The organism is Paractinoplanes atraurantiacus, assembly GCF_900215205.1.
Taxonomy (GTDB): Bacteria; Actinomycetota; Actinomycetes; order Mycobacteriales; family Micromonosporaceae; genus Actinoplanes; species Actinoplanes atraurantiacus.
This window is the reverse complement of sequence record NZ_OBDY01000001.1, coordinates 591,168-815,455: the sequence shown is the minus strand read 5'-3', so window position 1 is coordinate 815,455 and position 224,288 is coordinate 591,168. Positions and strand designations below refer to the sequence as shown.

Annotated in this window: 222 protein-coding genes, 2 tRNA genes and 1 pseudogene (2 of these 225 cut by a window edge); 105 read left to right on the top strand and 120 right to left on the bottom strand. The window is 70.4% G+C overall.

What is annotated here, in order from left to right:
• Window positions 1–328, top strand: the 3' portion of a protein-coding gene (locus CRP55_RS03875) for a lamin tail domain-containing protein (RefSeq protein ID WP_245922762.1). 710 nt of this gene lie to the left of the window's left edge; only the last 328 of its 1,038 coding nucleotides appear in the window; its start codon lies off the left edge, out of view; it ends in the stop codon at window positions 326–328.
• A gap of 45 nt (window positions 329–373) precedes the next feature.
• Here CRP55_RS03875 and CRP55_RS03870 read toward each other — a convergent pair whose 3' ends face one another.
• A complete protein-coding gene (locus tag CRP55_RS03870; protein ID WP_097318019.1) occupies window positions 374–925 on the bottom strand; it encodes a TetR/AcrR family transcriptional regulator in 552 nt (183 codons plus the stop codon).
• A gap of 122 nt (window positions 926–1,047) precedes the next feature.
• On the opposite strand from CRP55_RS03870, the gene CRP55_RS03865 reads away from it, so the two are divergent.
• Window positions 1,048–1,749 (top strand): SDR family oxidoreductase, encoded by a 702-nt coding sequence (locus CRP55_RS03865; RefSeq protein WP_097318018.1) that lies wholly within the window; start codon window positions 1,048–1,050, stop codon window positions 1,747–1,749.
• 609 nt (window positions 1,750–2,358) lie between these two features.
• Here the strand turns inward: CRP55_RS03865 and CRP55_RS03860 are convergent.
• Window positions 2,359–2,432 (bottom strand) — tRNA-Met (locus tag CRP55_RS03860).
• A 103-nt stretch (window positions 2,433–2,535) separates the two neighbouring features.
• Between CRP55_RS03860 and CRP55_RS03855 the strand changes: the two genes are divergently transcribed.
• On the top strand, window positions 2,536–4,293 hold the full coding sequence (locus tag CRP55_RS03855) for an ATP-binding protein (protein WP_097318017.1): 1,758 nt from the start codon (window positions 2,536–2,538) through the stop codon (window positions 4,291–4,293).
• A gap of 187 nt (window positions 4,294–4,480) precedes the next feature.
• Window positions 4,481–5,305 (top strand): flagellin, encoded by an 825-nt coding sequence (locus tag CRP55_RS03850; protein ID WP_179855001.1) that lies wholly within the window; start codon window positions 4,481–4,483, stop codon window positions 5,303–5,305.
• Between the two features lie 160 nt (window positions 5,306–5,465).
• On the opposite strand, the gene CRP55_RS03845 is transcribed toward CRP55_RS03850, so the two are convergent.
• The 3 genes from CRP55_RS03845 to CRP55_RS03835 all read right to left on the bottom strand — a co-directional run bounded on the left by CRP55_RS03845 (window position 5,466) and on the right by CRP55_RS03835 (window position 9,720).
• Window positions 5,466–5,539: transfer RNA gene (locus CRP55_RS03845), tRNA-Met, on the bottom strand.
• An 88-nt stretch (window positions 5,540–5,627) separates the two neighbouring features.
• Window positions 5,628–8,609: a UPF0182 family membrane protein gene (locus CRP55_RS03840; protein WP_097318015.1), complete on the bottom strand. Its 2,982-nt coding sequence runs from the start codon at window positions 8,607–8,609 to the stop codon at window positions 5,628–5,630.
• 79 nt (window positions 8,610–8,688) lie between these two features.
• On the bottom strand, window positions 8,689–9,720 hold the full coding sequence (locus CRP55_RS03835) for a YlbL family protein (RefSeq protein WP_097318014.1): 1,032 nt from the start codon (window positions 9,718–9,720) through the stop codon (window positions 8,689–8,691).
• A 180-nt stretch (window positions 9,721–9,900) separates the two neighbouring features.
• Here CRP55_RS03835 and CRP55_RS03830 point away from each other — a divergent pair, with 180 nt between their 5' ends.
• Window positions 9,901–11,067 carry a zinc-dependent metalloprotease gene (locus CRP55_RS03830; RefSeq protein ID WP_179855027.1) on the top strand — a complete coding sequence of 389 codons (1,167 nt, stop codon included), beginning with the start codon at window positions 9,901–9,903 and terminating at the stop codon, window positions 11,065–11,067.
• A 123-nt stretch (window positions 11,068–11,190) separates the two neighbouring features.
• On the opposite strand, the gene CRP55_RS03825 is transcribed toward CRP55_RS03830, so the two are convergent.
• Together CRP55_RS03825 and CRP55_RS03820 are read right to left on the bottom strand one after the other, a co-directional pair.
• Window positions 11,191–11,787 (bottom strand): hypothetical protein, encoded by a 597-nt coding sequence (locus tag CRP55_RS03825; protein ID WP_097318012.1) that lies wholly within the window; start codon window positions 11,785–11,787, stop codon window positions 11,191–11,193.
• A gap of 41 nt (window positions 11,788–11,828) precedes the next feature.
• Complete coding sequence (locus CRP55_RS03820; RefSeq protein WP_097318011.1) at window positions 11,829–12,362, bottom strand: M48 metallopeptidase family protein; 534 nt, start codon at window positions 12,360–12,362, stop codon at window positions 11,829–11,831.
• Between the two features lie 432 nt (window positions 12,363–12,794).
• Between CRP55_RS03820 and CRP55_RS52755 the strand changes: the two genes are divergently transcribed.
• The 4 genes from CRP55_RS52755 to CRP55_RS03805 all read left to right on the top strand — a co-directional run bounded on the left by CRP55_RS52755 (window position 12,795) and on the right by CRP55_RS03805 (window position 17,830).
• Complete coding sequence (locus CRP55_RS52755; protein WP_015625326.1) at window positions 12,795–12,956, top strand: DUF5679 domain-containing protein; 162 nt, start codon at window positions 12,795–12,797, stop codon at window positions 12,954–12,956.
• Between the two features lie 211 nt (window positions 12,957–13,167).
• Entirely contained in the window at window positions 13,168–14,436 is a 1,269-nt protein-coding gene (locus CRP55_RS03815) for a ThiF family adenylyltransferase (protein ID WP_342751512.1), read from the top strand.
• Between the two features lie 764 nt (window positions 14,437–15,200).
• Window positions 15,201–16,556, top strand: coding sequence for an ABC1 kinase family protein (locus CRP55_RS03810; RefSeq protein ID WP_097318010.1), 1,356 nt, complete (start codon window positions 15,201–15,203; stop codon window positions 16,554–16,556).
• Between the two features lie 5 nt (window positions 16,557–16,561).
• Window positions 16,562–17,830, top strand: coding sequence for a M18 family aminopeptidase (locus tag CRP55_RS03805; RefSeq protein ID WP_097318009.1), 1,269 nt, complete (start codon window positions 16,562–16,564; stop codon window positions 17,828–17,830).
• Window positions 17,831–18,163: 333 nt separating this feature from the next.
• Here the strand turns inward: CRP55_RS03805 and CRP55_RS03800 are convergent, their stop codons facing one another.
• From CRP55_RS03800 to CRP55_RS03790, 3 genes are all read right to left on the bottom strand, one after another.
• Window positions 18,164–18,526 (bottom strand): WhiB family transcriptional regulator, encoded by a 363-nt coding sequence (locus tag CRP55_RS03800; RefSeq protein WP_097318008.1) that lies wholly within the window; start codon window positions 18,524–18,526, stop codon window positions 18,164–18,166.
• Between the two features lie 144 nt (window positions 18,527–18,670).
• Window positions 18,671–18,943 carry a hypothetical protein gene (locus tag CRP55_RS03795; protein ID WP_143234389.1) on the bottom strand — a complete coding sequence of 91 codons (273 nt, stop codon included), beginning with the start codon at window positions 18,941–18,943 and terminating at the stop codon, window positions 18,671–18,673.
• Window positions 18,944–19,069: 126 nt separating this feature from the next.
• Window positions 19,070–21,202: an ATP-dependent DNA helicase UvrD2 gene (locus CRP55_RS03790; RefSeq protein ID WP_097318006.1), complete on the bottom strand. Its 2,133-nt coding sequence runs from the start codon at window positions 21,200–21,202 to the stop codon at window positions 19,070–19,072.
• A gap of 81 nt (window positions 21,203–21,283) precedes the next feature.
• Between CRP55_RS03790 and CRP55_RS03785 the strand changes: the two genes are divergently transcribed.
• On the top strand, window positions 21,284–21,529 hold the full coding sequence (locus tag CRP55_RS03785) for a mycoredoxin (RefSeq protein WP_097318005.1): 246 nt from the start codon (window positions 21,284–21,286) through the stop codon (window positions 21,527–21,529).
• Here CRP55_RS03785 and CRP55_RS03780 read toward each other — a convergent pair.
• From CRP55_RS03780 to CRP55_RS03755, 6 genes are all read right to left on the bottom strand, one after another.
• Window positions 21,522–21,986, bottom strand: coding sequence for a hypothetical protein (locus tag CRP55_RS03780; RefSeq protein WP_097318004.1), 465 nt, complete (start codon window positions 21,984–21,986; stop codon window positions 21,522–21,524). The genes CRP55_RS03785 and CRP55_RS03780 overlap by 8 nt on opposite strands.
• Window positions 21,983–22,423 carry a hypothetical protein gene (locus tag CRP55_RS03775; protein WP_097318003.1) on the bottom strand — a complete coding sequence of 147 codons (441 nt, stop codon included), beginning with the start codon at window positions 22,421–22,423 and terminating at the stop codon, window positions 21,983–21,985. The genes CRP55_RS03780 and CRP55_RS03775 overlap by 4 nt, the downstream gene beginning before the upstream one ends.
• Window positions 22,424–22,444: 21 nt before the next feature.
• The gene (locus tag CRP55_RS03770) at window positions 22,445–23,332 is read right to left on the bottom strand and encodes a phytanoyl-CoA dioxygenase family protein (RefSeq protein WP_097318002.1); all 888 of its coding nucleotides are present in this window, start codon (window positions 23,330–23,332) and stop codon (window positions 22,445–22,447) included.
• Window positions 23,333–23,427: 95 nt separating this feature from the next.
• The gene (nudC, locus tag CRP55_RS03765) at window positions 23,428–24,354 is read right to left on the bottom strand and encodes an NAD(+) diphosphatase (protein WP_438865762.1); all 927 of its coding nucleotides are present in this window, start codon (window positions 24,352–24,354) and stop codon (window positions 23,428–23,430) included.
• Window positions 24,355–24,374: 20 nt separating this feature from the next.
• Entirely contained in the window at window positions 24,375–25,694 is a 1,320-nt protein-coding gene (locus CRP55_RS03760) for a M16 family metallopeptidase (protein WP_097318000.1), read from the bottom strand.
• Window positions 25,691–27,001 (bottom strand): M16 family metallopeptidase, encoded by a 1,311-nt coding sequence (locus CRP55_RS03755; RefSeq protein ID WP_097317999.1) that lies wholly within the window; start codon window positions 26,999–27,001, stop codon window positions 25,691–25,693. The genes CRP55_RS03760 and CRP55_RS03755 overlap by 4 nt, the downstream gene beginning before the upstream one ends.
• A gap of 175 nt (window positions 27,002–27,176) precedes the next feature.
• Between CRP55_RS03755 and CRP55_RS03750 the strand changes: the two genes are divergently transcribed.
• Genes CRP55_RS03750 through CRP55_RS03735 form a run of 4 tightly spaced genes read left to right on the top strand, consistent with a single transcriptional unit; the run spans window position 27,177 to window position 30,229 of the window.
• On the top strand, window positions 27,177–27,575 hold the full coding sequence (locus CRP55_RS03750) for an RrF2 family transcriptional regulator (RefSeq protein WP_097317998.1): 399 nt from the start codon (window positions 27,177–27,179) through the stop codon (window positions 27,573–27,575).
• Window positions 27,576–27,587: 12 nt separating this feature from the next.
• Complete coding sequence (locus CRP55_RS03745; protein ID WP_097317997.1) at window positions 27,588–28,649, top strand: ABC transporter substrate-binding protein; 1,062 nt, start codon at window positions 27,588–27,590, stop codon at window positions 28,647–28,649.
• Window position 28,650: 1 nt separating this feature from the next.
• The gene (locus CRP55_RS03740) at window positions 28,651–29,382 is read left to right on the top strand and encodes an ABC transporter ATP-binding protein (RefSeq protein WP_097317996.1); all 732 of its coding nucleotides are present in this window, start codon (window positions 28,651–28,653) and stop codon (window positions 29,380–29,382) included.
• Window positions 29,372–30,229, top strand: a complete 858-nt coding sequence (locus CRP55_RS03735) for an ABC transporter permease (RefSeq protein ID WP_097317995.1) — start codon at window positions 29,372–29,374, stop codon at window positions 30,227–30,229. Before CRP55_RS03740 ends, CRP55_RS03735 begins: the two co-directional genes overlap by 11 nt.
• Here CRP55_RS03735 and CRP55_RS03730 read toward each other — a convergent pair.
• Both CRP55_RS03730 and CRP55_RS52750 read right to left on the bottom strand, forming a co-directional pair.
• Entirely contained in the window at window positions 30,226–31,083 is an 858-nt protein-coding gene (locus CRP55_RS03730) for a hypothetical protein (RefSeq protein ID WP_097317994.1), read from the bottom strand. The genes CRP55_RS03735 and CRP55_RS03730 overlap by 4 nt on opposite strands.
• A gap of 34 nt (window positions 31,084–31,117) precedes the next feature.
• A complete protein-coding gene (locus CRP55_RS52750; protein ID WP_179854999.1) occupies window positions 31,118–31,291 on the bottom strand; it encodes a hypothetical protein in 174 nt (57 codons plus the stop codon).
• A gap of 109 nt (window positions 31,292–31,400) precedes the next feature.
• Here CRP55_RS52750 and CRP55_RS03725 point away from each other — a divergent pair, with 109 nt between their 5' ends.
• Complete coding sequence (locus tag CRP55_RS03725; protein WP_097317993.1) at window positions 31,401–32,114, top strand: lysophospholipid acyltransferase family protein; 714 nt, start codon at window positions 31,401–31,403, stop codon at window positions 32,112–32,114.
• 98 nt (window positions 32,115–32,212) lie between these two features.
• Here the strand turns inward: CRP55_RS03725 and cspE are convergent, their stop codons facing one another.
• Window positions 32,213–32,416: a transcription antiterminator/RNA stability regulator CspE gene (cspE, locus tag CRP55_RS03720; RefSeq protein ID WP_015625344.1), complete on the bottom strand. Its 204-nt coding sequence runs from the start codon at window positions 32,414–32,416 to the stop codon at window positions 32,213–32,215.
• A gap of 223 nt (window positions 32,417–32,639) precedes the next feature.
• Between cspE and CRP55_RS03715 the strand changes: the two genes are divergently transcribed.
• Window positions 32,640–33,062 (top strand): pilus assembly protein CpaE, encoded by a 423-nt coding sequence (locus CRP55_RS03715; RefSeq protein ID WP_097317992.1) that lies wholly within the window; start codon window positions 32,640–32,642, stop codon window positions 33,060–33,062.
• Here the strand turns inward: CRP55_RS03715 and CRP55_RS03710 are convergent.
• From CRP55_RS03710 to CRP55_RS03690, 5 genes are all read right to left on the bottom strand, one after another.
• Entirely contained in the window at window positions 33,043–36,423 is a 3,381-nt protein-coding gene (locus tag CRP55_RS03710) for an ATP-dependent helicase (RefSeq protein ID WP_097317991.1), read from the bottom strand. The two genes, CRP55_RS03715 and CRP55_RS03710, sit on opposite strands and share 20 nt — an antisense overlap.
• Window positions 36,420–40,688, bottom strand: coding sequence for an ATP-dependent helicase (locus CRP55_RS03705; RefSeq protein ID WP_438865748.1), 4,269 nt, complete (start codon window positions 40,686–40,688; stop codon window positions 36,420–36,422). The genes CRP55_RS03710 and CRP55_RS03705 overlap by 4 nt, the downstream gene beginning before the upstream one ends.
• A gap of 29 nt (window positions 40,689–40,717) precedes the next feature.
• The gene (locus tag CRP55_RS03700; protein WP_097317990.1) at window positions 40,718–41,740 is read right to left on the bottom strand and encodes a LacI family DNA-binding transcriptional regulator; all 1,023 of its coding nucleotides are present in this window, start codon (window positions 41,738–41,740) and stop codon (window positions 40,718–40,720) included.
• Window positions 41,741–41,987: 247 nt separating this feature from the next.
• Window positions 41,988–42,533, bottom strand: coding sequence for an LOG family protein (locus tag CRP55_RS03695; protein WP_097317989.1), 546 nt, complete (start codon window positions 42,531–42,533; stop codon window positions 41,988–41,990).
• 1 nt (window position 42,534) lies between these two features.
• Window positions 42,535–43,314 carry an LOG family protein gene (locus tag CRP55_RS03690; RefSeq protein WP_097317988.1) on the bottom strand — a complete coding sequence of 260 codons (780 nt, stop codon included), beginning with the start codon at window positions 43,312–43,314 and terminating at the stop codon, window positions 42,535–42,537.
• Between the two features lie 180 nt (window positions 43,315–43,494).
• Between CRP55_RS03690 and CRP55_RS03685 the strand changes: the two genes are divergently transcribed.
• A complete protein-coding gene (locus CRP55_RS03685; RefSeq protein WP_097317987.1) occupies window positions 43,495–43,683 on the top strand; it encodes a hypothetical protein in 189 nt (62 codons plus the stop codon).
• Between the two features lie 9 nt (window positions 43,684–43,692).
• Here the strand turns inward: CRP55_RS03685 and dapE are convergent, their stop codons facing one another.
• Window positions 43,693–44,772: a succinyl-diaminopimelate desuccinylase gene (gene dapE, locus CRP55_RS03680; protein WP_097317986.1), complete on the bottom strand. Its 1,080-nt coding sequence runs from the start codon at window positions 44,770–44,772 to the stop codon at window positions 43,693–43,695.
• A gap of 75 nt (window positions 44,773–44,847) precedes the next feature.
• Between dapE and dapD the strand changes: the two genes are divergently transcribed.
• Window positions 44,848–45,789 (top strand): 2,3,4,5-tetrahydropyridine-2,6-dicarboxylate N-succinyltransferase, encoded by a 942-nt coding sequence (gene dapD, locus CRP55_RS03675; protein WP_179854998.1) that lies wholly within the window; start codon window positions 44,848–44,850, stop codon window positions 45,787–45,789.
• Here dapD and CRP55_RS03670 read toward each other — a convergent pair.
• A complete protein-coding gene (locus CRP55_RS03670) occupies window positions 45,786–46,595 on the bottom strand; it encodes a LysR family transcriptional regulator ArgP (RefSeq protein WP_097317985.1) in 810 nt (269 codons plus the stop codon). The genes dapD and CRP55_RS03670 overlap by 4 nt on opposite strands.
• 72 nt (window positions 46,596–46,667) lie before the next feature.
• Between CRP55_RS03670 and CRP55_RS03665 the strand changes: the two genes are divergently transcribed.
• The 6 genes from CRP55_RS03665 (at window position 46,668) to CRP55_RS03640 (ending at window position 50,738) form a co-directional block, all read left to right on the top strand.
• The gene (locus CRP55_RS03665; protein ID WP_097317984.1) at window positions 46,668–47,264 is read left to right on the top strand and encodes a LysE/ArgO family amino acid transporter; all 597 of its coding nucleotides are present in this window, start codon (window positions 46,668–46,670) and stop codon (window positions 47,262–47,264) included.
• 54 nt (window positions 47,265–47,318) lie between these two features.
• Window positions 47,319–48,371, top strand: a complete 1,053-nt coding sequence (locus CRP55_RS03660) for a DNA polymerase III subunit beta family protein (RefSeq protein ID WP_097317983.1) — start codon at window positions 47,319–47,321, stop codon at window positions 48,369–48,371.
• A gap of 114 nt (window positions 48,372–48,485) precedes the next feature.
• Window positions 48,486–48,794, top strand: coding sequence for a metalloregulator ArsR/SmtB family transcription factor (locus CRP55_RS03655; protein ID WP_097317982.1), 309 nt, complete (start codon window positions 48,486–48,488; stop codon window positions 48,792–48,794).
• Complete coding sequence (locus CRP55_RS03650; protein WP_097317981.1) at window positions 48,791–49,171, top strand: SRPBCC family protein; 381 nt, start codon at window positions 48,791–48,793, stop codon at window positions 49,169–49,171. Before CRP55_RS03655 ends, CRP55_RS03650 begins: the two co-directional genes overlap by 4 nt.
• 88 nt (window positions 49,172–49,259) lie before the next feature.
• Window positions 49,260–50,000 (top strand): class I SAM-dependent methyltransferase, encoded by a 741-nt coding sequence (locus CRP55_RS03645; RefSeq protein ID WP_097317980.1) that lies wholly within the window; start codon window positions 49,260–49,262, stop codon window positions 49,998–50,000.
• Between the two features lie 30 nt (window positions 50,001–50,030).
• The gene (locus tag CRP55_RS03640; protein ID WP_097317979.1) at window positions 50,031–50,738 is read left to right on the top strand and encodes a carbon-nitrogen hydrolase family protein; all 708 of its coding nucleotides are present in this window, start codon (window positions 50,031–50,033) and stop codon (window positions 50,736–50,738) included.
• A gap of 6 nt (window positions 50,739–50,744) precedes the next feature.
• Here CRP55_RS03640 and CRP55_RS03635 read toward each other — a convergent pair whose 3' ends face one another.
• Both CRP55_RS03635 and CRP55_RS03630 read right to left on the bottom strand, forming a co-directional pair.
• Window positions 50,745–51,494, bottom strand: a complete 750-nt coding sequence (locus tag CRP55_RS03635) for an SDR family NAD(P)-dependent oxidoreductase (RefSeq protein WP_097317978.1) — start codon at window positions 51,492–51,494, stop codon at window positions 50,745–50,747.
• Window positions 51,495–51,554: 60 nt separating this feature from the next.
• On the bottom strand, window positions 51,555–52,277 hold the full coding sequence (locus tag CRP55_RS03630) for a class I SAM-dependent methyltransferase (protein WP_097317977.1): 723 nt from the start codon (window positions 52,275–52,277) through the stop codon (window positions 51,555–51,557).
• A gap of 31 nt (window positions 52,278–52,308) precedes the next feature.
• On the opposite strand from CRP55_RS03630, the gene CRP55_RS03625 reads away from it, so the two are divergent.
• The 6 genes from CRP55_RS03625 (at window position 52,309) to CRP55_RS03600 (ending at window position 56,985) form a co-directional block, all read left to right on the top strand.
• Window positions 52,309–52,704, top strand: a complete 396-nt coding sequence (locus CRP55_RS03625; RefSeq protein WP_097317976.1) for a RidA family protein — start codon at window positions 52,309–52,311, stop codon at window positions 52,702–52,704.
• A gap of 426 nt (window positions 52,705–53,130) precedes the next feature.
• Window positions 53,131–53,607 (top strand): hypothetical protein, encoded by a 477-nt coding sequence (locus tag CRP55_RS03620; RefSeq protein WP_097317975.1) that lies wholly within the window; start codon window positions 53,131–53,133, stop codon window positions 53,605–53,607.
• 81 nt (window positions 53,608–53,688) lie between these two features.
• Complete coding sequence (locus CRP55_RS03615) at window positions 53,689–54,162, top strand: hypothetical protein (RefSeq protein WP_097317974.1); 474 nt, start codon at window positions 53,689–53,691, stop codon at window positions 54,160–54,162.
• Window positions 54,159–54,884: a hypothetical protein gene (locus CRP55_RS03610; protein ID WP_097317973.1), complete on the top strand. Its 726-nt coding sequence runs from the start codon at window positions 54,159–54,161 to the stop codon at window positions 54,882–54,884. Before CRP55_RS03615 ends, CRP55_RS03610 begins: the two co-directional genes overlap by 4 nt.
• A gap of 493 nt (window positions 54,885–55,377) precedes the next feature.
• Window positions 55,378–55,950 carry a hypothetical protein gene (locus CRP55_RS03605; protein WP_097318724.1) on the top strand — a complete coding sequence of 191 codons (573 nt, stop codon included), beginning with the start codon at window positions 55,378–55,380 and terminating at the stop codon, window positions 55,948–55,950.
• 36 nt (window positions 55,951–55,986) lie between these two features.
• Window positions 55,987–56,985 (top strand): SDR family oxidoreductase, encoded by a 999-nt coding sequence (locus tag CRP55_RS03600; protein ID WP_097317972.1) that lies wholly within the window; start codon window positions 55,987–55,989, stop codon window positions 56,983–56,985.
• Here the strand turns inward: CRP55_RS03600 and CRP55_RS03595 are convergent.
• From CRP55_RS03595 to fdxA, 9 genes are all read right to left on the bottom strand, one after another.
• On the bottom strand, window positions 56,978–58,297 hold the full coding sequence (locus CRP55_RS03595; RefSeq protein WP_097317971.1) for a DUF4407 domain-containing protein: 1,320 nt from the start codon (window positions 58,295–58,297) through the stop codon (window positions 56,978–56,980). The two genes, CRP55_RS03600 and CRP55_RS03595, sit on opposite strands and share 8 nt — an antisense overlap.
• A 65-nt stretch (window positions 58,298–58,362) precedes the next feature.
• Complete coding sequence (locus CRP55_RS03590; RefSeq protein ID WP_097318723.1) at window positions 58,363–59,007, bottom strand: SIMPL domain-containing protein; 645 nt, start codon at window positions 59,005–59,007, stop codon at window positions 58,363–58,365.
• Between the two features lie 10 nt (window positions 59,008–59,017).
• The gene (locus tag CRP55_RS03585) at window positions 59,018–59,593 is read right to left on the bottom strand and encodes a hypothetical protein (RefSeq protein WP_143234387.1); all 576 of its coding nucleotides are present in this window, start codon (window positions 59,591–59,593) and stop codon (window positions 59,018–59,020) included.
• A gap of 7 nt (window positions 59,594–59,600) precedes the next feature.
• A complete protein-coding gene (locus CRP55_RS03580) occupies window positions 59,601–60,152 on the bottom strand; it encodes a hypothetical protein (protein ID WP_097317969.1) in 552 nt (183 codons plus the stop codon).
• Window positions 60,153–60,338: 186 nt separating this feature from the next.
• Window positions 60,339–61,400: a S8 family peptidase gene (locus CRP55_RS03575; RefSeq protein ID WP_097317968.1), complete on the bottom strand. Its 1,062-nt coding sequence runs from the start codon at window positions 61,398–61,400 to the stop codon at window positions 60,339–60,341.
• 114 nt (window positions 61,401–61,514) lie between these two features.
• Window positions 61,515–63,458 carry a hypothetical protein gene (locus CRP55_RS51945; protein ID WP_143234385.1) on the bottom strand — a complete coding sequence of 648 codons (1,944 nt, stop codon included), beginning with the start codon at window positions 63,456–63,458 and terminating at the stop codon, window positions 61,515–61,517.
• Window positions 63,455–63,859 carry a hypothetical protein gene (locus CRP55_RS03560; protein ID WP_143234383.1) on the bottom strand — a complete coding sequence of 135 codons (405 nt, stop codon included), beginning with the start codon at window positions 63,857–63,859 and terminating at the stop codon, window positions 63,455–63,457. Before CRP55_RS03560 ends, CRP55_RS51945 begins: the two co-directional genes overlap by 4 nt.
• A 55-nt stretch (window positions 63,860–63,914) precedes the next feature.
• A complete protein-coding gene (gene dapC, locus CRP55_RS03555; RefSeq protein WP_218854031.1) occupies window positions 63,915–65,009 on the bottom strand; it encodes a succinyldiaminopimelate transaminase in 1,095 nt (364 codons plus the stop codon).
• Window positions 65,006–65,323 carry a ferredoxin gene (gene fdxA / locus CRP55_RS03550; RefSeq protein WP_218854020.1) on the bottom strand — a complete coding sequence of 106 codons (318 nt, stop codon included), beginning with the start codon at window positions 65,321–65,323 and terminating at the stop codon, window positions 65,006–65,008. The genes dapC and fdxA overlap by 4 nt, the downstream gene beginning before the upstream one ends.
• 82 nt (window positions 65,324–65,405) lie before the next feature.
• Between fdxA and CRP55_RS03545 the strand changes: the two genes are divergently transcribed.
• On the top strand, window positions 65,406–66,368 hold the full coding sequence (locus tag CRP55_RS03545; protein WP_097317963.1) for a GNAT family N-acetyltransferase: 963 nt from the start codon (window positions 65,406–65,408) through the stop codon (window positions 66,366–66,368).
• On the opposite strand, the gene CRP55_RS03540 is transcribed toward CRP55_RS03545, so the two are convergent.
• From CRP55_RS03540 to mshB, 4 genes are all read right to left on the bottom strand, one after another.
• Window positions 66,365–66,835, bottom strand: a complete 471-nt coding sequence (locus CRP55_RS03540) for a hypothetical protein (RefSeq protein WP_097317962.1) — start codon at window positions 66,833–66,835, stop codon at window positions 66,365–66,367. The two genes, CRP55_RS03545 and CRP55_RS03540, sit on opposite strands and share 4 nt — an antisense overlap.
• Complete coding sequence (locus tag CRP55_RS03535; protein ID WP_097317961.1) at window positions 66,832–68,565, bottom strand: VanW family protein; 1,734 nt, start codon at window positions 68,563–68,565, stop codon at window positions 66,832–66,834. Before CRP55_RS03535 ends, CRP55_RS03540 begins: the two co-directional genes overlap by 4 nt.
• A gap of 158 nt (window positions 68,566–68,723) precedes the next feature.
• Complete coding sequence (locus CRP55_RS03530; RefSeq protein ID WP_245922761.1) at window positions 68,724–69,311, bottom strand: hypothetical protein; 588 nt, start codon at window positions 69,309–69,311, stop codon at window positions 68,724–68,726.
• Window positions 69,308–70,213, bottom strand: coding sequence for an N-acetyl-1-D-myo-inositol-2-amino-2-deoxy-alpha-D-glucopyranoside deacetylase (gene mshB / locus CRP55_RS03525; RefSeq protein ID WP_097317960.1), 906 nt, complete (start codon window positions 70,211–70,213; stop codon window positions 69,308–69,310). Before mshB ends, CRP55_RS03530 begins: the two co-directional genes overlap by 4 nt.
• A 156-nt stretch (window positions 70,214–70,369) precedes the next feature.
• Here mshB and CRP55_RS03520 point away from each other — a divergent pair, with 156 nt between their 5' ends.
• The 7 genes from CRP55_RS03520 (at window position 70,370) to CRP55_RS03490 (ending at window position 80,337) form a co-directional block, all read left to right on the top strand.
• Window positions 70,370–72,133, top strand: a complete 1,764-nt coding sequence (locus tag CRP55_RS03520) for a prolyl oligopeptidase family serine peptidase (RefSeq protein ID WP_438865761.1) — start codon at window positions 70,370–70,372, stop codon at window positions 72,131–72,133.
• Window positions 72,134–72,165: 32 nt separating this feature from the next.
• Window positions 72,166–73,602, top strand: a complete 1,437-nt coding sequence (locus tag CRP55_RS03515; protein WP_097317958.1) for a TldD/PmbA family protein — start codon at window positions 72,166–72,168, stop codon at window positions 73,600–73,602.
• Entirely contained in the window at window positions 73,599–75,062 is a 1,464-nt protein-coding gene (locus CRP55_RS03510; RefSeq protein ID WP_097317957.1) for a TldD/PmbA family protein, read from the top strand. The genes CRP55_RS03515 and CRP55_RS03510 overlap by 4 nt, the downstream gene beginning before the upstream one ends.
• A gap of 761 nt (window positions 75,063–75,823) precedes the next feature.
• Window positions 75,824–76,357 carry a hypothetical protein gene (locus CRP55_RS52745; RefSeq protein WP_179854997.1) on the top strand — a complete coding sequence of 178 codons (534 nt, stop codon included), beginning with the start codon at window positions 75,824–75,826 and terminating at the stop codon, window positions 76,355–76,357.
• Between the two features lie 219 nt (window positions 76,358–76,576).
• Window positions 76,577–77,386, top strand: coding sequence for a succinate dehydrogenase subunit SdhC (sdhC, locus tag CRP55_RS03500; RefSeq protein ID WP_097317956.1), 810 nt, complete (start codon window positions 76,577–76,579; stop codon window positions 77,384–77,386).
• Window positions 77,387–77,401: 15 nt separating this feature from the next.
• A complete protein-coding gene (locus CRP55_RS03495; RefSeq protein ID WP_097317955.1) occupies window positions 77,402–79,348 on the top strand; it encodes a fumarate reductase/succinate dehydrogenase flavoprotein subunit in 1,947 nt (648 codons plus the stop codon).
• Entirely contained in the window at window positions 79,348–80,337 is a 990-nt protein-coding gene (locus CRP55_RS03490; protein ID WP_097317954.1) for a succinate dehydrogenase/fumarate reductase iron-sulfur subunit, read from the top strand. Before CRP55_RS03495 ends, CRP55_RS03490 begins: the two co-directional genes overlap by 1 nt.
• Here the strand turns inward: CRP55_RS03490 and CRP55_RS03485 are convergent.
• Window positions 80,334–81,059 carry a TetR/AcrR family transcriptional regulator gene (locus CRP55_RS03485; protein WP_097317953.1) on the bottom strand — a complete coding sequence of 242 codons (726 nt, stop codon included), beginning with the start codon at window positions 81,057–81,059 and terminating at the stop codon, window positions 80,334–80,336. The two genes, CRP55_RS03490 and CRP55_RS03485, sit on opposite strands and share 4 nt — an antisense overlap.
• 90 nt (window positions 81,060–81,149) lie before the next feature.
• On the opposite strand from CRP55_RS03485, the gene CRP55_RS03480 reads away from it, so the two are divergent.
• From CRP55_RS03480 to CRP55_RS03425, 12 genes are all read left to right on the top strand, one after another.
• Complete coding sequence (locus tag CRP55_RS03480) at window positions 81,150–82,772, top strand: MFS transporter (RefSeq protein WP_245922760.1); 1,623 nt, start codon at window positions 81,150–81,152, stop codon at window positions 82,770–82,772.
• 91 nt (window positions 82,773–82,863) lie between these two features.
• The gene (locus CRP55_RS03475; protein ID WP_097317952.1) at window positions 82,864–83,508 is read left to right on the top strand and encodes an alpha-ketoglutarate-dependent dioxygenase AlkB; all 645 of its coding nucleotides are present in this window, start codon (window positions 82,864–82,866) and stop codon (window positions 83,506–83,508) included.
• A gap of 229 nt (window positions 83,509–83,737) precedes the next feature.
• On the top strand, window positions 83,738–84,478 hold the full coding sequence (locus tag CRP55_RS03470; protein WP_097317951.1) for an ABC transporter ATP-binding protein: 741 nt from the start codon (window positions 83,738–83,740) through the stop codon (window positions 84,476–84,478).
• Between the two features lie 85 nt (window positions 84,479–84,563).
• Entirely contained in the window at window positions 84,564–85,268 is a 705-nt protein-coding gene (locus CRP55_RS03465; RefSeq protein ID WP_097317950.1) for an ABC transporter ATP-binding protein, read from the top strand.
• A 1-nt stretch (window position 85,269) separates the two neighbouring features.
• A complete protein-coding gene (locus CRP55_RS03460) occupies window positions 85,270–86,148 on the top strand; it encodes a branched-chain amino acid ABC transporter permease (RefSeq protein WP_097317949.1) in 879 nt (292 codons plus the stop codon).
• Window positions 86,149–86,192: 44 nt separating this feature from the next.
• On the top strand, window positions 86,193–87,185 hold the full coding sequence (locus tag CRP55_RS03455) for a branched-chain amino acid ABC transporter permease (RefSeq protein WP_438865760.1): 993 nt from the start codon (window positions 86,193–86,195) through the stop codon (window positions 87,183–87,185).
• A gap of 40 nt (window positions 87,186–87,225) precedes the next feature.
• The gene (locus tag CRP55_RS03450; protein ID WP_097318720.1) at window positions 87,226–88,494 is read left to right on the top strand and encodes an ABC transporter substrate-binding protein; all 1,269 of its coding nucleotides are present in this window, start codon (window positions 87,226–87,228) and stop codon (window positions 88,492–88,494) included.
• A 71-nt stretch (window positions 88,495–88,565) separates the two neighbouring features.
• The gene (locus tag CRP55_RS03445) at window positions 88,566–89,309 is read left to right on the top strand and encodes an SDR family oxidoreductase (RefSeq protein ID WP_097317947.1); all 744 of its coding nucleotides are present in this window, start codon (window positions 88,566–88,568) and stop codon (window positions 89,307–89,309) included.
• A complete protein-coding gene (locus CRP55_RS03440) occupies window positions 89,306–90,097 on the top strand; it encodes an SDR family oxidoreductase (RefSeq protein ID WP_097317946.1) in 792 nt (263 codons plus the stop codon). Before CRP55_RS03445 ends, CRP55_RS03440 begins: the two co-directional genes overlap by 4 nt.
• Window positions 90,094–91,089 carry a phosphotransferase family protein gene (locus CRP55_RS03435; protein ID WP_179854996.1) on the top strand — a complete coding sequence of 332 codons (996 nt, stop codon included), beginning with the start codon at window positions 90,094–90,096 and terminating at the stop codon, window positions 91,087–91,089. The genes CRP55_RS03440 and CRP55_RS03435 overlap by 4 nt, the downstream gene beginning before the upstream one ends.
• The gene (locus CRP55_RS03430; protein WP_097317945.1) at window positions 91,089–92,291 is read left to right on the top strand and encodes an acyl-CoA dehydrogenase family protein; all 1,203 of its coding nucleotides are present in this window, start codon (window positions 91,089–91,091) and stop codon (window positions 92,289–92,291) included. The genes CRP55_RS03435 and CRP55_RS03430 overlap by 1 nt, the downstream gene beginning before the upstream one ends.
• Window positions 92,292–92,328: 37 nt before the next feature.
• On the top strand, window positions 92,329–92,922 hold the full coding sequence (locus CRP55_RS03425; RefSeq protein WP_097317944.1) for a TetR/AcrR family transcriptional regulator: 594 nt from the start codon (window positions 92,329–92,331) through the stop codon (window positions 92,920–92,922).
• 66 nt (window positions 92,923–92,988) lie between these two features.
• On the opposite strand, the gene CRP55_RS03420 is transcribed toward CRP55_RS03425, so the two are convergent.
• Genes CRP55_RS03420 through CRP55_RS03405 form a run of 4 tightly spaced genes read right to left on the bottom strand, consistent with a single transcriptional unit; the run spans window position 92,989 to window position 96,742 of the window.
• Window positions 92,989–93,579, bottom strand: a complete 591-nt coding sequence (locus CRP55_RS03420) for a DUF6886 family protein (protein WP_097317943.1) — start codon at window positions 93,577–93,579, stop codon at window positions 92,989–92,991.
• A gap of 42 nt (window positions 93,580–93,621) precedes the next feature.
• A complete protein-coding gene (locus tag CRP55_RS03415) occupies window positions 93,622–94,710 on the bottom strand; it encodes an alcohol dehydrogenase catalytic domain-containing protein (RefSeq protein WP_097317942.1) in 1,089 nt (362 codons plus the stop codon).
• A complete protein-coding gene (locus CRP55_RS03410; RefSeq protein WP_097317941.1) occupies window positions 94,707–96,116 on the bottom strand; it encodes an aldehyde dehydrogenase family protein in 1,410 nt (469 codons plus the stop codon). Before CRP55_RS03410 ends, CRP55_RS03415 begins: the two co-directional genes overlap by 4 nt.
• The gene (locus CRP55_RS03405) at window positions 96,116–96,742 is read right to left on the bottom strand and encodes a TetR/AcrR family transcriptional regulator C-terminal domain-containing protein (RefSeq protein WP_097317940.1); all 627 of its coding nucleotides are present in this window, start codon (window positions 96,740–96,742) and stop codon (window positions 96,116–96,118) included. The genes CRP55_RS03410 and CRP55_RS03405 overlap by 1 nt, the downstream gene beginning before the upstream one ends.
• A 64-nt stretch (window positions 96,743–96,806) precedes the next feature.
• Between CRP55_RS03405 and CRP55_RS03400 the strand changes: the two genes are divergently transcribed.
• Both CRP55_RS03400 and CRP55_RS03395 read left to right on the top strand, forming a co-directional pair.
• The gene (locus tag CRP55_RS03400) at window positions 96,807–97,979 is read left to right on the top strand and encodes an acyl-CoA dehydrogenase family protein (RefSeq protein WP_097317939.1); all 1,173 of its coding nucleotides are present in this window, start codon (window positions 96,807–96,809) and stop codon (window positions 97,977–97,979) included.
• Entirely contained in the window at window positions 97,976–99,508 is a 1,533-nt protein-coding gene (locus tag CRP55_RS03395) for a long-chain-fatty-acid--CoA ligase (protein WP_097317938.1), read from the top strand. Before CRP55_RS03400 ends, CRP55_RS03395 begins: the two co-directional genes overlap by 4 nt.
• Here CRP55_RS03395 and CRP55_RS03390 read toward each other — a convergent pair.
• Window positions 99,494–99,919: a (deoxy)nucleoside triphosphate pyrophosphohydrolase gene (locus CRP55_RS03390; RefSeq protein ID WP_097317937.1), complete on the bottom strand. Its 426-nt coding sequence runs from the start codon at window positions 99,917–99,919 to the stop codon at window positions 99,494–99,496. The genes CRP55_RS03395 and CRP55_RS03390 overlap by 15 nt on opposite strands.
• Before the next feature lie 183 nt (window positions 99,920–100,102).
• Between CRP55_RS03390 and CRP55_RS03385 the strand changes: the two genes are divergently transcribed.
• The 3 genes from CRP55_RS03385 to CRP55_RS03375 are packed head-to-tail and all read left to right on the top strand — an operon-like array spanning window position 100,103 to window position 101,156.
• The gene (locus tag CRP55_RS03385; RefSeq protein ID WP_097317936.1) at window positions 100,103–100,426 is read left to right on the top strand and encodes a 4a-hydroxytetrahydrobiopterin dehydratase; all 324 of its coding nucleotides are present in this window, start codon (window positions 100,103–100,105) and stop codon (window positions 100,424–100,426) included.
• A gap of 23 nt (window positions 100,427–100,449) precedes the next feature.
• A complete protein-coding gene (locus CRP55_RS03380; protein WP_097317935.1) occupies window positions 100,450–100,812 on the top strand; it encodes a PH domain-containing protein in 363 nt (120 codons plus the stop codon).
• Window positions 100,812–101,156 carry a hypothetical protein gene (locus CRP55_RS03375; RefSeq protein WP_097317934.1) on the top strand — a complete coding sequence of 115 codons (345 nt, stop codon included), beginning with the start codon at window positions 100,812–100,814 and terminating at the stop codon, window positions 101,154–101,156. Before CRP55_RS03380 ends, CRP55_RS03375 begins: the two co-directional genes overlap by 1 nt.
• A gap of 91 nt (window positions 101,157–101,247) precedes the next feature.
• Here the strand turns inward: CRP55_RS03375 and CRP55_RS03370 are convergent, their stop codons facing one another.
• The 5 genes from CRP55_RS03370 to CRP55_RS03350 all read right to left on the bottom strand — a co-directional run bounded on the left by CRP55_RS03370 (window position 101,248) and on the right by CRP55_RS03350 (window position 105,072).
• Window positions 101,248–101,976 (bottom strand): Type 1 glutamine amidotransferase-like domain-containing protein, encoded by a 729-nt coding sequence (locus CRP55_RS03370; RefSeq protein WP_097317933.1) that lies wholly within the window; start codon window positions 101,974–101,976, stop codon window positions 101,248–101,250.
• The gene (locus tag CRP55_RS03365) at window positions 101,973–102,806 is read right to left on the bottom strand and encodes a nucleotidyltransferase domain-containing protein (protein WP_245922759.1); all 834 of its coding nucleotides are present in this window, start codon (window positions 102,804–102,806) and stop codon (window positions 101,973–101,975) included. The genes CRP55_RS03370 and CRP55_RS03365 overlap by 4 nt, the downstream gene beginning before the upstream one ends.
• Window positions 102,797–103,525 carry a methyltransferase domain-containing protein gene (locus CRP55_RS03360; protein ID WP_097317932.1) on the bottom strand — a complete coding sequence of 243 codons (729 nt, stop codon included), beginning with the start codon at window positions 103,523–103,525 and terminating at the stop codon, window positions 102,797–102,799. The genes CRP55_RS03365 and CRP55_RS03360 overlap by 10 nt, the downstream gene beginning before the upstream one ends.
• Before the next feature lie 3 nt (window positions 103,526–103,528).
• On the bottom strand, window positions 103,529–104,395 hold the full coding sequence (locus CRP55_RS03355) for a G5 domain-containing protein (protein WP_143234381.1): 867 nt from the start codon (window positions 104,393–104,395) through the stop codon (window positions 103,529–103,531).
• 110 nt (window positions 104,396–104,505) lie between these two features.
• Window positions 104,506–105,072, bottom strand: coding sequence for an NADPH-dependent FMN reductase (locus CRP55_RS03350; protein WP_097317930.1), 567 nt, complete (start codon window positions 105,070–105,072; stop codon window positions 104,506–104,508).
• A 95-nt stretch (window positions 105,073–105,167) separates the two neighbouring features.
• Here CRP55_RS03350 and CRP55_RS03345 point away from each other — a divergent pair, with 95 nt between their 5' ends.
• The gene (locus CRP55_RS03345) at window positions 105,168–105,653 is read left to right on the top strand and encodes a MarR family winged helix-turn-helix transcriptional regulator (RefSeq protein ID WP_097317929.1); all 486 of its coding nucleotides are present in this window, start codon (window positions 105,168–105,170) and stop codon (window positions 105,651–105,653) included.
• Here CRP55_RS03345 and CRP55_RS03340 read toward each other — a convergent pair.
• Window positions 105,622–106,233 (bottom strand): TetR/AcrR family transcriptional regulator, encoded by a 612-nt coding sequence (locus CRP55_RS03340; protein ID WP_097317928.1) that lies wholly within the window; start codon window positions 106,231–106,233, stop codon window positions 105,622–105,624. The genes CRP55_RS03345 and CRP55_RS03340 overlap by 32 nt on opposite strands.
• Before the next feature lie 43 nt (window positions 106,234–106,276).
• Between CRP55_RS03340 and CRP55_RS03335 the strand changes: the two genes are divergently transcribed.
• A complete protein-coding gene (locus CRP55_RS03335) occupies window positions 106,277–106,732 on the top strand; it encodes a GNAT family N-acetyltransferase (RefSeq protein ID WP_097317927.1) in 456 nt (151 codons plus the stop codon).
• 51 nt (window positions 106,733–106,783) lie between these two features.
• Here the strand turns inward: CRP55_RS03335 and CRP55_RS03330 are convergent, their stop codons facing one another.
• Entirely contained in the window at window positions 106,784–108,529 is a 1,746-nt protein-coding gene (locus tag CRP55_RS03330) for a hypothetical protein (RefSeq protein ID WP_143234379.1), read from the bottom strand.
• A 269-nt stretch (window positions 108,530–108,798) separates the two neighbouring features.
• Between CRP55_RS03330 and CRP55_RS03325 the strand changes: the two genes are divergently transcribed.
• Genes CRP55_RS03325 through CRP55_RS03310 form a run of 4 tightly spaced genes read left to right on the top strand, consistent with a single transcriptional unit; the run spans window position 108,799 to window position 110,881 of the window.
• Window positions 108,799–109,149, top strand: a complete 351-nt coding sequence (locus tag CRP55_RS03325; protein ID WP_245922758.1) for a DUF2304 domain-containing protein — start codon at window positions 108,799–108,801, stop codon at window positions 109,147–109,149.
• Window positions 109,146–109,850 (top strand): glycosyltransferase family 2 protein, encoded by a 705-nt coding sequence (locus tag CRP55_RS03320; RefSeq protein ID WP_245922757.1) that lies wholly within the window; start codon window positions 109,146–109,148, stop codon window positions 109,848–109,850. Before CRP55_RS03325 ends, CRP55_RS03320 begins: the two co-directional genes overlap by 4 nt.
• On the top strand, window positions 109,847–110,266 hold the full coding sequence (locus CRP55_RS03315; protein ID WP_097317924.1) for a GtrA family protein: 420 nt from the start codon (window positions 109,847–109,849) through the stop codon (window positions 110,264–110,266). The genes CRP55_RS03320 and CRP55_RS03315 overlap by 4 nt, the downstream gene beginning before the upstream one ends.
• Before the next feature lie 33 nt (window positions 110,267–110,299).
• Entirely contained in the window at window positions 110,300–110,881 is a 582-nt protein-coding gene (locus CRP55_RS03310) for a Uma2 family endonuclease (RefSeq protein ID WP_097317923.1), read from the top strand.
• 50 nt (window positions 110,882–110,931) lie between these two features.
• Here the strand turns inward: CRP55_RS03310 and ychF are convergent, their stop codons facing one another.
• Entirely contained in the window at window positions 110,932–112,017 is a 1,086-nt protein-coding gene (gene ychF, locus CRP55_RS03305) for a redox-regulated ATPase YchF (protein WP_097317922.1), read from the bottom strand.
• An 80-nt stretch (window positions 112,018–112,097) separates the two neighbouring features.
• Here ychF and CRP55_RS03300 point away from each other — a divergent pair, with 80 nt between their 5' ends.
• From CRP55_RS03300 to CRP55_RS03275, 6 genes are all read left to right on the top strand, one after another.
• Entirely contained in the window at window positions 112,098–113,768 is a 1,671-nt protein-coding gene (locus tag CRP55_RS03300; RefSeq protein ID WP_097317921.1) for a DNA-3-methyladenine glycosylase 2 family protein, read from the top strand.
• A gap of 81 nt (window positions 113,769–113,849) precedes the next feature.
• Window positions 113,850–114,392 carry a methylated-DNA--[protein]-cysteine S-methyltransferase gene (locus tag CRP55_RS03295; RefSeq protein ID WP_097317920.1) on the top strand — a complete coding sequence of 181 codons (543 nt, stop codon included), beginning with the start codon at window positions 113,850–113,852 and terminating at the stop codon, window positions 114,390–114,392.
• 4 nt (window positions 114,393–114,396) lie between these two features.
• The gene (locus tag CRP55_RS03290) at window positions 114,397–115,491 is read left to right on the top strand and encodes a LysR family transcriptional regulator (RefSeq protein ID WP_097317919.1); all 1,095 of its coding nucleotides are present in this window, start codon (window positions 114,397–114,399) and stop codon (window positions 115,489–115,491) included.
• 334 nt (window positions 115,492–115,825) lie between these two features.
• The gene (locus CRP55_RS03285) at window positions 115,826–116,563 is read left to right on the top strand and encodes an SDR family NAD(P)-dependent oxidoreductase (RefSeq protein WP_218854017.1); all 738 of its coding nucleotides are present in this window, start codon (window positions 115,826–115,828) and stop codon (window positions 116,561–116,563) included.
• A 76-nt stretch (window positions 116,564–116,639) separates the two neighbouring features.
• Window positions 116,640–119,177 carry a valine--tRNA ligase gene (valS, locus tag CRP55_RS03280; RefSeq protein ID WP_097317918.1) on the top strand — a complete coding sequence of 846 codons (2,538 nt, stop codon included), beginning with the start codon at window positions 116,640–116,642 and terminating at the stop codon, window positions 119,175–119,177.
• Window positions 119,178–119,246: 69 nt separating this feature from the next.
• Window positions 119,247–119,792, top strand: a complete 546-nt coding sequence (locus CRP55_RS03275) for a hypothetical protein (RefSeq protein WP_097317917.1) — start codon at window positions 119,247–119,249, stop codon at window positions 119,790–119,792.
• On the opposite strand, the gene CRP55_RS03270 is transcribed toward CRP55_RS03275, so the two are convergent.
• Complete coding sequence (locus tag CRP55_RS03270) at window positions 119,789–120,538, bottom strand: hypothetical protein (RefSeq protein ID WP_097317916.1); 750 nt, start codon at window positions 120,536–120,538, stop codon at window positions 119,789–119,791. The two genes, CRP55_RS03275 and CRP55_RS03270, sit on opposite strands and share 4 nt — an antisense overlap.
• A gap of 54 nt (window positions 120,539–120,592) precedes the next feature.
• On the opposite strand from CRP55_RS03270, the gene rmuC reads away from it, so the two are divergent.
• On the top strand, window positions 120,593–121,729 hold the full coding sequence (gene rmuC, locus CRP55_RS03265) for a DNA recombination protein RmuC (protein WP_097317915.1): 1,137 nt from the start codon (window positions 120,593–120,595) through the stop codon (window positions 121,727–121,729).
• Window positions 121,730–121,843: 114 nt separating this feature from the next.
• Here rmuC and CRP55_RS03260 read toward each other — a convergent pair whose 3' ends face one another.
• Window positions 121,844–122,812, bottom strand: a complete 969-nt coding sequence (locus tag CRP55_RS03260) for a 4-hydroxy-3-methylbut-2-enyl diphosphate reductase (RefSeq protein WP_097317914.1) — start codon at window positions 122,810–122,812, stop codon at window positions 121,844–121,846.
• Window positions 122,813–122,920: 108 nt separating this feature from the next.
• Here CRP55_RS03260 and CRP55_RS03255 point away from each other — a divergent pair, with 108 nt between their 5' ends.
• Genes CRP55_RS03255 through CRP55_RS03240 form a run of 4 tightly spaced genes read left to right on the top strand, consistent with a single transcriptional unit; the run spans window position 122,921 to window position 125,442 of the window.
• Window positions 122,921–123,373 (top strand): hypothetical protein, encoded by a 453-nt coding sequence (locus tag CRP55_RS03255; protein WP_097317913.1) that lies wholly within the window; start codon window positions 122,921–122,923, stop codon window positions 123,371–123,373.
• Window positions 123,374–123,403: 30 nt separating this feature from the next.
• Window positions 123,404–124,006: a hypothetical protein gene (locus CRP55_RS03250; RefSeq protein WP_097317912.1), complete on the top strand. Its 603-nt coding sequence runs from the start codon at window positions 123,404–123,406 to the stop codon at window positions 124,004–124,006.
• Between the two features lie 9 nt (window positions 124,007–124,015).
• Entirely contained in the window at window positions 124,016–125,242 is a 1,227-nt protein-coding gene (gene xseA / locus CRP55_RS03245) for an exodeoxyribonuclease VII large subunit (protein ID WP_097317911.1), read from the top strand.
• A complete protein-coding gene (locus CRP55_RS03240; RefSeq protein ID WP_097317910.1) occupies window positions 125,239–125,442 on the top strand; it encodes an exodeoxyribonuclease VII small subunit in 204 nt (67 codons plus the stop codon). Before xseA ends, CRP55_RS03240 begins: the two co-directional genes overlap by 4 nt.
• A gap of 7 nt (window positions 125,443–125,449) precedes the next feature.
• On the opposite strand, the gene CRP55_RS03235 is transcribed toward CRP55_RS03240, so the two are convergent.
• Window positions 125,450–126,091 (bottom strand): DUF4245 domain-containing protein, encoded by a 642-nt coding sequence (locus tag CRP55_RS03235; RefSeq protein WP_281260748.1) that lies wholly within the window; start codon window positions 126,089–126,091, stop codon window positions 125,450–125,452.
• Between the two features lie 373 nt (window positions 126,092–126,464).
• Between CRP55_RS03235 and glpX the strand changes: the two genes are divergently transcribed.
• Together glpX and CRP55_RS03220 are read left to right on the top strand one after the other, a co-directional pair.
• Window positions 126,465–127,508: a class II fructose-bisphosphatase gene (gene glpX, locus CRP55_RS03225; RefSeq protein ID WP_097317908.1), complete on the top strand. Its 1,044-nt coding sequence runs from the start codon at window positions 126,465–126,467 to the stop codon at window positions 127,506–127,508.
• A 64-nt stretch (window positions 127,509–127,572) separates the two neighbouring features.
• Entirely contained in the window at window positions 127,573–128,208 is a 636-nt protein-coding gene (locus CRP55_RS03220; RefSeq protein WP_097317907.1) for a rhomboid family intramembrane serine protease, read from the top strand.
• On the opposite strand, the gene CRP55_RS03215 is transcribed toward CRP55_RS03220, so the two are convergent.
• The 3 genes from CRP55_RS03215 to phoH2 form a co-directional block, all read right to left on the bottom strand.
• Window positions 128,202–128,990: a S1 family serine peptidase gene (locus CRP55_RS03215; protein WP_097317906.1), complete on the bottom strand. Its 789-nt coding sequence runs from the start codon at window positions 128,988–128,990 to the stop codon at window positions 128,202–128,204. The genes CRP55_RS03220 and CRP55_RS03215 overlap by 7 nt on opposite strands.
• Window positions 128,991–129,061: 71 nt before the next feature.
• Window positions 129,062–129,805, bottom strand: a complete 744-nt coding sequence (locus CRP55_RS03210; RefSeq protein ID WP_097317905.1) for an aggregation-promoting factor C-terminal-like domain-containing protein — start codon at window positions 129,803–129,805, stop codon at window positions 129,062–129,064.
• A gap of 305 nt (window positions 129,806–130,110) precedes the next feature.
• Window positions 130,111–131,487 (bottom strand): RNA 5'-3' helicase PhoH2, encoded by a 1,377-nt coding sequence (gene phoH2, locus CRP55_RS03205; protein WP_097317904.1) that lies wholly within the window; start codon window positions 131,485–131,487, stop codon window positions 130,111–130,113.
• Window positions 131,488–131,782: 295 nt separating this feature from the next.
• Between phoH2 and otsB the strand changes: the two genes are divergently transcribed.
• Complete coding sequence (gene otsB / locus CRP55_RS03200) at window positions 131,783–132,589, top strand: trehalose-phosphatase (protein WP_097318715.1); 807 nt, start codon at window positions 131,783–131,785, stop codon at window positions 132,587–132,589.
• Here otsB and CRP55_RS03195 read toward each other — a convergent pair whose 3' ends face one another.
• The 4 genes from CRP55_RS03195 to CRP55_RS03180 are packed head-to-tail and all read right to left on the bottom strand — an operon-like array spanning window position 132,590 to window position 137,284.
• Window positions 132,590–133,372 carry an isoprenyl transferase gene (locus tag CRP55_RS03195; protein WP_097317903.1) on the bottom strand — a complete coding sequence of 261 codons (783 nt, stop codon included), beginning with the start codon at window positions 133,370–133,372 and terminating at the stop codon, window positions 132,590–132,592. It abuts the gene before it with no gap.
• 32 nt (window positions 133,373–133,404) lie between these two features.
• The gene (locus tag CRP55_RS03190; protein ID WP_097317902.1) at window positions 133,405–134,535 is read right to left on the bottom strand and encodes an NAD(P)/FAD-dependent oxidoreductase; all 1,131 of its coding nucleotides are present in this window, start codon (window positions 134,533–134,535) and stop codon (window positions 133,405–133,407) included.
• An 11-nt stretch (window positions 134,536–134,546) separates the two neighbouring features.
• Window positions 134,547–135,380 carry a hypothetical protein gene (locus tag CRP55_RS03185; RefSeq protein ID WP_097317901.1) on the bottom strand — a complete coding sequence of 278 codons (834 nt, stop codon included), beginning with the start codon at window positions 135,378–135,380 and terminating at the stop codon, window positions 134,547–134,549.
• A 59-nt stretch (window positions 135,381–135,439) separates the two neighbouring features.
• A complete protein-coding gene (locus tag CRP55_RS03180; RefSeq protein ID WP_097317900.1) occupies window positions 135,440–137,284 on the bottom strand; it encodes a phosphoenolpyruvate carboxykinase (GTP) in 1,845 nt (614 codons plus the stop codon).
• A 236-nt stretch (window positions 137,285–137,520) separates the two neighbouring features.
• Between CRP55_RS03180 and CRP55_RS03175 the strand changes: the two genes are divergently transcribed.
• Genes CRP55_RS03175 through CRP55_RS03165 form a run of 3 tightly spaced genes read left to right on the top strand, consistent with a single transcriptional unit; the run spans window position 137,521 to window position 139,435 of the window.
• Window positions 137,521–138,294 carry a sigma-70 family RNA polymerase sigma factor gene (locus CRP55_RS03175; protein ID WP_097317899.1) on the top strand — a complete coding sequence of 258 codons (774 nt, stop codon included), beginning with the start codon at window positions 137,521–137,523 and terminating at the stop codon, window positions 138,292–138,294.
• A 22-nt stretch (window positions 138,295–138,316) separates the two neighbouring features.
• Window positions 138,317–138,871: a GtrA family protein gene (locus CRP55_RS03170; RefSeq protein WP_097317898.1), complete on the top strand. Its 555-nt coding sequence runs from the start codon at window positions 138,317–138,319 to the stop codon at window positions 138,869–138,871.
• A 27-nt stretch (window positions 138,872–138,898) separates the two neighbouring features.
• Window positions 138,899–139,435: a GtrA family protein gene (locus tag CRP55_RS03165; protein WP_097317897.1), complete on the top strand. Its 537-nt coding sequence runs from the start codon at window positions 138,899–138,901 to the stop codon at window positions 139,433–139,435.
• On the opposite strand, the gene CRP55_RS03160 is transcribed toward CRP55_RS03165, so the two are convergent.
• From CRP55_RS03160 to CRP55_RS03150, 3 genes are read right to left on the bottom strand one after another with little or no spacing between them, the layout of a single operon-like run.
• Window positions 139,413–139,991 (bottom strand): PH domain-containing protein, encoded by a 579-nt coding sequence (locus tag CRP55_RS03160; protein ID WP_097318714.1) that lies wholly within the window; start codon window positions 139,989–139,991, stop codon window positions 139,413–139,415. The two genes, CRP55_RS03165 and CRP55_RS03160, sit on opposite strands and share 23 nt — an antisense overlap.
• Before the next feature lie 4 nt (window positions 139,992–139,995).
• Entirely contained in the window at window positions 139,996–140,850 is an 855-nt protein-coding gene (locus tag CRP55_RS03155; RefSeq protein ID WP_097317896.1) for a biotin--[acetyl-CoA-carboxylase] ligase, read from the bottom strand.
• A 39-nt stretch (window positions 140,851–140,889) separates the two neighbouring features.
• A complete protein-coding gene (locus tag CRP55_RS03150) occupies window positions 140,890–142,158 on the bottom strand; it encodes a hypothetical protein (RefSeq protein ID WP_143234377.1) in 1,269 nt (422 codons plus the stop codon).
• A 119-nt stretch (window positions 142,159–142,277) separates the two neighbouring features.
• Between CRP55_RS03150 and CRP55_RS03145 the strand changes: the two genes are divergently transcribed.
• Window positions 142,278–143,846: an acyl-CoA carboxylase subunit beta gene (locus CRP55_RS03145; protein ID WP_097317894.1), complete on the top strand. Its 1,569-nt coding sequence runs from the start codon at window positions 142,278–142,280 to the stop codon at window positions 143,844–143,846.
• Here CRP55_RS03145 and CRP55_RS03140 read toward each other — a convergent pair.
• The 4 genes and pseudogenes from CRP55_RS03140 to CRP55_RS03130 all read right to left on the bottom strand — a co-directional run.
• Window positions 143,841–144,572 carry a M50 family metallopeptidase gene (locus CRP55_RS03140; protein WP_097317893.1) on the bottom strand — a complete coding sequence of 244 codons (732 nt, stop codon included), beginning with the start codon at window positions 144,570–144,572 and terminating at the stop codon, window positions 143,841–143,843. The two genes, CRP55_RS03145 and CRP55_RS03140, sit on opposite strands and share 6 nt — an antisense overlap.
• A gap of 24 nt (window positions 144,573–144,596) precedes the next feature.
• The gene (locus CRP55_RS03135; RefSeq protein ID WP_097317892.1) at window positions 144,597–144,812 is read right to left on the bottom strand and encodes a hypothetical protein; all 216 of its coding nucleotides are present in this window, start codon (window positions 144,810–144,812) and stop codon (window positions 144,597–144,599) included.
• Between the two features lie 54 nt (window positions 144,813–144,866).
• A complete protein-coding gene (locus tag CRP55_RS55975) occupies window positions 144,867–146,651 on the bottom strand; it encodes a serine/threonine kinase C-terminal domain-containing protein (protein ID WP_342751519.1) in 1,785 nt (594 codons plus the stop codon).
• 654 nt (window positions 146,652–147,305) lie between these two features.
• A pseudogene (locus tag CRP55_RS03130) lies at window positions 147,306–148,565 on the bottom strand (serine/threonine-protein kinase); the annotation flags it as partial.
• A gap of 101 nt (window positions 148,566–148,666) precedes the next feature.
• On the opposite strand from CRP55_RS03130, the gene CRP55_RS03125 reads away from it, so the two are divergent.
• From CRP55_RS03125 to CRP55_RS03105, 5 genes are all read left to right on the top strand, one after another.
• Window positions 148,667–148,864 (top strand): acyl-CoA carboxylase epsilon subunit, encoded by a 198-nt coding sequence (locus tag CRP55_RS03125; protein ID WP_097318713.1) that lies wholly within the window; start codon window positions 148,667–148,669, stop codon window positions 148,862–148,864.
• Between the two features lie 104 nt (window positions 148,865–148,968).
• Window positions 148,969–149,397, top strand: a complete 429-nt coding sequence (locus tag CRP55_RS03120) for a hypothetical protein (RefSeq protein WP_097317891.1) — start codon at window positions 148,969–148,971, stop codon at window positions 149,395–149,397.
• Window positions 149,397–150,818, top strand: a complete 1,422-nt coding sequence (locus CRP55_RS51935) for a hypothetical protein (protein ID WP_143234375.1) — start codon at window positions 149,397–149,399, stop codon at window positions 150,816–150,818. Before CRP55_RS03120 ends, CRP55_RS51935 begins: the two co-directional genes overlap by 1 nt.
• 4 nt (window positions 150,819–150,822) lie before the next feature.
• Entirely contained in the window at window positions 150,823–151,962 is a 1,140-nt protein-coding gene (gene mycP, locus CRP55_RS03110; RefSeq protein ID WP_097317889.1) for a type VII secretion-associated serine protease mycosin, read from the top strand.
• A 64-nt stretch (window positions 151,963–152,026) separates the two neighbouring features.
• Entirely contained in the window at window positions 152,027–152,662 is a 636-nt protein-coding gene (locus tag CRP55_RS03105) for a Maf family protein (RefSeq protein ID WP_245922754.1), read from the top strand.
• On the opposite strand, the gene CRP55_RS03100 is transcribed toward CRP55_RS03105, so the two are convergent.
• The 3 genes from CRP55_RS03100 to CRP55_RS03090 are packed head-to-tail and all read right to left on the bottom strand — an operon-like array spanning window position 152,659 to window position 154,943.
• Complete coding sequence (locus CRP55_RS03100; protein ID WP_097317888.1) at window positions 152,659–153,414, bottom strand: ABC transporter permease; 756 nt, start codon at window positions 153,412–153,414, stop codon at window positions 152,659–152,661. The genes CRP55_RS03105 and CRP55_RS03100 overlap by 4 nt on opposite strands.
• 1 nt (window position 153,415) lies before the next feature.
• Window positions 153,416–154,360 (bottom strand): ATP-binding cassette domain-containing protein, encoded by a 945-nt coding sequence (locus CRP55_RS03095; RefSeq protein WP_097317887.1) that lies wholly within the window; start codon window positions 154,358–154,360, stop codon window positions 153,416–153,418.
• A 28-nt stretch (window positions 154,361–154,388) separates the two neighbouring features.
• Window positions 154,389–154,943, bottom strand: a complete 555-nt coding sequence (locus CRP55_RS03090; RefSeq protein WP_342751511.1) for a PadR family transcriptional regulator — start codon at window positions 154,941–154,943, stop codon at window positions 154,389–154,391.
• A gap of 34 nt (window positions 154,944–154,977) precedes the next feature.
• Here CRP55_RS03090 and CRP55_RS03085 point away from each other — a divergent pair, with 34 nt between their 5' ends.
• Window positions 154,978–156,714, top strand: coding sequence for an acetyl/propionyl/methylcrotonyl-CoA carboxylase subunit alpha (locus CRP55_RS03085; RefSeq protein WP_097317885.1), 1,737 nt, complete (start codon window positions 154,978–154,980; stop codon window positions 156,712–156,714).
• Between the two features lie 11 nt (window positions 156,715–156,725).
• Complete coding sequence (locus tag CRP55_RS03080) at window positions 156,726–157,346, top strand: TetR/AcrR family transcriptional regulator (RefSeq protein ID WP_097317884.1); 621 nt, start codon at window positions 156,726–156,728, stop codon at window positions 157,344–157,346.
• Between the two features lie 7 nt (window positions 157,347–157,353).
• On the opposite strand, the gene CRP55_RS03075 is transcribed toward CRP55_RS03080, so the two are convergent.
• Window positions 157,354–157,899, bottom strand: coding sequence for a GNAT family N-acetyltransferase (locus CRP55_RS03075; RefSeq protein ID WP_097317883.1), 546 nt, complete (start codon window positions 157,897–157,899; stop codon window positions 157,354–157,356).
• A 342-nt stretch (window positions 157,900–158,241) separates the two neighbouring features.
• On the opposite strand from CRP55_RS03075, the gene CRP55_RS03070 reads away from it, so the two are divergent.
• Complete coding sequence (locus CRP55_RS03070; RefSeq protein ID WP_097317882.1) at window positions 158,242–159,012, top strand: DedA family protein; 771 nt, start codon at window positions 158,242–158,244, stop codon at window positions 159,010–159,012.
• Here CRP55_RS03070 and CRP55_RS03065 read toward each other — a convergent pair.
• On the bottom strand, window positions 158,942–160,342 hold the full coding sequence (locus CRP55_RS03065) for an NAD(P)H-quinone dehydrogenase (RefSeq protein ID WP_097318711.1): 1,401 nt from the start codon (window positions 160,340–160,342) through the stop codon (window positions 158,942–158,944). The two genes, CRP55_RS03070 and CRP55_RS03065, sit on opposite strands and share 71 nt — an antisense overlap.
• 83 nt (window positions 160,343–160,425) lie before the next feature.
• Between CRP55_RS03065 and CRP55_RS03060 the strand changes: the two genes are divergently transcribed.
• Entirely contained in the window at window positions 160,426–160,890 is a 465-nt protein-coding gene (locus CRP55_RS03060; protein WP_097317881.1) for a gamma-glutamylcyclotransferase family protein, read from the top strand.
• On the opposite strand, the gene CRP55_RS03055 is transcribed toward CRP55_RS03060, so the two are convergent.
• From CRP55_RS03055 to CRP55_RS03040, 4 genes are all read right to left on the bottom strand, one after another.
• Window positions 160,883–161,839, bottom strand: coding sequence for a GNAT family N-acetyltransferase (locus CRP55_RS03055; protein WP_097317880.1), 957 nt, complete (start codon window positions 161,837–161,839; stop codon window positions 160,883–160,885). The genes CRP55_RS03060 and CRP55_RS03055 overlap by 8 nt on opposite strands.
• A 46-nt stretch (window positions 161,840–161,885) precedes the next feature.
• Window positions 161,886–162,623, bottom strand: a complete 738-nt coding sequence (locus CRP55_RS03050; RefSeq protein ID WP_097317879.1) for an SCO6745 family protein — start codon at window positions 162,621–162,623, stop codon at window positions 161,886–161,888.
• A 67-nt stretch (window positions 162,624–162,690) separates the two neighbouring features.
• The gene (locus tag CRP55_RS03045; RefSeq protein WP_097317878.1) at window positions 162,691–163,641 is read right to left on the bottom strand and encodes a hypothetical protein; all 951 of its coding nucleotides are present in this window, start codon (window positions 163,639–163,641) and stop codon (window positions 162,691–162,693) included.
• On the bottom strand, window positions 163,642–164,259 hold the full coding sequence (locus CRP55_RS03040) for an MBL fold metallo-hydrolase (protein WP_097317877.1): 618 nt from the start codon (window positions 164,257–164,259) through the stop codon (window positions 163,642–163,644).
• Between the two features lie 103 nt (window positions 164,260–164,362).
• Between CRP55_RS03040 and CRP55_RS03035 the strand changes: the two genes are divergently transcribed.
• Window positions 164,363–165,280 carry a DUF4349 domain-containing protein gene (locus CRP55_RS03035; RefSeq protein WP_097317876.1) on the top strand — a complete coding sequence of 306 codons (918 nt, stop codon included), beginning with the start codon at window positions 164,363–164,365 and terminating at the stop codon, window positions 165,278–165,280.
• 13 nt (window positions 165,281–165,293) lie between these two features.
• On the opposite strand, the gene CRP55_RS03030 is transcribed toward CRP55_RS03035, so the two are convergent.
• Window positions 165,294–166,550 carry an amidohydrolase gene (locus tag CRP55_RS03030; protein ID WP_097317875.1) on the bottom strand — a complete coding sequence of 419 codons (1,257 nt, stop codon included), beginning with the start codon at window positions 166,548–166,550 and terminating at the stop codon, window positions 165,294–165,296.
• 169 nt (window positions 166,551–166,719) lie between these two features.
• Window positions 166,720–168,285, bottom strand: a complete 1,566-nt coding sequence (locus CRP55_RS03025) for an acyl-CoA mutase large subunit family protein (RefSeq protein ID WP_097317874.1) — start codon at window positions 168,283–168,285, stop codon at window positions 166,720–166,722.
• A gap of 205 nt (window positions 168,286–168,490) precedes the next feature.
• Between CRP55_RS03025 and CRP55_RS03020 the strand changes: the two genes are divergently transcribed.
• Both CRP55_RS03020 and CRP55_RS03015 read left to right on the top strand, forming a co-directional pair.
• Entirely contained in the window at window positions 168,491–170,398 is a 1,908-nt protein-coding gene (locus CRP55_RS03020) for a serine/threonine-protein kinase (protein ID WP_097317873.1), read from the top strand.
• A gap of 28 nt (window positions 170,399–170,426) precedes the next feature.
• Window positions 170,427–172,067 (top strand): phospho-sugar mutase, encoded by a 1,641-nt coding sequence (locus tag CRP55_RS03015; RefSeq protein ID WP_097317872.1) that lies wholly within the window; start codon window positions 170,427–170,429, stop codon window positions 172,065–172,067.
• A gap of 44 nt (window positions 172,068–172,111) precedes the next feature.
• On the opposite strand, the gene CRP55_RS03010 is transcribed toward CRP55_RS03015, so the two are convergent.
• On the bottom strand, window positions 172,112–172,795 hold the full coding sequence (locus CRP55_RS03010; RefSeq protein WP_097317871.1) for a GOLPH3/VPS74 family protein: 684 nt from the start codon (window positions 172,793–172,795) through the stop codon (window positions 172,112–172,114).
• An 84-nt stretch (window positions 172,796–172,879) separates the two neighbouring features.
• On the opposite strand from CRP55_RS03010, the gene CRP55_RS03005 reads away from it, so the two are divergent.
• Window positions 172,880–173,362, top strand: coding sequence for an NUDIX hydrolase (locus tag CRP55_RS03005; protein WP_097317870.1), 483 nt, complete (start codon window positions 172,880–172,882; stop codon window positions 173,360–173,362).
• A 183-nt stretch (window positions 173,363–173,545) separates the two neighbouring features.
• Here CRP55_RS03005 and upp read toward each other — a convergent pair whose 3' ends face one another.
• Complete coding sequence (gene upp, locus CRP55_RS03000; protein ID WP_097318710.1) at window positions 173,546–174,178, bottom strand: uracil phosphoribosyltransferase; 633 nt, start codon at window positions 174,176–174,178, stop codon at window positions 173,546–173,548.
• 60 nt (window positions 174,179–174,238) lie between these two features.
• Here upp and deoC point away from each other — a divergent pair, with 60 nt between their 5' ends.
• The 6 genes from deoC to CRP55_RS51930 all read left to right on the top strand — a co-directional run bounded on the left by deoC (window position 174,239) and on the right by CRP55_RS51930 (window position 181,946).
• Entirely contained in the window at window positions 174,239–175,189 is a 951-nt protein-coding gene (gene deoC, locus CRP55_RS02995; RefSeq protein WP_097317869.1) for a deoxyribose-phosphate aldolase, read from the top strand.
• Between the two features lie 5 nt (window positions 175,190–175,194).
• Window positions 175,195–176,613 carry an aldehyde dehydrogenase family protein gene (locus tag CRP55_RS02990; RefSeq protein WP_097317868.1) on the top strand — a complete coding sequence of 473 codons (1,419 nt, stop codon included), beginning with the start codon at window positions 175,195–175,197 and terminating at the stop codon, window positions 176,611–176,613.
• Complete coding sequence (locus CRP55_RS02985) at window positions 176,606–177,424, top strand: aldehyde dehydrogenase family protein (protein ID WP_097317867.1); 819 nt, start codon at window positions 176,606–176,608, stop codon at window positions 177,422–177,424. Before CRP55_RS02990 ends, CRP55_RS02985 begins: the two co-directional genes overlap by 8 nt.
• A gap of 69 nt (window positions 177,425–177,493) precedes the next feature.
• Window positions 177,494–178,387, top strand: a complete 894-nt coding sequence (locus tag CRP55_RS02980) for a SatS C-terminal domain-containing protein (protein WP_438865747.1) — start codon at window positions 177,494–177,496, stop codon at window positions 178,385–178,387.
• 72 nt (window positions 178,388–178,459) lie between these two features.
• Entirely contained in the window at window positions 178,460–180,973 is a 2,514-nt protein-coding gene (locus tag CRP55_RS02975) for a transposase (RefSeq protein ID WP_179854995.1), read from the top strand.
• Between the two features lie 565 nt (window positions 180,974–181,538).
• Entirely contained in the window at window positions 181,539–181,946 is a 408-nt protein-coding gene (locus tag CRP55_RS51930; RefSeq protein WP_143234373.1) for a hypothetical protein, read from the top strand.
• A gap of 63 nt (window positions 181,947–182,009) precedes the next feature.
• Here CRP55_RS51930 and CRP55_RS02970 read toward each other — a convergent pair whose 3' ends face one another.
• Both CRP55_RS02970 and CRP55_RS02965 read right to left on the bottom strand, forming a co-directional pair.
• The gene (locus tag CRP55_RS02970) at window positions 182,010–182,657 is read right to left on the bottom strand and encodes a 4a-hydroxytetrahydrobiopterin dehydratase (RefSeq protein ID WP_097317865.1); all 648 of its coding nucleotides are present in this window, start codon (window positions 182,655–182,657) and stop codon (window positions 182,010–182,012) included.
• An 18-nt stretch (window positions 182,658–182,675) separates the two neighbouring features.
• Window positions 182,676–183,140, bottom strand: coding sequence for an Lrp/AsnC family transcriptional regulator (locus CRP55_RS02965; protein ID WP_179854994.1), 465 nt, complete (start codon window positions 183,138–183,140; stop codon window positions 182,676–182,678).
• 99 nt (window positions 183,141–183,239) lie between these two features.
• Between CRP55_RS02965 and CRP55_RS02960 the strand changes: the two genes are divergently transcribed.
• Window positions 183,240–183,698, top strand: coding sequence for a DUF2000 domain-containing protein (locus CRP55_RS02960; protein ID WP_097317864.1), 459 nt, complete (start codon window positions 183,240–183,242; stop codon window positions 183,696–183,698).
• On the opposite strand, the gene CRP55_RS02955 is transcribed toward CRP55_RS02960, so the two are convergent.
• The 6 genes from CRP55_RS02955 to CRP55_RS02930 form a co-directional block, all read right to left on the bottom strand.
• On the bottom strand, window positions 183,687–184,790 hold the full coding sequence (locus tag CRP55_RS02955) for a phosphotransferase (RefSeq protein ID WP_097317863.1): 1,104 nt from the start codon (window positions 184,788–184,790) through the stop codon (window positions 183,687–183,689). The genes CRP55_RS02960 and CRP55_RS02955 overlap by 12 nt on opposite strands.
• A gap of 94 nt (window positions 184,791–184,884) precedes the next feature.
• Complete coding sequence (locus CRP55_RS02950; protein ID WP_097317862.1) at window positions 184,885–185,472, bottom strand: GTP-binding protein; 588 nt, start codon at window positions 185,470–185,472, stop codon at window positions 184,885–184,887.
• A 1-nt stretch (window position 185,473) separates the two neighbouring features.
• On the bottom strand, window positions 185,474–185,854 hold the full coding sequence (locus CRP55_RS02945; protein ID WP_097318707.1) for a DUF742 domain-containing protein: 381 nt from the start codon (window positions 185,852–185,854) through the stop codon (window positions 185,474–185,476).
• Window positions 185,855–185,945: 91 nt separating this feature from the next.
• The gene (locus CRP55_RS02940; protein WP_014447580.1) at window positions 185,946–186,350 is read right to left on the bottom strand and encodes a roadblock/LC7 domain-containing protein; all 405 of its coding nucleotides are present in this window, start codon (window positions 186,348–186,350) and stop codon (window positions 185,946–185,948) included.
• Window positions 186,347–190,024: a sensor histidine kinase gene (locus CRP55_RS02935; RefSeq protein WP_097318706.1), complete on the bottom strand. Its 3,678-nt coding sequence runs from the start codon at window positions 190,022–190,024 to the stop codon at window positions 186,347–186,349. The genes CRP55_RS02940 and CRP55_RS02935 overlap by 4 nt, the downstream gene beginning before the upstream one ends.
• A 401-nt stretch (window positions 190,025–190,425) precedes the next feature.
• On the bottom strand, window positions 190,426–191,511 hold the full coding sequence (locus CRP55_RS02930) for an adenosine deaminase (RefSeq protein ID WP_097317861.1): 1,086 nt from the start codon (window positions 191,509–191,511) through the stop codon (window positions 190,426–190,428).
• Window positions 191,512–191,537: 26 nt separating this feature from the next.
• Here CRP55_RS02930 and CRP55_RS02925 point away from each other — a divergent pair, with 26 nt between their 5' ends.
• Window positions 191,538–192,356: a putative RNA methyltransferase gene (locus CRP55_RS02925; RefSeq protein ID WP_097317860.1), complete on the top strand. Its 819-nt coding sequence runs from the start codon at window positions 191,538–191,540 to the stop codon at window positions 192,354–192,356.
• On the opposite strand, the gene CRP55_RS02920 is transcribed toward CRP55_RS02925, so the two are convergent.
• The 10 genes from CRP55_RS02920 to CRP55_RS52740 form a co-directional block, all read right to left on the bottom strand.
• Window positions 192,311–192,991, bottom strand: a complete 681-nt coding sequence (locus tag CRP55_RS02920) for a DUF4272 domain-containing protein (RefSeq protein WP_097317859.1) — start codon at window positions 192,989–192,991, stop codon at window positions 192,311–192,313. The genes CRP55_RS02925 and CRP55_RS02920 overlap by 46 nt on opposite strands.
• Window positions 192,992–192,997: 6 nt before the next feature.
• Window positions 192,998–194,275: a thymidine phosphorylase gene (locus tag CRP55_RS02915; RefSeq protein ID WP_097317858.1), complete on the bottom strand. Its 1,278-nt coding sequence runs from the start codon at window positions 194,273–194,275 to the stop codon at window positions 192,998–193,000.
• Window positions 194,268–194,993, bottom strand: coding sequence for a cytidine deaminase (locus tag CRP55_RS02910; RefSeq protein ID WP_097317857.1), 726 nt, complete (start codon window positions 194,991–194,993; stop codon window positions 194,268–194,270). The genes CRP55_RS02915 and CRP55_RS02910 overlap by 8 nt, the downstream gene beginning before the upstream one ends.
• Window positions 194,994–195,356: 363 nt before the next feature.
• Window positions 195,357–195,824 (bottom strand): hypothetical protein, encoded by a 468-nt coding sequence (locus CRP55_RS02905; RefSeq protein WP_097317856.1) that lies wholly within the window; start codon window positions 195,822–195,824, stop codon window positions 195,357–195,359.
• 42 nt (window positions 195,825–195,866) lie between these two features.
• On the bottom strand, window positions 195,867–197,135 hold the full coding sequence (locus CRP55_RS02900) for an ABC transporter permease (protein WP_097317855.1): 1,269 nt from the start codon (window positions 197,133–197,135) through the stop codon (window positions 195,867–195,869).
• Between the two features lie 5 nt (window positions 197,136–197,140).
• Window positions 197,141–198,403, bottom strand: a complete 1,263-nt coding sequence (locus CRP55_RS02895) for an ABC transporter permease (protein ID WP_097317854.1) — start codon at window positions 198,401–198,403, stop codon at window positions 197,141–197,143.
• Window positions 198,400–199,917: an ABC transporter ATP-binding protein gene (locus tag CRP55_RS02890; RefSeq protein WP_342751509.1), complete on the bottom strand. Its 1,518-nt coding sequence runs from the start codon at window positions 199,915–199,917 to the stop codon at window positions 198,400–198,402. The genes CRP55_RS02895 and CRP55_RS02890 overlap by 4 nt, the downstream gene beginning before the upstream one ends.
• 123 nt (window positions 199,918–200,040) lie before the next feature.
• Window positions 200,041–201,135 (bottom strand): BMP family lipoprotein, encoded by a 1,095-nt coding sequence (locus CRP55_RS02885; RefSeq protein ID WP_097317852.1) that lies wholly within the window; start codon window positions 201,133–201,135, stop codon window positions 200,041–200,043.
• Between the two features lie 195 nt (window positions 201,136–201,330).
• Window positions 201,331–201,591 (bottom strand): SCO4848 family membrane protein, encoded by a 261-nt coding sequence (locus CRP55_RS02880; RefSeq protein ID WP_097317851.1) that lies wholly within the window; start codon window positions 201,589–201,591, stop codon window positions 201,331–201,333.
• 28 nt (window positions 201,592–201,619) lie between these two features.
• Entirely contained in the window at window positions 201,620–202,750 is a 1,131-nt protein-coding gene (locus tag CRP55_RS52740) for a hypothetical protein (protein WP_179854992.1), read from the bottom strand.
• Between the two features lie 100 nt (window positions 202,751–202,850).
• Here CRP55_RS52740 and CRP55_RS02865 point away from each other — a divergent pair, with 100 nt between their 5' ends.
• Entirely contained in the window at window positions 202,851–203,435 is a 585-nt protein-coding gene (locus tag CRP55_RS02865; RefSeq protein WP_179854991.1) for a TetR/AcrR family transcriptional regulator, read from the top strand.
• On the opposite strand, the gene CRP55_RS02860 is transcribed toward CRP55_RS02865, so the two are convergent.
• The 4 genes from CRP55_RS02860 to trpS are packed head-to-tail and all read right to left on the bottom strand — an operon-like array spanning window position 203,425 to window position 206,320.
• Window positions 203,425–203,820, bottom strand: coding sequence for a hypothetical protein (locus CRP55_RS02860; protein WP_097317850.1), 396 nt, complete (start codon window positions 203,818–203,820; stop codon window positions 203,425–203,427). The genes CRP55_RS02865 and CRP55_RS02860 overlap by 11 nt on opposite strands.
• 7 nt (window positions 203,821–203,827) lie before the next feature.
• Window positions 203,828–204,739 (bottom strand): YihY/virulence factor BrkB family protein, encoded by a 912-nt coding sequence (locus CRP55_RS02855; protein WP_097317849.1) that lies wholly within the window; start codon window positions 204,737–204,739, stop codon window positions 203,828–203,830.
• Window positions 204,740–204,760: 21 nt separating this feature from the next.
• A complete protein-coding gene (locus CRP55_RS02850; protein WP_097317848.1) occupies window positions 204,761–205,291 on the bottom strand; it encodes a 2'-5' RNA ligase family protein in 531 nt (176 codons plus the stop codon).
• 6 nt (window positions 205,292–205,297) lie between these two features.
• The gene (gene trpS / locus CRP55_RS02845; protein ID WP_097317847.1) at window positions 205,298–206,320 is read right to left on the bottom strand and encodes a tryptophan--tRNA ligase; all 1,023 of its coding nucleotides are present in this window, start codon (window positions 206,318–206,320) and stop codon (window positions 205,298–205,300) included.
• A 138-nt stretch (window positions 206,321–206,458) separates the two neighbouring features.
• Between trpS and galE the strand changes: the two genes are divergently transcribed.
• The 3 genes from galE to CRP55_RS02830 are packed head-to-tail and all read left to right on the top strand — an operon-like array spanning window position 206,459 to window position 208,822.
• Window positions 206,459–207,433, top strand: a complete 975-nt coding sequence (gene galE, locus CRP55_RS02840) for a UDP-glucose 4-epimerase GalE (RefSeq protein WP_097317846.1) — start codon at window positions 206,459–206,461, stop codon at window positions 207,431–207,433.
• Complete coding sequence (galK, locus tag CRP55_RS02835; protein ID WP_097317845.1) at window positions 207,430–208,578, top strand: galactokinase; 1,149 nt, start codon at window positions 207,430–207,432, stop codon at window positions 208,576–208,578. Before galE ends, galK begins: the two co-directional genes overlap by 4 nt.
• Window positions 208,579–208,618: 40 nt before the next feature.
• Window positions 208,619–208,822, top strand: coding sequence for a hypothetical protein (locus CRP55_RS02830; protein ID WP_097317844.1), 204 nt, complete (start codon window positions 208,619–208,621; stop codon window positions 208,820–208,822).
• Here the strand turns inward: CRP55_RS02830 and CRP55_RS02825 are convergent.
• The 7 genes from CRP55_RS02825 to CRP55_RS02795 all read right to left on the bottom strand — a co-directional run bounded on the left by CRP55_RS02825 (window position 208,819) and on the right by CRP55_RS02795 (window position 217,076).
• Window positions 208,819–209,814, bottom strand: a complete 996-nt coding sequence (locus CRP55_RS02825; RefSeq protein ID WP_218854014.1) for a glycoside hydrolase family 43 protein — start codon at window positions 209,812–209,814, stop codon at window positions 208,819–208,821. The genes CRP55_RS02830 and CRP55_RS02825 overlap by 4 nt on opposite strands.
• Window positions 209,808–211,478: a glycoside hydrolase family 43 protein gene (locus CRP55_RS02820; RefSeq protein ID WP_097317843.1), complete on the bottom strand. Its 1,671-nt coding sequence runs from the start codon at window positions 211,476–211,478 to the stop codon at window positions 209,808–209,810. Before CRP55_RS02820 ends, CRP55_RS02825 begins: the two co-directional genes overlap by 7 nt.
• A gap of 2 nt (window positions 211,479–211,480) precedes the next feature.
• Window positions 211,481–212,305, bottom strand: a complete 825-nt coding sequence (locus tag CRP55_RS02815; RefSeq protein WP_097317842.1) for a carbohydrate ABC transporter permease — start codon at window positions 212,303–212,305, stop codon at window positions 211,481–211,483.
• Window positions 212,302–213,231, bottom strand: a complete 930-nt coding sequence (locus CRP55_RS02810; RefSeq protein WP_097317841.1) for a carbohydrate ABC transporter permease — start codon at window positions 213,229–213,231, stop codon at window positions 212,302–212,304. Before CRP55_RS02810 ends, CRP55_RS02815 begins: the two co-directional genes overlap by 4 nt.
• Window positions 213,221–214,555, bottom strand: coding sequence for an ABC transporter substrate-binding protein (locus CRP55_RS02805; protein ID WP_179854990.1), 1,335 nt, complete (start codon window positions 214,553–214,555; stop codon window positions 213,221–213,223). Before CRP55_RS02805 ends, CRP55_RS02810 begins: the two co-directional genes overlap by 11 nt.
• A complete protein-coding gene (gene arfA, locus CRP55_RS02800) occupies window positions 214,555–215,997 on the bottom strand; it encodes an arabinosylfuranosidase ArfA (RefSeq protein ID WP_097317840.1) in 1,443 nt (480 codons plus the stop codon). Before arfA ends, CRP55_RS02805 begins: the two co-directional genes overlap by 1 nt.
• 77 nt (window positions 215,998–216,074) lie before the next feature.
• Entirely contained in the window at window positions 216,075–217,076 is a 1,002-nt protein-coding gene (locus CRP55_RS02795; protein ID WP_097317839.1) for a LacI family DNA-binding transcriptional regulator, read from the bottom strand.
• Window positions 217,077–217,172: 96 nt separating this feature from the next.
• On the opposite strand from CRP55_RS02795, the gene CRP55_RS02790 reads away from it, so the two are divergent.
• The gene (locus tag CRP55_RS02790; protein ID WP_097317838.1) at window positions 217,173–217,991 is read left to right on the top strand and encodes an ATP-binding protein; all 819 of its coding nucleotides are present in this window, start codon (window positions 217,173–217,175) and stop codon (window positions 217,989–217,991) included.
• Here the strand turns inward: CRP55_RS02790 and cysN are convergent.
• The 6 genes from cysN to CRP55_RS02760 form a co-directional block, all read right to left on the bottom strand.
• Window positions 217,975–219,273: a sulfate adenylyltransferase subunit CysN gene (cysN, locus tag CRP55_RS02785; RefSeq protein ID WP_097317837.1), complete on the bottom strand. Its 1,299-nt coding sequence runs from the start codon at window positions 219,271–219,273 to the stop codon at window positions 217,975–217,977. The genes CRP55_RS02790 and cysN overlap by 17 nt on opposite strands.
• Window positions 219,273–220,184 (bottom strand): sulfate adenylyltransferase subunit CysD, encoded by a 912-nt coding sequence (cysD, locus tag CRP55_RS02780; RefSeq protein ID WP_097317836.1) that lies wholly within the window; start codon window positions 220,182–220,184, stop codon window positions 219,273–219,275. The genes cysN and cysD overlap by 1 nt, the downstream gene beginning before the upstream one ends.
• Before the next feature lie 55 nt (window positions 220,185–220,239).
• The gene (locus CRP55_RS02775) at window positions 220,240–221,100 is read right to left on the bottom strand and encodes a 3'(2'),5'-bisphosphate nucleotidase CysQ (RefSeq protein WP_245922829.1); all 861 of its coding nucleotides are present in this window, start codon (window positions 221,098–221,100) and stop codon (window positions 220,240–220,242) included.
• 49 nt (window positions 221,101–221,149) lie between these two features.
• A complete protein-coding gene (locus tag CRP55_RS02770) occupies window positions 221,150–223,102 on the bottom strand; it encodes a sugar transferase (protein ID WP_245922753.1) in 1,953 nt (650 codons plus the stop codon).
• A 140-nt stretch (window positions 223,103–223,242) separates the two neighbouring features.
• A complete protein-coding gene (gene pth / locus CRP55_RS02765) occupies window positions 223,243–223,830 on the bottom strand; it encodes an aminoacyl-tRNA hydrolase (RefSeq protein WP_097317834.1) in 588 nt (195 codons plus the stop codon).
• A gap of 72 nt (window positions 223,831–223,902) precedes the next feature.
• On the bottom strand, window positions 223,903–224,288 hold the 3' portion of the coding sequence (locus CRP55_RS02760; RefSeq protein WP_097317833.1) for a 50S ribosomal protein L25/general stress protein Ctc. The gene runs 241 nt beyond the window's last position; 386 of the gene's 627 nt are visible here — the last part of the coding sequence; its start codon lies off the right edge, out of view; it ends in the stop codon at window positions 223,903–223,905.

Below are 224,288 nucleotides of genomic sequence, written 5' to 3'. Positions count from 1 at the left end.
GGGCAGCAACGCGAGCCTGAACGCCGAGTGGGTCAAGCTCACCAACAAGACCAAGACCCGGATCAACCTGAACGGCTGGACGCTGCGCGACGCGCAGAGCATCGTCTACAAGTTCAGCGGCACCGTCTACCTGAACGCCGGCGCGTCGATTTTCGTGCAGTCCGGCAAGGGCACGAACACGGCGACCCACCGGTTCTGGGGCCGGGCCGGTAAGAGCGGCTACGTCTGGAACAACGGCGGGGACACGGCCCAACTCCGTACACCCGCGAATGTGATCGTCGACGCCTGCAAGTGGGCGATCGTCGGCACGGGCGAGACCAACTGCTGATCTTCAAAAAAGCCCCGGTTCCTTAACGAACCGGGGCTTTTCGCGTCAGAGGCCCGCAGCGTCGAGCAGCACGGCGGCCATCTCGGCCGCGTCCGGCGCCTCGCCGTGCATGACGGCCCAGGCGCTCGCGCCGTCGAAGGTCATCGTGAGCTGACGCGCCAGTTTCTCGGGGTCGGCGGCGCCGCCCTGCTCGGCCTCGGCCCGGAAGAACGCGGTCAGCATGTCCTTGTAGCGCCGGGCGACCAGGCGCGCGGGATGCTCCGGCGCCTTGACCTCGAGCGAGACCGCGACGAACGGGCAGCCCTGAAATCCGGGCGCGGTCGCGGTCTCCTCGAAGCGCCGGAAGACGTGCAGGATGCGCTCGCGGTGCGTGCCGCCGTCGTCCTCGGCCGGCAGCAGATAGGCGTTGAAGGCCGGCCCGACGCGCTCGAGCCCCGCCGCCAAGATCTCGTCCTTGCTGCCGAAAAGCTGGTACATGGAGCGCTTGGAGACGCCGGCGGCCCTGCTCAGAGCCTCGACGCCCACGCCGACGCCCTCGCGATAGAAGAGATCCGCCGCAGCGTCGAGCAGGCGGTCTCGAGTGGCTTCGGAGGTCATGCGATCAGCATAGCGCGCGCGAAACTGATCAGTTTCCTTCATCACAGGGCCGGGCCTTGCCGTACGGAAACCGATCGGTTTACGTTGGTGGAAACCGATCAGTTTCTCCGAGAGGACGCGACATGACCGCCATCAAGGACTCCGTAGCGCTCGTCACCGGCGGCAGCCGCGGCATCGGCAAGGCCCTGGTCGAGGAGCTTTACGCCCGGGGAGCGAGCAAGGTGTACGCCACGGCCCGCGACCCGCGCTCGGTGAGCCACCCCGACGCCGTACCGCTGGCCCTGGAAGTCACCGACGAGGCTTCCGTCGCCGCCGCGGCCGCCCGGGCCACCGACGTCACCATCCTGATCAACAACGCCGGCCTGACCTCCGGCGCGTCATTCCTGGACTCCCCGCTCGACGAGGTCCGCCGCGACATGGAGGCCAACTTCTACGGCCCGCTGCTCCTGGCCCGGGCCTTCGTCCCGGTGATCGAGCACAACGGCGGCGGCCACATCCTGAACGTGCACTCGGCCCTGTCCTGGCTCGCCGACGGCGGCCCGTACAGCGCCTCCAAGGCCGCCCTGTGGTCCCAGTCGAACTCCCTGCGCCTGCTGCTCCGTTCCCGCCACATCGAGGTGACGGGCCTCCACGTCGGCTACGTGGACACCGACATGACCACAAACATCGACGCCCCCAAAACCGCCCCGCGGGACGTGGCAACCGCCGCCCTGGACGGCATCGAGTCCAACACGTACGAGGTCCTGGTAGACGAGGTAAGCCGCAACGTAAAGTCCGCCCTGGCAGGCGACCTAACCCTCCTCTACACCCAACTGGCCGCCTAACCACCACCAGAGGGCTGCGTTTGCGCCGGGTTGCGCCCGGCTTGGCCGGGTCAGGTTGCGCTAGGCCGGGCCAGACCGTGCCGGGCCGGGTTGTGCTGGACCGGGTGGGGTTGGGCTAGGTCCGGGCTGGGTTGGTGGGTTGCGCTGGGCCGGGCCAGACCGTGCCGGGCCAGACCGTGCCGGGTCGGATCGGGTCGGGTCGGGTTGGGTTGTGCCGAGCCAGGCCGGGTTGGCCTAGGCCGGGCTGGCTTGGGCCGGGGCGGGTTGTGCTGAACCAGACCGGACCGGGCTCGGCAGGGCCGCGCCGGGCCGGGCCAGGTTGGGTTGGGTTGGGTTGGGTTGGGTTGGGTTGGGTTGGGTTGGGTTGGGTTGGGTTGGGTTGGGTTAGGCCGGGCCGGGCCCAGTTGGGATCCGGCGGATCCGCCGAGCCTGACGTCAAGACCGTGAGCCCATCCGTGGCCAGCCGAAGGCCAGGCCGTCTCTCACCCACCGCACCCACCCCCAAGCGTGACCGCTCGCACCGTGGGGGTCTGGGGGCTCGGCCCCCAGGCAGATATAACGAAATCCCCCGGTCCGCGCTCTCTGCGGACAGGGGGATCCCGGATTTCGTAGCGGGGACAGGATTTGAACCTGCGACCTCTGGGTTATGAGCCCAGCGAGCTACCGAGCTGCTCCACCCCGCGTCGGCTCCTTAACACTACCCTGCCTTGTCCTCGGGTGCCCAATCCGGGGTACTCGGCGGGAAAGCGGTCTGCTCTTCCTCCCGGCCGGGCTAGCGTCGGGGTCATGACCGCTGCCGTGGGCGTCCGCCGGCTGGGGCGGCGGTCGGGCCTGGTGGTCGGCCTCGTTGTGCTGCTCGGGCTGCTCGGTTCGGGGCTGGCCACGTACGCGTTGCACAGCACGGCGAAGAACCGGAGCGAGCGGGCTTTCGAGCAACGGCAGACGGTGGTCGCGCAGGTCGTCATGGCCGAGTTGATCCAGTACGGGCTGGCGCTGTCCGACTTGTCGGCCTCGCTGGGGGCGCAGGCCGAGCTCACGGCTGACTCGTTCGGGGCGATCGCGGCGCCGATCAACGGGCAGCGGCTTCCGGGGGCGGCCGAGGTCGGCTACATCGTCAGTGCCACTGATGGCACGGCGGCTGCCGTCCAGGCGGATTGGCGTCGCCGGGGCAGTGCCGGTCTGACTTTGAAGACGGGCGGCGCCGGCAGCGGGGAGCACTACTTCGTCGTGCTCGGCCGGTCCTTGACGGGGTCCACGGCGACCCTCGGCCTCGATCTTCGGGGCACGGCCCAGGCCGTGCAGGCGTTGCGGAGCGCTCGGACCGACGGCGGGATCTCGACGAGTCCCACGTTCGAGGTTCCCGGGTTCGCGGACCGGTACTTCATCATGACGGCGCCGGTGTTCGCGACCCAGCCGGCGGCCGAGGCCGGCCGGTTCCGGGGCTGGATCGCCATGACGTTCAGCGGTAAGGAGTTCCTGGGGCCGACGCCCGGCGTGATCGGGGGCGACCAGGTCAGCATCGAGTTCGCCGACGTCTCGAGTGGCCGGCCGGTCACGATCGCCACCTGGAAGCCGGGCGCCCGGGTCGATGACGGCATGCCGGCCCGGGTCGTCGAGATCCCGATTCCGCAGAAGCAGTGGCAGCTCACCATCCGGCCCACGGTCCGGCTGTTGCCGGCGGCCGAGGCCTGGCTGGCCCGTGGCGCGGCCGCCATCGGAGGTGTGATCACGCTTCTGCTCGCGTTGCTGACGGCGACCGTGGTGACCTCCCGTGACCGGGCGCTGCGCCGCGTCGATCAGGCCACCGCCGAGCTGCGCGACGACATCGAACGGCGCGAGGCGGTGGAGCAGCAGCTGCGCCGGCGCGAGGAGGAGCTGGTCGGCTTCGCCGGCGTGGTCGCTCACGACCTGCGCAGCCCTCTCGCCAACGTGATCGGCTACGCCGATCTGATGGCCGGCTTGGACGACGGCGCCATGCACGAGAAGCAGCGCCGCTACCTGTCCCGTGTCCAGGCCAGTGCCGGCCGCATGCGCGATTTGATCGATGACCTTCTCGCATACGCCATGGCCGACAACACCACGCTGCGCACCTCCGAGGTCGACCTGAACGAACTCGTCGACAGCATCGTCGCCGAGCGCCTGGGCAGCGCTCCCGCCGGTACGAGCATCGACTGCGCTCCCCTGCCGACGGCCTGCGGCGATCCGAGCCAGCTCCGCCAGGTGCTGGACAACTTGATCGGCAACGCCATCAAGTACACCCCGCCCGACCGGACCGCCGAGATCACCGTCTCCGCCACCGCCCAGCCCGACGGCCTGTCCCGCATCGAGGTCGCCGACCGCGGCATAGGCATCCCCGAGTCCCAGCGCTCCGAGGTCTTCAACGCGTTCACCCGAGCCGAGGGCAGCGAAAGTTACCCCGGTACAGGCCTGGGCCTGGCAATCGTCCAGCGCATCATCGAACGCCATCACGGCACCGTAGGCGTGGACGATAACCCCGGCGGCGGCACCCGCTTCTGGTTCACCGTGCCCACGCCGGCTTCCTGATCGCCTTTTGCGGTCCCGGCGGGTAGCCGTTCGGTTGGTTGTTCCCGGTCGGTGGTGCATTCGAGCCGTCAGAACGTTGCGTTTCGGGAGCGGCGACCGACATGTCGGGCTGAACCCTCACCCCCGGGTTCGCAGACAGGCTAGGAGCCCACCCATGTTCGTCAGCGGAAGCAGCAGTGTCAGCGCGATGCGTATCGCCCGGTACCAGGCCGAGGCCCTGCAGGCCGTCGAGCGCTCGTCGGCTCGCATCGCCTCCGGCCGCCGGTTCACCTCGTTCGCCGAGGACACGGTGGCCGCCACCAGGGAGATTTCGCTGCGGGCCCAGCAGGGCGCCACCGGCCTCTATCTGCGGGCAGCGCAGGATGCCGGCTCCGCCGCGGAGGCCGCCGCGTCAGGTTTGCGATCGGCCTCGGACATCCTCGGTGACCTGCGCAACGCGGTGCTGGCCCTGAACACGGCCGACCCCACTTCGGTCACCGCGACCCAGCGCACCGTGACCGCGCTGACCGACGAGTTGACCAGGCTCAGCACGTCCACCACCACGGTGGCCGGCAAGAGCCTCCTCGACGGTTCCATCGCCTCGGCCCCGCTGACGTTCCGGGTCGGCGCCGGTGGCAGCGCCTCGGACGAGGTTCAGTTGACCGCGATCTCCGTGGCCGCCGACCAGCTCGGCTCCGCCTCTTTGAAGCTGAACGCCATCGACTTCACCGGCGGCGCCCCCACCGACCAGAACGACGCGCTGGACGCCATCGACGAGGCCCGTTCGGCCGTCACCGACAGCCTGACCTCCACCGCCGCCGTGTCCTCGGCGATGACCTACCACGCCACCGCCCTCGGCACCCAGTACGCCGCCGTAGACACAGCCTTGGACACCTTGGTAGGCGTAGACGCCGCCCAGGAAGCCGTAACCCTGACCCGAGCCCGCCTCCAGGCCGAAACCTCAGCCGCCCTACTGGCCCAAATCAACACCCTGCAGACAACCATGGTCCGCCACCTACTGATGAACATCTAAAACCCACCCGAGGCAGGCGCAGCCTGCGAGCCCTCACCAAGCGAACCACCCACCAAGCGCACCCAACCGCACCGTGGGGGTCTGGGGGCTCGGCCCCCAGGCAGATATGACGAAATCCCCCGGTCCGCGCTCTCTGCGGACAGGGGGATTTCGGATTTCGTAGCGGGGACAGGATTTGAACCTGCGACCTCTGGGTTATGAGCCCAGCGAGCTACCGAGCTGCTCCACCCCGCGTCGGCTCGTTAACACTAGCGCAACCCGTTGGCTGCTTGCAAAACGGGTGGTGGTGGCCCTCCTCACGGGGACCACCACCACTCAATCGTCAGCCGCTCGGGGTTGGTGAAGGCGCTACCGATCCTGACGGCGCCGGGGCCGACGGAGCCGTGGACGGCGCCGTCGACGGGGCCGCTGAGGCGCCGGTGGCGGCCTTCTGGGCGTTCTGGAAGTTGGTCATCGCGGTGTCGAGGGCCTGGAGCGCCTCGCCGTACTTGGCGAAGTCGCCGGACTGCTGGGCGGTCTTGACGTTGGCGATGGCCGTGTCGAGCGCGGCCGCGGCCTGGGCCAGCTCTCCGGTCAGCGACGCCGGTGGCGGGTTCGTCGTGTTGCCGTCGCCGGTGTTGTTGCCCGTGTTGTTGTTGCCTGTGCCGGAGCCGGCGTTCTTGCCCTGGGCCACCAGCTGTTCGAGGCCCTGTTTCAGGTTGTCGGCGAGGACCACGTAGGTACCGCCGTCGCCGTACGACATCAGGACCTTTTGCAGCAGCGGCGCCGCGTTGTCCTGGTTGCCGGTCTTGACGTAGACCGGTTCGACGTACAGGACACCGCCCTCGACCGGCAGGGAGATCAGGTTGCCGTAGAGCACCTGACTCTGTGCGTTGTTCGACAGCAGGTTCAGCTGTTGGCGTACGGCCGCGTTGTTGGTCATCTTCTGATGGACCTGGACCGGGCCGGGAATGACCGTCTGGTCGGGTAACTCGAGGACCTGCAGGACGGGTTTGTTGTCCACGTACGAGCCGGAGATCAGGGCGGCCAGGTTCTCACGGTTGGCCGGTGTGACGCCGGCCGTCAACTGGAATCTGGTCTGGTCCTGCTCGGGCAGTTGCACGTTCAGGTAGAACGGCGGCTGCTTGATGTTGCTCGACGGCGAGTCCGGCGCGTTCGGCACCTGCCAGAAGTCCTGGCCGGAGAAGTACGCCTGCGGATCGGTCACGTGGAACTTGGTGAGCAGGTTGCGCTGCACCTTGAACAGGTCCTGCGGGTAGCGGAAGTGCGCCTCGAGCGACGCCGGGGTCTCCGCCTTCGGGATGATCAGGTCACCGCCGAACGCCTTGTTCCACGCCTTGAGGACCGGGTCGTTCTCGTCGAACTCGTAGAGCTTGACCGTGCCGTCGTACGCGTCGACGGTCGCCTTGACCGAGTTGCGCATGTAGTTGACGTCGTCGCGGGCCAGGGCGAACTGCCCCTGGCCGGTGAGCTCGTCGCGCGTCTCGTTGGCCAGGTTGATCTTCTGGCTGTACGGGTAGGTCGCCGCCGTCGTGTAGCCGTCGAGGATCCAGGTGATCCGGCCGTCGACCACGGCCGGGTACGGGTCGCCGTCGATGGTCAGGAACGGCGCGACCTTTTCCACGCGGGAGCGCGGGTCGCGGATGTACATCAGCCGCGAGTCCTTGTTCACCGCGTCGGAGAGCAGGAAGTTGCTCTCGGTGTTCTTGACCGCGAAGACGAGCCGGCGGAAGAAGGAGCCGATCGGGACGCCGCCCTTGCCGTCGTACGTGTAAAGCTCCTCGGCGTTGTTGTTCTCCTCCTGCGGACGGTCGAACTCGACCTTCTTGTTCGCGTCCTCCTGGCCGACGATCGCGTACTCGGTGGACTGCTCGCCGAAGTAGATCCGCGGCTGGTCGACCTTGATCTCGTCGGTGGCCGAGGAACAGCCCGGCGGGCGGTCGTCGCCGAGGAAGCCGGAGACGAAGTACGGCAGACCACCGCAGACCACCTGGTTGGCCGGGGCCGCCACCAGGCCGTAGCCGTGGGTGTAGACGGTGTGCCGGTTGAGCCAGTTGCGCTGCTGGGCGGTCAGCTTGTCGTCGTTGATCTCACGGGCGCCGACCACGTAGTCGGCGGTCTTGCCGTCGATCGAGTAGCGGTCGACGTCGAGCTTTTTGCCGAAGTCGTAGAAGCCGCGGGACTGCTGCGACTGGGTGAAGGCCTGCGAGACCAGCTGCGGGTCGACCAGCCGGGCGTTCTGCGCGCTCGTGTCGCTGGTCAGCCCGGACTGCGGGACCACGTTGTTGGCGCGGTAGGGCGCCGTCTCGGTGGCGTTGATGCCGAACGCCGCTCTCGTGGCCTCGATCGAGCGTTTGATGTACGGCGCTTCCTTCTCGGCGAGGCTGGGCTTGACCGAGAAGTTCTGCACGGCGAGCGGGTAGATGCCGCCGATGGCCACCGCCGAGATGGCCAGTAGGGCCAGCGAGACACCGGGCCATACCAGGTTTCGCATGCCCGCGTTGGAGAACACGATGATCGCGATGGCCACCACGATGGAGATGTAGGCCAGGATCTCCTTGGCCGGCAGCAGCGCGTTGACGTCGGTGTAGCCGGCGCCGTAGAGGCCCGGCGACACGTGCTGCTCGAGCAGCAGGGCGCGGCGGTCGAGCACGTAGGCCACGGCCTTGAGCAGGACGAAGATCGCGACCAGCGTGGTCAGGTGGGCCCGGGCCGCGGTGGTCATGCGGTCGCCGACGCCCTGCAGGCGTACGCCACCGAAGATGTAGTGGACCGCGAGCGCGCCCAGCACCGAGAGCACGACGGCGGTGAAGGCGACGCCGAGGATGTAGCGCCACATCGGGTAGTCGAAGATGTAGAACCCGAGGTCCACGTTGAACTGCGGGTCCTTGACGCCGAAGTTCCCGCCGTTGCGGAAGAGCATCCAGTCTTTCCACCGGCCCTGCGCCGAGAGGCCGGCGAAGAAGCCGATGATCACGGTGATGACGGTGATCCACGTGCCCAGGCGGGGCGCGATGATCATCCGGTAGCGCTCGAGAGTGGCCTGCTCGGCCGAGTGCGGCCGCAGCAGCGGGCGCAGCCGGTAGGCCAGGTAGAGGTTGGCGGCGATGATCACGGCCACCGCGATGCCGATGGCCAGGAACAACAGGAGACGGGTGAGCAGTACACCGGAGAAGACGTTGACGAAGTCGACCTCGTTGAACCACAGATAATCGGTGTACGCGTCGATGCCCCACCCGAGCAGCGTGAAAAGAAGGAAGACCCCGACCAGGACGCCGACGGTGACGCGACCGCGCCGGCTCATCCTCGGAAGAGGGCTATTTCGCATAACCAACGGAGGCTCCACAATTCAGTCGGGCCGGTGTCTCACAGTACGACATCTGTCACGCGGCCGAGCACGGCTTGGGCGTGCCGCCGCTGGTGAAGGTCTTGAGCGCGGTCAGCGCGTCGTCCACGGTGGCGACCTCGGCCATCGGCAGACCGTCCACCGCGTTCTTCAGCGCCTCGGCGCAGTTGTCCTTGGGGACCAGGAAGATCTGGGCGCCGGCTTTCTTGGCGCCGACCAGCTTCTGCGGGATGCCGCCGATCGGCCCGACGTTGCCGTTGTCGTCGATCGTGCCGGTCCCTGCGATGATCTTGCCGCCGGTCAGGTCGGCCGGCTGGAGCTTGTCGAGGATGCCGAGCGTGAACATGAGGCCGGCGCTCGGTCCACCGATCTTGTTGAGGTCGATCTTGACCTTGAACGGGGCGTCCTGCCTGGTCCCGATCTCGATGCCCAGGCGCGGCGTCTTGTCGCCGCCGCTCGCCTTGGTGGTGACCTTGCCGGTCGCCGCCTTGCCGGCCCGCGTGTAAGAAACAGTGAAGGTGGTGCCGGCCGGCTTGGCCCGGACCACCTCGGTGACCTTGTTGGGATCGGTGATCTTCGTGCCGTCGATCGCGGTGACCACGTCGTTCGCCTCGAGCACGCCGATCGCGGCGCCGTCCTTGGTGACCTTCTTGACGTAGGTCTGCACCGGGTAGCCCAGCTTCTTCAGCGCGACGGTGACCGCGCTGGCCTGCGACTCCGTCCACTCCTCGGCGTTCTGCTGCTCGACCTGTTTCTCCGACTTGTCCGGCGGGTAGATCAGCTCGCGCGGCACCACCGCGTCCGAGTGGCTGAACCAGCTGCTGATCGCCCAGACCAACTCCACCTGCGACTGCACGTTGACCGTGGTCAGCCGGAGCTGCCCGGTCGAGGTCGAGGTCTTGGCGGCATCCGTCACCTGGATCACCTCGGCGCCGTTGTCCGAACCGAGTGTGTTGACCGTCGGACCGGGCTTCAGCACGACATAGGGCAGGGGTGCGGCCATGACACCGACTGCCAGCAGGGCGGTGATCAGGGCGCCGAGGATTACCGTGACACCACGACGTCTCATGCGCGTGAGACTATCCCCCCTGCCTGAGTGCTCTCTGAGCTGACCTGAGTTCTCTCTGAGCTGACAGCGCCATCGGTCCGGAGCGGGCGTTTCCCGCGTACGGTTGACTACGTGCCTGATATCCCGTTCGGCTTCTCCCTGCCGGGCGCCCAGCCGCCCGACCCCTCCGACCCGCAGCAGATGCAGCAGTTCATGGCGCAGCTGCAGCAGATGTTCGCCGGCCCCGGCAGCGGCCCGGTCAACTGGGACCTGGCCCGGCAGGTCGCGGCCAGCCAGCTGTCCGCGTCCGGTGACCCCGCGGTGAACATGTACGAGCGCAACCAGGTCGAGGAGGCCCTGCGCCTCGCCGACCTGTGGCTCGACCCCGCCTCGGCGCTGCCGAGCGGCATCCGCTCGGCCGCCGCCTGGAACCGCAACGAGTGGATCTACAACACTCTCGACGTCTGGAAGAAGCTGTGCGACCCGATCGCGGGCCGCATGGTGGGCGCGATGGGCGATCTCGTCCCCGACGAGGCGAAAGCGCAGCTCGGCCCCATGCAGTCGATGGTGGCCACGCTGGGCGGCGCCCTGTTCGGCGGCCAGCTCGGCCAGGCGCTGGGCCAGCTCGCGGCCGAGGTGCTCTCGGCCGGCGACATCGGCCTGCCGCTCGGGCCGACCGGCACGGCCGCGCTCGTCCCGGCCAACATCAAGGCGTACGGCGACGGCCTCGAGATCCCCGAGGACCAGGTCCGGCTCTACGTCGCGCTGCGCGAGGCGGCCCACCAGCGGCTGTTCGGCCACGTCCCGTGGCTGCGGGCGCACGTGCTGAACGCCGTCGAGACCTACGCGAACGGCATCACGGTCAACCGCGACGCCATCGAAGAGGCGATGAGCCGCGTCGACCCCACCGACCCCGAGTCGATGCAGGCCATGGCGCTCGAGGGCATCTTCACGCCCGAGGACACCCCGCAGCAGAAGGCGAGCCTGGCCCGCCTCGAGACGGCGCTGGCCCTGATCGAGGGCTGGGTCGGCCACGTGGTCGACTCCGCCGCGGGCGACCGCCTGCCGTCGGTGGTCCAGCTCGGCGAGGCCTTCCGCCGCCGTCGCGCCGCCGGTGGCCCGGCCGAGCAGACCTTCGCCGCCCTCGTCGGCCTCGAGTTGCGCCCGCGCCGTCTGCGTGAGGCGGGCGCGCTCTGGACGGCCGTGGCCGAGCAGCGCGGCATCCAGGGCCGCGACGCCCTGTGGGGTCACCCCGACCTGCTGCCGACCGACGAGGATTTCGCCAACCCGCAGGTCTTCGCCCAGGGCAGCGCCGACTGGGACATCAGCGAGCTCGACAACCTCGACAAGCCCGACGAGGACAAGTAACTGGCCGTGGCCGGTCCGGCTTTTTTGGAAGTACGGATCGGCCACAGCTCCGCTTCGACAGCGCGGCCTAGCTGCCGTCCCCAGCCTTTGCCGCGTGCTGCGGGCTGAGCTGCAACTCGAGCTTTAACCCCCGAGGATGGCCCGGGTGTTCTCCCAGCCCTCCAGAGCGGGGTCGAGCGAGGCCAGCTCGGCCGGGCCCTTCAGGCGGCGCCACTCGGGAGTCGAGGAGACGGCGCCGGGCTCGGGAGCCGTACGCCGCAATAGTTGTGCCGTTGCCGTGTCCAGGTCGAAATCGGCCAACCAGGACGGCGCGGGAAGGCTCGTGGCCAGGCCGAGCAGGCCGTTGCCGGGCCCGCCGGCGGCCACCGCGACCGCCTTGGTCTCCAGGGGCCGCAGCAGCTTCCCGAGGATCATGCCGGGCAGGTCGGGGGCGTCGGCGGCGATCACGGCGGCCTGGTCGAAGCCGTCGGCCCCGGCGGCGGCCAGGACGGGCAGATAGGTCGCGGTGGGCACCTCGTAGATCCGCATGCCGGGCCAGGCGATCTCCTCGGCCAGCTCACGGTCGGCCGGGGTCGCCGCGATGGCCGCCTCGGCCTGGGCCAGGCGGGCGAGAAGGTCGACCACGTCCTCGGCCAGGGCGGCACGCCACGCGGCCAGGCCGACGCCGGGCGGGCTCCACTCGACGGGCACCAGCAGCGCAGCAACGAGCCGTTTCACCACAGCTCCAGCCTAGAGCCCGTCAGTCGTCAGCCTGGAGCCCGTCAGTCGTCGCCCAGGACCACGCCGGTGGCGGCCGAGATGCCCTCGAGATAGCCGCGGGCACGCTCGGCCTTGGGGTAGCGGTTGACCAGCTCCCAGAAACTGGCGCTGTGGCTGGGGACGACCAGGTGGGACAGCTCGTGCAGCAGCACGTAGTCGATCACCCAGTCGGGCATCTCCTGGATGCGGTGGGAGATGCGGATGGTGCCGTCGTCGGGGGTGCAGGAGCCCCAGCGGCCGTTCTGGTTGGTCACCCAGCGCACGCTGGCCGGGCGGACCCGCTCGGCGTGGTCGGCGAGGTAACGGCCGGTGAGGCGACGGGCCCTGGTCAGGAGCTCGTCGTCCGTACGGCGAATGCGCTCTTCCCGGGCCTCGAGGCGAGCCAGCATGCGCTCGACCCACTCGGTCTCCTCGGCACGGGAGAATCTGTCCGGGATGAGCACGACAACGCGCTCACCGTCCCTGTACGCGGACACTGTGCGACGCCGGCGCTGGCTGCGCCGCACTTCGACGACAGGCTTGCGCGTCCGGGCCATCACCGGCTCGCGAGGCCCAGATTCGGGTTCACGTTGAGACGCTAATCCGTGAGACCCATGTCACCGCAAGAGTACGGCGGATGACACCCGCCGGATATGCGTAGTTGCTCCCAGTATTACCGGAAAAAATTTCCACAGCCGCAACACCGATGACAGCACGCCAACTTAGCGCACGCACCTCGCGTCCCTTTTACGACCGTTTGATGGCAATCCCCGGCGTGTTGCGGCACAACTGACCAAAAAGGGCGATTCCTCCCGGCACACTCACGTCGGCGCCGACACCAGCGGCACCGCGCTGACATGGAACCGGCTTGACCTGGGTAGTGGACGGCCCTGACGGGCGGCCACATCCATGTGGTCGCGGAACGGTCCAGCGCCGAAACGAGCTCGCTCGGGCCGAACCCCGGCCGACAACATCGCTTAGGAGGAACCGTGGCCGACAACACGTACAACGGCTACTGCGTCAAGTGCAAGGAGAAGCGCGACTTCCAGGGGACCGTCGAGGTCTCCAAGACCGGCATGAACATGGCCAAGGGCAAGTGCCCGGTGTGCGGCACCACGGTCAACCGCATCCTGGGCAAGGCCAAGGCCTGAGTCACCCGACCGGGGAGGGCTCGTCGCCCTCCCCGGTGCATTACCTCCCAACGCCATATCCACACCGAACCGAGCACGTTGAGTGAGGTTGTGGACAACTCCCTAGCCTGTGGATAACCGCCTCAGACCTGTGGATAACCCGCTTCCCGGGCGGTGCGGGCCTGTGGACAACGAACTCGCTCCGCAGCGCCGCAGTGACATGCTGTCACTCGTGAACCGCCCTCTCCTTCTTCCCGGGCTCCCCCGAGTCTGGCGGGACGACACCGAACTGCAGCTGGGCGCCGACCCGGCCCAGGCCGTCCTGCTGCGCCTGCCCCACCCCCGCGCGGCCGGGATGCTCGACCTCCTCGACGGCACCCGCCCCGAGCGTTCGGTCCTGCTCCGGGCCGTCGAGCTGGGCATACCCCTCGACCAGGCGCAGGCCGTCCTCGAATTCCTGCACGCGGCCGGGCTGGCCCGTCCGGCCGCCGCGCTGATCCCGCGCACCCCCGACGGCGTGGCCAACCAGCGCCTGGTCGGCGAGGCGACGGCGCTGGCCCTCAAAGACCGCCGCGGGCGAGCACCCACGGCCACCCTCCGGCGCCGCCAGGTCGCCTCGGTGATGATCACAGGGCGTGGCCGCCTGGGCGCGCCGATAGCTGTCGCACTGGCCCAGGCCGGCGTCGGCCACGTGCGGGCGAACGTCCCGGGGCTGGTCCAGGAGGACGAGCTCGCCGCGGGACCGTTCGGCACCGGCGCGATCGGCACACCGAGAAGCGAGGCCATCGCCGAAGCCGTGGCCCAGGCCATGCCGGACGTGGACACCCACCGCCTGCGCACGGCCAGGCCGGCCCTGGTCATCCAGCTCGACGCCGACGAGCCGGCGGCCCTGGTCGCGGCGGCACACGCCGCCCGCCGCCAGCCCCACCTGGCCGTGACGATCCGCGACGGCGCCGCGGTGATCGGCCCGCTGGTCCCCCACGCGGGCGGCCCGTGCCTGGCCTGCCTGGACCTGCACCGCCTCGACCGCGACGCAACCTGGCCGGGCGCGGCCCGCTCCCCGTCCCCAGAGCCGTGCGCGGTGACAACGCTGCTGGCAGCAACCGCCTACGCCACAGCCGAGGCCTTGGCCTTCCTGGACGGCGACACCCCAGAAACCCTCGGCGCCTCCCTCGAGATCACAGCCGCGGGCCACTCCCGCCGCCGCACCTGGCGACCCCATCCCGCGTGCGACTGCACACGCCACCGCCCAGCCCCAAGACAGCGCCCAGCCCCAAAGCAGCGCCCGACCTCAAGCCAGCGCCCGACCTCAGGTCCGCGCCCGACTCCAGGACAGCCGTCAGATCAGCCCTCGGCCTCAGACCAGCGCCCGACTCCAGGACAGCACCCAGCCGACACCGCCGCCACGCCCGGAACCGCGACACGCCAGCCGGCTACGAGAAGCGACACCGGCCAGCCGCCCCCACCCACCACACGGCGCCCGCCCAAGAAAGCCGGCTGAGACAGAGCGGCGAGAGCGAGGCGCCGAACTCCCAACCCACCGATCCGTCACCCCCGCCACCCCGGCTACCCCACTGGCCCGCCCCATCCACCCACCCCGCCACCCCGCACACGTCCCTCGCTCCGCCGCCTCCATCCGCCATCCCGCACACCCCGCTGACCCCGCCGCCTCCATCCGCCCCGCCGCATCCACCGCCCCGCCATCCCGCAGGACCCCGCTGGCCCCGCCGCATCCACCGGCCCCTTCGCCCCCAGCGACTCCACCGGCCCCACACGCAGCTGCCAAGGCGGCGAGGGTGGCGGTCAACCGCGCCGCACCACGCGGCGGCCAACCGAGAGGAAGCAAAGAGCAGCCGAAGAAGGGTGGCCGACAACCACGCCTCACCATGCCGCGGCCGACCGAGCGGGAAAGCAAGCGAGCGGCCAAGGTGAGGTAGCCGTCAACCACGCCTCACCACGCGGCGCCGGCTCAGGGGAAAAGCGAGCGGGGGACCGAGGAAAGGGTGGCGGTCAACCGCGCCCCCGCCGCGCGGCCTTGACCGAAGGAGTCGAGGGAGCGCTGCCGGTCAACGGCGTCCACTGCCACCTCGGCGGCCTGGCGAGGGTGAAGCTAGGAAGCGGCCGAGGGTGGGTGGTGGAGGTTGTGGTGGGGTGGGGCGGGATTTGTGGAGAGGTGGGAAACTTGTAACGGACTTTTGTGGGCGAGTAGGGCGAAGCCGCCCCAGGCGGGCCGAGTAATGGCGCGGCGTCGGTCACAATGATCTGGTGAGCGATATACCGCGGCGGGCGGCGGCCCGTACGGCCAAGCTTGCTTCGCTTCCTCTGGGGTTTGCGGGGCGGACGGCTCTCGGGCTGGGCAAGCGTGCCGTCGGGATCGCCACCGACGTCATCTCGGCCGATATTCAGCAGCGGACCGCCGAGCAGCTCTTCAGCGTGCTGGGGCAGCTCAAGGGTGGGGCCATGAAGTTCGGGCAGGCGCTGTCCGTCTTCGAGGCGGCCATGCCCGAGGAAATGGCGGGGCCCTACCGGCAGGCGCTGACCAAGCTGCAGGAAGCGGCGCCGCCGATGCCGGTGGCCAGCCTGCACAAAGCTCTGGCCGAGCAGCTCGGGCCCGACTGGCGTGAGCTGTTCGCCGAGTTCGACGACAGCCCGGCCGCCGCGGCCAGCATCGGGCAGGTGCACCGCGCGGTGTGGAAACTGCCTCCCGCCCGCAAGAACGCCAAGCCGAAGACCGTGCCCGTCGCGGTCAAGGTGCAATATCCGGGTGCCGGCGAGGCCCTGCTGGCCGACCTGAAGCAGCTGTCCCGGCTGGCCGGCATGTTCAAGATCATCCAGCCTGGCATGGACATCAAGCCGCTGCTGGCCGAGCTGAAGGAGCGGATCACCGAGGAGCTCGACTACGCGATGGAGGCCGAGACCCAGAGGGCCTTCGCCACCGCGTACGCCGGAGACCCGGAGATTTATGTCCCCAAGGTGATCGCCTCGGCGCCGCGGGTGCTGGTGACCGAGTGGGTCGAGGGCACGCCGCTGGCCAAGGTGATCTCGGACGGCACCGAGGAGGAGCGCGACGAGGCCGGGCGGCTCATGGCCCTGCTGCACTTCTCCGCCCCGGCCCGGGCCGGGCTGCTGCACGCCGACCCGCACCCGGGCAACTTCCGGATGCTGGCCGACGGGCGGCTCGGCGTGATCGACTTCGGTGCGGTGGCCCGGCTTCCGGGCGGGCACCCGGAGGCGATCGGGCGGCTGGTGCGGCTGGCGCTCGACGACGACGCCGACGGGGTCGCCGAGGGGCTGCGCGAGGAAGGCTTCATCAAGCCCGACGACGAGATCGACGCCCGGGCCGTCCTCGACTTCCTGCGGCCGATGATCGAGCCGGTCGCCGTGGACGAGTTCCGGTTCACCCGGGCCTGGCTGCGCGGCGAGGCGACCCGGCTCAGCAACCCGCGCTCGCCGGCGTACCAGCTCAGCCGCAAGCTCAACCTGCCGCCGTCATACCTGTTGATCCACCGGGTCACGCTCGGCTCGATCGGCGTGCTGTGCCAGCTCGAGGCCAGCGCGCCCTATCGCGGCATCCTGGAGAAGTGGCTGCCGGGATTCGCGCATGAAGCGCCCGTAGCCTGAAGGCCATGACCCACATCGACGATCTGGCCGCCTTCGTCTCCGCCTCACCCAGCTCCTATCACGCGGCGTCCGAGGTGGCGCGCCGGCTGACCGAGGCCGGATATCGCCCGCTCGACGAGACCGCCGACTGGCGCGGCGAGGTCCGGCCGGGCGCGCGGCTGCTCATCGTGCGGGACGGCTCGGTCATCGCGCTGGCGATCCCCGACGGCGCGGATGCCGGCACCCCGTTCCGGATCCTCGGCGCGCACACCGACTCGCCCGGTTTCAAGCTCAAGCCCAAACCCTCGACTTCCGTGTACGGCTGGTTGCAGGCCGGAGTCGAGGTGTACGGGGGCCCGATCGTCGCCTCCTGGTTCGACCGTGAACTGGAGCTGGCCGGCCGCGTCGTGCACCGCGACGGCACCAGCCACCTGGTGCGCACCGGCCCGTTCGCCCGCATCCCGCACCTGGCCATCCACCTCGACCGCGAGCTGAACAACGGTTTCGCGCCCGACCGCCAGCGCGAGGTCCAGCCGGTCTTCGGCGTCGGCGCGGCGGGCGAGGCCGACGTGGTCGGGCACCTGGCCGGGCTGGCCGGCATCGACAGCGAGGCCGTCGCCGGATACGACATCGTCACCGTCGACAGCGCCGCCCCGGCCCGTTTCGGCCAGGACGGCAAGCTGTTCGCCTCGGCCCGGCTCGACAACCTCTCCTCGGTGCACGCCGGGGTGACCGCGCTGCTGGCCGCCGAGCCGGCCGGCGCCATCGCGATCCTGGCCGCGTTCGACCACGAGGAGGTCGGCTCCGAGAGCCGCTCCGGCGCGGCCGGGCCGTTCCTGTCCGACGTGCTCGAGCGGGTCTCGTCCGCGCTCGGTGGCGACCGTTCCGATCTGGCCCGCGCCATCGCCGGGTCGTGGTGTCTCTCCTCGGACGCCGGTCACGCCGTACACCCGAACCGCCCCGAAAAGCACGACCCGGTGAACCGGCCCGTCGCCGGTGGCGGTCCCCTGCTGAAGATCAACGCGGTGCAGCGGTACACGACCGACGCGACCGGCGCCGCGCTCTGGGCGCGCACCTGCGCCAAGGCGGGCGTGCCGTGGCAGGAGTTCGTCTCGAACAACGCGGTGCCCTGCGGCTCGACGATCGGCCCGATGACCGCGGCCCGGCTCGGCATCCCGACGCTGGACGTCGGCATCCCGCTGCTCTCGATGCACTCGGCCCGCGAGCTCACCCACGTCGACGACCCGGCCTACCTGGCCGCCGCGATCGAGGTCTTCCTCTCCGCCGGCGCCTGACCCGCGTACGCCCAAGGCCAGCGGAAGCCCGGCCCGCGGAAGCCGGCCCTCGGAAGGCCGGCGCCGGAGACATAGCGAAAGGCCCGTCCGAAGCGGACGGGCCTTTCAATCATCGGTGTCTAGAAACGCCCACCACCGAGTTCGCGCGAGGCCCTGTGCTGGGCTTCCATGGCTACTCGACGGGCGGGACGGTGTGCCTCAGGTGTGTAGTCACTCTGAGGCCGACGCATTCGGGCACGGGACAACGCTTCTTGGAGGAGTCTCATCTTCGTTCCGTTCGGGTTCATCTCGATGCTCGGCTTTCGGGTAAGGGGGTTGGGGAGGGTGTGCATGTCAGGCCGCCAGGCGGACGGAGTTGCGGGAGTCCAGACCGTTCGCGGCGAGCCGCTCCTCGACCTCGTGGGCCAGCTCGGCGTCGCGCGCCACGTCGGCCTTACGGGGACGGCCACGCGGCCGCTTGCGCGGAACCACGGCACCGCGCTCGAAGATCTCGCCGCCCCAGACACCCCAGGGCTCGTTCCGCTCGGCCGCACCGGCCAGGCACTCGACGCGCAGCGGGCAGTCCCCGCAGAGCGACTTGGCCAGTTCCAGCTGGGCCGGGGAGTCGGAGAACCACAGGTCCGGGTCGAACTTCCGGCAGGGCAGGTTTGCCTCGATCTCGACGCTCACGTCGAGTGGGGCCAGCGCCAGACTCATAAAGCCCGGTCACCTCTCTCTTCTCTTCGATCTTCTGGATCGCCGTTCAGGTCGTGCACCGGCCGATGAGCCGGCAAAAAATTAAGGCCGCGGATCCCGGTTACGGGTTCCGCGGCCTCGAGGTGAGCCGGAGGTCTGAGTCTCTCAGACCGGCCTTCCTCGAGGCGGGACACCGCTGCCACCATCCGTGTAGCGCTTGGAGATGGAGACATTGCTGCCCTTGAACCCAGTGGTGCCTTCGATGCGAACCGCAGCGCCGCCCAGCTCGGCCCGGGCGGAGACCTGGTGCACCAGCGACACCGGGGCCCGCTCAGCGGCCAGCACTGCCACGGGGGCAGCCGGCTGGAGAGCGGACGGAGCGCAGGCAAGGGTCAGCGGCATCGACGGTCGCGTCATCGTCATCTCGAAGATCTCCATGTCTGCCACCTCCTCCAATTGCTTGCACTCGTGTCTTGACCTCGCCGAACGTTGCCGCTCGGTGAGCTGTGTTCTGAGGCTATGCCTGCCCCGCACGGGGAGGCAAACGAATTAACGGGTTGATTCTCAAAGTTTTTCCGCGGCGGCCGAAAGTGGGTCCGCGCCACCGACCAGAGCGAACACCGCGGGCCCGTACTGACCGAGCTTGCGCGGCCCGATCCCGGCGATCGCGAGAAGCTCGGCCGGATTGGACGGCCGGCGCTCCGCGAGCGCCACCAAGGTGGCATCGGTGAACACCACGTAAGCAGGAACGCTGAGCTCCTCGGCCATAGTCGCGCGCCAAGTCTTCAGCCGCTCGTAGAGATCCTCGTCGAGGTCCGACGGGCAGGTCGGGCAGCGGCCCAGCTTGCGGTCGGCGCCGGCCAGCAGGGTGGCCCCGCAGACGCGGCAGGACGAGACCTGCGGGCGCCTTCGGTCGGGTTTCCGACTCCGGTCGCCGCCGGCCCGCTCGGTGGTCGAGTTGCGCTCGAGCTGCGGCAGGAACCGGCAGGGCCGGCGGGCGCGGCCGCCCGACGAGCGCATCTGCCCGTACGAGAGCCACAGGTACTGCCGGGCGCGGGTGACCCCCACGTAGAGCAGGCGGCGCTCCTCCTCCAGCTGCTCGGGCGTCTTGGCGTACGTCGTCGGAAGGGTGCCGTCGGCGAGACCGACCAGGAAGACCGCGTCCCATTCGAGGCCCTTGGCCGAGTGCAGCGAGGCCAGGGTGACGCCGGCGACGGTCGGCGCGTGCTGCTGCTCGGCCCGGCGGGCCAACTCGTCGTTGAAGCCGGAGAGCGTCAGGTCGCGCTGCACCGCCCCGGCCTGCCCGATCGGCTCCAGGGTGGGGCTCTTGGCGTACTCCTCGGCCAGCGTGACCAGGGCGGCCAGCGCCTCCCACTGCTCGCGGGCGGCGCCACCGGGCGGCGGCTTCTCCCGCTGCCATCCGGTCGCGGCCAGCCCTTCGACGACGGCCTGCACGAGCGGGGTCTCGCCGGGGATCGAGCGGACGGCGGCGCGCAGCGCGATCATCGCCTGGCGGATCTCGGTGCGCTCGAAGAACCGCTCGGCCCCGCGAACCACGTACGGGACCTCGGCCTCGGCCAGTGCCTTTTCGTACGTCTCGGATTGCGCGTTTATCCGGAAGAGCACCGCGATCTCGCTGGCCGGCGTGCCCGCGGCGATCAGCTCGCGGCATTTCTTGGCCACCGCGGCCGCCTCGCCCGTCTCGTCCGGGAAGATCTTCAGCTCGGGTTCGGCCCCGGGCGGGCGCTGGCCGACGAGTTCCAGGCGCAGCCGGGCCTCGTTGCCGCGGGCCTGCCGGATCACGGCGTTGGCCAGGCCGACGACCTGCGGGGTGGAGCGGTAGTCACGGACCAGCCGGACCACTACCGCCTCGCGCCGCTGCCGCGGGAAGTCGATCAGGTACGACGAGGTGGCGCCGGTGAACGAGTAGATCGTCTGGCTGGCGTCGCCGACCACGGTCAGGTCGTCGCGCCCGCCCAGCCACGCCTCCAGCAGCCGCTGCTGGAGCGGGTTGACGTCCTGGTACTCGTCGACGACGAAGTGTCTGTATTGGGCGCGGATCTGCTCGGCGACGTCCGGGTGGTCCTCGATGCCCCAGACGGCGGCCCGCAGCATGTCCTCGAAGTCGATCACGCCCTGCCGCCGCTTGAGCTCCTCGTAGGCGGCGAAGACCTCGGCCACCTTGGCCGGCTCGAAGGGCGGCTCGCGCAGCGCCTTGGTGGCCGCCACGGGGTACTCCCCGGGCTCGACCAGCGACGACTTGGCCCACTCGATCTCGCTGGCCAGGTCGCGGGCTCCGGTGCGGTCGGCCCGCACCCCGACCCGGGCCGCGGCCAGGCCGACCACACGGGCCTTGCTCTCCAGCAGCTCGGGCATGGCCCGGCCCTCGAGCAGCCGCGGCGCGAAATAGCGGACCTGGCGCAGCGCGGCCGCGTGGAACGTGCGGGCCTGCACGCCGCGGGCGCCGAGCTCGGTGAGCCGCGAGCGCATCTCGGCGGCGGCGCGGGCGGTGAAGGTGACGGCCAGGATGTGCCGCGGGTTCACCTCGCCGGCCAGCGTCCGATAGGCGATGCGATGGGTGATCGCCCGCGTCTTGCCGGTGCCCGCACCGGCCAGGATGCAGACCGGGCCCGCCGGGGCGGTCACCGCCGTCCGCTGTTCGGGGTCGAGCCCGGCCAGCACCGCATCAGTCAGCACAACAGGGAATCATGACACCAGGGGTGGGCGTTGTGCCTGAAGGCGCTGTGCCATGTGACCCATCCGAAGGGATCCTGACCGATGCTGACCATGTACTCGACGTCCTGGTGCGGATATTGCCACCGCCTCAAGTCGCAGCTCGACCGCGAGGGCATCGCCTACGACGTCGTGGACATCGAGCGCGAGCCGGCGGCGGCCGACTTCGTGATGAGCGTCAACGGCGGCAACCAGACGGTGCCGACCTTGAAGTTCGACGACGGGTCGGCGCTGACCAACCCGTCCATCGTCCAGGTCAAGGAGCACCTGGCCGCGCTGGCCGCTAGCTGAGCTCTTCCGCCGGCGCTTCCTCCGGGACAGCCGGCATGGGAATCGGGACGGCGAGCTTCTCGGCCTGTTTGATCAGGTCGTCGAGCTCGCCGTCGGTCATCGCCAGCTCGTCGGCGAGAGAAGCGGACAGCAGCAGATGTACGCCGGAGCGGACGGCCACGTCGATCTCCTCCACCGGCACCTTCTCGCCCAGCGCCTCACGCACCAGCATTTCCGCGTCGAGCGCGGGCAGCGCCGCCGCGGCGTGGAAGTTCACGGCCGTCGCCACGCTGCGGCCGATCTCGGCCAGCGGGCTGTCGGTGAGGAACCGGCGGCGCACCATGAGACCGAAAGCGATCTCCCATACGCGGCGTTCCGTGTCGCCCGCCGGAGCGGCCAGCCGGGCCGGCACGTCGTTGCGGGCCACCGCCTGGAGCAGGTGGCCGAGCCGCGGCTCGGGCGGGAAGACGGCGCTCACGACGACCGCTCCACCCGGTGCTCGGCCTGCTCGACCAGGTCGGCCAGGTGCGCCGGCGGGATGCCCGGCGGGCGCACCAGGTCACCCACGACGTAACAGATCAGCTCGAAGCGGCGCAGGTCCGGGATCCGGTACGCCAGGTCGGGCTCGCCGACCGCGGACCGGATCACCGCCTCGGCCTCGCGGGCCAGGGCGCCGTCGGTCGGGAGTGACTGGTATTCGAGCAGGTCGCGCACATATCCGGTGACGTCCCGCGGGTCGCGCCCGACGAAGCTGCGGCGCACCGCCACGGTGAACAGCTCGCGCAGCAGCCGGACCGCGCCCGGCGAGTCGCTCAGACGGGACAGCGACCGCGCCGGGTGCTCCTGTTCGAGCGCCTCGAGGACGTTGCGGCCCGCCGCCGTCGCCGTCTTGACTAATGTCCCGTTTTGTCCCACATACGTAGGTTAATCCGGACGCTACGGAATCAGAGCCGGAATGCTGGAGTCCAGCAGCCCCTGCTCCCTCAGCACGCCGTAGAGCGGAGTGGTCTGCGGGAAGTGACCCCACGCGTGGTCGCCGCTGCCGTCGCCGGCATGGCCGAGCAACTGGCGCTGCACGCCGGTGAAGCCCGCCCACTCGGGGCGGCCGGGCAGGCCCGCGGTCTCGTCCCGGCCGGCGATCCAGCGGTACGTGTAACCGAAGAACGCCCCGACCCGGGTGACCGGCGAGTAGTTGTCGGAGCGGGCGTGCCAGAGCCGGCGGTCGAAGACGACGAGATCGCCGGGGTTCGCAGTGATCTGGATGGCGCCCTCGGGCTGCGGCCACGGAACGCCGCGGGTCGGCGGACCGGGCAGCCAGTTCGTTTTGTGGCTGCCCGGCAGAACGGTGAAATTGCCGCGGCCGGGCTCGCTCACGTCGGAAAGCCAATAGGCCAGCTTCACCGACAGCATCGGGCGCGGATCGGTCTCGATCTCCCGGTTCTGCCGGCCACCGTCCTGGTGCCAGTGCCACCAGTCCTTCTGTTTCCGCTGAATCTGCGGATGAACGTCGATGTGCGAGTGATAGACGTGCACGTTCCAGCCGAGCAGCGACCAGATGTAGCGGAAGGCCACCGGGTGGTCGAGCAGGAAGGCCAGCTCGGGCAACGAGCTCACCGCCGACAGTTGGTGCAGGGCGCCGGTCGGCCCGAGGCCGTGACCACCGGGTTCACCCGCACGCTGGAAGGCGCCGAGGATCGCGGTGCGGGCGACGTCGATCTCGCTCGGCGACAACACCCCACGGACGACCAGAAAGCCGTCCCGGTCGAACCGGGCGCGCTCATCGGCCGTCATCGGAGCCCATGCGGGCGCTTCCACCTGCGTCATCGAATTTCCACCTCTCGGTCTTTGTATAGCGAAGACGAGTCGGTGGCGCGCGAAGGTTACCCAGGAAGCAGAAAACTTTTCTGATTAGAGAAAGTTCAAACAGCCAGCCAGCTCTCAATGAGATAGAAAGCGATCGAAGAAGGCATCGGAAGGCCCATCCGGACACCAGTTTCCGGGTGCTGATAGTCGCCCGCGATCATTTTCGCGATGTCCTCACGGGAGAACCAGTGCGCCTCGTCGATCTCGGCCGGATCGAGCGTGAGCGGCTGGTCCGGGTCGGCCGTGGCGTGGTAGCCGAGCATCAGCGAGCCCGGGAACGGCCAGGACTGGCTGCCCGCGTACCGCAACGTTTTCAGCCGCAGGCCGACCTCCTCGCCGACCTCGCGCACGACGCTGGCCTCGGCCGACTCGCCGGGCTCGACGTAGCCGGCCAGGCACGAGAAGCGCAGGCCGCCGTCCGGCGCCGCGCCCCAGGTGGCGTTGTGGCCGAGCAGGCAACGGCCCTCGGGGCCCGGCCGGCCGTCGTGCACCAGCACGATCATGGCCGGGTCGGTGCGCGGCCACATGGTGTTGCCGTCCTCGTCGACCCGGGCCCAGCCGGCCTCGATCGCCTTGGTCGGCTGGCCGGTGCGCGGCGAGAACTTGTGGCTGCGGTGCCAGTTGCCGAGCGCGGCGGCCGTGGTGAAGATGCCGGCGTCGCGGTCGCTGAGCAGGTGACCGACGTCGCGCAGGGTGGCCGCGCGGGCGCCCTCGATCTCCGGGAGCGCCGCGTCGATGGTCCAGAGCGGGGTGCCGTCACGGTCCTCGCCGAGGAACCAGTGCTCGCCCTCGGGCGCCTCGGCCGGGGCGAGAAGGACGAGAGTGTCCTCCTTGACGAGCGCACGGCCACCCTTGGACAGGTCGACCACAAGGACCAGGCCCCTGTTCCAGGCCTCGGACAACCAGGCTTCGTCCGTACGGTGGTGGGCCGCCCGGTCGAGGGTCGTGCGGGCCAGGGGCGGCGAACCGGGCTGCTCGTGCAGGTCGGGCTGTTCCGGAGCACTCACGCGGCGCCACGTTCCACGGTCGTGAGCGCGGACAGCGGCGCCTCCACCTTGTCGGCGTCGCCCAGGATGACGGTGACCGCCTTGGACGGCGCGAGGAACCGCGACGCCACGTCGGCCACCTGCTCGCGGGTCGCCGAGGCCAGCGCCGCCGTGTACTCCCGCAGGTGGTCGAGGCGCAGGCCGATGCCGGCGTACATGCTGGCCAGGCCGGCCAGACCGGCCTGGGTGGACATGCCGAGGCGCAGCGTGCCCAGGGCGTAGCGCCGGGCCTGCTCCAGCTCCTCCTCACCGGGCGGCAGGCTGGCGATGCGGCCCAGCTCGTAGAGGGTCTCGAGCAGCGACGGGCCGGTCACCTCGGTGGCCACCTCGGCCGCCACCATCAGGGCCGAGCCGGCCGCGAAGTGCTCGATGCCGGTGTGCGGGCCGTACGTGTAGCCCTTGTCCTCGCGGATGTTCTCGACCCAGCGCGACGAGAAGTAGCCGCCGAAGACCAGGTTGGCCAGTTGCAGGGCGGCGTAGTCAGGGTCGGTGCGCTCCAGCGCCGGCAGCGCCATGCGCAGCGACGACTGCACCGCGCCGGGCCGGTCGACCAGCAGCAGCGGGCCCGGCTCCAGCGGCGGGGTGGGCGGGATCGTGCCGTCCTTGGCCGGGCCGGTCCAGCTGCCGAGCGCCTTCTCGGCGGCGTCGATCGCCTTCTCCGGGTTGATGTCGCCGACCAGCACCAGCACGGCGCCCTCGGGGCGGACCCGGTCGGCGTGCAGCGCGCGCAGCTGAGCCGGGCGCACGGAGCGGACCTGCTCGGGCTCGGGCGTCTGGATCGCGTACGGATGCTTGCCGTAGATCCGCTTGAGCAGGGCTGTGCGGGCCAGGTGGGCGGGCTGGCTCTGCGCGACCTGGATGTGGTCGACGAGGCGCTCACGCTCGGTGGCGACCTCCTCGTTGGGATATCCGGGGTCGGTCAGCACCGCGGCCAGGATCTCGAGCATCCGGTCGAGCCCCGCCGCCAGCGAGTTACCGCTGATCAGCAGCTTGTCGGGGTCGAGGCCGGCCGAGAGGCCGCCGCCGACCGCCTGCAGCTCGGCCGCGATGTCGACGCTGGTCATCGTGCCGGTGCCGGTGAACAGCGCCTGCGACAGCAGGGTGGCCCGGGGCAGCGGCGTCTTGCCGAACGGCACCCGCAGCCGCAGCTCGACCAGCGGGACCGCCGGCCGCCGGATGGCGATCACGGTCAGCCCGCCGGCGATCGTGCGCTCGGCCTCGCGCGGCAGCTTGATCTTGGCGTCGGGAATGAGATCGGGCAGGGCTTTAGTCGTCATGATGCGGTGGCTCCCGGGAGGACCTCGACGGTGGCGCGACGTTCGGGGCGCAGGGTGGCCGCGGCGGCGACGATCTGCGCCTCGGTCACCTCGCCGACCAGCTTGGGCAGCTCGTTGAGCATCTCGGGGCGGCCGCGCTGGAGCTCGAGCACGGCCATCGGCAGCGCCCGGCCGAGCACCGCGTCGGTGTCGCGCAGCAGGTGGGTGGCGATGCGGGCCTGGGTGCGCTCCAGTTCGCCGGGCCGCAGCCCGTCGGCGGCCAGCCGGTCGAGCTCCTCGTCGACCGTGCGCAGCACCTTTTCCGCGTCGCCGCCGGGCGGCATGTGCGCCTGCAGCAGCAGCGCGGTCGGGTTGCGCACCTGGAACTCGTCGCCCATGAAGCCGATGTAGCCGCCGATGCTGGTCACCGTGCGGTCGCGCTGCACCAGGCGCTCGACCAGGCGGGAGGCGTCGCCGTCGGTGAGCACCTCGGCCAGCACCACGAACGGCAGGTAGTCCTGGAACGCGTTGATCGGGTCGGGGACCCGCCAGGCGCTGGCCACGCCGGGCAGCGGGGCGAGCTTGTCCGTGTACGAGTCGCGGCGCTCACCGTCGAGATCGGGCTCGTCGAAGTCGGGCCGCTCGGGCGCCGGGCGGGCCGGCACGTCGCCGAAGTGCCGCTTGATCATCTCGGTGGCCTTGGCCACGTCGAAGTCGCCGGCCACCGCGAGCGTCGCGTTGCCGCAGGCGTAGTAGCGGTCGAAGAAGTTCTGCGCGTCCTCGACGGTGGCGCTGTCGAGGTCGCCGAACGAGCCGTAGCCGTCGTGGGCGTTGGCGAAGGTGTCGAACATGACCGGTGGGAGCCGGAGCCAGGGGAACCCGCCGTACGGCCGGTTGAGGACGTTGACCCTGATCTCCTCCTTGACCACGTCGATCTGGTTGAGCAGGTTTTCCTCGGTGAGGCGGGGGCCGCGCATGCGGTCGGCCTCGAGGAAGAGGGCCCGCTCGAGCGCGCCGGAGGGCAGCGCCTCGAAGTAGTCGGTGAAGTCGAGGTGGGTCGAGCCGTTGAAGGTGCCGCCGGCGCCCTGCACATGCCGGAAGTGGGCCAGCTTCTCCAAGTTTTCCGAGCCCTGGAACATCAGGTGCTCGAAGAGATGGGCGAAGCCGGTGCGGCCCTCGGGCTCGGATCGGATGCCGACGTCGTAGACGACCGCGACACCGACGACCGGGGCGCTGCGATCGGGGGTCAGCACCACCCGCAGACCGTTGTCCAGGGTGAATCGCTCGACCGGATATTTCGTCGCGGGGATCTTGATTCTGCGCGCCACGAAATGACATTAGCGCCTCCCGTGGCCCACCGCCGCGAGTGCATGTCACCGAGCGGCGACCGGACGATCGCATCCCGTCATGCGGACGAGGGTTGACCCCAATCTCTACTTAGGCCATTATTCCTATCCGCTAGATAGGTTAAACAGACAATGGCACGGACGGTCAGGGGGAACCGTGTACGTCTCGGCACGAACCGACTACGCCGTGCGGGCGATGCTCGCCGTCGCCGCGGAAAACCCGCGCCTGGTCAAGGCCGCGTCACTGGCCGCCGCCCAGGACATCCCGCTCAGTTTTCTGCAGGGCATCCTGCTCGACCTGCGCCGCTCCGGGCTGCTGCACAGCCACCGCGGCGTCGACGGCGGATACGCGCTGGCCCGGCCCGCCACCGAGATCACCGTGGGCGACGTCGTCCGCGCGGTCGGCGGGGCGCTGACCACCGTGCGCGGACTGCCCACCGGCACCACGACCTATCGGGGCGCGGCCATCGGGCTGCGCGACGTGTGGGTCGCCGTCGAGGAGGCCATCGAGGGCGTCGTCGACCACCGGACCCTGGCCCAACTCAACAACATCTAGGAGTAGAGAGCCATGAGCTCCCGCACCATACGTGCGCTTGCCCTCGCCGCCACCGCCGTGCTGTCCGCCTCACTGCTGGCCGCGTGCGGCGGCGATGACGACGCGGCCGCCGGCAGCACCTCGGAGGCGAGCGCCATCCGCCTCGGCTACTTCCCCAACATCACCCACGCCCCGGCGCTGATCGGCGTCAACAAGGGCTACTTCCAGAGCGCGCTCGGCAGCGCCAAGCTCGAGACCAAGACGTTCAACGCCGGACCGGCCGCCATCGAGGCGCTCTTCTCGGGGGCGATCGACGCCACGTACATCGGCCCGAACCCGGCCATCAACGGCTGGGCCCAGTCCAAGGGCAGCGGCCTGAAGATCATCGCGGGCAGCACCTCGGGCGGCGCCGGCCTCGTGGTCAAGGAGGGCATCAACAGCCCGGCCGACCTCAAGGGCAAGAAGATCGCCACCCCGCAGCTCGGCAACACCCAGGACGTCGCGCTGCGCGCCTGGCTCAAGGAGAACGGCCTCAACGCCGACACGCAGGGCGGCGGCGACGTCTCCGTGCTGCCGCAGGACAACGCGACAGCGCTCCAGGCGTTCGCGCAGGGCTCGATCGACGGCGCCTGGGTGCCCGAGCCCAACCTGAGCCGCCTGGTGCTCGAGTCCAAGGGCAAGGTGCTGGTCAACGAGAAGGACCTGTGGCCGAACGGGCTGTTCGTCACCACCCACCTGATCGTCACGCAGGAGTTCCTGAAGAAGTACCCGGCCACCGTGAAGAAGCTGCTCCAAGGCCACCTCCAGGCGCTCGACGAGATCGAGAAGGACAACGCCGGCGCCCAGAAGGCGGCCAACGAGCAGATCAAGGCGCTCAGCGGCAAGCCGCTCAAGGACAACGTGCTCGAGTCCTCCTTCAAGAACCTGACCTTCACCGCCGACCCGGTCGCCTCGTCGCTCTACACCAGCGCGAAGCACGCCGAGGACGTCGGCCTGCTCAAGCCCGTCGACCTCAAGGGCATCTACGACCTCGGGCCGCTCAACGAGCTGCTCAAGGCCGCGGGCAAGCCCGAGGTCAGCGACTCCGCGGCCTGACATGAGCGTCCTTCAACTGGAGAACGTCTCCAAGGAGTACGGCTCGCTGCTGGCCCTGGACCGGGTCTCGCTCACGGTCCAACGGGGCGAGTTCGTCTGCCTGCTCGGCGCGTCCGGCTGCGGCAAGAGCACCCTGCTCTCGCTCGTGGCCGGGCTCGACCGGATCAGCGGCGGGACGCTGGACATCGGCGACCGCAAGGTCTCGCTGATGTTCCAGGAGGCGGCCCTGTTCCCGTGGCTCTCGGTGCGGGCCAACGTCGAGCTGCCGTTGCGGCTGCAGGGCGCCGGCCGGGCCGAGCGCCGCCGCCGGGCCGACGAGCTGCTGGAGATCGTCCGGCTGCGCGACTTCGGCGACAAGCGGCCGCACGAGCTGTCGGGCGGCATGCGCCAGCGCGTCGCGCTGGCCCGTGCCCTGGCCCAGGACGCCGACGTCCTGCTGATGGACGAGCCGTTCGGTGCGCTGGACGCGATGACCCGCGACATCCTGCACGACGAGCTCGAGCGGATCTGGCGCGAGCAGGAGCTGACCGTCCTGTTCGTCACGCACAACGTGCGTGAGGCGGTGCGGCTCGGCGACCGGGTCATCCTGCTGAGCAGCCGGCCGGGCCGGGTGATCGAGGACTTCGCGATCGCACACGCGCGCCCCCGGCGCATCGACTCCCCCGAGGTCTCGGGCCAGGCCGCCGAGATCACCGATCGGCTGCGCGCGGAGGTGGCCCGTCATGGCAACTGAGACACTGGACCGGGCCGTCAGCGGCCTCGACGCCCTCGAGCTCGGGCCGAAGCGCCAGAAGGGCGACACCGGCAAACGGATCTGGAAGAGCACCTGGCCCAAGCTGCTGGCCATCGCGATCGTGCTGCTCGTCTGGCAGATCGTGGTCTGGGCCGAGTGGAAGCCGATCTACGTGCTCCCGTCGCCCGAGACCGTCTTCACCGACCTCGGCACGGTGATCACGACGGCCGACTTCTGGGACGGCGTCCGGGTGACCATGACCCGGGCCTTCACCGGGTTCCTGCTGGCCGTGGTCATCGGCACGGTGGTCGGTGCGCTGGTCTCCCAGTTCGCCCCGCTGCGGGCGGCGATCGGCTCGCTGATCACCGGCCTGCAGACGATGCCGTCGATCATGTGGTTCCCGCTGGCCATCCTGCTCTTCCAGCTCAGCGAGAGCGCGATCCTGTTCGTGGTCGTGCTGGGCGCGGCCCCCTCGGTGGCGAACGGCCTGATCAGCGGCATCGACTACGTACCGCGGACGTGGCTTCGGGTGGGCCAGGTGCTGGGGATGCGCGGCTTCGCGAAATACCGGCACCTGATCCTGCCGGCGTCGCTGCCGTCGTTCATCTCGGGCCTCAAGCAGGGGTGGGCGTTCTCCTGGCGCAGCCTGATGGCGGGCGAGCTGCTGGTCATCGTGCCGGGTGCGCTCTCCATCGGCGTACGGATGCAGCAGGCCCGCGACCTCAGCGACTCGAGCCTGGTCATCTGCTACATCATCGTCGTCCTGATCATCGGCATCCTGATCGATGTTCTCTTCAACGCGGCCGACAACGCCCTGCGCAAGCGCTGGGGCCTGTTGTCGTCCTAGAGGGGCCGCACCGACTTCAAGACGTCGTCCACGACGTAGTCGAACTGCTTGTGGGTGCCGGGGATCGAGACGTACAGGACCGCGGCCGTCGTCTTTCCGACGTCGATGACCGCCACCGCCGACAACTCGTCGGTGGCGGTCAGGCCGGGCGACGAGAAGTGCAGGCGGAACTCGCTCACCCAGGCCGGGCGGCCGCCCAGCGTGGTCAGCTCGTCCCGCATGGCGTCCATCGTGTTCGGCTGCGGGTAGTACTCGGCGCGCACGTCCGCCGCCACCTGACGGCCCACGCACTCCAGGTTGAGCGTCACCGCGTCGTTGTCCGCGGCCGGCACCGCAGCCGACAGGATCGAGGCGTGGTAGCTCCCGCCGCTGTACTGCTCGGTGACGAAATGCTGGCCCACCTTGTACGGGACCTCGAGCGTCCCGGCCCGCCAGACGGTGTCCCACGGGACCCACGGAGCGCCGTACGCCTTGTAGGAGATGCCGGCCTCGGTGTCGGTCGTGCGCTGTCCGGACTCCGGCGGCGGGGCCGAGGGCGCCTGGGTCGCGCCGGCGCTGGGCGACTCGCTGGGCGCCGGGCAGGCCTGGGCGAGGGGCGGCCGGACGTCGGTCGGCGCCGAGGCCTGATCGCGGAACGGATTGGTGTCCGAGGACAGTACCACCACGAGCAAAACGGTCAGACCAATTGCGAGAATGGCGCCGGCGATCGCGGCGAAGATTTGTATCTGCCGCTTCTGCCGGTTCTTGTCATCGCGCGGAGGCTCAGGGTCCGACGGCGGTGGCAGCGACGGCACACCCGTGACGAGCCCGGAGCCGAAGCCACCGCCCGGTCGTTGCCACGTCTGGTCGGACATGAATCCCAGTGAACACCACGATCGTGAACGAGCCCTAGACGCCCCCGAGCAACCCCAGCATCTGGTGCCACACGGCGGGAGCGACACCGGCCGGATCGGACAGAGCCGGATACCACGGAGTGAAAGCCACGGCGAGAACCAGCACGACGCCCACCGAGGCGAAGGCGCACACATACGCCAGCTCACGGCGGGCCGAGGGACCCCGCATGCCGTCGCCTCCCCGTTGAAAAAGACCAGACATTGGTAAGACGCTCGTTAGGGGCGTTCCGTTGCATCCGGCCCAGGAGAAATTCAGCGACGTCCGCTACCGTCTTGCCATGGAACTCGTGTATCCCCCGGTGGTCGCGGCGGCAAAGGCCTGGTTCCGCGCGCTCGACCTGAAGATTCAGGTGGACGGAGCCGAGCACATCCCGCCGGCGGGCGGGGCGGTGCTGGCGAGCAACCACGTGAGCTACCTCGACTTCATCTTCTGCGGGCTCGGCGCCCAGCCGGCCAAGCGGCTCGTCCGCTTCATGGCCAAGAAATCCGTCTTCGACCACAAGATCAGCGGCCCGCTGATGCGCGGCATGCGGCACATCCCGGTCGACCGTGACGCCGGCGCCGCGTCGTTCCGCGAGGCGACCCAGGCCCTGAAGGACGGGGAGGTGGTCGGCGTCTTCCCCGAGGCGACGATCAGCGAGTCGTTCACCGTCAAGGAACTCAAGTCGGGCGCGGTGCGGCTGGCCCGTACGGCCAAGGTGCCGTTGATCCCGATGGTCGTCTGGGGCCCGCAGCGGCTCTGGACCAAGGGACACAAGAAGGAGCTGGGCAAGCGTCACGTGCCGGTCATCATCAAGATCGGCGAGGCGATCGAGATGCAGAAAGGCGTCTCGCCCGACGCGCTGACCGCGATCCTCAAGGAGCGGCTCAGCGGGCTCCTGGACGCGGCCCAGCGGGCGTACCCGGACAAGCCCTCGGGTCCTGAGGACCGCTGGTGGCTCCCGGCCCACCTGGGCGGCACCGCGCCTCTGCCCGAGGCCGCGGCGGTCTGACCTGTGCCGGTCTGAAGCAACGAAAACGGCGCCGCACCCCGGCTGGGGGATGCGGCGCCGTTCTTGTCGTTCTACCTGCTACCTGCTCCGGATGGAGATCAGAGCGGGCGGATGTTCGCGGCCTGCGGGCCCTTCTGGCCCTGCGTGACCTCGAACTCGACCCGCTGGTTCTCGTCCAGCGAGCGGTAGCCGGAAGTCTGGATAGCGGAGAAGTGGGCGAAGACGTCGGCGCCGCCGTCGTCCGGGGTGATGAACCCGAAGCCCTTGTCCGCGTTGAACCACTTCACAACGCCGGTAACCATGCTCGTCTCCTCGACGGTCGATCGTTCCCGACCAGTATGGACGGGAACGAAATAGTAAGACCCACACTTCGTGAGTCTCGTGCTGCCGTACTGATCGCCCGTACCGGAGAAACCCGGGTTACGACAAAGAGCGCCTGGGGCAGACTTCCCCACAGGCGCTCCTGAGTACTTGGGAACCAAACTGACAACGCGGAGAGCCTAACACGAGAAAGGGGGACTGCCGGTGATCGGAGTACAACTCGCTGGACAGCTCAAGGAGGCCGGGCTGACCTGGAAACCGGCGCTGGGCGACCGGTTCGCCATCCCCGACCGCGACCTGGACGACGAGGTCTTCGTACTGAGCAACATGACCATCGAGGTCCACGCGATGCCGGAGGGTCCGGTGATCGGCTTCAACGGGACCACCGAGTGGGCTCTGGACGACGTCGAGATGGACGAGACGGTGTGGCTGCCCCGCGAGGACCAGCTTCGCGAGCTCCTCGGCGGAACGTTCCAGCAGCTCAGGCGAGGTCCTAACGGGTACGAGGTGCTGATCGACCTGCTCGGCGAGCGACGGGAGTTCACGGCCGCGACGGTCGAGGGGGCCTACGCGGCGGCCCTGCTGCACCTTCTGGCGGCGGCCGGGCTCAATCACCCGTTGGAGTAGGGATCCGCTCCACCATGGCGGCCAGCTCCTCGGCGCTCAGCAGGTCGACCGGCCGCACGGTGACCTGCTCGCGGACGTAGTGGAAGGCGGCACGGACCCGGTTGACCGGCACCCCGGCCAGCGAGGCCCAGGCGATCCGGTACGCCGCGAGCTGAATCGCCGCGGCCTCGGCGTCGGCGCCCTCGGGCCGGCGGCCGGTCTTCCAGTCGATGACGTCGTAGCGGTTGGCCGACTCGGCGAACACGGCGTCCATCCGGCCGCGCACCACCACCCCGGCGATCGTGGTGGCGAACGGAACCTCCACCTCGACCGGGGTGCGGTCGGCCCACTCACTGGCCAGGAAGGCCTCCTGGAGGGCGGCCAGCTCCTCGTCGGCGGCCGCGTCGTCGTCGGCCGCGCCCGGCAGCTCGTCGATGTCGATCAGCCGCTCGGCGCCGAACCGCTGCTCCAGCCACGAGTGGAAGGCCGTGCCCCGCCGGGCGTGCGGCATCGGCCGCGGCGGCAGCGGACGGCGCAGCGACCGGGCCAGCGCCTGCGGGTCGCGGCGCAGCACGACCAGCTGCGAGACGGAGAGATGCGCCGGCAGGGCCACCTCGATCGGGCCGTCCCGCCGGGCCCGCTCGTCGCGCTCGGCCAGCAGCAGGTCGGCCTCCTTGCGCCAGCGGTCGATGTCGTCCTGACCCTCGGCCGGCATGCCGGTCAGGTCGGCGGCCAGGCCGGCCCGGGCCAGAATCTCCGGCTCCTGCTCGGCCAGCTCGACGAACGCCTCGGCGGCCGACGGGTCGGGCTGGGCGATCATCCGGCGGATCAGGTCGGCCGCGGCCGCCATGGCCGGGCGGCGCCGGCCCAGCGGGTCGGACGGCCACTCCACCCGCTTGTCCTGCTGGTCGGCCGGGTTCGTGGCGCCCGCGGCGGGCTCCGGCGTCCAGACGTCGACCACGCCGGCACCCTCGTCGCAGGTCGCGCGGATCTCGTCGAGGAAGACCGACGGGCCGCGCGGGCGCTTCACACCATCGCCCCACCAGTAGCCCGAGCAGAGCAGCAGCCGCCGGGGCCGGGTCACCGCGACGTAGGCCAGGCGGCGCTCCTCCCGCTCGTCGTGCTCGCGCCAGGCCCGGCCGAACGCGGTGACCGCGGCGACCGCGTCCTTCTGCTCCAGCGCCTCGGACAGATCGAGCCGGGGCAGGCCGTCCCGGTCGCCGCGCAGCGGGAACGGCAGCACACCCACGCCCATCAGGTAGTGGTCGGTGTTGCGGCTCTGACCAGGCCACACGCCGCGGCTCAGGCCGGCCACCGACACCACGTCCCACTCCAGGCCCTTCGCGGCGTGCGCGGTGAGGATCTGCACCGCGCCCTCGACCACGTCGACCTGGCCCGGCTCCAGGCCGCGCTCCTCCTCCTCGGCCGCGGCCAGGAAGGCGAGGAACCCGGCCAGCGTGCCCCCGTCGGTCTCGGCCGCGTAGCGGGCGGCGGTGTCGCCGAGCGCGTCCAGATGCCCGCGGGCCAGACCGGCGTCGCCCGCCGCCCACCCGCGCACGGCGACCTCGACGTCCAGCCCGGCGGTCCGCTCGATGTCGGCCACCAGATCGGGCAACGGCTGGTCGAGGCGCTGCCGCAAGGCACTCAATTCGCGGCTGTACGCATGGAGGCGCGCATAGCCCTCGGCCGAGTACAGCTGCGGCGCGCCCAGGTCGGCCATCGCCTCGACCAGTGTGGCGTCGTCGAGGCGGTCGCCGACCACGTCGTCGGGCTCGGCCCCGGCCACCACGGCGGCCCGGGCGGCGGCCAGATGACGGGCCCGACGGTGCAGCGCCACCAGGTCGCGCGGGCCGATCCGCCAGCGGGCGCCGGTGAGCAGGCGGAGCAGCGAGGCGCCGTCCGTCGGGTCGGCCAGCACCCGCATCGTGCAGACGACGTCGCGTACCTCCGGGGTGTCCAGAAGCCCGCCCAGACCGACCACCTCGACCGGCAGCCCCCGATCGCGCAGCGCCTCCTCGATCGCCGCGATCTGGCTCCGCACCCGCACCAGCACGGCGCTGGTCGGCCGCTTCTCGATCGGGATCTCGTCGGGCGGCGAGCCGGGCATGCCGGCCGCGATCTGCCAGGCCCGCAGCATCGAGTCGGCGATCCAGTCGGCCTCGCGGGCGTTGGTCGGCAGCAGCGCGCACGACACCGTCCGCCCGCCGACGTCGGCCACCCGGGCCGCCGAACGCAGCTCCTCGACCCGGGCGCCGAACGCCCGCAGCGGCTCGGAGAGCACATTGGCGACCTGGAGGATCTCGGGACGGTTGCGCCAGCTGCGGGTCAGAGCCCGGATGCGGGCCCGGGTGCCGTCGGAGCGGGTGAACTCGGACGGGAACCGCTCCAGCGTGCCGGCCGAGGCGCCGCGCCAGCCGTAGATCGACTGGCAGGGGTCGCCGACCGCGGTGACCGGGTGACCGCCGCCGAACAGGTTGTTCAACATGGTCACCTGCGCGTGGCTGGTGTCCTGATACTCGTCCAGCAGGACGATCTTGAAGCGGCCGCGCTCGATCTCGCCGACCTCCGGATGGTCGCGGGCCACCATCGCGGCCCGGGCCATCTGGTCGCCGAAGTCCATCGCCTCCAGGTCCAGCTTGCGCTGCTCGTAGAGGCGCACGAGCGGCAGCAGGGTGAGCCGCAGGCGCTGCCGGCCCAGCATGTCGGCCACGTCCTTGTAGACACGGCCGGGCAGCTCCTGCACCTCGGCGAAGAACCGGCCGGTCCAGGCGGCCAGATCGTCCGGCGCGACCAGATGCTCGGCCAGCTCGCCGGAAAGGGCCAGCACGTCGTCGGTGACCGTGCCCGGCGCCCGGTTCACGCCGGTCATCTCGCCCGTGTACGACCGGACCAGCGAGTCGACGATCTGCCAGCGGGCGGCCTCGGTGAGCAGCCGCGCCGACGGCTCGAAACCGGCGCGCAGGCCGTGCTCGGTGACGACCCGGGCCGCGTACGAGTGATAGGTCGAAATGGTGGCCTCACCGGCCAGGGCGTCGTCCCGTCCGAGGCGGCGGACGAGCTGGCCCAGCCGCGTGCGGACCCGGTGGGCGAGCTCGCCGGCGGCCTTGCGGGTGAAGGTCAGGCCGAGGATCTCGTCCGGGTGGGCGTAGCCGTTGGCGACCAGCCAGACGACACGGGACGCCATCGTCTCGGTCTTGCCGGAGCCGGCCCCGGCCACCACGAGCAACGGCTCCACCGGCGCCGAGATGATCTCGGCCTGCTCCGGGGTCGGCCGGTGCAGCCGCAGCAGCCGGGCCAGCTCGTCCGGCGTGTAGCGGGGCCCGGCGTCGGCCCGCCGGCGCGGCGCCGACGGCTCGTCGGCGAAAAGACTCGGCTGGGTCACTGCTCTACCACTTGGCGGCCTTTGCCGGAGATGGGGCAACTGGTGCGGACCGGGCAGACCCGGCAACGGCTGTTGGCGACGGCGGAGAAGGTGGCGGCAGCCATGGTCTCGGCCGTCCGCCGGACCATGGCCTGAGCCCACTCAGGATCGGCGGCGTCGGCCAGCGGAAGCTGCATCTGCTCGCGGGCCTCCTTGCCCGGCCCGAGCTGCACGAGGGCGGCGCCGCCGCTCTCGTCGCCGTAGTCGCCGAAGGCGCCGGCCTGCACGGCGGTCTGATAGCCGGCCAGCTGGGCGTGCTCCTCGAGATCGGCCGAGGAGACGGCGGTGGTCTTACCGGTCTTGAGGTCGATGACGACCAGGCGCCCGTCCTCGTCGATCTCGAGCCGGTCGACCCGCCCGGTCAGCTCGATCGGCCGCCGCTCGTCCTCGAGCCGCACGGTGAACTCGTGCTCGATGGCGAGCAGCCGCCGCGGATTGACGGCGAGCCAGCGCAACAGCTTGTCGACCATGCCCTGGGCCCGCTCCTGCTCCGGACCGGCCAGCCAGCGGGCGGCCAGCTCGATGGCGTCGAAGCGGGCGCTCACATATTCGACAAGCTTTTCCCGGTCGGCGTTGGCGTTCTCGGCCAGCATGGCGGCGGCGTGCACCAGGTTGCCGACACCCTGGGCGGGCCCGGCCGGGGCGGCGCCGCCATGTCGCTCGAGGAGCCAGCGAAGACTGCACCGCAGGGCGCTCTCCATCGAGGAGGGAGTGACCTTGACGGGCTCGCCCTCATCCACGAGGGGCCGGTCGTCGGAGAGAGGCCGCAGCCCCCACCACTCGTCCGGATGGGCTCCGGCGACACCGGCCCGGGCCAGCTTGGCCAGTTCCGCCGCCGCGGCCCGCCGCCGGCCGGGAGTCTGGTTGCCGCTGACGACGACCGTACGAAGCTCGGCCACGAGAGCCGACAGGGTGAGCGCCCGGGGTGGCCGCCCCATGGTCAGCTCACCGGGTTCACCCGGCGCCCGCTCCCCGCCCGCGTGCTCCCTGCCTACGTGTTCCTCGGCGCTCGCGTTCTCTCCGGCGCCCGCGTGTTCCCCGGCGCTCCCGTGCTCTCCGGCGCTCGCGTCTTCCTCGGCGCTCGCGTCGTCATCGGCCGGAGTCTCGAAGCCGGGCTCGATGTCGGCCCTCGGCCCGAACAGAATCGCCTCCTCGATCCGGGCCTCGGACCCGCGGCCGAGGCTCGCACCCGGCTTTCCTCTCGCGCCCGCGCCGCCGCCGGTTCGACCGGCGTCGGCCGCCCCGACACCGGCGATTTCGACGCTACCGTCCGATTTGGTCGAGCCATCGTTGGCCTCAGGAGCGCCGCCGTCAGCCTTGGGCGCGCCGCCGTCATATTTGGGCGCGCCGCCGTCATATTTGGGCGCGTCGCTGTCGGCCTCAGACGCGTCGCTGTCGGCCTCGGGCGCGCCGCCGGCCTCGGGTGCGCCGTCGCTGGCCTCGGGTGCGTCGTCGCCGGATACGCCCCGGTCGCGATCCGGCGGGTCGGTGTCCCACGGGTCCTCGGATGGGCCGGGGTCGTCGGGGTCGGGCTCGGGCGGGCCCGGGTCGGAAGGGTCGGCGTCGGGCTCGGTCGGGCCCGGGTCTTCGGGGTCGGTGGGTGGGGCCTCGGGGCCCGGCTCGGGTTCGGCGAGCTCGCTGAGGAAGCGGCTGGGCTGCTCCTCCCCCTCGGAGCCGCCGACGCCGGCCGAGGCGACGGCGGTGGCGATCAGCTTGTGGCGGGCGCGGGTGGCGGCCACATAGAACAGACGGCGTTCCTCGTCGAGCATGGCCGACGTCTGGCCGACCACCGCGGCCTCGCCGGAGGCGGCCCGGCCGGCGATGAAGTCGACCAGGCGCTCCGAGCCGAGCAGGCTGCCGCGCAGGCGCAGGTCGGGCCAGATGCCCTCCTGAACGCCGGCCAGGACCACGACGTCCCACTCCAGGCCTTTGGCGGCGTGGGCGGTCAGCAGCCGTACGGCCTCGCCCCGGTCGGCGCTCGGCGCGATCGAATCGGCCGGCAGGTCCTGGGCCAGGACGTGGTCGAGGAAGACCTCGGTGCGGGCGCCGGGCAGCCGGTCGACGAACCGGGCCGCCGCGTCGAAGAGCACCACCATCGAGTCGAGATCGCGATCGGCCGCCTCGGCCCGCCACTGCCGGGCCCGGCCCGCGTCCGCGTTCTCCGGGGCCGGGCCGTTGCGGGTGCTCATCGCGTACCACCGGTCGGCCAGCCCGCTGGCCTTCCACACCGTCCACAGCACCTGCTCGGCCGTCGCCCCGGGCGCCGCGGCCGCCTCCCGCGCCGTCGCGAGCAGCCGTGCCACCTGCTGCGCCGGATGCGCCCAGCGCCGCTCCACCATGTCGAGCCCGGCCGGGTCGCGAACCGCGTCGACCAGCAGCTCCCCCGAGGGCCGCCGATCCCCCGCCGCGAGCGCCAGCGCCCGCAGCCCCTGCCTCAAACGCCGCTCCGCCAGCGGATCGGCCCCACCGAGCGGCGAGTGCAGCAGGGCGACCGCGGCTTCTTCGTTCAGCGCCTCCGGCGACAGCGCACACCGCAGAAGCAGAAGGAAGGGCGCCACCGCCGGCTGAAGATGAAGCGGCAGATCCTCAGCGTGCGTCACGGTCGGCACCCCGGCGGCCGCCAGCGCCCGCTGCAAAGAGGGCAGCTGCAACGAGGTCGACCTCAACACCACGGCCATCCGCGACCACGGCACCCCTTGAAGCAGGTGAGCCTCCCGAAGGGCATGCGCCACATAGGCCGCCTCAGCCGTCGCCGCCCGAAAAATCCGGACAACCGCCCCCGCCGCAATCCCGCCACCTTCGCCCCGAGGCGGGGTTCGCCCCGGCCCCGGCCCCGGCCCCGGCCCCGGCCCCGGCCCCGGCCCCGGCCCCGGAGTCACGATATTTCCGGCCGAGTGGGGTGAATCGGAAGTTGATCGCTCGTCTGGGGTCGCGAGATGAGATTCGGCGGAGGGAGTCTCAGCCGTGGCAGAGGGTTCCGGCAAAGGTTCGGACCCGCGGGAGGGACCGAGCGAGGTCGAGGGCCCGGCCGAAGGCACAGGCTCAGACGAAGGGGTCGGCGAAGCCGAGGGGCCAGCCGAAGCCGAAGGGTCGAGCGGAGCCGGGGAGCCGGGTGGGGCCGAGGGCTCGGGTGGGTGCATGGGGCGGTGACTGATGGGGCCTCGCATGCGGCGGGCCACGCGGCTGGTGGCGCCCAGCAGCGGGGCCGGGGCGCGGTAGTTCGTGTGCAGGGTCAGCGTCTCGGCCACGGCTCCGGACGCCGTGCGGAAGTGGGACGGGAAGCTGGAGACCACGCCGGGGTCGGCGCCCCGGAAGCCGTAGATGGAAGCGTCGGGGTCGGCGAAGGCGACCAGGGGCTTGCCGCCGCCGGCGACCAGATGCAGGAGCTCTATCTGGGCCGGGTCGGTGTCGGCCAGCTCGTCGACGTAGACATACGCGAGGCGGCGGCGCTCGGCCTCCAGCAGGCCGGGCGTGTCCAGCAGGAGGCCGGAGGCGGCCCGGACCAGCTCGGCCGGGTCGTAGGCGGCCGAGCCCCTGGTGGTCACGTCGCGCAGGGCCAGGACCGCCACGTATTCGCGGAGGAAGCGGGCCGCCGCCGGCCAGTCGGCCCGGCCCAGGCGCTCGCCCAGGCGGGCCAGGTCGGCCGGGCCGATGCCGCGCTCGGCGGCTCGCTGCATGAGGTCTCGGAGCTGCTGGGCGAAGGCCTTTGTGGGCAGGGCGGGGCGCAGCGACTCGGGCCAGCCGATCGGGTCGGCGGCCTCGGGGTCGCCCGCCACCTCCAGGAGCTCGCGGATGATCAGGTCTTGCTCGGGGCCGGTGAGCAGGCGGGGCGAGGGCTCGCCGCGCTCGGCGGCGGCCCGGCGGAGCAGGCCGAAGGCGTACGCGTGGAAGGTGCGCACGAGGGGCTCGTGGACGATGCGGCCCTCGTCGCCGGCGATCCGGGCCTCGATGCGGTCGCGCAGGGCGGCCGAGCCGCGGCGGCCGAAGGTGAGGACCAGGATGCTCTCGGGGTCGGCGCCCTCGGCGACGCGGGCCGCCACCGACTCGACGAGCGTGGTCGTCTTGCCCGTGCCGGGGCCGCCGACCACCAGGAGAGGCCCGTCGGTGTGGGAGACCACGTACGTCTGGAAGGGGTCCTGAAGGATCGCCGGCGGCTCGGTGGGAGGACGCCGGACGAGGCGGTACGCCGGCCGGCGCACCGCGGCGGAGGGGGCCGGCGTGCTCACGGCATCAAGGAAACCACGAGGGTACGACGTTATTCGACGGGCGGTCGGCCGACCGACGCGCGCACCCGGACCGGCATCGGCAGCCGGGTGACCGCCGGGTCCCGTACGGGACCGAGAAGGGTTTGAACCGCTTCCCAGCCCAGCTGGTAGTGCGGCAGCGCGATGCTCGTCAGCTGCGGCCGCAGCCACGCGGCGAGCTCGGAGTCGTCGAACGACACCACCGACACGTCCTGCGGCACCGAGCGACCGGCGTCACGCAGCGCCTGATAGGCGCCGAGGGCGATGCGGTCGTTCAGGCAGATGAGCCCGCTCGGGGAGAAACCGTCGTCCAAGGCCCGGGAGACGGCCTCGTACGCCGAGTCGGGCCACCAGTCGCATTCGACGACGCCGGCCAGTTTGACGCCCTCGTCGGCCAGCGCCGCGCGGATGCCGGCGAGCCGCTCCCGGCCGGCGAAGACCTTCGTGGCGGGCGTGCCGACCAGGTGGACGCGCTGCCGGTGCCCGGCCCGCAGGAGGACCTTCGCCGCGTCGGCCCCGGCGGTCAGCTCGTCGGGGATGATCTGGTGCTGGACCGGCCGGGCGCCCCGGGTCAGGCAGTTGAGCAGCACGACCGGGCGGTCCTTGAGCAGCTTGGGCACGCGCACGTAGCGGGTGAACATGCTCGCGTAGATGAAGGCGTCGACCTGCCGGTCGAGGAAGTCGGAGATCAGCTTCTCCTCGACCACCGGGTCGCCGTCGGTCTCGCCGATGAAGAGCAGGTGACCGCGGGCCACGGCGGCGGCCAGGCTGCCCTGGATGGCCCGCCCGGCGTACGGGTCGGAGGCCAGCGTGTCCGAGACCAGCGCGATCGTCCGGGTCACCTTGGTGCGGAGGCTGCGTGCCATGAGGTTGGGCCGGTAGTCCAGCTCCTGGGCCGCCCGGAGGACCCGTTGCCGGGCGTCTTCGGAGATCCTCATGTCCACGTGGCGTCCAGCCAGGACGAAGGAGGCCGTGCTGCGGGACACGCCGGCCCGCTGTGCGACCTGCATGAGGGTCGCCCGTTGCGGGGGCATGACGGCAGTCAACCACGACCCGCCAAACGGAAACCACTGATCGACATCTATTGACGGCGGAGCCGCACAGGAGCACGGTCGGGCTAAACGCATTCAGCCCCCGGCGAGCGCGACGCCGCCGGTGGCCGGCGCGAGCGCGCCGGCGCGTCCGGTGAGAACGCGCTCGGCGCGCCCCGTCCGCCGGCGGGCTCGCCGGGGCCCTGGTCCCGTCGGGTGGGTGTGGTGACACCCGCCCGGCGGGACACCCTCAGGCCAGGTGTTCCTCGATGGCGTCGAGGGCGGCGCCGATCGATTTCGCGATGATCACCCGTTCGAGGGCGGCCGAGCGGACGAACGCCGTGTCGGCCAGTTGGCCGAGCCAGGCGACCAGGCCGTCGTAGAAGCCGTCCGGGTCGAGCAGCACGATCGGTTTGTCGTGCAGGTCGAGGGTCGCGGTCGTCCACACCTCGAAGAGCTCGTCGAGCGTGCCGAGACCGCCGGGCAGGGTGATGAAGGCGTCCGACCGCTCGATCATCAGGTTTTTGCGGGCGCCCATGTCGCCGGTGACGATCAGCTCGTCGGAGGCCAGGTCGGCCACCTCGAGGTCGACCAGCGACTGCGGGATGACACCGAGCGTGTGCGCGCCGGCCGAGCGGGCGCCGTCGGCCACCGCGCCCATCATGCCGACGCAGCCGCCGCCGGAGACGAGCGAGTGGCCCCGGGCGCCGAGCTCTTCACCGGTGCGGGTGGCCAGGTCGAGCCACTTCTGCTCGAGGGTGCTGGAGGAGGCGCAGAAGACACAGATCGCGGCCACGTCAGCGTTTCCCGTTCGCCTCGGCCAGGGCCGCGTCGGCGTCCACGATGATCTGAACCGCCTCGTCGACGTCGTCGGTGACCCGCAGCAGCTCCAGGTCGGCCTCGCTGATCTTGCCGTCGGCCAGCATCGTCCCCTTGAGCCAGTCGAACAGGCCCGACCAGTACTCCGTGCCCATCAGGATCACCGGGAAGCGGGTGACCTTCTTGGTCTGTACGAGAGTGATCGCCTCGAACAGCTCGTCGAGGGTGCCGAAACCGCCGGGCAGCACGACGAAGGCCTGCGCGTACTTCACGAACATGGTCTTGCGGACGAAGAAATAGCGGAAGTCGATGCCGATGTCGACCCAGTCGTTGATGCCCTGCTCGAACGGCAGCTCGATGCCGAGCCCGATCGACATGCCGCCGGCCTCGGTGGCGCCGCGGTTGGCCGCCTCCATCACGCCCGGGCCGCCGCCGGTGATGACCGCGTAGCCCGCCTCGGCCAGGGCCGCGCCGAGGTCGGCCGCGAGCTCGCACTCCGGGCTCTCCGGGGTGCTGCGGGCCGAGCCGAAGACGCTCACCGCGGGCGGCAGGTCGGCCAGCGTGTCGAAGCCCTCGACGAACTCGGACAGGATGCGCAGCGCCCGCCACGCGTCCTTCGTCTTCCACTCGCGCCGATGGTGGGAATCGAGGAGCTTCTCGTCGGCGGTGCTCGGTGGAATCGACTCGCGGCGCAGGGTGACGGCGCCGCGATGACGCTCCGCTCCGCCCTGGCGTCGCCCGTTGGTGCTGTCCGTCATGCCTAAAAGGTAGTGCGGACGGTCAGTAACCCGGTGAACAACCGGGTGGGTTTCGGTAAGAGGATTGCGGGCCGCCGACCTTTTTGCCAGATTGAAGCAACGGACGGTAGCTCTCATGCGTCTGTACAGTTACCGAACTCTCTCGCGGCACGCACGGCCACCCGGGCTTAAGGAGCCACCGTGACGACCCGATACGAACGCCTGAAGATGCAGCGCCGCATGCAGCGGCGCATCCGGCTGGTGGTCGAGGAGCGGCGGATGGCGTTCGGCGCCGGAGCCGCGAGCGACCCCGAGGAGACGATGGAGATCCCGCCGATGGCGCTGCCGCAGGCGCCCGCCATCGGCCGGGTACGGATCGGGAAGGCCTAGCAGAGCCGCCTAGAACTCGGCCGGCGCGAGCCAGCGGTGCAGCGTCGCCGCCCCGTCGCGGATCTTGCCGATCTCGACGTGCTCGTCCGGCGCGTGCGCCAGCAGCGGGTCGCCCGGGCCGTAGTTGAGGGCCGGGATGCCCAGCGCGGCGAAGCGCGCCACGTCGGTCCAGCCCAGCTTGGCCGCCGGCTCCGCGCCGACGGCGGCCAGGAACTCGCGCGCCGGCTCCGCGGTCAGGCCGGGCAGCGCGCCCGGCGCCGAGTCGGTCAGCTCCACGTCGAAGCCCTCGAAGACCTCCTGCACGTGTTCCAGAGCTTGTTTCTCCGTACGGTCCGGGGCGAACCGCATGTTGACCTCGACCACACACTCGTCGGGCACGACGTTGCCCGCCACACCGCCCGAGATGCGTACGGCGTTGAGCCCTTCCCGGAACGTACAACCGTCGATCGTGACCGTCCGGGCCCGGTAGTCCGCGAGTCGCCGCAGCACCTCGCCGGCCGCGTGGATCGCGTTGACCCCGCGCCAGGCGCGCGCCGTGTGCGCCCGGCGGCCCGTCGTGCGTACCTGAACCCGCAGTGTGCCCTGACAGCCGGCCTCGACCACGCCGTACGTCGGCTCGAGCAGCACGGCGAAGTCGGCCCGCAGCCAGTCGGGCCGGTCCTCGGCGACCAGGCGCAGCCCGTTGAACTGCGAGTCGATCTCCTCGGCCTCGTAGAAGAGGTAGGTGATGTCGTAGCCCGGGTCGGGCAGGGTGGCCGCCAGGTGCAGGGCGAGGGCGACGCCCGACTTCATGTCGGAGGTGCCACAGCCGTAGATGAGGTCGTCGACGACGGTCGACGGGAAGTTGTCGTTCAGCGGCACCGTGTCGAGGTGGCCGGCGAGCACCACCCGCTGTTCGCGGCCCAGATCGGTGCGGGCCATCACCGTGTTGCCGAGCCGGTCCACGCTGAGGTGGGGCATCTGGCGGAGGACTTCTTCGACGTAGCCGGCGATCTGCCGCTCGTTGCGGGAGACGGACTCGACGTCGACCAGGGCGCGGGTGAGCTGCACGGGGTCGACCAACACGTCCGGGGTCAGGGGGTTGGCCATAGGGCGCACGATACCGGCCGGAAGTGAATCACCCATCGACTTACGATCCTCGTCACGCCTAGTAGGGTTTCGGCCGTGGATAACGCGATCTCGACCTCCCCGGCCTGGGGCATCGGCCTCGCCACCGTCACCGCGGATGGCCAGGTCCTGGACACCTGGTTCCCCTTCCTCGGCCTCGGCGAGCCGCCGGCCGAGCCGCCGGTGCTGCCGGCCGGGCTGACCGGTCCCAAGGCGCTGCCCGGCCTGTCGGCGGTCGAGGTGCGCACCACTATCGGCTCGCTGGCCGACCCGATCAAGGACGCCTCCGACGCGTACCTGCGGCTGCACCTGCTCTCGCACCGCCTGGTGGTGCCGAACGGGCTCAACCTCGACGGCATCTTCGGCGCGCTGGCCAACGTGGCCTGGACCTCGGCCGGGCCGTGCCCGGCCGACCGGGTCGACGAGCTGCGCTTCCTGGAGCGGGCGGCCGGCCGCCACCTTGCCGTGTACGGCGTGGACAAGTTCCCGCGGATGACCGACTACGTGACGCCGTCGGGTGTGCGGATCGCCGACGCCGACCGGGTGCGCCTCGGCGCCCACCTGGCCCCGGGCACGACGGTCATGCACGAGGGCTTCATCAACTTCAACGCGGGCACGCTGGGCACCTCGATGGTCGAGGGCCGCATCGTGCAGGGCGTCGTGGTCGGCGACGGCTCCGACGTCGGCGGCGGGTCGTCCATCATGGGCACGCTGTCGGGCGGCGGCAAGGACAAGGTGCGCATCGGTGAGCGCAGCCTGATCGGCGCGAACGCGGGCATCGGCATCTCGCTGGGCGACGACTGCGTGGTCGAGGCGGGCGTCTACATCACGGCCGGTTCGAAGCTGACGCTGCCGGACGGCCGGGTGGTCAAGGCTCGAGAGCTCTCCGGACTGGACAATCTGCTCTTCTGGCGCAACTCGGTCACCGGGGCGCTCGAGGCGCGGCCGCGCAAGGGCACCGGCATCGAGCTCAACGCCGCTCTGCACGCCAACGACTAGATCAGTGCCGCGACGGCCGCCGCTTTGACGGCGGCCGTCAGCTCTTCCAGCACTTCTGATCCGATGCGCCAGTACTGCCAGTACAACGGCACGTCCAAAAACTTGTCCGGAAATAATTGGACATAGTGCCCGGCTTCGATGTCTGGCGCCGCGATCGACGAGGGCACCATCCCCCAGCCGAGGCCCAGCTTGATCGCTTCGACGAACGCCGCGGCCGCCGGGACGTAATGAATTGACATTTCCGACATATCGGCGTTGATCGACTCCAGGAACCGGTGCTGCAACTGGTCCTTGCGGTTGTAGACGATCATCGCCCGCGCTCCGAGCCGCCCCACCGGCAGATACCGCATACTGCCCAGCGCCTCGATCCGGCACCCCTGCACGGCGACATGATCGGCAGTCACCGCGGCCATCGCCGTCCCCGACCGCAGCAGGTCAGCCGTGTAGTCCTGATCATCCGTGTGCAGTTCGTACTGCGGACCCGGCACCTCGGCCAGAGCCGGCAGGAACCAGGTCAGCAGCGAGTCCGCGTTCACCACGATCGACACCCGGGTGCCGTCGCGCGCCTGACTCAGCGCCTCCCGCTCCAGCAGCGCCACCTGCCCGGCGAATCGCACGAGCGCCTCACCGGCCGGCGTCGCCACGCACGGTTTCGCCCGCCGGATCAGGACCTGGCCCACCGACCGCTCCAGCGCCTTGATCCGCTGACTCACCGCCGACGGCGTCACATGCAGCTGCCGGGCCGCCGCCTCGAAGCTCCCGGAGTCGACGACCGCCTGGAACGTGGCCAACTGAGCGAAGTCCATGTTTAGCAAATCTAATGCAACGTCAAAACCTTTAGTTTGTGTACGGGGTTGAGCACTCCTACCTTCGAGAACGTGCTCACCTCTGTCCTCGCCGGCTTCGCGGCGTCCGCCGTCCTGATCGTCGCCATCGGCGCCCAGAACGCCTTCGTCCTGCGCCAGGGACTGCGCCGCGAACACGTGCTCGCCGTCGTTCTGGTCTGCGCCCTCTCCGACCTGCTGCTGATCCTGGCCGGCATCGGCGGCCTCGGCGCCGTGGTCACCGCGCGCCCCGACACGGTGACCGTCATCCGCTGGGTCGGCGCCGCTTTCCTCGTCACGTACGCCGTCCTGGCCGCCCGCCGGGCTCTGCGTCCTTCTTCTTTGAATCCGGCCGAGCGCGCGCCGGCCACGCTCGGCGCGACTCTGCTGACCTGCCTGGCCCTGACCTATCTCAACCCGCACGTCTACCTCGACACCGTCCTGCTGCTCGGCTCGGTCGCCCAGCAGCACCCGCACCGCTGGCTGTTCGGCGCCGGCGCGGCCGCGGCCAGCGTCGTCTGGTTCACCGCCCTCGGCGCCGGCGCCCACCGCCTGGCCCCGCTGCTGGCCCGCCCCGCCGCCTGGCGTGTCCTCGACGGTTTCATCGCCGTGGTGATGCTCGGCGTGGCCGTCACGCTGGTGGTGGGTTAACGTGCTTGACCCTCGACCAGGTCGAGGCACCAGGTTCGAGATGTGCGAGGAGACATGCGGAGCATCGGCGAGGTGGCACGGGCCAGTGGGCTCAGTGTCAGCGCGCTGCGGTTCTACGACGGCGCGGGCGTGCTCGTCCCGGCCGGCGTGGACCCGGCGACGGGCTATCGCCGCTACGCCGACGAGCAGGTGCGGGCGGCGCGGCTGATCGCCGGCCTGCGCCGCGTCGGCATGCCGGTGGCGGAGATCGCCGCCGCCGTCCGCGAGTTCGACGAGCCCCACTCCGTGCGCCGGCGGCTTGACGACCACCGCCGGCGGCTGGAGGACGGCCTGGCCGACGCGAAGCGTGAGCTCCTGCGCATCCACGCCCTGCTCGACCTGGAGGAGCATCTGATGACCCGCCTGACCCTGCCCGGCGCCGCGCTGGCCGCCACGATCGACGCCGTCCGGTTCGCCGCCTCGGCCGACCCGGCACTGCCGATGCTCGGCGCCGTCCTGTTCGACGTCACCGGCGACGAGCTCACCCTGGTCGCGACCGACCGCTTCCGCATGGCCGTGGCCGGGGTCGCCGCCACCGTCGAGGGCCCGCCGGTCCGGGCGGTCCTGCCGCTCGACTTCCTCGACAGCGTGCGCCCTCGCCTGACCCACGGCCCGGTCGTGCTCGATCTGGCCCCGGCCGACGTGCGGGTCGAGCTGCCCGGCGGCAGCGCCATCGACGGCAAGCCCTTCGACATCGACTTCCCCGATCACCGGCGGCTCCTGGGCGGCCTGACCGACCCGGCCCGCCGCGTCACTATCGACACGGCCGCCCTGCGCTCGGCGGTGGCAGCCGCCCCGGCCGCGACCCGTGAGCACGAGGGCCGGCCATATGAGGTCACGGTCCTGGGCCTCGGCCCCGACGGCAGCGTTCACCCCCTCCCCGAGAGCGAGTGGGCCTCTGACGCGGACGACCACGTCGCCGTGAACCGCGAGTTCCTGTTGCAGGCCCTCGACGCCGGCAACGCCGGCCAGCTGATCCTCGAGCTGGACGGCCCCATCAAGCCCTTGGCCGTCCGAGTCCCCGGCGACAATTCCCGCTTCTCGATCCTCATGCCGGTCCGGCACTGAGCCTCAACGGGGGCGGCAGGCGCCGCCGTGTGGGCCGGCTCCGGTTGGCTCTGTGGGTGATCGTCGCGCTTGACGTGTCGGAGATTTCCGACGCATTATGGGCGCGTGCCAGAGATGGATGTCTTCGGGGCGCTGGCCAATCCGGTGCGCCGGGAGTTGCTTCAAGCGTTGCGTGACGGGCCGCTGCCGGCCGGAGAGCTGGCCGGGCGGTTCGCGTTGAGCCGGCCGGCCGTCTCCGAGCATCTGGCGGTGCTGCGGCAGGCGCGGCTGGTCGTCGAGGAGCCGCGCGGCCGGCATCGCTACTACCACCTGGCCGCCGATCCGCTGGCCGAGGTGAGCGACTGGCTTCACCCGTTCGAGCGCTATTGGCGCGGGCGCCTCACCGCCCTGCGCGACTTCGTCGAGGGAGAGGAAGACCTGTGAGCAGCATCGAGTGCGACCAGTTCATCGCCCGTCCACCCGCCTCGGTGTGGCGGGCGCTGACCGAGCCCGATCTCCTCGCGAAGTGGTGGGCGCCCGGCGACATCAAGCCGGTCGTCGGTCACCGCTTCACCCTCGACATGCGGGAGTGGGGGCCGCAGTGGTGCGAGGTCCTCGAGGTCGAGCCGGAAAAGCTGCTGCGTTACACGTTCGCCGAGGGCGTCCTCGACACCACGATCACCTGGCGGCTGGAGTCCGAGGGCTCCGGAACGCGCCTTTTCCTGGTGCATGACGGGTTCGTGCCCGACTCGATGCCCCTGCACGGAATGGGCAAGGGCTGGCCGGGGCTTCTTCGCCGAGTCGAAGCCGCGACGGTCTGAGCATTTAACGACCGGTTAACCCGGATCATGCTTTGAGCCACGTCACACCCCCTGCTTCGCGCACAGGGAGAGTGGTTACCGTCGGGGTGTGCGCATCGGTCAGCGATACGAGGACACGGCCGGACCGGCCGTGGGCGAGCGCGCTACCGGCTGGGAGTTCGCCTGGCTGGACGGTCGCCACGTGGGTTCCGAGCCCTCCTGGTCGTACCCGACGATCGCCCGCGCGCTCCTGCGCGACGCCGGCTCGCTGCTCGACCTCGACACCGGCAGCGGCGAGCTGCTGGCCGAGCTGACCCCGCTCCCCCGGCACACCGTCGCGGTGGAGAGCTGGGCGCGCAACACCCCCGTCGCCCGGGACAGGCTGGCGCCGTTCGACGTGCCGGTGCTGACCGAGCTCCCCGGCGGCGAGGACGAGTTCGACGTGGTGCTGAGCCGGCATGGGCGGCTCCCCGCGTCCGACATCGTCCGCCTGCTGCGGCCCGGCGGCCGCCTCCTCACCCAGCAGGTCGGCAGCGACGACCTGGCCGGGCTCAACCACGCGCTGGACGCGCCGCCGGCGCACCGCCAGCCCTGGAACGCCGACGTCGCGGCGGGCGCCCTCAGCGCCGCCGGCCTCGAGGTCACCGACGTGCGCGAGGAGCGCCCGCCGGTCACCTTCCACGACATCGGCGCCGTGATCCGCCAACTGCGTGACCTTCCCTGGCAGATCCGTGACTTCACACCGAGCCGCTACTCCGAGGCTCTCGCCCGACTGGACACGTTCATCCGCCTGCACGGCGGGCTGACCGTGACCGCACACCGTTTCCTCGTCCAAGCCGTACGTCCTTAGAAACGCATCCCCCCACAGGAAGATCGCCCCATGCGCTCTCTGGTCATCGCCGTCGCCCAACCGCCGGTACACCCGCTCGACATCGCCGCGAACATCACGCGGCACGCCTCCGCGGTACGCGCGGCCGCCGCCCGGGTGGTGGTCTTCCCCGAGCTCTCCCTGACGGGGTACGACCTGGACGCGCCCCTGCTGAAGCCCGACGATCCGCGCCTGACACCGCTGGTGGAGTCGTGTACCGCCACCGACACCGTCGCGCTGGTCGGCGCGCCGGTGCCGGGCCCGTACATCGCCATGCTGCGCATCGACTCCGACGGCGTGCAGGTCGTCTACCGCAAGCAGTACCCGCACCACACCGAGGGCCGCTTCCTGGCCGGCCCCGGCCCCGAGGTCGTCGAGGTCGACGGGTGGCGCCTGGGCCTGGGCATCTGCCGCGACACCGGCGTCGAGCAGCAGGCGGCCGACACGGCGGCGCTCGGCATCGACGCCTACGTGGCCGGTGTGGTCGACGAGCCCGCCGACGACGTCGTGCTGGCCGAGCGGGCGCGGCGGATCAGCACCACGTACGGCGTGTGGACCGCGATCGCCTCGTGCGCCGGCGCCTCCGGCCCGGCCTACCCGGCCACCGCCGGCCGCTCGGGCATCTGGCAGCCGGACGGCCTGGTCGCCGCCCGCGCCGGCCGCGCCCCCGGCGAGATGGCCCGGGCGACGCTCTTCGCCGAGCAGCTCGCCCGCGTCTGACCGCCTCTAGTCCAGGAACGCCCCGCAGCTGACGTTGATGCTGGCGCCCGTGATCGTGCGGGCCCAGTCCGACGCGGCGAAGACGGCGGCGTGGCCGACATCCTCCAAAGTGGCGGCCCGGCCCAGCAGCGTGGTCGCGGTGATCATCTTCCGGATCTCCTCGGCCTCGGGCATGTCGTCCGGCAGCGTCTCGGCGATGCCGGAGGTGGCCAGCGTGACCACCCGGATGCCGTACTCACCGAGCTCGGCCGCGAGCTGGCGGCGCAGCGCCTCGACGGCGGCGAACCCGGCCAGCAGGCCGCCGAGCCGGTGCATGCGGTTGGCCGTCTTGTCGCCCTCACCGCCGAAGAACAGGATGACCCCCCGCCCGCGCGGGATCATGTGACGGGCCGCGGCGCGCGTGGTGAGGAACTGCGAGCGCAGCGGCTTCGCCACCGGCGACAGGTAGTCGTCGACGGCCATCTCGGCCAGCGGGGTGCCCTGCACGTCGTAGGTGGAGGTCACGTTCACCGAGATGTCGATTCGGCCGACCTCGGCCGCGTGCGCGTCGACCGCCGCCTCGTCGAGCGCGTCGAGCACTGCGGTCTCGGCCCGTCCCCCGGCCTCCCGGATCGCGCCGGCCACCTTGTCCAGGCTCGACTGCGTACGGCCGGCAAGAAAGACCCTCGCTCCTTGAACGGCGAACGCCCTGGCCATGGCGCCGCCGACGGAGCCGCCACCGCCGTAGATGATCGCGTTCCGGTCGTCGAGCAGCATCGCTGATCTCCCGTCTCTGGTCGTGGCTTCTCTTCCTCCGACCGGCGGCGCGGCCGAAACTCATCGCTGGGCCATCACCAGGGTCGTGTGCAGGTCGAGGGTGATCGTGCCGCCGAAGCCGTCGATCGTCGCGCGCAGATCGTCGAGGACGCGGCGCTGAAGCTCGGGCGAATGGCGGCGGAACGGGGAGAAAGTCTGGGTCAGCGCGAGATAGCCCTCGGTGCCGAGCGGCAGGTCCCGGTGCCACTCGAGCTCGTCGACGCTCGACCAGACTCCCGAGCCGCGCACGTCGTCGACGATCCAGTGGACCGGCCGCATCTTGACGTCACGGTTCGCCCGGTCGAAGACCGCGCCGATCGCGGCGGACTGACCCCGATCGGCATAGCCGAACCGATGACCGAAAACGGCCAGGACCCCGCTTGGCGAGAGTGCATCGGCGGCCTGCTGGTTGCGGGTGTCGGCGTCCATCCAGTGCCAGGCCATCGCGCAGGCGAGCAGTCCCACGCCGCCGGGTGGGGGTGCCCACTGCTCGAAGGTGGTCTCCACAACGTCGACGGCCGGGAACTTCGACCGCAGGACGGCGGCCATCCGCGCATCGGGCTCGATCGCGGTCACGTCGTCCCGGATCGCGGCCAACACCTCGGTGCCCTTGCCGGTGCCGGCGCCGATGTCCACGGCCGGGCCTGCGGGCGCCCGCCCCTCGATCGCCCGGCGCAGCTCGCCCGGATATCCGGGGCGCACGTCGTCGTAGAGAGCGGCCACCTCGCCGAAGACCAGAGGCATGACCTCGACCGTACCGACTAGGGTTGATCACATGCAGCACCATGTGCGGCCGGAGGGAACTCCGCCGACCAACGGGTACAGCCACGCGGTCACCGTCACCGGCGCGCTGGTGCTGGTCTCGGGCCAGGTGCCGCTCGACGCGGACGGCCGGCTGGTGGGTCCCGGCGACGCGCTGGAGCAGACCCGGCAGGTCTTCCGCAACATCGCGGCGGCGCTGGCCGCGGCCGGCGCCTCGATGTCCGATGTGGTCAAGCTGACCGTCTTTCTCACGGATCTGAAAGACCTGGATTCCTTCCGTACGGCGAGAGACGAGGTCATCGACCGCACGAGGCCACCCGCGAGCTCGCTCGTCCAGGTGGCCGGCTTGGTCAATCCCGCCTTCAAGGTCGAGATCGAGGCCATCGCGACAACAGAGGCGTCCGCGTAAAGCCTCTTTCAGGTGACGCGCACCGAAAATAGCATCACTCATTAGGGTCCGGAGGCGCTTGCCGGGCGGCAAGTATCGCGATTTTGGACCCCCTTTTCTCACATTCCCGCCCGACGTCCACCCAGTGGATCTCAACTTTGGTTGATGCCATGGCACACGGCTGGTAGCGAGACGTTCACGCTGTTCAGGGCGATACAGGTGATCTCAAACGCAAGCCGGGAGCTTGAAGGCTCACGTTCACGTCATCCTTGCGGGGTCATCGGAACGGCGGCATTCGCGTGCCTTCGCGTGCGGAACAGGACAAGCGGAAGCACTATCGTTTCTCCGTCGCGGTTCGGCCATCTTTGTCGCAGCGCCGGAAACGCCGAGGGGCACCGGCCACACCATTCACGAGCGATTAGTTGACCGTCCCAGGAGGACACTCCAATGCGTAAGTTCACCAAGCGTTCCGCCGCCATCGTCGCCGGTGGGGTCATGGCCGTGGCCGGCGGAACCGCCGCCTTCGCCTACGCCTCGGGCTGGTTCAACGGCAACGCCACCGCCTACGCGGCCTCCTCCACCATCGGGAACGTCACCGCCACGGCCAACCTCGGCAACGCGCAGGCCAACCGTCTCTACCCGAACAAGGCCGTGCCGGTCACCACGGCGACCGTCAACAACCCGAACGACTACACGGTCCGAGTCACCGGTGTCACCATCACCAATGTCACCTCGACCAAGTCGGGATGCGGCGTGGGCGAGGCCAAGCTGAGCTTCATCGACGTGCCGACCGCCGACTTCCCCACGGGCACCACCGCCAACGCCGCCCTGGGCTCGGTGAAGATGGGCCCTGACGCTGAGCCCGTCTGCGCCGGCGCGGTCTTCACCATCACCGCGTCGCTCCAGGGCGAGATCGCCGGGTAGTAGTCGCTGGCTGGGTGGGGGCGGGCATCCGGCCCACCCCCACCGCGCACCGCACCTTCGACGCGAATGAGGCAGATCTCGATGGCTTGGCGGACCGCGATCACCACCGCCGCGACGCTTTTCACGGCCTGCGTCGTCGCGGCCTCGGGCCAGGCGGGCACACCGACCGAGCAGGCCATGCTGCTCAGCCACGGCGACCGAGACGGCGGCGGCAACGTCCGGTTCGTCCTGAGCGGCGAGTCGGTCACCGGCCTCTACCCCGGCATCACGCGAAAGATCAAGGTCACCGTGGCCAATCCCTTCGACTACCCGATCGCCCTACGCGGCCTGGAGGGACGGCTCGTCGGCACCGCGCGCCGCGACTGCCCGGCGACACCGGCCAGTCTCCGGGTGGGCACCTACAGCGGAAGGCTGCCGATCATCCTCAAGCCCTACCACCGGACCACGCTGCCCGGCTCGATCCCGGTCACGATGCCGAGGAACGCCGCCTCCAAGTGCGCCAACACCCGGTTCGCGGTCGCCCTGACCGGCGTCGCGGGACGGGTGGCCCGATGAGGAAGCGGCTCGGATACCTGCTGGTGGCCACGGTCGTCGGCGGCCTCGGCGTGGCCGGCACCATGGCGGCCGAGGCGGAATGGGTGATCAGCGGCAGCGGCCAGGTCAAGATGCGGGCGCCCTCCATGCCGCGCGGCACCACACCGAGCGTCGCCAAGCAATCATCGGCGGCCGTGGTCAGTTGGAGTGCGCAGGAGCTCGTGCCGGACGTCCGGATGGACCACTACGTGGTCACCGCGCACAGCGCCGACGCTCCGGCCCGGCCGAGCATCTCGCGCACCGTCGCCGCTTCCGGCGGGGCGACCGAGTCGGTCACCCTCGGGGCGGACGACGTGGCCGGTGGGCGCTGGTACTGGACGATCGTTCCCCGCTTCGCGCTCTGGGCCGGGGACGAAAGCGGCAAGAGCGCCGAACTCAACTTTCCGGCGACGGCGAAGGCCTCGCCCGCCGCCACCCAGGCGGCTCGGGCGGCACCGACCGCCACGGCCGCCACGGCCGCAACCGCCGCCGCGCCCGCCGAGGCCGCGGCGCCCGCAGCAACCACCGAGGCCGCCGTCGTCTCCGGCACGATGCCGGCGGCCGTACCGCGGACGAGTCCGGCACCCGGGTCCACGCCCGGCGACTCGCCGCCATCCTCCACCGGGACGGCCCCTTCGGAGCAGCCACCGAAACCGGTCGAGCCGTCCGCCAGCGACTCGGCACCGGCGGACATTCCTGAATAGGTGGGGAAATGATCGAGCCCCCGGCGGGGTCCCGCGCCGGGGGCTCGATCGATTTTGCGGGTGGGGATTAGCCCGGTCGAATTAGTCCGTTCGACGCTATCTCGGTGGCGGAGCGGGAACGCGACTTTCATTCGTACGGCAAGAGGGGTCCTTGATTTTGAGTTTTTGTTGTCGCTGCTAGCGGGGTGTCGTCGCTGAGAAAGCGTGCTTTGCGGGAAAGTGCTGGTCAGGGCGGTGGCAGGAAATTGTCATGGGCCTTCCCCCGACCGGGGTAAGCCGGACAGCCGGGCTTGTGCGATTTATGCGCGCAGAACGGCGGACGGAATCCCGATCACATGACCCGGCGTGGTCGGCCACCGTTGTACAGACCAGTCCGAGGTCGAGGAGGAACGCGGAACATGGAGGCACCGTCATGATGCGGCGTGAAGTCCTCACCCGACTGCGTGAAGGCGGCCTCCGCGACCGTGGCCGGAACGGTAACAGGATCGGCGACATGCACATCGAGCTCGAGACGGCCGACCACGAGGAGCCGACGTGGGAGGTGCGCAGCCCGGGCGACGTACGCAAGAGCGCCAAGCTGGACCGGCGCACCCGGACCATCCTCAGCGTCGCGGCGGCGGCCGCGGTCGTCGTGAACGCGGGCGCGGCGTGGGCCTACTGGCAGATCACCGGGTCGGAGACGCGGCAGGTGAGCGACGCCGGGCCGGTCGAGCTCGCGCTGCGCGGGCGGTCGGATCTGAACCTGCCGCTGCGCCGCGGCGACAGCGGCAACCTGACGGTCACCGTCACCAATGACACCGGCTATCCCATCCGTATCACCGCGCTCACCTCCGGCGCCGGGAACATCGTGGCCGACCCCGAGCATCGCGACGCCGGCTGCACCGACGCCGCGGTGGTCTTCACCAAGCCGCGGTTCGAGGTGAACTGGGAGGTGGAGCAGAACGCCGTCCGCGCGTTCGCCGTCACCACGGCGCTGAGCATGCGCAAGAACGCCGCCCCGGCCTGTGAGGGCGCGACCTTCACCGTGCCGGTGCAGGCCTCGGGCGTACGCCGGACCCCTGCTTGAGGTTTCCCCGGGCCCCTATCGCGGAACCTCCATCGCATGACAAGGATCTCCGTAGTGACCGGCGCGAGCGGCGGCATCGGCCGGGCCGTGGCCCGCCGGCTGGCGGCGCGCGGCGACGCGGTCGCTCTGCTGGCGCGCGGGTCGGACGGCCTGGCCGCGGTCGCCGAGGACGTGCGCCGCGCCGGCGGCACCCCGCTGCCGATCGAGGTGGACATGGCCGACTTCGCCGCGGTGGACGAGGCGGCCGACCGCGTCGAGAAGGAGCTCGGCGCGATCGACCTGTGGGTCAACAACGCGTTCAGCTCGGTGTTCGCCCGCTTCGCCGACATCGGCATGGACGAGTTCACCCGCACCACCGAGGTGACCTACCTCGGCTACGTCTACGGCACCCGAGCCGCGCTGAGCCGCATGCAGCCGCGCGACCGCGGCACGATCGTGCAGGTCGGCTCGGCACTGGCCTATCGCGGCATCCCGCTGCAGACCGCCTACTGCGGCGCCAAGCACGCCATCCAGGGCTTCAACGAGGCGCTGCGGGTCGAGCTGCTGCACGACAAGAGCAACGTGCACACGACGATGGTGCTGATGCCCGCGGTGAACACGCCCCAGTTCCGCTGGGTGCTGTCCCGGCTGCCCCGCAAGGCCCAGCCGGTCCCGCCGATCTACCAGCCCGAGGTGGCCGCGAAGGCCGTCCTCTACGCGGCCGAGCACCCGAAGCGCCGCGAATACTGGGTGGGCGGCTCGACCGTCGGCACGATGATCGCCAACGCGGTCGCGCCCGGTGTCCTCGACCGCTACCTGGCCCGCACCGGCTTCGACAGCCAGCAGACCGATGAGAAGCGCCCGTCGGACGAGCCGGCGAACCTGTGGGATCCGGCCGACGGGCCGGGCGAGCCGGACGCGGGCGCGCACGGCGCCTTCGACGACCAGGCCAAGTCCCGCAGCGCGCAGCTGTGGCTGTCGCAGCACCACGGCCTGGTCGCGGCCGGGCTGGCCGGCGCCGCGGCCGCCGTGTGGGCCGCGGCCAGGATCAGATAGCGCGGATGTTGCGGCGGTGGCGGCCGTCGTGCTCCTGCTCCGAGGGCAGGATCTCGCTGCGCAAGGAGCGATGGTGCTTGCCGTCGTGCGCGGCCAGCTCGATGACCTCGGGCGGCACCACGACCGAGTGGCGCAACACCTCGCCGGCCCGTTCGGCCGAGGTGCGCGCCACCTCCTCGTCGTGGGTGGCCGCCTCGATGCTCTCGGCCACCACCTTCGCCATCGCGTCGCCGTAGGTGCGGGCGTCCTGGATGCCGCGCTCGTACACCAGGGTGGCCTCGTACTCGTGGCGGCGGGCGACGCGGGCCTCGTTGCGCTCGTAGGCGTTGCCCTTGGAGGCGAACTTGAGGCCGACGGCCGCGCAGTCGAGCGCCACCAGCAGCAGCATGATGCCGATGTAGAAGACGCCGACGCCCCAGAAGTCGGTGGTCACCAGATGCCACATGGCGGCCGTGCGGGCGCCGAAGCCGGCGTTGTCGCGGACCGACTCCGTGTTCAGGGCCCGCTGGTCGCCGATCCGCCGGGTCAGCTCCACCTGCTCGGCGTTGCGCGCCTCGCGGGCCGAGCGCTGGGTGTCGAGCAGGGCCCCGGCCTGCTTGTCGAGCGTGGCCGCCTCGGCGTCGAGCGAGCGGGAGCGCTTCACCAGCGAGTCGCAGTAGCCGCCGCTCGGGCAGCCGGCGGCCCGGGACACGCCGTCGCCGGCCGAGTCGGCGAGGGCCTGGTCGTAGAGGGCGCGGGCGTCGTGCCGCTTCTGGGCCGCCCGGTCGGTCAGGTCGCGCACCGCCGCGTCGTCGGCGGCGGTCTCGCGCTTGAGCTCGCCCAGCCGCCCGGTGTACGTACCGATGACGCCGCCCTTGTCCATCTGGCTCAGCTGCTGGTTGTGCACCTCGTTGAGCCGGGCGTCGATCTCGCCCTGATAGCGCGACAGCATCAACGGCTCGGTGATGAGCACGGCGAACAGCAGCGCCAGGCCGAGCCGTCCCGCGTAGAGGCCGATCGTCGGCCGCTTCAGGAAGTGCTGGGGGTCGGTCGAGTCGAGCCGCTCGTAGCTGATCGACACCCGGCCCACGACGGCCCGGTCATAGGCGACCACCCCCGCCGCCACCATCGGGCCGACCAGCCAGCGGTACCAGGGGTGCTGGTAGTTGGATCCGGCGTCGATGAAGGCGGCGCCACCTAGCGTGGCGTACACGAAGTAGAGAAGGATGAAAGCACCGATCGCCGAGTACAGAACCCGGTCGGTGTGTGTGGTCACGCTGTCCGGGTTGACGTTCGCCACCCGCAGCAGGACGTCTCCGCGGCCCTTCGGCATGCCGACCAGTCTCGCCTAAAAGGGTGGTTCTCCGGACGGTTTTCGCGATAGCGGACAACCTGCTGCTACGGCTTCTCCTCCGAGAGGTCGGGCTCGGTGATCGTCACCCGGACCGTGACCGCGGCCTGCACGGTCTGCCGCTGCGGGTCGAGCTCGAACCCGCGGTCGGGGTCATGGGCCGCGTCGGCGCTCAGGTTTTCGAAGCGCATCATCACCGGGCCGCCGCCCACACCCTCGTCGGCGATCTCCACCAGCCGGTCGACCCGGGCGCCGACCGCCGCCGCATATTCCCTCGCGCGGGCCAGCGCGTCGGCGATCGCCTCGCGCCGCACGTCGCCGCCGGCCTTGCTGCCCGGCCGCAGCTGCCACCACGGCCCGGACACCGACGCGAACTCCAGCCCCGCCAGTCGCAGCAGAAGCGCGCCGAGCGCCTCGAAATCGGTCACGGTCACCCGGGTGTCGACATTTCCCGAGTACGCCACCACGCGCTCACTGCCGCGCTTGAGCTCCGGGAACACCTGCACCGCGCCGGTCTCGCTGTCCTCCCGCTCGAGCACCGCCCGCAGCTCGGCCGAGCGCTCGAGAAGCCGGCTGACCACGGTCTCCCGGTCACGGTCGCGAGCGGACACGGTCACGGAGATGACGGCCTGCTCGGGCGGCACCTCGCGGAACGCCTCGCCGCGGACCACGATCGTCGGTTGCTGGCTCATGGACGAGACGCTATCGAAGGTCGGCGGCACGCGCCTCACCCATCAGCCGCTGCAGATCGGCGGCCCAGTCGGCGCTGCGGCGCACGGAGAGGTCGACCCGGTCGGCCAGGCGCCGCAGATTTCCGGCGTACGCGGGCAGGCCGGCGGCCGCGGTGTCGTCGGCCTCGATCGCCGCCCCGACGAGCTGGCCGGTCAGTTCGGCGCCGAGATGACCCAGACTTGCGACGTACGCGACGGTGCCCGCACTGACATTCCCCAGCCACCGGGAGAACGCCGTCTCCACCAACGAGAGCACCGACACGGTCCGGCCCGCGGCCACCCGCAGCAGCTCGATGATCCGGTTGATGCCCGGGCCGAGCCGGCCCAGCAACGCGTCGATCGTGGCGATGGCTTCGGTGACGTCGGCCGGCAGATGACGTACGACCGATGACCAGACGCCGTCCTCACGCAGAAAGAGCCGCGCTCGCCCGATCAGATCCCGCACCGACGCGGCGAACTGCTGCCAGGCCTCGCCCAGCCAGCCGGCCGTCTCCCGCACCAGGTCGGTGGCCTCACGGAACGCGCCCGCTGCGCTCTCAGCCGTCATGGCGCCGTCAGCGCTGCCACGCGTCGAGGGCGCCGTCACGGCCCCGCGCCAGCTCGGTGAGCGCGTCCCGCGCGTCGGCGACGAGCCGCTCGGTGTCGCCGGGCCCCGGCCGTTGCGGCCCGGTCTCGGCCCGGTCGATCCGCCCGCCGCGCACATGCAGCCGGAACAGGCCGCGCGGGCCGGCGATGACCCGGCTCGCCTGCTGCTCCCGCATCCGCTTGCCGGCCTCGTCGATCAGCCGGTAGGCCTCGGCTATGCGGCCGCGCGCGACATCAAGGGAGTCGCCCGGGCCGGCCGCCGCCACGCCCTCGTCCCGATCCTGAGGCGGGCCGCCCCGGCGCAGCAGCAACGGCACCAGAGCCGCTTTGGTCCGGGCCGATTCCAGGGCCTCGATCAGGCCGGCGGCCACGCCGTCCGGCCCCAGGGCCTCCCACCAGCCGGGCCGCAGTCCGATGTCGACGAAGCGGCCCACCGAGTCGACCACCGCCCAAGCGGTGCCCGTCCGGTCCGGGCCGGTGATGCGCTGGGTGTGACCCGGCATCGACTCGACATCGGACACGAACCGCCTCGCGTCGGCGAGGCGTACGTCGTTATCCGCTTTGCGTGGTGCATGGGCTTTACGTGGTGCATGGGCGAATGAGCTCACCGGCGCTCCCCCGATCTCCGGCTGACACCGAGAGTAGCGCAGAACCCGGCAACCATTCGACCCCACGAATACCCTCCGATCATCCGATCCGGGTCTTGATCAGGAGTTTCGCCTTCTGAGCAGCACCAGCAAGACCAGCCCGGCGATCAACAAGAGTGATCCAGTGATCACGATCAGCAATGGTGTTGCTGATTCCTCCTTCGTCGGCGCCGCCGCCTCGGCCACCCTCGCCGGCGCGGGGCTCACGCTTTTCGGCGCACGCTTCGCGGTCAGCGCGGCCAGCACATCGAGCTGCCCCGACCCGTACCGGTCGTCGCGGCCCTTCGGACCCCGATCGACGGCCGTGTCCATGATCCGATCGACGACCTCATCGGCCGGCATGTCCGGGAAACGCGCCCGGACCAGCGCCACCGCGCCGGCGACAATCGCCGACGAGACACTGGTGCCGTTCGTGACCGCGTACGCACCGCCCGGCCGAACCACCGGAATGTCGACGCCGTAGGCGACGACGTCCAGCTCGGGCCCATGGTTGGAAAAACCGGTGACCTTGTTGTCGCGGCCCACCGAGCCGACCGCGATCACCCCCGGATAGCGCGCCGGCTCACTGACACCCCGGTTCTCGTTGCCGGCCGCCGCGACCAGCACCACATCGGCGGCCGCGGCCTTGGCCACCGCCCGCTGCAACGTCCCGTCCGACGCCAACTCGAACGACATGTTGATCACCTTGGCGCCGTGCGCGATCGCCCACTCGATGCCCTCGACGACCAAAGCGTGGTCCATGACCGGCCTTATCGGCATGACCTTGCTCCGGGGCGCCACACCGAGAATCCCGGCCCCGTCACCGTGCCCGCGGCCGGCGATCAGGGCGGCCATGGCGGTGCCGTGCGGTCCGCTGGTCACATTGCCGGCAGGCTCGTCACGCGGTGTGTAGCGGCCACCGACGACGGCACCCTGAAGATCCCGGTGCCGGCCGTCGACGCCGGTGTCGATCACGGCCACGGTGACGCCGGCGCCGCCCCGGGCGAGGGTTTGCGCTCGGGCGAGCTGCATGGGCGCGAAGTACCACTGCCGGTCACGCCAGACGTCGGCTCGGGCCGGCACCCCACCGGCCAGCACGAGGAGCAGCGCGACCCCGCACACCGCCCCGATCCTGCTGCTCATCACGCGCCCACCCACGGATCCCGCCCTCCCAGGGGGAGCCCCCGACGCCCATTATGGACAAAAATCGCTAGATCACGTTCGTCGCCTGTGGACAACCCATGATTGTGGAAAACCTCAAGCGCTCACCCCGCGGTGGCCGATCACGTTCGGCCCCGGCTCATGCCTGTCGTGGTCCTCCCCGGGCGCGATCACGGGAGCAACGCCTTCGGCGACATGCCAGGCGCTGTCCGGATCGAACCCGGCCTGCCCGTCAGCGCTCCGCCCGCGACGGGCACCACCACCGTGCGCCTGCGCCATCCCACCGGCACCCGACTGATGACGCTCGGGTCCCACCGGGTCGTCCGGCAACCACGCCGGTCGCGGAACCCGACCCCCACCGGAGCCGCTGACACCGAACCGAGCGCTGGAGCCACCAACACCAGACCGAGCGCTGGAGCCACCAACACCAGGCCGAGCGCTGGAGCCACCAACACCAGGCCGAGCGCTGGAGCCACCGACGCCGGACCGAGCCGCCCTGGGCTGCGCCGCGAGCGGCCCGCCGATGGGCGAGCTCACCCCGTCGACTCCTCCGCTCACGCCTCCCACCGCGGAGTCGGAAACGCCGATCTGCTCGCCGGCGCCGGAGCCCGCGCGGCGATCGGATCGACCCCGGCGACCACCCGCGGCGGGAACACGGCCCGCAGCGCCGCCGACGCCGCGCCCACCCGCACCGGCGAGCTGCGGACCAGCGCCACCAACGGCCGACGCGGCCCGGCCGCCGCCGATCTCGCCACCCGCACGGCCAGCAGACCCGGCACGGCCGGCAACCCCCGCACGGCCAGCGGATTCCCCGCGGCCGACGGCTCCCGCACGGCCGGCTGCCCCGGTCGCACCACGGCCTACGCTTCCAGGCGGAACTGCACCCGGCCCCCCGCGCCCCGCCGATCCGGCGCCACCGCCGACACCCGGCACCCCACGCCCCGCCGATCCGATGCCACCGCCGACACCCGGCGCGCCGCGCTCGCCGATCACCGCGCCGGACGGCAGGGGCGTACGACCAGGCGCCCGTCCCGTCGCGGAAGCCGGTGGTACGGAACCCACCGGCGGCCGGCCCAGGCCACCGCCTCCGACGATCGGCCCTCCGCCCGCGCCCGGCAACAAACCTGGTACGACTTGAGGTCCCCCACCGGCACCCGGCAGCTGTGTTCCACCGCCCGGCACCGGTCCGGCCTCGCCGCCCACACCCGGCGGGTTGATCACGCCGGCCAGATCAGGACCGCCGACGCCGGTACCAACTCCGCTGCCCAAGCCGGCTCCGCCGCCCAAGCCAGCACCGCTCCCCAAGCCAGCACCGCTCCCCAAGCCAGCACCGCTCCCCAAGCCGGCACCGCTCCCCAAATCGGCCTCTGCGCCACCGACGCCGTCCGGCAGCGTCGCTTCGGCCCCGGGCAGCGGCGGCACTGGCTCGTGCGGCACCGGCACATCGATGCCGCCCGGCCCGAGTCGTGACGAGCCTCCACCGACCGGCGGCGGGGGCGGCCATTCCTTCACCCCTTCGATGCGAAACTCGAACGCGCTCGGCACCTTCAGCATTGCCACCGCGTCCGAGACCGCGCGCTCCGCGTTGATCATGTGTTGGCGGGCTTGTTCGTCGATCTCGTCCTCGGCGCTGTCGAACCAGCGCGGCACCACGTCGCTGCTCTTGTCCTTGTACCGCTCCCACAGCGGCCTGATCTGCTCTTTGGCCCCGGCCAGCGCGTTCAGGATGCTGTCCAGCCCGTTCGCCGTCGTGTCCGCGTCGGCCGACGCCGTCTCGAGCCGGGCGATCAGGTTGTCGAGCTGGTTGACGAAGGCCGCCGCCGACGCATTCTCCTCCGGCGGCCACGCCGCCACCAGGTCGGCCCGGGCCGCCTCCAGCGCTTCCTTCTCGCTGCGGACCGAACCCGCCAGCTGCCGCCACGCGCCCACCTGCGAGCGGGCCGTCGCGTCGTCCTCGTCCATGACCATCGACCACAGCCGGGGCGTGTTGTAGGCCGCCCAGTTGGTGCACCAGCTGCTGGTCAGCACGCCGTCGCTCATAGTGCCGGCCTCGACGTAACCGAGACCGCCGCCGCGTGCAACGCCCCGTTGACGTAGTCGACGCGTTCCTGGGCGGTCAGGTCGGTCCGGTCGAACATCGCGGCCACCGACGTCGCCGCGTCGGCGAGCACCCTGGCCGCGTACATGTATTCGACGATGTTCTCGGATGAGGCGCGCAGGCTGTCCGCGTACCTCTGCTTCGCGGCGTGCACGCCACCGCCCGCGTTGGTGGCGCCGAACCGTACGCCCGAATCGAGATAGACCCGGGCGTCGGAGTAGCCCGGCTCGATCGTCCGGGACGTGTCGTCGTGGACCTTGCCGGAAAATGCCGTCATGCCGTCGCTCTCGACGCGAATGCCGTCACCCACGGCCGCCTCCCCCGTAGTTACGTCGTCTCGCAACGCAACCAACGTAGCGACCGCTGTCGAACCGCGGCGGGCCGGAAAGACGGAAAGATCAGGAAAGAAGGCGCTGGACGGCCGCCGCGACCCGCTCATCGGTCGCGGTCAGAGCTATCCGTACGTGCTTCTCCGCCGCCGGGCCGTAGAACGCCCCCGGCGCCGCCAGGATCCCTCGCGAAGCGAGCCAGTCGACCGTCTGCCAGCTGTCCTCGCCGCGGGTCGACCACAGGTAGAGGCCCGCTTCCGAGTGGCTGATCTCAAAACCGGCTTTCACCAGGGCCGTACGGAGCGACTCGCGGCGTTCCGCGTACCGGGCGCGCTGCTCGTCCACGTGCGTCTCGTCGCCCAGCGCCGCGATCATGGCCGCCTGGACCGGCGCCGGAACGATCATGCCGGCGTGTTTGCGGACCGCCAGCAGCTCGCCGATCAGGGCCGGGTCGCCGCCCACGAAGCCGGCACGGTAGCCCGCGAGGTTGGACCGCTTGGACAGCGAGTGCACCGCGATCACGCCGGTGTAGTCGCCGCCGGTCACCGCGTCGTCGAGCACCGAGACCGGCTGCGTCTCCCAACCCAGCGACAGGTAGCACTCGTCGCTGGCGACCACGGCGCCGCGCTCGCGCGCCCAGTCGACGACCTTGCGCAGGTGCTCGGCCGGGAGGACCTTGCCGGTCGGGTTGGACGGCGAGTTGATCCAGATCAGCTTGACGCGCGGGGTGGGGCCGACCGCGGTCAGCGAGTCCGCGCGGATCACGGTCGCGCCGGCCAGGCGGACGCCCACCTCGTACGTCGGGTAGCAGACCGACGGGATCACCACGACGTCGCCCGGACCCACGCCGAGCAGTGTGGGCAGCCAGGCGACAAGCTCCTTGGAGCCGATCGTCGGCAGCACGCCCAGGGTGCCCGACGCGTTGCAGGCGCGGGCCAGCCACTCACCGATCGCCGCCCGCAGCGCCGGGGTGCCGGCGGTCAGCGGGTAGCCGGGAGCGTCCGACGCGTCCGCGAGGGCGCGCCGGATCAGCTCGGGTACCGCGTCGACCGGGGTGCCGACCGAGAGGTCGACGATCCCGTCGGGGTGAGCGGCGGCCTTGGCCTTGGCCGGCTCCAGGAGATCCCAGGGGAAGTCCGGCAGGGCCGCGGAGAGCGCGCTCAAGCCTTCGGCGGGAGGGCGACGATGAACGGCGAGTCCTTGTCGATCTTGCCGACCTTGGCCGCGCCGCCGGGCGAGCCGAGGTCTTCGAAGAACTCGTAGTTCGCGTTCGTGTAGTCCTTCCACTGCTCCGGGACGTCGTCCTCGTAGAAGATCGCCTCGACCGGGCAGACCGGCTCACAGGCCCCGCAGTCGACGCACTCATCGGGGTGGATGTAGAGCATCCGGTTGCCCTCGTAGATGCAGTCGACGGGGCATTCCTCGATGCATGCCTTGTCGAGCACATCGACGCACGGCTCAGCGATGATGTAGGTCACGGGTCTTTCCCTCCAAAGCCTCGCACGGCTCACCGCCGGCGACAGTTGCAGAGCCTAGTATCTCCGCCGGAGGAGGTGACACGTGCTCCGTCGGCAGGATGTGGGACACCGGGTGGTGGTACGCCGAATTGTAGGCGTTACCCCGGACCGGACGCTCTACACGGATGCCCTGGGTGAGCTGGTCGACCTCACGGACACCGATCTCACCATCGCCACCGCCAAGGGCACCGTCAAGGTGCCGTTGCGCGAGGTGCACCGGGCCAAGCGGGTGCCACCGGCCCGCCGCCCACCGGCCCGTGACGTCATCGACCTGGAGCTCGCCGCGAACGCCGCCTGGCCGGCTCCGGTGCAGGCCAGGCTGGGTGGCTGGATTCTGCGCGCGGCCGGCAACTGGACCGGCCGGGCCAATTCCGCGCTCGCCGTGGGCGACCCCGACCGCACTCTCGAGGCCGCCATCGACGCGGTCGCCGAGTGGTACGTGGCGCACGGCCAGCGCCCGCTGATCAACGCGCCGATGCCGCTGGCGGCGCCCGTGAACGCCGCCCTGGACGCCCGCGGGTGGACGTCGCGGCCGCTCACGCTCGTACAGACGACCCTCCTGTCTCCGCTGGTGTCCCGCCTGGAGGCCCGCACGGATCTGCCGCCGGTCGAGCTGGCCGACACGCCGGGCGACGACTGGTACGCCATGGTGGCCGAGCACAAGGGCACGTTGCCGGCCGACGCGGTGCGCATCCTCACCGGCACCGAGGAGGTCGTCTTCGCCCAGGTGCGCGACGCCGGGGGTGAGCTGCTCGCGGTCGCCCGGGGCGCGGTCACCGACCCGGGCCGCTGGCTGGGTGTCTCGTTGTTGCAGACGGCGCCGGCCGCCCGCCGTCGCGGCATCGCCCAGCAGGTGGTGCGTGCTCTCGCCCAGTGGGCGGCGCAGCACAACGCGACCCGCGCCTATCTGCAGGTCGAGGAGCGCAACACGCCCGCGGTGACGCTGTACGGCCGGATCGGCTTCTGCACCCACCACACGTACCTGACCCGCGAAGCGCCGCTCTAACGCCGAACGACCCGGCGGGGTTTGGCCTGCCGGGACTCGCTGTACGCCTTGAGCGAGCGCGACCGGTAGTCCTTGCCCAGCATCACGGCGACCCAGTATCCGACGAGCGTGCCGGCGATCGCGAAGCCGCTGTAGAGCCAGACCTGGGAGAAGAAGTTGCCGGCGCCGCTGGAGAACGGCTGGCCGCCGCTGATGAACGGTCCGACCAGGATCGTCAGCAGCATGCCGCCGACCGCGCCGAACACCAGGTCGGGCAGGAGCCACTCGGAGGGCCGTCGGCGCTGCGAGACGATGAACGTGTAGACCGCGATGACCAGGCCGATCAGCGCGAACATCATGATCGAGGCGCGGTTTTCGGCGCTGTCGTCACCGTCGAACACGAACCGGGTGAGCAACCGGGCCACCACATTGATCGCGAACAAGCCGACCGCCAGCGCCGCGGCCGGGAACCAGCGCTGCTGCCTCATTCTTCCTCCCCGCACACGAATCGTGGTTCGGGATCGTAGCGCCACGTGAACTTCTTGCGCTCGACCTCCCGGCCATCTTTGCGGATGACGCGCCATGCGTCCTGGGTGAAACCTGGGAGTCCGCTGCTAGTCAGGCACTTGGGCCCGTCCTCGCGGTGCACGGTCGGCGGGCTGGTGTGGTTGCGGCGCGGCCCGTAGACGGTCTTCACGCTGTCGTAGATCCGGGTGCCCCACATCGAGACGGTCACCGAGCGGCCCGTGGTCGCGGTGTCGATCAGGATCCCGTACGGCGTGGTGTTCTTGAACTTGAGATCGAGCGTCGGATAGAAGATCGTCGACTCAATCACCGCCGGGTAGCGCGAGAAGTAGAACGAGTGCGGCTTGTGCTCGACGTCTTGAAGGCCGGCGTAGTAGGCGGCGTTGAACAGCGTCGTCGTGAACTGCGAGGCGCCGCCGGCGACACCCGGTTCGAGCACGCCGTTGACGATCACCGGCGCGTCCTTGTAGCCGTTGTGATAGCCACGCTCGCCGGTGTGCCCGTTCAGCGAGAAGGTCTGTCCCGGTTTGACGATCGCGCCGTCGACCGCCTTGGCGATCGTGATGATGTTCTGGCTGCGCGGCGACTTCGCGCCACCGGTGAAGTAGGTGGTGAAGGTCGAGACCCGCTCCTTGATCCCGAGCCGGGCCAGCTCGGCGTCGGTCCCACTGGCCGGCGTGTCCTTCAGCGTCGCGGTGATCGTGCGCGGCGCGGGCTTCGGCAGCACGGCGAGCAGCTCGTCGCCGAGCTCGACGACCTTGCCGGGCGTACTCGCGACGATCTTCGGAGCCCCACCGGCCAGCGAGATCTTGGCCTGCTGGGCGGGCGTCTCGGCCTTGGCGAACTCCCGGGCGGCCGCCGCCCGCAGCTTCACCGCATCGATCGCCGGGGTCAGCCGCCCATCGGCGTCCGAGCGGAAGACCAGCCCTTTCGCGATGGCCGCCGGCGTCAGCTGAAACTTCACCGCCCCCACGGTCACGGTCACCGGCGCCGCCACCGCGGGCTTGGCGAGCCCGGCGATCAGCTCGTCGACCTGCGCTTTCGTGGTCACCGGAGTCCGCTCGACAAGCGGCACCACGGCCACGTCACCCACGGGCCACGCCGCGCGCACACTGTCCGCCGCAACCCCACGATCAAGGTCAAGACCCGCTTGGGGGTACGCCGCCACGGGAGCGACACCCGCAAAAGCGATGCCCGGCTTCTTCTTGGAGATCCGCCCACCCGGGATCTGCTTCCGCAGCGCTCCCTCGAGCTTCTTCTCATCGAGCCGCACCACCGGCGGGAGTCGCCTGCTTCCGAACAACCGCGGACCGCTTCCCACTGCCGCGTCGATGGTCGCCGGCACATCGATCATCAACCCCACGGCCGTCGCCTGAAGGGTCACCTCCCGGCCGTCAACATTGATCCGCACAGGCCGCGTGCTCCGCGTCGCCGCCTCAGCACCGACCAACACCGCGGCCTCAGCCCGCGACTTGCCACCGAGATCGATACCGAGAACCTCAGTACCGCGCGGAATGTCCCCCGCCATGGCATAGACGCCACTCGCAGCCATCGCTGAGGCAAGGACGACGACGACCCCACCGGCAACCAGCCAGCGCACCTTCGCGCGCGATCCCGCCGGCTCCGGCACGGCGTCGGGCTCCTCGGCGGCCGGCTCCGCGACCGCGGACGGGGTTTCCGGGCTGGACTTCACGCGCGCTCACCTCACCACTCGGCGCGGGAAGCCCCGCGAATCGCCCGGCCGATGAAATCAGCCGATCTCGATTCGTTCTTACGCCATGCGGCGGTCACCGGTTCACCCGGTCCCGCCCGGCGGACCGGGCGGGATCAGGATGACGCGCGAGGATGCCGTCAGGGAAGGGTGCGCTTCAAGATCAAGCGATAGGAGTACACCGCGTACGTCAGGCTGCCGACCAGGATCATCACCAGGGCGATCCAGTTCTCGCCGCCCAGCAGGTAGTCGCCCTCGCTCGTGCGCACGCCGGCCGCCAGCAGCATCATCAGCGTCCACAGGGCCCAGGGCGGGCCGAGCGCCCACTTGCGCCGCGTGGTCGTGACCGCGAACCAGGCGATGCCGTAATTCAGCACCGCGGCCAGCACCACCGACAAGCCGAGCAGCGGGCCGCCGCCGGAGCCGATCGCGTCGCCGCTCCAGACCGACACCAGGTCGCCCGCGCGCAGCGTGGTCAGCAGCAGCTCGAACACCCCGGTCACGAACGACGCCAGGATGGCCACCACGAGGCCACCCCAGCGGATCAGCGACTCGTAGCCGGCCCACGGCTCCCGCCCCGGCGTGACCTCGACGGTCGGCCGCTGGTCGCCGGGCGCGACGTCGGCCGTCGTCTCGTCGCCGTCCGTCTGTGAAGCGCTCACCGCGGTCTCCTCGTGCGAAGCGGCACGGGCCGCCGGGACCCGGGCGCCCGTGTCCGCGCGGCTCATCGGGCCGAGCTCTCCGACGCCGCGGACGGCTGCTCGAGGCCGAGGCCGCCGAACAGGTCGCTCTCCCAGCCGTGCGGGCCCTCGCCGGGGCCGCGCTCGCCCTTGGCGATCGTGTAGTACTCCACGCCCATGAACTCGCCGCCGAAGTCGCCGGCGATGCCGTAGAGCCACGAGTTGTCGGGGATCTGGGTGGCGTGGGCGCGCATGGCCGCCACCTTCTGCTGGTAGTGGTCGGTGCCGTCCATCCGGGCCGCGATCTCGTCGTCGGGGTGGCCGAACGGCAGGTCCTCGACGCGCTCGACGTCGGCGAACGGGTTGTCGGAGAGCTCGCGGAACGCCTCCATGCCGTCGCGCAGGACGCTGAGCGGCATCGCGGTCCAGTAGATCTTCTGCGGGCCCTCGTCGCCGGCCAGCTCGGCCGCCCGCATCGCCACCCGGTGGGCCTGGATGTGGTCGGGATGGCCGTAGAAGCCGTTCGGGTCGTACGTGATCATGACCTGCGGCCGGATCTCGCGGATGATCTCGAGGAGCATCCCGGCCGCCTCGTCGAGGTCGGCCTGCCAGAAGGCCCGCGGGTTGTCGTTGGTGGGCAGGCCCATCATCCCGGAGTCGCGGTAGCGGCCGGCCCCGCCGAGAAAGCGGTGGTCGGTCACCCCCAGCGCGGCGCAGGCGCGCTCGAGCTCGACGATGCGGTAGCCGCCGAGCTGATCGGCCTGTGCGGCCTCGAGCTGGGCCAGCGCGGGGACGTGGATCTCGCCCTCCTCGCCGAGGGTGCAGGTCACGAGCGTCACGTGGGCGCCGGACGCGGCGTAGTGGGCCATGGTGGCGCCGGTGCCGGTGACCTCGTCGTCGGGGTGGGCGTGCACCAGCAGCAGCCGGCGTGCGGGCAGGGCGTCAGTCACGGGCGCAACTCTACGCGGGACGTCGGAGGAGGTTTCGCGACGCCGGGCTGCCCGTTTGGGGCGCGGGAAGGCTATGTGATCAGCGATGCTGTCCAGGTGGACTACCCCGGACTCGCGGAGCGCACCGGTCACTTCCGCTACGGCGCGCCGTACGCGGTGACGGTCGGCGGGGACGGCGCACGGGTGGCCTTCCTCCGCTCGTCGGGCCCCGAGGATCCGTACGGCAAACTCTGGGTCTTGAATGTGGCCACCGCCACCGAGACGCTCGTCTCGGCGAAACCCGTGACCTCGTACGCGGTCGATCGTGACTGCCGGACCGCGGCTTTCGTCTTCGACGGGCGGCTCTGCCGGGCCGATCTGGTCGGCGGCGGCGTCGAGCATGTGGCGACCGAGGGGCCGGTCGAGGATCCGCGGCCCGATCCGGCCGGGCTCCGCATCGGATATGTGACCTGGCAGGACGGCACCGCCTCGCTGCGGGTGGCCGGGCCCGAGGGCGATCGGCTGCTGGCCGGCGAGCCGGGCAGCGCCTGGCGTGAGCACGGCGGGTCGATCTCGTGGGGCGTTCCCGACGATGCGGCCGTACGCTTCGGCCGGCGGCGCGGCTGGTGGTGGGCACCGGACGGCGGCCAGATCCTCGCCGCCCGCACGGCCGCCTCGACCAGCCTGCACCTGCTCGACCTGGACTACGGCTGGGTCGACGTGCATTGGGACCGGGAGACTTATCCGTACGTGGTGAACGTGCGCTGGGCCGACAGCGGTGGCCCCCTGATCACCGTGCTGCGCCGCATGCAGCAGCACGGCCTGGTGCTGGCGATCGATCCGCGCACCGGTGAGACCCAGGTGCACGCCGAGCTGGCCGACGCGCGCTGGGTCGAGCCGGTGGCCGGCACGCCGCGTCATCTGCCCGACGGCCGGGTGCTGGTCGGCGGCGAGCTGGCCCACGACGGCTTCGACGCGCGCTGCCTGTTCGCCGACGGCAGCCTGCTGACCCCGCCCGGCCTCTACGTGCGGCGGGTCGTCGGCTCGGTGCCCCGTCCGGGCGGGCCGTCGAGCGCGCCCGATCTGATCGTCGAGGGCACCGAGGGCGACCCGTGGAGTCAGGACGTCTTCCGCGTGCGCACGTCGCTCGGCGGCGGTGGGGCCGAGGCCAAGAAGATCACCCCGGCTCCCGGATGGCACCGGGCGGAGTCCGGCGGGGACGTCCTCGTCCTCGACGGCGAGGTGTGGCGCGGCGAAGCCCACGTCACCACCCTGCGCAGCCTGGCCGCTCAGCCGCCGGCCACGAGCCCGCCGGTTCTCGAGCGCGTGACCGATCGCCGGCTGCCGGCGTCGGTGCGCTACCCGGCGGCCCACGTCAGCGGAGCCCGGCTGCCGGTGCTGGTCACGCTCGGCGACGGTCCCGGCCGGCAGCAGGTGGTGCACGACCCGCTGACCTGGCCCGAGAAGCAGTGGTGGGCCGACTCCGGCTTCGCCGTCGTCACGATCGACGGCCGGGGTACGCCGGGTGTCGCACCCAGCTTCGAGAAGGTCGTCCACCGCCGGCTGGTCGACGTGTCGCTGGCCGATCAGGTGGACGCCCTGTACGCGCTGGTCGGCAAGCATCCCGACCTCGACCTGTCGACGGTGGCCGTGCGCGGCGCCGGGCTCGGCGGCTGGCTGGCGGCGATGGCGGTGCTGCGCCGGCCCGACGTCTTCCACCGCGGCGTGGCCCGCTCGCCGGTGCTCGACTGGCACGACCTGCCGGTCGCGTTCGCCGAGCGCTACCTCGGTGACCGGCACGACTCGGCCGACGTCTACGCCCACCACAGCCTGCTCGGCGCCGAGCCGACCGAGTCCCTGCTGGTCGTGGGCGCTTCCCTGACCGGCTTCCGCTCTGTGGAGTCGGCCACGCTCGACGAGGAGCTCGCGTTCCTGCGCTGAAACTTGTCGCACCCGTCCCCTAGGGTCGGTTCATGAGCCACTTCGATGAGGCGTCCGCCGCGGTGCAAGCCGCGCTGGACGCCGGTGCCCGTTACGCCGACTGCCGCGTCATGCTGCGGCGCACCGAGTCGATGACCGCCCGCGACGGCGACGTGGAGGAGCTCGGCACGGGCGAGAGCGCGGGTCTCGGCGTGCGGGCCCTGGTCGGCTCGAGCTGGGGCTTCTACGCCGTTCCCGACCTGTCCGAGTCGGCGGCGCGGGCGGCCGGCCGCCGCGCGGCGCAGATCGCCACGGCCAGCGCCACGGTCCCCGGCCCGCCGGTCGATCTGGTGCCGGGCGACGCCGTCGAGGCGAGCTGGGCCAGCTCGTGCGAGGTCGACCCGCTCGAGGTCGGCCTCTCCACCAAGGGCGACCTGCTGGTGAGCGCGACCGCCGCCGCCAAGCAGGCCGGCGCCGACCTGGCCGAGGGCATCTACCAGATCTGGGACACCCGCAAATGGTTCGTCTCCAGCGAGGGTCACCGCATCGACCAGCACATCCGCGAGTGCGGCGCCGGCGTCACCGCCAGCGCGTACGGCGACGGCGAGATCCAGCGCCGGTCCTGGCCTTCTCACCGCGGGCAGTACGGCACGAGCGGCTGGGAGCTGGTCGACGGCCTCGACCTGGTCGGCAACGCGCCGCGGATGGCCGACGAGGCCCGCGCCCTGCTGACCGCGCCGCTGTGCCCGCCCGGCGAGACCACGCTGGTGCTCGGCGGCGAGCAGCTGGCGCTGCAGATCCACGAGTCGGTGGGGCACGCCATCGAGCTCGACCGCATCCTGGGCTGGGAGGCGGCGTTCGCCGGCACCAGCTGGCTCGACCTGAAACAGCTGGGCTCGCTGCGCTACGGCTCCGAGCTGATGAACATCACCATCGACCCGGGCATCCCGGGCGCGCTGGGCAGCTTCGGCTTCGACGACGAGGGCACACCGGCGACCAAGCGCGACGCGGTCCGCGACGGCATCTGGGTGGGTGTGCTGGCCGGGCGCGACTCGGCCGCGGTGGCCGGCCTCGACTACGCGGGCAGCGTCCGGTCCGACGGCTGGTCCCGGCTGCCGATGGTCCGGATGACCAATGTGGGCCTCGAGCCCGGCCCGCACACGCTCGACGAGATCATCGCGTCGACCGACGACGGCGTGTTCATGGACATCAACCGGTCCTGGTCGATCGACGACCGGCGGCTCAACTTCCAGTTCGGCTGCGAGATCGGCTACGAGATCAAGAACGGGAAGCTCGGCCGCATGCTGCGCAACCCGACCTACACCGGCATCGGCCCGAAATTCTGGCAGTCGATGGACATGCTCTCCTCCGAGACCATCGCCTGGGGCACGCCCAACTGCGGCAAGGGCCAGCCCGGCCAGGTGGGTCACACCGGCCATCCGGCCGCTCCGGCCCGGTTCACCAACGTACGTGTGGGGGTGCGCGGATGACCGCGGAGATCGTCCGGACGGGGGCCGAGCTCGAGCTCGCGGCCCGCGTCATCGAGCTGGTCCGCGAGGTCGCGGGCCCGGCCGCCGAGGCCGAGGTGACGGTGCGCCACGACGCCGAGGCGCTGACCCGGTTCGCCAACTCGGCCATCCATCAGAACGTGGCCGAGGCGACCACGACCATCCGGCTCCGCCTCCACCTGGACGGCCGCTCGGCGAGCAGCTCGACCACAGTGGTCGAGCCGGCCGGCCTGCGCGGGCTGGTCGAGCGCACGGTGACGGCGGCGCGGCTGAGCCCGCCCGACACGACGTGGCCCGGCCTGACCCGGCCGGCGCCGCTGCACGGGTCGGCCGGTCATCACGGCTCGGGTCCGCGTTCGGGTCTCGACTTCGGCTTCGACGAGGCGACCGCGAGGGCGACGCCGGCCGAGCGGGCCGAGCGGGTGCGCGATTTCGTGCGCGCGGCGGACGGGCTGGAAACAGCGGGTTATTGCCGTACGACGTACACGTCCGCCGCCTTCGCCAACAGCGCCGGGCAGGCCGTCGAGGGCCGCACGGCCGAGGCGGCGATGGACGGCATCGCCCGGCTGAACGGGGACGACGGCGTGGCCCGGCTGGCCGGCGGCCGCCTGGCCGGGCTGGACGGTGCCGCGCTCGGTGCGCGGGCGGCGGCCAAGGCGAGGGCGGCGCAGGGCCCGATCGAGCTGCCGCCGGGCCGGTACGAGGTGGTGCTCGAGCCGGAGGCGGTGGCCGACCTGCTCGACAACTTCGCGGTGTTCGGGTTCAACGGCAAGGCGTTCGCGCAGAAACAGTCGTTCGCCGAGCTCGAGGCCGAGCAGTTCGACCCGGCGGTGACCATCGTGGACGAGCCGCTGGGCAGCCGCTCGGAACCGGCCGCGGGCCTGCCGTTCGACGTCGAGGGCACTCCGCGCGAGTCGCTGGTGCTGGTGCGCGACGGCGTGACCAAGGCGGTGGCCCACGACCGGGCCTCGGCCGCCGACGCGGGCACGGCGTCCACCGGCCACGCGTCGCCGACGTCGCGCTCGTGGGGCCCGATGGCCACTCACATGCGACTCGAGGCGGCCCCGGCCGCGACCGAGCCCGAGGTGCCACCGGCGGGCCCCGACAGCCCGATCGCCGAGTCGGCCCGCCCGCTGGTGTCCCGCATGGAGCGCGGCTTGCTGATCACCGACTTCTGGTACACGAGGGTCCTCGACCAGAAAGCCCTGATCATCACCGGCCTGACCCGCAACGGCGTCTGGCTGATCGAGAACGGCCAACTGGTGGCGCCGGTGAGCAACATGCGCTTCACCCAGTCGTACCCCCAGGCCCTGGCCCCGGGCGCGATCCGCGGCATCGGCAGCGAGTCCATCCTGCTGCCCGACCGCTGGTCCGGCACCCGCTACGCGGCCCCCGCCCTCCACCTGGCCAGCTGGAACCTGACCGGCAACGCCTCCGGCTGAGCCGGCCCCACGCCCGGCCGGCCACCCGCCTTGCGGACCGGAGCACCAGGCCGGGCTGGACTTTCGGCCGGGCGGCGCGCCTGCTCGGCCGAGAGTTCGGCCGGGCGGCGCGCTTGGCCGGGCGGCGCGCTTGGCCGGGCGGCGCGCTTGGCCGGGCGGCGCGCTTGGCCGGGCGGTGGCATTGACCGGCGTGTTTCACTGAGCCGGTGAGCGAAACGCCGCGCGAACCGGATTCCGGCGGCCGGCCGGCCGACAGTGGCGCGCCGGGCGACCCGGGGCCGGCCGACTACCCCACGCCCGCCTCCGGCTTTCCCGTCATCTCACCCAGCGCCCCTTCTCCCGCGTCCACGTCCGGGTTCCCGTCTCCTTCCGCGTCGGCCCCGGGCTCTCCCCCGGCCGGTTCTTCCGCGTCGGCCCCGGGCCCTCCCCCGGCCGGTTCTTCCGCGTCCGCCTCGGGCCCTCCCTCGGCAGGCCCTTCCGCGGCGACCTCCGGGCCGTCCTCTCCCTCGGCAGGATCTTCGGCGGACGAGGCGGCGGCGGGAATTGGCGGAACCGCGCCTGCGGGAGGGGCGTCGGCCGGCGGATCTTCGGGTGGCGCAACGTCGGGCGGCGCAACGTCCGGCGGCGCAATGTCGGGTGGCGCGACGTCCGGCGGCGCGACGTCGGGTGGTGGGGCGTCGGGTGGTGGGGCGTCGGGTGGTGGGGCGTCGCAGGACTTTTCGACTGGACGGGCCTCGCCGGCGAGCTTTCGGGGGCGGCGGATGTTCGGGCTGGCGCCCGCGGGCGGTGGGGCCAGGGCCCGCCGGCGGCGGCAGTGGTTCGTGGCCGGCATCTCCATCGGGGCGGCGATCGTGGTCATCGCGATCTGTGTGGGTGCGCTTGCGGTCGTCGACGCGATCGACGGCGTACGGGATCAAGCCTCTGACGCCCGTGAGGTGCGGCAGTCGCGGGACGACAGCTGCCTCGGCCTCGAGCGCCGGCTCAACAAGCTCGTGCCGCCGGGCGCCACCACCAGCCCGCCCGCACGGGCCACCGCCATCCGGAACGAGAACTCGGCAGTACGGATCTTCGTCGGTGAGGTGCCGGCGGCCGAGGACCAGGACGACTGGCGGCAGCTGCTCGACGCCCGGGCCGTCTTCGCCGACGCTCTCGACCGGCAGGCCAAGACCAGCGCCCCGGCCTTCTACGTCGCCCCGCGCAACCCGGACGGTGAGCCGGTCGCCGACGATCTCGTCGATTCCTCGCCGGCCGCCTGCGCCGGTTCGATCCGCCGGCTCGCGACACCGGAACTGTGATTCGTCCTATTTGCGCACCTCGACGCGTACACCGCAAGATCCATTAACGCTTTTGATCTTGTCGATGTGATCGGGGTCTAATTTTGTGATCCATACCGCATCCCTGAGCGCGAAACTGTCTGACCCCCGGCGTAACGTGTGCTCCACATCACGGCGGCTGCCGGGCCTCCCCGCTCGTTGACAGCCGGGTCATATGGACAGGCACGATCAGGAGAGCGAATGACGACGACGGCAACGAGGCCGGGCTCGGGCCGGTCACGCGCGGCCATCATGGCGAAGACGTTGCGCACCGACCGATGGTGGCTTCCACCGCTGATCACCTTCGTGGGGCTCGCGGCCTGGGTCACCTACGCGACGGTCCGCGTCTTCATGCACAAGTGGTTCTTCGTCGAGGACTATCACTACCTCACGCCGTTCTACTCACCCTGCCTCACCGATCGGTGCCCGTCCGAGGCGGCGCTGTTCGGCACCCCGCTGCCCAGCTTCTGGCTGATCCCCGAGGCCGCCTTCACGCTGCCGTTCCTGCTGCTGTTCCGGCTGACCTGCTACTACTACCGCAAGGCGTACTACCGCGCCTTCTGGCTCTCGCCGCCGGCCTGCGCCGTGCCCGACGGCCACAGCAAATACTCCGGCGAGACCCGGTTCCCGCTGATCTTCCAGAACGCCCATCGGTACGCGTTCTACGCCGCCGTCATCATCTCGGTGATCAACACATGGGACGCGATCATCGCCTTCCACAGCCCGGGCGGCGGGTTCGGCTTCGGCCTCGGCAACGTCATCCTGGTCGGCAACGTGGTGATGCTCTGGGCGTACACGTTGTCCTGCCACTCCTGCCGGCACATCGCCGGCGGCCGCCTCAAGCACTTCTCGAAACACCCGGTGCGCTATCGGTTCTGGACCTTCGTGTCCAAGCTGAACACGCGCCACATGCAACTGGCCTGGATCACCCTCGGCACCCTCGCGCTGACTGACTTCTACGTCATGGCCGTGTCCGCCGACTGGTTCTCCGACCTGCGGTTCGTCGGCTAGGGGGCGGCGCGCACAATGAGCACTCGCATCGAACGACACCACTACGACGTCGTCGTCATCGGGGCCGGCGGGGCCGGCCTGCGGGCGGCCATCGAGGCCCGGCTGGCCGGCAAGCGCACGGCGATCATCTCGAAGTCGCTGTTCGGCAAGGCCCACACGGTCATGGCCGAGGGCGGCGCGGCGGCCGCGATGGGCAACGTGAACAGCCGCGACAACTGGATGGTGCACTTCCGCGACACCATGCGCGGCGGCAAGTTCCTCAACAACTTCCGGATGGCCGAGCTGCACGCCAAGGAGGCGCCCGAGCGCATCTGGGAGCTGGAGACGTACGGGGCGCTCTTCGACCGTACGAAGGACGGCAAGATCTCCCAGCGCAACTTCGGCGGCCACGAATACCCGCGGCTGGCGCACGTCGGCGACCGCACGGGCCTCGAGCTGATCCGCACCCTGCAGCAGAAGATCGTGTCGTTGCAGCAGGAGGACTTCGCCGAGACCGGCAACTACGACTCGCGCATCCGGGTCTTCGCCGAGACGACCATCACCGAGCTGCTGCTCGACGGCGACCGGGTGGCCGGCGCCTTCGGCTACTACCGCGAGTCCGGCGAGTTCATCCTGCTCGAGGCGCCGGCCGTGGTGCTGGCGACCGGCGGCGTCGGCCGCAGCTACAAGGTCACCTCGAACTCCTGGGAGTACACCGGCGACGGTCACGCGCTGGCCCTGCGCTCGGGCGCGACTCTGATCAACATGGAGTTCCTGCAGTTCCACCCGACCGGCATGGTCTGGCCGCCCAGCGTCAAGGGCATCCTGGTCACCGAGTCGGTCCGGGGCGACGGCGGCGTGCTGCGCAACTCCGACGGCAAGCGCTTCATGTTCGACTACGTCCCCGACGTCTTCCGCAAGCAGTACGCGGAGACCGAGGAGGAGGCCGATCGGTGGTACGAGGATCCCGACAACAACCGCCGGCCACCCGAGCTGCTTCCGCGTGACGAGGTCGCGCGCGCGATCAACTCCGAGGTCAAGGCGGGCCGGGGCACCCCGGCCGGCGGGGTCTACCTCGACGTCTCGACCCGGATGCCGGCCGAGGTGATCACCCGGCGCCTTCCGTCGATGTACCACCAGTTCAAGGAGCTGGCCGACGTCGACATCACCAAGGAGCCGATGGAGGTCGGCCCGACCTGCCACTACGTGATGGGCGGGGTCGAGGTCGACCCCGACTCGGGCGCGGCCCTGGGCACGGTGGCCGGCCTGTTCGCGGCGGGCGAGGTGTCCGGCGGCATGCACGGCTCCAACCGGCTCGGCGGCAACTCGCTGTCCGACCTGCTGGTCTTCGGCAAGCGCGCCGGCGAGCACGCCGCGGCGTACACCGACTCGCTGACCGCGAAACCGCGGGTGCACACCCCCGACGTCGAGGCCGCGGTGACGACCGCACTGGCTCCTTTGCAGAGGCAGAGCGGCGAAAACCCGTACACCCTGCAACAAGATCTTCAAGCGGCGATGGGCGACCTGGTCGGCATCATCCGGCGGGCGGGCGAGCTGACCGACGCGCTCAAGCGGCTCCAGGAGCTGAAGCAGCGGGTGGCCAATGTGGGCGCGACCGGCGGCCGGCGCTACAACCCGGGCTGGCATCTCGCGCTCGACCTGCGCAACATGCTGGTCGTCTCGGAGTGCACGGCCAAGGCGGCGCTCGAGCGGGAGGAGTCGCGCGGCGGGCACACCCGCGAGGACTTCCCGCAGATGAACCCGCAGTGGCGGCAGGTCAACCTGGTCTGCTCCCTCGACAAGACCGGCGACGTGCACCTGGAGCGCAAGGCGCTGCCGACGATGCGGGACGAGCTGATCGAGCTCTTCGACCGCAGCGAGCTCGCGAAATACATGACCGAGGACGAGCTGAGCCGGGCTTCCGCCGAGGCTCACATCCCCGGGGCCCGGACGGACGCACAGAGCAAGACGGAGGCGAAGTAATGGGCACCAAGCGCCACTTCCGCGTCTGGCGCGGCGACGAGTCCGGCGGCGAGATCCAGGACTTCGACGTCGAGGTCAACGAGGGTGAGGTCGTGCTCGACATCATCCACCGGCTGCAGGCCACGCAGACCCCCGACCTCGCCTGCCGGTGGAACTGCAAGGCCGGCAAGTGCGGCTCCTGCTCGATGGAGATCAACGGCAAGCCGAAGCTCGGCTGCATGACCCGGATGTCCACTTTCGAGGAGGACGAGACCGTCACGATCACGCCGCTGCGGACCTTCCCGGTCATCCGCGACCTGGTCACCGACGTGTCCTTCAACTACGAGAAGGCCCGCGAGACGCCGGCCTTCGCGCCCCCGGCCGGGGTGGCGCCGGGCGACTACCGGATGCAGCAGGTCGACGTCGAGCGGAGCCAGGAGTTCCGCAAGTGCATCGAGTGCTACCTCTGCCAGAACACGTGTCACGTCGTGCGTGACCACGAGGAGAACAAGGCGGCGTTCTCCGGCCCGCGCTACTTCATCCGCGCCGCCGAGCTCGACATGCACCCGCTCGACGACCGCACCGACCGCAAGCAATACGCGCAGGCGCACCAGGGCCTCGGCTACTGCAACATCACGAAGTGCTGCACCGAGGTCTGCCCCGAGCACATCAAGATCACCGACAACGCGATCATTCCGATGAAGGAGCGCGTGGTGGACAAACGGTACGACCCCCTGGTCTGGCTCGGCCGCAAGATCTTCCGTCGTGACGAGCTGGAGTCCTCTCCGGCGCCGACCACCGACACGACCCACTACTCCAGCGCCCGCCTGCCCGAGGGCGCGCCGGTGCGGGAGGACGGCAAGATGGACGTCAGTGAGGTGTCGCTGCCCACGCAGGGTGGCCCGTCACCGTTCGGCGACGACCAGTCGTTCCCGATGGCGCCCGGCTCGGTGACCTATCACCGGCCGGCCGACAAGGCGGACTCCGGCTCCGACCCGAACGCGCACTAGCCCTTCGCCAACCACAACTCCAGGCCGTCCAGCAGCCGCTCCAGGCCGAAGGCGAAACCTTCGTCCAGGAGCTGCTGCTGGTCCTGGACGGCGACTCCCGCCTCGCGCCGCCACTTGTCGTAGGCGGGATGCTCGTCGGCCATCTTCTCCACGTACGGCTTCATCTGCTCGGCCACGCCGGCCATGTCGAGGCCACCGCGCTTGATCGCCGCATGAGCGGCCGCCTCGGTGGTCGCGGCGCCGATGGCGTGCGCGTTGATCACCGCGCTGGCGTGTGACAGCGGCATGCCCGCGAAGCCGGCGCCGGAGAGCAGCAGCACGATCCGCTCACCCATGCGCATCGCGTTCGGCCCCAGGGTCGGATGGGTGCCGAGCAGGCCGATCACCCACGGGTGACGCAGCAGGGCCGAGCGCATGCCGTTCGCCCACACGGAGACGCCGATCCGCCAGCTGGTGTCACCCGGCTCCGGCACGTAGATCTCGCCGATCACCTCGTCGACGGCCAGCTCGAGCAGCTCGTCCTTGTTCGCGACGTGCCAGTAGAGCGAGGTCGCGCCCGAGCCCAGCTTGGTGCCGAGGCGGCGCATGCTCAGCCCGCCCGGGCCCTCGGCGTCGAGGATCTCCATGGCCGCGCGGAGGATCTGCTCCCGGCTCAGGGTGGGCTGGCCGTTGCGGGTGCGCGGCGGCCGTAGCCAGTCGGAGTCGGCGAACTTCGAGGTCATGAGCCCATCCTAGAGCCAATCGCACAGTGTTCGAGTCGACTGGTACGGTGTGCGAGTCCATCGCACAGTGTTCGAGAACGGGGCCTGTCCGTGTCAGTTTCCGATGATCGAAATCCCCGTCGCTGGCTGATCCTGGGCGTGCTCTGCCTGAGCCTGCTCGTGGTCGTCGTCGACAACATGGTGCTCAACATCGCCATCCCGTCGCTGATCCGCGACCTGGGCGCGAGCTCGGCCGACATCCAGTGGATCATCGACGCGTACATCCTGGTCTTCGCCGGCCTGCTGCTCACCGCCGGCAGCCTCTCCGACCGGCACGGCCGGCGCCGCGGACTGGTCACCGGCCTGATCGTCTTCGGCAGCGCGTCGGTGCTGGCCACGCTCTGCCAGACGCCGGGGCAGCTGATCGCCGTACGAGGCCTGATGGGCGTGGGTGCCGCGTTCCTCATGCCGGGCACGCTGTCGATCCTCACCACGGTCTTCGACGAGTCCGAGCGCAAGAAGGCCATCGCGATCTGGAGCTCGGTGCTGATGCTGGGCTCGCTCGGCGCGCCCACCCTCGGCGGCCTGCTCCTGGAGCACTTCTGGTGGGGCTCGGTGTTCCTGATGAACGTGCCGATCGCGATCCTCGGCATCGTGGCCGCGCTGGTGATCATCCCGGAGTCGTACGGCCGGGCCTCGCGTCCCGACCTGCTCGGCGCGCTCTTCTCCACGATCGGCATGACGGCCCTGGTCTGGGGCATCATCCGGGCGGCGCAGGACGGCTGGTCGGCCGCGACCACGATCGGCGGGTTCGCCGTCGCGGCGATCGGGCTGGTCGCGTTCGCCATCTGGGAGCGGCGGGTCGCCGAGCCGATGCTGCCGTTGTCGCTCTTCCGCGACCGCAACTTCGGCGGCGCCAGCCTGTCGATCGTCCTGCTGTCGTTCTCGGCCGGCGGCGTGCTGCTGGCCCTGACGCAATACCTTCAATTCGTTTTGGGGTACGGGCCGATGAAGGCCGGCCTGGCGTTCGTGCCGCTGCTGGTGACGGCGGTGGTCTTCAACGGCATCGGCGTCGTGGTGGACAAGAGGTTCGGTACGAGGGTGGCTCTGGCGGCCGGGTTGCTGCTGATGGCGGGCGGGTTCGGCGTGCTGGCCTCCCTGTCACCGGGCGACGGATACGTGCGGCTGGCGATCGCCCTGGTGGTGATCGGCGCGGGCAGCGGCACGGCGGGCCCGGCGGCGTACGGGACGCTGCTCGGCGCGCTGCCGCCGGACCGGGTGGGCGTGGGCTCGGCCGTCAACGACACGGTGCAGCAGGTGGGCACGGCGCTGAGCGTGGCGGTGCTGGGAAGCGTGCTGACGGCGGCCTACCGGGGCGCGATGCCGCCCGACGCGCCCGAGGAGGCCCGCCGCTCGATCGGCGACGCCCTCGGTGTGGCGGCGTCGACCGGCGATGCGGCCCTGGCCCGGCTCGCCCAGAGCTCCTTCGTCGAGGCGATCTCGACCACCGCCCTGGTCGGCGTGGTCGGCGGCATCATCGCGGCGCTGGTCGCAGCCTCCGTTCTGCGCCCTCGCCCCACCCTCTCTTCCTCGCCTTCCGCGGCCTCCGCCTCCCCTTCTTCCGCGCCTTCCCCCTCCCCTTCCGCGGCCTCCGCCTCCCCTTCTTCCGCGCCTTCCCCCTCCCCTTCCTCGCCTTCCGCGCCTGCTTCCTCCTCGCCTTCCCGGGACTCCTGAGCGCATCGGACATTTCGGGCTAGGCTCAGCGGCCTGGCAAGTTATCCACAGGCCGAAAACGATCTTCGAACATCCGTACTAAGCTTGCGCCATGACCAGCACCTATCAGCCGTCGATGTTCGATCTCTCCGGCGAGAGCGGCGGCCCGGCCACCGAGGTCGGGCCGCTCGCGGGGCGCCTGAAACGCCACGAGCTCACCGCCGGGGCGTGGGTCGACGTGCTGCCGGGCTGGCTGCGGGGCTCGGGCGAGGTCTTCGAGACCCTGCTCGGCATCGACTGGCGCGCCGACCGGCGGCAGATGTACGACTCCGTGGTCGACGTGCCGCGCCTGCTCCGGTGGTATGGCAGCGACGAGGAGCTGCCCCACCCGGCACTGACCGAGGCCAAGGCCGAGCTCAACCGGCACTACGCCGGCGAGCTGGGCGAGGAGTTCGTCACCGCCGGCATGTGCCTCTATCGCGACGGCCGCGACAGCGTCGCCTGGCACGGCGACACGCTCGGCCGCTCGGCCCGCCACGACACCATGGTCGCGATCGTCTCGTTCGGCTCTCCGCGCCACCTGTCATTGCGGCCCCGGGCGGGCGGTCACGAGACGTTGCGGTTCCCGCTGGGCCACGGCGATCTGATCGTCATGGGTGGCTCCTGCCAACGCACGTGGGAGCACGCGATTCTCAAGACAGCCAAGGCGGTCGGCCCGCGCATCAGCGTCCAGTTCCGCCCGATAAACGTGGCGTGACGCCCGCCTGACCCACCGCCGGAGTCAACCCGGGGCCGACGGCCTCCGGGGCGTTGCATCATGCCGGTAAAAGCCGAATGAAACAACATGGAAACAGACGGTTGACGTGCTCGGCCAGAAAGTTACACTCCAAGTGTAAATAGTTGACCTTCACTTTCTACAGAGGACGGTCGCTGCCCCCTGGGCGCCGTCTGCACAGGCCACTCTGCCGGTTCGAGCCGAGGTGACCATGTCAACGGATTCGTCAACGTCCCCGACCGCAAGCTCCGATTCCCCCGGGGATCAAGGGCTCGCGCTCCATCACATAACCGTCCGCTTCGGTGGTCTGCTCGCCCTCGACGACGTGTCGCTCCGGGTTCCGCCCGGTCGCATCGTGGGCATCATCGGGCCCAACGGCGCCGGCAAGACCACCCTGTTCAACGTCATCTGCGGGTTCGTGGCGCCCCAGTCGGGCGCCATCACGCTCGACGGGCGGCCGTTCCGGCCCCGGCCACACCACCTCAGCGGCCGCGGCATCGCCCGCACCCTCCAGGGCGTCGGCCAGTTCAACGGCATGACCGTCCTCGACAACGTGCTGGTCGGCGCCCGGTCGCGCAAGCACGAGGAGGAGGCGTGGGCCGCGCTCGAGCGCTGCGGCGTCGCCGAGCACGCGGGCGCCCTGCCCGCCTCGCTGCCCTACGCCAAGCGCAAGCGGGTCGAGCTGGCCCGCGCCCTGGCCGCCAAGCCGCGCATCCTGATGCTCGACGAGCCGGCCGGTGGGCTGGACGCCGACGAGATCCGCTGGCTGGCCACCCTGATCCAGGAGGCCGGCTGCACGGTCCTGCTGGTCGAGCACCACATGGACCTGGTCATGTCGGTCTGCGACGAGATCCTGGTCCTCGACTTCGGCAAGCCGATCGCCCTCGGCACCCCGGGTGAGATCCGCAACGACGAAAAGGTCGCCGAGGCCTACCTGGGAGCGGCCGCATGAGCGCGCTGACGAGGGTCGCGGGGCTGCCCGGAGGCGGCCGCATGAGCGCGCTGATGAGGGTCGCGGGCTGTCCGGAGGCGAGGGCATGAGCGCGCTGCTGGAGGTCGACGGCCTCACCGTGGGATATGGGGCCGCGCCCGTGCTTCATGACGTCAGTCTCACCGTCCAGGAGGGACAGATTGTCGCCGTGCTCGGTGCCAACGGCGCCGGCAAGACGACGTTGCTGCGGGCGCTGTCGGGGCTGCTGCCGCCGTCCACGGGCCGGGTCGTCTTCGACGGGGCCGACCTGCGCGGGGTCAAGGTCGAGCGGCTGGTGCGGCACGGCATCGCCCACGTTCCCGAGGGCCGTGGCGTGGTCACCGAGCTCACCGTCGACGAAAACCTGCGGCTCGGCGGGCTCTGGCGCAAGCCGCAGCCGCCGCTCGCGCCGATCTACGAGCTGTTCCCCCGGCTGGCCGAGCGGCGCTCCCATCTCGGCCATCAGCTCTCCGGCGGCGAGCGGCAGATGCTGGCGATCGGCCGCGCCCTGGCCGCGCAGCCCCGGCTGCTGCTGCTCGACGAGCCGTCGCTGGGGCTCGCGCCGCGGGTCACCGGCCAGATCATGGCGCTGCTGCGCGACCTGCGCGACCGCACCGGGCTGGCCGTCCTGCTGGTCGAGCAGAACGTCCGCAGCGCGCTCTCCATCGCCGACCAGGGCGTCGTGCTGTCGCTGGGCCGCATAGCCGCCCGCGACGACGCCGCGGCGCTCGCCGACGACGCCGATCTCCGGCACGCCTACCTGGGGTTCTGACATGGACCGTTTCCTGTTCCTCACCTTCGACGGGCTCAGCCGCGGCGCCGTCTACGCGGCGTTCGCGCTGGCCTTGGTGCTGATTTGGCGGGCCACCCGGATCGTCAACTTCGCGCAGGGCGCGATGGCGGTGGCCACGGCGTACGTGGCCTACTCGGTGGCCGACGCGACCGGCTCGTACTGGGTCGGCTTCGCCGCGGCGCTCGTCGCCGGGCTGCTGCTCGGCGCCGCCGTCGAGCGGGTGGTGATGCGCTTCATCGACCACTCGTCGCCGCTCAACGGTGTGGTGGTCGCGCTCGGGCTCGTGCTGATCATCCAGGGCGTCCTGGGCATGATCTACGGCAACGAGTTCCGGCCGGCCGAGGCGCCGTTCAGCCGGGACGCCTTCAACATCGGCGGCGTCGCGCTGCTCTCGCGCTACGACGTCTTCGTCTTCGCCGCCGTGGGCGCCGTGGTCGTCCTGCTCACGCTGCTGTTCACCCGCACGCCGACCGGCCTGCGGATGCGGGCGGCGGCCTTCGCGCCGGACGTGTCGCGCCTGCTCGGCGTGCCGGTCGGGGGCATGCTCACGCTCGGCTGGGCGCTGGCCGCCGCGGTCGGCTCGCTGGCCGGGATGCTGGTCATCCCGACCGAGCTGGGCCTGCACCCGACGGCGATGGACGTGCTGTTCATCTCGGCCTTCACCGCGGCCGTGCTGGGCGGGCTCGACAGCCCGATCGGCGCCGTCGTCGGCGGCCTGATCGTCGGCCTGGTCCTGTCGTACATCAGCGGCTACCTCGGCGCCACGGTCGCCCCGATGGCGGTCCTGGGCCTGCTCGTGGTCGTCCTCCTCGGCCGGCCGGACGGCCTGTTCGCCCGATCGAAAGCGAGGACGGCATGACCGTGCTGAAAGATCGCGTGACATCCCGGATGGTCGCTCCGGTCATGCGGCGCCGGCTCAACCCGTTCCTCATGGTCGCGGTCGGCGCGGTGCTGGTGGTCGTGCTGACGTACACACTGCCGCCGTTCCGGACCTATCAGCTGGCCACGATCGGGGCCTACCTCTGCGTCACGGCCGGCCTGACCGTCCTCACCGGACTGAACGGGCAGCTCTCGCTGGGGCACGGCGCCCTGATGGCGACCGGGGCGTACACGCTGGCGCTCTGGCAGAACAAGTTCAACCTGCTGGCGGTCGGCATCGTGGTGGCGATCCTGGTGACCACGGTCGCCGGGCTGGTCATCGGGCTCGCGGCGGCCCGGCTGCGCGGGCCCTATCTGGCCGGGCTCACGCTCGCCGTGGCCGTGGTCGTTCCCTCCGTCGCCAGCACGTTCGACGAGACGTTCAACAGCGACCAGGGTCTGTCCGTCATCCTCAACCCGCCGCCCGAGTCGATGACGGTCGAGCAGTGGCAGGCCTGGCTGTGCTGGGGCGGCGCCCTGGTCACCACGCTGGTGCTGGCGCTGGTCACGCGGGGCCGGTTCGGGCGGGACATGCGGGCCGTGCGCGACGACGAGACCGCGGCCAAGCTGGCCGGCATCAGCATCGCGCGGACGCAGGTCTGGACCTTCGTGATCTCGGCCGCCTGCGCCGGGCTGGGCGGTGCGCTGTTCGCCGTCCTCGCCCAGAGCGTGTCGCCGGGTGCCTTCCCGCTGACGCTCTCGCTCTTCCTGGTCATGGCCATCGTGATCGGTGGACTGGGCCGGCTCACCGGAGCCGTGATCGGCGCCTTCCTGCTGGTGGCGCTGCCCGCGGTCGCTCACGAGATCGGCGAGGCCTCCGGCTCCCAGCGCCTTGAGGGCAACCTCGCCCTCACCTTCTTCGGCGTCGTTCTCGTCGTCGTCATGCTGGCCGCCCCGGGCGGCCTCGCGTCATTGCGACTTCCGCGCTCCTGGCGGGCTCGCCTCAGCAGGAAACCCGCGCACCGAGCGGGCTCGTAACCCCCGAAATCCCTGAGATCTGCGCGCAGAAAGGCCGATGATGAAACGCACCACCGCGCTCGTCCTCGCCGCCGTGCTGCTGGCCGCGGCCGGTTGCAGTAACGCGGACGACAGCAATGGCAGCAGCAGCGGCGGAAACACGCCGGGAGTGACCGACACCGAGATCGTGGTGGGCACGCACATGCCGCTCACCGGCCCGGCCGCCGCCGGGTATTCCAAGATCGCGCCGGCCACGAAGGCCTACTTCGACTACGTCAACGCGAACGGCGGCATCCACGGCCGCAAGATCACCTACAAGATCATGGACGACGGGTACAACCCGGCTAACACCCAGCAGGTCGTTCGCCAGCTGGTGTTGCAGGACAAGGTCTTCGCGATCCTGAACGGCCTCGGCACACCGACACACACCGGCGTGCTCGACTTCCTCAAGACCAACCGGGTGCCCGACCTCTTCGTGGCCAGCGGCAGCCGCAGCTGGAACCAGCCCGACAAATATCCGGGCACCTTCGGCTTCAACCCCGACTACACCGTCGAGGGCAAGATCCTGGCCACGTACGTCAAGGAGAACCACGCCGGCAAGAAGGTGTGCTTCCTCGGCCAGGACGACGACTTCGGCCGGGACAGCCTGGCCGGCATCGAGAAGGTGGTCGGCCCGGTCGCGGCCAAGCAGTCCTACGTGACGACCAACCCGAACGTCGGCCCGCAGGTCGGCGCGCTCAAGGCGGCCGGCTGCCAGGTGGTCATGCTGGCCACCGTGCCCGGCTTCACCGCGCTCACCATCGGCACCGGCGCCAAGCTCGGCTTCAAGCCGCAGTACGTGGTGAGCAACGTCGGCTCCGACCCGACCACGCTGGCCAAGACGCTCGGCGCGGCCGCGCCGCTGCTCGAGGGTGTCGTGGCGGCGAACTACCTGCCGCTGGCCAACGACGACGCCAACCCGTGGATCCAGCTCTACACCAAGGTCAACAAGGAGTACAACGCCGGCGCCGAGATGGACAACAACGTCGTGTACGGCATGTCCGTGGCGTACCTGTTCGTCCAGTCGCTGCAAGCGGCCGGCAAGGACCTGACCCGCGAGGGCATCATCGCCGCCGTGCAGAAGGGCGGCTTCACCGGCCCGGGCCTGGTGCCGGTGCGCTACTCGGACAAGGACCACTCCGGCTACGCCGGCCAGCAGCTCACGAAGATCGCCGGCGGCAAGGCGCAGTTCTTCGGTAAGCCGTACCGCACCGACGACGGCGACGGAGCGGTGGAGGTCTATGACTCGCCCGCGGTGACCCCGCCGCAGAACGGCATCCCCGCTGCCTAAGGTTGGCGGCGACGGCAACTGCTAATTAGTGTCTGCACGAGTAGTGCAAATAGAGAAACTGAGGAGCGGCGATGGCGGACCAAGTGGCGATCGTGACCGGAGCCAGCAGGGGAATCGGGTTCGCCATCGCGCAACGCTTCGTGGCCGACGGATACAAGGTGTGCATCACGGGCCGGGATGCGGAAGCGCTCGACACAGCCACCAAGGATCTGGGCGGGCCCGAGGTCGCGATCGGGGTGGCCGGCAAGGGTGACGACCCCGACCACCGGGCCGCGGTGATCGACACCGTGCTCGGGCAGTTCGGGCCGGTCACCACGCTGGTCAACAACATCGGGATCAACCCGGTGTACGGACCGCTGGGCACGATCGACCTGAACGCCGCGCGGAAGATCTTCGAGGTGAACGTCATCGGCACGCTCGGCTGGGTGCAGGAGGCCCTGCGGGGCGGCCTGTCCGAGGGTGGCGCCGTCGTCAACATCTCGTCGGTCTCCGGCGTCCGCCCGTCGCCGGGCATCGCGTTCTACGGGGTCACCAAGGCCGCGTTGATCCACCTGACCGAGGAGCTGGCCGTCGAGCTCGCGCCCAAGGTTCGGGTCAACGCGGTCGCCCCGGCCGTGGTCAAGACCAGATTCGCGAGCGCGCTCTACGACGGCCGTGAGGAGAAGGTCGCGGCCGCCTATCCCCTGGCCCGGCTCGGCGTGCCGGAGGACGTGGCCGGCGCGGTCGCCTTCCTGTGCTCGCCCGACTCGGCCTGGATCACCGGGCAGACGGTCGTCATCGACGGTGGCGTGACGCTGACCGGGAGCGTCCAGTGAAGCGTGTCGTGGTCACCGGGGCCGGTGGCGGCATCGGCGCCGCCCTGGCCCGCCGGTTCGCGGCCGACGGGGCCGAGGTGATCGTCAACGACCTCGACCCGGACGCGGCGCAGGCGGTCGCCAGCGAGATCGGCGGCCTGGCCGTGGCCGGCGACGCCGCGAACGAGGACGACACCCGCAACCTGATCGAGACGGCGTGGGCCGAGCTGGGCGGCATCGACCTGTTCTGCGCCAACGCCGGCGTGCTGACGGCCGGCGACCAGAGCACGCCCGACGAGGTGTGGCTGCGCGACTTCAACGTCAACGTGATGTCGCACGTCTACGTCACCCGGGCCCTGCTGCCGCGCTGGCTCGATCAGGGCGAGCAACAGGGCCGCCCCAACAACCGTTTGGTCATCACGGTCAGCGCGGCCGGCCTGCTGTCGTTGCTGGGCAGCGCGCCGTACGCGGTGACCAAGCACGCCGCCCTGGCGTACGCCGAGTGGCTGCGCGCCACGTACGCCCACCGCGGGGTGACCGTGCAGGCACTGTGCCCGCAGGGCGTGCGCACCGACATGCTGACCCGCGGCAACGAGCGCGGCAGCGCGAGCGCCGCGCTGCTCGCCGAGAGCGCCATGGAGCCCGGCGAGGTCGCCACGATCGTCGCCGAGGCCCTGAAAGGCGACAGCTTCCTGATCCTTCCCCATCCCGAGGTGGCCGAGTTCTATCGTCTACGGGCCAGCGACACCGATCGCTGGCTGGGCGGTATGAACAAGATGCAGAGGGCCTTCGAAGGGAGCAGCCGGTGAAAGGACTCGACCTCGAACGACTGCGGGCGCATCTCGGATCGGAGAAGGAGCTCACCGGGCAGATGTTCGCCGGCGGGCGCTCCAACCTGACGTACGCGGTGACCGACGGCGAGAACCGCTGGGTGCTGCGCCGCCCGCCGCTCGGGCACGTGCTGCCGACCGCGCACGACATGGCGCGGGAGCATCGCGTGCTGGAGGCGCTGTCCAAGGCCGGCTTCCCGGCGCCGCGGCCGGTGCTGTTCTGCTCCGACACCGAGGTCATCGGGGCGCCGTTCTATCTGATGGAGCACGTCGACGGGCGGATCTACCGCGACATCGCCGACCTGCAGGGTCTCGGCGCCGAGGCGATGCGCGGCCTGATCCTGTCGCTCGTGGACACTCTCGCCGATCTGCACGGCCTCGATCCGTACGCCATCGGGCTCGGTGATTTCGGTAAGCCGGAAGGCTTCAACGCGCGCCAGGTGAACCGCTGGAAGAAGCAGCTCGACGCGTCGCGCAGCCGTGACGTGGCCGGCATCGACGAGCTGCACGCCCGGCTCGCGGTGGACATCCCGGCCGGCGGCCCGGGCGCCGTGGTGCACGGCGACTTCCGGCTCGACAACGTGCTGATCGGCGACGATCTGGGCGTCAACGCCGTGCTCGACTGGGAGATGTCGACGCTCGGCGACCCGCTCAGCGACGTCGCGCTGATGATCACCTACGCCGGGCTGCCGCTGAACACCGGCGGCGACGGCCGGCCGACCGCGCCGCTGAGCGTGCCCGGTCATCCGACGATCGCCGAGCTCGGCGCCCGCTACGCGGAGCGCAGCGGGCGGGACGTGAGCGATCTCCACTGGTACGTGGGATTCGCCGCTTTCAAGCTCGCGGTGATCCTCGAGGGTGTGCACTACCGCTACGTACAGGGCCAAACCGTGGGTGAGGGCTTCGAGACGATCGGCAACCTCGTCGGCCCGCTGGTCATGCGGGGCCACGAGGCGCTGGAGGGACACTGATGGACTTCGGCTTCGACGCTCAGACCGAGGACTACCGCAAGAGGCTGCTCGCCTTCATGGACGAGCACGTCTACCCCGCCGAGGCGGGCTATCACAGCGGCGACGGCTGGGGGCCGCCGCCGATTCTGGAGACTCTGAAGGCGGCGGCGAAAAGCGCCGGCCTGTGGAACCTCTTCCTCCCCGGCGAGCACGGCGCCGGGCTGACCAACCTGCAGTACGCTCCGCTGGCCGAGATCACCGGCCGCAGCCCGGCGATCGCGCCGGCCGCGCTGAACTGCGCGGCGCCGGACACCGGCAACATGGAGGTGCTGGCCGAGTTCGGCACCGACGAGCAGAAGAGGCAGTGGCTGACGCCGCTGCTCGACGGCACGATCCGGTCGGCCTTCGCGATGACGGAGCCGCAGGTCGCCTCGTCGGACGCCACGAACATCGGCACCCGCATCGAGCGTGACGGCGACGAGTACGTCATCAACGGGCGCAAGTTCTACATCACCGGCGCCATGAACCCGAACTGCCGGATCTTCATCGTGATGGGCAAGACCGACCCGGACGCGGCCCGGCACGTGCAGCAGAGTCAGGTGCTGGTCCCGCGGGACACGCCCGGCCTGACGGTCGAGCGGGGCATGACGGTCTTCGGCTACACCGACGGCGATCACGGCGGGCACGCCGAGCTGATCTTCGACAACGTCCGGGTGCCGGTGAGCAACCTGATCGGCGAGGAGGGCGGCGGCTTCGCGATCTCACAGGCGCGCCTCGGTCCCGGCCGCATCCACCACTGCATGCGCCTGATCGGCATGGCCGAGCGGGCGCTCGAGCTGATGTGCACGCGGGCGCTGAGCCGCACCCCGTTCGGCAAGCCGCTGGCCGAGCAGGGCGTGGTGCAGGACTGGATCGCGGAGTCGCGGGTGCGCATCGAGCAGGCCCGCCTGCTGGTGCTGAAGGCCGCCTGGCTGATGGACACCGTCGGCAACAAGGGCGCGCACACCGAGATCCAGGCCATCAAGATCATCGTGCCGTCGACCGTCGAGTGGATCGTCGACAAGGCCATCCAGGCCCACGGCGCCGCCGGCACGAGCCAGGACACGCCGCTCGCGGCCCTGTGGGTGGCCGCGCGTACGCTGCGCCTGGCCGACGGCCCCGACGAGGTCCACAAGCGCTCCCTGGCCCGGCGGGAGTTGAACCGCTACCGGAGCACCACGTGACCGACATACGAAACGATCTCGCCGAGCGGAGTGGCGTGTGAGCCCCGCATCTCAGCGCGTCGACGGGCGGACGGCCCGTTCGGAGCGGACCCGCAATGCGATCGTCGACGCCCATCTTCAGCTCATCCGCGAGGGCGATCTGCGGCCGACCGCCGACCGCATCGCCAAGCAGGCCGGGGTGTCGCTGCGCGCCCTGTGGAGCCACTTCGCCGACATGGAGGCGCTCTTCACCGCGAGCGGCCGCCGCGTCCTGGAGATCCGGGACGCGGCGCACAAACCCGTCTCACCCGAGCTGCCGCTGGCCGAGCGCATCGACGCGTACTGCCGGCAGCGCACCCGCCTGCTCGAGCAGATCGGGCCGACGGCGAAGGCGGCCGCGCTGAAGGAGCCGTTCTCGGAGACGTTGCAGCGCTACCGCAGGCTGCACGTGGAGCGCGTCCGCGCCGAGCTGGGCACGCTGTTCGCGGTCGAGGTCGACGGCAACGACGAGCTGCTGAACGCCCTCACGGCGATCAGCATGTGGCCGACCTGGTCCACCTGGCGCGAGACGATGAACCTGTCCGTCCCGGCGGCAAGAGCCGCCCTGTCCCGCACGATAACGTCCCTGCTCCAGGTAGCCCCGTCAGCGTGAGCGCCGCCCCGTCAGCGTGAGCGCCGCCCCGTCAGCGTGAGCGCCGCCCGGTGATGAGGCGTGCTGTCAGCGTGGGGCTCGGCCGGCGAAGAAGGTGGCTGACTCGTCGGCGTCGCCGGTGGGGCGGGGGCGGGCGTTGCGCAGGCGGATGGCGCTGAAACCCAGGCTGCTGGTGATGACCTCGTCCCAGAAGGGCCAGAGGTTGTCCAGCAGGCGCAGCTGGATGCCGGCGGCGGCGTGGCAGTCGATCAGGTTGCCGACGGGCTCGGCCGGGCCGAGCGGGCGCACCGGTTCCGTGGCCACCGCGGCGTGCTCCTGGCCGGCCTCGCCGAGCGGGCGGAACGGGGCGGCCGGGAGCCGGTACGCGTACAGCGTGGTGGTGCGCATGGCCTCCCACCATGCGTACTCGATCGCGTGCACCCGGTCGCCGCATCCGGCGCCGACGATCCGGTCGCGGTCCTCATCGGACGTTCCGTCGCGCACCCAAGCCATGGCCCGCGGGCATTGGCGCGGAAACCAGTAGTCGGGCGCGCGGTCGTGGCCGACCGCCCAGACGTAGGCCTCGGTCTCCCTCGCCGTCGCCGCCACATGCGGCACGAACAACTCGATCGTCGGGTCCTCGGAGAAATGCAGCACCTGGCCGGCCTCGGGTCGCATCCCCTCGTCCTACCGCATGGATGCGCCCGAGACCGCCGATTATCAGATGATGACGACCGAGCGGGCCCCCTCACCCCGGGACATGCGGTCGAAGGCCTCGGCGACCTCGGGCAGGGTGATGCGGTCGGTGATCAGGTGGTCCAGGCTGAGCTTGCCGGACAGGACGTCGGCGGCCAGGGACGGGATCTCGATGTCCTGGTCGGCCTGGCCGTACACCGACGAGCGCAGCGTCCGGTTGGACGAGAAGATGTCCAGGGCCGACAAGGTCACCTGGTCGTCGTTCGAACCCATGCCGACCACCGTCACCTTGCCGCCGCGGCGGGTGGCGCGCCAGGCCGCCCGGATCGTGGCGGCGCGGCCCACACACTCGAAGGCGTGGTCGGCGCCCCGGCCCGACGTACGGCCCCGGATCTCTTTGGAAAGGGTGTCGGAGGAGACCACGAAATCGGTCGCCCCGGCCGACTCGGCCAGGCCCTTCTTGGCTTCCGAGACGTCCACCGCGATGACGTCGGACGCGCCGGCGGCCCGGGCCGCCGCCACCACCGACAGGCCCACGCCGCCCAGGCCGATCACCACGACCGACTCGCCGGCCGCCACCTGGGCCGTGTTGCGGACCGCGCCGAAACCGGTCAGGACGCCGCAGCCCAGCAGCGCCGCCCGTTCGAAGTCGAGCTCGGAGGGCACCCGGACCACCGCGTTCTCCGGGGCCACCACCTGCTCGGCGAAGGCACCCAGGCCCAGCCCCACATGCACCGGCACCCCGTCGAGGGTGATGCCGTTCTCCAGCGACGCCACACCCGACGACGTGGAGCACAGCCACGGCTCGCCGCCCTCGCAGAACCAGCAGTTGCGGCACGCCGGCTGCCAGTTCAGCACCACGTGGTCGCCCACCGCGGCCCGCGTCACCCGCTCGCCGACCTCGACCACCTCGCCCGACGCCTCGTGACCCAGGACCAGCGGGTACGACGGGCGGATGGTCCCGTTCACCATGGACAGATCGCTGTGGCAGACGCCGGCCGCCCGCACCTTGATGCGGACCTGGCCCGGACCGACCTCGGGCAGGTGCAGCTCGGCCACCGCAGGCCGGGCGCCCGGCTCGCGCAGGACCAGTCCGTTGAACCACGCGGTCATCGCTGGATCGCCTTCACCTGCTGGAACTCGGCGAGACCGTACTCGCCAAGCTCACGGCCGACACCGGACTGCTTGTAACCACCGAACGGCGCGAACGGGTTGAACGCTCCCCCGTTGACGTCGACCGCGCCCGTGCGCAGCCGGCGCGCCACGGCGAGGGCGCGATCGTCGGAACCCCAGACGCCACCGGCCAGGCCGTAGCGGGAATTGTTGGCGATCGACACCGCCTCGTCGTCCGACCCGAACGGGATGATCGACAGCACCGGGCCGAAGATCTCCTCCTGGGCCAGCTCGCTGTCGGGATCGACGTCGGCGAAGACCGTCGGCGCGACGAAATGTCCCTTACCAGGGAGGGGCGCGTCGAGTCCGCCTGCCACCAACCGCGCGGAGGCCCGGGAGATGAAGCCCTGGACACGGTCTCGCTGGGCGGCCGAGACCAGCGGCCCGAGGCGGGTGCCTTCGTCGAACGGGTCGCCCACGGTGTAGCCGGCGGCCGTCTTGGCGGCCAGCTCGACCGCCTCGTCGTAGTGGTCGCGGTGCACCAGCATGCGGGTCCAGGCCGTGCAGGTCTGCCCCGAGTTCAGGAAGGCGTTCCCGACACCGACCTTGACGGCGCGCGTGACATCGGCATCTTCCAAGATGACATTCGCCGACTTGCCGCCCAGCTCCAGCGCCACCTTGGCCACCCGGTCGGCCGCCGCGTGGGTGATCGCCTTGCCGGTCGCGGTCGAACCGGTGAACGACACCATGTCCACATCGGGGTGTCCGGCGATGGCCGCGCCGACCACCGGGCCCGTGCCGGTGACCAGGTTGAGCACGCCGGCCGGCACGCCTGCCTCCTCGGCCGCGTCGAACAGCAGGAACGCCACCAGGGGCGTCAGCTCGCTCGGCTTGAGCACCACGGTGCACCCGGCCGCCAGGGCCGCCGCCACCTTGGCCACGACCTGGTGGAGCGGGTAGTTCCACGGCGTGATGGCGCCGACCACACCCACCGGCTCGTGCACGACGAGCGAGTTGCCGATGGTCTCCTCCGGCGTCTCGCGGGCGGCCAGGTCGGCGTACCCCCGAAGGACCGCGAGTGGCAGTCCCGCCTGGACCCGCTGGGCGACCTTGACCGGCGTGCCCAGCTCGAGCCCGACGGTCTTCGCGATGTCGCCGGCGCGGGCGGTCAGCGAGGTGTGCAGCCGGTCGAGCACCTGGGCCCGCTCGGCCTTCGGCGTCGCCGCCCAGCCGTCGAAAGCGGCCTTGGCGGCGGCGACCGCACGATCGACGTCCTCCGCCGTGCCGGACGGAACGTGGGCCAGGACCTCCTCGGTCGCCGGATTTTCCACCGCGATCGTCTCGGTGGAGGCGGGCGTGGCCCACTCCCCACCGAGGTAGAGGTGCGGGCGATCGAGCGATGCCATCAGCGGGTCCCCATCTCTTGTCTAGCCCTAAGGCCATTGATCAGCAGGTCCAGGCCGAGTTCGAAAGCTCCCTCGTCCACGGCCTCATGATGCTCCGCCAGAAGCGGGGCGTGGTGCAGGTGTGGATAACGTTCGTAAAGCTGTGGATCCACGTCGAAGCCCAGCGCGAACGAGCCGAGCGCCGAGCCGGTGACCAGGTAGCGCATGAGCGCGCCGATGTGGGTGGCGCGCGCGTAGCTCCACCCGGCCTCGACCAGCGCCCCGTACACGGCCTCGGCCATGGCCAGACCGGCCGGACGGCGCCCGGGACCCTGGGCCAGCACCGGAACGATGTTCGGATGTTCGGCGAGCACCGCTCGGTAGGACAAAGCCCATTCGCGCAGCGCGTCAGGCCACTCACGCCCGTCGAAAACTGACAAATCCACTTTTAACACCACTGCGTCGGCCACGGCGTCGATGATCTCGGCCTTGGTGGCGAAGTGGTTGTAAAGGGACGGCCCTTGAACGCCCAGGTCGGTCGCGAGCCGCCGCATCGAAAGCGCGTCGAGCCCCTCGGCGTCGATCAGGGCCGATGCCGCCTCGACGATCCGCTCCCGCGTCAACAGGGCCTGCCGCGGCCGCGCCATAAATGATCTCCCCGGGAAAATCAGCACTGGACGTGTAAAAACTTACACCGCTAGTTTAAGGCACATGGACTTCTCGCTCACCGACGAGGAACGCGCGATTCGCGACACCGCCCGGCAGTTCATCACCCGCGAGGTCATGCCGCTGGAGCAGGAGGCGCTGCTCCGCGAGCGGCGCCACCAGCCCGGGCTGGAGCTCAGCGAGCTCCGAGAGCTGCAGCAAAAGGCCAAGAAGTTCGGCTTCTGGGGCCTTTCGACACCGGAGGAGTACGGGGGGATGAACCTCCCGGCCGTCCTGCAGTCCCTGATCTGGACCGAGGTGGGCCGCACCTACATCCAGTTCAAGTTCGGCGGCGAGGCGGACAACATCCTCTACTACGCCAATGAGGACCAGAAGCGCGAGTTCCTGATCCCGACGATCGAGGGCGAGCGGATCTCCTGCTTCGCCATCACCGAGCCCGGCGCCGGCTCGGACGCGGCGAACATCAAGCTCAGCGCCACCAAGGACGGCGACGACTGGGTGCTGAACGGCGAGAAGACGTTCATCACCAACGGCAACGACGCCGACTTCGTCATCGTCGTCGCGGTCACCGACCGGGAGAAGGGCGTCCGCGGCGGCGGCACGACCGCGTTCCTGGTCGACCGCGAGATGGGCTGGCGTTCCGAGTTCATCCAGACCATGGGCGAGGGCGGGCCGGCGGCGCTGGTCTTCGACAACGTCCGGGTGCCGGCCCGCAACATCCTGGGCGAGATCGGCCAGGGCTTCGAGCTGGGCATGAAATGGATCGGCAAGGGCCGCTACCTGATCCCGTCGAACGCCCTGGGCATCGCCGAGCGCGCGCTCGGCATGGCGATCGAGTACGCCAACACCCGCGAGACGTTCGGCCGGAAGATCGGCGAGAACCAGGCCATCCAGTGGATGATCGCCGACTCCGAGGTCGAGATCGAGGCCGCCCGCTGGCTGATCCTGCGCGCCGCCTGGACGGTCGACCAGGGCTGGGACCCGCGGCACGCCTCGTCGATGGCCAAGCTCTACGGCGCGAAGATGGTCAACGAGGTCGTCGACCGGGTCATGCAGATCCACGGCGGCATGGGGTACACGCGCGAGCTTCCGATCGAACGGTGGTACCGCCAGGTGCGACTTATGCGTATCTATGAAGGCACCGACGAGATGCAGCGTCTGATCATCTCGCGGGACCTGCTCCGCGGTTACACCAAGATCGGAGGTCACCTGGCATGACCCAATTGTCGCTCGCCACCGTCCTGGCCGAGTCGGCTCGCAAGTACCCCGACAAGATCGCCGTGATCGACAGCGTCACCACCGAACGGATCACCTATCGCGAGCTCTGGCAACAGACTTTGGCGTACGCGTCGGCCCTTCAAGCGAAGGGCATCGGTCCCGGCGACGTCGTCGCCATCCAGATCCCCAACCTCGCCGACTTCCCCCGGGTCTACTACGCGACGCTGGCGGTCGGCGCGACGATCGTACCGATGCACCTGCTCCTCACGCCCGAGGAGAACGCCTACGTCCTCACCGACAGCGGCGCGAAGCTGCTGGTGGCGCACTCGAGTCAGCTGGAGAACGCGGTGGCGGCCTCCAAGATCGCCGAGGTTGACGTCGTCTCGGTCGGCCCGGCCGTGCCGGGCATCGAACGGCTCGAGGAAGCCGTCACGACACCGCTGCGGACGTACGTCAGCCGGGAGGCCGAGGACGTCGCGGTCATCTTCTACACGAGCGGCACCACCGGAAAGCCCAAGGGCGCGCTCCTGACCCACCTCAACCTCGTCATGAACACGATCGTGAACGTCTTCGACATCCACGATCTGCACGAGGACGACGTGACGATGGGCTGCCTGCCGCTGTTCCACACCTTCGGGCAGACCGTCGGCATGAACGGCACCTTCCGCATGGGCGGGACCCTGGTGCTGCTCGCCCGCTTCACCGGCGAGGCCGCCATCCAGCTGATGGTCAAGGAGAACGTGACCATCTTCCACGGCGTGCCGACCATGTACATCGGCCTGCTGGAGGCCGCCGGCAAGGCCGAGAAGCTGCCCGAGCTGCGGCTGTGCGTCTCGGGCGGCGCCTCGCTGCCGGTCGCCGTGCTGGAGAAGTTCAACGAGACCTTCCATGCCGAGATCTTCGAGGGGTACGGCCTCTCGGAGACCTCGCCGACGGCGACCACCAACCAGCCCGCGTTCGGCACCAAGCCGGGCACGGTCGGGCACCCCATCTGGGGTGTCGAGGTGGAGATCGCCCGGCCCGAGATCGACGAGCGGATCGAGCTGCTGCCCGACGGCGAGCTCGGCGAGATCGTCATCCGCGGTCACAACGTCTTCGCGGGGTACCTGAACAACCCTTCGGCGACCCAGGAGGCGGTCGTCGACGGCTGGTTCCGTACGGGCGATCTCGGCACCAAGGACGAGAACGGCTTCATCGCGATCGTCGACCGCAAGAAGGACCTGGTGATCCGGGGCGGCTTCAACGTCTACCCGCGCGAGGTGGAGGAGGCGCTGGCCCGGCATCCGGCCGTGCAGCAGGTGGCGGTGATCGGCGTGCCCGACGCGACGCACGGCGAGGAGATCTGCGCGGTGGTCGTTGCCGACCCGGGCAGCATCTCGGCCGACGAGCTGATCGAGTGGTCGCGCGAGAAGCTCGGCAAGCACAAATATCCCCGCAAGATCCGTTTTGCGGAGTCGCTCCCGCTGGGTCCCAGTTTCAAGGTCCTCAAGCGGGAGCTGCGGAAGACGTACGGCTCAGACGCTCAATAGACCCGGCAGTTCCGCGACGATCGGCTTGTCCGCGGGCAGCCAGTGCACGCTGTCCAGCTCGTCAACACCGAGCCAGCGCATGGCAGTGTGCTCCAGCGCCCGCGGCATGTCGCCCCCCAGCAGCCGGGCGTTGAAGACCCGCAGCACGGCCCGGCCGTGTGCGAGGGAGACGTCGGGCCCGACCCGGTCGCCGACCTCGACCCGCACGCCGAGCTCCTCGACGCACTCGCGGGCCAGGGCCTGCTCCTCGGTCTCGCCCGGCTCGACCTTTCCCCCGGGGAACTCCCAGCGGCCCGCGACCTCCGGCGGCGCCGACCGCTCACACGCGAGAACACGACCGTCATTGATGATCACCGCCGCCACGATGACTCTGCGTGACTTAGGTGACTTGACATCCTGTTCCGGCCGCATGAGATCAGAGCTTTCCACAAAAGTTTGCCGTTCCGGGTGCCCGAGCCGTCCCGATCGTCACGCAAACACATATATGTGGGCGTGGACATGCTTGTCCCGGAGAGCAAGACTGTGAGGCACCGACCATGACGACACGGCGACAGTTTGGCCACAAGCCGGCAACGACGCCTAGGGGGATGGGCGATGCGGGCCAGAAGACAGCGAATGAACCGCTCCGACTACCTGACTGATGCTTTGACCGTGCTCAGCGAGTGGACGCGCGACGGCGTCCAGCTCCGGCGCGAGCTGGCGTGCGACGACAGTCAGCATGCCGCATTGACCGAACGGATCAAGGTGGCGGCGGACACACTTCGCATTCAACCCAACATCAGGCGCACCAACGGTCACACTCAGATCTGCCTGGGCGATCGAGACGGCGACGCCCTCACGGACGGTGAGGTAACCCTAGCCGCCCGGATCGAGGACTTCTACCGCACGGTGACCGACACTCAGCCGGCCAACCCATAGCCCGGTCTCGCTACGCTCGCGCCATGAGCGAAGTGATCTACGACAACAAGGGCCAGTACGAGCAGGTGCAGAGCGGCCTGCTCGACGGCGAGACGATCATCGCCGTCTACGACGCGATCGGGGCGGGCACCGGCTTCATCGGGCTGACCAACCGCCGCATCATCATCCAGGACAAGTCCTTCGTCGGTAAGCGCTTCGCGATCACGAGCATCCCGTACTCGAAGGTCAGCAGCGTGAGTGTGGTCAGCAACAAGAGCTGGGCCGGCCAGTTCTTCTCGACCGGCACCATCGCCATCACGGTCGGCACCCACACGTACGAGGTCGAGTTCCGCGGCTCGGACAAGACCCACCACGTCCACAACGTGATCCTGCACTACGCCAGCTAGTGGAACCGGTCGCGACTGAGGCCGACCGGGAGCGCTACCACGATGGCCGCAAGTGGCTGGACTATTCAGTTCACGAGCTTCCGGCCGGCGTTCTCTGGGGTGCCGACGGCGCAACGCCGGTGCAGTGCGCCGAGATGCTGGACGGCTTGGACGAGTTCGCTCTCGTCTGCGCCCGCCTCGGGCTCGATGACCACTCGGAGTTCATCGACGCCTGCCGGTGGCACTTCGACCACTACCCGCACTACCTGAGCCGACGTCGACATTTCTCGGACTACGCGACGTACATCCGTGACCGGCGGGGACCGTTACGGGTCCCACCGCCCCCAAGCCCGAGGTTCACGTGAGTTTTCGCCCAGGAAGGCACAGGCCTCGTTGCGGGCTGAGTCAGGGAGGGCGAAGGACGGCGACGTCGTGAAGTTCCGCTTCAACGTGAACTCAGAGGAGCCTGGTGGGCAGTGGTGTCTCCTCGACCGTTCCGTCGGGGCGGCGGCGCAGCTTGTAGCCGCGTGGGCCCGGGCGGTCGGCCACGACCTCGGACATGGTTGTGCCTCGGTAGACCAGGGCGGCGCCGTCGTCGGTGGCGTAACCGTCGGCCAGGGTGCCGTCGGCGATCAGCTCGTGCATCTTGGGGCGGCGCTGTTCCTCGGCGTCGTAGTGCACGCCGTTGCTGTACGGCAGCCAGCCCAGGCCGTCGGTGAACGCCTGCAGGTCGGGGCCGAAGCTGTCCGTGCTGCCGCCCTGATGCCAGCAGATCGAGCCGGCCGAGACGCCGCCGAGGACCACGCCGGCCTGCCACGCCTCGTGCAGGATCTCGTCGACGCCGTGCACCCGCCACAGCGCGCACAGGTTGGCCACGCTGCCGCCGTGCACCCAGATGATGTCCTGCTCGAGCAGGTGCGACCGGATGTCGGCCACGTTCGGCATCGGGATGAGCTGAAGGTGCGACGCCGCGAACTCGGTGCGGGCGAACGCGGCGTAGTGCGCGCCGATGACCTGTGGGAAGTCGCCGCTGGCCTGGGTCAGGAAGCAGATGCGGGGTTGGGTCACGTTGGCCAGTTCGGCCGCGAACCGATGGATCTTGCCGGGGCGCCAGGCGAAGTCGCCGAAGCGGCCGACCTCGAAGAAGGCGCTCGTGGCGAGGATGGTGGGCTCGTCGGCGGTCATCGCATCATCATCGTGCAGGCGTCGGCGGTGTCGAGCACGAGGTCGGCGGCGATGTCGATGGCCAGCCGCAGGCGCAGCGGGTCGCCGTCGACCGCGGCGAACGCCTTGTCGACCCGCTCCGCGAAATGGGCGGGTGCTCCGGGCAGGGCGGCCGCGGCGGCGACCGCGCCCTTCTCGTTGATCAGCCAGTGGCCGGCCGCGCCGTGCAGGGCGTGGGCACACACCCCGGCCAGGCGGAACAGGCAGCCGGAGACGTACGCGCTGTCGCCGCGCGTGATGCCCTTGCGGGCCAGCATGATCAGGAAGTCGGCCTCCCACAGCCCGGCGACCAGCTCGCGCGACAGCGCCGGCGGATAGACCCGCAGTCGCCGGCGCAGCGCCTCCAGCTCCCCTGAGGGATCGGCCAGGACCTGGGCCAGAGCGACTTCTCCGGCGTACGCGTGATCGGCGAACCCGAGCGGATGACCGGCCTGGGTGTGAAACGCGTACCGGCCCTGCTCGACGCCCTCGCAGACGGCGGTGACCCGGTCTAGGTCGCGGTAGATCAGGTCGACCGCGTCGCCGTCGACCTCGAGCCAGCCGCCGCCGTCCACCCACGGCCCCCAGCCGCCGGGCGCCGTGACCTGCGCGGACGGGCCGGCGATGGCGCGGGCGGCCTCGGTCAGCCGGTCGACGTCGAGCGGCTGCTGGTAGTAGAGGCCGAGGTCGGTGTCGGAGTCGGGCCGGTGGGTGCCGCGGGCGCGGCTGCCGCCCAGCGCCACCGCGGCGATGCCGGGCACGTGGATCAGCTCGGCGGCCATGGCGGCCAGCTGGGCGTCGGTCAGGGCCACCGGCGGGCCTCGATCAGCACGCGGGTCGCGTGGGACACGAACATGCCCTTCACGGTGATCTCCTCGTGGACGGCCCGCAACCGATCACGGTATTTCTCGATGGTGAAGCCGGGCACCGTCCAGATCACCTTACGCAGGAAATACGCGACGGCGCCGATGTCGAAGAACTCGGCGCGGAGGCGCTCGGCCCGTACGTCAAGAAGCTCCAAACCGGCCGCTTCCGCGAGAGGCCCGGGGTTTTTCCTCGCCGGAGGCGGAAGGGGCCCGAGCATGGCCTCCGACAATTCGCGATTGCTGCCGTCGCCGATCTGCTGGGACAGGAAGATGCCGCCGGGACGCAGCACGCGGGCAATCTCGGTCCAGGGCGTGCTCACCGGATGACGGCTCACGACCAGGTCGAACGTCGCGTCGCCGAAGGGCAGATGATCGTCCGCCTTGACCACATGGGCATTCAGATTGCGCGCGGCGACCTCTGGTTGCCATGCTTCCGTGGCGACCAGCCGGCGCTTTCCAGGAGCTTTATTGATGGCGTACGCATAGACCTCGCCCCCGCCGGTTTGCAGATCGACCGCGGCCGTCGCGTGGGTCAGCCGCTCGGCCACGCGATCGGCGTAATGCCACGACGGGCGCTGTTCGGTGGCGCGGCCGTCGAACCAGGAGAAATCCCAGCCCTCGAGGGGAACGGCCGCGGCCTCGGCGAGGAGCTCATCAAAACGCACGCCCTATTTTGTGGGCGCCCACTTCGGACCGCATCCGAGATTTCCGAGGGACTCGGCGTCGAGCAGCGCGATGTCCTGGTCGAGGATCGTGACCGAGCCGCCGAGCTGGACGGCGCTCTCCTGACGGCAGTCGGCCGAGCGGCCGAGCGGGAGGCAGAAGTCGTCGCAGCCCTTCGGCGGGTGATTGTTCATGGGACCGCGGCGTGAGCCGAACGCGATCACGCGAGACTGGGGCTGCTTGGTGATCGTGCTGTCGAGCAGGCGGCGCTCGGTCTGCTTGCCGTCGGTGAAGGTGACCAGGTAGCGCAGGGTCTCCTCGCCGGGAACGCCGGCGGTCTGGATCTTGCGGGCGCCGCGCGGCAGCGACGGGTCGCGCACGAGGCGGGTCTGGAACGGGATCTCGCGCGTCTCGGTCTCGGTGCGGGTGGTCAGCACGGGACGCGGATCGCCGGCGGCCACGACGGGCGGCTGCGGCTGCTGTTGCTGCTGCTGCTGCGGTGCCTGTTGCTGCGGCGCCGGTCGCTGCTGTTGTTGCTTCACCGGCGGGACCGCGGCTTGTGCGGGCGCCTGCCGGGGCATCCGCGTGGCGGTGCGGTCGGCCTGATCGTCGATTCGGGGCAGGGCGGCCGCGGCGTCGTACTGGGGCTTCGCATGCTGCGGCGCCACCGGGGCCGGCGTCTCCGGATCCTCCGCGGCCGTGGAGGCGGCGGCCTGCCCGACGGCGGTGACGATCCGCGGGGCGGCCGGATCGTCCTTCGTCAGAGCGGCGACGCCCCCCACGGCCGCGGACGTCACGACCAGCAGGGCCCCGCCGCCGGCCGCCATGCGGACACCGAACGGCAGCCGGGCCCACCAAGACTTTCGTGGCATTTCAAGCAGTTGCTGCAAAGAGTCACTAGTTGTCTGGTTTTGCACCCTAGGCATTGTGCTGCGCGGGGCGGGGGATGCAAGCACCCTCCGCCCCGGTGTGTCCTAGTTGATCAGGCGGCGTCGCGGAGCGGCTTGAGGGCCGCGCTCCAGGCCACCGTCTGGTCGAGGACGGTGGTGAGGGCCGCCTCCTGGTGGGCGCCCGGCAGGAACTTGCTGTAGTTCTCGAAGTCGGTCGCGAGCGACAGCAGGACCTGGGCCCGGACGTCGGCCAGCATGAGCTCGCCGGCGATCAGGCGCAGGTGCTCGACGGCGCGGGCGCCACCGACCGAGCCGTAGCCGACGAAGCCGACGGCCTTGTTGTTCCACTCGGCGAACAGGAAGTCGATCGCGTTCTTGAGCGCGCCCGAGGTGGAGTGGTTGTACTCGGGGGTGACGAAGATGAAGCCGTCGAACGACGCGATCTTCTTGGCCCACTCGAGGGTGTGCGGCTTGGTGTACTGGCCCATCGACGGCGGGATCGCCTCGTCGAGGTGGGGGAGGTTGTAGTCGAGGAGGTCCACCAGCTCGAACTCGGCGTCGGTGCGCTTGGACGCGATGTCCAGCACCCACTTGGCCACGGCCTCGCCGTTACGGCCGGGACGCGTGCTGCCCAGGATGATGCCGATCTTGGTGGTCATCGGTGGCTCCGATCTCTGTTTCTCAAGTCTGTGACGCTCACTAAACTTGCTACGTCAAAGAAGTATTCCTGCGATCGGGCCGTACGATCAATGTCATGTCCGCCACAACGCCCGATCCGGCCCTGCCGCCGGGTCTGCACGCCCTGACGCCGTCCGAGGAGGCGGTCATGCGCGGGATCGGCCGGATGCTGCAACTGCTGCCCCGGCAGCTCAACACCGACCTCGAGCGCGAGCAGCGCATGTCGGCCAGCGAATACAACGTGCTGCGGCACCTGTCAGAGTCCTCGCAGGGGCACATGCGGATGAGCGAATTGGCCCAGGCGTGCGACATGTCACTGAGCGGCATGACCCGGCTCGCGGCCAAGCTCGAGTCGCTCGGCTACCTGAGCCGGGTGAAATGCGAGGACGACCTGCGCGGCTGGAACGCGGTGCTCACCGAGCGCGGCCTGGCCCGCCTGCGCGAGGCGTGGCCGACCCACCTGGCCAGCGTCCGCCGGCACATCTTCGACCACCTCGGCGGCATCGACCTCGACAAGCTCGCGGCCGCCCTCAACGAGATAGCGAGCGACGCTCCTCGCTGAGCCCGTACGCCGTCAACGCGGCGGTCAGCATCTGCTCCTGTGCCGCCGGCGGATAGGCGACGGGGTCGGCCGCGGCAAAGGCGGCGGCACCCTCGGCCATGGTGATCAGGCCCAGGGCCACATCGGACACATCGGCCTCGGCCCAGTCCGGCGCGGCCGCGCCGACCAGCCGTTCCACGCGCGCCCGCCAGGCGCGGTTGCCGGCCCGGTGCATCTCGATCAGCTCGTCGTCGGCCACGGCGGCCGCGAGGAAGCCCACCCAGACGATGCTCTCGTGCCGGGTCTCGGCGTCGAGCGCGAGACCCTGGCGCAGCACGTCGCGCAGCGCGGCCCGCGGCGACGGCGCGTCCCGCTCCAGCGCTTCGACCCGGGCCCGCGTCTTCTCGTGCAGCAACTGCCGGGCGTGCCGCAGCAGCGCCTGCCGGTTGGGGAAGCGATGCATGACCAGGCCGGTCGTGCAGCCGGCGGCCGCGGCCACCGCTCGTACGGTCAATCGCTCCAGCCCTTGCTGCCCCAGCACGTCCCAGACCGCGCGGGAGAGCGCCGCCTCCTGAGCCTTCTTGTCGACGATTCTCGTCACGGAACAGATGTTACCGTAACGTCTGTTACGACAGGAGGATGCGATGACGGTGATCGAAGAAAGGCCCTGGGACGACCCGGCCGGAGCCGCCCTGCGTGCGGCGCAGCGGGCCGAGCTCGACCAGCGCTACGGCAGCGACGATCACGAGCCCGGCCCGCCGCCCTCGGCCGCCGACATCGACGTCTTCATGGTCGCGCTCGATGACGAGGGGCGGGCTCTGGGCTGCGGCGCTCTGCGCCGACTGGACGACGGCAGCGCCGAGGTCAAGCGGATGTACGTGGTGCCGGCGAGCCGGGGCAACGGCACGGCCACCGCGCTGCTGCGGGCCCTGGAGGAGGCCGCCCGGGGGCGGGGCTGGACCACCCTGCGCCTCGAGACCGGCCCGGCCCAGCCCGACGCGATCCGCTTCTACGAGCGGGAGGGCTACCGCGAGATCCCGCTCTACGGCCCGTACATCGGCTCCGGCCTGTCGGTCTGCTTCGAGAGGGCCCTGGTCTGAAAACGAAGACGGCCGCCGGTGAACACCCCGGCGGCCGTCTCGTCGTTTCTCTTACTGTCGGCGCCAGACGCCGATCTGAGCGTCGTAGAGGCCCGAGCCCTTCAGCAGCTTGAAGCCGAACTGGCCGGCGGGCCATTGGAGGTCGGGACGCGACGGCAGGTAGCGGCCGATCACCACGTCGACGTCGGCCGGCGGGCGGCCGCCCTTGGGCAGGAAGGTGACGTCCTGCCAGTAGACGTCGTGGTACATCACGAAGTAGCCCTCGTTGGTCATCTTGGCGCTGAAGGCGACCTTGTCACCCGGGCCGACGCCGAGCTCCCTCAGATCGATCGCGATGCTGAACTTCTCGCCCAGCGGCTCGATGATGCGGTCGCGCATCACCACCATGGTCACGGCGTTGGCCACCACGAGCAGCGCCAGGGTCGGGATCCACAACTGGCGCACCCGGGTCGCGGCCACGATCACGGCCAGGCCGATCAGGCCGATGGCCGTGCCGACGAGCGGGCGGAAATGCGTCCAGCCGGCGGTGATGGTGATGATGTCGGGGCCGCCGAACGTGCCGTACGACAGCTTGTGCCCCTGCTCGGCGACGTGGTGAAGGCGGTAGGCGATCAGCCCGCCGCCGGCCGCGAGGACCAGCACGGGCACCACCGCGTATCTCGCCACGGCGCGCAGCCGGCTGTCGACCAGCACGGCGAAGCCGAACAGGATCCAGAACGGGACGAAGGTCTGCACGTAGCGCGAGTAGATCGCGTCGGCGTTCACCGGCAGGCCGGCCAGGATCAGCGCCGCGCCCAGGGCCACGCCGAGCGTGCTGAACAGGGCCAGGCCGCCGGTCCAGCGGTACGCCAGGTCGCGCTTGGGCCGGAACATCTCGAGGGTGGCCACCGCCCAGCCGATGCCGGCCAGACCGGCCGTGACCACGCACATGTACCAGATGTTGGTGCCGAGCGAGCCGAAGAACACCTGGAGCCGCTGGACGCTGGTGAAGACCTCGAGGGTGCCGCCGCCGACGATGTCGCCGCGGACGTGCACCTTGTCGCCCAGCAGCACGATGATGATCTGGTTGAGCACGACCAGCAGCGCCAGCGGCACGACCGGCAGCGCGGCCGTGCGCCAGGTCGCCTTGCGCCGGTAGATCAGGAAGGCCAGGAAGGCGAAGAAGACGACGGCCAGGATGGTGCCGCGGATGTGCACCATGTAGAGCACGCCGGTCAGCACGCCGACCGTGATCGCGGCGCCCTTGCGCGCGGGCTCGCCGAGCCACCAGTGGACGGCCAGGAGCCAGCCCAGCATGAGCGGCGCCATGACCGCGTCGGTCATGCCCACCAGCGACCAGAAGGTGCCGGCCGGCATGGTGGCCGCGACGAAGGCGGCGGCCAGCGCGACCCAGGTCTTCAGCCCGAACATGCGGCGGGCCAGCAGGTAGGCCAGCGGCAGCGAGAGGGCGCTGATCGCCGCGTTGACGACCTGGACGATCTTGTACGAGGTCGCGAAGTCGAGCCCGAACATGAAGGCGGGCGAGATCAGCAACGGGTAGCCGACGCGGCGGAACAGCGGGGTCTCCGAGCTGAAGCCGCCCGGCCCGCCGGCGATCGCGCGCGCGGCGTTGATGTAGCTGTCCTCATCGGTGTGCGCGATGGGGTGGGTGATCGGATTACCGAGCCAGAGCCGCCACAGCACCCCGGCGAGCCAGCCGAGAGCGAGAACGCCGATGATGATCCATCGGAGGCGTCCGGAGCTGTCTTTCGCCGCCGTCGCTTCGCGCTGCACGGGCGGCATGACCTCTGTCGTCATGATGGTCGTCTGATTCTTCCTGCCTGGGGCGCCGGTGGCGTCAACCAGCGAATGACCGGCGAACGGTAGCAGCAACGGCGGTTCGCCACTGTCCCATTGTGGAGTGGGGCACAGGAGGCACACAGGCTGACCGTGGTCATTTGCCCGTTGTACACCCATATGTCGCTAAGAATCCTCAAGCCTCGATCTCTCGAAAGTGGCCTGTGTGCGGTAGTGTCCGCTCGCTAAGACCGCGGGGACAGCGGGGGAAATCAATGAGACTGACTTTTGTGACGGCCACGACCGGCCTTGTCATGCTGGTCGTGATATTCGAGTTGTTGCGGCGGCGGCAACTGCGTGAGAAATACGGCGCACTGTGGCTGCTGGTGGCGGTCGCAGTGCTTCCGCTGGCGTTCATTCCGACGCTCCTCGACGGGCTGTCGTCGTTCCTCGGCATCGCGTCCGGGTTGAGCCTCTTCCTGTTCGCCAGCGTCGTCTTCCTGCTTCTGGTGGCCGTGCACCTCTCCTGGGAGAGCAGCCGGCTGGAGGAGGAGACTCGGAGCCTTTCCGAGGAGATTGCCCTACTTCGGGCAGATGTTGCCGAATTGCAGGAATTGCGGGAGAAAGTGAAAACGCCGTGACCGTGACGACGGAACGCGTGCTGACGATCCTGCCCGCGTGGAACGAAGCGGAATCAATCGCCGCGGTCATCAAAGAACTGCAGCAAGAAGTCCCCGACATGGACATTCTGGTCGTCGACGACTGTTCGCGCGACGCGACGGCCGCAGTGGCCCGGGCGGCGGGCGCCAAGGTCGTACGCCTGCCGTACAACCTGGGTGTCGGCGGCGCCCGGCGGCTCGGCTACCGGTACGCGGTCGAGCACGGCTACGACGTCGCCGTGCAGATGGACGCCGACGGGCAGCACGACCCCCGCTACATCACCGACATGATCGACGCGCTGTCCGACGCCGACCTGGTGATCGGCGCCCGGTTCGCCGGCGAGGGCGCCTACAAGGTCGCCGGCCCGCGCCAGTGGGCGATGAAGCTGCTGTCGAAGGCGCTGTCGGCCATCGCCCGCACGAGGCTGACCGACACCACCTCCGGATACCGGGCCTGCCGCGGCGAGCTGATCAACTTCTACTCGCGCAACTTCCCGGTCGAATACCTCGGCGACACGGTCGACACGATCGTCCAGGCCAAGCGCTCCGGCTACGTGATCAAGCAGATCCCGGTCTCGATGCGCCCCCGCCAGGGCGGCACGCCGAGCAACTCGCCGAGCAAGGCGATGATCTACCTGTTCCGCTCCGGCCTGGCGCTGCTGCTGGCCCTGGTCCGCCGATGACGACGGGAAGCCGAGCCGGGGTCGGCCTGGGCGAGACCGCGCTGCGCATCACCCGCAGCAGCGGCTTCCGCTTCCTGATCGTCGGCGGCACCAGCGTGGTCGTCGACGCGGGCCTGCTCTGGGTGCTCCACGGCCTGGTGGGCATGTGGCTGGAGCCCGCGACGGCCATCGCCTTCCTGGCCGGCTTCCTGGTCAACTTCCTGCTGAACCGCCAGTGGGCCTTCGCCTCCACCGGCCGCCTGCAACACCAGCTGGCCAAATACCTGGCCCTGGTAGCGGTGAACCTCCTGATCACGGTCCTGCTGGTCAAGGCCCTGACGGCCCTGGGCGTGATGTACCTGATCGCCAAGGTCCTGACCACCGCGGCCTTGTCGACGATCAACTACTTCATCTCCAGGAAGTGGATCTTCATCTGAGGCGATGTCACTACGGAATGCTACGGTGACGCCATGACCGCGGTGCCCGAGTGGATGCGCCCGCCTCGGCCCGAGGGGTGGTACGCCGAAGACCTCGACCAACTCTCCGAAGCTCCGCGCCACACCGAACTGATCGATGGAGCGCTTGTCTTCATGATGTCCCCTCAGCGGATCTGGCACGCTCGAATGATCACCGCGATGGTGAACGCTCTGACGAGCCAGACGCCGCCCGGCATCGCGGTCGACCGGGAAATCACGATCCGGCTCGACAAATGGAATCGCCCCGAGCCCGATCTCTTGATCACGAAGGCGCCCTTCGACCTGTCCCGGACGTTCTACACGCCCGAAGAGACTCTTCTGGTCGGAGAAGTGGTCTCGCCGGAGTCAGCGCATCGTGACCGCACGGTAAAACTGCGCAAGTACGCGGAAGCCGGCATCGCGAGCTACTGGCGCGTCGAGGACGAAGACGGATCGCCGGTGGTCCACGCCTACGAACTCGACGAACCCACGCGCTCGTACGTGGCGACCGGAATCCACCGCCGCACGCTGCACGTCACGAAGCCGTTCGCCATCGAGCTCGACCTCGACAAGCTGGTGCCCGTCCGCAAGAGCTGATCCGCGATGGAGAGGCACGTCAGCACGCACCTCTCCCCGACGGGTCCGAACTACACGTTGAAACGGAACTCCACGACGTCGCCGTCCTTCATGATGTAGTCCTTGCCCTCCATGCGGACCTTTCCGGCGGCCTTGGCGGCGGACATGGAGCCGGCGGTCATCAGGTCGTCGAAGCTGACGATCTCGGCCTTGATGAAGCCTCGCTGGAAGTCGCTGTGGATGACGCCGGCCGCCTCGGGGGCCGTGGCGCCGACCGGGATCACCCAGGCCCGGGCCTCCTTGGGGCCGGCCGTCAGATAGGTCTGCAGGCCCAGCGTGTCGAAGCCGACCCGGATGAGCTGGTTGAGGCCGGGCTCGGTCTGGCCGGTCGACTCGAGCAGCTCCTGCGCGTCCTCCGGGGACAGGTCGATCAGCTCGGACTCGATCTTGGCGTCCATGAAGACGGCCTCGGCCGGCGCGACCAGGGCGCGCAGCTCGTCGAGGAACGCCGCGTTGCCGAGCTCCTCCTCGTCGACGTTGAAGACGTACAGGAACGGCTTGGTCGTCAGCAGGTGCAGCTCGCCCAGCAGCTCCACGTCGATGTCCGCCGCGGCCGCGCCCGCGTGCAGCGTGACACCGTCGTTGAGCAGCTTGAACGCGGCCTCGGCGGCGGCCACGACCGGGGCCCGGTCCTTCTTGAGCTTCGCCTCTTTCTGCAGGCGGGGCAGGGCCTTCTCGACCGTCTGGAGGTCGGCCAGGATCAGCTCGGTGTTGATCGTCTCGATGTCGTCGGACGGCGAGACCTTGCCGTCGACGTGCAGCACGTTCGGGTCGGAGAACGCGCGCACGACCTGGCAGATCGCCGAGGCGTCGCGGATGTTGGCGAGGAACGCGTTGCCGCGGCCCTGCCCCTTGGACGCGCCGCGGACCAGGCCGGCGATGTCGACGAAGCTGACCGGCGCCGGAAGGACCTTTTCGCTCTTGAACAGCTCGGCGAGCTTCCCCAAGCGCTCGTCGGGCAGCCCGACGACCCCGACGTTCGGCTCGATCGTCGCGAACGGGTAGTTCGCGGCGAGCACGTCGTTCTTGGTCAGGGCGTTGAACAGGGTGCTCTTGCCGACGTTGGGCAGGCCGACGATTCCGATGGTGAGGCTCACGGAGCGTCAGTCTACGGGGTCCATGGCCATGTCCGAATCCCGCCAGCAATCCGGCCGCCCGGAAGCGCAGACTCAACGGCATGGAACTGGACTTCGAACGGTGTTACCGAGCCGTGGACAGCCGGGACCAGCGCTTCGACGGCTGGTTCTTCACCGCCGTCACCAGCACCGGCATCTACTGCCGTCCGTCCTGCCCGGCGATCACGCCGAAGCGGGAGAACGTGCGCTTCTATCCGAGCGCGGCCGCCGCCCAGCGGTCCGGTTTCCGGGCCTGCAAGCGCTGCCGCCCGGACGCCGCGCCCGGCTCCCCCGAGTGGGACGCGCGGGCCGACCTGGTCGGCCGGGCGATGCGCCTGATCGGCGACGGCGTGGTCGACCGCGAGGGGGTGCCGGGGCTGGCGAGCCGCCTCGGTTACACCGAGCGTCACCTCAACCGGCTGCTCACCGCGGAGCTCGGCGCCGGTCCGCTGGCGCTGGCCCGTGCTCAGCGCGCGCAGACGGCGCGCATCCTCATCGAGACCACGGGCCTGGGCCTGGCCGAGATCGCGTTCGCGTCCGGCTTCGGCAGCGTCCGCCAGTTCAACGACACCATTCAGGAGGTGTACGCCCAACCGCCCGGCCGCCTGCGGGCCCGGCGGGCGAGCGGTGTGGCGGACGAGCCGGGGACGATCACCGTACGGCTGGCCTACCGCTCGCCGTTGCACGTGCCGGCGCTGCTCGACTTCCTCGAGACGAGGGCGCTGCCGGGTGTCGAGGAGCGCGTGGGAAACACGTACAGCCGAGGTCTGTCCTTGCCCCATGGAAGCGCGACGGTCGCGCTGACCCCGGCCGACCGGTTCGTCACGGCGACACTGCGGCTGGGCGACGTGCGTGACCTGGCGCCGGCCGTGGCCCGATGCCGGCGGCTCTTCGATCTGGACGCCGACCCCGACGCCGTCGACGCGACGCTGGGCGCGGACGTCGCGCTTGCTGCGGCTGTCGCACAGGAGCCGGGTGTACGGGTGCCACGCGCGGTCGACGGTTTCGAGATGGCCGTGCGGGCGATCGTGGGCCAGCAGGTCTCGGTGGCAGGCGCGCGAACGACGCTGCGCCGGATCCTCAGGGCGGCCGCAATCGCCTCTTCCGCCCCAGCCCAAACCGCCTTTCCCGCCTCAGCCCAGGCCACCTCTTCGCCCGAGGGTCTGGCCGCCTCGTCCCCCACGGGTCTGGCCGCCTCTTCCGTCGAGGGCCTGGCCGCCTCTCGCAGCGCGGGCCTAACCGCCTTTCGCAGCGCGGGCCTAACCGCCTCTCGCAGCGCGGGCCTAACCGCCTCTTCTGCCGAGGGTCTGGCCGCCTCCCTCACCGAGGGCCTGGCCGCCTCCCTCACCGCGGGCCTGGCCGCCTTTCCCTCTGCGGCGGTCGTGGCCGAGCTGCCCGACCAGGCGTTCGGGATGCCGGTGGCGCGGCGGGAGACGATCCGGCGGCTGGCCGCGGCCGTGGCCGACGGCAAGATCGACCTGGAACCGGGCGCGGACCGCGCCGAGACCGTCGCCCGCCTGGAGGAACTACCCGGCATAGGCGCGTGGACCGCCGGATATGTCGCGATGCGGGCGATCGGCGACCCGGACGTCTTCCTTCCCACCGACCTGGCCGTACGGCGTGGAGCAGCCGCTCTGGGTCTGCCGACAACGCCGAAGGCGCTCGCCGCGCACGCCGAGCGCTGGCGCCCATGGCGCTCATACGGACTTATCCGGCTGTGGAGAGCGTCCTGACGCGTTATCCACAGCTCCACAAGATCTTTCCCACGGCCCGTCCGAACGGGCCAGGCTGGACCACGACCCCAGGAGGACCCGATGTTGAAATACCGCACGCTCGACACCCCCACCGGCCCGCTGACCGTGATCGTGTCCTCGTTCGGCGCCGTGCGCGCCGCCGGCTTCACGACCGACGTGGCCGACCTGATGAGCCTGGTCCATCCCAGTTTGCGCGCCCCGGCCGAGCCGGCCGACGACGTCGGGCCGGTCGCGGCTCACGTCCGGTCCTATTTCGACGGTGACCGCTCGGCGATCGACGCCGTGACCGTCGAGCAGCACATCGGTGGCGAGTTCATCAAGCACGCGTGGCAGGTCATGCGCGAGATCAAGCCGGGCTCCCCGGTGACCTATTCCGAGTTCGCCCGCATGGCCGGGCGGCCGGCCGCGGTCCGCGGCGCGGCGTCGGCCTGCGCGCGCAACCCGGTCGCGCTCTTCACGCCGTGCCACCGGGTGCTGCGGCTCGACGGCACGCTCGGCGGCTACCGCTGGGGCCTGCCGGTGAAGGAGTGGCTGCTCGCCTATGAAGATCCCGATCAGGCCGACCCGGCCGCCATGCGGGCGGCGGCGGGTGTGATGCGATGAGCCGATGGAGCTGCGCGAGATGCGGGTGTTCGTCGCCGTCGTCGAGGAGGGCAGCCTCTCGGCGGCCGCCCGCCGGCTCCGGCTGAGCCAGCCCGCGGTGTCCCAGGTCGCCGCCGCCCTCGAGCGCGAGCTCGGCATGGCGTTGCTGATCCGGGGCGCCACGGGTGTCCGGCCGACGCCCGCCGGCGCGGTGCTGGCCGGCGAGGCGCGGGCGGTGCTCGGCCGCTACGAGCAGGCGGTCGCGGCCGTCACCCGCGAGCCGGGCGCGGCCGAGCCCGCGCTGCGGCTGGGCCTGCCGCTCGAGGTCCGGTTCGAGCTGCTGGCCGGGCCGCTCGCGGAGTTGGCGCTGGCCGGGCCGCCCGTTCGGGTCGAGCCACGCCACCTGTCGACCAGCGCTCAGCTCGCGGCGCTGCGGGCGGGCGAGCTCGACCTGGGCCTGCTGCGGGAGCGCGCCGACGGCGACGACCTGGACGCCCTCCAGATCGGCGCCGAGCCTCTCGGCGTCCTGCTGCCCCGCCGAGCCGCCGAGGAGATCGCCGAGCTGCCGGCCAAGCTGCCGGGCGGGCAGCCGGCCAAGCTGCCGGGCGAGCTTCCGGCCGAGCTGCCGGGCGGGCAGCCGGCCAAGCTGCCGGGTGAGCTGCCGGCCGAGCTGCCGGGCGAGCTTCCGGCCGAGCTGCCGGGTGAGCTTCCGGCCGAGCGGTCGGGCGAGCTGCCGGCGGTGCGGTCGGGCGAGCTGCCGGCGGTGCGGTTGGAGAGGCTGGCCGGGCTGCGGTGGCTGAGCTTCGCGCGGTCGGACAGCCCCGCCTGGTTCGACGAGATCGTGGCGGTGCTGCGCAGTCACGGTCTCCGGGCGACTCCCGACGTGGCCGGGAGTCAGGCGCTGATACCGGAGGTGAAGCTGACCTCGGTGCTGGCCGGCGATGTCTTCTCGCTCGCGCCCGCCGACTGGCCGCAGCCGTTGCCGGCCGGCGTGGTGTGGCTGCAGCTCGCCGGCTCGCCGCTCGTCCGCCGCACCTGGGCCACTTGGCGGGCCGACTCCCGCCGGCGCGATCTCGGCCGGCTGGTGGCCGCCCTGGAACAGCCGAGCGGCCCGGCCTGAGCGACACCGAGCCGACCAGCCAAGCAGCACCGAGCGGGCTAACTGAGCACACCCAGCCGACCAGTCCGAGCAACACCGAGCAGGCCGACTGAGCACACCGAGTCGGCCGGTCCGAGCAACACCGAACAGGCCGACTGAGCGACACCGACCGGGCGGCTCTGAGCGACACCGGGTGGCCCCGTCTGCGCGGCACCGAGCGGCCGGTCTAAGCGAGGCCGATGGCGGCCATAAGGAGAAAGCGGCAACTGCGCCGGAAGTGGACATTCGTGGGCGCCGTTGCACCGGGCGGATCGGGCGCTCCCGCGCTTGACCGTTGAGAGACAGGTGCATTGTCGTGAAGCAGGATCTGTCCGACACCATCGCCCTCGTCACGGGGGCCACCAGCGGGATCGGGCGGGCGACCGCCGCCCGGCTGGCCGAGCTGGGTAGCCACGTCATTCTGACCGGGCGGGACCGGGGCCGGGGTGAGGCTGGCGTCGCGCGTCTGCGGGCGGCGGGTGGCAAGGCCGACTTCATCGCCGCCGAGCTTCGGGACGAAGCGAGCGCTCGGGAGCTCGCGCGGGCCGCGGTGCGGCTCGGCGGGCGGGTGGACATTTTGGTCAACAACGCCGGCATCTATCCGTTCGCGGCCACCCACGAGGTCACCGGGGACCAGTTCGACGCTGTCTACGACCTCAACGTGCGGGTGCCGTTCTTCCTCGTCGCCGAGCTGGCGCCCGCGATGGCCGCGCGCGGGCACGGGGCCATCGTCAACCTCAGCACGATGGTCGCCGGGTTCGGCATGCCCGGCGCCGCCCTCTACGGGTCGAGCAAAGCCGCGATCGTGCTGCTGACCAAGGCCTGGGCCGCCGAGTACGGCCGGTCCGGCGTGCGGGTCAACGCGGTGAGCCCCGGGCCGACCGCCACCGAGGGGACCGTGGACTTCGGTGACTCGCTGGCCGGCGCCGCGCCGGCGGGTCGGATCGCCGACCCGGCCGAGATCGCCGACGCGGTCGCCTACCTGGTCAGTGACCGGGCGTCCTTCGTGCACGGAGCCGTTCTGCCGGTCGACGGCGGGCGCCTCGCCGTCTGAGCGGGCCCGGGCGGTGTGTGCCGGGTCGCCGTTTTATCGGCGGCCCGGCCGGTCGTTTCGCCGTAGCATTCCGCACATGACTGATACGGGAACGACCGGGCGCGCCGGTCTCCCCGAGCGGCCGTCGCTGGACGGGCTCGAGGACAAGTGGGCGCGCACCTGGCAGGAGGAGGGCACGTATACGTTCGACCGCTCGAAGGAGCGCTCGGATGTATACAGCATCGACACGCCTCCGCCGACCGTATCGGGCGAGCTGCACATGGGGCACGTCTTCTCCTTCACCCACACCGACACGGTCGCGCGGTTCCAGCGCATGCGCGGCAAGGCCGTCTTCTATCCGATGGGCTGGGACGACAACGGGCTGCCGACGGAGCGGCGGGTTCAGAACGTGTACGGCGTCCGGTGCGACCCGGCGCTGCCCTACGACCCGGCCTGGGAGCCGCCGGCCACACCGCCCAAGCAGCCGATCGCCATCTCACGGCGCAATTTCGTCGAGCTGTGCGGGCGGCTGACCACCGAGGACGAGAAGGCCTTCGAGGCGCTGTGGCGCACGCTCGGCCTCTCGGTCGACTGGGGCCTGACCTATACGACGATCGGGCGGCACTCGCAGGCCGTCTCGCAGCGCGCCTTCCTCAACAACCTGGCGCGCGGCGAGGCGTACACATCCGAGGCGCCGACGCTGTGGGACATCGGGTTCCGCACGGCGGTCGCGCAGGCCGAGCTGGAGGACCGGGAGCGCCCGGGCGCCTATCACCGCCTGCGCTTCCACGGGCCGGACGGCCCGGTCGAGGTCGACACGACCCGGCCCGAGCTGCTGCCGGCCTGCGTCGCGCTGGTCTACCACCCGGGCGACGAGCGCTACGAGGGGCTGACCAGCGTCCGCACGCCGTTCTTCGACGTCGAGGTCCCGGTCCGGGCCCATCCGATGGCCGCGATCGACAAGGGCACCGGCATCGCGATGGTCTGCACGTTCGGTGACATCACCGACGTCACGTGGTGGCGTGACCTCCAGCTGGAGACGCGGGTCGTCCTCGGGCGCGACGGCCGGTTCCTGGCCGACCGCCCGGCCGGCGTCCCCGAGGCGGCCTACCGGGAGTTCGCGGGCCTGACCGTCAACGCGGCCCGGCGTGAGATCGTCCGGCTGCTCACCGAGTCGGGCGACCTGATCGGAGAGCCGCGGCCGATCACCCATCCGGTCAAGTTCTACGAGCGGGGCGACTCGCCGCTCGAGATCGTCACGAGCCGGCAGTGGTTCGTCCGCAACGGCGGCCGGGAGCCCGAGCTGCGGGAGCGGCTCATCGCGAGGGGCAAGGAGCTGCAGTGGTTCCCCGAGCACATGCGGCACCGCTACGAGCACTGGGTGAACGGTCTGACCGGTGACTGGCTGATCAGCCGGCAGCGTTTCTTCGGCGTGCCGATCCCGATCTGGTACCGGCTCGACAACGCTGGCGAACCGGACTACGACCAGCTTCTCATACCGGACGAATCGTCGCTGCCGGTCGACCCCTCCTCGGAGTGTCCGCCCGGCTTCGACGAGTCGCAGCGCGACGTCCCGGGCGGCTTCACGGCCGACCCCGACGTGATGGACACGTGGGCCACCTCGTCGCTCACCCCGCAGATCGTCACCGGCTGGCAGCACGACGACGACCTGCACAAGCGGACCTTCCCGATGGATCTGCGCCCCCAGGGCCAGGAGATCATCCGCACCTGGCTGTTCTCCTCGGTCCTGCGGGCCGACCAGGAGAGCGACGTCCTGCCGTGGAAGACGGCCGTCCTCTCCGGGTGGATCCTCGACCCCGACCGCAAGAAGATGTCCAAGTCCAAGGGCAACGTCGTCACGCCCATGGACCTGCTGGTGCAGAACGGCTCGGACGCGGTCCGCTACTGGGCGGCCAACGGGCGGCCCGGCGCCGACCTGGCGTTCGACCCGGCCCAGATCAAGGTCGGGCGGCGGCTGGCGACCAAGCTGCTCAACGCGTCGAAGTTCGCGCTCGGGCTGGGCGCGGCCGAGGCGCTGCGGCAGCCGGTCACCGAGCCGCTCGACCGGGCCATGCTGACCCGGCTCGCGGCCGTGGTCAGCGCGGCCACCGAGGCGTTCGACCGCTACGACCACACCGAGGCGCTGCAGACGACCGAGGCGTTCTTCTGGACGTTCTGCGACGACTACATCGAGCTGGTCAAGGAGCGGGCGTACGCGCAGGGGCCGGGGGCCGACTCGGCCCGGGCCGCGCTGGCGGCGGGGCTGTCGGTGCTGCTGCGGCTGTTCGCGCCGTTCCTGCCGTACGTGACGGAGGAGGTCTGGTCGTGGTGGCGGTACGGCTCCGTGCACAAGGCGACCTGGCCGACGACGTACGAGCTGACCCGGGTCGCCGGCGAGGGTGACGCGAGCCTGCTCGGCCTGGCCGGCGACGCGCTGCGCCAGGTCCGGCGGGCCAAGAGCGACCGGAAGCTGTCGATGAAGGCCGACGTGCCGCTGGCCGAGGCGCTCGGCCCGGCCGAGCTGCTCGACAAGCTGGCGCTGATCGAGGGCGACCTCAAATCGGCCGGCCGGATCGCGAAGCTCGACATGCTGCCCGGCCGTACGCCGGAATTGGTCATCGCCTGCGCCTTCTGACCGGCCGTAGCGGCTCCGGCTCTGGCGAAACGCCGGAGCCGGGGCCGCCGGCAGGGCAGCATGAGAGGCATGATCGCGCCTGACCAGGTGGAGGCGCCCGCGCGCGACGCCGTGCTGTTCCGGTCGTCGCCGGTGCGGACGTTCGTCACCGTCTTCGTGCTGTTGATGCTGTCGTTCGCGCTCGTCTCGCCGATCATGGCGGCGGTGACGGGCGGAACCGGGAACCCGTGGTGGCACACCGCGGTCCAGGCCGGAGTGGTCGCGGTCTTCGGGGCGGCCTGCTTCGCCTACTCGACGCGGGGTTCCCTGAAAACGTGGGTGCGGGTCTCGTCGGGCGGCCTCGAACTGGCCGCCCAGGACAGCGACCCGATCCTGCTGGCCTGGGAGGACATCGCCTCGGTGAAGGTGCGCCGGGCCCGGCTGCGCAACGTCCTCGACGTCACGCCGGTCGACCTCGACAGCGTGCACCCGGTGCAGGGCCAGCGGGTCGGCTGGCCGGCCCTGGCCGACACACCGAACGGCACCGCTTTCACGGCCGACCTCAGCGAGATCTGGCCGGGCCCGCGACGGTTACGCCGCGAGCTCGCCAAACACCTGCGCCAGACCGAGGGCTAGAAGTCGCCGCCGAAATCGCCGCCGAAATCGCCGCCGCCGCCGTCCCAGCCGCCGCCCATGTCGCCACCGCCCATGTCGCCGCCGCCGAAGTCGCCGGCCGCGTCGGCGTAGCCGTCCTGGAAGCCGTCGCCGTAGCCCATGTCGCCGAAGCCCGGCGAGAACAGGGCGTCGAAGATCAGCAGACCGCCGAGGGCGCCGGCGCCGGCACCGAGCGCGGTCTTCCACACCGGCGTCGAATACCAGCCGGCCGGAACCGGGCGGCCCTGCACGCGACCGCCGGGGTAGTAGTAGGGAGTGTCGGCGCCCGGCTGCGGGCCCGCCTTGTAGCTGTGGCCCTGCACGTTGACCTCGCGCTCCTTGGTCAACTGGCCGACGCCCTGCGCGCTCGCCAGCGGCGGCAGCTCGGGGCCGGGGTCGAGGCCCATCGCGATGCGACCGGCCCGCACATACTGCAGGCCCTCCAGCGCCGACTCACGCGCCAACTCGTACTGCCGGACGGTGTTGGCCTGCTGCAGTTGACCGCCCGCAGCGTTGTACCGCTCGCCCGCGTCGGCCAGCGCCTGCTGCGCGGCGGCGTCGCTGCCGTGCAGGTTCATGAGCTGACCGCCGAGCCGCTCGTACCACCGCTGGGCCTCGGCCCGGGCGTCCTCGAGCCGCGTTTGCTGAGATGCCGCCCCGTTCCGCCGCGCCAAGGCGATCACGAGAACGACCACGACGATGATGGCCAGAATCAGCAACACGCTCATGTTCCAACGGTACCCTCGCGAATCACGTCGTAGCTGTCTGGCAATCTCCGTCATGTGACTGTCTCGACGCTGGCCGTGGTGCTCCTCTGTCTGGCCGCCGGGGCCGCGATCGGCTGGTTCGCCGCGCGGCTGCGGGCCGCCGCCGACATCGCCCGGCTCGAGGCGACCGTGCAGGCCCGCGCCGACGGGGAGGAACGCCTCGAGCAGTCGATGCGCGCGCTGTCGTACGAGGCGACCGCCCAGTCCCAGGAGGCCGTGGCCCGGGCCGTGGCCCCGCTGCACGAGACCCTGCGCCGCTACGAGCAGCGGGTCGCCGAGCTGGAACGGGAGCGCGTCGACGCGTACGCCGAATTGCGCCAGCAGGTCCGTTCGATGAGCGAGGTCTCCGGTGAGCTCCGCACCGAGACGAAACAGCTGGTCGCCGCGCTGCGGACGCCGCAGGTGCGAGGACGCTGGGGCGAACATCAGCTCCGCCGCATCGTCGAGGCAGCCGGCCTGCTCGAGCATTGCGACTTCGCCGAGCAGGTGACGGCCACGACCGACAATTCGGGCGTACGCCCCGACCTCGTCGTCCGGATGCACGGTGGCCGCACCGTGGTCGTCGACGCCAAGGCGCCGCTCGAGGCCTATCTGTCGGCCCTGGAGGCGCGCGACGAGCGCACCCGCGACTCGCATCTCACCCAGCACGCCCGCCACCTGCGGGCCCACATCGACGCGCTCGCGGCCAAAGAGTATTGGACCGCCTTCGAGCAGTCCCCCGACTTCGTGGTGCTCTTCCTGCCGGCCGACCCGTTCCTCGACGCGGCCCTCCAGCACGACCCGACACTGATGGAGCACGCCTTCCGGCGCAACGTCGTGCTGGCCACCCCGGCCACGCTCATCGCGATGCTGCGCACGGTCGCCTACTCGTGGCGGCAGGAGGCGCTGGCCCGCAACGCCGTGGCCGTGCACAGCCTGGCCCGCGAGCTCTACAGCCGGCTGGCCACCCTGGGCGACCACGTCGGCAAGGTCGGCACTGCGCTCGGGGGCGCCGTCACGGCGTACAACCGGGCGGTCGGCTCTTTGGAAGCGCGCGTGCTGGTCAGCGCGCGCAGGCTGGCCGAGATGGGCGTCTCCGACGACGAACTCGTCACGCCTCCGCAGATCGAGGTCGCGCCCCGGCAGCCCCAATCGCCGGAGCTGGTCGACTGACAAGGGGCCCGCCCTCCCCGGGGGCCCCCGTCCTGCTCCAGTCTGACGGATCTGACGGGCGGGAAGGGGGCCGAGCCGGCGAGCTGTGGACAACCAACCGGCTTGTGGAAAACCTCAGGCGCGAGCGGCCGCGGCCTTCATGTCGCGGCGGAGCTCCTGCGGAAGCGAGAACGTCAGGCGCTCCTCGGCCGTGGTGAACTCGGTGACCTCACCGAAGCCGCGGGTCGCGAGGTGGCCGAGGACCTCCATGACCAGGTCCTCCGGGACGCTGGCGCCCGACGAGACACCGACCGTGGTCGCGCCCTCGAGCCACTCGTCCTTGATCTCGGAGGCGTAGTCGACCAGGTGGCCTGCGCGCGCGCCCGCGTCCACGGCGACCTCGACCAGGCGTACGGAATTGGACGAATTAGTCGAGCCCACCACGATCACCACGTCGCACTCGGGGGCGATCTCCTTGACCACGTGCTGGCGGTTCTGGGTGGCGTAGCAGATGTCGTCGCTGGGCGGCGACTGAAGCAGCGGCAGGCGGGTCTTGAGCCGGGCCACGGTCTCCATCGTCTCGTCGACCGAGAGCGTGGTCTGCGAGAGCCACACGACCTTGGACGGGTCGCGGACGACGACCTGGTCGACCGAGTCGGGGCCGTCGACGAGCTGGATGTGCTCGGGGGCCTCGCCGGACGTGCCGATGACCTCCTCGTGGCCCTCGTGGCCGATGAGCAGGATGTCGTAGTCGTCGGCGGCGAACCTTTTCGCCTCGTGGTGGACCTTGGTGACCAGCGGGCAGGTCGCGTCGATGGCCTTGAGGTTGCGGCTGCGGGCCTGTTCGTGCACCTCGGGGGCGACGCCGTGGGCGGAGAAGACGACGGTGGAGCCCTCGGGCACCTCCTCGTTCTCCTCGACGAAGATCGCGCCGGCCGCCTCGAGCGTGCTGACCACGTGTTTGTTGTGCACGATCTGCTTGCGCACGTAGACCGGGGCGCCGTACAGCTTCAGCGCCTCTTCGACGGTCTGCACCGCACGGTCGACGCCGGCGCAGTAGCCGCGCGGCTTGGCCAGCAACACACGCTTCCGGGGCTCAGTCACCCGGCCATGGTACGTGGATCCCCCTCATGCATGCTTCTCTGCGATCCGCGCCACAGGCATACTCGTGCGGTGATATTGCGGGAAGCAGCCAGAGGCCTGAATTTCGCGGTGGGCGCGTTGTCGCTGGTCCTGGGCCTGACCTGGATACTTCTCAATCTGCATTCGGCCAGTTACCGGCTGGATCTGCTGATCGGCGCGGTGCTCGCCGCGGGCGGTCTGGTGCTGCTCATGCCGCATCGCGTCCGGCTGCCGGGCCGGGTCACCGCGATCGTCATGGGCGTCTGCGCGCTGGCCGGGACGGCTGCCGGGCTCGCCGCCTCGAAGTCACAGCTGTGCTGCGACGTCGCCTTCATCGTCGACCGCGGCTGGCCGTTCACCTGGGCCAGCCGGGGCGCGGTGGCGGACGATTCCGAGACAGCGGTGCGGCTGGCGGCCGGCGCGGACTGGACGGTCAACTTCCTCTCACTCTTCGCGGACCTTCTGCTTTTCTCGTACGCCGGTTTGCTGCTCCTAGTAGTAGTTCTGCTGTTCCGACGCACTAAAAGCGGATATCGGGCGTAACTTCCTCCATTCGCCGGGATACTCGGATTCATGCCTGAGGCCCCGGTGGACGACCCCGGACTCCTGGCGGGGGCGGCGACCACGCTTCGCCTGATCATCGGCTGGGCCTTCACCGCGCTGGCCCTGCTCAACCTCGCCATGGGTCTCGACTCGTTCGCGTACGGCCTGTTCCACGGCGTACTCCTGCTGGCCGGTCTGACCCTGCTCGGCCTCCAGCGCGTCGGCCGCCGGCCGGGCCGGACCGCGTGGGTGGCCGGCGCGGCCGTCGCCGTGCTCGGCCTGGTGATCTCGACACTGCCCCAGAGCCAGGTCAATTGTTGTTCTTCCGAGTACGGGGTCAGACACGGCTTCCCCTTCACCATGTGGGCCCGCGATCCCGGCGGCTGGCACGCCGACGGCGCCCGGATCGCCGTCGCCCTGCTCTTCTGGGCGCTGATCGGAATGCTGGTGCTGATCGCCGTCGCCCGCCTCACCCCGTCCCGCCCTTCTTCCGCCGCGCCCGGCCGGCCCTCCTCCGCCGCGCCCGGCCGCCCCTCCTCCGCCGCGACGGCGCCGCCTTCGAAAGCCGGCAACCATGCCGAGGAACGCGGGACGCGCACCGCGGACGACGAGAATGTCAGAGGGCTTCCGTAATCTGGCCGGGTGAGTGAGCCAGCAGGAGCCAAGAGCACCGCCGACGAGCCGTGGCCGGTGCGCGTCGTCAGTCAGAAAGTCGGCGCCTGGATCTCCAAGCTGGGCTGGGTGTGGGTCGACGGCCAGGTGGCCCAGATCAGCCGCCGCCCCGGCTCCAGCGTGGTCTTCCTGACCCTGCGCGACCCCTCGGCCGACCTGAGCCTCACCGTCACCGCCCACCGCGACGTGCTCGACGCCGGCGCGCCCGAGCTGGCCGAGGGCGCCCGGGTCACGCTGCACGCCAAGCCGGAGTTCTACCCTGCCCGGGGCACGCTCAGCCTTCGCGCCGACGAGATCCGCCAGGTCGGCCTGGGCGAGCTGCTGGCCCGGCTCGACCGGCTGAAAAAGCTGCTGGCGGCCGAGGGCCTGTTCGCCCGCGAGCGCAAGCGCCGTCTGCCGTTCCTGCCCCGCAAGATCGGCCTGATCACCGGCCGGGCCAGCGCGGCCGAGCGCGACGTCCTGATGAACACGCGCCGCCGCTGGCCGGCCGTCGAGTTCTTCACGATCAACGTGCCGGTCCAGGGGCCGACCGCGGTGCCGCAGATCATCGATGCGCTCAAGGTGCTCGACAAGGACGAGACGGTCGACGTCATCGTGATCGCCCGCGGCGGCGGCAGCGTCGAAGACCTGCTGCCGTTCTCCGACGAGGCGCTGTGCCGGGCGGTCTTCGGCGCCCGGACCCCGGTGGTCAGCGCGATCGGCCACGAGACCGACGCGCCCCTGCTCGACTACGTGGCCGACCTGCGCGCGTCGACGCCGACCGACGCGGCCAAGCGCATCGTGCCCGACCTGGCCGAGGAGCGGCAGCTGATCGACGTGGCCCGCCGCCGGCTCGAGCGCGCGGTGCTCACCCTGGTCGACCGCGAGACCCACCGCCTCGAGTCGTGGCGCTCGCGCCCGTCGCTGTCCCGCCCCGAGCTGATGGTCGACCAGCGCGCGGCCGACGTGACGGCCCTGCGTGACCGCGCCGTCCGCAGCCTGGAAAATCGCCTGCGCCGCGCCGACGACGACCTGCGCCACACGGTGGCCCGCCTGCGCGCCCTGTCCCCGGCGGCGACGCTGCAGCGCGGCTACGCGATCGTCCAGCGCGCCGACGGCCACGTGGTCCGGGCCGCCGACGACGTCAAGACCGACGACCTGGTGAGGGTCCGGCTCGCCGAGGGCGAGTTGCAAGCAGTCGTAAAGGAGAACCAGTGAGCGACGACAAGCTGAGCTACGAGCAGGCCCGCACCGAGCTGGCCACCGTGGTGGAGCGGCTGGAGCAGGGCGGCAGCTCCCTGGAGGAGTCGCTGGCCTTGTGGGAGCGCGGCGAGAAACTGGCCGACATCTGCCAGCGCTGGCTCGACGGCGCCCGCGACCGTATCGAGGCCGCCCGCGCCGCCCGCGCCGACAGCTGACCGGGAGTCAGCGCAGGGAGCCCGCGAATTGTTCGAGGGTGTCGACGTCGCTCTTGCCGATGACGATGACCGTGCGGGTCTGGTCGGCCAGGACGAGGGCCTTCTCGCCGGGGCGGGTGTCGTAGAGGCGCCAGACGCCGGCGTCCGAGCGGAACTCGCCGGCCGGCTTGGCCTGTTTGGTGAGCTCGGTGGGGAGCAGGGTCGCCGAGGCGACGTTGCTCTCGACGAGCTGGAGGGCGTCCTTGTCGGGGTCGACGTAGCCGATCCGCAGGGTGGCGCCGTCGGTCTGGCGGCGGAAGTTCGCCGCTGACACGTGCCAGTCGTCGCCGAGGCCGGTCGGCTCCAGCACCGGGAAGATGTTCGCCTTCTGCGCCTCCTGGAGCGCCGGCGCGGGGTCGACCGTGATCGGCGCGTCACCGTTCAGCACCGTCCGGTAGAAGACCAGCAGCAGCGCGATCGGCACGAGCAGGACCAGCAGCGACATCGCCATGTCCTTCGGCGACCGCGCCTGCCCCCGCTCGAGCCGAGCCGGCGCCTCGGACGGCGCCTCGTCCGCGGTGGCAACCGCAGAGCCCGCGGGCGCGGCGGACGAGGTCGCGGATTCGGCGGCGGACACGGAGCCAGCGGGCGCAGAGCCAGCGGCGGGCATAGGACCGGCGGCGGGCGTGGATTCAGCCGCGGAACCAGCGGCGGGCACGGAGCCGGCGGGCGCAGAGCCAGCGGTCGGCGCGGATTCAGCCAAGGGACCAGAGGCAGCCGCGGAACCGGAGGCGGGTGCGGGGCCGGAAGCAGGCGCGGAGCCGGCGGCGGGTACGGGGCCGGCGGCGGGTGCGGGGCCGGAAGCGGGCGCGGGGCCGGCGGCGGGCGGCGGCGTGGCCTGAGGGGCGGAAGGGGCGGAGGTGTCCGGTGCGGCTGGTTCCACTCACCCATTGTTAACCATGTCGCTGGGGCGGGACTTTGCACATCCGTACATGTGAGGATCGGGTTACTCACCAGCCCCGCAGAGTCGCGAGGAGGCGCCCATGCCAGCACGGGTCCCGCAGGATCTCGATCGCAACATCGCCCTCGATCTTGTTCGTGTCACCGAGGCCGCGGCCATGGCGGCCGGCCGCTGGGTCGGTCGCGGCGACAAGAACGGTGGGGACGGCGCGGCCGTCGACGCCATGCGCAAGCTGATCAATTCGATTCAGATGCGCGGCACCGTGGTCATCGGCGAGGGCGAGAAGGACGAGGCGCCCATGCTCTACAACGGTGAGCGGGTCGGCGACGGCACCGGTCCCGAGGTGGACGTGGCGGTGGACCCGATCGACGGCACCACGCTGATGAGCAAGGGCATGCCCGGCGCCGTGGCCGTGCTCGCCGTGGCCGAGCGCGGCGCCATGTTCGACCCGAGCGCCGTCTTCTACATGGACAAGATCGCCGTCGGGCCGGATTGCGCCGACGTCGTCGACATCAACGCCGGCACCGCCGAAAATCTGCGCCGCATCGCCAAGGCCAAGCGGTCCAGCATCTCCGACGTCACCGTCTGCATCCTCGACCGGCCGCGCCACGCCAAGCTGGTCGAGGAGGTGCGCCAGGCCGGCGCGAACATCAAGTTCATCTCCGACGGCGACATCGCCGGCGCCATCTCGGCCGCCCGGGCCGAGTCCGACGTGGACGTGCTGATGGGCATCGGCGGCACCCCGGAGGGCATCACCGCCGCCTGCGCCATCAAGTGCCTCGGCGGCATGATCCAAGCCAAGTTGTGGCCGCACGACGACGCCGAGCGGGAGAAGGCGATCGCCGCCGGGCACGACCTCGACCGGGTGCTGACCACCGACGACCTGGTCACCGGCGACAACTGCTTCTTCGTGGCCACCGGCGTGACCAGCGGTGACCTGCTCAAGGGCGTGCGCTACCGCTCCGGCGGGGCGCACACCCAGTCGATCGTCATGCGGTCCAAGAGCGGCACGATCCGGGTCATCGACTCGTACCACCGGCTGGAGAAGCTCGCCCTCTATTCGGCCATCGACTTCGACGGCCATCTGCCGACCGTTCCCCTCGGCGAGGGTGAACCGGTCATCTAACTCTCAGGAAGGTGAGGCCCGCCAACTGTTGGCGGGCCTTGCCGGACCCTGGAACCATTGACCAATGAGTTACGGGGCAGATACGACCCGCGCAGAGGCCGAGGCCAAGTTCGGCACCGACGAGTTCTACGCGTCCCTCGGGCGCGCGTTCCTGACCATGTGCGCCGTCATTCCCGTCCTCTTCCTCATCGAGGCGATCGACGTCGGCATCGGCTCCGGCCAGCTCGACGTGGCCGGCGGCATCATCCCGCACCGCATCGCCGGGCTCGACGGCGTGCTGTTCAGCCCGTTCCTGCACGCCGGGTGGGACCACCTCTACGGCAACGCCGTCCCGCTGATCCTGGTCGGCACGTTCGCCCTGGCCGGCGGGGTCCGGCGGTTCATCTGGTCGACCTTCGTGATCATGCTGGTGAGCGGTCTGGGCGTCTGGTTCGTCGGCGACCCCAACAGCGTCGTGGTCGGCGCGAGCGGCGTCATCTTCGGCTACCTCGGCCTGCTGGTGACCCGCGGCCTGGTCGAGCGGAGCTGGTGGAACCTGGGCGTGGCCGCGTTCATCGGCCTGCTCTACTGGTACCAGATCTACAACATCCTGCCGACCGACCAGCCGGTCTCCTGGCAGGGTCACCTGCTGGGCCTGCTCGGCGGCGTGATCGCCGCGATCCTGTTCCGGCGGAAAAGGCCGAAGGCAGTGGCCTACTGAAGTTGGCGCAGCGCGGCCACGATCGCGGGGCGGAAGGTGCTGATCTGGGTGTAGACGCCCGGATAGCCGTCCCGCGCGCAGCCGAGCCCCCAGCTCACGATGCCCACCTGCACCCACTGGCCACGCCGGTCCTGATCGACCATCGGGCCGCCGCTGTCGCCCTGGCAGGTGTCGACCCGCCGGTCTCCGGCGCACATCTGCTCGTCGCGGACGAGCTTCACCCCCGCTTTGAGGTACGCCTTCGCGCAGCTCGCGTCGGGCACCATGGGAACCGTGGCGTAGTGCAGCCGCCGCTCCTGCTTGATGGAGTCCTCGCGGGTCTGCCCCCAGCCCATCACCGTGTAGCGGCCCTTACCGATCGTCTCGGGTGAGATCGGCAGCACGGGCAGGTGCAGCACCCGGTCCATCTGGACGAGCGCCCAGTCGTCGCCGCGGGTCTCGTCCTTGAAGCCGGCGGCGCGGATGACCGAGACGCTGCGGGCGGTCAGCGCCCGGCGCGACTTGAGGTCGGAGACGCCCGCGGTGACCTCGATCCGGTCGGTGGCGCCGGTGCCGTCGACGCAATGGCCCGCGGTCAGCACCACGCGGGGCGCGACCAGCGTCCCGCCGCAGCCCATGGAGAGCCGCACCACCCAGGGGAACTTGCCCTGCGGCGCCACGGTGCCGCCGACCACCTCGCGAACCGGGCGGGGCTCTCCGCCGGCGTGTGCCGGTGAAGAGCCCGCGCCCAGCACTGCCGCGAGGACACCGATCATGACCAGTGAAGCGGCATTTCGGACCATATGGACATTTGATCACAAGGAAACGGGCCGCGCGGTTTGCCGCGCGGCCCGTTCGTGAAACTCTTGTCTACTTAGTACCAACCAGTGTCCTGCGAGTGCGACCAGGCGCCGCAGGGCGTGTCGTACCGGCCCTCGATGTAGCCGAGGCCCCACTTGATCTGGGTCGCCGGGTTGGTCTTCCAGTCGTCACCCTCGGAGGCCATCTTGCTGCCGGGCAGCGACTGGGGGATGCCGTACGCACCGGAGCTGGGGTTGCTGGCCTTGTAGTTCCAGCCGCTTTCCTTGTCCCACAGCTTGTTGAGGCACGGGAACTGGTCGATGCCGAAGCCCGCGGCGATCATCAGCGCGCAGCCGGTCGCCCGGGCGCCCGAGTATTCGTCACAGGAGGCGGGGATCTCGCCCGTGTACTCGGTGGGGCCGCTGCTCTCCTCGGACTCCTCGGCCTTCTTCTTGGCCTCGGCCGCCTTCTTGGCGGCTTCCTCGGCCGCCTTCTTCGCCTCGGCCGCCTTCTTCTGAGCAATCACCTTTTGCTCGGTCGAGTGCGCCTGAGCGGCGGAGACCTTGGCCGCGGCGGCGGCTTTCTCGGCGGCGCCGGCCTCGGCCTGGCTGCGCTGCGCGCGGTCCGCGGCGTGCGCGGCCTGGCGCTGCTTCAGCAGGACGGTGTCGTCGACGCTCGCCTGCACGACAAGTTGCGCTCCGGCACTCGTCTGCTGGACTTCCCGGTCCTGTCCGAGGTAGACACCTCCGGCGGCGCCCGCGACAAGCAGGCCGACCGCGGTGACTCGTACTCCGACCCGGCTCCAGAGCCGATTCACGAAGGTTCCCTTCGTCGGGGGCAATGACGCGGCACGTCCTCCACCAGGGGAAATGGTGGTGGGGCGTGCCGCGAGCACCGCGACCACTCGGGCCGGGGAGGTGGCCCGAAGTCGATCTCCCGACAACGATGACCACGCATGGCGCTCGCCAGACACCATGGCGCACCGTGAAGTGGATGTGAAACGTCAGAGCGGGGTTGTGACTTTGCTCACTCCAATTTCACGCTCAAATCGGGTGAAAGAGCGCAGAAATCGCGTCACTCCGAAGGGAACACCGTTGTCACCTTACGGAGTGTAGCGATCACTCAGAGTGGAATCTCTTCGAGGAGATCGGTGACCACCTCGGCGATGGGCGAACGCTCCGATCGGGTCAGCGTCACGTGGGCGAAGATCGGGTGTCCCTTGAGGGCCTCGATCACGGCGGTGACGCCGTCGTGCCGGCCCACCCGCAGGTTGTCGCGCTGCGCCACGTCGTGGGTGAGGACCACCCGCGAGCCCTGCCCGATGCGGGAGAGCACCGTCAGCAGCACGTTGCGCTCCAGCGACTGTGCCTCGTCGACGATCACGAAGGCGTCGTGCAGGCTCCGGCCGCGGATGTGGGTCAGCGGCAGCACCTCGAGCATCCCGCGGGCCATCACCTCCTCGACCACGTTCGCGTGCGCGACCGCGCCGAGCGTGTCGAAGACGGCCTGGGCCCAGGGCGACATCTTCTCGTTCTCGGTGCCGGGCAGATATCCCAGCTCCTGGCCGCCGACCGCGTAGAGCGGGCGGAACACGATGACCTTTTTGTGGCGGTTGCGCTCCATCGTGGCCTCGAGGCCCGCGCAGAGCGCCAGCGCCGACTTGCCGGTGCCGGCCCGGCCGCCGAGCGAGACGATGCCGATCGACTCGTCGAGCAGCAGGTCGAGGGCCACGCGCTGCTCGGCCGAGCGGCCGCGGATGCCGAAGGCCTCCCGGTCGCCGCGCACCAGCCGTACCGACTTGTCGGGGTTGACCCGGGCCAGCGCCGACCCGCGCGGTGAGTGGATCACCAGGCCGGTGTGGCAGGGCAGGCGCTCGGTCTCCTCGAGCTCCAGCTCCTCACCGCCGTAGAGCGCGCTGACCTGGTCCTCACCGAGCTTGAGATCGGCCATGCCGGTCCAGGTGGGGTCGCTGGCCTGCCCGTGCCGGTACTCGTCGGCGGTGAGGCCGACCGAGGCCGCCTTGACCCGCAGCGGCATGTCCTTGCTGACGAGCGTGACCTCGCGGCCCTCGGCCGCGAGCCCCAGCGCCACCGAGAGGATCCGGGTGTCGTTGGCGTCGTTGCGGAAGCCATGCGGCAGGACGCTCTGGTCGGCGTGGTTGAGCTCGACCCGCAGCGTGCCGCCCTCGTCGTTGCAGAGCACCGGCTCGTCGAGCCGGCCGAACTTGATCCGGAGCTCGTCCAGGAAGCGCAGCGACTGGCGAGCGAACCAGCCCAACTCGGGATGGTGGCGTTTTCCCTCCAACTCGGAGATCACGACGAGGGGGATGACCACCTCGTGATCGGAGAACCGGCGGAACGCCGCCGGGTCGGACAGCAGGACCGAGGTGTCCAGAACGAAAACACGGCCCTCTCGGGCCGGTTCCATGGTTCCGGAGACTTTGGCGGCCGAGTCACGTGAAGACTTAGCGACGTCGGCGTCAGATCGGCGTGATGTCACAGGCCTGCTCCAGCGGGCGTGCAACCCGGTACGCCCGCGGTCCGCCACCTCCGGCGCCCGATCTCATGCACGGGACGGATTGCAGGCCCCGTGGCGCACTTGTCGCAGGTCCGGGCCGGCCGGCTGGCTCGGGATGACCCCGTGCCATGACTCAAACGCTAGCGGTCATCAGCCGTACGCGGTAGTACGCAAAAACGGGTGACGTCCAACTCTCGGCTAATTTTGCGCGCATGAAACGTCACCCTCGGCGGGTAATCTGAGCGTCGTGGCACAGACTCCGCGTCCGACCCATCCGCTGAGCCGTCAGAGCGAGGGCCTCCAGAACGAGGGCATCGCCGAGGCCTGGGCGTTCACCGCCGAGCACAGGCAACGGACCACGTTCTTCTTCGACTTCGACGGCGTGCTCTCGCCGGTCACCGACGACCCGGACGCGTCGCAGCCGGTGCCGTCCGTGCTGGGCGTGCTCGAAAAGCTCGCCACCGTGGTGCAGCGTGTCGCCATCGTGTCGGCCCGTCCGGTCAGCTTCCTGCGGTCCCGTTTCTCCTCGCTCGAGGGCGTCGACCTCTACGGCCTGTACGGCCTCGAGGTGTGGCACGAGGGCGAGGTCGTCACCGAGCCGGCCGCGCTGCCCTGGGTGCCGGCCATGGCCGAGCTGGCCGAGCGGGCCAAGACCGAGCTGCCCGGCGACGTCCTGGTGGAGTACAAGCGTCTTTCCGTGGCCCTGCACTACCGCACGGCCCCGCAGCGGGCCGGCGAGGTCGAGCGCTGGGGTCACGAGCAGGCCGAGGCGAAAGGCCTGCGCATCCAGGCCGGCCGCATGGTGGTCGAGCTCAAGCCGCCGGTCGACCAGGACAAGGGCATGGTCATCACCGAGGGCGTCCGCGACGCGGGCTGCGCGTGGTATTTCGGTGACGACATGTCCGACATCAAGGCGTTCGACGCTCTGCGCGCCCGCGAGGCGGTCGACCCGTCGTTCTTCGGTGTCGCGGTGGCCGTGGCCAACCCCGAGACCGGCGCCGAGGTGTCCAGCGCGGCCGACCTGACCCTCGACTCCCCCGGCGCGGTCGCTCAGTTCCTCGCCGAGGGCCTCGAGCGCTTCTAGTCAGGCGCCGAAACGGCGCTGCCGGTTGCCGTACGACCGCAGCGCCCGGAGGAAGTCGATCCGGCGGAAATCGGGCCAGTTGGCGTCGTGGAAATAGAACTCCGAGTGCGCCGACTGCCACAGCAGGAAGCCGGAGAGCCGCTGCTCGCCGCTGGTGCGGATGACCAGGTCGGGATCGGGCTGGCCGCGGGTGTAGAGGTGCTCGGCGATGTGGTCGACGTCGAGGATCTCGGCCATCTCCTCGATCGTGCGGCCGGCCGCGGCCTGCTCGTGCAGCAGGGAGCGCACCGCGTCGGCGATCTCGCGGCGACCGCCGTACCCGACCGCCATGTTGACCTCGACACCGATCGTGCGGTTGCGGGTCTTCTCCTGGGCCGCCTTGAGCACGGTGGCCGTGGAGGCGGGCAGGATGTCGAGGGCGCCGACGATGCGCAGCCGCCACGGGTTGCCCTCCTCGGCCAGCTCGCTGGCCAGATCTTCGATGATCTGGAGCAGCGGGTCGAGCTCGGCCGCCGGGCGCCGCAGGTTGTCGGTGGCCAGCAGGTAGAGCGTGACGTGCTTGATGCCGGCCTGGTCGCACCAGGTCAGCAGCTCCTTGACACGGGCGGCGCCGACGCGGTGGCCGTCGTTGGGGTCGACGAACCCCATTTCACGGGCCCAGCGACGGTTGCCGTCGCACATGACGCCGACGTGCTGGGGCACGGGCTTGCCGGCCAGCTTGCCGGCCAGCCGCCGTTCGTACACGCGGTAGAACGGAGTGGAGATCAGGGACCGCAGACTCATCGCATCAAACCCTAGCCCGCTCCGGTAGCCACTCAAGGGTGGGCTCGGCGACGGTGACTCAACCGCAAGGTGATGAGTCCGATCGTGCGAGCGTCGAAAACCCCGTCACCGAGGCCCAGCTCCACCATCCGGTCGAAAACGCCACCATCTCGGGCGGCCGCCCCCACCGCCGCGTCGACCACGCTCGGCCGGCGGCTGAGCCAGGCCGCGAAGCCCGAGTGCCGCAAATGCCGTCCGAGCCGCCGGCGCAGGGCGTCGCGATAGCGCTCGGCCACCCGTTCGGGTCCGGCCGCGGCGGCGGCGCCGGCCAGCGAGCCGGAGAGCACGGCGTAGAAGATCCCCTCCCCGGTGAACGGGTTGATCAGCGAGAGGGCGTCGCCCGCGAGCAGCACGCGGCCGCGTCCCGGCGGCGGCCGGTGTGTCGAGAGAGGCAGGTGGTGCCCCCGCACGCCGGCCGGTTCGGCGCCGGTCAGGAGGTCCCTCATTCTTTCCAAGAGGTACGCCCGGGAGAGCGGCACCCCACGGAGAACCTCCCCGTAGCCGACGTTGGCGGTGCCGTCGCCGAGCGGGAACTCCCAGGCGTACGCGGGCCAGCGCTGCCGCGTGGTGATGATGACCTGTTCGCCGGTGTTGGTGGTCGGCGCGTAGCCGCGGACGGCGATGGCGAGGTGGCCGGGCGGGTTGAGCGGGTGGCCGAGCTGCCGGCGTACGACCGAGCCGGCGCCGTCGGCCCCGATGAGCACCCGCGCCCGCACGAGATCGTCGATGACGACACCGTCGCCGTGATCGCTCACCCGGCGTACGGAATGACGCCGCAACTCCGCCCCCGCCGCGACCGCCGCCCGCACCAGCCGTTCGTCGAAGACCCGCCGGGGAACCGTGTGCGCCGGCCGCGGCAGCGGCCGGGCCACCGCCGAGCCACCCGGACCGACCAGGCGCAACCGTTCGACGGCCGGGTAACCATCGGTCACCCCGGACACGCCGAGGCCGTCGAGGACGGCGACCGCCTCGGCCGCGATGCCGTCGCCGCACACCTTGTCGCGAGGAAAGTCGGCCCGGTCGAGCAGCAGCACTCTCGCGCCGGCCCGGGCGGCGGCGACCGCGGCGGCGGCACCGGCCGGACCGGCGCCGGCCACCACCACGTCGAAGCTCTCGACCGGCATGCCGGCCCTCCTCAGGTGCGCACCTCGGCGGGGATGTCGGCCACCGCGGCGGCCCGGTACAAGGCGTACCAGGTCAGCAGCGCGGCGGCCAGCAGCGGAGCGCCGTCACGGATCAGGCCGTCCGTCCCGAGCAGGAAGTAGCAGAGCGGCAGGTCCCAGAGCAGGACGAAGAAGGTCAGCCAGCCCAGGGCCCGGCGCGCCCCGGCCTTGCCGCGCATCAGGAAGATCGTGCACAGCAGGACGGCGTAGCTGACCGCGATGCCCGCGAACAGCCAGAACACCACGGCCAGCAGCCACTGTGGCCGGTCGCGCAGCTCACCGAACGCGATGAGGCACGGCACCAGCATCAGCGGGCTGTAGGTGAAGGCGGCCAGTCGCGCGGTGAGCAGCCACCCGGCGACCGGGGCACGCCGGGGAGCGGCCTCGCGCATCGACAGGCCCTCGCGGGTCAGCACGAGCCGGTTCGGATGGCGCACCAGATGCTCGCGGGCGGCCGGGTGCCGGTAGAGCAGCGCGACCACCGTGACACAGAGGACGACCAGGACGGCGAAGCCGATCACGCCCGGCCGGGGCGGAACTCCCTCACGCGGCACGACCAGGCGGCCCACCGCGAAGATCGTGGTCACGGCCAGGATCAGGCCGAGCGGACGGGCCGCCGCACGTGACCGGCGCACCTGCCGGATCAACAGGAGCCAGCCGAGGGTACGCAGCAGCGCCCACCCGGTGCGGACCGCGAGGCCGAAGCCGTGCTCGGGCGCGTACGAGTAGTTGAGGATCTCGACCACGACGGTGGCGGCGGCGGTCGTCACCAGCAGGGCGATCAGGACGCGAAGGGCGCGGGGCACGGTGTTCCGTGTACCCGGAGCGCGCCCGCCTCACGCGAGGGTGAGACGGGCGCGGGTGGTCAGGCGTCGGCCAGGCGGGCGCGCAGGGCGTCCAACTCGGACCACAGCACGGCCGGCAGCTTGTCGCCGAACTTCGTGAACCACTCGGTGACCTGTGGAATCTCGGCCAGCCACTCCTCGCGGTCGACGCGCAGCACGGCGGCGAGATCGTCGGCGTCCAGGTCGAGGCCGGTCAGGTCGAGGGCGTCCGCGGTGGGCACGTGGCCGATCGCGGTCTCCACCGCCTCGCCCTTGCCGTCGAGCCGCTCGACGACCCACTTGAGCACCCGGCTGTTCTCGCCGAAGCCCGGCCACAGGAAACGGCCATCTTCGCCGCGGCGGAACCAGTTCACGTAGAAGATCTTGGGCAGTTTGCAGGCGTCGCCGGGCGCGCCCTTGGCCATGTCGATCCAGTGCTGGAAGTAGTCGCCGGCGTGGTAGCCGATGAACGGCAGCATGGCCATCGGGTCGCGGCGCACCACACCGACCTGGCCGACCGCGGCCGCGGTGGTCTCGGACGACAGGGTCGCGCCCAGATAGACGCCGTGCACCCAGTCGCGGGCCTCGGTGACCAGCGGGACCGTCGTTCGGCGGCGGCCGCCGAACAGGATCGCGTCGATCGGCACCCCACGAGGATCGTGGTATTCGTCGGCGAGGATCGGGCACTGCTCGATGGGCGTACAGAATCGGCTGTTGGGGTGGCTCGAAGGGTTTTCCGACTCCGGGGTCCAGTCCTGGTTCTTCCAGTCGGTCAGGTGGGCCGGCGGCTCGCCCATGCCCTCCCACCAGATGTCGCCGTCGTCGGTGAGGGCGACATTGGTGAAGACGGAGTTGCCCCGGGCGAGGGTGCGCATCGCGTTCGGGTTGGTGTGGAAGTCGGTGCCGGGAGCGACGCCGAACAGGCCGAACTCGGGATTGGTGGCCCACAGGCGGCCGTCGGAGCCGAACCGCATCCAGGCGATGTCGTCGCCGACGGTCTCGACCTTCCAGCCGGGCAGGGTCGGCTCGAGCATGGCCAGGTTGGTCTTGCCGCAGGCCGAGGGGAAGGCGCCGGCGATGTAGCGGACCTGCCCCTCGGGCGAGGTCAGCTTCATGATCAGCATGTGCTCGGCCAGCCAGCCCTCGTCGCGGGCGGCCACGCTGGCGATGCGCAGCGCGTAGCACTTCTTGCCGAGCAGCGAGTTGCCGCCGTAACCCGAGCCGAACGACCAGATCTCACGGGTCTCGGGGAAGTGCGAGATGTACTTGGTGTCGTTGCACGGCCAGGGGACGTCTTTCTCCCCCGGCGCCAGCGGCGCGCCGACCGAGTGCAGGGCCGGCACGAAATCGGCGTCCTCTCCCATGGCCTCGAGAACGCCGGATCCCATCCGGGTCATGATGCGCATGCTGGCCACGACGTACGGGCTGTCGGTGAGCTCCACCCCGAACATCGGGTTCGGGGCGTCCAGCGGGCCCATGCAGAACGGGACGACATACATGGTGCGGCCGCGCATGCAGCCCCGGTAGAGCTCGGTCATCGTCGACTTCATCTCGGCCGGCGCCATCCAGTTGTTGGTGGGGCCGGCGTCGGCCTCGTCGGCCGAGCAGATGAAGGTGCGCTCCTCGACGCGGGCGACGTCGCCGGGGTCGGTGCGCGCCCAGAACGAGTTGGGCTTCTTCTCGGGGTCGAGCCGCACGAGCGAGCCCGATTCGACCAGGGCATCGGTGAGATTTCGCCACTCCTGCTCCGAGCCGTCGCACCAGACGACGCGGTCGGGAGTGGTCAGGGCGGTTACTTCCTCGATCCAGGCGAGCAGCCGGGGATGAGAAGTAGGGGGCACGGTGATCTCCTTCGGTCGGCGTTGACCAGGACCACTTGCAGTCATGGGGAGTTACCAGAGCCTAAGGGGATGCAACGTTGTGTTCATCGGTAGTTGCTGTGGATAACCGCACAATCCTCGGCAGCCTTGCTTGCAGACGTTCGATTCTTCGCCATTGAGCGCAGTTCCGCGCAGCATCGCCGGAACGGCCGGGGTCGCGCCCCGCCGTTCGGCGACTTTCACAAAACGGACTTAACCCCCTAAGCTTGGGTAATCGGGCTTTCCTCTCCTAGGAGGCAGGAATGACCATCCCGGGCAGTCCAACCGACACGGACACCGAACTACTGGCGGCGGTCCGTGAAGGGGACACCGCGGCGTACGGCACGCTCTACCAACGGCACCACGCCGCGGCCCGGCACCTGGCGTACGGGCTCACCCGCGACCCGGCCGACGCCGACGACCTGGTGGCCGAGACGTTCGCCAAGGTCTTCGCCGCCCTGCGGGCCGGACGGGGACCGCTGGTCGCCTTCCGCGCGTACCTCGCCACCACCATGCGGCACGTCTGTTACCACCGGGCCCGCCGCGACCGGCGGCTCGAGTTCACCGACGACCTCACCCGCTACGACGAGGGCCAGCCCTACACCGACCCGGCACTGGACCGCCTGGAACGGGCGTACGCCGCGGCCGCGTTCCGGCAGCTGCCCGAGCGGTGGCGCGACGTGCTGTGGCAGACCGCGGTCGAGGGCAACAGCCCGTCCGAGGTGGCCGGCATGCTCGGGATGACCCCCAACGCCGTGGCCGTGCTGGCCCACCGGGCCCGCGAGGGCCTGCGCAGCAACTACCTCCAGCAGCACGTGGCGGTGGCCAAGCACCCCGAGTGCCGGTGGGCCGGCGAACGCCTCGGCGTGCACCTGCGCGGGCGGCTCGCCCCCCGCGACAGCAACCGCATGCGCCTGCATCTGGGCTGGTGCGCGGGCTGCCGCGAACGCGTGGCGGAGATCGCCGAGATCAGCGACATGCACCCTCCGTACCAGCAGCGCGGGTTAAGACTCGCCAACGAAAACAGCGGGGCGTGACGGCCCCCGGTACGCTCGGACCGTGCCCGACATCTCGCCGACGCAGCCCTCGGGCCTGCGCGTAAGGATTCGGGGACTCGTCCGCGAGCTCGGCAAGTTCGGCACGGTGGGGACCATCTCCTTCGCGATCGACCTCGCCATCTTCAACGCGTTGCTCCAGGCCGGCGTGGAAACGCTGCTGGCCAAGACCATCTCGACCGTGCTGGCGACCACCGTCGCGTTCACCGGCAACCGGTTCTGGACCTGGCGGCACGCGGCCCACGCCAACATGGCCCGGCAATACACCATGTTCTTCGTGCTCAACGCCATCGGCCTGGGCATCGGGCTGGCCTGCCTGGCCATCAGCCACTACGGCCTGGGCAGCGTCTGGCCGGTCTTCCAGACCAAGCTCGCGGACAACATCTCGGGGCAGCTGATCGGCACCGCCGTCGGCACGCTGTTCCGCTTCTGGTCGTACCGCCGGTTCGTCTTCCCCTCGGCAGCGACACCCGTTGCGACCCCGCCGGGCCCGCCACCCCCTCACGACAGCCGGGCGACTGTGACGCCGCCTGCATCCCCCGTTCGTGACACGGCGTAACAGCCCACTCTCCCGTAAGGTTGCCCAATGCCTTCAGTCAGTTCGCTGACGTCACACCTGCGCCGTCTCGCCCCCGAAGCCATCGCGTTCGGTGTCATCGGCGCCGGAAACACGCTGCTCTACATGGCCATCACCTGGGCGTTGCTGCCGATCGGCGCGGTCAAGGCGAGCGTGGTCGCCACGGTCATCACGACCACCCTGGCGTACTTCGCCAACCGTTACTGGACCTACCGTCACCACACGCGCACGGCCCTGCGCCGCGAGTACACGCTGTTCTTCGGCTTCAACCTGATCGGCATGGTCATCCAGTCCGGCGCCATCGCCATCGGCAAGTACGGCTTCGGGCTGACGGAGGAGCACAACAAGTACGAGTTCATGGGTGTCACCCTGCTCGGCATCGTGGTCGCCACGATCTTCCGCTTCTGGGCCTACCGGACCTTCGTCTTCCTCAAGCCGCCGGTCGACGGCCACGAGGCCGAGCTGGCCGACCTCGACGCCGCGGCCGGCCTGGCCGAGCTGAGCACCGAGGACGAGCCGAAGGCTAGTTCTTCGCCTGTCTCCTGAACAGGCCGCGCCGCTGCTGCACCGGCAGCTCCGGCTCCTCCTCTTCTTCTTCCTCGTCCTCCGGGTGCCGCAGGCGGTCCTGCTCGATCAGCTCGTAGAGCAGCGTCTGCACGCTCTGCGCCCGCGGGACGGCGGCCAGCAGGACGGCCTGCTCGCCGATCGAGTCGACCTTCAACGTCCCCGACCCGAAGACCCGGTCGAGCACCGACTGGTTGACCACGTGGTCGTTGACCCGGTTGAGCGGCAGGTCGCGCCGCTCCCGGGCGATCACGCCGTCCTGAAGCAGGATCCGCTCGCTGGTCAGCACGTAGTGGGTGCAACGCCACTTCACCAGCGGCGCCACCCCGTACCGGACGCCCTGGTAGAGCATGATCAGAGCGACCACGGCGAAGCCGATGCGGCCGCCGTCGTTGGTCGGCAGCATCACCCAGGCCACGGTGCTCACGACGACCGCGAGCAGCACGATCAGGCCCGGGCGGAGGGCCGACTTCCAATGCGGACGCAGGTGGAGGACGAGCTCCTCCTCGTCGGCCAGCACTTCCTGCGGGAACGCCACGCCGTCAGCGTACGTGCAGCACGTCACCCGCCGAGACGCGATCGTCGGCGCCGTCCGCCGTACGGACGACGAGACGGCCGTCGGCGTCGACCGAGGTGGCCTCGCCCTCCAGCGGCCCGCCGGCCGGCAGCAGCACGCGAACCTGACGGCCGATCGTGGCACAACTGCGCCGGTACGCCGCGAGCAGGCCGGACATCTCGGCGTCGCCGTCCGCGTCGCGCCACCCCTGGTACCAGGAGGCGATGCCGCGCAGTGTCGCCCGCAGCAGAGGGTCACGGTCGGTGACCGGGGCGCCGGCCACTCGCAGTGAGGTGGCGGGTAGGCCGTTGGTCTCCGGAAGCTCCTCGGCGCGGGTGCTCACGTTGAGGCCGATGCCGATCACGACGGCGTCACCGGAGGCCTCGGCCAGGATGCCGGCGCACTTGCCGCCACCGACGAGCAGGTCGTTCGGCCACTTGAGGGCCGCTTCGACCTCGGACACCCTGGTCACGGCCTCGCACAGGGCGACCCCGGCCAGCAGCGGCAGCCACCCGAGGGCGCCGGGAGGAACGGCGGGCCAACCCCTTTCCTCATTCCGTACGCCGGGTCGCAGCAGCACACTCACGGTCAGGCCGGCCCGCGGCGGCGACGTCCACTGCCGATCACGACGGCCCCGGCCGGCGGTCTGGCTCTCGGCCACCACCACCAGCCCCTCGGGCTCACCGGCCTGAGCGGCGGCGATCGCGTCAGCGTTGGTCGAGGCCGTCTCGGCCCGCAGATCAAGCCGCCGCCAAAAGCCGCCGGGCGTCACGAGCGCCCGCTCCAGAGCGCGGGCCGACAGCGGAGGGCGGTCAAGGTCGGAGTACGGCGACGACATCAGCCGAGCCTAGTCCGCCCAGCTCACCGGCCCAGACGCGCCTTACTGGGGTGGGTCGGCGGCGTGGCGGCTCACGTAGACGCGGCTCGGGTGTGACGGGGGCGGGGGCGGGGTTGCCTCGGCCGGGCGGGGCCGGGGACGCGGGCGGGGGCGGCGCTCGGCCGGTGGGGGCTCGTTCTCCGGGCGCCACTCGCGGGCCAGCGGCTGCTTGTGGGCCGGGGACTGGTCGCGCGCGGCCCGCCGCTTCTCGTTGCGGGACTGCCAGCCGCGGGGCAGGCGGATCCGGCCCGGGCGCTCGCCGTCGTCGAGGGGCGGCCAGACGGGCACGGCCTGGGTGGGCTCCACCTCGACCGGGGTGAGGTCGAAACCGGTAGCCGGCTCATAATCGGGGACCGGGGGAAGGCGCTCGACCGCGACCGGCCAGCCGTAGCCCTTGGCCGAGGGCTCGTGGTCGGCGTCGAGCTCGACCGGGATCGGCGTCCAGTACTCGCCGGAGGGCAGCTCGTCGCGGGTCTGCCGATATTCAGGGCGGACCCAGCCTTCGACCCGGTGCCCGAGACGGGCGGCGGACCTCGGCGCGGGCTCCGGCTCCCTCACCTCCTCCTGGACCACGCCGAACGCCGGCTCCACCTCGGGATCGAAGCTCGAGGCGGGGTCGAGACTCATGGCCGGGTCGAGACTCAGCGAGGGGTCGCGGCTCAGGGCCGGGTCAAGACTCAGCGAGGGTTCGAGACTCAGCGCAGGATCCAGGCGCGGCGAAGGGTCGAGACTCAGCGCGGGATCCAGGCGCGGCGAAGGGTCGAGACTCAGCGCAGGATCCAGGCGCGGCGAGAGATCCCGGGCCGGCTCGAGATCCGGGCTCGGGTCGAGGTCCGGGTGGTCCTCCGGCTCGAGGGCCGGGCCGGGAACCAGGGCCGGCTCCGGGAAGACGTCCTCCGCGAGCTCCGGGGCCGCGGGCTCCTGCGCCTGGTGGTGCTCCTCGGCGTACTCAATCAAGTCCTGACGGCGACGCCGGCGCCTGGGGCGAGCCTCCGGGGTCTCGCACTCCTCCTCGGCGGCCAAGCCGATCATCGCGAGTCCGCCGCGCTCGTCCTCCTCCGGCGGCGGCGCGATACGGCTGCGCCGGCGGCTTCCCGGTCCGCGCGGGGCCTTCGCCTCGGCCTCCAGGACCGCGGTGCGCGTGGCCTCGCGGACCGCCCTCCGGCCCGCCCGCCGGCCGCCGACACGGAACAGCACGCTGCGGAAACAGATCAGAGTGGCGATGCCGCCGGCGATGAGGGCGATCCCGGCCGCGGTCATCCAGTTCGTCACGTGAGGCGTAACGAATGGGGCATTGAGTGCGAAACGCACCCGTAGCGGCGCGCGAGCCGATCTCGCACTACGATCAAGTCCGCTGTTTCCACCCTTCGCGGAAAGCGTGAGGCACCACTGTGACGACGCAGCCGGACGCGGCCCAGGCCGACATCCACACCACCGCCGGAAAGATCGGGGACCTCACCCGCCGTACGGACGAGGCCGTGCACGCCGGCAGCGAACGTGCCGTCGAGAAACAGCACGCCCGGGGCAAGAAGACCGCCCGCGAGCGGATCGCCATGCTGCTCGACGAAGGCTCCTTCGTGGAGCTCGACGCGCTCGCCCGGCACCGCTCGACCAACTTCGGGCTCGAGAAGAACCGGCCGTACGGCGACGGCGTCGTCACCGGCTACGGCACGATCGACGGCCGGCAGGTCTGCGTCTTCTCCCAGGACTTCACCGTCTTCGGCGGATCACTCGGCGAGGTGTTCGGCGAGAAGATCGTCAAGGTGCTCGACCTGGCCATGAAGACCGGCTGCCCGATCATCGGCATCAACGACTCCGGCGGCGCCCGCATCCAGGAGGGCGTGGTCGCGCTCGGCCTCTACGCCGACATCTTCTTCCGCAACGTGCGAGCCAGCGGCGTCATCCCGCAGATCTCCCTGATCATGGGCCCGTGCGCGGGCGGCGCCGTCTACTCCCCCGCCATCACCGACTTCACCGTGATGGTCGACCAGACCTCGCACATGTTCATCACCGGCCCCGACGTGATCAAGACGGTCACCGGCGAAGAGGTCGCGATGGAGGAGCTCGGCGGCGCCCGCACCCACAACACGCGCAGCGGCAACGCCCACTACCTGGCCTCCGACGAGGACGACGCGATCGACTACGTGCGGGCGCTGCTGTCCTACCTGCCGTCGAACAACCTCGACGAGCCGGCCGTGTTCGAGATGCCGGCCGATCTGTCCCCCTCGGAGGACGATCTGGCGCTGGACACCTTGATCCCGGACTCGGCCAACCAGCCGTACGACATCAAGAAGGTCGTGGAGACGATCGTCGACGACTTCCTCGAAGTGCAGTCGCTCTACGCGCAGAACATCGTGGTCGGCTTCGGCCGCGTCGAGGGACGCCCGGTCGGCGTGGTCGCCAACCAGCCGACACACTTCGCGGGCACGCTCGACATCGCGGCCTCGGAGAAGGCGGCCCGATTCGTCCGGACGTGCGACGCCTTCAACATTCCGGCGCTCACCCTGGTCGATGTGCCGGGTTTCCTGCCGGGCACGACACAGGAGTGGGACGGCATCATCCGGCGAGGAGCAAAGCTGATTTACGCGTACGCCGAAGCCACCGTCCCCAAGATCACGGTGATCACCCGGAAGGCCTACGGCGGCGCGTACGACGTGATGGGCTCCAAGCACCTGGGCGCCGACATGAACTTCGCGTGGCCGACAGCGCAGATCGCGGTGATGGGCGCCCAGGGCGCGGTCAACATCCTGTACCGCGGCGAACCGGCGGAGACCCGGGCCCAGCGCGTCCAGGAGTACGAGGACACGCTCGCCAACCCGTACATCGCCGCCGAGCGCGGCTACGTCGACGCGGTGATCCAGCCGTCCGAGACCCGCGCCCAGGTGATCCAGGCGCTACGGATGCTGCGTTCCAAGCGCGAGACCCTGCCCCCCAAGAAGCACGGCAACATTCCGCTATGAGTTGGCCGGGAGCCACTGGCCGGCGAGCAGGAAAGCGCCGACGACCAGGGCGACCAGGTTGACCACGAGGAAGACGCCGACCCAGAAGATCGCGGGGACGTGGGTGACGTGGGCCAGCTGGTCGGCGTCCGACTCGGGCATGCGGCCGCGGCGGCGCAGGCTCTGCAACTCGAAGACCGGGCGGACGCCGCCGAACAGCAGGAACCAGACGCCGGCGTACGCGAACGCGGCCTGCACCTCGGGAGACGCGTACCAGGAGACGACGAAGACGATCGCGCCCGTCACCACCAGGGAGACCACGCCGAACAGGTTCCTGATGTTGATCAGCATGAGCAGCAGCAGGAGCACGGCCAGCCACAGCAGCAGCGTGATCCGGTTGCCGCCGAGCAGCCAGGCGCCGAGCAGGCCGACCAGCGACGGCGCGATGTAGCCGCCCAGCAGCGTGAGCATCATGCCCGGGCCGGTCGGGCGGCCCGACGACAGCGTCAGACCGGACGTGTCGAACTCCAGCCGGATGCCGCGCAGCCGACGGCCGGTCAACAGCGCGAACAGCGCGTGACCGCCCTCATGCGCGATCGTGACGGCGTTGCGGGCGATCCGCCACACCGGGCGGAACGACACGGCCAGCAGGCCGGCCAGCGCGGTGAGCAGCACCAGCAGACCGGGCGGGTCCGGTTGGGCGCCGAGCAGCTTGTCCCAGAAGTCAGTCACACCTTCGATCGACACAGCGCCGAACTGTAGCCGATCACGCTATGCGCGACGTCGCACTACCGCCTTCGCGGGGACCTCGGCGCGCTTGGTGAGCGTGCGGGCGGCGTAGATGCCGCCGGCGAACACCGCCAGCAGGGCGATGATGGCGAACATGGCGAGGGGGCCGATGGTCACGGTCAGCACAACCAGATCCGCGAACCCGATCAGCACCCACAGTCCTAGGGTGGGCTTACTGCCGTACCGTCGGCAGTTCATGTCGCACCTCCTCGGTGATACGACGTGAACTACCCATTCACCCGGCGATTCACGCTACTTCGACTTGAATCCCGCGTAGATGGCCTTGAGCTGGGCCTGCGACGCGTCCCAGTCGTCGGGGCTGACATACCAGTTCAGTGAGTACGCCTGGTGGTCGTTCACGACGAAGTTGCGCTTGACCACGCGCTGCGGGTTGCCGGTGCTGGTCGTGTAGTAGTACTCCCAGTCGGCGGCGTTCTTGAAGTAGCCGGTGACCCGGTCGATGCGGACCTTCTGGTAGTCGGTGATGCTCCCGGCGCGGTCCTTCTCCTGCTCGACCCAGTCCTTATACGCGTCGGGTTGCGGGCTGGTCGTCTGCGACACGATCAGCAGGCGGTTGTTCCACTTGAACTCGACGCCGTTGCCGGTCACCTTGCGCGAGGCGTCCGGCGACCGCGGAATCTTGAAGCCGGTGGGGTCGGTGAACAGCGTCCAGCCGGCGGGCAGCGCGCTCGCGGCGGAGGTCGCCGGCGCCTTGGTGGGCTTGGTGGCGGCGGCGCTGGCCGGCGCGGAACCGGGCGGGGCGGCAGCGGCGGCCGAGGTGGTGGGGGCGGCGGCGTTCGGGTCGGTCTTGTCGTCGTCGCCGAAGGCCTGCACGACGAGCACGACGACGAGGACGACGATGAGCAGCACCACGCCGAAGCCGACGGCGGCCTGGCGGTAGGTGAGCCGGGTGCCGAAGACGGTGATGCCCGGGCTGCTCGAGTACGAGGGCGTGACCGGCATGGGAGTCCACGCCGGACGGTTGGGGCGGCTCACACCCGGCACGGGCGGAATGTCGGAGCTCTTACGCCGCGGCGGCATCATCCCGGCAACAGCCGTCTTGTCAGCGTCGGCGCCGGCCAGGCCGGCGACCACCTTGGTGGCGTGCTGATCGGCGGAGGGCTTTCCGGGCGTTTTGTCCGCAGCCAGAGCCTCAGCCTTCTCCGCGGCAGCCCTGTCCGCGGCAGCCCTGTCCGCGGCAGCTTTGTCCGCCGCAGCCCTGTCCGCGGCAGCCTTCTCAGCCGCAGCCCTGTCCGTGGCAGCCTTCTCAGCCGCAGCCCTGTCCGCGGCAGCCTTCTCAGCCGCAGCCTTGTCCGCGGCAGCCTTCTCAGCCGCAGCCTTGTCCGCGGCAGCCTTGTCCGCGGCAGCCTTGTCCGCGGCAGCCTTGTCCGCGGCAGCCTTGTCCGCGGCAGCCTTCTCAGCTGCCGCCCTGTCTGCGGCAGCCTTCTCAGCCGCCGCTTTCTCAGCCGCAGCCTTGTCCGCAGCAGTCTTCTCAACCGCCGCCTTGTCTGCGGCAGCCTTGTCGGCCGAGGCCCTGTCCGCCGCCGCCTTGTCTGCGGCAGCCTTCTCCGCGGCAGTTTTGTCCGCCTTGTCCGCCGCCGTCCTGGCCGCCGCGTTCTCCGCGGCAGCGTTGTTCGCGGCAGCCTCGTCCGCCGCCTTCTCGGCGGCAGCGTTGTTCGCGGCAGCCTTGTCCACCGCGTTTCTGTCCGCCGCAGCTCCGCCCGCCGCAGCTCCGTCCGCCGGACCCTTGTCCGCCGCAGCTTTATCAGCGCCGGCCTTCTCAGCGACGGCCTTCTCAGCCACGGCCGAGCCGGCCACGGCCGAAGCGGCCGACTTCTCCGCCGAAGGCACCTTCGGCTTTTCCGCGGCCGTGACCTCCGGCTCGGCGGCGAGGGCGTCCGCCGACAGGTCTTCAGACGTGGGGCCTCCGGCCTCGGGGCTGGAGGTGGCCGCGCCGGCGACTTCGGAGTCTTCGACCGCGGCGTCGGCGTCGACCTGGGTTGCCGCGGCCTCGACTCTCTCCGGCGGCGCGGACATCCCGGCCCCGGACCTCGTCTCGGCCGTCCCGGCGTCCCGCTGCTCTTCCACCGTCGCCGCGGGCGCATCCCCCGCAACCGTCGCGCCGGAATCGGCAGCGATCGCATCCTTCGCGACCGTGTCGGCCGGCTTCGCCGCTTCCCCCGCAGCCGCCGCGGACCCGGCCGCCGACTCGGCCTCCACGGATGGCTCGGCCTTTGCGGTGCTCGGCTCCGAAGTGCTCGTCGCGGCCTCGGGCGTGCCGGCTTCGACGGCCTCGTCCGGGGTCGCGCTCTTCGTCGCTTCGGCCTGCGGCTCGGTCTTCGGCTTCCCGGTCACTGCTTTTTCGGCGTACGCGGAAAGCTCTGTCCTGGAATCAGGCGCGGCGGGTGGCGTGCTCTTCGCGGGAGCCTTGACCGGCTTTTTGGGCGCGGGAATCACCGTGGTCGCGTCAACCGGTGGTTTGGGCGCGGGAACCACTGTCGTGGCGTCGATCGGCGTCTTCGGCGGGGGAACCACCGTGGTGGCGTCGGCCGGCTTGCCGACCACGCGCGGCATGACCGTGGTCGCGTCGGCCGGCATCGGCTTGGGGACCACGGTGGTGGCGTCGTTCGCGGGAGCGGCCGGCTTGCCCCGGCGCGCGGCGGCCACGTCGGCCGCGGTGAAACCCGCGTGCCCGGCACGGGTCGTCCGCGGCGGAGGGCCGTCGGGACGCGTGGTGTCGGGGGCCGGCCCACGACGCGTACTGATGAAAGCGGTCTTGTCGTCTCTGACCGGAGGACCGTCGACCCGGGTCGCGTCGATGCGCGGCTTATCGGTCTTGGGAGGGTCGGTGCGCGGCGGCGGCTTGGCGGCGGGACGATCGACACGTGTCGGCGTCTCGGCCGCCGGACGGCCCACAGTGGCCTTGCCCGGGGTGAAGATCGGCGGCCGGCCGTTGTCGGCCGCCGGACGGCCACTCACGACCGGAGGCTGCGGCGGCGGGCTGGTCGGGCGGACCGGCGGGCGCGGGCCGGGCACGACGGGCGTGGTGCCGGTGTTCGGCAGGCCGGTGCGGTCGCGGCCGACACCCGGGCGGCGCATGGTCGGGCTCATCGGGAAGGTCAGCTTGCCGCGGCGGCCGGCGGCGCGCAGCAGCAGGCGCTCGGCCTCCTCGGCGTTGATGCGGTGCGCCGGGTCCTTGCGCAGCAGGCCGTTGAGCACCGGCTTCAGCGGGCCGGCGTTGCGGGCCGGAGGAGGGTTCTCGGTGGCGAGCGCGGCCAAGGTCGCGATGGCCGAGGGACGGGCGAACGGCGAGGCGCCCTCGACCGCCGCGTAGAGCGTGGCGCCGAGCGACCAGAGGTCGGCGGCGGGGCCGGCCGAGCCGTCGCGGGCACGCTCGGGAGCGATGTACGCCGGTGAGCCGAGCACCAGGCCGGTGCGGGTGACGTTCGGGTCGCCGGGCACGGTGGCCAGGCCGAAGTCGGTGAGCACGACACGGCCGTCGGCGCCGATCAGCACGTTGCCCGGCTTGACGTCGCGGTGCACGACCCCGGCCCGGTGGGCGGCACGCAGGGCGTTGAGAACACCAAGGCCCATTTCGGCGGCGCGTACGGAGTTGAAAGGCCCCTCGGCGGCGAGCGTGTCCTGAAGTGAGCGCGAGGGCACGTACTCCATGACGATCCACGGGTCGGCGTCGGTGCGCAGCACGTCGAACACGCGGACCACGTTGATGTTGTTGAGCCGGGCGATCGCGCGCGCCTCGCGCAGCGACCGCTCACGCATCTCCTGCCGCTCGCCGGGCGTCAGACCGGGCGGCGGGACGAGCTCTTTGATGGCCACGTCCCGGTGCAGGACGACGTCTGTCGCCCGCCAGACGCGGCCCATGCCGCCCTGACCGAGCGGCGCGACGAGCCGGTAACGGTCTGCGACGATGAGCGGGGGCGAGGAAGACATCACGGAGAAAATACCCGGTCCTGTCGAGCCACAGCGAATCGATCAGCCGAGTGTGGGATACGTGTCACCGGATCTCCCTGGTCACGTCGTACGCTCGGTCGATGGATACGGAACCGCTGGTCAGCGTCGTGCGCGGCGAACCGACCGATCTTGAGCTGGCCGCGCTGGTCACGGTACTGGCCGCGGCATCCAGTGCGATAAATGGGGAGCAGCCACCGGCCACCCCGTCGGCGTGGACGCGCGCCGCACGGCCATCGATGGGACCGGCGTCCTGGCGCGCCTCGGCGCAACCCCGTTAGATCATCATCGGTCACTGTCCACAGGCTCCCCCGAGGCTGGCGACAACCGACTACGCTCACCCTCGCCGGTCCGGTTTTGTTCCGATCTTCGGGGGAGGATGACGATGATTCCTGAGGAGGATCTGGGCCCCGCGTGGCTGCGCGACTACGGCACCACCGACTTCGGCCAGATCGAGGCCGACATCCAGGCGATGGAGCAGTTCGCCGCCAAGCTGGCCGCCAACGTCAAGGACAGCTACGCCCCCCATCTCGAGAGCGTCTCCGCCTCGATGGGCACCCCGCTGGAGCCCGTGCACGTCTCCTTCGCCGAGCTGGCCTCGTTCCTGACGGCCCACCGCGAAGCGCAGGACGTCACCCACCAGAACGTGTACAACTACGCGAACGGCACCCAGGGCTTCGCGTCGGCCGCCGCCGACATCAGCAAGAAATACGCAGGTTCCGACGCCTTCTCCCACGCCAAGGTCAGCGACGTCGACAAGGCCTTCGACAAGTACGGCGTACCCGAGACCACGATCGCCGAGGGAGACCTCTGATGCTGGTGGCAGACGGCGGAGGCGGAGGCGGCACCAACTGGTACGCGATGTCAGTGCCGGACATGCAGACCCGGATCCAGGGCCCCGACACGGCGAAGCACTACGAGCTGCTCACCGGCTGGAAGCAGTCGGCCGACCTCATCACGGAACACCGCTGGCAGGTCCAGAACTACCGGGACAACCTCGCCGCGGTCTGGCCGCCGGAAAAGAACGAGGCCGCCTTCGCGTACCTGACCCGCCTCGACGAACTGATCCAAAACCTGGACGAGACGTACGAGGCGGCCCTGGCCAACCACGACGCCTTCGCCTCAGCCACGTTGTCGATCAGCCTGGCCCAGAAAGACATCCAGGCCATCTACGACGAGTACACGAACAACTCCCAGCTGCTGACCACATTTAACGCCCAACAGCTGCAGGCCCAAAAAGCCGACCCAGGCCTGACCCCCACCGAAAAGCCCCCTGTCGCAGACGGCCGCCAGGAGGAACTACGCCAAAAGGCAGCAGCCCTCCTAAGCACCGTAAGCAGCGACTTGGCCTTGGCCCAGGTCAGCATCCGAACACCGAAGCTGTACCAACCCTCGAACAAGATCGACGAGAATAACTCCCCGAATGACGGGACTACATATTCAGCACCCCCGATCCCACCGATCACGCCGGCGTTTGTAAGCGACGACGAATCCTCGCGCTCCTCGCGACCATCGATTACGTTCCCAACGACTGGGCCTACATCGACCGGGGCGACTCCGCCAGGACTCACATCGCCGGGATTAGCACCACCCGCAGCCGCGTCCCCAAGTCTCAGCCAACAACCTGGGCTCATCTTGGGCGGAACGAACCCCCAGGCTCCGCCGCCACCGATCACAACTCCGACTCCTTCACCGCTGCCGAGCGGTCCATCGGGACCAGTTACTTCGCCCGGCCTGCTGCCCCCTGTTGCCGGTACACCCTTCACCTCCGGTGGAACGTCGACCATTCCACCGACAGGAACCAGCCCCGCCCGTAGCACCAATTTGCCGCGTGAGAGCCTTGTCCGCCCGGGCTCCGCCGGGACGGGCGGCGTACACGTGATGCCTCCTGGCGGTTTGATCGGCAGCACTCCGACCATGGGTGTTGGCCAGCCAGGCGGCGTTCGGTCGGGGCCTGCCAGAGTGAATCCTGTGGGTGGAATAATCGGTGGCCCGAATGGCCCCACCGGAGCGAACGGGTTGCGCAATCAAGGGATACCTCCCGCCGGACAATCGGGCAATTTCGGCGGCCCATACGGTCAAGCTGGCGGGCGCACGTCAGCTCGGCGCAGCGAACCTGAAGACTCCCGCTGGGATCCAGATAATCCTTGGGTTACAGCACAAGGGGTCGATCCCGTAGTCATGCCGCCACGTGATCGAAAGATTGACCCGGGGCCCGCGATAGGACTCGACTAAAGCTATGCTAACAAAGTTCGGCGCCGCTGGAGTCGTCGCCGTTATAGCGTTTATTACGATCTCAGCGCGTCCTGCAAGTGCGGACAGTTTCCGAAACGATCAATGGCATCTAAGAAGTCTGGAAATTTCCAAGGCGCATTCCATCTCCAAAGGTGCAGGGATTTCGATTGCGGTCATAGATACCGGCGTTTACCCTCACGCCGATCTCCGACGCAACCTCCAAGCTGGAGTTAATCTCGCCCCAGGCGGTGGCGATGGACGCAAAGACCAGGACGGCCATGGAACGAGCATGGCAGGCATCATTGCTGCACACGGCAGGGGTGGCGATGGGGTTTTGGGAATAGCCCCTTCTTCGAAAATCCTTCCAGTGAAGATCACTAATCGTGGAAACAGCATGCCCGCCGAAACCATGACAAAGGGCGTCCAGTGGGCGACGCAAAACGGCGCCGAGGTCATCAACATTTCCGCGGAAACAGGTCCTGCATTCGACTTGGCCGATGCCGTGCACACAGCCATCTCTGACGACATAGTAGTCGTCGCCGGCGCAGGGAATAAAAGCAAGCAAGCAATCATGGCTTACCCGGCAGCAATCGACGGCGTACTGACAGTCGGGGCAACCGGTCGCAACGGGAAGGTCGCTCCCTTCTCAATTACAGGACCTAGGGTTCAGTTATGCGCACCGGGCGTTGATATCACCACAACCCAAACGCAGGGAAGATACGTCGATACGAGTGGCACTTCCGCAGCAACTGCCATAGTCTCAGGAGCCGCTGCGCTTGTTCGGGCCAAATTTCCTCAGCTTTCGGCTGAAGAAGTCGTTCATCGGATTACGGCTACTGCTGATGACATCGGGGCGCCTGGGCGGGACGACGAGTGTGGGTTTGGGCGGCTGAATCTTGTTAAGGCGCTTACCGCCACTGTGCCGCCTCTTGCAGGGGAAGCGTCCGCGTCGCCTAGTGCTGCGGCTTCTAGTGCTGTGACGGCTGCTCCTGCGCCCACCGTCAGTGCTGTGGGGGCCGCCCAAGCGGGCGGTGACGAGGGTGGCGGTGGGCGAGGGCTTGTGTATGGCGGGATTGCTGCCGTGGTGGCTCTTGGTGGCGTTCTTGCCTTTGTTCTGCTTCGGCGGCGGCGTGGGGGTCTCTAGGTCTGCGGGGGAAACGCCGTGCCGTGTGGTGCTTTCGGGGGTGTTTGACTTGTAGCCTCGGGGCGTGCAGAAGGAACAGGACATCGCGTATCGGCTGATTTTGGCGTCGGCCAGTCCGGCTAGGCGGCAGCTTCTTGCCGCGGCGGGGATTGAAGCCGATGTGATGGTCAGTGGGGTGGACGAGTCGGTTGTCGAGGCCGAGGACGCGTACTCACTCTGTCTTGCCCTGGCCCGTATGAAAGCGCGCACCATCGCCGCCCAGCTCAACGCCGACCCTGGTGTTGTGGTTCTCGGGTGTGACTCTGTTCTTGCCTTCGACGGTGAAGTGTTCGGCAAGCCGGCCAACGCCGAAGAAGCGACCAAACGCTGGCTTCGCATGCGCGGCAAGTCCGGTGTGCTGCACACCGGGCATCATCTGACCAGCCTTGTCAGCGGCAAGCAGGCCGAGGCTGTCGGCACCACCACCGTGCATTTCGCTGACATCAGTGATGCCGAGATTGAGGCCTATGTGGCCAGCGGCGAGCCCCTTCACGTCGCCGGCTCCTTCACCCTCGACGGGCGCGGCGGAGCCTTCGTCGACCGGATCGAAGGGGATCCGGGCAACGTCATCGGGCTGTCCCTGCCCCTGCTCCGCACGCTCCTCGCCGAAATGGGTGTGCCGATCATCGCCCTGTGGAAGCCGGCGACGACAACCGGCTAGCGAACGCTCCGGGCGAACTCCCGCGCCGCCCACGCGACCGCCGCCACCGCCAGCACGGCCATGATGAGCAGGCCCTGCCACACGTCCGCCGAACCCAGATCACCCCGGAACAGGGCCCTCGTGCCGTTCACCGCCCACGAGAACGGGTTCCAGTCCGCGATGCCCTGCAGCCAGCCCGGCGCGAACGTCAACGGCAGCAGGATGCCGCTGAGCAGCAGCACCGGCTGGGCCACCGTGTTCATCAGCGGCGCCAGCGCGTCCTCGCTCTTCACCACCAGCGCCACCCCGTAGCTCACCGCCGAGGTCATCAAGGAGATCAAGGCCAGCATCAGGTACGCCAGCAGCAGGTTGGGCAGAAACACGCGCAGGTCGAAGACGAGCGCGAGCAGCGTGATGATCACGGCTTGGGCGATCAGGGACACCACGTCGCGCAGCGAGCGGCCCAGCAGCAGGGCCAGGCGGCTCACCGGTGTCACCCTCGACCTTTCGATCACGCCGGCGCGCAGTTCGGCGATCAGGCCGAAGCCCTGGAACAGGCCGCCGAAGATGGCCAGCAGGACCAGAAGACCGGGGACGAAGATTTCGTACGCCTCGGCGTTCGAATTCACTTGCAGGGCCGGCTTCAGCAGGGGCGCGAACAGCAGCAGGTACATGACCGGCTGGAAGACGCCCACGAAGATCCAGACCGGGTTGCGCAGGAGTAGCTGCATCTGCCGGTTGAAGATCAGCGATGTGTCGCGCAGCAGCTTCATGTCAGTTCTCCCGCAGCGATCGGCCGGTCTTGGTCAGGAACACGTCGTCGAGGCTGGGCCGGTGCAGCTCGATCGTGCCGAGCGGGACCGACGCGGCGTCGAGGGCGCGCAGGATCTGCGGGATCGCCACGGCGCCGTCCTCCACGTAGAGGCGCACGTTGTCCTCGTACGTCTCCAGCTTGTAGGAGGTCAGGGCCTGCGCCGCGGCCGCCACCGCGTCCACCGGCAGGCCCACCCGGACCACGTCGCCGGAGATCTCCCTCTTCAGGCCGGCCGGCGTGCCCGAGGCGACGATCTCGCCGTTGTCCATGATGGAGATGCGGTCGCAGAGCGCGTCGGCCTCGTCGAGGTAGTGGGTCGTGATGAAGACGGTCATGCCCTCCGCGCGCAGCCGTCGGATCTCGTCCCACATGTGGGCCCGGCTCTGCGGGTCCAGTCCGGTGGTCGGCTCGTCCAGGAAGACGACCTTGGGCTCGTGGATGATGCCGAGCGCGATGTCGACGCGACGTCGCTGGCCGCCCGAATACGTCTTGCACTTGCGGTCGGCGTACTCACTCAATTGGAAGCCCTCGAGCACCCGCTCGGCCCGGCGCAGAGCATCGGCCTTGCCGATGCCGTAAAGCCGGGCCTGCAGCACCAGCTCTTCCCGCGCGGTCGAGTCGTCCCAGGTGCTGCCGCCCTGTGCGACATATCCGATGCGGCGGCGCACCTCGCCGGGGTCGGCCAGCAGGTCGGCGCCGGCGATCGTGGCGGTGCCGCCGTCCGGCTCGATGAGCGTGGCCAGCATTCGCAAGGTGGTGGTCTTGCCGGCCCCGTTCGGGCCGAGGAAGCCGAAGATCTCGCCCTCGGCCACCTCCAGGTCGACGCCGCGGACGGCCTCGACGGTCTTCTTGTCGCGCCCCTGGCGCGAGATGAACGACTTGCGCAACCCGCGAGTCTCTATCATGCGGGCAGCCTACGACGATCAAGTTTTACTAGTCAAACTTGATTATGGGACCAGTCTCCACACGCTTGGCGGTCCGCTCGCACCACGCGATCTCCGCTTCCCAGATGGCGACGCTGCGCTCCCACATCCAGCTCACGTAGATCGGCTTGTTGTCCGCCCAGTCGGCCGACATCGCCGCCTCCAGTTGCTGCACGGCCGCACGAAGCTGGGTCGCCCGGTTCCGCAGGGCAGCCGCCGACTCCTCCGGAGGCAGGGCCGGCAGAAACGAGAAAGCCGCCATGAAGGGGTCGGTCATCTGCGCGAGATTCCACCACTCCTTGCGGAGCAGGGCCTGGAACTCGGCGTCGCCCTTCTCGGTCATTTCGTACGTCGTCCGGGCCGGCCGCGCGCCCACCTGTTCCGTCACCACCTCGCGGAGCAGGCCTTCCTCGGTCATCTTGCGCAGCGCGTGGTAGATCGACCCGGGCTGGACGTTGGCCCATTTGTCGGCGCTCCAGCTCAGAAGCTCGCGGCGGACGTCATAACCGTGCACCGGCTGCATCCACTGGACCAGGCCGAGAATCATCATGCGCGTAGCGGACACCTCTTCAGCATAAAAGTCCGGCTAGGCTCAGCCCGTGCGCAAGGTATTGATCGCCAACCGGGGCGAGATCGCCGTCCGGGTCATCCGGGCCTGTCAGGACGCCGGGCTGACCAGCGTCGCCGTCTACGCCGACAGTGACCGGGACGGATTACCGGCCCGGCTCGCCGACGAGGCGTACGCGCTGGGTGGAGAGACCGCCGCCGATACGTACCTGCGCGTCGACAAGCTGATCGAGATCGCGGGGCGGGCCGGCGCCGACGCCGTGCACCCGGGCTACGGCTTCCTCAGCGAGAACGCCGAGTTCGCCCAGGCGGTGATCGACGCCGGGCTGACCTGGATCGGTCCCACCCCGCAGGCGATCCGCGACCTGGGTGACAAGGTCACGGCCCGGCACATCGCGCAGCGGGCCGGCGCCCCGCTCGTGCCGGGCACGGCCGAGCCGGTGGCCGACGCCGGCGAGATCATCGCGTTCGCCGAGCAGCACGGGCTGCCGGTGGCAATTAAGGCCGCGTTCGGCGGCGGCGGCCGCGGGCTCAAGGTGGCCCGGACGATCGAGGAGATCCCGTCGCTGTTCGAGAGCGCGACCCGCGAGGCGGTGGCCGCGTTCGGGCGCGGCGAGTGCTTCGTCGAGCGCTACCTCGACCGGCCCCGCCACGTGGAGGCGCAGGTGCTGGCCGACACCCACGGCAACGTGATCGTCGTCGGCACCCGGGACTGCTCGCTCCAGCGCCGCCACCAGAAACTGGTCGAGGAGGCGCCGGCGCCGTTCCTGACCGACGAGCAGCGCGCCTCGATCCACTCCAGCGCCAAGGCGATCTGCCGCGAGGCCGGCTATCACGGCGCGGGCACCGTCGAATATCTGGTCGGGCAGGACGGGACGATCTCGTTCCTCGAGGTGAACACGCGGCTCCAGGTCGAGCACCCGGTGAGCGAGGAGACGGCCGGCGTCGATCTCGTGCGTGAGCAATTTCGGATCGCTGATGGCGCCACTTTGGACATTTCTGAAGACCCCACGCCGCGCGGCCACGCCATCGAGTTCCGGATCAACGGCGAGGACCCGGGTCGCAACTTCCTCCCGGCCCCGGGCAAGGTGACGGAGCTGGCCTGGCCGCTCGGGCCCGGCGTCCGGGTCGACGCCGGCGTCGAGAAGGGCAGCGTCGTCGGCGGCAACTTCGACTCGCTGCTAGCGAAGATCATCGTGACCGGGGCGACCCGCGCGGAGGCGCTGGAGCGCTCGCGGCGGGTGCTCGACGAGACCGTGGTCGAGGGCATCGCGACCGTGCTGCCGTTCCACCGGGCCGTCGTGCGCGACCCGGCCTTCACCGGCGAGCCGTTCACCGTGCACACCCGCTGGATCGAGACCGAGTGGGCCGGCGGCGTCGAGCCGTTCACCACCCCGGCCGTGGGCGACGAGCCGCAGGAGCGCGAGACCGTCGTCGTCGAGGTCGGCGGCAAGCGGATCGAGGTCCGGCTGCCTTCCCAGCTCCTGACGAGCCGGCCGGCGCAGAAGGCGGCGCCCGCCAAGAAACGCGCCACCAAAGCGGCCACTCAGGCCGGGGGAGCCGCCCTGACCGCGCCCATGCAGGGAACGATCGTCAAGGTCGCGGTGGCCGACGGCGACACGGTCTCCGAGGGCGATGTGATCGTCGTGGTCGAGGCCATGAAGATGGAGCAGCCCTTGCAGGCGCACAAGGCGGGCACGGTGTCGGGCTTGTCCCTGGCCGTCGGCGAGACGGTCACCGCCGGTGCGGTCGTCTGCACCATCGACTGACCCCGCCGGTCATGGCGAAAGCGAGCTATCACCACGGTGACCTGCGGCGGGCGCTGCTGCGGGCGGCGGCCGAGGCGATCACGGAGAACGGGATCGCCTCGCTGAGCATGCGCGATCTGGCGCGGCGGGCCGGTGTCTCGCACACCGCGCCCACCCACCATTTCGGCGACATGACCGGCCTGCTCACCGCCTTCGCCGTGCAGGGATACGAGGAGCTGGGCAAGGCGCTGTCCACGTCGTGGCTGGCCAGCGGCAGCTTCGTCGAGCTCGGGGTCACCTACGTCCGCTTCGCGACGACCAGGAGCGCCCACTTCGAGGTGATGTTCCGCCCCGACCTCTACCGCGCGGACGATCCCGATCTGGTCAAGGCCCGGGCCCGCTCGGCCGACACGCTCTACGCGGGCGTGGCCGGCCTGCCGGACGGCACCCTGCACCAGGGCGAAAGGGCACAAAGAGCTTCCGAGGGTACGGCCGAGGCGGCCCCGCCGGAGGTGCGGGCGGCCGGGAGGGCCGCGTGGTCGATGGCGCACGGTTTCGCCACGCTGTGGCTGACCGGGGCCTTCCCTGACCGGGGCGAGGACCCGGAGGCGGTCGCCCGGCTGATGTTCCGGCAGCTCAACGAGCGGTCGTGATGGCAGCTCAACGAGCGGTCGTGATCCAGTAGCGGAGTTTCTCGCCGATCGGCGCGTCGGCCACGCCGCCGTTGCGCTCGATCGTGCGCCGGGACGCCTCGTTGCCGGCATCGCAGGTGACCAGCACCCTGGGCAGGCCGAGCGACGCGGCCAGGGGCAGCGCGGCAGCCAGCATCGCGGTCGCGTGGCCCTGGCGGCGGGCCGACGGGCGTACGTCATATCCGATATGCCCGTTGCGCTGACCGGCCTCCCCCGGCGCCAGGCGCTGGCGGATGTTCAGGCGGCCCAGGTAGTCGGCGCCCTCGACCCACCAGAGCACGGTGGTGGGCACGAACGAGGCCGGGCGGGGCGTCTCCTCGAGCGCCTGCGCGCGCAGCCCGTCGACGAAGGTGCGGAAGACCTCCGGCGATGACCAGGTGGCCGACCAGACCCGCATGTCGCTGCCGATGTTGCTGAAGTCGCCCGGCGCGCCCCGGCCCTCCGCCTCGTACTCGGCCATGGCCTCCAGAAAGGACTTCTGGACGTCGTACACGGGTGGGGCGAGAACGGGCATCCGCTCAGGCTAGACAAAAAGGCCGGGCGAAAGGGGGCGGGCCGCCGGTACGGGACCTACCGACGGCCCGCCGGCCGGCACACCGAGAACGGGGGACCCGGCGTTCCGGCCACCTCACGGTACGCCCGAGGGGGCCGCGCGGAAAACTTGCCTGGTGACAAATAGGACAAGACGTGGTGGCGGGCGGAAAAACCGCGAGCGCTCGGGAGATCGAGACAATACCGTGTCAGGCATCACCGCCGACCGGCCCTGATCAGGAGCATCCTGAAACACAGCCCATTCTCAGGTGCCTCCACGGACAATCCCCGAGAGGCCCCTAACACCCCGTGAGGTAAAGGACCCATGACGGAACTGTTGACCATGATGGCAACACCGGCGTGGGCGTACCTTGCTCTCTTCGGCTTCCTCGCGGTCGACGCGATGATTCCGGTGGTCCCGATCCAGGCGATCATGATCACATCCGGGGCGCTCACTGTCTACGGCAATCTCAATCTCGCCCTCGTGATCGCCATCGGCGCGCTCGGCATGTTCACCGGCGACTCGATCGCCTTCACGCTGGGCCGGTCGAGCGTCCTGGGCCGGCCGAGCGGCGGCCTCGGCTCGGGCCGTCTGGCCGCGCTGCGCGCCCGCTACGGGCCCAAGCACGACGACGAGGCGAAAGAGGAGTCGAAGACCCGGCGGGCGGCCGAGCGCTTCACCCGGGGCCTGCGCCGGCCCGGCCCGCTCGTGCTTCTGCTCTGCCGTTTCGTGCCCGGGGGCCGGATGGCGGCCGGGTTCCACGCCGGCCGCCGGGGCTACCCGATCAAGCTGTTCATCCTCTACGACGGCCTGGCCGCGCTGGCCTGGGGCACGTACGGCGGGCTGGTCGGCCACGTCGGCGGCACGGCCCTCACCCAGTCGGCCTGGCGCCTGTTCGCGGTCGCCGCCTCGGCCGCCCTGGTCTTCGGCACGGCCGGCTGGATCCTCGCCCTGTTCGGCGGCCGCAAGGAAGCCGAAGAGGCGGCCATGCTTCAGGCGGCCGCCGAGAAGGGCAAGGACGACTTCACTGCAGCTCGTGAAGCATCAGCTGACGTGCCGCTTCCGCAATCGAGCCCGACAGCGACGGGTAGATAGTGATCGTGTGGGCCAGCTGGTCCACGGTCAGGTTGTTCTCCACCGCCATGGTGATCGGCAGGATCAGCTCGCTCGCCTTGGGCGCCACCACCACGCCGCCGACGATCTGACCGGTGGCCGGCCGGCAGAACAGCTTGACGAAACCGTCGGTCAGGTCGGCCATCTTGGCCCGGGCGTTGCCGGTCAGCGGCAGCATCACCTGCCGGGCCGGCACCCGGCCGGCGTCCACGTCGTTCTGGCTGACGCCGACGGTGGCCAGCTCGGGGTCGGTGAAGGCGTTGGCCGAGACGGTGCGCAGGCGCAGCGGGGCGACCGCCTCGCCCATCGCGTGCCATATCGCGATGCGCCCCTGCATGGCGGCCACGCTGGCCAGCGCGAGCACGCCGGTGCAGTCGCCGGCCGCGTAGACGCCGGGCACGTTGGTGCGCGACACCCGGTCGACGGTCACGTAGCCACCGTCGCCGACCTGGACCCCGTACTCCTCAAGCCCTAGATCCGCGGTGTTGGGGATCGCGCCGACCGCGATGAGCGCGTGCGACCCCTCGACGATGCTGCCGTCACCCAGCGTGACCTTGACGCCGTCCCCGGTGTTCTCGACCGAGCGACCGCGGGCCTGGCTGAGAATGGTCATGCCGCGCTCGCGGAAGACCCGCTCGATCGCCATCGCGGCGTCGGCGTCCTCGTGCGGCATGACCCGCTCGCGGCTGGAGACCAGCGTGACCTTGACGCCCATGGCCAGGTAGGCGCTGGCGAACTCGGCGCCGGTCACACCGGAGCCGATGACGATCAGGTGTGAGGGCAGCTCGGTCAGGTCGTAGAGCTGACGCCAGTCGAGGATGCGCTCCCCGTCGGGCCGGGCCGTGGGCAGCACCCGAGGGGTGGCGCCGGTGGCCAGCAGCACGGTGGTGGCGTCAACGGCGTATTCGGAACCGTCATGCGGGGTGATCAGCACCTGGTGGGTGTGGCCGAGGGTGTCCTCACCCAGGCGCGCCCGGCCGTGCACCACGTCGACACCCGCCTTGACCAGCTTGGCCTGGATGTCGCCGGACTGGGCCAGCGCCAGCTTCTTGACCCGCTCGTTGACCGCGGCCGCGTCGACCGTCACCCCGTCCAGGCCGGCCGAACGGATGCCGAAACGCTCGTTGTGCCGGTAGCCCGTCATCACCTCTGAGCTGGCGATGAAGGTCTTGGACGGCACACAGTCGGTGAGGACGCAGGCGCCGCCCGGACCGTCCGCCTCGACGAGGGTGACGTCCGCGTCGAGCTGGGCCGCCACCAACGCGGCCTCGTACCCGCCCGGTCCCCCACCGATGATCACGATCCGACTCACGACGCTTCCCTTCACGTTGCCAATGTGCCGACACGCACTCCTTGTATTCTCCACCACCGCCCGATCGGGCTATCGTCATCGCCGTGCGTCATTACGCCGCGTATGGCTCGAACCTCGACCCCGCCCGCATGCGGGCCTACTGTCCGCACTCGCCCATGGTGGGCGTGGGGTGGATAGAAGGCTGGCGCCTGACCTTCGCCGGTGAGGGGGAATTGGGCTGGGAGGGCGCGGTCACCACGATCGTCGAGTCCCCCGGCGACCGCGTCTTCGTCTCGCTCTACGACGTCCACCCCTGGGACGCCGCTCAGCTCGACGAGGTCGAGGGGGTGACCGCCGAGGCGTACCAGAAGGTCACCGTGCGTGTCTCGACGCTCGAGGGCGAGTTCAGCGCGTGGGTCTACGTCTTCGCCGGTTACGAGGGCGGCCTGCCCACCGCGTGGTATCTCTCGGAGATCGCCAACGCGGCCGAGAAGGCCGGAGCCCCGGACGACTACGTGCAGGAGCTGCGGCAGCGGCCCACCGGGACGCCGCCGCCGGAGCCTAAATGAACTTCTGGTAGACGTTCGCCTCGTACAGCGGCTTCATGCCGACGGCGAGATAGAGGCGCGCGGCCTCGGTCGGGTTGGCCAGGTCGACGCCCAGGCCCGCCTTGGCATAACCCTTGCGCGCGTAGACGGCGAAGGCATGGCGCAGCAGCGTCTCGCCAAGACCGCGTTTGCGGTACGAGGAGAGCACGCCCAGCCTTTTCACCCAGCCCTCGTCGTTCGCGTCGCCGCTGTCGGCCGACGACTCCAGCGCGCCCACGACCCGGCCGTCGATCTCGGCCACGAACCACTCGTCGTACACGTGCACGGGCTCCTCGTCGAGGAGCTTGCGCCACGCCTCGTAATCGGCCGTGCGGTGGTCGGAGTCGAGGAACGCCTGCTGGATGACCTCGTGCACGGCGCGCATGTCGGCGTCGTCATCGGGCCGCACCAGGCGGACGGTGACGCCCTCGGGCGGCTCGGGCGCCGTGTGCGGCACGCCGTCGAGCGGCATCTGCATGCGGGCGTGCTGCTTGAGGAACGTGAAGCCGTGGTCGAGCAGGGCCTGGATGTAGGGCTCCTCGGTGGGCACGGCGCCGGCCCGCACCTCATACGGGCTGTGGCCGAACTCGACCGCCCGCTCGGCCGCCCGGGCCAGGATGATCTCGAGCAGCGGCACCATGGCCGGCCGGCCGAGCTCGGGCCAGACGTAGACCTCGACGAAGTCACGGTTGATCGCGGCCGCGTTCACCGGGAAGGCCCAGCCGACGATCTTGCCCGTGGGGTCGAGCGCCAGCCAGACGTCGCGCGCCATGTCGGTGTTCGGCTCGGTGAGCGACTCCCGGACCTCCTCGGCGCTGAAGTCGGGATAGCCGATGGCGGCGATGTCGCTGGCGTGCACCAGCTCGAGGATCGCGGGCACGTCGTCGAGGGTGGGCCGGCGCAGGCTCCAGCCGTCGGGAAGCTCGGTCATCGGAGCATCCGACCACGAAGCGCCCGGGCCGGGCCATCGAATTACGTCACGGGGCCAGGCGGTGCCGCAGCGACTCCAGCAGGCCGATGAGCTCGACCCGCTCGGTGAGGTCGAGCGACGCGTAGGCCTGGCCGGCCATCGCGTCGGCGGCCGAGTCGGCCCACATGAGCCGGCGCACGATCGGCCCGGCCGGCGGGTAGGGCGGTTGCCAGCCGAACGCGACGGCGCCGGTCTCACCCTCGGGCCCGGCGATGATCGCCTGCAAGGGGGTGAGCCCGCTGGCCCGCACGGCCACCAGGTGCACGCCGAGCCGGTGCTCGTGCAGCAGATGCAGCAGGACCGCGGCCTGGGCGCCGGCGCTCTGCTCGGGCACCGGCATGGCCCGCCAGGCGGCGAACAGCGGCAGCCCGGCGTAGTCGACAGCGGCCACCACCCGGTGGGTCAGCTCGTGCAGCCGCCCGAGCCGGGGGAAGCCGCCGAGCTGCTCGGCGCCCCACGTGCAGAGCTCGTGCAGATGCCAGGTGGCCACCTCCATCGGGGCCGAGGTCTTGGCGGTCGCCTCCCAGCCGTCGATGACGGCCTCGGGCGCGATGAAGCCGATGGCCGCGGCGACGGTCTCCGGGCGGACGTCGCCGAGCGCGCCGGCGCGCGCCGAGACGTGATAGGCCCAGCCGGAAAGGCCGAGCAGGCGGGCCCGGCGAAGTGTCTGCGGCGACTCGGCAAAGGCGCCCACGATGGTGGCGAGTCCCGTTTTGGCAGTGGCGGCAGCCTGTTCGGGGGTCACCCGCCCGATTCTGCTCTCCTCGGACCGTTTCGGAAAATAATCTTCCCGCTTGGGGCGGCAAACCAGATCAATCCGACTCGTCCGCTTCAAGATCCTCCAGTGCCGCCTGAACGTCGCCGACCTCGCGCCGGGCCGCCGCGGCGGCTCGCTCGGCGTCGCGACGAGCCTGCTTGCGGCGGGCCACCTCGGCCTGCGCTTCGGTACGCCGGCGTTCCAGTTCCGCCAGCTCGGCGTCCAGATCCTCCACGACGTGACCAGCGTCACGTTCGGCGCCCTCGGCCTTCTCCAGCTGCTCGTCGGCCCGGCGCTCGGCCGACTGGGCCGTGCTCAACCGGCGGCGCAGCTCCCGCTTGCGCTGCTCCAGCTCGCGCTTGTGCTGCTCCTGCTCCCGACGCCGACGCTCGGCGGCGGCCCGCTCGCGCGACGAGGTCTGAGGCAGCTCGATGACCTCGGCACCGTCGTCGTCGTGCTCATCCTCACTCTCGTCGCCGATGTCCGACTTATCGGGGATGTCGCCGACGAGCCGGAGCCTCGGACGGGGCACCTCGCCGAAACCGGCGTAGGTGGCGGCCCTGATCAAACGGCCGGTGCGGACCTGAGCGGCGATCTCCGGCTCGGCCATGGCCGCGGTCAGCGTCGCCTCCACCTCGGCCAGCGGCAGCTTGAGGCCCGGCTCCTCGGCCCGGGCCAGCTTGCCGGCCGCGGCGACCAGCGCCGACACGACCTGCCGGCGCTGCGCGGTCAGCTCACGCAGCGCGTCGCCGTCCAGGCCGCGCTGGGCCTCGCGCAGGGCGCCGGCCAGGTCGGCCAGCTCCTCGACCAGCTCCGGGCGGCGCAGCGCGAGCAGGTTGACCACCCACGCGGCCACCGTCGGCTTCTTGAGCGCGGCCAGCCGCTTGGCGGTGGCCCTGTCCCCGGCCTTGCGGGCGTCCTCGATCGCGGCCGTGCGGGCCGCGACGAAGCCCTCCGGCGGCGCCTCGTACAGCCGCTGGATCAGTTCCTCGGTGGCGGTGCCCATTCAGTCGATGACCGTGCCGGGCGCGACGTGCGCCCACGTCGTGCCGGACAGCCTCTCGGAGAGCCCGCCGTAGATCTTCAGGCCGTTAGCGTTGAGCAGGCCGTCGTGCAGCGCGTACGCCCGTCCGGGCCGGACCGCCCGGATGAAGTCGATCGACTCCATCGCCCTCATCCACGGAGCATTGATCGGCGCGAACAGCGTGTCCACCGTCGTGTCCTCCGGCACGGTGAACGAGTCACCCGGGTGGTAGAGGTTGGTGCTCCCGTCGGCGACCAGATAGGCCAGGTTGGCGATCCGCGGGATGTCCTGGTGGATCACCGCGTGCTGCCCGCCGTGCGCCGAGACCTGATATCCGGCCACCTCCAGGCGCTGACCCGGCTCGACCGCAACGGTCTCGCCCTGATAGCTCGTCAGTGTGGCGAGCACGTCGGGGTGGGCGTAGATCCGCGGGACCGGCGCGATGGTCTCGTGATCGACGTGGTCGGGATGCTCGTGGGTGATCAGCACCGCGTCGGCGCCGTCGACCGCGGAGCGCTCACTGAAGTTGCCCGGGTCGATGACGAGGACACCCTCGCCCTCGACGCGAAGGCAGGAATGCCCGAACTTGGTGATGCGCATGGGACCCTCCGTCGCCGCCGATTCGTGACCAGTCTGCCGGAACCATGAACGCTGTGCCGCACGTCCCAAACCCACATCTCTAGCGGGGACAGGGAGAAACACCATGCGTGCGATCCGTAACCGAAAGACATATCTCGCGGCGACCATTCTGATCACCGGCCTCCTGGTCGCCGGATGCAGCGCCGATTCCAGCGACTCCCAGAACACCAGCGGCGCCGCCGAGGCGCCGGCCATGGCGCCCGACCAGGCGCAGAACGAGAAAGGCGCACCGGCCCAGGGCAAGGACACCACAGCGCAGGCGCCCGACCTGCGCGTCGAGCAGCGCTCGATCATTTACCGAGGATCTCTTTCGGTACGGGTGAAGGACGTCAACGCCGCGGCCGGGCAGGCCACCGGCATCGCGAACACGGCCGGCGGCTTCGTCGGCGGCGACAACCGCACGAGCGGCTCCGGCGCCGGCAGCGCCACCCTGGAGCTGCGCGTCCCGGCCGACAAGTTCGGCACGGTCGTCGACCAGCTGGCCAAGCTGGGCGACGAGGAGCAGCGCCAGATCAACACCGAGGACGTCACCGAGGCGGTGGTCGACCTGGACGCCCGGATCGCCGTGCAGCAGGCCCGGGTCGACAGCGGCCGCAAGCTGCTCGGCCAGGCCAAGTCGCTGGACGACCTGGTCATGCTCGAGCGCGAGGTGGCCACCCGCGAGTCCGATCTCGCCTCGTTGCAGGCCAAGAAGCGCAACCTGGCCGACCTGACCGCGCTCTCCACGATCACCGTCACCTATCTCGACCCGGACGCCGACCCGGTGGCCGGGGACAGCGACGACCCGCCGGGCTTCCTGGCCGGGCTCGGCGCCGGGTGGGACGCGCTGCTGGCCTCGCTCAAGGTGTTGCTGACCGTGCTCGGCGCGCTGCTGCCGTGGGTGATCGCCATCGGCCTGCCGGCGTGGGCGGCGCTCCACCTGATCCGCCGGTTGCGGCGGTCCCGTCCGGCGCCGGCGTTGCCGCCGGCGCCGCAGGACTAGCCGGCGCCGAGGGCTAGAAGGCGCCGGTGGCCAGGGCGGCCAGCGCGGTGTGGGTCATGACCCGGATGCCGTAGCCGATGCAGTTCTCGTCCACGTCGAAGTCGCCCTGGTGCAGGTCGTGCTTCTCGTCCGAGCCGGGGCGGGCGGTGCCGAGCCGGATCATCGCGCCCGGCACGTGGTCGAGGTAGAACGCGAAGTCCTCGCCGCCCATGCTGATCTCGGCCTCGACCACCCGGTCGGCGCCGAGAGCGGCGCCGGCCGCCCCGGCGATCACGGCCGACGCCATCCGGTCGTTGATCACCGGCGGGACGCCGCGGTGATATCCCACCTCGACGTGGGCGCCGGTCGGCGCGACCACGTCCTGGATCAGCTTGGTGATCAGCTCGGGGGCCTGGCGCCAGGCGTCGCGGTTGAGGATGCGCACGGTGCCGCGGGCCTCGCCCACGCCGGGGATGGCGTTGGGCGCCTCGCCCGCGTGCACCGCGCCCCACACCATGGAGACGCCGGCCCGCGGGTCGACGCGGCGTCCCAGAAGCGACGGCACGTCGACGATGATCCGGCCGAGCGCGTGCACCAGGTCGGCCGTGAGGTGCGGACGGGCGGTGTGCCCGCCGGGGCCTGTGACCTTGACGTCGATCATGTCGGCGGCCGCCGTGAACGGGCCCGAGCGCACGCCGACCAGGCCGGCCGGCAGCTGCGGGTAGCAGTGCAGCGCGTAGATCGCGGCGACGTCCTTGAGGGCGCCGGCGGCGATCACGTGGGGCGCGCCCGAGGGCACCGACTCCTCGGCCGGCTGGAAGATCAGCCGGACCCGGCCCGGGAGCTGGCCGCGCTCGTCGAGCTGGGCCAGGGCCAGGCCGAGGCCGAGCATGACCGTGGTGTGCACGTCGTGGCCGCAGGCGTGGGCCACGTTGGGCACGGTCGAGCGGTACGGCACGTCCTTGAGGTCCTGCAACGGCAGCGCGTCGAGGTCGGCCCGGAAGGCGATCACCCGGTCACCCCGGCCGATGTCGCAGATGACGCCGTTGCGGTCGGGCAGCAGCTGCGGCGAGAGGCCGGCCACGGCCAGCTCGCGGGCGACCAGGGCCGCGGTCTCGAACTCGCGATAGGAGGGTTCGGGGTGCGCGTGGATGTGCCGTCGAATCGCTACGAGCTCCGCGCCACGGGAGGCGAGCCAGCGGTCGAGCTGGCCGGGCAGGGGCTCGGCACCGGGCAACGGCCCGGGCCACTCCGTCTGGGCCCCTTCGGGCTCCGTCAGAGCAGTAGTCACGTCGGCTTCCGTATCAAGAGAAGTTTTGTCGGGTTTTCGCGACGCGCGCCAGCTTAGACCGTTTTAGGTAACACTGTGCAACGCCATTTCCCGCACACGCCTACAACCGGTTACGGACCGTTGAGGTGACGCGGTTCAACGGCCGTCCCGGATCACGGGAACCGCGCCGTCAAAAGCGCTCGACAGGGTGGTAGACCCCCCACACGCCGCGCAAGGTGTGGCATACCTCGCCCACTGTGGCACGAAGACGCAACGCCTCTTTCATCAACGGTAGGACGTTCTCATTCCCACCGGCGGCCTTCGCCAAATCCGCCAGGGCTGTCTCGACCGCCACACTGTCGCGGTCGGCGCGCAGCGCGGCCAGCCGGGCCACTTGAGCCGCCTCGATCGCCGGGTCGACGCGCAGCGGCTCGTAGCGCTCCTCGGTCTCGGCGGCGAACCGGTTGACGCCCACCACCACGCGCTCACCGCTGTCGATCTCGTTGGCGATGCGGTAGGCCGAGGTCTCGATCTCCTGTTTCTGGAAGCCCTGCTCGATCGCGTCCACCGCCGACCCGTACGAGAAGACCCGCTCGATCAGCGCGGTGGCCTCCTTTTCCACCTCGTCGGTCAGGGCCTCGATCGCGTACGAGCCGGCGAACGGGTCGACCGTACCGGTCAGGCCGCTCTCGAAGGCCAGGACCTGCTGGGTGCGCAGGGCGAGCCGGGCCGATTTCTCGGTGGGCAGGGCGATGGCCTCGTCGTACGCGTTGGTGTGCAGCGACTGGGTGCCGCCGGCGACCGCGCCCAGCGCCTGGATCGCCACCCGCACGAGGTTGACCTCGGGCTGCTGGGCGGTGAGCTGCACGCCGGCGGTCTGCGTGTGGAATCGCAGCATCAGCGATTTCGGATCTTGGGCGCCGAACTCGTCGCGCATGACGCGGGCCCACATGCGGCGCGCGGCCCGGAACTTGGCGATCTCCTCGAGCAGCGTGGTGCGGGCGACGAAGAAGAACGACAGCCGGGGCGCGAAATCGTCGACGGCCAGGCCGGCGGCGAGCGCCGCCCGGACGTACTCCATGCCGTTGGCCAGAGTGAAAGCGATCTCCTGAGCGGGCGACGCCCCGGCCTCGGCCATGTGATAGCCGGAGATCGAGATCGTGTTCCACTTCGGGATCTCTTTACGGCAGTACGCGAAAGTGTCGGCCACCAGGCGCAACGACGGTTTCGGCGGGAAAATGTACGTGCCCCGGGCGATGTACTCCTTGAGGATGTCGTTCTGGATCGTGCCCTGCAGGGCCGTGCCGGGAACGCCCTGCTCCTCGGCGACCAGTTGATAAAGGAGCAGCAGCACCGAGCCCGGCGCGTTGATCGTCATCGAGGTCGAGACCTTGTCGAGCGGGATCTCGTGGAAGAGCCGCCGCATGTCGTCGATGGAGTCGATGGCCACGCCGACCTTGCCGACCTCGCCGTGCGCGATCGGCTCGTCCGAGTCGTAGCCCATCTGTGTGGGCAGGTCGAAGGCCACCGACAGGCCCATCGTGCCGGCCGCGAGCAGCTGGTGGTAGCGCGCGTTGGACTCGGCCGCGGTGCCGAAGCCCGCGTACTGCCGCATGGTCCAGGGGCGCTTGGTGTACATCGTGGGATAGACACCCCTCGTGTACGGGAACTCGCCCGGCTCGCCGATCGAAGCGTCCGGCGAAACGTCGCCCGGACGGTAAACCGGCTTGATCTCGAATCCCGACTCCGCGTTCACACCGGTGATCCTAAGGCTTCGTTCAATCCGATCGAGTGAGGACTTTTGCACTCAGCGTCCGAATCCGTCCACCGAATGCGATTCCCCCGTCACCTACCGTCGAGTTCAGGTAAACACGAGCCCCGTGACTTTCAATTCGGGGGGCGGAACCGGCAAGATGGCGTGGTTGGTCGACGGCCCCTAGACCCCCTCGGTGGCATCCTCAGTGACTCAGATTCCGACGTGGAGCGGCGGTAACACGGCTCCCACCAGCGGACGCGCAGCCCCGGGCACGCTCATCGGCGGACGGTACACACTCCGTGCCGCGGTGGGCCACGGTGGCATGGGCACGGTCTGGCGCGCGGCGGACACGCTGCTGCGCCGCGACGTGGCGATCAAGGAGGTCATCCTCCCGCCCGGCCTGGCCCCCAGCGACCGCGACGCGATGTACGAGCGGACCATGCGCGAGGCGCGCGCGGCCGCGGCCCTCCAGCACCCGGCGGTCGTGCAGGTCTACGACGTCGTGCACGAGAACGGCCGCCCGTGGATCGTGATGGAGCTGCTCGAGGCGCGCAGCCTGGCCGACATGGTGATCGAGGACGGGCCCGTCGCGACCCGCGTCGTCGCCAAGATCGGCATCGCGCTGCTGGGTGCCCTCGAGGTGGCGCACGCGCACGGCGTGCTGCACCGCGACGTCAAGCCGGCCAACGTGCTGATCTGCTCCGACGGCCGCTGCGTGCTGACCGACTTCGGCGTCGCCCGCATGCCCACCGACGTGCAGCTGACCACGCCCGGCATGGTGCTCGGCTCGCCGCACTTCATCTCGCCCGAGCGGGCCATGGGCAGCGAGTTCGGGCCACCGAGCGACCTGTTCTCGCTGGGCGTCACGCTCTACACAGCGGTCGAGGGCCGTCCCCCGTTCGACAAGGGCGACCCGATCGAGACCATGCACGCGGTGGTCGAGGACCCGCCGGCCCCGGCCGTGCGGGCCGGTTCGCTCACCCCGGTGCTGATGGGCCTGCTCGAGAAGGACCCGGCCCGGCGGATGGACGTGCAGACCGCCCGGACGATGCTGCGCCAGCAGCTGGCCGGCCCGCTGGCCAGCAAGAGCCCGCCGCACATGATGACCGACCCCTACTCGGTCGTCCCCTCGCCGCGCCCGCCGGCCGCACCGGCCGAGACCCAGCCGATCCCGCCGCAGCCGAGCGGCCAGATCGGCGGCCGGGCCATGCTCGCGCCGGGCGCCTCGCTCACCGACCACCTGGCCAAGCTCCAGCAGGAGAACGGCGCCGCCGCTCGCCGGGGCGCGCCGGGCGACCTGCCGCCGACCGGCGCCATGATGTCCCCTCCGCCGATGCCGACCGGCGACACCACCAGCGTGCTGCCGCCCCGCGAGGCCTGGAACGGCGCCCGCGCGGCCCGTGACCCGATGGCCGGCGGCACCGTCGTGCAGAGCCCGGCGGCCAAGCGCAAGGCGATGATCAACAACGCCGTCGGCACCGCCCGCCAGGCGACCGACCGCGCGGTCACCACGGTCAAGGGCTGGCCGCGCCAGAAACAGCTGATCGCCGGCGGCGGTGCCCTCGGCGTCGTGCTCCTGCTGGTCCTGGTCTTCTCGCTGACCGGCGGTGGTGGCGACGACAAGACACCGGTTGCCGCCCCGCCCTCGGCGGTGGAGAACGTCGCACCGACGTTCGCCACGCAGCCGTACAAGGAGCGCGGCATCAGCGTGCTCGTGCCCGCCGGCTGGACCCGCAAGGCGGCCGGCAGCTGGGTCGACTACGCCGACCCGCAGGACGCCAAGCGCAAGGTCCGCATCCTGATCGAGAAATCGAAGGGCACGCCGACCTCCTTCCTGGGCGTCGCCGAGAGCAACCTCAAGAAGGGCACGACGTCCTGCACGACGCCGTACAGCCGGGTCGGCCTGACCGCGACCAAGATCGCCGGTCGCGACGGCGCGGTGCTGGAGTACAAGTGCGGCAGCGGCGCCGAGGGCCGGCACGGCCTCTGGGGCGCGGTGATCTCCGGCGGCAAGGCGTACTCGTTCTACCTGACCACCAAGGAATCGCAGTTCGCCGCGAGCAAGCCGATCTTCGACCAGATGATCAAGTCGTACGCCCTGGGCGCCGCCTGACGTTCCCGTCTCGTGCTATCAAACTCAGATGGCACCTGACGACGAACTGCGTTCCCTCGCGGAAACCTGGCTGGCGGACGACCCCGACCCGGCCACCCGCGCCGAGCTGACCCGGCTGATCGACGGCCTGCCCGGCACCGCCGCCGAGCTGAGCGACCGGTTCGCCGGCCCGCTCACCTTCGGCACCGCCGGGCTGCGCGGGCGCCTGCGGGCCGGTCCGAACGGGATGAACCTCGCGGTCGTCACCCGGGCCGCGGCCGGCCTGGTCACCTGGCTGGCCGCGCAGGGCGGCGAAGGGCCGCTGGTGATCGGGTACGACGCGCGGCACGGCTCCCGCGAGTTCGCCGAGCAGACCGCCCGCGTCGCCACCGGGGCCGGGCGGGAGGCGCTGCTGCTGCCCGGGACCCTGCCGACGCCGGTCCTGGCGTACACGGTGCGGGCTCTGGACGCGGTGGCCGGGGTGATGGTGACCGCGAGCCACAACCCGCCCCAGGACAACGGCTACAAGGTCTATCTCGGGCGCGGGCTGGGCGGTCCGGCCGGCGACGGCGCGCAAATCGTCCCGCCCGCCGACGCCGGCATCGAGGCGGCCATCCGGGCCGTCGGATCCCTGTCCGAGGTTGCGCTGGGCGATCCGGGCACGCTGATCGAAGACAAGATCATTGAGGGGTACGCCCGGAGCGCCGCCGCCACCCTCAGCGAGGGCGGCCCCCGGGACCTCGCGATCGCGTACACCCCGATGCACGGTGTCGGGGGCAGCACTCTGCAGGCGGCCTTCGCGGCGGCCGGCTTCCCGGACCTCGCGGTCGTCGCCGAGCAGGCCGAACCCGACCCGGAGTTCCCGACCGTCGCCTTCCCCAACCCGGAGGAGCCGGGCGCGATGGACCTGCTTCTCGCGCTGGCCCAGGGCACCGGGGCCGACCTGGCCATCGCCAACGACCCGGACGCCGACCGGTGCGCGGTGGCCGTCCCGACGGCCGAGGGCGGGTGGCGGCCGCTGCGGGGCGACGAGCTGGGCGTACTGCTCGGCGACTACCTCATCCGGCGGGGCGTTCCCGGGACGTACGCGACAACGATCGTCTCCTCGCAGTTGCTCGGCCGTCTCTGCGAGGCCCGGGGCGTGCCGTACGCGGAGACGCTGACCGGCTTCAAATGGATCGTGCGGGCCGCGGAGGACCTGGCCTACGGCTACGAGGAGGCGCTCGGCTACTGCGTCGCCCCGTCGCTCGTGCGCGACAAGGACGGCATCACGGCCGCCCTGACGGTGGCCGAGCTGGCGGCCGGGCTCAAGGCCGAGGGGCGCACGCTGGCCGACCGGCTCGACGAGCTGGCCGCCGAGTTCGGGGTGCACGCGACCGACCAGCTCTCGATCCGGGTCGACGACCTGGCCGAGATCGGGGTGGCGATGCGGCGGGCCCGCAGCGCCCCGCCGGCGACGCTGCTCGGCGCCCCGGTCGTCACGTCCGACGACACCGCCAACAACGTGCTCACGTTCCGCACCGGGTCGGCGCGCGCGGTCATCCGCCCGTCGGGCACGGAGCCCAAGCTCAAGGCGTACCTCGAAGTGGTCGAACCGACCGGCGAGGGTGACCTGACCGCGGCCCGCACCCGCGCGGCGTCGTCCCTGGTCACGTTGCGGCAGGAGATCGCCGCCGCGCTCGGGGTCTGAGATCTCGCCGGGCGCGCCACGTCACGCGCGCCCGGCGTCACCCGTCATGCCGGCTTGGGAGCGCCGAGAGCGGCCGTGATGGCCCGGCCCAGCGTCGCCACCACGAGGGCGACGGACGGGCGGACGATCGAGTCCTCCAGGTTGGCGCTGCCCGAGAAGCCGGCGCCGGCGGCGATCTGCTCGAGACGCTCGTGCGCCCGGGCCGACTCCTCGGCGGGCAGGCGCAGGGCCGGCTCCATGCGGGTCGCCACGAGCAGCGTGGCCAGCGCCGCGGTCCGCTCGTCGGTCGGCCCGTCGCTGGTCAGCGCCTTGGCCAGCCGGGACCGGATCTCGGCCTCGAAGGCCGGGTCGGTCGTCGGGTAGCGGTGCACGTGGATGAATCCCTGCTGGGTCTCGTCCACGTCCTGGACGACGCCGCGGGCGCACAGGTCCTCGAGCACCCGGGTCCGCAGGCGGTGCCGCAGCCGCTGGAGCCACTGGGCCGGGGTGTGCGGCTCGTCCTCGGCGGCCTTGGCGAGGACGGCGTCGGCGATCGGGTCGCCGATCGGCCGGTTGTCGATGACTTTGAGGTATCCGTCGACGTACGCGACACGTCCCGCCAAGGCGAGATCGACCAGCACAGCCGCGGCCATGCCGAGGTCGAGCCCGATACGGGATCCGGTCGCCTTGCCGGTCTGGTCGTCGTACGCGAGGAGTAGCAGTTCCTCGGCGAGCGCGATGGAGGTCATGGCTCGAAACGATAGTGTCCCCAGTCACGCAGACCGATCGCCAGGACGGTTATATCCCGGTTGCTTCCTTATAGAGTCGCGGCCGTGCAGGCAATCATCGCAACGCTGGGTTACGTGCTGTCACCGTCATCCGATCAGGTCCTCATGATCCGTCGTGACACCCGCCCGGACGACATCCACTACGGCAAGTACAACGGCCTCGGCGGCAAGCTTTCACCCGACGAGGACGTGGTGACCGGCATGCGCCGCGAGATCAAGGAAGAGGCCGGGATCTCGGCCGACCGCGTCGATCTCGCCGGCACGATCTCGTGGCCCGGCTTCGGCCGCAACGGCGAGAACTGGTTCGGCTTCCTCTTCCGCATTCCAGAGTGGAGCGGCACTCCCCTTTCGTCGAACGAGGAGGGAAGCCTGCACTGGGTACCGGTTTCCGACGTTTTATCGGGCAAGGTCCCGATGTGGGAGTCCGACCGCCACTTCCTCCCTCTGGTCTTCGCCGCCTCCCCCACCGTCTTCCACGGCGTCATGCCCTTCGCGAACGGCCGCGCCACAAGCTGGTCGTACACCTGACCTCGAACCGCAACCAAAGTCGCACTTCGCCCGCAAATGAGTTGAGCCCGGTTTTCCAACGCCGCACACCCCGCGGCGTCGGAAAACCGGGCTCAACTCATTTGCCCCAAAGGGCGAAGTGCCCGCCGAGCGAAGCGAGGCCAGCCAGCTCAGCAGCGCGACCCGCCCAGCCCAGCCCTCGCCCTAAAACCGGCGCATCCCCCCGAACTGCCGATCCCCCGCATCCCCCAGCCCCGGAACGATGTACTTCTTCTCATTCAACCCTTGATCAATAGACGCCGTAACCAGCCGCAACGGCAGCCCCGACTCCTCCAGGGCAGCGACCCCCTCAGGCGCCGCCAGCACGCAGCAGATGATCACGTCGGTGCACCCGCGGTCGACCAGCAGCCGGCAGCAGTGCAGCAGCGACCCACCGGTGGCCAACATCGGGTCGAGCACCAGCACAGGCTGGCCGGAGAGGTCGCCCGGCAGCGACTCCATGTACGCCCGCGGCTCGTAGGTCTTCTCGTCGCGGGCCAGGCCCACGAAGCCCATCGACGACTCGGGCAGCAGCGCCAGCGCCGAGTCGGCCATGCCGAGGCCGGCGCGCAGCACCGGGACGATCAGCGGCGGGTTGGCCAGCCGGGTGCCCTCGGTGGGCGCGACCGGCGTGCTGATCGGGTACTGCTCGGTGGCGAAGGAGCGGGCCGCCTCGTACACGACCATGGTGGTCAACTCGTGCAGAGAGGCCCGGAACACGCCGGAGTCGGTGTCCGCGTTCCGCATCGCGGTGAGCCTGGTCTGGGCGAGCGGGTGATCTACAACGAGTACGTCCACGGGGCACAACCTACCGGTCATTCAAGATCAACTGTCGGAGGGCCGCGTAGAATCGTTTTCATGACTGCGACAGCGACGTCAAGGCTGTCCGGCCTGCCCGATTCCGCCTCTGATCTCCGGACTTTCCTGCACGGACTGCCCGGCGTCGACAAGGTGGGCGTCGAGGCCAGGGCGGCGGCGCTCGGCACCCGATCGGTGAAGACGACCGCCAAGGCCCAAGCCATCGACCTGGCCATCCGCATGGTCGACCTGACCACCCTCGAGGGCGCGGACACCCCGGGCAAGGTGCGGGCCCTCTCGGCCAAGGCCCTGCGGCCCGACCCCTCCGACCCGACATGTCCCCCGGTGGCCGCCGTCTGCGTCTACCCGGCCATGGTCCCGTTCGCGGCCGAGGTGCTGGCCGGCTCCGGCGTCCACCTGGCCAGCGTGGCCACCGCCTTCCCGTCCGGCCAGGCGCCGCTCGACGTCAAGCTGGCCGACACGCGCGACGCGGTGGCGGCCGGTGCCGACGAGATCGACATGGTGATCAGCCGGGGCGCGTTCCTGGCCGGCGACTACGGCAAGGTCTTCGACGAGATCGTCGCGGTCAAGGAGGCGTGCGGTTCCGCCCACCTCAAGGTCATCCTCGAGACCGGCGAGCTGGCGACGTACGACAACGTGCGCCGCGCCTCCTGGCTGGCCATGCTGGCCGGGGCCGACTTCATCAAGACCTCGACCGGCAAGGTCCCGGTCGCGGCCACCCTGCCGGTCACGCTGATCATGCTCGAGGCGGTGCGCGACTTCCGCGAGCGCCACGGGCGCCAGGTCGGCGTCAAGCCCGCGGGCGGCATCCGTACGACCAAAGACGCCATCAAATATCTCGTGATGATCAACGAGACCGTCGGCGACGACTGGCTCGACCCCGACTGGTTCCGCTTCGGCGCCTCCTCGCTGCTCAACGACCTGCTGATGCAGCGGACCAAGCTCACCACCGGCCACTACGCCGGTCCGGACTACTTCACCCTGGACTGAGGCCGATGTTCGAATACGCTCCCGCTCCCGAGTCCCGCTCGGTCGTCACGATCGCCCCGTCCTACGGGCTGTTCATCGACGGCGAGTTCGGCGAGGCCAAGGACACCTTCAAGACGATCAACCCGGCCGACGAGGAGGTCCTCTCCGAGGTCGCCCTGGCCGGCCCGGAAGATGTCGACCGGGCGGTCGCCGCCGCCCGCCGCGCCTTCGAGGGCTGGTCCACGCTGCCCGGCTCCGAGCGCGCCAAATACCTGTTCCGCATCGCGCGGATCATCCAGGAGCGCTCCCGCGAGCTCGCCGTGCTCGAGTCCCTCGACAACGGCAAGCCGATCAAGGAGTCGCGCGACGTCGACCTGCCGCTGGTCGCCGCGCACTTCTTCTATTACGCGGGCTGGGCCGACAAGCTGAAATACGCCGGCTTCGGCCCCGACCCGCGCCCGCTCGGCGTGGCCGGCCAGGTCATCCCGTGGAACTTCCCGCTGATGATGCTGGCCTGGAAGATCGCCCCGGCGCTGGCCACCGGCAACACCGTGGTGCTCAAGCCGGCCGAGACGACCCCGCTCTCCGCGCTCTTCTTCGCCGACATCTGCCGCCAGGCGGAGCTGCCGCCGGGCGTGGTCAACATCGTCACCGGCGCCGGCGACACCGGCCGCTACCTGGTCGAGCACCCCGACGTCAACAAGGTCGCCTTCACCGGCTCGACCGAGGTCGGCCGGGCCATCGCCCGCTCGGTGGCCGGCACCGGCAAGAAGCTCACGCTCGAGCTCGGTGGCAAGGCGGCCAACATCGTTTTCGACGACGCCCCGATCGACCAGGCCGTCGAGGGCATCGTCAACGGCATCTTCTTCAACCAGGGTCACGTGTGCTGCGCGGGCTCGCGGCTGCTGGTGCAGGAGTCGATCGCCGAGGAGCTGCTCGCCTCGCTCAAGCGCCGCATGTCCACGCTGCGCGTCGGCGACCCGCTCGACAAGAACACCGACGTCGGCGCCATCAACTCCGCGGCCCAGCTCGCCCGGATTACCGAATTGTCGGAAATTGGCGCCACCGAGGGCGCCGAGCGCTGGTCGCCGGAGTGTCCGCTGCCCGACCGGGGCTTCTGGTTCGCGCCGACGATCTTCACCGGCGTCACCCAGGCCCACCGGATCGCCCGCGAGGAGATCTTCGGACCGGTGCTGTCGGTGCTGACCTTCCGCACCCCGGCCGAGGCGATCGAAAAGGCCAACAACACGCCGTACGGTCTGTCGGCCGGCGTCTGGAGCGAGAAGGGCTCCCGGATCCTGGCCGTGGCCGACAAGCTGCGGGCCGGCGTGGTCTGGGCCAACACGTTCAACAAGTTCGACCCCACGTCGCCGTTCGGCGGCTACAAGGAATCGGGGTACGGCCGCGAGGGCGGTCGTCACGGCCTGGAGGCGTACCTTGCCTGAGTCATCGGTGCGCCTCTCCGTGCGCAAGACCTACAAGCTGTACGTGGGCGGGAAGTTCCCGCGCAGCGAATCAGGACGGACCTATCTGGTGGACGGCGACAACGTCTCCCTCGCCTCCCGCAAGGACGCCCGCGACGCGGTGGTGGCCGCCCGGGCCGCGCAGCCCAAATGGGCCGGCGCCACGGCGTACAACCGAGGTCAGGTCCTTTATCGCGTCGCCGAGATGCTCGAGGCACGCCGGGCCGAGTTCAAGGCCCTGGGTGTCAAGGGCTCCGAGGTGGACGCCGCGGTCGACCGCTGGGTCTGGTACGCGGGCTGGTCCGACAAGATCGCTCAGGTCGCGGGCGGCGCCAACCCGGTGGCCGGGCCGTTCTTCAACATCTCGGCCCCCGAGCCGACCGGCGTCGTGGCCGTGGTCGCCCCGCCGTCGCTGATCGGCCTGGTCAGCGTGATCGCGCCGGCCGTCGTCACCGGCAACACGGTCGTGGTCGTCGCGGGCAACCCACAGGCCGCCGTCACCCTGGCCGAGGTCTTCGCCACCTCCGACGTCCCCGGCGGAGTGGTGAACGTCCTGACCGGACACGCCGCCGAGATCGCGCCCTGGCTCGCCTCGCACGACGACGTCAACGCGATCGACCTCTCCGGCGTGGACGACGGCGACCTGGCGACCGAGCTCGAGCGGGCCGCCGCCGGCACCCTCAAGAGGGTGCTGCGTCCTTCTTCCGCGCCCGACTGGACGGCCGACCCGGGAGTGGGCCCGATGACCGCTCTGCTCGAGACCAAGACGGTGTGGCACCCGAAAGGTTTCTGATCGTTTTCAAACGGTCAAAGCAGAACTATGGGGGACGGTCAGCCCGCGCCCAGGCGCGCCCATTAGGGTGTGTCGGCAGACTCACCGTCCCACAGCCCGATCAACGCGGAGGTCACCGTGGCCAGCCAGTCCGACGAGCCCGAGGCGCAGGCCGCCTCCACTGACGGGGCCTCCGGCAGTGCGCTGTGGGAAGAGGTCGGCATCGAGCCGGTCGAGATCGCGTTGCCGGCCGGCGTCGGCATCACCCTCCGCGCCTACCGCAAGGCCTCCGAGATCACCCCGACCGAGGCCGATGTCGAGGAGGACGACCTCTTCGACTCGCGCAAGCGGGCCGAGCCCGTCGAGGACGACGATGAGGAGATCATCGTCGACGAGGAGTACAAGGCGCTGCTGGCCGAAGGCTCCTCCGACGGCAAGGACGCCGACGAGCCCGACCCGGCCGACTTCGAGGACGAGGAAACCGCCCAGGCGGAGGATGAAGAGGTCCCCCTCTTCCTGAGCCACAAGGGCCGGCTGCTCGCCTTCAAGACCCCCGAGTCGCTGGTGTCCTTCATTCGTTCGGGTGCTCCGCACGACCTCGCACAACTCGGCTCCTGGGCCACCCTGGCCGACCGGGTACAGTCGACGGACATCGACCCGCAGCCGGACGACCGCTACGAGCTCGACCTCGTGGTGGAAAACCTGCGCGGCGGGCACGACACGTGGGATCTTCCACTGCTCATCGCCGCCGGCGAGGTGGCCCGCGACCTGGGTCACGCGCTGCGGCTCAAGCCGGTGATCCTGGCACTGTCGCCGGGCTCGCCCCTCGATGACCTGGACGAATCCCTCCGTTCCGCGGAAAGCGGAGGTATGGGTGGATTCTTCGGTCGTCGCCGATTGAAGAAAATCGGGGCACAACAGGCAAGTCTGGGCTGGCGCTCGGTAATCGGCAAGATCTCTGCCGCTGTGGACTGGCGCGACTGACCCCTCACCAGGGAGCATCAGTCCTTGGCCACCGACAGCAATGGGAAGTCCCGGGGAGGGGAGGACGACGCCGTGGCGCTCGTGCGCGTGTACTGCGGTCTGGCGTCGGCTGATGATTCGGTACGTGGGGTCTCGGCCCCGCAGCTGACCATCGCCGTGGTTGACGACGCAGGACGACTGCTCGGCGTTCACGAGATCGGCGACGATCCCGGCGGTTACGCCGAGCTCGGATCGCTGCTCGTGGAACGGACGAGTGGATTCACCGACGCCGCGGTCGCCGCCGACAGCGACGACCACCTCGTGACGTCGCTTCTCACCGCGGCCGGCCGGCCGCTGGTCGTGGCCGACGACGACACCACCGACGACTTCGCCGAGCGCTTCGCCGACGACGACTCCGTCGAGGAGATGCAGGCCCCGCCCGCCGCCCGGCGGGCGGTCGGCCTGGCCCGGGCCCTGCAGGCCGGCGCCCTGACGGCGAGCGGCATGCCGGTCTCCCGCGAGCTGATCAGCTACAAGCCCGTCCTGGCCGCGCACGTGGCGCTGCTCAACGGCCGGCACGCGGCGGCCACCGCGCTGCGCGAGGTCCTCCGCGAGCTCTACCCGGCGGCCCTGCGGGCCTACCCCGACCCGTCGCACCCGCTCGCGCTGTCCGTGCTCGACGCGCTGCCCGAGCCGGGCCGGCTCACCGCCGACGGCGACTCCGAGCGCGCCGCCGAGCAGGTCGCGCACGAGCTCACCCGGGCCGGCGCCGGCACCGAGGACGAGATCATCGCCGCGGTCACCGCCCTGCACGTCGCGATCAGCGAGTCGCCGCGCCGCGGCGGCATCAACAAGTCGCTCGCCCCCGCCGCCGGCGAAACGGTCCGCCAGGCCGTCGCCGCGGTCCGCGCCTGCGACGCCGCCTGCGCGTCCCTGATCGGCACGATCGCGGCCCGCAGCACACCGCCGGGCAGCGCGGGCCGTCGAGGCGCCCGCCGCACGTCCGAGCCGGCCCCGCTGCAGGCAGTGTCGGCCTTCGGCCGCCGCGGCCGCCCCGAGCCGGCCTCCACCGGCAGCGGCCCGGCCTCACCGCAGCCGCTGACGTCGCCGCCGGTCGCTCCCGACCCGATCGGCCCGCCGCCGCTCGCGCCCTCCCCGGTCGCGCCGCGCCCGTCGGTCCCGGCCGCCGCGTTCCCGAACAGGGCGCCGGCCCCCAGCAGCCGCCCCGTGTCGGCACCGAGCAGCCGCCCGGTCTCCGGCCCCGGCAACCGCCCGATCTCGACGCCGCCGCCCCCGCCGGGCATGACGCCGATCACGCCGGGTTCACGCCCCGCCGCCCGCAACCCGGTGGCGCCCACGTCCTCCCCGTCGGCTCCGACATCACCGTCGTCGCTGCCGTCCCGGTCGTTCCCGGCCGCGTCCTCCACCGGATCGTTCCCGGCCTCGTCTTCCGGCACGCCGTCGTTCCCGGGCTCGCCTTCCTCCGGTACGCCGTCGTTCCCGGGCTCGCCTTCGTCCGGGGCGCCGTCGTTCCCGAGCTCGCCGTCCTCCGGCGCGCCGCTTCCGGGTGCGCCTTCCTCCGGCTCGCCTCTCCTGGGCGGGCCGGGCGCCTCGGCACCCTCCTCGGGTGCGCCGACGCCGGCCGAGACCGGCCAGCCGTTCCGGGCCACGCTCACCAACGCGGCGATCAACAACGCCCGCGCCGAGCGCCAGCGCACGGTCATCCCGCCGCGCCCGTCGACGACCCGCCCGGCCGCCTCGACGCCGCCGGCCAACAGCGCCACCGACTACTCGCTGCCGATGCCGACCCAGCGCCCCGGCGGTCCCGAGGCCGAGCCCGGCTCGCGCGCCAACTGGCCGCTGCTCAACAGCGGATCCGACGACACGGCGACCCTCCCGGCCGCCTCGGCGAGCTCCCCGCCGGCCGACGGCCGGGTCCGCCCGCCGTGGCAGGACATGCCCAAGGAGCCGCCGGCCCTGCGCCTGGTCGACACCGGCACCAGCCTCGACGCGACGGTCACCGACCTGCCCGCCGTCACCGAGCCGCCCGCGCTGCGCCTGGTCGAGGGCGAGGCCCGCCGCAACGCGGCCCGCCGAGTCCCCACCGGCACGGCGACCAGCTCGACGTTGACGGCGCTCGACCGCAGCATCGCCCCGCCCGTCCCGGCCGACAGCAACGACGGCGACCTGCTGATCTTCGCCCAGGCCAGGTCGGCCTGGTTCACGGGCCACACCGAGCAGACCGACAAGCTCGACTGGACCAACCCGAACGACACGGGCTGGCGCGCGGCCGAAAAGGCAGCCACCCCCGAGGTGGCCGCCGAGACGGCCGCCGGCCTCCCGAAACGGGTCCCCCAGGCCAACCTGGTCCCGGGTTCCCCGCTGCGCGAGGAGCGCCCGCTGCGCATCGTCCGCGACGCCGCCAGCATCGCCGCACACACCACGGGTTACTTCCGCGGTTGGCGCCGAGGCCAGGAGATCGGCGGCTTCGCCATGGGCGGCCGCCCGGGCCGCGAGTCCGCCGGCGGCTGGGACTTCACCCGAGACGGCGGCCAGGGCGAAGAAAACGAATTCCGCAACGACAACGCGGGCTACGGCTCCCGCTGACAACGCCGCAGGCCGGTGCGATCGGGAGACTCTCCGATCGCACCGGCCTTTCGCTTGCCTGAAGCGCTGATCTTCGCAAGCGCCCGCCTGACGGCCTTCCGCAGGCGTGAAGCTTCGGCCGGAGGCCGCGCCGCTTCAGCGGCGTTTGCTCAAGCCGTAGGGTAGTACGGCTCCTGGCCTGGAGCTTCGCCCTCATCGATCAGCGGCCCCGGGTTGTAAGTGGCTCATTGCGGAGCGACTACGACCTCTTCGCCTGCCGTCAAGGGCAGCCCTGAGCGCTCTCCCCCAGTCACGCCACAGCTAACGCCGGCCGCTCCACACTGGAGGACGCCGAGGAGTGGCCGGCCTCCGGGTCGAGGTCGCCAGCGAAGCGTGTTGGAGAGCTGCTCAATGCTGCTTCCCGCTTCCCAGCGCCCCGAACCGGACTCTTCAGCGCTGGTCAAAATTGCTCTGGCCGGTAGCTCAGACATCAATTAGCATGAATCTAGCGGCCGTACTGGGGCCCGGTCCAGCCGGAATCGTTCAGCCCGAGAAAGGGTATTACGTGCCGTCCATGTTGAAGAGAATGCTGATCTCGGCCGCCGCTCTCCTGACAATAATGACAGGAACGCTGGTTTCGGCCACGCCAGCGCAAGCTGCGGCCGCGGATTGCCCGTCGGGCCTGTTCTGCCTCTTCCACCACATCAACTGGGGTGCTGGACGCTGGCAAATCAACCCCGCGACCACCTCCAAGAATGTCTGCTGGAACTACGCCAACAGCACATTTACCGACGGTTACGTGGTCGACAACGCTTCCGCGAGTTACATAGATAAATCACCGAGCAAGAGCTATGGCATCATTCTCTACGACAGAAATGACTGCACCGGAACGGGCAGCTACAGCATTCCCCTCGGGTTCGGCACGAATGTTCCGAACCTTTCCACAGAGGGCTATTATCGCGCCTTCGGCAGCTACAAACTCGTGCAATACTGATAAGCAGTCCTGAGCCTTCCGCCGATGTGCCCGCCGTGACGGCCTGGCACATCGGCGGCCGGGTCAGCCCTGGCGGTCCTGCCAGGTGCAAAGGCACACCCTGTTGCCCTCGGGGTCGGCCAGGACCCAGAACGCGGGGGCCTCGGCGTCGCTGACCAGGGTGCCGCCCGCCGCCACGGCAGCGTCGATGCGTGGCTGGACCTGGGCCGGCTCCAGCCAGATGTCGGGGTGCCAGCGCTGCCTCGGCTCCTCGGAGCCGGACTCCTGGAACCAGATCGCCGGGTGCACGTCCGCCGGGTCGACCAGGTCCTCCTGGCCCTCCGGTGTCTCCATGGCCATGATGGCGGCCCAGAACGGCCTCACCGACGTGTACGCCGGTGAGTCCAGAGCCCATTCCAGCCGGGAGACGCTCGCGCTCTCCATGCGTACGCCGGCCCCGGAGACGATCGAGGAGACGGCGCGGGCCAGGCGGATGTCGCGCTGGGTCACGCCGCGGGCGTCGTGGCTGGTCAGCCGCACGTCGACTTCCGTGTAGCGCAGCGTGAGGTCGGGGTGGTGGTTCATGCGTTCGGCGACCTCACCGATGGCGTTCACGATTTTCAGGCCGGTGGCGAAGTCGCCGGTGCGGATGCGGGTCTGCAAGCCACCCGGCACGTAGACCCAGCCGTCGAGCTTCTCCTCCGCGATCTGCCTACCGTTCAGCACAGTCATGTCCCCATGCTGCCGCCATCAGCCCATCGGCGCGATCCGGTTGTTCCGGATGTGCTCGTAGACGATCGATGTGCGTACGTCGGCGACCTCAGGTCTTTCGGTGAGCCGGTCGATGACGAACGCGTAGAGGCTGTCGTTGTCCGGCACCGCCACGTGCACGATGAAGTCTTCGCTGCCGGTCGTCACGTAGACGCCGAGGGTGTCGGGCAGGGCGCTGACCCATTCGCGGAACGCCTCGATGTTGCGCCGGGACGGCGGGCGGATGCGGACGGCGATGAGCGCCTGCACCGGGCGGCCGATGGCCGGCAGGTCGACGTCGAGGATGGCGCCGCGGATGATGCCGCGGCGGCGCAGGGCCCGGGTGCGGTCGAGGGCGGTGGTCGCCGAGACGCCGACGGCGGCCGCGACCTCCCGGTTGGTTTTCCGTGCATCCGCCTGCAACTCGCGGAGGATCGCCGTATCAAGTTCGTCCAGATCCGCCATTACGGACCTCTTTCCGAGATTAGTACGGATCAATTGCCGAGCTACCTTATATCTGCCTAGCATTTTGACAGAGCAACCGGCACAAGAACGGATGAAGCGATGATCGGATTTACCGCGGAGGAGATCGACCAGGGCGCACCCACCCGCGCCGCCCGGCTCAAATGGGTCGTGGTGGTCGACGCCGGCTTGGCGCCGGGCCGTGCGGCCAACGCGGCGATCTGCACGGCCGCCGCCACTTCACGGGCCGTGGAGGGCCTGCTGGGCGACGACGCGGTCGACGCCGACGGCGGCACCCATCCGGGCCTGCCGTGGCTGGGCTGCACCGTGCTGGCCGCCGACGCGGAGACCTTGCGGACGGTTCGCCGGAAGGCCGCCGCCCGCGCCGACTTCTTCGTGGCCGACATGCCGGCCGCGGCCCAGCACACCCGCGTCTACGCCGAATATCTCGACGCCGTGAAGGAGACCGGCGCCGACGACTTGGACTACTACGCGGTCAGCATCGTCGGCCCGCGCAACCCGCTCGACAAGATCGTCGGCAAGCTGCCGCTACTCGGGTAGGTCCAGCGCCTTCGCGATGTTCCACTCGGCCAGCTGGAGCATCCAGTCGCGCTCGGGAAAGTCGGTCTCGGCGATCCGCAGCGGCCCCTCGATGAGCGCCAGCACCTGCGCATACCGATAAAACTCAAGACGATCAAGGTCAAGTTCGACAGGCTTCAACCGGTCGTACGACTCCCCGAAGCGCAGTTGCAGAAAGGCATGCTCCCATTCGACGTCGAAGTACGTCAGCCCTTCGATATCGATCATCACGGGTTCCCCATCCGGCCCGATCAGCACGTGATCCGGCCCCAGCTCCCCGTGCACCAGCCCATACGTCGACCGGGCCCGCACCGCCCCGTGAAGCCGCCGCAGATGCTCCTCGATCCGCGGTCCAGCCTCGGCCAGCCGCCCGTCCCGAGGCTCCACCAGCCGGAGATGCCCGAGCGCCCGATCGAGAATGACATCCTGCGCCGACCGCCCGCCCGAAATGTCCCCCAGGGATGCGGGAGGTGAGGTTGTAGGAGGCACGCCCACGGAAGGCGCGCCTGCGGGAGATGGGCCGGCGAGAGATGGGGCCGTGGAAAGTGGGTCCGCGAGAGCTAGCGCCGCGGAAAAGGGCGCCGCGGACAGTGGATTCGGCCGGGTCGCGGGGATGAGCCGGCCCCAGCGCGGGGCGGTTGTGGTGTGCATGCGCCGCAGGGAGTTGCCGAGCTCGGCCAACGGCGCCTCGGCCGCCTCGGGGTTGCGCTCCATCAGCGCCTCGAGCTTCTCGCCACGCACGTCCTCGACGAGAGCCAAGCCAGCGTCTCGGTCGAGCCACAGCAGGTGGGGTACGCGGACGCCCGCGGTCGCCAGCGCCGCGTGGTTGGCCACGAACAGTTCCAGCCCGGACGCGTCCGTGAACGGGTCGTCCGGCACTGTCACCGACGGCGGCCAGTAGTTCTCGTTGTCCGCCCACACGTACAGGATCGCCGTGGTGCCGTCGCCGCGCCGCAGCCGGTAGACGCCCTTCTTCGTGCCCCCGGTCAGCCGGTCGAGCGCGACCGGCGGACCGCCCAGCGCTTCGGCCACCACATCGGACACATCACCAAGCGTGAGGAAGGTGCGCACGATCGACGATCATCGGCGCTGGCGGGCACTGCCGCAACCGAATTCGAGCATGCAGAAGCCCCGCTCCGACTCAGCGGAGCGGGGCTTCAACCGATCGTCAGGCGGGCGCTACCGCGCGCGTGCGACGCATCGTCAGCACATACTCCACGAGGGAGATGAGGACGTTTTTCGTCGACTCACGGTTGCGGGCGTCGCAGCTCACCACCGGGACGTCACTCGAGATCGCCAGCGCGTCCCGAACGTCCTGAGCGTTGTGATACTGCATGCCGTCGAAGCAGTTGATCGCCACCAGGTACGGCAGGCGGCGGTGCTCGAAGAAGTCGATGGCGGCGAAGCAGTCGGCGAGCCGACGCGTGTCCACCATGACCACGGCACCGATCGCGCCCCGGACCAGCTCGTCCCACATGAACCAGAACCGCGTCTGGCCGGGGGTACCGAACAGATAGAGGATCAGGTCACGGTCGATGCTGATCCGGCCGAAGTCCATGGCGCCGGTGGTCGTCATCTTGCCCGGCACCTGCCGGTTGTCGTCGACCCCCACGCCGGCCGAGGTCATGATGGCCTCGGTCGTCAGCGGGGTGATCTCGGAAACCGACCCGACGAGCGTCGTCTTGCCAACGCCGAATCCACCGGCGATGACAATCTTCGCCGATGTAACCCGTCCCGCGGAGGGACGGGGCGACATGTCAGAGCCTGCGAAGTCCACTCAGCACCCTTTCCAGCAGTTCCGTGCCTACCGCGTCGGTCTCGTCTTCCAGCGAGGTGGGCTCGTACACCGAGACCAGGCCGTCATGGGCCATGTCGGCGACGATGACACGTGCCACACCGAGCGGCAGTTGCATGCGTGCGGCGATCTCGGCCAGCGACTGAACTCGGCCGCCGTCGCACATCGCCGCGATGTACTGATGCTCGCTTCCACCCTGCCCGCCGCGGGACATTCCCGAACGCCCGCGGACGGTTGTCTCGACCAGCGCTTCCAGCGCTATCTCAAGCTTCGGCCGGGTCCGACCGCGGGTCACGGCGTACGGTCTGACTAGTGCACCGGTCGGCTCATCGCGTTCGGGCATCGTCACCGCTCACCCCTTCCTCGAACCCTTAGAAGTGTCTCTTGTCGTCAAAGCTTTGAACAGCGGCCGAGTGCCCCGGCCCACTGCCCGTTCAGCCGAGCACCCCGGCCGCGGAACGCGGTGCGGGGGTCAGCGCCTCACCGACGCGGTCGACGAGGAGGGCCATCTCGTAGCCCACCTGGCCGACGTCGCAGCTACGAGCCGCGAGCACCGCGAACGAGGAGCCGTCGGAGATCGACATCAGGAAGAGGAACCCGTTGTCCATCTCGACGACCGTCTGAAGAACAGCGCCACCCTCGAAGCACCGCGCGGCGCCCTGGGTGAGGCTCACAAGGCCGGAGGCGATTGCCGCCAGCTGATCGGCGCGGTCCCGCGGAAGGTCCCGCGAGGCCGCCAGGAGCAGACCGTCAGCGGAGACCGCGATCGCATGCGCGACTCCGGGAACGCGGTCGGCGAAGTTGGCCAGAAGCCAACCGAGATCCTGCGTAGATGTCATGCCTCATGCTCCTTGCCAGCCTGCGAGGACTGCTGCCCTCCCGGAGTCTCCTCCGGGTTGGTCGATTCTTTGGTGCGGCCGCGCTGTACACCACGGTGGTACGCGGACAGGAGCCCGCGAACGCCCTCGGGGGTGCGGCGCTGAGCGGGGTCACTGCCCCGGTCGACACCACCGGGAACGAGCTGCGCCATCGGCGTGCGCTTGGGCAGACCCGCGGTGGTCGTGGTGTCCACCCGAGCCTCCGCCGCCGCCTGCGCGGCCTGCCAGCCCTCGTCGGCCGCGGTGCGCCACGGGTTGGTGGCGACGCTGCCGTTGGGGCCGCCGGCCGAGCCGGCGCCGTTGGAGGCACCGACACCAACAGTAGCGGGGGTCTGGTCGCGCGACTCGGGCGAGACCGCCTGCTGCGGCACACCGAGCGTGCGCGCCGGCTCGCCGGTGGGGATCCGCTGCGAGGTGACCGGCTCGTCGATGCCGTTGGAGGACGGCTTCGACGGCTCGGCCGGGCGGGCCGTGGTGAACCAGGCCGACTCGAGCTCCCGGAAGATCGGCAGCTCCATCGTCTCGTCGGCGAACTGGCCCTGGCCGTTGTCGCGCTGGCGGGCCGCGGCCTGCGCCGCGGCGATCTGCGCGGCCGCGGTGGCCTGCGCCTCGGCCGCTTGCGCGGCCGCCAGCTCGTGGGCGGCCCGGGCGGCCGCGGCCGCTCGCTGGGACTCGCCCTGGTCGGCCGCGCCGGACACCGGGGTGGCCGAGACGGGCGTGCCCGAGACGGGGTTGGCCGGCGGTGCGGACGACGGGATCGGCGCGGTCTGCGGGTTCGTCGGGCGCTCGACCTGGGGCTCACCGCGCTGCTCCGGACGGTACCGGGGAAGCTCGGCGGTCATGTCGAGGGCGGCGGCGAGGCTTTCCGGCACGTGCGGCGTGTGACCCTGCTCGCGGTCGGAGGCGACCGGCGGCCAGGCCGGGGGCGCGGCCGAGACCGGGTCGTTGGCCGGCGGGGTGGAGACCGGCGGACCACCGTACGGCGGCGCGGACGGCACCGGCGGGGCGGACACCGGCGGCACCGGCGGAGCGGAGACCGGCGGGACGAACGGGTTGCGGCCCTGCGTCTCCGGGTTGGCCGGAAGCTGGCGCGGGATCGTGGCGCCGAAGCCGTTGGCGTCGCCGCCGTTGGGCTGGAAGCCGTCACCGTTGCGGCGCTGCGGCAGCCCATCGGGGCCGGCGAAGCTCTGCGGACCGTCGAAGCCCGGCGAGCCGTTCAGGCCGCCGCCGTTGAGCGCCTGCGGGCTGTCGAAACCGCGCGGGGCGTCGAAGCCCTGCGGCGGGCCGGACGGGCCGGCGGGCAGCGGCGGGATCGGCTCGTTGCTGCGGGGGCCGTAGAAGCCACCGTTGCCGTTGCTGCCGTTGGCGCCGCCGCCGTTGAGACCGTTGAGCGAGCCGTTCGAGGAGCCGAAGCCGTTGGCGCCGTTGGACGGCGCGCCGGTCAGGTCGGACCAGGCGGGCGCCGAGCGGCCGTTCGTGCCGAGCATGCCGCCGTTGTTCATCGGCGGGTTCGGGTCGAACGGGCGGCCGGTCGGATATCCGCCGTGGCCGCTCTCGAGCGCGAGCGGCTCGGACATGCCCTGGCGGCCCTGCTGGTCGTAGCCGGCGCCGACGGCCTGCATGCGGCCGGCGGTGGCGGACTGCGCGCCGCCGGTCAGGACCGAGAGCGGCAGGCCGACCTCGGCCACCGTGCCCCGGTCGGTGTCGGCCGGGCGCAGCTCGACCCGGACGGCGTGGCGGTTGGCCAGCCGGGCGACCACGACCAGGCCCATCATGCGGGAGACGGCCACGTCCACCGTCGGCGGGTTGGCGAGGCGCTCGTTGAGGTCGCGGAGCTGCTCACGGCTGATGCCGATGCCGCGGTCCTCGACCGTCAGGAGGGCGCCGTCACCCAGGCTCCGGGCCTCGACGATGACCGTCGAGTTGGGCGGGGAGAACGCGGTCGCGTTGTCGAAGAGCTCGGCGACCAGGTGGACCATGTCGTTGACGGCGTGCGCCGCAACCTCGATGTCCCGGTCGATCATGCCGAACTCGATGCGGGTGTAGTGCTCCACCTCGGACTGCGCGGCGCGGAGCACGTCGATCAGGGCGGCCGGCTCGCGCTGCACACGGGTCGAGTCGGCGCCGGCGAGGACCAGGAGGTTCTCGTCGTTACGCCGCATTCGGGTGGCGAGGTGGTCGAGCTGGAACAGCTCGGCCAGCCGGTCCGGGTCCTCCTCGCCGCGCTCCAGCCGGTCGAGGTGGCCGATGAGCCGGTCGACCAGGATCTGGGAACGGCGGGCGAGGTTGACGAACATCGTCGCGACCGAGGCCCGCAGGGCGGCCTGCTCGGCCGCGGTGCGCACCGCCTCGAGGTGAACCGCGTTGAACGCCTCGGTCACCTGGCCGAACTCGTCGCGGCTGCGCACCGGCAGCGGCTCGGCGATCTGGTCGGCGACCTGGGCCGGGGTGAGCGACGTGGAGAGCTGCGGGTCGCGCAGCCGGCTCACCGCGTGGGGCAGGCCGAACTGGGCGACCGAGAGGGCGCCCTGGCGCAGCTCGCGCAGCGAGCGGGCCATCGACCGGGCGACGAGCCAGGCGAACAGGATGGCCAGCAGCAGCATGCCGAGCAGGATGCTGGTCTCGATGAAGACCCGCCGGTTCACGTCGTTGCGCAGGTCGGTGGCCTCGGTGACGATCTGGGCGTCCATCGTCTGCTCGATGGACCGGAACTCCTTGTTGTAGTTCACCATCGCGGTGTCCCACTGCGCGGAGTCGAAGTCGATGTTCTTGATGTTGGCGCCGGACAGGCTGATCAGCGGAACGGTGAGGTTCGTCGCCGCGCGGCCGGACGGGGTGTTCTCCAGCCCCTTGAACATGTCGACCTCGGCTTGCGTGCCGACCGACTCGAGCGTGGTGCCGGCGAGCTGGAGCCCGGTGTCGGCCACGAGGTAGTCGCGGCGCAGGTCGTTGGCGAGTTCGCCTCGGGCGACGACTTCCTGGCCGACGTCGCGCTGCCGGGCGACGTATTCCTTGGCGGCGGCCACCGCGGCGACGGCACGCAGGTGGTCACCGAGAGTCGTGTCGTTCGAGAGCTGAGCCGACACGTCGCGGATCGCGAGCAGGTCCTTGATCAGCTGGTTGTAAGTCGACTCGACGATGTCCGTCGAGCCGGACTTCTGGTTCGCGATCTGGCTGCGCTTGGACGGAAGGTCCTCGAGGTTGCGGTCGAGCCGCAGCAGCAGCGTGCCGACCTTGTCGGGCACGTCGTCGAGCGACGCCTTCTGCTGCGCGTAAGGCACCCGGGCCTGGTCGGTCTTCGCGTACTCGCCGTTGTAGGCCTTGAGGGCGTTTGCCTTGACCTGCGCGCTCATGCCCTGGGCGTTGAGGATGATGCCGTAAGCGCGTTCGTTCTGCAGGTGGTCGACGAGACCACCGGCCGCTTCCGACAGCACCGCTAGGTTGCGCGCGCGCTCCGCGTTGCTGGCTTCCTCGATGTGGTCGACCAGGCCGCTGACGCCGACGATGATCGTCGCCAAGGTGGGAACCAACATGATCAAGCCGAGCTTCGACCAGATCGGCAGATCTCTCAGCCGATCGGCCGGGCGACGGAGACGCGACATGACGCCGGTCGCCGTCTCGGGGCGCTTGCTCACGTCACCGTCCTCCTGATTCGGGCCCGGCATTCGGCTCGCCGGGGCCGCACACGGCCGACTGCCGCGTCGGGCCCCCGAGATTCCATCACGACGAGTGTCAAAGAGAAAGGGCCATTGAACACGGACCGGTTGTGTGACGCGATGTCTGCGCGCTGGAACCGGGCTGTATCACTGGCTGTATAGGGGTGCGTTCCTCAGTGTCACTCGTGTCGATCGACGAGACGCGGGGGTGTCGCTCGCCGAACGCGCCCGATCGTAGTGGATCGCGGCAGGAGGAACGATGGCGCGGTCCGCACCGATCGGCAAGGTGAGATGCCCGATTTTGCAGTGTTTGTAGGGACCATTCTGACCGAACGGATGAGTGTCACCACCGAACCGCCAGTGCCGCTTGCCGAACGGAGTCAGCTGATCAACTTGGCGTAACCGGGCTTGATCACGTCATTGATGATCGCCAGCCGCTCGTCGTACGGGATGAAGGCCGACTTCATCGCGTTGATCGTCAGCCACTGGAGCTCGGCCCAGCCCCAGCCGAACGCCTCCGAGAGCAGCGCCATCTCGCGCGACATCGACGTACCGCTCATCAACCGGTTGTCGGTGTTGACGGTGACCCGGAACCGCAGATCGTGCAGCAGGCCGATCGGGTGCTCGGCGATCGACGCGGCCGCGCCGGTCTGCACGTTGGACGACGGGCACAGCTCGAGCGGGATCCGCTTGTCGCGAACGTAGGCGGCCAGCCGCCCGAGAACCGTCTCGCCGCCCTCCGGCGTACCCGTGATGTCATCGACCAGGCGCACACCGTGACCGAGACGGTCGGCGCCGCACCACTGGATGGCCTGCCAGATCGACGGAAGGCCGAAGGCCTCGCCGGCGTGGATGGTGAAATGGAAGTTCTCACGCTGGAGGTATTCGAACGCGTCCAGGTGACGGGTGGGCGGGAAACCGGCCTCGGCGCCGGCGATGTCGAAGCCGACCACGCCGCTGTCGCGGTACCGCACCGACAGCTCGGCGATCTCCTGGGAGCGGGCGGCGTGGCGCATCGCGGTCAGCAGCACACCGACCCGGATCGGGGTGCCCAGCGCGGCGGCACCGGCCATGCCCTCGGTGAAGCCGGCGTTCACCGCGTCGACCACCTGGTCGAGCGTGAGGCCACGCTCCAGGTGCTGTTCGGGGGCGTAGCGCACCTCGGCGTACACCACCCCGTCGGCCGCCAGGTCGAGCGCACACTCCTTGGCGACCCGGAAAAGGCCCTCCTCGGTCTGCATCACCGCGACCGTGTGGGCGAACGTCTCCAGGTAGCGTTCCAGCGAGCCCGAGTCGGCGGCCGCCACGAACCAGTCGGCCAGCGCGGCCGGATCGGTCGCCGGCAGCTCGTGGCCCACCGCCTCGGCCAGCTCGACGATGGTCGAGGGGCGCAGACCGCCGTCGAGGTGGTCGTGCAGCAGCGCCTTGGGCGCCGGAATGATGTCGGAGTAAGCGATGGCGGCCATCAGCCGAGCCTAGAGGCAGGAGACGAATGATCGACGGCGCATTGCCGTACCTGCGGTGCCCGGTTTGCCGCCAGGGCCTCCGGCGCGACGGCAGACGGCTGCTCTGCCCCCTCGGGCACAGCTTCGACATGGCCAAGCAGGGGTACGCCGATCTGACCGCCGGGCGCATGCCGCATGTCGGCGACACCGCCGAGATGGTGGCCGACCGGGAGGCCTTCCTGGCCGCGGGTCACTACGACTTCATAGCGGACGCCCTGGCCGGGGCGGACGGCCTGACCGTCGACGCCGGCACGGGCACGGGCTTCTACCTCGCGCGAGCGCTGGAGAAGGCGCCGGAGGCCACCGGTCTCGGCCTGGACGTCTCCAAGCCGGCCCTGCGACGGGCGGCCAGGGCCCATCCGCGCGCCGCGGCCGTGCTGGCCGACCTCTGGCGCCCGCTGCCGATCGCCGACGGCGCCGCCGCGATGATCCTGAACGTCTTCGCCCCCCGCAACGGCGCCGAGTACCGCCGGATCCTGCGCCCGGGCGGGGTGCTGGTCGTGGTCACCCCGGCCGCCGATCATCTGGCCGAGCTGATGCGGGGACTGATCCGGGTCGACCCGGACAAGGCCGAACGGGTCAGTGACGCGCTCGGTGAGCATTTCACCGCCCGGACCACGGCGACGGAGCGCCGGACGCTGCGCCTGAGCGCGGCCGAGGCCCGTACGCTCATCGGAATGACCCCCGCCGCCCGCCACGTCCCGCCGGAGGCCCTGCCCACCGGCGAGGTCACCGTCACGGCGGCGGTGGAGATCACCACCTACACCGAGAGGTCGACCTCTTCCCACTCGGCCGGCTTGTCGTGATAGGGCCCGTGGAACACCACGGCCCACTCCAGCGCCCAGCGCCGCTGCCCGATCGCGTTGGCGTCGATCTCCCCGGGCACCGGCAGGCCGGTCTGCTCGCACTCCTGGAACGCCCAGTCGAGGCAGTAGTAGAGATCGAGCAGGACGGCCGCCTCGATCGGGTCGCGCGGTGACATCAGCGACCGCGACCGCCAGCTGTTGAAACTCTCACCAGCCGGCAGATCGGGCATCTGCGACATGAACCGGCCCTCCGGCGGCGCCGTCGGGTCGAGATGACGGGCCAGGCCGAGCAGCCAGGCCAGGGCGAACACCGCGTCGTGATGGAGTACGAACGAGCGGTGGTCGCCCTTGGCGCCGATCACGAACTGCCACTCGGGCGGGGTGACGAAATCGACCAGGTGCGAGCCGAGCAGCCAGCTCATGGCGGCCTCGGTCGGCATGCCGAAACAGCGGGCCACCACCACGTGCAGCACCGCCGTCCGAGCCTCGATCTCGGCCGTCGGCCGCAGCTCGATGGCGTCGCCCGCCTCCCAGACCAGGGGGAAGCCGGCCGGGGGCAGCGGCAGGCCGAGCCGCCGCAGCTCGTCGAGGCTGGCCTCGCGAACGGCGTGCGGGTCGGGTGCGGCCTTCGTCATGGTGCGTCAGGCTATGCGGTCGAGCACCAGCTTGACAGGGGTGGGGCGCTCCGGTCCGATCGTCACCGCCGCCGCGGCCTCGTCCCGGGCGGCCGGGATGCGCGACGGATCGTCCGCGCGAAGCTCCAGGAGCACGTCACCCGTACGTACGAAATCGCCGGGCTTGACCTTGAGTTGGATGCCGGCGCCGAAGCTGACCGGATCCTCCTTGCGGGCCCGGCCGGCGCCGAGGCGCCAGGCCGAGATGCCGATGCCGTACGCGTCGACGCCGCTCACCACGCCGTCGGAGGTCGCCCGCAGCACCTCGGTCTCCCGGGCGGTCGGCAGCGTGGCGTCCGGATCGCCGCCCTGAGCGCTGATCATCGCCCGCCACGTGTCCATGGCCCGGCCCGACGCGAGCACCTTCTCCGGGTCGGCGTCGACCCCCGCCGCGGCCAGCATCTCCCGGGCCAGGGCCAAGGTCAGCTCGACCACGTCGGCCGGCCCACCGCCGGCCAGCACCTCGACCGACTCGGCCACCTCGTTCGCGTTGCCGACGGCCAGCCCGAGCGGAGTGCTCATGTCGGTGAGCAGGGCGACCGTGTTCACGCCGCTGTCGCGGCCCAGCCGCACCATGGTGCTCGCGAGCTCGCGGGCGGTCGTCAGGTCCTTCATGAAGGCGCCGGAGCCGACCTTGACGTCCAGCACCAGCGCGCCGGTCCCCTCGGCGATCTTCTTGCTCATGATCGAGCTGGCGATCAGCGGAATCGCCTCGACCGTGCCGGTGACGTCGCGCAGCGCGTACAGCTTGCGGTCGGCCGGGGCCAGCCCCTCGCCGGCCGCGCAGATGACCGCGCCGATCTCCTGCAACTGCGACTTGAACTCGTCGTTGCTCAGCTTCGCCCGCCAGCCCGAGATCGACTCGAGCTTGTCCAGCGTGCCGCCGGTGTGCCCGAGACCGCGCCCGGACAGCTGCGGCACGGCCACGCCGCACGCCGCGACCAGCGGGGTCAACGGCAGCGTGATCTTGTCGCCGACGCCGCCGGTGGAGTGCTTGTCGGCGGTCGGCCGGGTCACCGAGGACAGATCCAGCCGCTCCCCGCTCGCGATCATCGCGGCGGTCCAGCGGGCGATCTCGGCCGGCGTCATCCCGCGCAGCAGGATCGCCATGGCCAGCGCCGACATCTGCTCGTCGGCGACAACACCTTTGGTGTACGCGTCCACGACCCAGTCGATCTGGGCGTCGCTCAGCGCGTGCCCGTCCCGCTTGGCCCGGATGACGTCGACGGCGGCGAACTCACTCATCGATGGAACCTCCGGTCCACTTGGAGGGAATGCCCTCCGGCGCCTCGCCCTCGCCGGCCCAGGCCAGCCCGCCCTCGGCGTCCACCACGACGATCCGGGGAGTACGCGCCTGACCCCAGCCGACCGCCTCGGCGGTGGTGGCGAAGTTCGGGCCCTCCTCGAGGACGCCCTTGTCGGCGTCGCTCTCGGCCGACGAGCCACCCGAGCGCTCCCAGTACGCGGTCCAGACCGTGGCGCCGCCGGACAGGTCAGGGTGCACGAAGACGGTGCCGCGGCCGCGCCACTTGGCCAGCTCGGCCGGGACCTCGGGGCCGCTCATGGCGCCGTTGACCCGCTCCAGGTCCTCGGGGCCGAACGCGTGCGGCAGCAGCTCGGTCATCCGGATCGGCCCGGTGTGCCACTCGACGAGCAGTTCCGGCCCGCCGTGCTCCCACAGCAGCTGACGGCAGCGCCCGCACGGCATCAGCGGGTTGCCGGTCGCGTCCACGCACGAGAACGCCACCAGGCGTCCCCCGCCGCTCGCGTGCAGCTGGCTGACCAGACCGCACTCGGCGCACAGCCCCACGCCGTACGACGCGTTCTCCACGTTGCACCCGACAACCACCCGGCCGTCGTCCACGAGCGCCGCCGCCCCGACCGGAAAGTCGGAGTAGGGCGCATAGGCGTGCCGCATGGCCTCGGTAGCGGCGGCACGCAGCCCAACCCAGTCGATCTCCATGCTGCTGATTGTGCCTGACGCCCCAGCTCCGCCACTCGCTCACCTTGGGGATGCCGCGTCCCCGCGTACATCAGATAGACCTTCTTGCCCGCGGGTGCAAAACCAGCCAGGGCCGCCCACCATCACCTCGTACCGCCTTTACGGCAGGACTACACCGCGATGGACGGACGTCGACAGAGGCCCCTTGAGCTGATGATGGCGGCCGGTCGGCGGAGAGGGAGTGGGGCTCGCAACATCTCCAGGGCATTCGCCGGCGCCTGGGCGCAGAGGCCGGTCCGACCTTTCCCCGCCTCGCAGGTGCCGAAGATCAGGCGCACTCGCCCGGTCTCGGTAGCGGCACTACGCGTTCGCCCTGCTTCGGGGTTACGCGGCCGGCAGTTTCGGTGCCGGACCGAAGTCGCCGGTCCCCCGGGTCAGGACGGCGAGCACGGTCGGATCGGCATACGCCTCGGCGGTGTGCCGCCATTCGGTGAGGAGCTGGGTGACCGGCGCAAAGGTGTCGAGGTCCTCCACGGCGCGCAGCGTATCGACGAACTCGATCAGGAAGGTGTGCCTGTCACCCGCGGGGAGGAACCGCGACCATGGGAAGACCTCGGGCAGCAGATCGAGCACCGCGTCGGCTTGGCCGTTGAGCACGATCGTGCGGAACAGGCGAAGCGCGGCGGAGACGACCGCGTGGTCCTGCTCGTAACGGTCGGCTGTGGTGACGACGAGATCGACGTCGTCGCGGCGCCGCAACCGGATCGCGTGGGCGCGCGAGCCGGTGAGCGGCTGAAGGGTCGCCTTGGGTTTGTTGATCAGCTCGGAGAACGGAGCCTCGGAGACCGGCATACTTTCAAAGTGGTTTGAAGGTATGCCGGTCGTTCATCATTTTTAGCTCTTCACGTAGGGGACGCCGTCGGCGGCCGGGGCCCGGACGCGGCCGACCAGGCCGGCCACGGCGATGATGGTGGCGATGTACGGGAGCATGTTGAGGAACTGGTTCGGTACCGGGCTGCCGACCGCGCTCAGGTAGTTCGCCAGTTTCTGGGCGAAGCCGAAGAACAGGGCCGCGCCGAGGGCGCCGAACGGCGTCCAGCGGCCGAAGATCAGGGCGGCCAGCGCGATGAAGCCCGCGCCCGCCGTCATGTTCTTGTTGAAGGCACTGGTCGAGACCAGCGTGAAGTACGCGCCGCCGATGCCGGCCACCACGCCGCCCAGCAGGACGTTCATGTAGCGCAGGCCACGGACCCGGATGCCGACGGTGTCGGCCGCCGTCGGGTGCTCGCCGACCGCCCGGGTGCGCAGGCCCCAGCGGGTCCGCTTGAGCCCGAAGTGGATGACGAAGACCAGGATCAGGGCGATCCAGACCAGCAGGTTGGTGTCGAACAGCACCGGGCCGATCACCGGGATGTCGGCCAGGCCGGGGATCTTCCACTCGGGCAGGCGCGGCGGCGAGTTGTACTTCAGCGCATCGGGCTGCATCAGCCGCTCGTAGAGGAAGCCGGTGACGCCGAGCGCGAACAGGTTGAGCACGATGCCGACGACGACCTGGTCGACCAGGAAGCGGATGGCCAGCCAGGCCAGCATGGCGGCGATGATGACGCCGCCCACGATGGCGCTGATCAGGCCGGCCCAGACGCTGGTGGCCAGGGTGCCGACCAGGGCCGCGCCGAACGCGCCCATCAGGAACTGGCCCTCGATGGCCACGTTGACCACGCCGGAGCGCTCGCAGAGCACACCGGCCAGCGCGCCCAGGATCAGCGGCAGGGCCAGCTCGAGCGAGCCGCTGACCGTGTCGACCAGGGGCAGGAACTTGCCGGCGACCTGCCAGCACAGGAACGACAGGACGAACGTGACGATGCCCAGGCCGAGCAGCCACGTCTGCCAGCGTTTGGCCACGCCGGCCAGCAGGGCGGCGCCGGCCGCGATGGTCACGACGCCGAACAGGATGGCGCCGAACTGGCCGTTGATCGACAGCGCGGCGCCCTCGGCGTCCTCGCTGAGGGTGAACTTGGCGGTCTTCGACTCGGCCAGCGAGCCGAAGACGATCGCCGCGATCAGGCCGATGATGACCAGGGCGGCGCCGAGGCGGCGCTGACGGTTCCAGAAGCGGTCGGGGGCGGTGATCTCGGTCAGGTCTTCCACGGTCGCGGTCGACATGTGGCTCACCAGCCCTTCGCCATCGTGGTGCCGAGCCGTGCGGAACGGGCGGCGCGGAGCTGGAAGATCGCCTTCACCAGGGCCGGCGCGGCGATGAAGATGACGATCAGGGCCTGGAGCACGGTGACCAGCTCGAGCGAGATGCCCGCGTCGACCTGCATCAGGTTGCCGCCGGCGCGCAGGGCGCCGTACAGGATGGCGGCCAGCAGCGTGCCCCACGGCTTGTTGCGGCCGAGCAGGGCGACCAGCAGGCCGTCGAAGCCGATGTTGCCGGCCACCTGGGCGGTCAGCTTGTCGGCGGTGCCGAGCACCTGGACGGCGCCGCCGAGGCCGGCCAGACCACCGGCGATGACCATGAGCAGGGTGTACGTCTTGGCGACGCTCATGCCGGCGGTCTTGGCGGCCGGCGGGTTGACGCCGACCGCGCGCAGCTCGAAGCCGAACGGCGACTTGTTGAGCAGCCAGGCCACGACCGCGGTGGCCACGACCGCGAGCACGATGCCCAGGTGCACCCGCAGCGGCGAGGGCAGGGCGGGCAGCTGGGCCGACGACTCGATGGTCTTGCTGATCGCGTCGGTGCGATCGGGGTCGCGGACGCCGTTCTGCAGGATCAGCCAGCTCAGGAACAGCGTGGCGATGTAGTTGAGCATGATCGTGGTGATCACCTCGTGGGCGCCGGTGCGGGCCTTGAGCAGGCCGGGCAGGAAGCCCCAGAGGGCGCCGCCGAGGAAGCCGGCGAGCAGCGCCACGAGCAGGTGCAGGCCGACCGGCAGGCCGACCGCGAAGCCGACCACGCCGCCGGTGACGCAGCCGATGACCGCCTGGCCCTGGCCGCCGATGTTGAACAGGCCGCCGCGGAAGGCGATCGCGACCGACAGGCCGGTGAAGACCAGCGGCGCCGCGTACGTCAGCGTCTCGGAGATCGGCCCGAACGCGGCCTGCCAGGTGCCGGTGCCGTCGAACCAGGCCTGGAACGCGGCCGGGTCGAAGATCGCGCCCTTGAACAGGTCGGCGTAGGCCTGGCTGATCAGGTCCCAGCTCGCGTTGAGGGCGTCGCTGGGCCGGGAGGTGAAGTACTCGAAGTAGGAGAGCACCTGCGAGTCGGAGATCACGATCAGAACGGCGCCGATGACCAGCGCCAGGAAGATCGACAGGAAGGTGACCGTGACCGTGTTGGCCGACCAGAGGTTCTGCAGGAAGAGCGAGATGAACGTCTCCCGCTTCGGTTCCTCCTCCTTCTTCTCAGGAGGTGCTACTTCCGTGGTCACTGGCCGTCCTCTTCGTCGTTGGTGCCCGTGATGCCGGCCATCAGCAGGCCGATCTCCTCACGCGGGGTGTCCGGCGAGACGATGGCGAGGACCCGCCCGCGGTACATGACCGCGATCCGGTCGGCCAGGCCGACCACCTCGTCGAGCTCGCTGGAGACCACCAGCACCGCGGTGCCGTTGTCGCGCTCGTGGATGATCTGTTTGTGGATGAACTCGATCGAGCCGACGTCCACGCCGCGGGTCGGCTGGGCGGCGATGAACAGCCGCAGCGGCCGGGACATCTCCCGGGCCACGACGACCTTCTGCTGGTTGCCGCCGGAGAGGTTGCCGACCGCCGACTGCGGTGACGAGACCCGGATGTCGAACTGCTCGACCCGCTCGGCCGCGTTGACCGCGATCGCCTTGGGGTTGAGCTTGAAGGCGCTGCCGTACGGAGGCCGGTCGTACATGTCGAGCACGAGGTTCTCGGCCACCGAGAAGTCTTTGACCACGCCGTCGAGGCTGCGGTCCTCGGGCACGTAGCCGACGCCGGAGCGCAGCACCTGCTTGGTGCTCTTGCCGATCAGCGACTCGCCCTCGAGCTGGATCGTGCCGGACCGGGCCGGGCGCAGGCCCATGATCGCCTCGACCAGCTCGGTCTGCCCGTTGCCCTGCACGCCCGCGATGCCGAGCACCTCGCCGGCCCGGACGGTCAGGTCGACGCCGTCGACGGCGCGGACACCGCGGTCGTCGTCGACGATCAGGCCGGCGACCTCGAGCACCTCGCCCTGGGGCTGGGCCGGTTCCTTGGCCACCTCGAGGCTGACGTCGCGGCCGACCATCAGGGCGGCCAGCTCGTCCTCGGAGGTGTCAGGGGTGGCGGTGCCCACGGTGCGGCCCCGGCGGATGACCGTGATCCGGTCGGCGATGGCCTTGACCTCGCGCAGCTTGTGAGTGATGAAGACGATCGACTTGCCGGTCTCGGCCAGTGAGCGCATCACGGCCAGCAGCTCGTCGGTCTCCTGCGGGGTGAGCACCGCGGTCGGCTCGTCGAGGATCAGCAGGTCGACGTCGCGGGTGAGCGCCTTGACGATCTCGACGCGCTGCTGCGCGCCGACCGGCAGGTTCTCCACCAGGGCGTCGGGGTCGACCGGCAGGCCGTACCGCTGCGAGGTCTCCAGCACGTCCTTGCGGTTGCGGCGGCGGTCGAGGAAGCCGAGCGGGCCGCCGCGCACCTCCTCGGCCCCGAGCGCGATGTTCTCGGCCACGGTGAAGACCGGTACCAGCATGAAGTGCTGGTGGACCATGCCGATGCCGGCGGCGATGGCGTCGCGGGGACTGCGGAAGACCTTTTTCTCGCCGTCGACGAGAATCTCGCCCTCGTCCGGCTGGAGCAGGCCGTACAGCTGGTTCATCAGCGTCGACTTGCCGGCGCCGTTCTCACCGAGCAGGGCATGGACCTCGCCCGGCTCGACGGTGATGTCGATGTGGTCGTTGGCCACCAGGTCGCCGAAGCGCTTGGTGATGCCGCGCAATTCGAGTCTCAGCGGAATCTCCTGACGCTCGGCTTGTACTACAGGTGTCTGAACAGGTGAAGCCGCCGCCGGCCGCGAGGAAGACTCGCGACTGGCGGCGGCGAAATGTTACCTAGCGCAATGTCACTTCGGCGCGTTGGTCGACTCGACCTTGACCTTGCCCGACACGATGTCGGCCTTCAGGGTCTCCACCTCGGTCTTGAGGGTGGCGTCGATCTTGCTGTCGAAGTTGTTGTACGGCGCCAGCGAGACACCGTCGTTCTCCAGCTTGCCCAGGTAGCCCGGGGTGGCCGCGAGCGGCTGACCGGTGGCGCCGGAGACGACAGCCTTCTCGACCGCGTCGGTGATGTTCTTGACCACGGTGGTCAGGAAGACGTCGCAGAACTGCGCGGCGCTCTTGCAGCCGTCCTGGTCGACCCAGACGATCGAGACCTTGCCGGCCGAGCCCTGCGCGACCTCGGCCGCGCCGAGGCCGGTGCCGCCGGCGACCGGCAGGATCACGTCGGCGCCCTGGGCGACGAACGTGTTGGCCAGCGACTTGCCCTTGGCCGGGCTGGCGAAGTCGTCGGTGAACGAGCCCGTCTGCTTGGCCTTGTCCCAGCCCAGGACCTGGACGTTGGCCTTCTTCTGCTCGTTGTAGTACTTCACGCCGTCGACGAAACCGTCCATGAAGATGGCGACGGTCGGCAGCTTCATGCCGCCGAAGGTCGCGACCTTCTTGGTCTTGGAGTAGCCCGCGGCCAGGTAGCCGGCGAGGAACGCGGCCTCGTCGGTGGCGAACTGCATCGGGTAGACGTTGCTCGCGCCGGCGACGGCGCCGTCCACGATGCCGAACTGCGAGCTGGTGTTCTCCGACGCGATCTTCTTGGTCGCGTCGATCATCAGGCCGCCCACGGCGAGCGTGAAGTTGCACTTCTGCGTGACGAAGCCACGCAGGTTGGGCTCGTAGTCGGCCTCGGCCGACGAAGCCACGTACTTCGGGTCGACGTTGCTGGCCTTGGTCTTCGCGGCCTGAAGGCCGGCCCACGCGGACGCGTTGAACGACTTGTCGTCGATGCCGCCGGTGTCGGTGACCATGCAGGCCTTGTATGCGGCGGCAGCGCTCGAGCCGCTGCCGGCGGGGGTGTCGTCAGGGGCGTCACCACAGGCCGCGGCAGCGAGCGTCAGCCCACCTGCCGCGAGAATCGCAACGATCCGGTTCCCACGTACTGGGCGCAAGACGCCCTCCTTCCAACGCACACCGACACATGTCGGTGAGTCTTCAACGCGGGAGCGTAGCCGCAGGCCAGGGCGGCGGAGGCAGTTTGGTCCGGACTGTTGGCGCACCGTTATCTGCCCGCAATCGCAGGGCACACCGGTCGTCGCTTAGATCCGATACTGCGGCAATTTCCCGGGCCGGGCGGTAACAAGCCCTTAATCTTTCGGCGCACCCGCCGCGACAGCGGACAACTTGCGGGAAGTCCGCCATGCCCGGATTCCGAGGACGCCGACGGCCGTGCCGACCGCCAGCGAGGTGGCGATCAGCGCGGCGTGGACGATGAGAAAGGACGTCGGCCGCCCGTCGGCGAACGAGCGGTCGTCCTGCCAGATCGCCAGGCCGAACCGGGGCCAGATCACCCAGGTCCACACCCCGACCGCCGTCAGGAAGACCGCCCATCGCCGCGAGATCACCATGCGCCCACTATCGCAGCGGGCCGGTCGCCTACCTCGCCGGGACCAGCTCGGGTGAGGCCGTCGTCTCCCCCACGACCTCCGCACCGACTGTTCCGAGCCGCTTGCGGCCGATCAAGACCAAAATCAGACCCCCGATTGTGTACGCCGTGAGCACCGCGACCGGGAAGCTCGCGCCGTGCCCGTCGAAGTAGGAGGCCGAGCGCAGCAACGACCCGCCGGCGCCGATCGGCAGCCACTGCCCGACGGCGCCCCACGGCTGGGGCAGCAGCTCGGGCGCCGCCGAGATGCCGGAGATCGCGTTGCCGACCAGGAAGAACATCAGCACGCCGAGACCGATGCCGGGCTCACCGAGCAGCGCCGCCAGCCCGGCCACGGCCGCCGACATACCGAGCGCGAACAGACCCAGCGCCCCGGCCACGGCCAGGTAGTCCCCCGGCACGATGCCCAGCCAGAACTGCTGCACCGCGGCCGCGCCGAGCCCGGCGAAGGCGCCGTAGGCGACCAGCCCGACAACGCGGGCCGCGCGGTGCTTGAGCAGCATGAAAACCAGAATCCCGGCGATCATGCTGGTGATCGCGAGCGGCAGGAAGGCCGCCCCGAACCCGGCCCCGCGCGGGTCGTCCGCATCCAGCGGCACGACATCCTTCACCACGACGCCGCCCACACCGGCCGCGGAGGATCCAGCGGGCTGCGCGGGCGCGGCGGGTTGGGTGGGCTGCGCGGGCGCGGCGGGTTGGATGGACTGCGCGGGCGCGGCGGGTTGAGTGGGCGGGGCAGGCTGGGTGGCGCCGCCGGGCGCGGCGGGCTGAGAGCCGAGGCCGGTCGCGGCCTGGGTGAGCAAGGCGGCCACGGTGGGCGAGGCGCCTGAGGCGATGTGAACCTCCGGGCCCGAGGCGGTGACGACGATCGCGCCGTACACCTCGCGGTCCTGGATGGCGGCGTCGGCGGCGGTGGCGTCGGGGACCGTGGTGATCTCGAAGGCGCCGGGGTGGCCGGACTCGAGCTGGGCGGCGATCGCGGGCGGACCGGCCACGGCCAGTGGCAGGTCGCGCGGGGCCAGGTTGGCCGCGGGCGCGGCGAAGAGCGGGATGAGCAGGGCTTGGACGGCGACCACCGCGACCGCGATGAGCACGCCGAGGGTGATGGCGTTGCGTCGCATCTCTGACTCCTAAAACGAACACTCATTCTCTTTGTAGGCTCAGAGTGCCCCTCACCACGAGATCGTGTCAAGAACGAGCGTTCGTTTTACACTGTGGGACGTGCCACGCGTATCGGAAGAACACCTCAACGCCCGGCGGCAGCAGATCCTCGAGGCCGCCCGCGCCTGCTTCGTGACCAAGGGCCTGCACAACACGTCGATGCAGGACCTCATCAAGGAGGCCGGCCTCTCGGTCGGTGCGGTCTACCGCTACTTCAAGTCCAAGGACGAGATCATCGCCGCCATCGCCGAGACCGTGACCAGCGGCATCCTCCAGCACATCCACGCCGTGGCCGCCCGCCGCCTGCCGCTGGCCGAGTCCATGGAGGCCGTGCTGGAGGCCATCGAGGCCCAGATGGGCCCCGGCGGCACCCTGCCCATCGCGCTGCAGGTGTGGGCCGAGGCGTCCATCGACCCGGCCATCGCCGCGATCGCCCACGAGCGCTACACGACGCTGCGCAAGGCCCTGCAGGTGCTGGTGGAGCACGCGGTGGAGAGCGGCGAGCTGCCCGCCGGCACCGACGTCGAGGCCGTGACCAGCGCCTACTACTCGTTCGTGCCCGGCTATGCCCTGCAACGGCTGCTGACCGGCGGGCCGGACAAGGAGATCTACATGCGGGGCATCCGGGAGCTGATCAACCGGTAGGAACGGTCAGCCGGGCCGCTATCCGGGACCAGCCCTCGCGTACCTCGGCCTCGGTCGGCGGGCGGCCCGGGCGCACCCGCCGGGTCTCGTACGCCTCCTGGTCCGGTTCGTCGTCGGCCGGCGACGAAGCCACCGCGCGGGCCAGCGCGATCTCGGAGCGGATGGCCTCGGCGTCGGGCCGCGGCAGCAGCGGCTCGACCACCGCCATCAGATCCTCGTCGGCCACCACGGCCTGGGCCAGGGCGAGCGCGTGCGCGCGTTCGTACGGCCCGCAGACCACGGGTTCCCAGTCCTCCTCGTCGCCGAGCGCGCCGATGGTGATGACCCAGGGAAGGTCGGCCACCGGCGATCCGGCGGGCAGGTCGAGCGTCACGAGAGTGCCCACGGGCACATCATTCCGGGCGGCTGTGCCGAATCCAGGTATTTTGCCCCACCGGAGCACTTTTATCGTCAGCTGACAGGTCGATCACGCGGCCGTGCGGGCTGGTCGCCGCCCAGGCCGCCCCGAACAGCAGCAGCTGATTGAAGACGTACAGGTAGACCAGCACGCCGACGGCCGAGCCGACCAGTCCGTAGGCCGGGTTGCGCTGCACCAGGCCGACGAACGACTTGCCCACCGTGTTGAGCAATGTCACACCGATACCGACTTGCAGGACCGGCGGAGTCATCCGCCGCACCGTCATCCGCAACCGGGGCACCGCGGCCAGCAGCGCCGCCGCCAGCAGCATGTTGACCGCCACCGTGAGGGCCCAGCTCACCGTGGACTGCACGATGCCGTCGGCCATCCAGGCCAGCAGCTTCTCCAGCCCGTAGACGGCGAGCTGGCTGAGCGCGAGCAGGGCCAGGATGCCGAGCAGCACCAGCAGGTCGAGCGCCTGCCGCACCCCGATGTATCCGGGCTGCTCGTTGAGGCGCCAGATCAGCCGCTGCGACGAGCGGATCGCCTCGACCCAGGCGATGCCGGTGAAGGTCAGGCCGATGATGCCCACGATGCCGACGGTCTTTCCGCTGGCCAGGATGGCCGGCACGTCGAGGAAGGGCAGGTTCTGCCGGAGGAAGTCGCTGACGACCTCGAACAGCTCCTTGTTGTTGTCCAGCAGGATGCCGAAGATCGAATATCCGATCAGCAGCAGCGCGAAGACGGCGAAGAACCCGTAGTACGCGATGGCCGCGGCCAGGCGCCCGCCCTGCGCCTCCCAGAAACGCAGCAGGGCCCGGCTGAGGTGATCGAAGTATTTCGAGCGCCGGCGCAACCGGAGAATCTGCATCTCCGCGGTGTCGTACGCCCGATCGATCGGATTCACGCGCTGAAGGTAGCCGAAAAACTACGAACCCAGCGGGTAGTCGCGGCGGCGTTTCCACGGCCCCTCGCCGCCGTGCGAGAACAGCGTGAAGGCCGGCACTCCAAACTTCGCCGAGAAACCGGCCAGATCGTCGAACGCCGCGTCCAGCGCCTCGGCCGGCACGTCCTGGGCCACCGTCACATGCGGGTGGTACGGGAAGCGGGAGTCGCGGTTGACCTCGTCGGACGCCGTGATCGCCTCGGCCAGCAGCTCGCACTCGCTGATGCCGACGGCCAGCGTCACGAAGACCACCTCGGTGATCGGCCGGAACGTGCCGGTGCCACGCAGGTGGATGGTGAACGGCGGCTGGGCCGCGGCCACCTTCTCCAGATGCCGCTCGATCGACGGCAGCGCCTCGGTGCGCACCTCGGTCGGCCCCAGCAGCGTCACGTGGGCCGGGGTGTAGGCCGCCTGCGGGTCACCCGCCTCGGCCCGGCGGCGAGTCAGCTGCTCGCCCCAGGGCTCGGGGATGTCGATAGCGACGCCGATCCGGGTGAAGAGGGGGTCCGCCACCGCCGATCAGACCTCGCGCGCCGGGGCCAAAAAACCGATGTTCTTGTACGCCTCGGCGAGCGTCACCGACGCGACCGAGCGGGCCTTCTCGGCGCCGATCGCGAGCACCTTGTCGAGGTAGCCCGGGTCGTCGAGATAGGCCCGGGTGCGCTCCTGGATCGGCTTGACGAAGTCGACCACGATCTCGGCCAGGTCTTTCTTGAGGTCGCCGTAGCCGCGTCCCTCGTACTGCTCCAGCAGATCGTCTATGGTCCGCGCGGTGAGCGCGGCGTAGATGGTGAGCAGGTTGCTCACGCCCGGCTTGTTCTCCTCGTCGTAGAGGATCTCGCGCCCGGTGTCGGTGACCGCCGACTTGATCTTTTTGGCCGAGCGGGCCGGGTCCTCCAGCAGCTCGATGATGCCGTTCGGCGAGGAGGCCGACTTGGACATCTTCGAGGTCGGGTCCTGAAGGTCGGTGATCTTGGCGGTGTCCTTGACGATGTACGCCGAGGGAACCGTGAACGTCTTGCCGAAGCGGGTGTTGTACCGCTGGGCCAGGTCGCGGGTGAGCTCGAGGTGCTGCCGCTGGTCCTCGCCCACCGGCACCTGGTCGGCCTGGTAGAGCAGGATGTCGGCGGCCTGGAGGATCGGGTAGGTGAACAGGCCGACGGTGGTGCTGTCGGCGGCCTTGGCCGACTTGTCCTTGAACTGGACCATCCGGCCGGCCTCGCCGAAGCCGGTGATGCAGCTGAGCACCCAGCCGAGCTGCGCGTGCTCGGGCACGTGGGACTGGATGAACAGCGTGCAGCGCTCCGGGTCGAGCCCGACGGCGAGCAGCTGCGCGGCCGAGACGCGGCTGCGGGCCCGCAGGGCGGCCGGGTCGTGGCCCATCGTGATCGCGTGCAGGTCGACGACGCAGTAGTAGGCGTCGTGGGTCTCCTGCATCGACACCCAGTTGCGCACCGCGCCGAGGTAGTTGCCGAGGTGGAACGAGTCGGCGGTCGGCTGAATGCCGGAAAGCACGCGCGGGCGACGGGCGAGATCGGACATGAGCCCATTGTGTCAGCCCCCAAGGTCGGGGCGCGAACACCCCGGTGGGACCTGTCGCATGTTCGAACCTGTTGACTTTTGATCGAAAGTGATGGAACGTAAGGTTGACGCAAACGCCCAGCTAGGGGGAACCACACCGTGAAACTGCTCGTCACCGGGGGTGCCGGCTACGTAGGCAGCATCACCAGCCGCCTGCTGCTCGACGCCGGCCACGAGGTAGTGGTCCTGGACAGTCTGGTCCGGGGCTTCCGTGAGGCCGTCGCGCCCGACGCCACCTTCGTGCAGGCCGACATCGCCGACGCCGCGCAGGTGCTGACCCCCGAGGCCGGCTTCGACGCGGTGCTGCACTTCGCCGGGCTCATCCAGGCCGGCGAGTCGATGACCAAGCCCGAGCTGTACTGGCACGACAACGTGGTGAAATCGCTGGCCCTGCTCGACGCGATCCGGGCCGCCCGGGTGCCGCGGGTCATCTTCTCCTCCACCGCCGCCGTCTACGGCAACCCGGTCGAGCTGCCGATCACCGAGAACGCGGCCAAGGCCCCCACGAACACGTACGGCGCCACCAAGCTGGCGTTCGACTACGCGCTCACCTCGGAGACGTTCGCGCACAACCTGGCCGCGGTCTCGCTGCGCTACTTCAACGTCGCGGGAGCCTACATCCGCGACGGCCACGAGATCGGCGAGCGGCACGACCCCGAGACCCACCTGATCCCGATCACGCTTCAGGCCGCCGCCGGCAAGCGCGACAAGCTCCAGCTGTTCGGCGACGACTACCCGACCCCCGACGGCACCTGCGTGCGCGACTACATCCACGTGGAAGACCTGGCCCGGGCCCACCTGCTGGCGCTGGACGCCGCCACCCCGGGCGAGCACCGCATCTACAACCTGGGCAACGGCAACGGCTTCTCCAACCGCCAGGTCGTCGAGGCGGCCCGCGAGGTCACCGGCGCCGAGCTGCCGATCGAGATCGCCCCGCGCCGCGAGGGCGACCCGGCCACCCTGGTCGCGTCGTCCGCCCGCGCGCGGGAAGAGCTGGGCTGGGTCCCGCAGAAGAACACCCTGCAGGACATGATCGGTGACGCCTGGACCTTCTACCGAAAGCACGTGGCATGAGTGTCATCAACGACGCCGTAGAGGCGTATCGCAAGCAGTTCGGTGAAGAGCCCGCAGGTCTCTGGGCCGCTCCCGGCCGGGTCAACCTGATCGGTGAGCACACCGACTACAACGACGGCTTCGTGCTGCCGTTCGCCTTGCCGCAGCGCACCGTGGCCGCGGTCAGCCCGGCCCCGGCCGGCGAGTGGACCGTCTGCTCCACCTTCACCGACGAGGCCGTCTCGTTCGGGCTGACCCAGCCCGGCGAGGTCACCGGCTGGGCCGCCTACGTGGCCGGGGTCGTCTGGGCCCTGGCCGAGGACGGCCACGAGGTGCCCGGCGCCCGCATCGCGCTCGCCTCCGAGGTGCCGCTCGGCTCCGGCCTGTCGTCGTCGGCCGCCCTGGAGTCGGCCGTGCTGACCGCGCTGGTCGACCTGGGCGGGCTTGAGGTGCCGCTCGACCGCCGGCCGTCGATCGCCCAGCGCGCCGAGAACGTCTACGTGGGCGCGCCGACCGGCATCATGGACCAGTCGGCGTCCATCCGGTGTCAGGAGGGCAAGGCCCTCTTCCTCGACTGCCGCTCGTTCGAGGTCGACCAGATCCCGTTCGACCTGGCCGCCGAGGGCCTGGCCATCCTGGTCATCAACAGCAACGCCCCGCACCAGCACGTCGACGGCGAGTACGGCGCCCGCCGCAAGTCGTGCGAGGAGGCGGCCGCGATCCTGGGCGTCCCCGCGCTGCGCGACATCTCGGTCGCCGACCTCGACAACGTCCTGCCCCGCCTCGGCGACGACGTGATGCGCCGCCGGGTGCGCCACATCGTCACCGAGGACCAGCGGGTGCTCGACACCGTCGCCCTGCTGCGCGAGGGCCGCGTCCGCGAGATCGGGCCGGTGCTGACCGCCGGCCACGCCTCGATGCGCGACGACTTCGAGATCACCGTGGACCAGGTCGACGTCGCGGTCGAGGCCGCGATCGCGGCCGGCGCCCTCGGGGCCCGGATGACCGGCGGCGGCTTCGGCGGCTGCGTCCTGGCCCTCATCGAGGCCGGCAAGGCCCAGGTGACCACGGAGGCGGTCGAGGCGGCGTACGCACAGAGGGGCTTCAAGGCACCCACGTGCTGGACGGTGACGGCCGGGCCGGGCGCGACCGCGATCACCGCCTAGGAACGCTTCAGGTCATGCCCCCGCGGGTATGCGCAGGGGCATGACCACTCCACGGGAAACAGAGCAGGACGAGCCCAACGAGTTCGGCTTCGCCGGGGACGGCACCGCGCCGCAGCCCGAGCGGGAGCCCGCCGAAGGCTTCGGCGAGAGCATCGCCGTTCCGGCCGGCGACCTGACCGGCGCGATCGTCGAGGCGATCGAGGAGGTGGCGGAGGGCCGCCACCACCACAAGGACGAGTCCTAGGGCACCGGCTGCGCCTCGGCCGTCGGTCCCTTGACCACCGGTCTCCCGTCGATCCAGTCGACCCGGTCGAGCCAGAGCTGCCGGCCGGGCGCGACGCTGCCCACCGCGCCGTCCGGCCAGGCGTGGTAGAGCATCCAGGTCGCGCCGGTGGGCAGGGTGACCAGGAAGCCGTGGCCGGGTCCGGCCGCGGCGGCCGACGAGCGCAGGATCGGGTTCTCCGGCGCCTTGCGGCACGGGCCGAGCGGGCCGTCGCAGGTGGCGTAGCCCAGGGCGTAGGCGTCGGCGTCGAACGCGTTCGCCGAATAGAAGAGGTAGAGCTTTCCGTCGTGGCGGACCATCTGGGGCGCCTCGATGACGTGCGCCTCCCAGTCGGCGTCGTTGCGCAGCAGCCGTTTCGGCTCGCCGTCGATGGCACGGCCGGCGTCGTCGAGCCGGGCGCCGTAGAGGTAGGTGGGCTGCCCGACCGCGTTGCCGTCGTTCTTCCAGTAGAGCCAGCGGCCACCGGACTCGTCGAGGTAGGGGCTGGCGTCGATCGACCCGCCCTCGGTGGCCTGGCAGACCAGCGGCTCGGCGGCGTCGTCGGTGAACGGGCCGCCGGGCGTGCCGGCCACGGCGACGCCCACGCACTGGCGGCCGGTCGCGGTCGACCGGGCCGTGTAATAGAGCAGATAGGTGCCGCCGGGACCCTCGATCACCTCGGGCGCCCAGGTGTGCCCGCGCTCGGCCCATCGGCCGACCTGAGGCAGGGCGTCACCGGCCGGGGTCCAGTGCACGAGGTCGGCCGAGGTCAGGATCGGCACGTTCTCGGCCGAGCTGTTCGTTCCGTACGCGTACCAGGTCCCGCCGACGAGAAGCGCGCCCGGATCGGGGAAGTTCTCGCCGAAGACCGGATTGGTGAAGGTGTCCACTTTGTCCTCTGGAGGGGTGGCGGCCGTGGTGTCGCAGCCCGCGAGCAGCGCCACCACGGCCATCAACAGGAACCGTCTCACCACCGGTAGAACCGGAGGTAGTCGAACGACGCGGTGACCGCCGGCTCGGCGCCGCCGTGCGCGACCAGGCCGACACGCGGTGAACTGTCGGCGGGCAGGGTCCACACCCCGCCCCACGTCCAGCGCTTGCCGTCGCGGCTCACCCCGGCCCGGTATTCGTGCTCGCCGTTGGCCGGGTCGACCCGGTGGGCCAGGCGCAGCCAGGTGGTCTCGAGCCCGGGGGTGCCGGCGATCGTGCCGCCGTAGGACAGCGCTCCGGCGTACGGCATCTCCTTGCCGAACTCGACCTGCCGCGTGTTCCAGATGGCCACCGCGCTGAGCCGGGCGAAAAGATCGTCATTGGCGTACGCGATGAGCCCGGCCTGCTGGTAGTTGCGCACCGAGTCCTCGCCGAGCGGCAGCGTCAGCTTCGTCTCGGCGATCCACGAGCCGGCCGGCGGGTCGCGCAGCAGCACCCCGGCGTTGTTCGACGTGCCGGTCAGGTCGGCGCCCTGCACCGGCCAGCGCAGCGCCCCGGAGCCGGTGGTCACGGCCGGGTCGGGCCGCACGAAGTCCCAGCCGGCGCCGAGCGTGCCGAACTCGTCGGAGTACTGGCGCAGGAGACGGCCGGGTGACGGCGTGACGGCGGTGCCGCTCGGCCCGCCGGAGGCCCAGGCGCCCCGGTTGACCGTGGGCCAGCCGCCGATCCAGTCGAGGCGGTCGAGCAGCATCGGGCGCTCGTTGATGCCGAACGGCTCGTCCAGGTACGGGTCGTCGCGGTCGATGGCGTGGTAGACGAACCAGTCCTGCCCGGACCGGTCGGTGATCAGTCCGTTGTGCCCGGTGCCGACCCAGCGGTTGCCGTTCGGCGCGATCACCGGGGTGCCGCCGGCCCGCGAGACGTCGAGTCGCAGGCCGTCGCGGTCGGTGAACGGGCCGAGCGGGCTGCGGGATCGGCCCACCGACACCGAATATCCGGTGGTCGGGCCGGCGCAGCAGTTGGCCGAGGAGGCGAACAGGTAGTAGAAACCGTCGCGGCGTACGACGTACGCACCCTCGAACTTGTTGTCGATGGCGACCCGCGTCGGGGTGCCGGTGATCCGCAGGCCGTCGGCGGTGAGCTCGCTGACCCAGATGCCGCCGAAGTAGCTGCCGTAGTAGAGGTACTTCCTGCCGTCCGGCGTGGTCAACTGGGACGGGTCGAAGGTCCACCACCAGCCGCCGCCGGGGGCCGCGCGCGGCGGCACGGCCGGTTCCGCCGTGAAGGTCCACGGCCCGGTCGGGGTGGGCGCGGTGGCGACGCCGATCGCCGAGGCGCCGGGAGAAGTCTCGGTCACGGTCACGTACATGACCCAGCGCTTGCCGATCTTGCGAACGTCCGGTGCCCACAGTGAGGCGCCCTCCGCCGCAAACGCGGGCAGGCCGGTGAAGGCGTCGCCCACGTACTTCCAGTTCGCCAGGTCGGCCGAGCGCGCCATCGGGATGCGATGCGGTGTGCGCTCGCCCTCGCGGAGCGGGTCGGAGGTTCCGTACGCGTAATAAAGCCCGTCGTCTCCCCGCACGATGACCGGGTCGGCGAACGTGTCGGCGAAGGAGGCCGAGACGGGGTTCTGGGGCCGGGGTCTCCCGGCGGCGGTCAGAGCGGGCAGGAGGAGCAGCGCCGCAACCGCGGCGACCAGGCGTCGCATGGTCATCCTTTCAGTCCGGAGCGGGAGACACCCTCGATCACGTAGCGCTGCGCGACCACGAACAGCAGCAGCACCGGGATGCTGGCGATCAGCGCCCCCGCCATGATCACCGGGTAGTTGATCGTGTAGGCGCCCTGCAGGATCGCCAGGCCGGGCGGCAGCGTGAACTGGTCGGGGCTGAACAGCACGTAGATCGGCCAGATGAAGTCGTTCCAGTTGGTCAGGAAGCTGATCACCGCGAGGGTGGCCAGGGCCGGCTTCGACAGCGGCAGCACGACCCGGGTGAAGATCTGCCAGGAGTTGGCCCCCTCGAGCACGGCCGCCTCCTCCAGCTCCCGCGGCAGGCTCAGGAAGAACTGCCGCAGGAAGAAGACGCCGAACGCGCCGGCCGCCCCCGGGATGATCAGCGCCCAGAGCGTGTCGAGCATGCCGAACCGGTCGACGATCAGGAAGTTCGGGATGATCAGCACGAAGCTCGGTATGAAGAGCGTCGCGATGATCATGCCGAAGATCAGCCGCTTGAAGCGGAATTCCAGGCGGGCCAGGGCGTACGCGGCCATCGACGCCACCGCCAGCACGAGCAGGGCCTGCCCGGTCGCGGCGAGCACGCTGTTGAGGAACCAGCGCAGCACCGGCGTCTGGTCGTTGCCCATGAGCGTGCTGAAGGCGCTCGTGGTCGGCTCCTGCGGGAACACCGTGGGCGGCACCCGGGTCGCCTCGCCGGGCGTCTTGAAGGCGGTGAGCAGCATCCACACCAGCGGCGCGATGAAGACCAGGCTCAGTCCGATCAGGACGGTGTACCAGGCGATCGGCTTTACGCGTCTCATGCGTCCTTCTCCCGGAACAGGCGGAAGACAACCGCGCTGATCAGCAGCAGGCCGACGGTGAGCAGATAGCTCATGGCGGCGGCGCTGCCCATCTTGTAGTCGGCCAGGCCGACCTGGGCGATGTACATGATCGCGGTGCGGGTCTCGGTGCCGGGCGCGCCCTGCGTGATCAGGTACGACTGCCCGAACATGTTGGCCGACACCAGGATCGTGTTGACCGTGACGAACAGCAGCACCGGGCGCAGGCCGGGCAGCGTCACGTGGCGGAACTCGGCCCATTTGCCGCCACCGTCGATGCGGGCCGCCTCGTACAACTCCTTCGGAATGTCCTGGAGGCCGGCCAGGTAGATCACCGCGTTGAAGCCGAGCGTCCACCAGACCGTGACGCCGACCAGCGTGATCCAGGCCCACGGGAGCGCCGTGGTCCACGGGGCGGCGCCGGGCAGGATCGCGTTGACCACACCCAGGTTCGGGTCGAGCAGGAAGCGCCAGAGCACACCGATCACGGCCACGCCCAGCACGTACGGCGCGAAGTAGACCGCCCGGAAGAAGGTGCGCCCCTTGAAGCTCCGGTTGAGCATCAACGCGATGGCCAGCGGCACGGTCAGCAGCAACGGCACACTGAGGACCGTGAAGATCCCGGTCGCCGACATGCTCTCCCAGAAGAAGTCGAAGACCGCCGAGCTCGAGTCGAACAGCGCCCGATAGTTGTCCAGCCCGACGAACGGCTTGCCCGGCAGCAGGTAGTCCCAGTCGTGCAGGCTGATCCACAGCCCGTACACCGCCGGCGCCAGCACGAACGTCGCGAAGACCACGAAGTACGGCAGGACGAAGAGGTACGGGGTGAGCGCGCCGGTACGCCGGATCCGGCCACCGGCGCGCGCCTCCGTACTCACCTGCTCCTTGACTGCCAGGTCAGCCGCCATACTTCTTCGCGTTCTGCTCCAGGAGCTGGTTGGCCTTGGCGGCGCCGTCGGACAGCGCCTTGGCCGGCTCCTTGCGTCCCAGGACAGCCTCGTTGATCGCGGTGACGACGGTCGCCATCGCCTCCGCGATGCCCGGCTTCGGCGGCAGGAAGTGCAGGTCGTCGATCTGCGAGCCGATCGCCGACTGCTCCGGCAGCGCCTTGAACTCGGCGCTGTTTCTGATCTCGGCCCGGGCCGGCACCTGGCCGCCCTTGGCCCACTCGATCGAGTGCTGGCTGATCCAGTTGATGAAGACCTTGCCCGCGGCCAGCTTGTTGTCGTCCTTGGCCTTCTGCTTGAACTGCACGAACTGGTGCGAGCCGGCCCACGCCGCCTTCTGCGTGCCGATCTGCGGCAGCGCCGACACACCCCACTGGAGGTTCTTGTCCTCCTTGAGCGTGTTGATGGTCCAGATGCCGTTCCAGTTGAAGGCGTTCTTGCCGTTGCGGAAGGCCACCAGGTCGGCGTCCTGAGCCACGTTCTTGGGGCTCCAGCCGTTCTTGATGTGGTCGGTCATCCAGGTCAGCGCCTGCACGCCCGGCTGCTCGGCGTAGAGCGCCTTGGTCGCCTGCTCGTCGAACAGGTTGCCGCCGAACTGCCACAGCAGCGACTGGAACTGCATGCTGCCGGTGAACTCGAACGGGGTGACCCAGTCGCCCTGGATGCCCTTGGCCTTCATCTTGTCGAGCGCGTCGAGATATTCGTCGTTGGTGGTCGGCGGCTTCTCGGGGTCGAGGCCGGCCTTCTCCATGACGGTCTTGTTGTAGAAGAAGCCGAGCGGGTGCACGTCGAGCGGGATCGCGTAGCGGGTGTTGTTGTAGACGCCCGCGTTCCACACCGGCGGCGAGAAGTCCTCGGCCTTGAAGTTCAGCGCCTTGGCCAGGTCCTCCAGCGGCAGGATGACGCCGCGGGCGGCGTTGGTGGCCACGTTGTCGACGTGCATGATGCCGACGTCGGGCCCGTTGCCGGTGGCGACCGCGGCCGGCACCTTCTGGTAGTAGTCGGCCCACTGATAGGTGTTCATCGAGACCTTGATGTTCGGGTTCTCGGTGTTGAACTGGTCGACCAGCTTCTTCATGAACGGGCCGTCGCCACCGGTGAAGCCGTTCCAGAAGGCCAGGGCCACGTTCGGCCCGGTGTACGCGGTCGGCGCCGGCGCGGCGTTCTGGCCGCCGCCGGTGACCTTCTCGTTGGGCCCGCTGTCGCCGCACGCGCCGAGCAGGACGGCTCCGCCGGCGCCGGCGGTGAGACCGAGCAGGCCCCGTCGGGAGAATTGAAGATTCACTATGACTCCTCGGGAGTGAGGCACAGGGCGTGCCAGGAGACGGGCGGGAGGACGAGCTCACTCCCCGGGGAGACAGCCGTCTCGCCGGTGAGCGTGTGGTGCCGCGCCAGACGGTGCCGCGGGAAGGCGCGCAGATCGAGGGTGAGCGGCACCGGCTCGGTGCCGCGGTTGACGACGAAGACCGTGAGGGCGCCGGACTCCTCGTCGTGAGTGGCCACGGCGTCGACCGCGGGCACCTCGCCGTGGCGGCCGGTGGCCATGGCCGGCGCGGTCAGGGCCGGCCGCAGCACGGTGCCGCGGGCCAGCCGGGCGGTGTGCGCGAACGGGTGGAAGATGGTCTGCCGCCAGGCCCGGCCGCCGGGCTCGGTGCGGATCGGCGCGATCACGTTGACCAGCTGGGCCTGGCAGCCGACGGCGAGCCGGTCGGCGTGCCGCAGCATGCTGATCAGCAGGTTGCCGACCACCATGGCGTCGGTGTCGTTGTAGTCGTCCTCGATCAGCGCCGGCAGCTCCTCGATCTCCCGGTCCTCGGGCTCGGTGAAGCGGCTCTGGTACCAGACGTTCCACTCGTCGAGCGAGAGCTTGATGCGCTTGGTCCGGCGCAGCTTCGCCCGTACGAAATCGGCGGTGGCCACGACGTCGTCGATGAACCCGTCGAGGTCCACAGCGGACGCCCGGAAGGTGGCCTCGTCGTACTTCTCCGGGTCGTAGTAGTTGTGCAGCGAGATGTAGTCGACCTGGTCGTACGCCTGCTCGAGGACCGTCGCCTCCCAGGACGCGAAGGTCGGCATACCCGAGTTGGAGCTGCCGCAGGCGACCAGCTCGATGCTCGGGTCGACCCGCCGCATCGCGTGCCCGGCCCGGGCCGCCAGCTGCCCGTACTCGACGGCGGTGAGGCTGCCGATCTGCCACGGGCCGTCCATCTCGTTGCCCAGGCACCACAGCTTCACGTCGTGCGGCCGGGCCACGCCGTGCTTGCGGCGCAGGTCGGCGGCGGCCGTGCCGTCGGGCAGGTTGCAATATTCGACGAGCTCGGCCGCGGCCTCGACGCCGCGGGTGCCGAGGTTGACCGCCATCATCGGCTCGACGCCGGCCAGGCCGGTCCACCGCATGAACTCGTTGAGCCCGAAGGCGTTGCTCTCCAGGGCGCGCCAGGCCAGGTCGAGGCGGCGGGGACGGTCGCCACGCGGGCCGACGCCGTCCTCCCAGCGATAGCCGGAGACGAAGTTGCCGCCCGGATAGCGCACGGTGCTGACGCCGAGCTCGCGGACCAGCTCGAGCACGTCGCCGCGCAGACCGTCGTCGTCGGCGGTGGGGTGACCGGGTTCGAAGATGCCCGTGTAGACGCAGCGGCCCATGTGCTCCACGAAGGAGCCGAAGAGCCGCCGGTCGACCGGTGCGACGGAGAAGGCGGGATCGAGAGTGAGGTGCGCCACTGCCATGCCATGTTTTTACAACGTTGCATTCATCGTTGTAAAGAGACGGCGGTAAACGTTGTGAAATCCAGCCGTAACTTGTTTCAGGCGGAGGTGCTCTCGCGGACCACAAGGCGGTGGTCGACGCGAAGCTCCCGCGGGGCGCCACCCGCGGCCGGGCCGTCGCCGAGACGCTCGGCCAGCAGATCGACGGCGAGCTGGGCGATCCGCGGGGCGTCCGGCGCGATCGTGCTCAGCGTCGGCGTGGAGAAGCGGCCGTCCTCGATGTCGTCGAAGCCGATCACGGCGACGTCGCCGGGCACGCTCAGGCCACGCTCCAGCAGCGTGCGGATCGCGCCCAGGGCGAGCAGGTCGTTGAAGCAGAAGACCGCGTCCGGCGGCTCGCCCTCGTCCAGCAGCCGGGCCATCGCGGCGGCGCCGTCGGCCCGGTGGAAGCTCTCCACCCGCGCCTCGCGGCCCTGGAGCCCGGCCTCGGCCAGCACCGACCGGAAGCCGGCCAGCCGCTGGTGCGCGGTCACGGCCGAGGGCCTGTCCTGCACGCCTATCGCGGCGATCCGCCGGCGGCCCAGTGAGGTCAGATGACGGGTGGCGTCGGCCGAGGCCGCGGTGTTGTCGATGGCCACGTGGTCGGCCGGCCCGTGCCACACCCGCTCGCCGAGCAGCACCATCGGAGTCCCGCTCTCGACCGCCAGCTCCTCGCCGGCCAGCGCGAGCGGGCTGAAGATCAGCCCGTCGATGGCGTGCCGGCGCAGCCCGGCGACCAGGTTGCGCTCGCGCTCGGCCTGCCCGTCGGTCTGGTCGATCAGGACGGTCCAGGAACGCTGCTCGGCCGCCTGCACGATCAGGCCGGCGATCTCGGCGAAATACGGCGACTGGAGCTCGGGCACGGCCAGGGCGATCACCCCGGAACGGCCGCTGCGCAGCTGGCGGGCGGCCATGTTGGGCACGTAGCCGAGCGCCTCGATGGCGGCCTGCACGCGGGCACGCGTCGCCGGGGCCACGTGCACGTAACCGTTGACGACATTGGAGACCGTCTTGATCGACACACCGGCCCGCGCGGCGACATCCTTGAGGCCCGGCGGCACGAATGTGGACTATACAACGTTGCAGTACTTAAGTCCGATCACCCGGCGGAGCTAAGGGGCGACTAGTGGATCTGCGTTCGCGATTACCGTGACGGCATGTCCATGAGCGCAGCGTGTCTGCCGACCGAGGAGTCCGCCGTGCATGTCGAAAGCGATCACGACGCCTCGGTCGCCCTGGTGACCGTCGCCGGTCCCTGGGACCGCGCGCTGTGGCAGCGCAGCAGCACACGCTTGCAGAAATGCCTGGCCGAGCACCCCGAGGCGATCATCGTGGACCTCTCCGGACTCGACGACCCCGGGGCGCGCAGCGCGCCCACCTGGATCAACGCCCGGCTCACGGCGGCGGCGATGGAGCCGCCCGTCCAGCTGGCCCTCTGCGTCCCGCCCGACCTGCCGCTGGCCGACCGGCTCCAGCGCCTCGGCGCCCGCAATCACCTGCCCGTCTACGCCAAGGTGAGGCAGGCCCGGGTGTCCATCGCCGGCCGCTTGCCGCTGACCGAGCGCCTGAGCCTGACGCTGCGGCCCGACCCCGAGGCGCCCAGCCTGGCCCGCAACCTGGTCAGCGACGCCTGCCTGGCCTGGAACCTCCCGGAACTGCTGCATCCGAGCCGGACCGTCATGTCGGAGCTGGTCACCAACGCGGTCGAGCACGCCCGCACCGAGATGACGGTGGTGGTCAGCCTGCGTGGGCCCGGGCTGCACATGATCGTGTCCGACCTTTGCCCCGAGCCGCCGCGCCTGATCAAGCCGAGCCGTGTGCTCCGCGGCCGGCCGCTCGACGATCGAGGGCTCGGCCTGCGGGTCGTGGACGGCACCGCGACCGCCTGGGGGACGCTGCCGACCAGTACCGGAAAGGTCGTCTGGGCGACGCTGCAACCGCGCCGCCCAGGCTCGCGCGTTACTGGGCTTCGATGATCATTCCGGCGCCGACCGTGCGGTTGGTGCTCTCGTCGATCAGGATGAAGCCGCCGGTGGTGCGGTTGCGCCGGTATTCGTCGGCGAGCAGCGGCACCGTCGTGCGCAGGCGCACCCGGCCGATCTCGTTGAGCTTCAGCTCGCCCGCCGCCTCGTCCCGGTGCAGGGTGTTGACGTCCAGCCGGTACTGCAGGCCGCGCACGACAGTCCGGGCCGAGCGGGTGGTGTGCTTGATGGCGTATTTCCCGCCGACGCGCAGCGGCGCCGACTCGTCCATCCAGCAGACCATCGCCTCGATGTCCTGGGCCACCGCGGGCGCGTTGTGCGGGCGGCAGATCATGTCGCCGCGCGAGATGTCGATCTCGTCGGCCAGCCGGACCGTGACCGACATGGGCGGGAAGGCCTCGTCGACCGGCCCGTCCGCGGTGTCGATGGCCGCGATCTTGCTGGTCAGCCCGGACGGCAGCACCATCACGTCGTCGCCCGGCTTGAGCACGCCCGAGGCGACCTGGCCGGCGTAGCCGCGGTAGTCGGTGACCGTGGTCGACTGCGGGCGGATCACGTACTGCACCGGGAAGCGCACGTCGACCAGGTTGCGGTCGCTGGCGATGTGCACGTGCTCCAGGTGGTGCAGCAGCGACGGCCCGTCGTACCAGGGGCTGTTCTCCGAGCGCGACGCGATGTTGTCGCCGTTGAGCGCCGACACCGGGATGATCGTCAGGTCGGTGATCTCGAGCTTGGCCGCGAACGAGGTGAACTCGTCGGCGATCCGGTCGTAGACCGCCTTGTCCCAGTCGACCAGGTCCATCTTGTTGATGCAGAGCACCAGGTGCGGCACCCGCAGCAGCGACGTCAGGAACGCGTGCCGGCGGGACTGCTCGACCAGGCCCTTGCGCGCGTCGACAAGGATCAGCGCGAGGTCGGCCGTGGAGGCGCCGGTGACCATGTTCCGGGTGTACTGGATGTGCCCGGGGGTGTCGGCGATGATGAATTTCCGCCGCGGCGTGGCGAAGTAGCGGTAGGCCACGTCGATGGTGATGCCCTGCTCGCGCTCGGCCCGAAGGCCGTCGGTGAGCAGCGCCAGGTTGGTGTACTCGTCGCCGCGCGACGCGCTGGCCGCCTCGACGGCCTCGAGCTGGTCGGCGAAGATGGTCTTGGTGTCGTACAGAAGACGCCCGATCAGGGTGGACTTGCCGTCGTCGACGCTGCCCGCGGTGGCGAACCGCAACAGGTCCATGCGCGCCGAAGGCGCCGTCTCGTTCTCCAGGACGGCCTGACTCATCAGAAGTAACCCTCTCGCTTGCGGTCTTCCATCGCGGCCTCGCTGACCTTGTCGTCACCGCGGGTCGCGCCACGCTCGGTGATCCGGGTCGCGGCGACCTCGTCGATCACCTTTTCCACCGTGTCGGCCTCCGACAGCACCGCGGCGGTCTGCGAGGCGTCGCCCACCGTGCGGTAGCGGACCCGGCGCACCTCGGACGTCTCGCCGTCCTTGAGCTGGATGAACTCGTTCACCGCGTAGAACATCCCGTTACGCTCGACGACCTCGCGGTCGTGGGCGTAGTAGATGCTCGGCAGCGGGACCTGCTCCTTGGCGATGTAGTGCCAGATGTCCAGCTCGGTCCAGTTGGAGAGCGGGAACACCCGGATCGACTCGCCCGGGTGGTGCCGGCCGTTGTAGAGGGCCCACAGCTCGGGACGCTGGTTCTTCGGGTCCCACTGGCCGAACTCGTCGCGGAAGCTGAACATGCGCTCCTTGGCGCGTGCCTTCTCCTCGTCGCGACGGGCGCCGCCGAACAGGGCGTCGAAGCGGTATTTCTCGACCGCGGCCAGCAGCACCGGGGTCTGGATGCGGTTGCGGGTGCCGTCGGGCAGCTCGCGCACCAGGCCGGTGTCGATCGCCTCCTGGACGCTGGCCACGACCAGGTTGAGGCCGAGGGTGGCGACCCGGGTGTCGCGGTAGTCGAGCACCTCGGGAAAGTTGTGCCCCGTGTCGACGTGCATGACCGGGAAGGGGATGCGGGCCGGGGCGAAGGCCTTCTCGGCCAGGCGCAGCATGACGATCGAGTCCTTGCCACCCGAGAAGAGCAGGACGGGACGCTCGAACTCCGCCATGACCTCGCGCATCACGAAAATGGCCTCGGCTTCGAGGGCATCCAGGTGCGAGACGCGGTACGGCTTCGTCTGGCTCATGGTGTGTCTCCAGACCTTTCCGGCTTTTAGCGGCTGTCTTACCTACGGGGAACCGTCATTCTGACGGAAGGTGACGCTGCAACGCTGCAAGCAACCGAGGAGCGAGATCCTTACGGCACACCACCAGGTCCGGCAACTTAGGGTCGGCCTCGTTGTATCTCAGCGTAGAACCGTCGATACGGGAAGCGTGCAGACCCGTGGCCAGCGCCACAGCGACCGGCGCGGCCGAGTCCCACTCGTACTGGCCACCGGCGTGCACGTACGCGTCGGCGTCGCCGTTGATCACTGCGGCGATCTTGACGCCGGCCGAGCCCATCGGCACCAGCTCGGCCCCGAGCTCCTCGGCCAGTGTCGTGACAAAGGCCGGTGGACGGGTACGGCTGGCCGCGATCCGGATCGGCCCGCCCGTCGCCGACTCGAGCGGCAGCGGCGGATAGGCCGGCGGGTGATCGGTGGCGATCGTCCGGTGCTGGGCGGGCATCGCTACCGCGCCCGCGGCCAGGCAGGCCGGGCTGCCGCAGTCGGCCGTCCAAAGAGCCACATGCACGGCCCAGTCGGACCGGCCCTCTTCGGAGAACTCGCGGGTGCCGTCGAGCGGGTCGACGATCCAGACCCGGCCCGCGCTCAGCCGCTCCGGGCGGACGCTGCCCGGCTCGCCGTCGCGCCACGCCGCCCGCGCATGGTCGTCCTCCTCGGACAACACGGCATCGGCCGGGCGCCACCGTGCGAGCTCGGCCTTCATCAGGTCGTGCGCGGCCTTGTCACCGGCCGCCTTGAGGGCGGCGCCGTCGCCGTACCCCATCTCTTCCCGCACCTGGAGCAGCGCCTGACCGGCCTTGTCGGCCAGCCAACGGGCGAAGGCGCCGTCGGTCACCGGCGCGTGGCCGAGGTCCAGACTGTCCCGCTGCGAGGTCATGCGCGCCGACGTCTCTGTCCGCTCGCCCATTCTGTTTACTCCCCAAGGATTAGTAAGCCCCGGACGACCGCACCACAGCCGTCATCGTGCGCAACAGGATGACCAGGTCCAAACTCAGGGACCAGTTCTCCACATAGCGCAGGTCCAGCCGGACCGCTTCCTCCCACGGTAGATCCGAACGTCCGGATACCTGCCACAGGCCCGTCATGCCCGGCTTGACGGCGAGCCGGCGCCGCACGTCGTCGGCGTACGCCGCGACCTCGGCCGGCAGCGGCGGACGCGGCCCCACCAGGGACATCTGCCCCAGCACCACGTTGAGCAGCTGAGGCAGCTCATCCAGGGAGAACCGGCGCAGATATCGCCCGACCGGGGTAACCCGCGGATCATCACGAATCTTGAAGAGCACACCGTCGTGCTCGTTGAGATGCCTCAGCTCGGCCAGGCGGGCCTCGGCATCGACATACATGCTGCGGAACTTGTAGATGCGGAAGTGACTGCCGTCACGACCCACCCGCACCTGACGAAAGAGTACCGGCCCGCGGGAGGTGACCCGCACACACAGTGCGACGCCCAGCAGCAGCGGGCCGAACAGCACGAGCAGCGCCAGCGCGCCGAGCCGGTCCACCACCTCTTTGACGAGCCTCGATCCGCCGTGCAGCCGCGGATGCTCGACGTGCAGCATGGGCAGCCCGTCGAAGGGCCGGATCGTGGTGCGGGCGCCGGCCACGTCGACCAGCGCGCTGGCCACCACCAGGTCGACCTCGTCGCGCTCGAGCCGCCAGGCCAGCCGGCGCAGCTGCTCGCCGTCGAGCTCGGGACAGCTCAGCACCACGACGGTGTCGGCGTCGGCCTGCTCGACCGCGGAGGCCACGTCGTCGAACGTGCCGTAGACGACGAAACCGCTGACCCCGGCGCCGTCGTGCCCGGGCGGCAGGCAGGCGCCGACCACCTCGAGCCCGTGGTACCGCTCCCGCCGCAGCTGCCGGGCCATCCCGATGATCGACAGCTCGTGACCGACCAGGATCACCCGGCGCAGGCTCTGACCGCGGGCGCGGGCCAGGTGCAGCCGCTTGCGCAACGCGAAGCGCAGCACCGCCGAGGTGCCGATCGCCGTGGGCAGGGCCACCAGGACATAACTGCGGGCCAGATCGAGATCGAGGGCGTACGACACCAGGGCCGTTCCCGCGATCAGGCCGACCCCACCGCGGAGCACGCGCTGATATTCGTCGGTGCCCACGAACAGATAGCGCCGCTCGTACGCCCGCGAGACCGCCAGCACGACGAGCAGCAGCACCGGCAGCAGGGCCGAGAGCACGATGTAGGCCCGGTTGTAGGTGGTGACCTCGTCACCGAAGCGCAGGCCGAAGGCGGTCGCCCCGGCCGCGGTGCCGGCCAGCAGGTCACACAGCACCAGCGAGCGGACGTAGCTGCGCTCCCACCGCTGCCGCCGCGACATCGCCGCGTGCCGCCCGCGGATCCGGATGAACGGCCGAGCCGCCGGCCGCACCGCCGCCGACCGATTGCGCCGCTGCGACCATCGATCGATCGCCTGGTTGCGCCGCGGATCGGCGGTGTTGGTCCCGGCCCGCGGCGCCGCGTTGTCGGCTTTGGCGCCGGCCCCGGCCTTGGCCCCCGCGCTGTCCTTCGCCGCGCCCTTTACCGCCGCGCTGTCCCTCGTCGCGCCCTTTCCCGCCGCGCTGTCCCTCGTCGCGCCCCGGGTTGCGTTGTTCACCGGCCACTCGCCGGGCTGCGGCCGATCCTCGCCGGAGCGCGAACCGGCTCCGGCCGGCGGCGGGCTCAGCGGGATGTTCGGGGCCGGGATCCTCGAGTTGCGCGCGACGGCCTTGCCGGCCTTCTTCGGGCCCTGGTTGGCCGGCGGGTGGTTGGCCCAGCCGTACCCCTCGGGAGGCTCCCCGCCGTCACCGGGCGGCCCGATCTCCGGCAGCAGGACGGTCGGCTCGGTCAGCACCGACTCCCGCGGCGCGGACACGTCCTGCCGCATACCGAACCTCCCCCGTACGCCGGTCAAAACGCACCGAACCGGTGCGTACGTGTGACCAACGGACGGACGGTCGAACGCGTCACGGGATCGAGAGACGGACAAAACCGCCCAAATGATCTATCCGTTCGAGCCCCGCGAGATCAACCGCCGTGGTATTTGTTCTGCGCCCACTCGACGCCCTCGAGCACGATCGCCTCCACCACGTCGGCCGCCCGGTCGATGAGGAAGTCCAGCTCCTTGCGTTCCACGCCGGAGAAGTCGGAGAGCACGTAGTCCGCCGGATCCTGCCGCCCGGGCGGACGGCCGACCCCGAAACGGACCCGCGCGTACTCCTTGCTCGACAGCGATTTCGACATGGAACGCAGACCGTTGTGGCCACCCTCACCACCGCCACGCTTAGCCCGTACCTGACCGAAAGGCACATCAAGCTCATCGTGCACGGCGATCACGTTCGACACCGGCACTTTGAAGAACTGGGCCAGCGAGACGACCGCGTTGCCGGACAGGTTCATGAAGGTCAGCGGCTTGACGAGCACCAGCTTGGGGCCGCCGAAACCCAGTCGGCCCTCGGCCACCTCGCCGTGCGCGCGCTTGGACCGGCCGAACTTGGCGCCCACCCGGGACGCCAGCAGATCGGCCACCATGAAGCCCACGTTGTGGCGGTTCCCGGCGTATTCCTTACCGGGGTTGCCCAGCCCCACGACAAGCCACGGCGCGTCCTCAGTCACTTCCCCGCTCCTCACAAACGCGTATCGGGGAAAGTGCCCATGGCACTTTCCCCGATCACAGCCCGATCCTTGTTACTCCGCGGCGGGAGCCTCTTCGCCCTCGGCCGGCGCCTCGGCGCCCTCGGCCGACTCGCCCTCGAGCTGCTCGGCGGTCTGTGCCTGCGAGACGATGGCGAGCACGAAGTCGGGCTCGACGGCCAGCTCGACGCCGTTCGGCAGGGTCACGTCGCCGGCGGTGATCTGCGAGCCCGCCTCGAGGCCCTCGATCGACACGTCGAGGCCGCCCGGCAGGTGCAGGGCGTCGGCGACGACGGCCAGGGTGTTGGACTCGTGCACGACGAGCGTGTTGCGGGCGGCCTCGCCGGTCAGGTTGACCGGGACGTCGACCTGGACCTTCTCGCCGCGCTTGACGATGATCAGGTCCACGTGCTCGTACGTGTCCTTGATCGGGTCACGCT

Bases quoted from the DNA above. Each gene is read 5' to 3' on its own strand.
- arfA (WP_097317840.1), bottom strand. From the start codon at position 215,997: ATGGCAGTGGCGCACCTCACTCTCGATCCCGCCTTCTCCGTCGCACCG.
- CRP55_RS03040 (WP_097317877.1), bottom strand. From the start codon at position 164,259: ATGCGCATCACCAAGTTCGGGCATTCCTGCCTTCGCGTCGAGGGCGAG.
- CRP55_RS03405 (WP_097317940.1), bottom strand. From the start codon at position 96,742: ATGGCGCGGCCGCGGCAGGCCCTGTTGACGCGGGAGCGGATCGTCGAG.
- CRP55_RS03805 (WP_097318009.1), top strand. From the start codon at position 16,562: ATGACCCACATCGACGATCTGGCCGCCTTCGTCTCCGCCTCACCCAGC.
- CRP55_RS03855 (WP_097318017.1), top strand. From the start codon at position 2,536: ATGACCGCTGCCGTGGGCGTCCGCCGGCTGGGGCGGCGGTCGGGCCTG.
- CRP55_RS03290 (WP_097317919.1), top strand. From the start codon at position 114,397: ATGGAGCTGCGCGAGATGCGGGTGTTCGTCGCCGTCGTCGAGGAGGGC.
- trpS (WP_097317847.1), bottom strand. From the start codon at position 206,320: ATGTCCGATCTCGCCCGTCGCCCGCGCGTGCTTTCCGGCATTCAGCCG.
- CRP55_RS02820 (WP_097317843.1), bottom strand. From the start codon at position 211,478: ATGCGACGCCTGGTCGCCGCGGTTGCGGCGCTGCTCCTCCTGCCCGCT.
- CRP55_RS03070 (WP_097317882.1), top strand. From the start codon at position 158,242: ATGACGGAACTGTTGACCATGATGGCAACACCGGCGTGGGCGTACCTT.
- CRP55_RS03250 (WP_097317912.1), top strand. From the start codon at position 123,404: ATGCCTGAGGCCCCGGTGGACGACCCCGGACTCCTGGCGGGGGCGGCG.
- CRP55_RS02905 (WP_097317856.1), bottom strand. From the start codon at position 195,824: ATGCCGGTCTCCGAGGCTCCGTTCTCCGAGCTGATCAACAAACCCAAG.
- CRP55_RS03350 (WP_097317930.1), bottom strand. From the start codon at position 105,072: ATGACCACCAAGATCGGCATCATCCTGGGCAGCACGCGTCCCGGCCGT.
- CRP55_RS03670 (WP_097317985.1), bottom strand. From the start codon at position 46,595: ATGGACTTCGCTCAGTTGGCCACGTTCCAGGCGGTCGTCGACTCCGGG.
- valS (WP_097317918.1), top strand. From the start codon at position 116,640: ATGACTGATACGGGAACGACCGGGCGCGCCGGTCTCCCCGAGCGGCCG.
- CRP55_RS03300 (WP_097317921.1), top strand. From the start codon at position 112,098: ATGGAACTGGACTTCGAACGGTGTTACCGAGCCGTGGACAGCCGGGAC.
- CRP55_RS03530 (WP_245922761.1), bottom strand. From the start codon at position 69,311: ATGAGCCGCGCGGACACGGGCGCCCGGGTCCCGGCGGCCCGTGCCGCT.
- CRP55_RS03820 (WP_097318011.1), bottom strand. From the start codon at position 12,362: ATGGCCCGGACGCGCAAGCCTGTCGTCGAAGTGCGGCGCAGCCAGCGC.
- CRP55_RS03315 (WP_097317924.1), top strand. From the start codon at position 109,847: ATGACGACGGGAAGCCGAGCCGGGGTCGGCCTGGGCGAGACCGCGCTG.
- CRP55_RS52740 (WP_179854992.1), bottom strand. From the start codon at position 202,750: ATGCGACGCAACGCCATCACCCTCGGCGTGCTCATCGCGGTCGCGGTG.
- CRP55_RS03235 (WP_281260748.1), bottom strand. From the start codon at position 126,091: ATGCCCGCCGCTGGCTCTGCGCCCGCTGGCTCCGTGTCCGCCGCCGAA.
- CRP55_RS03075 (WP_097317883.1), bottom strand. From the start codon at position 157,899: ATGCCCGTTCTCGCCCCACCCGTGTACGACGTCCAGAAGTCCTTTCTG.
- cspE (WP_015625344.1), bottom strand. From the start codon at position 32,416: ATGGTTACCGGCGTTGTGAAGTGGTTCAACGCGGACAAGGGCTTCGGG.
- CRP55_RS03835 (WP_097318014.1), bottom strand. From the start codon at position 9,720: ATGAGACGTCGTGGTGTCACGGTAATCCTCGGCGCCCTGATCACCGCC.
- CRP55_RS03410 (WP_097317941.1), bottom strand. From the start codon at position 96,116: ATGGCATCGCTCGATCGCCCGCACCTCTACCTCGGTGGGGAGTGGGCC.
- CRP55_RS03840 (WP_097318015.1), bottom strand. From the start codon at position 8,609: ATGAGCCGGCGCGGTCGCGTCACCGTCGGCGTCCTGGTCGGGGTCTTC.
- deoC (WP_097317869.1), top strand. From the start codon at position 174,239: ATGACTGCGACAGCGACGTCAAGGCTGTCCGGCCTGCCCGATTCCGCC.
- CRP55_RS03335 (WP_097317927.1), top strand. From the start codon at position 106,277: ATGACGGTGATCGAAGAAAGGCCCTGGGACGACCCGGCCGGAGCCGCC.
- CRP55_RS03600 (WP_097317972.1), top strand. From the start codon at position 55,987: ATGACAAGGATCTCCGTAGTGACCGGCGCGAGCGGCGGCATCGGCCGG.
- CRP55_RS03585 (WP_143234387.1), bottom strand. From the start codon at position 59,593: ATGACGGCTGAGAGCGCAGCGGGCGCGTTCCGTGAGGCCACCGACCTG.
- CRP55_RS03045 (WP_097317878.1), bottom strand. From the start codon at position 163,641: ATGGGCACCGCCACCGAGGAACTGATCCAGCGGCTGTACGAGGCGCCG.
- CRP55_RS03490 (WP_097317954.1), top strand. From the start codon at position 79,348: ATGGGCACCAAGCGCCACTTCCGCGTCTGGCGCGGCGACGAGTCCGGC.
- CRP55_RS03330 (WP_143234379.1), bottom strand. From the start codon at position 108,529: ATGACGACAGAGGTCATGCCGCCCGTGCAGCGCGAAGCGACGGCGGCG.
- CRP55_RS03295 (WP_097317920.1), top strand. From the start codon at position 113,850: ATGTTGAAATACCGCACGCTCGACACCCCCACCGGCCCGCTGACCGTG.
- CRP55_RS03725 (WP_097317993.1), top strand. From the start codon at position 31,401: ATGGAACTCGTGTATCCCCCGGTGGTCGCGGCGGCAAAGGCCTGGTTC.
- CRP55_RS02990 (WP_097317868.1), top strand. From the start codon at position 175,195: ATGTTCGAATACGCTCCCGCTCCCGAGTCCCGCTCGGTCGTCACGATC.
- CRP55_RS03135 (WP_097317892.1), bottom strand. From the start codon at position 144,812: ATGAACTGCCGACGGTACGGCAGTAAGCCCACCCTAGGACTGTGGGTG.
- CRP55_RS03510 (WP_097317957.1), top strand. From the start codon at position 73,599: ATGACCGCGGAGATCGTCCGGACGGGGGCCGAGCTCGAGCTCGCGGCC.
- CRP55_RS03615 (WP_097317974.1), top strand. From the start codon at position 53,689: ATGGCTTGGCGGACCGCGATCACCACCGCCGCGACGCTTTTCACGGCC.
- CRP55_RS03190 (WP_097317902.1), bottom strand. From the start codon at position 134,535: ATGCCGGTCGAGAGCTTCGACGTGGTGGTGGCCGGCGCCGGTCCGGCC.
- CRP55_RS03465 (WP_097317950.1), top strand. From the start codon at position 84,564: ATGAGCGCGCTGCTGGAGGTCGACGGCCTCACCGTGGGATATGGGGCC.
- CRP55_RS03195 (WP_097317903.1), bottom strand. From the start codon at position 133,372: ATGAGTCTGCGGTCCCTGATCTCCACTCCGTTCTACCGCGTGTACGAA.
- CRP55_RS03460 (WP_097317949.1), top strand. From the start codon at position 85,270: ATGGACCGTTTCCTGTTCCTCACCTTCGACGGGCTCAGCCGCGGCGCC.
- CRP55_RS03095 (WP_097317887.1), bottom strand. From the start codon at position 154,360: ATGATAGAGACTCGCGGGTTGCGCAAGTCGTTCATCTCGCGCCAGGGG.
- CRP55_RS03495 (WP_097317955.1), top strand. From the start codon at position 77,402: ATGAGCACTCGCATCGAACGACACCACTACGACGTCGTCGTCATCGGG.
- CRP55_RS03625 (WP_097317976.1), top strand. From the start codon at position 52,309: ATGCAGCACCATGTGCGGCCGGAGGGAACTCCGCCGACCAACGGGTAC.
- CRP55_RS03575 (WP_097317968.1), bottom strand. From the start codon at position 61,400: ATGAGCAGCAGGATCGGGGCGGTGTGCGGGGTCGCGCTGCTCCTCGTG.
- CRP55_RS02810 (WP_097317841.1), bottom strand. From the start codon at position 213,231: ATGGCGGCTGACCTGGCAGTCAAGGAGCAGGTGAGTACGGAGGCGCGC.
- CRP55_RS03870 (WP_097318019.1), bottom strand. From the start codon at position 925: ATGACCTCCGAAGCCACTCGAGACCGCCTGCTCGACGCTGCGGCGGAT.
- CRP55_RS03275 (WP_097317917.1), top strand. From the start codon at position 119,247: ATGATCGCGCCTGACCAGGTGGAGGCGCCCGCGCGCGACGCCGTGCTG.
- CRP55_RS03590 (WP_097318723.1), bottom strand. From the start codon at position 59,007: ATGAGCCAGCAACCGACGATCGTGGTCCGCGGCGAGGCGTTCCGCGAG.
- sdhC (WP_097317956.1), top strand. From the start codon at position 76,577: ATGACGACGACGGCAACGAGGCCGGGCTCGGGCCGGTCACGCGCGGCC.
- CRP55_RS03515 (WP_097317958.1), top strand. From the start codon at position 72,166: ATGAGCCACTTCGATGAGGCGTCCGCCGCGGTGCAAGCCGCGCTGGAC.
- CRP55_RS03605 (WP_097318724.1), top strand. From the start codon at position 55,378: ATGCACATCGAGCTCGAGACGGCCGACCACGAGGAGCCGACGTGGGAG.
- CRP55_RS03785 (WP_097318005.1), top strand. From the start codon at position 21,284: ATGCTGACCATGTACTCGACGTCCTGGTGCGGATATTGCCACCGCCTC.
- CRP55_RS03660 (WP_097317983.1), top strand. From the start codon at position 47,319: ATGCGGAGCATCGGCGAGGTGGCACGGGCCAGTGGGCTCAGTGTCAGC.
- CRP55_RS51930 (WP_143234373.1), top strand. From the start codon at position 181,539: ATGCTGATCTCGGCCGCCGCTCTCCTGACAATAATGACAGGAACGCTG.
- CRP55_RS03470 (WP_097317951.1), top strand. From the start codon at position 83,738: ATGTCAACGGATTCGTCAACGTCCCCGACCGCAAGCTCCGATTCCCCC.
- CRP55_RS03345 (WP_097317929.1), top strand. From the start codon at position 105,168: ATGTCCGCCACAACGCCCGATCCGGCCCTGCCGCCGGGTCTGCACGCC.
- CRP55_RS03620 (WP_097317975.1), top strand. From the start codon at position 53,131: ATGCGTAAGTTCACCAAGCGTTCCGCCGCCATCGTCGCCGGTGGGGTC.
- CRP55_RS03100 (WP_097317888.1), bottom strand. From the start codon at position 153,414: ATGAAGCTGCTGCGCGACACATCGCTGATCTTCAACCGGCAGATGCAG.
- CRP55_RS03540 (WP_097317962.1), bottom strand. From the start codon at position 66,835: ATGAGGCAGCAGCGCTGGTTCCCGGCCGCGGCGCTGGCGGTCGGCTTG.
- CRP55_RS02910 (WP_097317857.1), bottom strand. From the start codon at position 194,993: ATGGAGATCGACTGGGTTGGGCTGCGTGCCGCCGCTACCGAGGCCATG.
- CRP55_RS03735 (WP_097317995.1), top strand. From the start codon at position 29,372: ATGGCAACTGAGACACTGGACCGGGCCGTCAGCGGCCTCGACGCCCTC.
- CRP55_RS03445 (WP_097317947.1), top strand. From the start codon at position 88,566: ATGGCGGACCAAGTGGCGATCGTGACCGGAGCCAGCAGGGGAATCGGG.
- CRP55_RS02960 (WP_097317864.1), top strand. From the start codon at position 183,240: ATGATCGGATTTACCGCGGAGGAGATCGACCAGGGCGCACCCACCCGC.
- CRP55_RS03455 (WP_438865760.1), top strand. From the start codon at position 86,193: ATGCGGCGCCGGCTCAACCCGTTCCTCATGGTCGCGGTCGGCGCGGTG.
- CRP55_RS03270 (WP_097317916.1), bottom strand. From the start codon at position 120,538: ATGAGCGTGTTGCTGATTCTGGCCATCATCGTCGTGGTCGTTCTCGTG.
- CRP55_RS02915 (WP_097317858.1), bottom strand. From the start codon at position 194,275: ATGAGTGAGTTCGCCGCCGTCGACGTCATCCGGGCCAAGCGGGACGGG.
- CRP55_RS03740 (WP_097317996.1), top strand. From the start codon at position 28,651: ATGAGCGTCCTTCAACTGGAGAACGTCTCCAAGGAGTACGGCTCGCTG.
- cysD (WP_097317836.1), bottom strand. From the start codon at position 220,184: ATGAGCCAGACGAAGCCGTACCGCGTCTCGCACCTGGATGCCCTCGAA.
- CRP55_RS03165 (WP_097317897.1), top strand. From the start codon at position 138,899: ATGCCTTCAGTCAGTTCGCTGACGTCACACCTGCGCCGTCTCGCCCCC.
- CRP55_RS02945 (WP_097318707.1), bottom strand. From the start codon at position 185,854: ATGCCCGAACGCGATGAGCCGACCGGTGCACTAGTCAGACCGTACGCC.
- CRP55_RS03800 (WP_097318008.1), bottom strand. From the start codon at position 18,526: ATGAGTCTGGCGCTGGCCCCACTCGACGTGAGCGTCGAGATCGAGGCA.
- CRP55_RS03640 (WP_097317979.1), top strand. From the start codon at position 50,031: ATGCGCTCTCTGGTCATCGCCGTCGCCCAACCGCCGGTACACCCGCTC.
- CRP55_RS03355 (WP_143234381.1), bottom strand. From the start codon at position 104,395: ATGCCACGAAAGTCTTGGTGGGCCCGGCTGCCGTTCGGTGTCCGCATG.
- CRP55_RS02790 (WP_097317838.1), top strand. From the start codon at position 217,173: ATGTCCATGAGCGCAGCGTGTCTGCCGACCGAGGAGTCCGCCGTGCAT.
- CRP55_RS02950 (WP_097317862.1), bottom strand. From the start codon at position 185,472: ATGTCGCCCCGTCCCTCCGCGGGACGGGTTACATCGGCGAAGATTGTC.
- CRP55_RS02830 (WP_097317844.1), top strand. From the start codon at position 208,619: ATGACCACTCCACGGGAAACAGAGCAGGACGAGCCCAACGAGTTCGGC.
- CRP55_RS03635 (WP_097317978.1), bottom strand. From the start codon at position 51,494: ATGCTGCTCGACGACCGGAACGCGATCATCTACGGCGGTGGCGGCTCC.
- dapE (WP_097317986.1), bottom strand. From the start codon at position 44,772: ATGGCCAACCCCCTGACCCCGGACGTGTTGGTCGACCCCGTGCAGCTC.
- CRP55_RS03745 (WP_097317997.1), top strand. From the start codon at position 27,588: ATGAGCTCCCGCACCATACGTGCGCTTGCCCTCGCCGCCACCGCCGTG.
- CRP55_RS02880 (WP_097317851.1), bottom strand. From the start codon at position 201,591: ATGGTGATCTCGCGGCGATGGGCGGTCTTCCTGACGGCGGTCGGGGTG.
- CRP55_RS03630 (WP_097317977.1), bottom strand. From the start codon at position 52,277: ATGCCTCTGGTCTTCGGCGAGGTGGCCGCTCTCTACGACGACGTGCGC.
- CRP55_RS03035 (WP_097317876.1), top strand. From the start codon at position 164,363: ATGCGTGCGATCCGTAACCGAAAGACATATCTCGCGGCGACCATTCTG.
- CRP55_RS03055 (WP_097317880.1), bottom strand. From the start codon at position 161,839: ATGACCGAGCTTCCCGACGGCTGGAGCCTGCGCCGGCCCACCCTCGAC.
- CRP55_RS03795 (WP_143234389.1), bottom strand. From the start codon at position 18,943: ATGGAGATCTTCGAGATGACGATGACGCGACCGTCGATGCCGCTGACC.
- CRP55_RS03450 (WP_097318720.1), top strand. From the start codon at position 87,226: ATGAAACGCACCACCGCGCTCGTCCTCGCCGCCGTGCTGCTGGCCGCG.
- CRP55_RS03310 (WP_097317923.1), top strand. From the start codon at position 110,300: ATGACCGCGGTGCCCGAGTGGATGCGCCCGCCTCGGCCCGAGGGGTGG.
- CRP55_RS03415 (WP_097317942.1), bottom strand. From the start codon at position 94,710: ATGACCGCGTGGTTCAACGGACTGGTCCTGCGCGAGCCGGGCGCCCGG.
- CRP55_RS02925 (WP_097317860.1), top strand. From the start codon at position 191,538: ATGATCGACGGCGCATTGCCGTACCTGCGGTGCCCGGTTTGCCGCCAG.
- CRP55_RS02770 (WP_245922753.1), bottom strand. From the start codon at position 223,102: ATGCGGCAGGACGTGTCCGCGCCGCGGGAGTCGGTGCTGACCGAGCCG.
- CRP55_RS55975 (WP_342751519.1), bottom strand. From the start codon at position 146,651: ATGTCCGCGCCGCCGGAGAGAGTCGAGGCCGCGGCAACCCAGGTCGAC.
- CRP55_RS03180 (WP_097317900.1), bottom strand. From the start codon at position 137,284: ATGACTGCAAGTGGTCCTGGTCAACGCCGACCGAAGGAGATCACCGTG.
- CRP55_RS03215 (WP_097317906.1), bottom strand. From the start codon at position 128,990: ATGGTCCGAAATGCCGCTTCACTGGTCATGATCGGTGTCCTCGCGGCA.
- CRP55_RS03010 (WP_097317871.1), bottom strand. From the start codon at position 172,795: ATGACCTCCATCGCGCTCGCCGAGGAACTGCTACTCCTCGCGTACGAC.
- CRP55_RS03015 (WP_097317872.1), top strand. From the start codon at position 170,427: ATGGCACCTGACGACGAACTGCGTTCCCTCGCGGAAACCTGGCTGGCG.
- CRP55_RS02900 (WP_097317855.1), bottom strand. From the start codon at position 197,135: ATGTCGACCGCGACCGTGGAAGACCTGACCGAGATCACCGCCCCCGAC.
- CRP55_RS03175 (WP_097317899.1), top strand. From the start codon at position 137,521: ATGACCATCCCGGGCAGTCCAACCGACACGGACACCGAACTACTGGCG.
- CRP55_RS03080 (WP_097317884.1), top strand. From the start codon at position 156,726: ATGGCGAAAGCGAGCTATCACCACGGTGACCTGCGGCGGGCGCTGCTG.
- CRP55_RS03610 (WP_097317973.1), top strand. From the start codon at position 54,159: ATGAGGAAGCGGCTCGGATACCTGCTGGTGGCCACGGTCGTCGGCGGC.
- CRP55_RS03485 (WP_097317953.1), bottom strand. From the start codon at position 81,059: ATGACCTCGAAGTTCGCCGACTCCGACTGGCTACGGCCGCCGCGCACC.
- CRP55_RS03400 (WP_097317939.1), top strand. From the start codon at position 96,807: ATGGACTTCTCGCTCACCGACGAGGAACGCGCGATTCGCGACACCGCC.
- CRP55_RS03475 (WP_097317952.1), top strand. From the start codon at position 82,864: ATGACCAGCACCTATCAGCCGTCGATGTTCGATCTCTCCGGCGAGAGC.
- CRP55_RS52750 (WP_179854999.1), bottom strand. From the start codon at position 31,291: ATGCGGGGTCCCTCGGCCCGCCGTGAGCTGGCGTATGTGTGCGCCTTC.
- CRP55_RS03655 (WP_097317982.1), top strand. From the start codon at position 48,486: ATGGATGTCTTCGGGGCGCTGGCCAATCCGGTGCGCCGGGAGTTGCTT.
- CRP55_RS02970 (WP_097317865.1), bottom strand. From the start codon at position 182,657: ATGACTGTGCTGAACGGTAGGCAGATCGCGGAGGAGAAGCTCGACGGC.
- CRP55_RS03380 (WP_097317935.1), top strand. From the start codon at position 100,450: ATGAGCGAAGTGATCTACGACAACAAGGGCCAGTACGAGCAGGTGCAG.
- CRP55_RS52745 (WP_179854997.1), top strand. From the start codon at position 75,824: ATGTTCGGGCTGGCGCCCGCGGGCGGTGGGGCCAGGGCCCGCCGGCGG.
- CRP55_RS02775 (WP_245922829.1), bottom strand. From the start codon at position 221,100: ATGACCTCGCAGCGGGACAGTCTGGACCTCGGCCACGCGCCGGTGACC.
- CRP55_RS02940 (WP_014447580.1), bottom strand. From the start codon at position 186,350: ATGACATCTACGCAGGATCTCGGTTGGCTTCTGGCCAACTTCGCCGAC.
- CRP55_RS51935 (WP_143234375.1), top strand. From the start codon at position 149,397: ATGCTGGTGGCAGACGGCGGAGGCGGAGGCGGCACCAACTGGTACGCG.
- CRP55_RS03760 (WP_097318000.1), bottom strand. From the start codon at position 25,694: ATGACGACTAAAGCCCTGCCCGATCTCATTCCCGACGCCAAGATCAAG.
- mycP (WP_097317889.1), top strand. From the start codon at position 150,823: ATGCTAACAAAGTTCGGCGCCGCTGGAGTCGTCGCCGTTATAGCGTTT.
- CRP55_RS03865 (WP_097318018.1), top strand. From the start codon at position 1,048: ATGACCGCCATCAAGGACTCCGTAGCGCTCGTCACCGGCGGCAGCCGC.
- CRP55_RS03700 (WP_097317990.1), bottom strand. From the start codon at position 41,740: ATGCCCCCGCAACGGGCGACCCTCATGCAGGTCGCACAGCGGGCCGGC.
- CRP55_RS03125 (WP_097318713.1), top strand. From the start codon at position 148,667: ATGGATACGGAACCGCTGGTCAGCGTCGTGCGCGGCGAACCGACCGAT.
- CRP55_RS03830 (WP_179855027.1), top strand. From the start codon at position 9,901: ATGCAGCAGTTCATGGCGCAGCTGCAGCAGATGTTCGCCGGCCCCGGC.
- galK (WP_097317845.1), top strand. From the start codon at position 207,430: ATGAGTGTCATCAACGACGCCGTAGAGGCGTATCGCAAGCAGTTCGGT.
- CRP55_RS03370 (WP_097317933.1), bottom strand. From the start codon at position 101,976: ATGACCGCCGACGAGCCCACCATCCTCGCCACGAGCGCCTTCTTCGAG.
- CRP55_RS02930 (WP_097317861.1), bottom strand. From the start codon at position 191,511: ATGGCCGCCATCGCTTACTCCGACATCATTCCGGCGCCCAAGGCGCTG.
- CRP55_RS03850 (WP_179855001.1), top strand. From the start codon at position 4,481: ATGCGTATCGCCCGGTACCAGGCCGAGGCCCTGCAGGCCGTCGAGCGC.
- CRP55_RS03690 (WP_097317988.1), bottom strand. From the start codon at position 43,314: ATGACGGACAGCACCAACGGGCGACGCCAGGGCGGAGCGGAGCGTCAT.
- CRP55_RS03385 (WP_097317936.1), top strand. From the start codon at position 100,103: ATGCGGGCCAGAAGACAGCGAATGAACCGCTCCGACTACCTGACTGAT.
- CRP55_RS03390 (WP_097317937.1), bottom strand. From the start codon at position 99,919: ATGCGGCCGGAACAGGATGTCAAGTCACCTAAGTCACGCAGAGTCATC.
- glpX (WP_097317908.1), top strand. From the start codon at position 126,465: ATGCCAGCACGGGTCCCGCAGGATCTCGATCGCAACATCGCCCTCGAT.
- CRP55_RS02965 (WP_179854994.1), bottom strand. From the start codon at position 183,140: ATGGCGGATCTGGACGAACTTGATACGGCGATCCTCCGCGAGTTGCAG.
- cysN (WP_097317837.1), bottom strand. From the start codon at position 219,273: ATGAGTCAGGCCGTCCTGGAGAACGAGACGGCGCCTTCGGCGCGCATG.
- CRP55_RS03430 (WP_097317945.1), top strand. From the start codon at position 91,089: ATGGACTTCGGCTTCGACGCTCAGACCGAGGACTACCGCAAGAGGCTG.
- CRP55_RS03120 (WP_097317891.1), top strand. From the start codon at position 148,969: ATGATTCCTGAGGAGGATCTGGGCCCCGCGTGGCTGCGCGACTACGGC.
- CRP55_RS03220 (WP_097317907.1), top strand. From the start codon at position 127,573: ATGAGTTACGGGGCAGATACGACCCGCGCAGAGGCCGAGGCCAAGTTC.
- CRP55_RS03730 (WP_097317994.1), bottom strand. From the start codon at position 31,083: ATGTCCGACCAGACGTGGCAACGACCGGGCGGTGGCTTCGGCTCCGGG.
- CRP55_RS02920 (WP_097317859.1), bottom strand. From the start codon at position 192,991: ATGACGAAGGCCGCACCCGACCCGCACGCCGTTCGCGAGGCCAGCCTC.
- CRP55_RS03770 (WP_097318002.1), bottom strand. From the start codon at position 23,332: ATGACGCAGGTGGAAGCGCCCGCATGGGCTCCGATGACGGCCGATGAG.
- CRP55_RS02815 (WP_097317842.1), bottom strand. From the start codon at position 212,305: ATGAGACGCGTAAAGCCGATCGCCTGGTACACCGTCCTGATCGGACTG.
- CRP55_RS03595 (WP_097317971.1), bottom strand. From the start codon at position 58,297: ATGCCGAAGGGCCGCGGAGACGTCCTGCTGCGGGTGGCGAACGTCAAC.
- CRP55_RS03420 (WP_097317943.1), bottom strand. From the start codon at position 93,579: ATGCGACCCGAGGCCGGCCAGGTGCTGCATTTCTCCGAGGACCCGACG.
- CRP55_RS51945 (WP_143234385.1), bottom strand. From the start codon at position 63,458: ATGAGCGACGGCGTGCTGACCAGCAGCTGGTGCACCAACTGGGCGGCC.
- CRP55_RS03395 (WP_097317938.1), top strand. From the start codon at position 97,976: ATGACCCAATTGTCGCTCGCCACCGTCCTGGCCGAGTCGGCTCGCAAG.